Source organism: Planococcus sp. BI3, from assembly GCF_056680115.1.
This window is the reverse complement of record NZ_CM155266.1, coordinates 230,686-461,371: the sequence shown is the minus strand read 5'-3', so window position 1 is coordinate 461,371 and position 230,686 is coordinate 230,686. Positions and strand designations below refer to the sequence as shown.

The following is a 230,686-nucleotide window of genomic DNA, read 5'->3' as shown; positions in this document are numbered from 1 at the left end:
CGGGTCCAGGACCAGCTTCATTGCATCGACAAAACGTTCCGGCATGCCAAAGCGTTCTTCTGAGCTATTGTCGAAAACTTTAACCTGCAGCGGAATCCCTTTGAATTCCTGAACATGCACATAGACTTCCCCGAAATGCTCATCCAATTCGATTTCTTCGCTTGTATGCTCGCGGTCTTCACCGAACACATTGCGGACTTGGGCTAAAATCTCTTCCCAGTCAAATTTCGAGATACGCTCGACTGCCAAGAAGTCGGCAACGTGATAAACGCCTTTTATACCGTCAATCAACAGCAGTTCCTGGACTTCTTTCGGAGCATCTGCCAGATTCTCTTTATTGTAGTTGTGGCTTTTGCCAAACGGCAATTCCTGGTCGATGATCACTTTCATCGTGTTCGGGCTTGGTGTCGGTTCAATGGTAATGATTTTCACAAAAAATCCCTCCTGCAATTAATGGATCATGCTTCCGCGATTTCCTGGAGATGGGTCCAGCGTTCGATCAATGCATCGTACTCAGCTGTCAGTCGATTAACGTCTTCGGTCAGCTTCTGCAGCTTATCGTAATCAGCACCAGCCAGCGCCATCTCTTCTTCACGTGCTTCGATTTTTGCCTCGGCTTCTGCGATTTTATCAAGGATACCATCGTATTCCTGCTGTTCCTTATAAGTCATTTTTTTTTTTGGTTTCACCGGCTCTGCTGCAATGGTTTCGACAAGCTCTTGTTCAGCCAAGGCGACCGGGTTGTTTTTCTCTTTGATGAATTCAGAGTATAGGCCCTGATATTCTTCAATTTGGCCGGTGCCTGTCGTCCATAATTTCCGCGCAATGCGGTCAAGGAAAAAGCGATCGTGTGAAATCGTGATGACGACGCCAGGGAAGTTTTCCAGGAAATCCTCTAAAACCGAAAGGGTCTGGATATCCAAATCGTTTGTCGGCTCATCCAGGAACAGGATATTCGGCTGCTCCATCAATAATTTCAATAGATACAAGCGTTTGCGCTCGCCACCCGACAATTTGCCGATTTGCGTGCCATGCCCATTTGAAGGGAACAAGAAGCGTTCAAGCATCTGCGTTGCAGACAGGCGAACCCCTTTTTCGGCTTCAAAATCACTGGATGTTTCCTGGATGTATTCGATCATCCGCTGGGACTCGTCCATTTCCGGCAAATGCTGCGTGAAATGGGCGATTTTAACCGTGCTGCCGTATTCCATCTGACCGGTGGTCGGTTCCAGTTCGCCAGCCAACATTTTCATCAATGTTGATTTGCCGGCGCCATTCGGGCCGACGATTCCGATGCGGTCTCCGCCCTGCAACAGGAAGTCAAAGCCACTGAAGATCTGCTTGTCGCCAAAAGCGACGCCCATATCTTTGCCTTCGATGATTTTCTTGCCGAGACGCTGGCTTTGCATCGATAGTTCCAGTGAAGTATTGTCGTTTACTTTTTGGACATCTTCTTTGATTTCATCAAAACGCTGAATCCGCGCTTTTTGTTTGGTCGAACGTGCTTTTGCACCTCGGCGGATCCATTTCAATTCTGAACGGAAACGGTTTTCCAGTTTCTGCTGGGACGAAGCGTTCATCTCGTCGCGAATCGCTTTGTTCTCCAGATAATCCCCGTAGTTCCCTTTATGGGTGTACATGGTCTCATCCGCAATTTCAAAAATATGTGTCGAAACTGCATCCAGGAAGTAACGGTCATGCGTAACAAATAACATGGCTGAACCCATACGCAACAAAGTTTCTTGAAGCCATTCCGTTGAAACGGCGTCCAGATGGTTTGTCGGCTCGTCCAGAAGGATCAAGTCCGCTGGTTCAATCAGGGCTTTAGCAAGCGCGACACGTTTGCGCTGGCCGCCTGAAAGCTCACTGACTACCTGGTCGTACATGTCGATCCCCAGTTTGGATAAAGATGTTTTTGCCATGGCGTTGATGTCCCAGGCGTTTTCCTGCTCCATTTTTTCCTGGATATCCATCAATTCATCCTGCAATTGAGTGGAACTTGAATCGACCATCATATTTTTCAAAGCATTCTCATAGGCGCGGTTCAACATCAGTATCGGCGAATCGCCCGAGAATACCGTTTCAAGGACAGTCAGTGACTCATCGAATTCCGGCTCCTGCATCAAATAGGTAATCCGGTATTTTTTCGGATGGTCCATAACAACCTTATCCGCATCCATTGTTCCAGCCAAAATTGACATCAAAGTCGATTTCCCTGTTCCGTTGACGCCGATCAATCCGGCGCGTTCTCCTGGATACAATGAAAATTCGACATTCTTGAATAATGTTTTGGCTCCAACAGTTTTTGTTAATTTCGTAATATTTAAGTGGCTCATTTATTCCCATCCGTTTCTGTTTGTAGTTGCTCTAAGAAGGATAGCATAAATTGATGGCGTTCTTCAGCCATCTGCTCTCCAGTTTCCGTAGTCATTTGATCTTTCAGCAGTAAAAGCTTTTCATAGAAATGCGTGACACTGCTTGTTTGCGCTTCCCGGTATTCCTGCTCAGTCATTTCTGTACGTGCTTTTTCGCTCCAATCGTAGAGCTTTCGCCCTTTGGCTCCGCCATAGGCAAATGCCCGTGCGATGCCGATTGCCCCGATGGCATCCAAGCGGTCGGCGTCCTGGACGATTTTCGCTTCGATGCTTGTTGTCGGCTTGCCGTTGCCGCCTTTAAAGGACACCGACGCTATAATATCCTGGATCTTTTGCCGCTGGACGTCCGGAAGCGCCAGACGATCCAGGATATCCTGCTCCAAATCCTCTTCAGGCTTTTTATATTTCGGGTCCGAAACGTCGTGCAATAGCACCGCGAGTTCGACGATGAATGCATCCGCCTGCTCTTGTTCCAATATGATTTCCGCATTTTTCAACACGCGTTCAATATGCTGCCAATCATGGCTGGCATCGAACAGCTCATAGATTTTCTTTACTTCGTTCCGACATTGCCTGATCTTTTCCTGGTCCATATTTCCGCTCCTATCGCCTGTTTCTTCTATTATAACCTGAAATGCCATCAGAATGCCTGTATTCCCAACGATTATTGACGTTTTGATGGGCATCATGTATAGTATAGCCATCCATGACATGGCGCCTTGAGGTCCATGGCATACTCAATAATAGGGGGAACTCGCATGCACCAGGGAACAGTAAAGTGGTTTAACTCAGAAAAAGGTTACGGATTTATTGAGTATAATGATGGTGATGATGTATTTGTTCATTTTACAGGCATCCAAGGTGATGGATTTAAGACATTAGCTGAAGGCAAAACCGTGTCGTTCGATATTATTGATGGCAACCGCGGACCACAGGCTGCCAATGTTATCCAAATCGATTCGGAATAAACCAATAGAAAAAAGCAGGGACGGAATTTCCGTTCCTGCTTTTTATCATGCACAAGAAAAACAGATTTTATTGATTATCACCAGTTCCAACTTTATTGAGTTCATTTCCCAAAAATTGCAATTGGGTTCCAACTGTACAGCTGCTAATGCAGAATCTGTGGGCGGCGGTTTTCCCTTCATCTTTGCGAAGTTGGGCCCGCACAAAGCAACCTTCACAGTATGCCGTCAGCATTTCGTCTATTTCATTGATGATAGAGACTTTTTTCACTTTGTCACCTCATAGCAAATCGTCATTTCCTTATTCTACTACGCATTTGTTTTTTATTCCAACAATAGTTATACTGACTGAGGACATTTTCACGGTACTAAGCGGTTCGCAAATTCCCGCTTCACCAAAACTAAGGAGGAAGTTTTTTTGTTTAATGAATTTTGGGGACTCGGCTTTGCCTTGTTCAATTTTGTACTGTTATTGATCATGTATAAGTTTTTTGGAAAGACCGGCTTGTTTGCCTGGGTGGCCATTTCCACGATACTGGCGAATATCCAGGTCACAAAGACCATAGAAATTATCGGCTTGACGGCCACATTGGGCAATAGCCTGTATGCGTCAACTTTTCTGGCCACAGATATCTTGAATGAAAAATACGGCAAAAAAGAGGCGAAAAAAGCAGTTTGGCTCGGCTTTTCTTCCCTGCTGGTCATGGTTTTGGTCATGCAGTTCGGAATCAAGTTCATCCCCGCTGACAGTGATTTTGCCCAAGGCTCTTTGGAAACGATTTTCGGACTGATTCCGCAGATCGCCATCGGCAGCATGGTGGCCTATCTTGCAAGCCAACACTTGGATGTCATCATCTTCGGAGCGCTTCGCAAAATGTTCCCGAAAGACAGCCAATTCTGGATCCGCAACAACGGTTCTACTCTGCTGAGCCAGCTGCTGGATACCTTAATTTTTACCTCTATCGCTTTTTGGGGCGTTTTCCCGTTCGATGTGTGGCTTCAAATATTCATTTCGACCTATGTGCTGAAATTCATTGTCTCCATTATGGATACGCCTTTCGGCTATCTGGCGAAATGGATCAAACCCATTGATGAAAAGTAGGTGATCCTATGTTGGAAGTGTTTGTGGATGCAGCGTCTGCAGGAACTCCTCAAGTGAGTGCAGTCGGCGTTTTTATACGGGGGGAAGGCCATTTGATCCACTGGAGTGAATATGTGGGGGAAATGGATAATCATACAGCGGAATTCTTCGCGCTGGTGAAAGGGCTGGAGCTTGCGAAAGAATTGTCGTCAGGCATGGTGTCGGTCAAGTCGGATTCACAGGTCACCGTGAATGCTTTTGAGAAAAGATCCGTTAAAAATCCAAAGTATAAACCTTTTCTGGCAAAGGCGCTGGAAATCGGCGATCAATTCGATTTCTGCTTTATCAAATGGATTCCTGACTTCCAGAACCGGGCGGCGGATGCCTTGGCCAGGACTGAACTTCGCGCCCATAAATAATTTGTCCAAGCTTTGGCAGCCGTCCCACATTTTATGGGCGGCTGTTTTGGTTTCTATGCATACGCTGCAGCGAAAGTCTGATAAGATTAAGTTATTATATTTCATTGGAGGAAGCTTATGAGAACTAAACTTGGTACGGCACTCGACATTTTCATCCTGGTCATCGGACCGTGGATCGTCTATACGCGCATCGTTGAAATCATGCAAAATGGAGCCTCTGTTTATCCGGTGGTTTCAGTGGTTATTGTAACCGTTGCAGTAATTTTCTCCGTCTATAACCTATATTTGCTGGTGACACGCAAACAGCAGGATAATATGAAAAAATAAGTGGAAAAGAGGCTCCAATCGTGAAATCGGTTTTGTTTTACTTTATTCCACTGCTGGTTTTTGTGGTGGTCAACAACGTCGTTGCCAGCATGGCATGGCCGCATTACCTGGTATTGCTGCTGGCGTTTCTTGTTTTCCAGCTGGCGCGCCTGCGCTACCCGAAAGATGCCATACCGCCAATCGCCAAAATCACACAGGTGGCCTTTTACCTTTTGACTGTTGCGACAATTTTCCGTGACGAATTTTTGAACCCATTGATTATTAATGTGCTGATTGGCGTCACATTGGGGATAGTGATAGCTGAGATTATCCAGACGAAAAAAAAGCCATCCTAAAATGGCTGCAGACCATAAACAACCTCGAACAATTCGAGCTGGTTATGGTTTTTTTTATGCATTTTTCTCTTTACTTGGTGAAATACCAGACCAGCACCAAGACAATGGCTACGATGACCCAAGTAACGACACGGATGAGATTCTTTTTTTTGCGGATTTCTTCCTGACCTTTTACGTCTTTCATTAATGGCATGAAATCACCTCCCTTAGTATATGGGTTCCTATTGCCGAACAATTCCATTAAGATGGAAAAAAAGGAGGTTTTTTCGTGAGAAAAATACTAGTCCCCTCTCTTTCCTTATTGCTGCTGGCAGGCTGCAACAACGCCGCACCCAATCCGGATGAAGCGACAGCACCTTTTGAAGCGGTGGCCACAGATCTTGAAGCTCCATGGGCAATCAACAAGACGGGTGATGAATTTTATATTTCGGAACGGCCTGGCAGTGTTGCCCATATAGCTGAAGATGGTACCATGACCCGGCAGGAAGTCAACTTTTCCGATGCTCTTTCCGGTGCTGCAGAGGCAGGTTTCCTAGGGTTCGTTTTGAAGGAAGACTTTGAAGAAAGCCAAGAAGCTTATGGATATTATGTCTATGAACGCGATGGTGATGATTACAACAAAATTGTCACGCTGCTTTTGGAAGGGGGCCAGTGGCGGGAAAATAGCGTGCTGCTGGAAGGAATCCCAACAGGCAATGTGCACCACGGCGGCCGGCTGGAATTGGATCCGGATGGAACCCTCTTTGCGACCATTGGGGATGCTTCCACTCCCGAGCTTGCCCAGGATCTGGGCTCTGTCAACGGCAAAATCCTAAAGCTGAACCCCTCCGATGAATTTGAAATCTATTCGCATGGCCACCGTAATCCGCAAGGCCTCACCTGGGATGAAGAAACGCTGTATGCCTCTGAACATGGCCAATCGGCTAATGATGAAATCAACATCATCGAAGAAGGCAATAATTACGGCTGGCCGACCATCGAAGGCGATGAGTCCGAAGAAGGGATGGAATCACCATTTTTCACTACCGGCTCTGACGTCACATGGGCACCGAGCGGAATTGACATGCACGACGGTTCCCTCTATGTAGCTGCTCTTCGGGGAACGTCCATTAAGGTGTTGGATCCCCAAACCGCTGAAGTATTGGACTCGATTGAAGGCTTTGGCCGCGTCCGTGATGTGTATTCAGATGGTGATTCCCTTTATTTCATCAGCAATAACACAGATGGCCGGGGCACCCCCGCAGAAGGTGACGACAAACTCTATAAACTGAATGAATAGCAAATGGGGCTGTCTCTTAAGTTCCCAACATAAAACCGCTGGAGAAAAAGGATTGATTTTTCTCCAGCGGTTTTTGCTTTGCATGCAGTATTCCCTGAAAATAGCTTGCCGGTGCCAGCTGCTTTCAGGAGATTATGGGAAGCTTTTTTGAATTTTATTTGAAAAGAAGAATTGTTTTATTCCATTAATTGATCTTACTGTCCAAGTTGGATAGAATACGGTCCAAACTCGGTACAATACTGTCCGCGAGCGAAAATGCTGCCGGCACGAGGGGATGGCGCCCCTTCAAACTGCCTTGATGGAACATTTTTGTGCCCGCTAAAAATTTCGATGCGAGCGACGGATAACCGAGTCCAGCAAACTCCTTGAATTCCCGGTTGGTGATGGTCGTTTTGACCAAGGTCCTTTTCTTTTTCAGTTTAGAATATGCTGTTAAATGAATTTCACCATAAGATTTTCGTCGATGTATTTTTCCGGTGTTTTCATCGACCGGATTTCAGTTCCATATTTTTCAAAGCCCAGCCCTTCATATAGAGCGATTGCCGGCAGGTTTTCACTGGCGACCGTCAAATCCAAGCGTTCCAGCCCATGCCAGTTCCCGGCAAAGCGCAGGAGCTCCTGCATCAACCGCCAGGCAATCCCTTTTCCCCGCTCAGCAGGCGCCACATAAACAGCCACTACTGATGCCCGGTGATTGAGCTTAGCTGCCGAATTGCGCACCAGCGTTACATTTCCGCATAAAGCACCGGCCGCAAAAGCACCGAATGTGACAGCATTCTCTAAAGCCAAATTCTCCGCTGTTTTTTCAACCGGCCTTCTGACTGCATCTTCCAGTCTCGTTGCGAAAGAATCCGGGCTGTCCTTCAAAGCTTCGATGCGCAAATCATAATAAGCCTGTGCATCCCTTATGTCCAATTTCCGAATCTCCATAAGCAGACATCCTTTTCATCTAAACTCCTGAGTGACGGTGCCCTTGCCGTCAGCGACTTGAATTTCCGCGTACGCTCCGTTGACAAAGATGATCTGCGGGGGCACATGGCCCAAGTCGATATCAAAGGCAATCGGCAATCCAAGATCTTCTGACAGCTCCTGATACATCTTTTCGACGGTGTAACCCTCGACCGGCTCATTCGCCGCACTTCGCCCAAAAAGAATGCCGGCACAATTTTCAAACCATCCCGCATATTTCATCCCTGTCAGTGACCGTTTCAAATCCACGACGGACATTTCGCAATTCTCCAGGTACCAAACAACCTGTTCACCCGGAATATGCGTATCCCGAAAAGCCTGAACTTCCCCATATGGTGTTCCGACCAAGTGGCGGATCACATCAATGCAGCCACCCAGCAGGCGGCCTGAGAATGTTTCGCCGGTTCCTGAAACAGTCTTCCACCTGGTAGGTTCCGTCAAATGAAAAACCACCGGAGATGGAGCTGAATGATTCCATTCTTTCTGAAAATGCGAAGAAGAACTTTGCGCAACGGTCCCTCCGGCTTTGGTTTTCAGAACCGATAGCCACTGCCCTGTTGTTTCGTCGCTTTTTTCGCCGCGCAGATCCACGATGTTGGTCCCGTGGGCTGTGGCTATTCCCGTTTTCAAGGTAATCGCCAATAACAGCACACTAAGGTCTGAATACCCCAGTACCCATTTTGGCTGCATTTTGGTGAAATCCAAATATTCCAGTGTTTCAATCAGCAGTTCTCCGCCCCAGGGTGGGAAAATGAAATCGATTTCCGGATTATTCATCATGTCCATGAATTCATCCGCACGCTTTTTTGCAGGTGCCGATTTGGCCAACTGCTGCGTCCAGGCAGTTTCTCCCGTTTCAATCCGGAAGCCGTTCTGCTGTTGGCGGGCAATCGCCTGCTCCAGGAGATTATGCTGCTCTTTCCCTACTCCTGAAGATGGCGCTGTAATTCCAATCGTATTCAAGGTTTTTCCAGGATATCGAATCATCCAATAGTCCCCCTTTATGAGTTAAACAAAATAAAATAAGGAAAATATCATCGCCATTAAGATAGCAGTACCCGAACAGAACCATACCGCATGACCCATCAATTCCATAAATCGGCTTGGTTCCTTGTCCAACCTTTTCCCTTTAAATTGCGAAAAGTCAGGCGGTGTTTCTCTTATCGGAGCTGTTCTCTTTAATTCCATCATCTTTGTATCTGTCATCGGGTTCATAATGTTCCTCCTAAAATCAGTTGCAGTAAAATCAGTTTGTTGTTTCTATTATACTAAACTTAACTTGAGAATAAAGTCCCTTTTTCTACATATTGGCATTTTTCAGAATTAAACAGAGGCCCACTTTGCTTGAAGTGGCTCTTGCAGGGTATATTAGGGAAGAGCGAAACGAAAACCGCAGAGGGGCTGATCAGGATGAAAGTATTGGTAGTCGGAGCAAATGGACAAATCGGAAGGCATTTTGTAAAAATGCTGGCAGACAGCGAAGAGCACATACCGAAAGCAATGATCCGCAAAGAAGAGCAAATCAGTTTTTTCAACAGTCTGGGCGTAGAATCGGTATTGACCAGCCTTGAAGGCAGTGTAGAAGAGATTGCGGATGCCATGGAAGGCTGCGACGCAGTTGTATTCGCAGCAGGCAGTGGCGGCGGAACCGGTGCAGATAAAACCTTGCTGATAGATTTGGACGGCGCCGCCAAAACGATCGAAGCAGCAGAACAAACCGGTACTGAACGCTTTCTTATGATTAGTGCCATCAACGCCGACAAGCGCAACATGTGGAAAGAAGATATGGCCCATTATTATGTAGCCAAACACCACGCCGATAATATACTGCGCGCCAGTGGATTGGTCTACACCATCATCCGTCCGGGCCTGTTGACGAACGATCCCGGAACCGGCAAGATTCTGGCGACAGAAAATCTGGATTCCGGAGAAATCCCACGGGAAGATGTAGCCCGTGTGCTGCTGCATTCACTAGCGAATGAGCATGTCTATAACAAGACTTTTGAAATTATTTCCGGCGAAGACCAAATCGAAGACGCGCTCAATAGTTTGTAGATCCATCAAAATGGCAAAAGAATATTGATGTCATTTAAAGAATGAATCCACATTTTATCCTGTTTATACCGGATCCTGCGCTCCAGGCGGACGCTTTCCGCGGGCTTGCGCCGAACTAACTCGGACTAGCGCCCGAGTGGATTTCGGCACTTCGCTGTTCCCGCAGGAGTCGCCGCCTTGCGCTCCGGATCCTTGAGTGAAGGATTTACCAGATTTGTAGGGACTACAGTTCCTGAAGTTGACTAGCAAGCTTCTCTCTTTGATCGAAGCAACACCCTCCCGAGCGGGCTGGCCACGGAGACTCCTGTGAAATCAGTGAAAGCTGAAGACCCCAGGAGGCTGAAGCCTGAGCCCACGGAAAGCGAAGTGGCGGACCGTTTGAGGATTATGCACCGCTATAGATTTTGGTCAAACTTTGTCTACAGTCTGAAAGGCTTCTGATCTAAATGATCAGAAGCCTTTTTCGTGTTGATCAGGATGAAGTTTTCAAGCTTTTTATCCCAATGACCAACTGAAACACAAATGCAATCGAACAGAGAATGATCGCAGCATAGCCGAGTCCGCCGATTGGCGTCATCTGGAAGGTTTGGATGACCAGTAAAGCCATCATCAACGCAATGCCAAAATTCACAATATACGGCCGGTCATAATATTTCTTGGATGCGATTCCTACAAAAATCGCCACAGCAATAATCAATATCAATAAAAAACTCCCCATAGTTCTCCCTCACCCTTTAGCTTTGTCTTCCCCAAGTCTAGCATTTATCCTATCGATCCGATAGAGTGCCGGGCATTTTTTCATAGGCCAGCTTCTTGATAATCGGCTCTTGTCCAGGATAGAGATCGAGCAGTTCCCCCTGCAGCAATAATTCGAAATCAGCAAAATCAAATCCCGGCGAAACCATGCAGCCCACCAAAGAAAATGCTTCCTCGGCCTCGACTGTCGAACCGAAAATACTGCCTCTTTCCACCAGCACCTGCGGCCGTTCCCCGGCGGCTATATCAAGCCCCAATTTTTCGGCCCGGTAATGCCCTTCAGCATCCAGGATATGCACTGTAACCGCATGGCCCGCGTGAAAATACCAAAGCTCATCGGATTTCAGACGGTGAAAATGTGAAATATCCTGTGACCTCAACAGAAAATAGATGCTGGTGTACAAATTCCTTTCAGCCGGGTGCGCAGCCAGGTTGACCTTTTCAGGCGAAACGAACGATTGCTTAAAGTATCCGCCTTCCGGATGTGCAGCCATATCCAGATGGGTGATCCAATCCTCTGCATTCATCGTGTCCATCTCCATTCCGTTTTATTATTTGCATTTCCGAAATTAATGAAACTTTCCAGCTCTTTAGACGTATCCATTGTATGTTATAAACATACCCTTAACCAAGGAGGAATAAAAGATGAATAATCATGAAATCGATTTTAAGCTGCATGGGGACGATATGCAGTTTGTGGAAGTGGAGCTGGATCCTTCCGAAACCGTCATCGCAGAAGCTGGCGCATTGATGATGATGGAAGACGGCATCTCCATGGAAACGATTTTCGGCGATGGTTCGAAAAGTTCGGGAGGCAGCGGCTTGATGGGCAAACTCATGGGGGCCGGAAAACGGATCATCACCGGGGAAAGCTTATTCATGACGGCTTTCACCAATAACGGAACCGGCAAACGCCATGTGTCTTTTGCAGCCCCTTATCCCGGCAAGATCATTCCGATGGACTTGAGCATGCTGAACGGCAAAATCATCTGCCAAAAAGATGCCTTCTTGGCTGCGGCAAAAGGGGTTTCCATCGGCATTGAATTCCAGCGAAAACTGGGGGCCGGTTTTTTCGGCGGTGAAGGTTTCATCATGCAAAAGCTTGAAGGCGACGGGCTGGCATTTGTCCACGCCGGAGGCACCATCTACCGCAAAAATCTCCAAAAAGGTGAAGTGCTGCGCGTTGATACCGGCTGTCTGGTCGCGATGACCGGAGACGTCGATTACAATATCGAGGCTGTACCAGGCATCAAAACCGCCTTGTTCGGCGGCGAAGGTTTGTTCTTTGCGACATTGCGCGGTCCCGGCAGTGTCTGGATTCAGTCGATGCCGTTCAGCCGCTTGGCCAGCCGTGTGTTTGCGGCCGCTCCCCAAAATCCTGCCGGCCGTTCGAAAGGTGAAGGCAGTGCCGCCGGTGGATTGTTCGATTTACTGGGCGGAAGATGATTTCCTGAACTTCTTCTGCAAGGGACCGTACAACTTTCCCACCACCTTTGGATCGAGTTTCCAGTGGTTCAGCCTATTGCCAGTTTCGCCCTGAGAAAGCTGCAGACCAGCCAGGAAAGCGAAAGCATACAAAAAACCGACTGATTTTAATCCAATCAGTCGGTTTTTTCATGCCCAAAATCAGGTTCCCATAAGTTTCCCTGAAGATGAGGCAGTGTTTTAAACCCCAGCATGGGCCGGTTCCAAAGGTTTTCCAGCTTTCATTTCTTTGCGGTTAAAGCCCATCAATCTCATGGCGTTCAAGATGACGATGAGGACGCTGGCTTCATGGATGAACATCCCGGAAGCCAAGTGGATAGATCCCATCAGCACACCTGACAGCAGGACTGCCACGATGCCGACTGCAAAGAATGTATTTTGTTTCATATTGCGGATTGTTGCTTTTGACAAGGAGTAAGCATGCGAGAATTGCATCAGTTTATCAGCCATCAACACGACATCCGCAGTTTCCATTGAAATGTCGGTACCGCCTTCGCCCATCGCAAGACCGATGTCTGCAGTGGCGATCGCCGGGGCATCATTGACGCCGTCCCCTGCCATCGCGACGACATGGCCCTGCTCTTTCAATTGTTTTACGTAAGCCACTTTGTCTTCCGGCAGCAGCTCGGCATGGAATTCATCCAGGCCTAGGGCTGTAGCGACCAGTTCGGCCGTATGCTGGTTATCCCCAGTCAGCATGACGATTTTTTTGATGCCGTTCGCTCTCATTTGAGCGAGTGCAGGTGCCGCGTCTTCACGGATTTGGTCGGCGATCGAGAAGATGCCGGCCACTGCCCCGTCCACAGCTGCAAATATGGCGGTATTCCCTGCTTTTTCACGTTCTACTGCATAGGCCTCTACTTTTTCCGGGATGCTGATCTGTTTCGCTTTCATCAGTTTCCGGTTCCCGACCACCAAAATCCGACCTTCCACACTAGCCGCCAAGCCATTGCCTTTAATGACTTCAACTTGTTCCGGCTCTTGATCGAGGGCAATATTTTGGCTTATCGCTCTTTTGACGATGGTTTGGCCCAGATGATGCTCAGAAACTGTTTCTGCCTGCGCCACCAACCGGAGCAACTCCTGCTCTTCATAGGAATGGAACACTTTGATATCGGTCACTTCCGGTTTGCCTTTTGTCAATGTGCCGGTTTTATCAAAGACCAATGTGTCGACTTTCGAGAAGCGGTCCATCACTTCGCCGCCTTTGACCAAAACACCATTTTTCGCACCGTTGCCGATGCCCGCTACACTGGAGACCGGCGCACCGATGATCAATGCACCTGGACAGGCAATGACCAGGAATGTAATAGCCAGATGGAGATCTCTTGTCAAAGCGTATACCACAATCGATAAGACCACGACAGCAGGTGTATAAATATTCGCGAACTTGTTCAGGAATTTTTCGGTCTTCGATTTCGATTCCTGCGCTTCTTCCACCAACTCGATGATTTTTGCGAATGTCGTATCATCGCCAACCTTTTCAGCGATGATTTCGATGTATCCCGTATCGATGACGGTGCTGCCATACACTTTGTCTCCTTGTTTCTTGGAGGCAGGAACTGATTCCCCTGTGATAGCCGCTTCATTAAGTGAAGCGTGTCCGGTGACGATTTTGCCATCGACCGGTACTTTTCCACCAGTCCGTACCATCACGCGGTCGCCCGGGACGACGTCTTCCACCGGTATAGTTTGGGTGACGCCGCCACGGATGACGGTTGCTTCTTGCGGCGCCAAATCCACCAGCCCTTTCAGGGAAGAACGGGTTTTTTCGAGCGTACGCACTTCCAGGTAATCCCCGAACAGGAACAGGAATGTTACAACTGCCGATTCCACGTATTCACCGATAAACAAGGCGCCGATGACTGCGATGGTGACCAGCATTTCTATGCTGAAGGCTTTCATCATCAATGCCTGAAATGCCTTGATGGCAATTGGGATCCCTGCGATGACCGTGGCAAGAATCAATACGAGCTGCCGCAAGTCATACTGGCCTGTAAAGTTTAAAACCAACGCAAGCACCAGTAAAAATCCAGCTCCAAATGTAATAGTTTTTTTGTTCTTGTGAATAAATGCAAACATCTCTCTTCAACTCCTCTTTCATGAATGTGTAAAGTGTTGACTGAACTTTTTGCGGATAAGGTTTTTCTTTATACTTCTATACTAAATCGAGCGGCGTTTTGATAAATTGACCCCCATCAAGTAACTGCCGAATCATCAGAAGAATTTATTCCTTCCTTATTAGTGCCAAGAATTTCGGAGGCGGCCTACCATTCTTCCAGTGAGGCTTTGCATGGCAATGGATTGCCGATTAGTTGTTTGCCGGGACTTGATGCAGGTCAATGAACAGTTTGTCTGGTGAATCTATACTGGAAGTAGAAAGAGAAAGGAGCAGTTCAAATGACTGTAATTAAATTTCAATTGGAGCCCTTGACTTGTCCTTCATGCATCAAAAAAATTGAAGGAAAAGTCGGGAAAATGGATGGCGTGGAGGAAGTGAAAGTGCTATTCAATTCCAGTAAAGTAAAAGTAAATTATGATGAAGAGCAGGTAGCACCGGAAGAATTGAAGTCCGTTATTGAGAAACTTGGCTATCCAGTCGTTGCCTGATATTTCCGGTCCATTGATTGAGAAAAGGAAACCGGCCAAAAAATGCAAATCTTTTTGCCGGTTTTTAATTTGTCCATCAATTTCGAACTTCTTAAAACAGCAGCGCATTCGATAAAAAATAACGGATTTCACTCCAGACTTGATGTGTGTCAATTTTTTTCCTAGAGCTTTTCGATAAACTAGCGTTAGAAAGCAAGTCAGAATCAGGAGTGGTCGTTATGATACATGTGCTTATCCTTTATGCGAGTTCAACAGGAAATACAGAAGAAATAGCTGAATTATTGGAGCAGTACCTGGATTCCGAGCTCTATGCAGTAAGCCTGGAAAATATCGAAATGGGTAGACTGGATCCCCAGCTTCTGCTTCAGTATGACGGCATTCTATTCGGCACCTATACGTATGATGATGGAGACCTTCCATTTGAAACAGAACTATTTTGCGACACGCTGCGGACCATCGATTTGACCGGTAAAGTGGTTGGAGTTTTCGGTTCAGGCGACACTGCCTACGATGGATTTTGTTCAGCAGTTGACTTGATGAAAGTTGAGTTTGAAAAGCAGAACGCCCGAGTCATCCAACATTCGGTCAAAGTGGACCTGGCGCCTGATGAGGATGAAGAGCTGCTATCCATCAAAAAACTGGCGGAGCAATTCCAACAAACCATCATAAACCCCGGCACCACGAATGAAGCCGGGCAATGTTAAGTTATAACCACATTAAACGAGGAGGAACCACCCATGAAAAAGCAGCAAACAATCGATTGTGATTGCATTGAAGAAATAGACCGTATGATTGACGAAGGACTAAGCGGCGGGACAGTAGATCCGAAGTATACAGAAGCTCATCTGAAACTGAAAGAAAAATACCAGGCCCCGTCTCTAGTTGATCCGTCCGAGGAAGGAGGAGAAATCAAATGAATGCAGTTCAGTTCATTTCTCCTCTTTCTACAGATTTTTCCTTCACTTCCCTGATGCAGGAACATAGTGCATTTTTGATCATCGGCATTTTGATCCTTTTCGTCTCGGTGGTGTTGCGTGCTGGAAAAATCGTTATCGCCCAGGCTGTCCTGCTTTCTCTTTTCTTCATCATCACTGAAAGCTTTGCAAATCCACTTTACTTGGCACTGGTCATCTTACAGGTGCTGTTCGGCATTTGGATGATCTGGAAATTAAAAATCGCCATCGACACAAGCTTTTATCGGCATACTGAAAAAACACATTTACGCCCGACTAACATTACAAAAGGCGGCAATGCAGGAACAGGCCCTATCCTTTATTAAAGGAGCCTGTTGCCTGCCAAGCTCAATCCATTAAAAAACGTCTCCCCCTTGCCTTCTCTGGCATTGGGTAGACGTTTTTTTAATGGCTGTGATTATTTCACATCAAAAGGAGACGCTATCGAGATTTCGAAAAAAGGTTCTTCCTGTGATAAAAAAGTTTTGACGATCCGGTATTCGCCTGGAGCCAATTCAATTCCCAATTCCTCAATGGAAAAATCCATATTCGTTTCCCCTCCCGCCGCCAACACATGGCCAAAGTCATTTAAATGCGGATTATTTATGAATACTGCGTCAGAATGGGTCAGGATATGCCACCCGCTTTTTCGCTTTAATTCAATATAGAAGTATTCCCCGAAACCAAAATCCTGCATGCTGTCATTCTTGATCGTCGTTGCGATAACAGAAGGCGATCCCACGAAGCTATGCTCTTCAAGAAGCAGCGACAAGCCGGCTTTGCTGGAGGCCAATTCCTGGTCCGGCGATGGATTTGCTATGGTCGCTACGGAAGAATCTTTGCCGCAAGCTGCAAGGAAGACTAGAATCAATAGAAATAACATAAATTTCCTCATAAACTCACCTCTCTTCCCCAAGCATAGCCCTTAGGCAGCCTAAATGCCTTGACACATGTCAAGACTGAACACATCTGTTTGATGAACGCAAAATTTTTAAGAACACAGGATTGACAAAAAAATTGGTGCGTGAGATTATATCCTAACGACCGTTAGGAAGGTGAAACGATGAAAGCTGATCTTATTCTTCAAACTGCCGTCAGCCATTTTGCAAAAGAAGGCTACGAAGGGGCTTCCCTCAGCAAAATCGCCGAGGAGGTGGGCATTAAGAAACCATCGATCTATGCGCATTACAAAGGAAAAGACGACTTATTCTTATCTGCGCTACAGTATTCGCTCCGGACACAAAAAGCTCATTTGGCTGTTTATTTTAATGCCATGAAAAATAAGCCGATGGAGTCGATTTTATACGGTTATTTTGAATGGTTCGCCAAAGAAAGCCAGGACAGCGAACGGATGAAATTCATCCTGAGAGTCGCTTATTTCCCGCCACTCAAACTGGAACAAGAAGTCAGTGGATTATTCAATCCTTTTTTTGATAGCATGCATCGCCATTTAACGCGCCTGCTTCGGGAAAGCCAGCGGCAGGAAACAGCCTTGCATTCGGCTGATTTTTCAAATGCGGCTTTGGCCTATTTGACTGTTGCAGAAGGAACGATGACCGAACTCGTCTATAGCGGCGTGGACAGGTATGAAAAGCGCCTCCAGGCAATTTGGCCAATCTTTTGGCGCGGCTTAAGCCAATAAACCGGGGATCTTGACCATCGCAGCAGTTCCTGAAGCGACTGCTCTTATTCCCTCCTTACGAACCTTTTTCTTTCTAACCAAATACTTTCTGTCCAACCGGCACGAACATTCTAAGGAGACCATCGCATGAAAACAAATAAATTAGTTCTTTCCACTTTGTTGCTCAATCTGTTTATCGCATTTTTAGGAATCGGCCTCGTCATTCCAGTCACACCAACCATCATGAACGAATTAGGCATTTCGGGTACGGTGGTCGGCTACATGGTCTCTGCTTTCGCTTTAGCTCAGCTCATTGTCTCACCTATCGCCGGACGATGGGTCGATAACATTGGACGCAAGCCGATGATCATCATCGGACTGCTTATTTTCAGTATTTCCGAATTCCTGTTCGGCATCGGCGAAACGGTGGAAGTCCTGTTTCTTTCACGGATTCTCGGAGGCGTCAGTGCTGCTTTCATCATGCCGGCTGTCACTGCTTATATCGCGGACATCACAACCAGCAGTACGCGGCCGAAAGCTTTGGGCTATATGTCCGCAGCCATCTCCACAGGGTTCATCATCGGACCGGGAATCGGCGGTTTCCTGGCTGACATCAGCACACGGCTTCCCTTTTTCTTCGCGGCCGGCTTCGGCTTGTTTGCGACGATTCTGTCGCTCATCACTTTAAAAGAGCCGGAACGGATCTATGTAGTGGAGGATAAGCATCAGCCAATCCCTAAATCCGGATTCAAAAAGATTTTTTCACCGATGTATTTCATTGCATTCATGGTCATCCTTATTTCATCATTCGGACTGGCTGCCTTTGAATCCCTGTTTGCATTATTTGTGGACCATAAGTTCGGGTTTACCGCGATGGACATCGCCATTGTCATCTCACTCGGCGCCATCGTCGGAGTCATTTTCCAGGTCGGCTTATTCAATCGGCTGACTCAATGGCTCGGCGAAATCCGGTTGATCCGCTACAGCCTGCTGGTGTCCACCATTCTGGTATTCATCATGACGCTCGTCAACAGCTATTGGTCGATCTTGCTGGTGACGATGGTGGTATTTGTCGGCTTTGACCTGATGCGTCCCGCCGTCACCACTTACCTGTCGCGGATTGCCGGAAATGAGCAGGGATTTGCCGGAGGCATGAATTCCATGTTCACGAGCATCGGCAATATTTTTGGTCCGATCATCGGCGGCATGTTGTTTGACATTGACTTGAACTACCCGTTCTATTTCGCCACCATCGTATTGGGGATCGGAATCGCCTTAACGTATGTATGGAAGAGCCCATCTATTGGAGAAGGTACAGAAACCAGTAAACCTGTTGAAGTTTCCTGAAACAAGAAACGGAACACCGAATAAAAAGCAGGCCAACTTGAGAAATTCAAGCTGGCCTGCTTTTTTTAGTTTTCAACTGACATATCTATTTTTATGAATGCCGCTTTTCCAACAAAATAACCATATAACTGATTTCCTTCTGAAAGTTCCAATCCACAAAGAGATCGGTCACTCGGCCATTCAGCAGGGTTTCCAGGTTGAACAATTGAATGATCCGGTGCTCCAGCGGCCGTTTGGCCAAGCGTAAATGTTCGGCCGCCCCGTTCTGAACCAACTGTTTTTCGATATCGATGAGGATGCCGATGCGTTCAACCAAAAGAACTTGATCACTCAACCAATAAAAATTCGTTTTATCCGGTATTCTTTGGGTGCGCATACTATCCAGCAGAATAATTTCCCGCAGGATTTCCTGGTCGACTTCCTGCGGCCAAAGAAACTCTTCCTGCAGACTGTCCTTTTCCATGGTCGCAATCAACATGCCGCTCTTCTTGGGCAGATTCCAGTCAGCGTATAAATCATCCAATTTCCCGTCGCTGTATTCCTCCAGCCCTGTCAATAACTCCTCTTTTACAGAATCCATCAGCAAATCCCTTATTTCCAAAACTTTAATCCATTGCCCTTTTTCTACAAACATTTTCTCAGTCGGCAATAAAAAGCCGGTCAGATGAATCAAGAGGAAGGGATGGCGAAATATGACTTTTACCTGCTCAGGTTTTTCCCCGAAATTCTCCTCCAGAAATTTTTCCATGTACTTGGAGATAAGTTCTTCGACATGCTGCTCACGAGACATGCTAAACACTCCTCTTTTTAAAAACATATGGAAATCATTTAGTTATTGGATCTATACCAACTCTCTTACGTCTATAAAATAACGCCCAAAAGAATGGTCTATTCTTTTGGGCGTTATTGCCAGCACCATTGTCTGGAATACTCGGCCGCTTCAGCTATTTTTTTTAGTGCACTACCTATTGTATCTGCGTTTACTTAATTTTATCGCTATTCCTCTTTTGCGTAAAGAAAGTCGTCCTTTAAACTTCCTTTTACAGCATTTTTGTTCTGGGCGATGGATGGCAGACAGCTTCAACTCAATAGTTATCCGATGAAAAGAGCACTATATCCGAGTTGGAATCAGCCAAGAAATTTTACCGTTGATCAGATTAAAAATGCCTTCCATATGTTACGATCATTGAAATGAAGCAGATCCTACTACACACAGCGGATGGGGTGGACAAATGCGAATAAGAAAAGCTGAATATGGCGATGCTTCCGGTATCGCCAAAGTGCATGTCGATAGTTGGAAAACTACATACGAGGGCATCATGCCTGCTGCATTTCTCAAGGGTTTATCTTACGGAAAACGGACAGATTTGTGGAAGGATAATATTGCTGTGAAAGAAGATTATATTGTGGTTGCAGTAACGGATGAAGGAACAATCATCGGTTTTGGCACTGCTTCAAAAAGAGCCTCGAACCTAGTGGAACGCTCAGGCGATTTGACTTCCATTTACCTGCTCGAAGAATACCAGGGACAGGGCATCGGAAAAATGCTGCTGAACGAATTATTCCTGCATTTCAAGCAACTGGATTACGAGAGGATCTTTGTGGAGGTGCTAGAGGCGAATGAAACCAGGTATTTTTATGAACACTTTGGTGCAGAACTCATAAAAACCGTTGAGATTAATATAGCTGGAAATCTCTTAAAAGAATTGGTGTACGAGTGGAAAAATATTGACGCCGTACTCGATAAAACGGTTTAACAAACGACAAAAACCCCCCCTTCAGCTACAGGATGGGGGTTTTTGTTTATACCCCTGCAATTACAGCATTTGCGCAATCTGAATCAGATTAGATCTAATCTAATAGATTTTACTGTCCAAGTTGAACTAAATACTGTCCACAGGCAAAAAACTCTCCGAGATTACATATTTACGATCTTTGAAACTCCCTTGAGAAGACAGCTCCGTACTCATTTAAAACAGCAACTTCGATATTGCCTAACTCTGTCGGCTCTATAGTGAAATTTACACATTTGCCCAGCAATCGCTCATACTCTTTCTCCACATCGTGAACTCCGAACATTGTCGCCGGAATGCCTTCCGCAAATATCTTCTGCTGGTATTCTTTGGCTGCAGGATGATTATTCGGTTCAAGGACAAGCTCCGTCCCTTGTTGGTTGTCTGGAGACACAAACGTGATCCACCTGAATGCCCCCATCGGGATATCGTTCTTTTTGATAAAGCCGAGTTTTTCCGAATAAAATTTCAAGGTCTGGTCCTGATCTTCGACGAATAGACTGGTTACTATAATGTTCCTCCTGTTTTGCCTCCTTCTCCTGAACAAATGATTCCGCTTCCGCAACTTACTCAAGCCAATCCCCGAACAAATTTTTTAACGGCGCTTGATTAAAAGTCAGTACCCGGCATTTCCCCTTTCTTGTTGATTTCACCAGCTCTGCTCCATCCAACAAGGATAAATGTTTAGCGATTGCCTGCCGTGAAATGCCAAGATTGTGTTCGGCGATTAAACGAATCGTCAGTTCGTATAAAGTCATTTCGTTGCGTTCGGATAATTCGTCCAGCATTAACCGTCGAACCGTTGAGCGCTTTAAATACCGCGTCTTTATTCTCCATACATTTTATTATATGCAACTTTTTGGTCGCTTCTCAAGTGATTGTGCAAAGTCATTACTCCAGTAAAATTTGCACTGTCATGGTTTTGGACGTCTTATAAAAACAGAAAAAGACCAGATTTGCGGGCACACCCGTTTGACAAATCACACGAGCGACAACTCTGAATCATAGCTTTCCGTATAATTTTCCACTACTTAGGAAAATAACCACAAAAAGTCTATTGACACCGGACTAAAAGAACTATAGATTATATTAAGTGAGAATGATAATTATTATCAATTAAGGAGGAGCGCTTGATTCTACTACAAAACTTCTTTTATGTTTCAAAAATAATTTCATGCAGAAAAGCGTAGGCATTATCCATGCACCGTTTTAGTCACCATGCCCGCAAATAAATGTAAAAACACCACAAAAAATCGAACGATGAAAAGGATGAATTTAACATGACGATCATACATAAAAAGAAACTGCCGACTTTTTTGCTTTCTACACTTGCAGCCATGGTTTTAGCAGGTTGTTCAAGCCAGGACACCCCTTCATCAACTGAAGCTGAAACAGCTGGATCTTCAGATACCGCTGCGGAATACCCCGTTGTCATCGAGCATGCGTTCGGCGAAACGGAAATTACAGAGAAGCCTGAACGTGTTGCGACCATCCAATGGGCAAATCATGATGTTGCATTGGCACTCGGCACTGTTCCGGTAGGATTTTCTGCAGCGAACTACGGTGTCGAAGATGGCAGCGGACTTTTGCCGTGGACAGCCGAAAAACTGGAAGAACTCGGTGAAACCGATCCAAACATATTCCAGGATACGGATGGCCTTGATTTTGAAGCCATTTCCGATTCAGATCCAGATGTTATTTTAGCAGGCTATTCCGGCATCACTCAGGAAGATTACGATATTTTAACTGAAATTGCGCCCGTTGTGGCATATGAAGATGCGCCATGGGCTACGACATGGCGTGACCAAATCACCTTGAATTCAACGGGTATGGGCATGAAAGAAGAAGGCGAACAACTGATTGAAGATACGGAAAAGCTGATTGAAGACAGCGCTGATGAGTACCCCGAATTGAAAGGCAAAACAGTGGCCTGGGTCAATTTCTCAGCAAACGATATGTCTAAACTTCACCTCTATACACCAGCTGATCCACGCGGTGCTTTTCTGATCGAGCTGGGCATGGAATATCCGGCAAGCATCACCGACCAGATTACAGATCCGACAAGCTATTCACTATCACTAAGCACGGAAAATGCTGACGTCCTGAATGACGCCGATGTCCTGATTGGCTACGGTGACGAGAGCCTGTATGAAGCTGTCAAAGCGGATCCATTGCTTGGCGAAATCCCGGCAATCAAGAGAGGGTCTGTAGTATTTATTGGAGACAATACGCCTTTAGCTGCTTCTGGAAATCCAAATCCACTTTCCATCGCTTATACGTTGGATGAGTATCTTGAATTGATTGGCGGAGCCGTCAGCAAAATAGATGAATAGCACCGCCCTTTCAGGCATTAAAGAGTCACGTCTCCACGTTCCAAAGCATTTCACTAAAATGCTGTTGATCTCTTTGCTGCTGCTTGCTCTTTGTGCCGTGGCATCTCTTGCATTCGGATCACGAATTGTCGGCGTGTCCCATGTCATGGATGGCCTATTCCATGCAGAGGTAAATTCCTATGAAGCAAATATCGTCCGCAAGCGCATTTCCCGTACGGTGTTTAGCCTCATGTGCGGTGCAGCACTCGGCGTATCGGGCGCCCTTATGCAGGCCGTCACACGCAACCCGATTGCCGATCCCAGCATATTGGGCGTAAATACAGGCGCTTCCCTGTTCGTTGTCTGTGGAATTGCGTTCCTGAATATCAGCACGGCAAATGAATATATTGTACTGGCCTTAATTGGAGCGGCGCTGACCGCCCTCTTTGTATTTGGCATCGGCTCAATGGGGCGAAGCGGCGCTACGCCGCTCAAACTTGTCCTGGCAGGAGCCGCAACAAGTGCAGCTCTTTCTTCATTGGTGATGGCCATCATGATTCCCCGGTCCCATGTCATGGACCAATTCAGATTTTGGCAAGTTGGAAGTGTGGGCTCAGGAAACTGGAGCTCCATTTCCACGTTTTTGCCCTTTTTGATCATCGGTATCATCATTGCCATCTCTACTGCCCCAGCTTTGAACGCTTTGGCTTTAGGAGATGAGGTTGCCAGCGGACTTGGTGTCCGGACAGGGGTATTGAGGCTGGTTGCGGCTCTTGGCGCGGTTCTTTTATGTGGTGCCGCCACCGCCCTTGCCGGTCCGATCGGCTTTATCGGGCTCTTATCGACTCACGTCATGCGGCTTATTTTAGGGCCGGACCTGCGTTTTGTCATTCCGATGTCGGCCGTGGCAGGCGCCATCATTTTGACACTCTCCGATGTCAGCGGACGCATCATCGGCAGTCCCGGCGAACTTGAAGTCGGGGTTGTCACCGCCTTTATAGGTGCTCCGATCCTAATCCTGCTGACGATGAAATCGAAGGTTCGGTCTCTATGAGAAATGAAGCCATCGAATTTATCCAAACAGGCAGGCGCCAGCGATACCGCCGCTGGCTATTGGTTACCTTTTCCATGGCCGCATTGGCAGTCGCTCTTTGTCTGGCCATGTTATGGATGGGCAATACCATCTATCCATTGATGGACGTCATCCGGGTCCTTTCCGGAGAACAGATCCAAGGGGCATACTTCGCCATTTCGACTATCCGCTTGCCCCGAATGCTGGCTGGGCTATTCGCAGGGTTTGCTTTCGGCATCGCTGGCCACACGTTTCAAACAATGCTGCGCAACCCACTGGCAAATCCGAATGTCATCGGCATTACGACCGGTTCGAGCGCCGCTGCTGTTTTTTGCATCGTTATCCTCCACACAAGTGGGACGATCGTCTCCATCGCTTCTATAGTTGCTGGCCTTGCAACTATTATGCTGATTTACTTCCTATCCAGAGGAAGGTCGTTCTCCATCGGAAGGCTGATCCTGATCGGCATTGGCATACAGGCGATGTTGAATGCATTGATTTCTTACATGCTATTGATCGGGGCTGAACAGGATCTTCCCGCAGCATTCAGATGGCTTAGCGGCAGCTTGAACGGTTCACAAATGAGCGAACTGCCGCCTTTGATCTTGTCCGTCGCCATATTTGCGCCGATCATTCTGCTTCTTGGTAGACACCTGAGCCTATTGGAGCTTGGCGAGCAATCGGCTACTTCTCTTGGGATCAGCACCGACAAAACGAGAGTCGTACTGATATTTAGTTCCGTCATCATGATTGCGCTTGCGACCGCTACTACCGGTCCAATAGCCTTTGTTTCATTCCTTGCCGGTCCGATTGCTAAAAGATTGGTCGGAGCCAGCTTCTCAAGTGCACTCCCTGCTGGCCTTGTCGGCGTCAATTTAGTTTTACTGGCCGATTTGATCGGACAATTCGCCTTTGTGGCCAGATATCCTGTAGGAATTATCACGGGTATTCTCGGTGCACCGTATCTGATTTATCTGCTGATCCGCATGAATCAAAAAGGAGAGTTATGATGAAACAAACACACCTTTTCCAAGCTGAAGATATCGTTTCGGGTTATGACAACAAAGCCGTCATCCAAGGTGTCAGCCTTACCATTCCGAGCAATAAAATCAGCGTCATCATCGGGGCGAATGCCTGTGGAAAGTCTACGCTTCTGAAGACTTTGGCTAAGCTCATCAAACCGACATCCGGAACAGTCACACTTGACGGCAAACCCATCAGCAAGATACCACCAAAGCAATTGGCACGGGTTCTCGGGCTATTGCCGCAATCCCCAATTGTGCCGGAAGGTATTTCTGTTGCCGACTTAGTTGGACGCGGCAGGTTTCCGCATCAATCCCTGTTCAGCGGCTGGACAAAAAAAGATTACGAAGCGGTCGCTGAAGCAATGCGGATCATGGATATCACAGAATTGGCAAACAGCAACATCGATGAACTGTCCGGCGGTCAACGGCAGCGCGTCTGGATTGCCATGGCACTGGCGCAGCAAACGGATATTTTGTTTTTGGATGAACCGACAACCTTTTTGGATATCACTTATCAGATTGAAATTCTTGATCTGCTAACGGACCTGAACCGAAAGCGTGGAACGACGATTGTCATGGTTCTTCATGACATCAACCTGTCCGCCCGTTATGCCGACTATATTTTTGGTCTTCGAAAAGGCAAGATGATTGTTGAAGGAGCGCCTTCAGAAGTTATCACCAGCCCGTTGGTCAAGGATATTTTCGGTCTTGATTGCGTCGTGATCAAAGATCCGGTCTCCGGCTCGCCTTTTGCAGTTCCAAAAGGACGCTATCATACAAATCATGAACTTTCTGCGAGTTTGTAAAGAAGGTCTCTTTGAACGAACAATCCCCGCCTGGGACACTAACGTGTGCCAGGCGGGGATTGTTCGTTAGTTTAACACTGCATACTTGACTCAGCGACAGCCGCTCTTTGTGGACATACCGACAAATGCTGGCCCTCTAGATAATATGCAAAGCAGCCGGTTCATTTCCTGTCAATTTTCATAAGCCTTCAAGAAACTATTTTCCAACTCCGTGATCGTTAAGCCCGTAACCTGCTCCAAACTCTTTTCGAAGTTTTTTGTTTCTTCTACTGAATCCATAAGTTGAGAAATGACTTTTTCACCGAATTCACCAGTCAGGTATTCAACCGCAAAATAACTTTGCAGATAAACATCCGTGGCTGCTGAAAATCGGGCTGCCTGCCATTGTTCTACAGTAGCCAATTGTTTAAATGCTACTTTTTCAAAATGGGGAAATGGGACTTCATGCTGATCATTTCCTATGTATTCAGCTAGCCCCTCCCCGAACCAATGGGGATATAATGCCGCATCTCCTCCTTTACGGGAAAACACGTAATGGGTGTATTCGTGAAGAATCATTTGCTGAAAATTATATAAAGCCATTTCATCTCTTTTAAGGATAAGTTCCTTATCGCGATAGCTAATCGCTAATACTTTCTGCAGATCCGTATAATATCCGCCCACTTGCTCAAGACCTGAGAATTCGGTTAAATCCTTTGTTTCTTCAAAGACAATAAAGTCCATGGATTTCGGTTTCGTTTCGCCAAAGATTTCTTTATTTCTTTTTATAGCCCAGTCTATTGTTTCTTTAGTCAATGGCAATAGCTCGGCAAATTCGTCTTCATAATAAATGGAAATGTGATGATGATCCGTAGTTAAATAGGAATCTTTAATCTGCTTTTCAATCTTCCCATCAGCATTAAAGTTTAAAATGGCTTTCACAGATTGAAAATAGGTGAATTCAGCATCTGTTTCTTCTGCTATCGCTTTATGAAAAAGAAGACTTCCCCCCAGAAAGAGTAAAAACACGAACGTTACCAATATCGATGAAATTAATATGAAGATTTTTGTTATTTTTTTCATGATTTCCCCTTTTCTAGTTCGAGGTGAATGTCCAACCCATGCATGCAACCCCTAAATTTCCCATGCCAATTCCACATTAGAGACAGATTTACTGTTTAAACCCGTTCTTCTTTTACTTCGTTGCCACTCTCTTCCCCATACCACAAAGAATACTTCGGGTTCAGTACAGCTGCAGCGTACAAGAAAGCCGTCACTGACATAAGCACTGCAAGTGAGCTGATCGTCAGCTCAAGTGAAACAAAATCAGCCAATAATCCAATCACTAGGATGAAGAAGATCTGAAAAACACTTTGGACCAGTCCAAAGATACTCGTCACTCTGCCCATCACAGCAACGGGAACATTGTTTTGGTAAAAGGTCATGATGCCTGCATTCAAAAAGACATTAAAGAACCCGAGTATGACAAAGCCGACTGTAACCGAGGCGAATGACCAGGAAAACGCATAGATGACATAGCCTGCCGTCATCATCAGCAATCCAACGACAATCATGTATCGGATTGAGATTTTATTCGAAAACAACGAAAGCAAAAGGGCTCCGCTCACTGAACCGATACCTGTAATGCTGATCAGCAGTGTATATTCTACTTCCGTCAGGCCAATCACTTGCTGGGTAAAGACAACTTCCTGAACATCCATCGCAAAAGAAAAGAGCATCACAGCCAGAAAACCCAGATAGATGGCCGTAACGTATTTCCTGTCTGCCATAAAACCGTAAACCACTGTAAAGTCTTTCGCGATTTGAGCAGGCGTCAAAGCAGGAATATCCGCCTGATCAATTTTTTCCGTTTCAGGCAAAAAGATCAAGAGCAGCGCAGCAACCAGAAAGAATCCGGCGTTAAGCCACATCGTCACTGAGATATTGCTCAGTAAGATAAGCGCGCCTCCTATAGCCGGTCCGATGATAAAAGCTCCCGAAGACGTGAACGATCGCAACGAGTTGAATCGCTTACGCTTTTGCGGAGGGACCAGCATGGTGATATAGGTCATTGAAGCTGGGCCGAAAAAGGATTTGGCGACGCTGAGAACGACAAGTATTGCGTACACCGCTACAAGATTCGGCGCCAGGGGAATCAACGCGATAAACAGCGATCTTGCAATCAGGGTCGCCAAAACGATTTTTTTCTTGCTTCGATAATCGATGAAACTGCCGGTCCAAAACTTCGTCACGATATTGGTCAAGGGTCCGATTATCCAAAGGCCTGCCACAGCGGCAGCCGAACCGGTCATCTGGTAGACCATGATGTTAATCGCAACCAGGTAAATGAAATCCCCCACACTGGCGATCCCCAAAGAACCGAGGAGGATCGAAGGTGTTTTCCATTCTTTTAAATTTTGCTTCAAAGCAGTTCCCCCTATAGATACCTTGAAATTTCTTTGATGATCATTGTAAGAATAGACCGTCTAAGTTGTATTTGTTTAGAGCGTCTCCTTATTCCTTCTATTTTCGGGCTGCTTCAGCCAATGGCGCAGGCCTTTCCCTGCCAAAGGCTCATCGTTATACCGGGGAATCACATGAAAATGGGCGTGGCTGACCGACTGATTTGAAGCCGCGCCTACATTCCATCCCAGCGTATAGCCATCCGGTGAAAATTTGTTGTCCAAGTATTCGCGGGCCAGCTTTAGCAAGTCGTATGTATCGCTCCACTCCTCTTTTGTTAAATCAAACGTGAGGGGACGATGCTGCTTTGGAACAATCACACCACTTCCCTCCAGCACGCCCTGTTCTTTCGCATGCTGCAGAAAATAGCAGCTCCTATTCTCCAATACAATCTTTTGGTCAGGATCTTTATCAGGATGACAAAATGGACAATTCGTTTCGTTAGACATGATTTACCAACCTTTCTGATTCTTTTATTTCCACTTGGACTGTGAATTTAAAGTTCGTCAAGTTAACGTTCAGCTTCTGAAAAATCCCTTTCAACAGGAGAGAGAAGCATCTCCAAATCTTCCGGATAATCATGGTGCATCGTTAAAATATCAGCAGCCGAACAGAGCCTGTATTTTTCTAGCTACTTCCGTTGGTTTTATATCAAATGCGTTTAACTTGCTTATATCTGCCCACACAGGTAAATACGTGCCCCTGTTTCTGCTATCGTCATTAAATTCTTCACCATTCCCCGAACCAAACTCACCGTCTATTATTGTGGCGAGAAAAAAATACTGGGTTTCATGAAACTCGATCTTCTCAAAACATTCCTGAATTTCTATATCAAGCTCGGTTTCTTCCAAAACTTCTCTTTTCGCTGTAATTTCCGGGGTTTCGCCATCTTCTATTCCACCACCTGGAAAAACATAATAGGTGTTTCCATTTCTCACTCGTTTAATGAGACCTAATTTACTGTCTTTTATCAATACCACTGCACTGCGATCCCTCATCGTTCACCTGCCTTCATCATTTCCCAATTCGCCTAATTATTGTATACTCTGGTGATAAGAGTACTGCCTTAATAAGAAAAATTTTCAAAAGAGTCTTATTTACAGGGGGAGAAAATCTGTGAAAAATCAATTCGAATTGAGTTGGAAGAACAAAGAAGTGAGAATGTGGATTTACATCATGATTCCCACCGCGGTTGTCGGGTTTTCTATTCTAATTTTTGCAGATTACGTTTATCAACCTATTGCTTCATTGGTTATTTTGAGCGCCTGGACTGTTTTTTATGTTTGGCGTCTGCAATACAGAAAGAAAAAGACAGACTCAAATTAACGAGTCCATCCTAGAACGGCAAGCTTTGAAAAAGCGAAAGGGTGATGATGAATGCCGATAGGGTCCCGGCAGACAACAAGGTCAACATCTTCGGCCACTGGATCTCTTTCGTTGGTTTTGCCGCTTCTTTGGAAACGGCTATCCAGATTGCAATAGAAACTAATGCAATGATTCCGATCACTTCATTGGACATATTAGACCACTCCTTTATATACACAGTTAAATTTTAACATATATAGTTGCTAATCTCCTCTATTCTTTCGGCGTTTTTCTTCAATCGTTTTCATGCCCGTCAATCCTAAAAGCCCGGAAACTGCCACTATGAATACTTCATTCTTTCTTCGGTCTATCCCTTATCAAACTCCAAACCAAACCTGTGAGAAAACAAGCCATCACCACCAAGAGGAAAGTCAGCGGATTAAAGAAAATGTGATTGGAAAAGATAGTGAACAGGGAAAAATCTTCTGGATTGTCGAAAGCGTCTTTCGTTTCGACGATGTAGGTACGTAAATCGTTGGCTTTTTTGAATGTATAGGCAGAGACGGTGGCCACATAAACAGAGCTGATCAAAATCCCCAGCCAACTACTTCTCGCAGTGAACCACTTGCTGGCAATCCGCATCGACAATTCGATTGTGCCATACAAAAAATACAGGATGAATGGCATCAGAAAAAAAGGAATGACCAAAGTCGGATTGCCATTGCCGCCTCCGAAGCCGTCATTTTTTACGGGTTCACTCAACGCATTCATTCCATAAAAAGCAGCAAGAGTAAGGATGGCGGAAAGCCCATACAACAACATCAGCAGTTTGTGCATATTGTTCCTCCCACCTAATACAGCTTTTTGTCTATATGGTTATATTTTCCATTTCTTCAAAAATTCCTTCCTGTTCTGATTGCAGGAGACTTAATTGCATAAAAAAAAGAAGCGCATCCCAACGCTGCTTCTCGCTCATTGTGCCAATCCATTAAATTGCGCTCCGGGTGCTTATTGCTTTTAAAGCACCCTCCGACTTCAGTAACCTGTTTGCGGCAAAAAATAAGAGTACGGCTGGAACCAAAGTGAATAGCGACAAGAGACCAGCCAGCGCGAAGAATACGGCCGCAATTGATGGAAAAGTCGACATCATCACCAAACCGAACAAGCTGAAGAATATGGCGAAGACAATCATATAAAAAGGATACCTCAGAACCTCTTCGGCAAACAGAAGCGCCTCAGACGCAAATTGATCAGCTGAAACTGTAGCTTCTCCTCTGCTCATTTCCAGTTGCACTTTGGGATCGTTTTGGAACATTTCGACCAACTTATCATGGACCCATGGATTTTTTTCTAATGAGTTCATAAATAACGCCGAGCCAACCAAAAGAGCCAGCAACAGAATGATGGATAATGAAACCAATTTTTGTGTAGATTGCATACGGTACCTCCTACTGGCTAGTTAAGTCTTTGATCATACAAGCATAACCGGTTTTAACTTAGAAATAATCGGCCTGAGGGGTGCTTAGAACTAAGACTTTAGATGTAGAGTTTAAGTGTCATCTCTAGCAGGGCTGGTACTTGTATGGTCCACATTAATACTGGCTCCGAATTTTTCGCAAGCGGACTGGTTTTTTTTCGAAAAAATAAAAAAAGGAGAAGCACAAGTGCAGCTTCTCCTTTTACCTACTATTTCATTTCAACCAGCTATCCAGAAACTCACTTTGGTCCTCTTCAAAATAATCTTCAAAAAATACTTTGAACTCTTCTGTGTCCACTTGCTCGAATTGATATTCTGCGTAATAGGCTGATAAAAATTCGAGAGCTGTCTCAGTTCCATTCATACTGTCAAAATAGTCCTTCAGCAGCATCGGAACCTTGCCATAGATGGTGGAGTAATAGGCTTCCTCTTTGAATTTATCGAGCGGCAGATTCACGTAGGTTTCTGGCGGGTAGTACTCTTGAGCCATTTGCGCGCTCCAGAATCCGTATTCATCGTCATCATAATAGTCGCTTAGGAAAAGCGAACTTGTGAATTCCGTCAGCCCCTCATCCAGCCAAGCTTCCTCGTACGGATCATTCGTCACCAGGAAGTAAAACCATTGATGGGCGATTTCATGCACAAGTACGGACTCCTGGGATTCTTCGTCCGCTGCCACTTCGATAATATTCGGGTATTCCATGTAGCCGTCGTTCCCGATGATGTCCAGCTCGCCAAATGGATTATCGCCGATATGTTCTTCAAAATACACATAGGCATCCACTGCCAGTGCGGATGTCTCCTTCAGCATATTCGCTGAAAGCGGCGTAAACACCCGCAGGTTTGTCTCATTCGCTGCTACGGTTTCAAATTCCCATTCGCCGGGATCCATGATGGCCCAGTAAAAGTCTTTTATGTTGTCACCTTGCACAGTGCCGGTCGAAGCGGGCGTGATTTCTCCGTCATCTGCTGAACTGGCGACCAAATAGTCTTCGGGCAAGTCATAGCTTACGGTATAGTCCCCATAATCCGTATCGTAGGACTCGCCTTTTGAGTCATAGTCTTCAATATCCCATCCATTTTGGTAATGGCCGAGCATCGGATACCAATGAGCCAAATAAAAGTTGTTGTCTACTTGAGACAACCGCATACCGTTTTGCGGCAAAATCATTGAATACTCCACTTGAATAGTCACATTGGATGTCGGTTCGAGATCTGTATCCAACTCCACCAATAATTCATTATTGTCCAAGTTATAATCCGATTCTTCCCCGTCAACAGTCACCGCAGTTATTTCCAGCCATAGATCTTCATCTTGATATAAGGGCGTTTCTTCCGAATTCATTGCATTAGGAACCAAGTAAAAACCGATATCATCCCAAGTGTCCGATGAATAGTTCGTAACGTCGATGGAAGCCGCTATCTGAAATTCGTTTGTCTCATTCAGAGAAACCTCCAAGTCATAAATAGCATTTACTGCATCCTCTACTCTTTCGGATTCCTGAGGTCCGCAGTCTTCACAAAAGACAGTGGCCCTCAAAATCAGAAACCCGATTACTCCTATTGCCATGACCAATACTGCTGCCCATATTTTCAGCTTCATGGCACATCTCCCGTTTCTCTAAATGTTTTATAATGTCCTGCAGTTATTTCCGGCAGATCACCGCAAGAGATTATTCTCCCTAAATAGTACCATTTGTTCTTCTGCCTGGCTTGCAATATTTGCTTTTTTCGAATGTAATTTTCTATCCATACGAGAGTCTCAATCGTTTATTCACAGCTCTAGTCTATGAGGAAAAGATTATTCTTATACACAATAAAAAAGGGCAGAAATAGAAGCTGCCCTTTTCTTGTAAACTTCAACTGTAGATTTTCACGTCCCAATCAGATACTTTAAAGATATATGTTATCTCTAATTAAGATAAATAAAGGGTTCATTTCAAAGCGCTTGTTTTTGTGCAATCAAAACATACAAAGATTCAGCTGGAAAGAACTTTTCTGTCATATGCAGTCCTGCACGCTCTAGCTCCTGTTCCATACCAACTAAAGAAATTCTCGGAGCTTTATGTGCTGACTGCCCTTTCGGCTCCAATTCGATGACGACTACATAACCATCGTTTTTAAGTACATCTTTAAGCTGTGTCAAAGTCGCCGCCAACGGATGGATTTCATGCAATACCAAGGATGCGATCACCACATCGATCGATGCATCAGGTACCGGAATTCCTTTGTTGCCCCCCTGGATTGGAACGATGTTGGCGAGCTCTTCCTCAGCTGCTTTTTGGCTGATCATCTCCAGCATATCCGGATCGATATCGAGGGCAAACACTTGGCCATCCACTCTTTTCGCAGCAGGAATCGTAAAATAGCCCGTGCCCGCCCCAAAATCTAAAATATGATCGGTGCTCTTTAATGGAATCCTATTCAACAATTGCTCCGGTGAAAATTCGGCTTTTCTTTTTGCGCTCTCCAAGTAAGAAACTTTTCCGTGCTGATGAGCTGTCCCGTGGGATTTAACGTGTTCATTAGTCATTTTCTGATCTCCTTTTGATTTGCTGGTAAATGCTTTTGGTTTACTATAAGCTCTGTCGCTAAGGTGGACCGAATTCTTCTGGCACACTTTGATTCACACGATAAGCTGAGAAGACTACTCACCTTAGTGCCACACCTCGTCCTGAGCTGCACCGGCGCCGGAGAACTCTCAGAGATATGGAGCAAAACAGCGAAGACTCCTGCGGCTTAGCGATTCGACCGATACACCGCAGGGAGCGCAGCGGACGAGGAGGATTGGGCGGGAGCCCTTGGCAGCTGGCATCGCGACGTCCTGTCGCGCCACCTGCATGACCCGCATCCTGCGGGCCCGAAAGCGAAGCTGTTTTGCGGAGTATCGGCTAAAATATATCCTTAGTTCAACTTATATAGCCTACTTTTACTTATGCAAATCTTTCCTCCAACAACTCTCCATTCACGGCAATCCCAGCCATACTGCCTTCTGCAGCTGCGATGATCAATTGCGACGGACCGTCCATGACCGTATCTCCGCAGGCAAAGACTCCCTCTATATTGGTCCGCCCGAAACGATCGGCTTCCACTCCGCCCCGCTCGTTCAACGCACAGCCGAGTGATGACCCAATAGCAGAGGCCTGTATCCGCTGTGACGCTACAAATCCGCCTGTACGGAAGAGACGCTCGCCGCCAATAAACTCAATTGCCTCCAACTTACCGCTTGTCCCAATCAATGAGCGGATTTTTTTCTCATTGACCTGGATGCTGTTCTTTTCTAAAATCTCTTTTTCATCTGTTGAAAAGATCGGATTGCCGTTTGTACAGACAATTAAATCATCCGTCCAATTGGAAGCTACTTTGGCCATATGAAATGCGCCTGGGATTTCTGCAATAACTGCTAATGGCTGATCTCTAAGCTCCCATCCGTCGCAGAAAGGGCAACTGAACAAACTGCTCCCGTAAAACTCCTCCAACCGGTCGATGTTCGGGAGAATTTCTTTGAAGCCGGTTGCTATAATGATTTTTCGAGCTTTGTAGAAATCTCCGCTTTCTGTTTCGATATGGAACAGCTGCTGTTCTTTCCTTACATTCAAGACCCGCTGTTTTTCAATTTTGATGTCCGGATACTGATCCAGCTCGTCTTGGGCAATCCGTTTCAGCTCCTGCGGGTCTATCCCGTCGCGCGTTATGAACCCATGTGCTTCTGAAGTCACTGCATTACGTGGCTTATTGTCATCAAACAAGATGATCTTTCTTCTTGCTCTTCCGAGAACCAGTGAAGCATTCAACCCCGCTGGCCCGCCGCCAATTACAGCACAATCCAGTATCATGTCATCATCTTCTTCCTGAAATTTTTAATTGTTGCTTTCTTTTGCCTTGCTCACCTTTTCCATCTTTTTCACAATATCGATCAGCAGCCGATTCCGAAGCTCTTCTTTCATATGTTCTTCAGACTGCCTCATGACTTCTTCAATCAGACAGCCTTCGTGCCGATGGATAGAGCAATTAAACAAATTGGTGTCCCCTTCAATAGCTGTAATGACATCCAGAAATGAAATTTCATCTGGAGATTTAGAGATTTTGTATCCGCCTTTGGCACCCGGTGTGGATTCAATCAGTCCAGCTTTAGTTAGCTTGGTCAAGATTTTCGACAGATAAGTCGGTGACAGCTTTTGAAATTCCGCCAGTTCCTGAACCCCTATCGTACTGTCTTGGGGCAAGTGGATTAAATACACCATGGTATGCAGGGCGTAGTTCGTAGCGTTTGAATATTTCATAATGGCCCTCCTTTTCGCTTACAAAGATATTACAGACTCTTGTTATCTCTAATTAAATAAAATATAGCACCCACTTGAAAACAAGTCAATCCATTTCTCTCTATTTAACACGATCTACTCTTAACAGACAAAAAGTTTTTATAATAGCCAACTAAAAAAGCCCCGATTTCTGGGTTCAGAAATTGGGGCTTCGTTCATATCTTACTCGCCACGCGGCGCTTTTGGCGGCTGGCACACGTCACATTTACGCTGATTTTTCGTATTGAATTTCGTGAATGTCTTTTCGAAGTTATTGCCGCATGCACATTTAAACAGCAGCTTTTGAGAAAAACCGTGGTATTCCGTCGATAATAATTTACTGTCCGAATTTTTCTCGACAAATGCTTTGATTTCCTTAAAGTTCCATCGTTTATTCATTTTGTTACACCTCCATATTCTTTCGCTAAGCGGAGGCTTTTGGCATCCGTTCACATTGGACAATAGCAGTAATTGCCCTAAGTTCTTTATTATAACACGGGCTGGGCTCTTTATATAATAATAATCGTCTAACTCATACTCTTTCGCATGGATGCTGCAAAAATAAAAATGATAGTTTCCAAACGGATCTCTGTTCGGCAACAGCTTTTCTTATCCCCACCACATGGCCGTCACAAAAAATGCCCAGAGAGAAGCACTTGGAGCAATGATTGATAGTACCATCAAATAGATTTCCTTGTTGTCCGAAACAAATTCCTTCTTTTTGAACAAGAGAAAAATCAAAATCGCAGTCACTGCATATAGGGATATACCGATAATCGTTATTCCCGTCAGATAATAAATTGGCGCGATGGGCATGAAATATTCATTGAAAAAATAAGCCATTCCTTGCCCAAAAACACATAAAGTTGTTGCCAGCAAAAAACAGCCGACCAACCATCCCTGTAACTTCCTCATTCTGGCACCCCTGATCCATTATATAGCTCCGTTGTAATCTCTTTCCACTTTTAACATATGAGTATACAAGCAGGTATATTCCTATTGTTGACGAAATAGATATACCAACAGCTCTGTTAAATCTCTGATAGGTTATTGAATATGGGCATATGATTTAATAAAAAGAATGTATTTCTCAGCATTTGCTTTTCTACTTTATTTCTTCATGCTGATTACTATTCATCTCGATGAACTGGAGGTCTTGGTGTGATTTTAATTTTAGCCAGCTATATTGCACTGCTAAGTTTTTCTGTCAGCAAATTTGCCGGAAATAAGCGCCACCGGTGGATCCATTCCGGCTACATCACCACATTTTTGCTGCCTGTTTTAGTCTATGCTATTTTCCTTGGAATCATTGCTCCTATTGTAAAAGCTGGAATTGGGGTGAGCTTTTTCGGCTTACTTTTTGCCGTCGCTACATTAGTTACCGGATTCGTCTTTTTGTATATAGGATATGCATCGAAGAATCTTCGTGAGGAATAAAAAATCTTCCGTGATTGCCTTCCTTCGCGCTGCTCTAAAATGTTGGTATTTCGAAAGAGGGCCGGTCCATTGTGGACTGGCCCTCTTCTATTAACATCTGACATATCTTCGTTTGAATCCTACTCGCCCTTTTTCCACATCTTTTTGAATGCTTTCATAGGCGTTCAGGAAGCTAGGTTTTTTATTGTCCCGCTTCACTTCTACTACACCGACTTCTTTGGAAACTTCAATCGCTTTCTCAGTCAGCGGCACATAGGAAATCCCCACCGTATGGAGAAAATTATTCATGGCAGATTTCGCACGTTCAGGTGAATCGTGTATCGTATTTTTCACTTTATCGAGCATGGAGGAAATTTTGCTGTCAGAAAACTCATGGTCCTTCCGGTTCCCCAATAGCCAGCAGTAACAGCTCCAGCCGGCAGACATCTTCAACTCATCACCGCTCGCAATCCAATTATCCGCTACTTCCTGTGCTAGATCCGATTCGGAAAGGGTCACCGCCACCACATAATCCGACAGCATGTAAAAATATGCGCCATCGATCCAGCGGTCGAAATCTGCTGCGGTCATCGCTTTTGGATCTGCGATGACACCCGCAAAATACATCGCATCGTAATTACCGGTTGCATACAGCTGTTCAGCTAATGGCTGATCTTTTTTTATTTGCTTGGCCATCGGTTTCATGGCACCTGTAGCTACGCCGAAAACGGGTTCAACCGCGCCATTGGATACATATATTTTTTTCGTGCGTTCTTTTCCTAAGGCTTCTAGTTCCTGCATCACTGTTTCAAACTCCATCATTCAGCACCCTTTCTCGAGAAAAAATAACATCTTGCTTCATTAAAAACCATTTCAAATCCAATCTTTTCTAACGTAAGTGTACACTACTATTTTCTTTTTGGCTGTCCACAAAAAGAGGCGGTGCAATATGCTTGCACGAGGTCCTTTTCAAATTGATTTTACGGTCCTTGCCCAGAACTATTTTGGATGTCTTAAGTGAAATAAGGATACCCCAGCTATTCACGTTTTTCTCTTGATATAAATCATTTCTCTATAAAAAATCATGGGTCAGAAATCCTCTTCATGGTGACGAGAAGTTCTTTAGCCCTCAACATTTAATAGTGGTCACCAATATGCTAAAATGAGGAATGGTGCTATTTATATATGGAAAGCAGGGAATAAATGATACGTATCTTTTTTCAGCGAATTGTTGAATCACTTTTTGTTTTGAGTATTGGCAGCATGCTTTGTTTTGCATTTATCCGCATCCTTCCGGGTGATCCAGCTGCAGCAATGTACGGAGATCAGTTGCAGAAATTAAATGAAGCGGAACGGCTTCGCATTTCGGAAAATCTGGGACTGAATGAAGCCTTGCCTATTCAATATATCAAATGGATCGGCCAAGTATTCCAGGGGGAATGGGGACATTCCACTGTTTCTGGAATCGATGCTGCAACGGTGGTTGCCCAATCATTGCAGCCGACATTTCTGTTATTGCTTGCTTCTCAGTTCCTTATACTTTTACTGGCTATATTTTTCGGTGTTTCCACTGCTTTAAAACAGGGCTCATTATATGATCATGCAGTGACTGTCATCAGCTTCATCTTCCTGTCCATCCCCCCTTTCTGGTTCGCATTGATGCTCATGATCTTTTTCTCCGTCCATCTCGGCATGTTGCCTACATCCGGAATGGGCGACGGACAACTTCGTTACATTCTGCTCCCTTCGCTCGTCCTCGCTTTATCCCATGCCGGCTATTACATTCGGCTTCTACGCAATCATATGATCATCACACAAGACTCCGGATTCATCTTTGCTTTAAAAGCGCGCGGGTTTTCGGAATGGAAAATAGTCAAAAATCATTTGCTTCCCAACGCTTCCATTCCGTTGCTGTCTTATGCCGGTGTTTCGCTCGCTGTTGCACTGGCCAGTTCAGTTGTGGTGGAAACCATTTTTTCCTGGCCGGGACTTGGCCGGCTTGCACTGAAATCCGCCCTTGCACATGATTACCCCGTCTTGTTGGCCATAATCATGTTAAGTATGGCATTTGTCATCCTTGTTAATTTATTTGTCGACCTTCTATGTGCCTGGATTGATCCACGGCTGCGCAATCAAATGATCAAGGAGGGGGAATAATGGACATAAAAAGAAACCATTTGTTGATTTTCGCCCTCTTTTCATTCGTTTTGTTTATTGCTGCCATTCTCTTCGCTCCTTTTTTGTCAAATCATGACCCTCTTGCCATTCAAATGAACCGTGTACTGCAGCCCCCGAGCTCCTCCCATTGGCTTGGAACGGATGAATTGGGGAGAGATGTATTTTCACGCCTCTTATACGGAGGACGCGTCTCCATGGCTATCGGCGCGGCATCCATGTTCGCTTCCCTTGCAGTGGGGGTATTGTATGGGGCCCTTAGTGGTTTGGCAGGCGGCGGGATTGATCGGCTGATGATGCGCTTTCTGGATGCACTTTTAAGCATCCCTTCCCTGCTATTGATGATTGGGCTGCAACTGGTATTTTCACCAAGTATTCTGACGGTGATTTTGGTTATTGGCATGACCAGTTGGATGCCTGTTGCACGGTTGATTCGTACCGAACTGATGGCCATTAAAAAAGATGTATTTATTCAGGCTTCAGCAGTCGTTGGTGCTTCTACTCTTCAATTGCTGCGCCGGCATATGCTGCCACAGTGTATGCCAACCATCATTGTCCTTGCCATCAGTGGCATCAGCCATGCCATTCTGGCAGAAGCTACACTCAGCTTTTTAGGCATTGGCATCCCTCCTCAACAGCCCTCATGGGGAAATATGCTGATGGGCGCCCAAAGCCATTTGCTTTCAGGAGCCTGGTGGCTGGCCGTATCTCCTGCCTTGTGCATTATGTACACCATTCTGGCCATCAACTTTTTTGGAGAAAAGTTACAGAGCCATCTGGCTGCGCCCCAGTTCAGAAAGGAGAATAAAAATGACTGGATTTCTTCTTGAAGTCGACGATTTGACACTGGTTAAACAGCAACAGCCGATCGTATCCAAGCTCTCGTTTTTTGTTCGAAGAAACACTATCACAGCGATCATCGGGGAAAGCGGATCCGGAAAAAGTTTGACTGTCAGGGCACTCATCAATTTGCTGCCGGATGGAATAGCTGTTTTGTCGGGCTCCGTCGAGTTCTCTGGAAAACCTGTTTTTTCCATGACCAATAAACAGAAAAGGCAGTATCTGGGGAAGCATATCGGCATTGTTTTCCAAGATACCTGGGAGACATTTGACCCCATTCAAACAATTGGCAGCCATTTCCTGGAATTGCTGGCCGCCCATTCTTTCCTTTCCAAGAATGCAGCTAAAGCACACACATTGGATCTTCTTCAGCAAATGAAAATGGACAATGCCGAAGAAGTTTTCCGTGCTTATCCTCATGAGCTTTCAGGCGGTATGAGGCAACGTGTTCAGTTAGCGCTCGCTATAGCATTGAACCCTTCGTTATTGATTGCAGACGAACCGACCACTGCGCTGGATCTGCAGACTCAAGCCGAAATAATTGGGCTGATCCTGTCCTGGAAACAAAAATCGGGAAGTTCCGTTTTATTCATCTCCCACGATCTTGGAGTTGTTTCAGAACTCGCTGATGAAGTGATTGTGATGAGCAACGGAAAAATCGTGGAACATGCTTCGACACAAAAAATTTTAACAGCCCCCCAATCCCCTCAAGCCAGGCAATTGCTGAGCGACTATCACTCGCTTTCCCGTACTGGCATAAAAACAAAACACATTGGTGATAACCTCGTTCTGAAAGTTGAAAATGCATCGAAAAAATATAGAAAGAAAAATTGGTTTAAAGAAGAAATCATACTTGCCGTCGCAGATGTCTCTCTCCATATAAAGCATGGAGAAATTGTAGGACTTATCGGAGAAAGCGGTGGCGGCAAAAGTACTTTATCCCGGCTTATTCTCCAATTGGAAACCTGTACGAGCGGAACTGTCAGCTGGCTTGGGAAACAGAATTTCCGAAGAGGGATTCAATGGGTGCATCAAGATCCTCTTTCCTCCTTTAACCAGCGCTGGACCGTTGAGAAAATCGTCGGAGAAGGACTGGATTACCTGAAAGAAGAAAAACATGGAAAAGAAGAACATGTACAAAACATACTCCAACAAGTCGGCTTGTCTGCTTCAGACGGAAAATTGTACCCCCATCAATTATCCGGCGGCATGAGGCAACGTGCTGCATTGGCACGAGCATTGATCATGCAGCCGGAATTGATCGTGTTGGATGAACCTTTCGCCAACCTGGATATGAGTGCACAAGCAAAACTTATTTCACTGATCCAATCTTTCAATAGAAATGACAAGTTAGCTATTTTATTCATAACTCATGATATCCAAGTAGCCCTTGCCATTTCCCACCGAATTTATGTAATGGAAAAAGGGTCTATTGCAGAGGAAGCAGATGCAAGTGACATCCTGCTGACCACACACCCTTATACGAAAAAGCTTTTATCTTGCATACCAGGATTTGAAGCCCGCAAGAAGATAGAAAACAACTTAGCAAAGGTGGACGTTTATGAATAAAAAAACTTGGAAATATATACTTTTAGCTGGTTTGCTCACACTTTCCGCGTGCAGCCAGGACAACAGTGCTTCATCAGAGTCCATGCAGACCAAACAACTGGTTTATGGCATGTCTTCAGAAATTGAGAAAGTGAATCCTGTACTTGACGGAAGCCAGGAAATTGATTCCCTCCTGTTTCGCGGGTTAACAAAAACCAACGCAGAAAATCAAGCCATTCCTGACTTGGCAGAGAACTGGGAAATTTCAGATGACCAGTTAACTTACATTTTTAAACTTCGGCAAGATGCGACTTGGCAGGATGGAGAACCCGTAACTGCACAAGATGTGAAATTCACATATGACCAAATCAAAAATCCCGAAACAAATACGCCCATTTCCGGTGAGTTCAATGAAATCAAATCAGTGGAAGCATTGGGTGATTATGAAATTAAAATGACTTTATACCGTCCGTTTCCTCCGTTACTGGATAAATTGAAAATCGGCATCATCCCTGAACATTTACTAAATGGAGAAAATCTCAATACAGCGGAATTCAACCAGCATCCCATCGGCAACGGACCTTTTAAACTAAAGAATTGGGATTCCGACCACACCATCACTTTGGAACGGAATGAAACGTATTATGGCCCTACCCCAAAATTGGATGAAGTTGTATTTACAGCTGTCCCTGATGCAAACACACGGGTCCTCCAATTAAAAACGGGGGAAATCGATTTGGCTGCCATCGAGCCTTCCCAACTGAACAGCACGAAGCGAACCGATTCCTATTCGGTACATGAAATCCCGACGGCCGATTATCGTGCCATCCTCTATAATTTTGATATGCCTCTCTTCGAGGATAAACGGGTGCGGCAAGCGATGAGTTATGCGGTAAATCGAGAAGAATTGGTGAAAGGAATTTTGGCGGGGAAAGGCGAAGCCGCCTACGGTCCATTGCAGAAATCATGGGCTGGCACTGCCGATTCCGCGGGTTATGCCTATGATCCCCCAAAAGCCCAGCAGCTTTTGGCAGAAGCCGGATGGGTTAAAGGCAAAGATGGTGTACTTACAAAAGACGGGCTACGGTTTGAATTCGAGCTGGTTGCCCCTATCCAGGACACTGTACGCACATCACTTGCCACTGTTGTCTCTGAACAGCTCAAACCGTTTGGCATAGTTGCCAAACCAAAACCGGTTGATCAGAATGCCATCGATTATGATGCTGAAGAAGCGTTGATCATTGGCTGGGGCAGTGAATTTGATCCCGATGACCATACGTACCGCCTCTTCCACAGCAATGAGATAGGCGACGGACAATACAATTTCGGTTCATACCAGAATGACACGGTCGACGACTTGCTGGAGAAAGCCAGAACAACGGCAAACCAGGATGAAAGAATGGCTCATTACCACCAGTTTCAGAAAGAACTGACAGCTGATCCGCCTTATAATTTCCTTGTTTACCTACAAGCTTTATACGGCGTCAATGACAACGTGTCAGGAATCAGCACACGCACGCTTGGACATCATGGATTCGGTGTTTTGTGGAATATTGAAGAATGGGACAAAAAAATTGAAGATAATTAAAAGAAAGTCCTGCAGTTACGCAGGACTTTCTTTTAATTATCTTCCTCTTTTTGAAAATCCGCTAACTTCTCATGAATTTCCGCTTCGATTGCCTGCACTTGCTCTTCTTCCAATTTTTGTTTTGGCTGTGGATGGAACCATTGAATTTCACTTTCGTGGACAAATCCTTTGTACTGTTCACCTTGTACTTTCAAAGTGAATTGATGGCGTTTATAAGCTTTGTCCTCGAACACCGGCTTTACTTCCAATTCTTTCGAATCGCTTGAAATACCATATTCCACCATCAACTTATGGATAACAGATTCTATCGCATCCACTTTTTCCTCTTCAATCAATTGCTTCGGATGAGGATGAAGCCACTGGATTTGGTTTTCATGAAAATGTCCTTTAAATATATGGTCTTCCACATTAAAAGTAAAAGCATACCTTTCGTAAATCCGGTCTTCGAATACTGGTGTCACTTCAAAGTCTTTCAGAACTGGTTCTTTTTTGTCTTCTTCATACATTTTCCAGACCTCCTTCAGCATTTTCCGTTCCAATGATTTCCCCTCAGTATAAAGTAAGTAACCCACTTTTACGAAAGAATACCATCACTTCCCCCATATCCGATAAAAAATCCATCAGCTTTCTAAACTGATGGATTTTTTCAATGGTTCAATACTTTCTTAATGAGTTAGGGGTTATGCCGAACCACCGTTCGTGTATTAAGCGACGGCATTCAAAAATGATTTTTTCGATCACTTGCGTTGAGTTGGACAGTATTCGAATGCTCAAGCCAGGAATGACCAGTTCCGATAAGCCGAATTTCACATCGGCTCCCTGCGAGATGATTGCTTCATACAGCTCATTGAGCAGGGAGCTATTGGTTTGTTCGCCGACGACGATCATCGACCCGATATGGCTGTAACCTTCCATAAGTCCTAAGCCCGAGATATCCTGTTGCCCCGGGGAAAGTTTGATGTGGTCAAATACAACAAGATCTCCACCAACATAAATTTCATTGATCAATTGAACAGTATGATAAGTGAATTTCTTACCGCTTGGTGACCATCCAGGCGTTAAAATATCGGTGTAAAGAAAAACAGATCCAGGTTCCATTCGGATGGTATTTTTTTGCCGGTAACGTGCATTCTCATATGCAATTAAGGGATCAGGAAGAAATTCCAAATAGCTGCCCTTTTCCAATACGATGTCCGTTTCTTGATAAGCATGCCCTTTCGGCGTCTTGTACACTTTTGTAGCAGATTGGGTAGTCAGCGTTACTTTAGCACCTGCATTGGCTGTCACTTTCATCCGGTAGCGGTCTCCGTCTAAATAACCACCGCCAGGATTCAACAAGTAATAGCAGACTTTTCCTGAATCGTCATGATAGATTGGCCGCATCACTTTGAATGCGCCTTGGAAAAATACATTCTTTGCAACCGTCTTTCCTTTTCTTTCCTCTAAATCCAGCAAGAGTTCGCCTGTCCATTGTGGCATATTATTCCAGCCCTTTTAACAGAACGTGGGTCTTCATCCAATCTATGACTTCATCGAGTCCTTCTTCGGTTTTCAGGTTGGTGAATACGAATGGTTTATCGCCTCGGAATACTTTCGTGTCCGAAGCCATAACATCCAATCGGGCACCTACATAAGGTGCAAGATCAGTTTTATTTATGACGAACAAATCGGATTTGATCATTCCTTGTCCGCCTTTACGTGGTATTTTTTCACCTTGTGCCACGTCAATGATGTATATTGAAAAATCGACGAGTTCAGGACTGAAAGTTGCGGCAAGGTTGTCCCCGCCACTTTCAACAAAAATCAATTCCACTGCCGGATGCCGTTCCACTAATTCGTCGATTGCTGCAAAGTTCATAGACGCGTCTTCACGAATTGCCGTATGCGGGCATCCTCCCGTTTCGACTCCAATGATGCGGTCTTCGGCAAGTACGCCATTTTCCATCAGGAACTTAGCATCTTCTTTTGTGTATATGTCATTGGTGATGACGGCCATATCAATTTCATGTTCCAATGTGCGGGTTATTTTCTCGACGAGCATTGTTTTTCCTGCTCCTACCGGCCCGCCGACACCAATTTTTATCGGTCCCATTCAAAACACTTCCTTTTCCTTATAAAATTCATTGTTATGACATGAAAATACGGATATGGACACGTTCATGCTGCATTTGGGAAAGTTCCAGCCCAGGTGAAGCAATTCCAAAATCCGTTTCTTGCAACTGCATGATTTTCTCCATTGCCGATTGTAGTTCTGGATGAAATTCATGCGTAATCATTACTCCAGCCGTCTGGCCTAAGGGGATTGCCCTGACCGCGTTTTGAACAAGGCTGGACGAAGCGGAATACAGATAATACAGAACTGTATCTTCTTTTGAGACCCCAAGCCCATGTGCAATCATGGTAAAAACGATCGAAGGATGGGCAAATGCCTGTTTATTTTTGATACGTTCCCGATAGAGCGCAAGAACTGGGAAATCATATAGAGATTGCGCGATTTTCAGCAAACGGTCACCGATCATTTGCGTACCTTCCCGAGTTTCCCTTGGTAAGTTCTGGACCATCAACATTCGGTCCCATTTCCATATTTGCTGAATATCTTGCTGTTCAAGGGCATCGTATACCATACGGCAAACCAAACCGTCTGTGTAGATCAATTGATTGTGCACATAGACTTTCAGCCAGTCAAAGAACGTACTTTGGTTTTTAACCGTATCCGCTTGTATATAGCTTTCCAAACCGAATGAATGACTGAATGCTCCCGTCGGCAAGCCGGAGTCGCATAGTTGAAACAGGGACAGCAGATTCCTATTCATGGCTATGGCCGATATGGCGAAATGCTCTTTTCACTTTACGGTCTTCCCTTCTAAATGGGATGCCCATTCCCTGCAGCAGCTCCACCACCAGATAATCGTACTGTACGAGCATGTCATCGCCTTCAAACTGAGCGGGCAGGTGGCGGTTTCCAAGCTGATGGGCAATGGTGCCCATTTCTTCTATGGTACGCGGACTGATGACGATCAAATCATCAGACAGGACATCTACCACAATCATATTTTTGTCGTCCATAAACAGCACATCGCCCGCAACCAGATCGCGCGCTTCTTTTAAGCGGATTCCGAGTTCGTTACCATGATCGGTCTTGACACGCTGAATCCGTTTGACCAAATACGCGCTCTCCAAATAGACTTTTTCAATGTGGCGTTTATCGATCTCGTCTTTATCCATGTCTTCTACATTCACTACTACTTTTTCAATGATCAATTCAGTTCACCTCAGAATAGGAAATATCGCTGTCCCATCGGCACCTTATCTACAGGGTCGCAGGTCAGCAGCTCTCCGTTTATTTTTACTTCGTATGTTTGTGGATCCACAGTGATATCAGGTGTTTCCGAATTCAGTTTCATGTCTTTTTTGGACAGCGTACGGATTCCTCCGACGGGCAGGATGATTTTTTGAAGTCCCAGCTTCTCATGGACCCCCTCATCAAACGCTGCTTGGGAAATAAACGTAGCCGAACTTCTTGATAGCGCTTTGCCGTACTGGGCATACATCGGACGTGAAATATAAGGCTGCGGAGTAGGGATGGACGCATTGGCATCTCCCATCAAACCGACGACCGCCAATCCGTTTTTTAGAACCATTTCCGGTTTCACTCCAAAGAACGCCGGATTCCATAAAACCAGGTCCGCCATTTTGCCCACTTCTATCGAGCCTACATGGTTTGATATGCCATGGGTAATGGCCGGATTTATCGTGTATTTTGCAATATAGCGCTTTGCCCGGTTATTGTCTGCATTTTCGCTGTCGCCTTCCATGATGCCGCGCTGCATTTTCATTTTATCGGCTACTTGCCATGTCCGGATGACAACTTCTCCGACGCGCCCCATTGCTTGGGCATCGGAGCTGACCATGCTGAATACACCCATATCATGCAGGATATCTTCCGCAGCAATCGTTTCACGGCGTATTCGTGAATCGGCAAAAGCGATATCTTCCGGTACTGAAGGGTTCAAGTGATGGCAGACCATCACCATATCCAGATGCTCATCAACTGTATTGACAGTGTAGGGGAGGGTGGGGTTGGTTGAAGACGGCAATATATTGTGATAGCCTGCTGATTTGATCAAATCGGGTGCGTGTCCACCGCCTGCTCCTTCTGTGTGGTACATATGGAGAACGCGATCTTTTACCGCAGCCATGGTCTGTTCCATAAATCCGCTCTCATTCAAGGTGTCGGCATGGAGGGCCACCTGGACATCGTATTCATCAGCTACACTCAGTGCATGGTCCAGAGAAGAGCCAGTTGCGCCCCAATCCTCATGGACTTTCAAGCCGATGACTCCAGCTTTTACTTGCTCCACTAAAGGTGCAGTAGTTGCGGCATGCCCTTTGCCTGTGAATCCGATATTGATCGGCAAGCCTTCAGCTGCTTCGAGCATGCGATGGATATTCCATTCGCCGGGAGTTACGGTTGTGGCTTTCGATCCTGCTCCAGGACCGGTTCCGCCACCGATCAGTGTGGTCGTACCTGCTGAAAGAGCGACTTGAACCTGTTCCGGATTGACAAAATGGACATGTGTATCAATGGCTCCTGCTGTTACGATCAGCCCTTCACCTGCGATTACTTCTGTCGCTGTCCCAACTATAATATCAACATTATCCATAATGAGCGGATTGCCGCTTTTGCCGATTCCAAATATCTTTCCGTCCCTTATGGCAAGATCCGCTTTTACGATTCCGGTATAGTCGAAAATGATGACGTTCGTGATGACCAGGTCAGCCACTCCATCTTCTCGCGAGGCAAGGGGGTGCTGTCCCATTCCGTCGCGGATGACTTTTCCTCCACCAAACACCATTTCTTCTCCATAAGTCGTAAAGTCTTTCTCCACTTGAATGAATAGGTTGGTATCTGCAAGCCGAACCGCATCGCCTGTTGTAGGGCCGAACATTTCTGCATATTGCTTTCTGGACATTCTAAAACTCATGATCCATCCCTGCTTTCCAGTGGTCCATCGACCTTGTTATTGAAACCATATACTCGGCGTTCTCCAACAAACTGAATGAGTTGTACTTCTTTTTCATCTCCAGGTTCGAATCGGACTGCCGCTCCCGCAGGAATATTCAAACGTTTTCCATAAGCTTCTTCCCTATTGAATTGAAGCGCAATATTCACTTCGTAAAAATGAAAATGCGACCCAATCTGAACGGGCCGGTCACCTGTATTGATGACGGAAACCGTAGATACTTCCCTGCCTTCGTTGCAGATGATATCTTCATCCTTTAATACATATTGTCCTGGCTCCATTAGTAGATGCCTCCTTTGATCAATTTAACGGATCGGGCTGTGGACGGTCACGAGTTTTGTGCCATCAGGAAATGTGGCCTCAACTTGAATGTCTTTAATCATTGCAGGAATCCCCTCCATGACGTCTTCTGCCGTTAAAATCGTCGCGCCATATTCCATCAGTTCTGCGACCGTCTTTCCATCCCGTGCTCCTTCCACTATTTCGTAAGTGATGATGGCAACTGCTTCTGGATGATTGAGTTTCAACCCTCTCTCTCTTCTCCTCTTCGCCAAATCTGCTGCTACTACGATCATCAGTTTGTCAATTTCACGGGGCAACAAATGCATAAGCTATGCCTCCTTTCTTTTTTAATCGCAAGTAAAAATAGCCTTCCTAGAAAATTTTTATTTTTATCCCAAAAATCCGAATTTTCGGAATAAATAACACCTCTTCAATTTTCCCTTTGTTACCGGCTTTTAAACTCCCTCTACAGCAACTTAGCATAGGGGTATTTGAACGTAAAGAGCAGGTAGTGAATGCAGTTATTTATAACCATGAAAAGTTGGTAAAAAGACCTATAACAAAATGGAAGACATCGGCTTTTCCATTTGAAAAACTGCGTCGTGGAGCTGGCGCATATCCTAAACATAGACGTGATAAACGAACCATTGCGACAGCCAAACCTATTTTCGGAGATACTTTTTATAACTATCATCACTTAGAGAAAGAGTCTCCCTCTTTCTTTTTTCTTTTCAGTTGTCAAAAAGGCAGGCATCCTTATCTTGAAAAATAACTTATGGTTTACTTATGCAATACTTTTTTGTGTCCTTGCCTGGGGCAGCAATTTTGGTTTCGGAGCTGTTTTGGTTTCGGAGCTGTTTTGGTCGGTGTTTTCGATTCCGGCATCATCGCCTTTTTGCGTTTGATTTTTATTTTGGTTTTTCTCTTCTTCGTGACCTTCAGAGCGGTGAGAATTCAGAAATTGACCTTTCATAACTACATTTTTCAGGCACTTGCCGGATTTATCGGAGTCACTTTTAATCAATAGAGCTTCTATGGAATACTTCCATCCAGAAGGTAGGTGCTTCAAAAGCCTCCCTCAACTGCTTCACTTAGTCAGAGCAAGCGTTATTCTGGTAGGCGTCGCGGTATCTCTTCGTGTAACTTTTTCCAACTAGAATCATCACTGCCCCCTTAAAAGAACGCAAAAAAATAGGCTGCTTTCATTCCGAAAAAATCCGGAAATCAAGCCGCCCAAAATGATGCTTTATACCTATCTATGTTTACTGGTTCACTTTAAGATTTAGGCTGACATTGAGTGATTCATTGCGATGATTCAACAATTCAACTCTTCACTAAATCTTCGGAAGGTTTGCTGATGGCAAATATTTCTTTGAAATTCACTTTTTCGCCTTCCTTCAAGCGCTTCTTGTATTCAGCTGTCGCTGTGAAAAGGACGTCTGTTGAAGAGTTGAGCGATGTTTCAAAAGAATCCTGCAGCACGCCTATAACGAAACCAACACCCACTACTTGCATAGCCACATCAGCAGGAATGCCGAATAGACTGCAGGCTAAAGGAATCAGCAAAAGCGAACCGCCAGCAACACCGGAAGCGCCGCATGCACAAACTGCTGCCAAAACGCTCAGGATAATGGCTGTAGGGATGTCCACTTGGATGCCAAGCGTGTGCACAGCAGCGAGCGTCAAAACAGTGATCGTAACTGCGGCCCCTGCCATATTGATGGTGGCTCCCAGTGGAATTGATACAGAATAAGTGTCTTTGTCCAATCCCAGCTTTTCACATAAAGTCATGTTTACAGGAATATTGGCTGCAGAACTGCGCGTGAAGAAAGCCGTAATGCCGCTTTCTCTTAAGCACTTAAAGACAAGTGGATACGGGTTCTGGCGGATATTTATAAATACGATAAGCGGATTGACCACAAGAGCCACAAAAAGCATACAGCCGATTAGAAGGACAAGCAATTTGCCGTAGCTCAGCAATGATCCAAGCCCGTTCGTCGTAATGGACTCGATGACTAGGCCCATGATGCCAAGTGGTGCAAACTTGATGATCCACCCAACCATTTTGGCTATTGCATCCGAGAAATTCGTGATTACTAATTTTGTGTTATCAGAGGCCGTTCTCAATGCTAGGCCAAGGACAATCGCCCAAGCTAAAATGCCGATATAGTTTGCGTTGTAAAGCGCACTGACTGGATTATCGACAATATTCAATACTAAAGCTTTAATCACTTCAATTGCATTGCCAGGAGCCGACAAATCCTCAGCACCCTGAGTAAGGGCTATGCTCACCGGGAAGATGAAACTGGCGATGACAGCTATCAATCCGGCTAAAAATGTTCCTAATAGGTAGAGGAAAACAACTGTTTTCATATTTGTCGGCTGGCCGCTTCTGTGCTGCGCGACCGATGCCATTACTAGAAACAGCACCAATACAGGCGCAATTGCCTTTAGTGCACCTACAAATAAAGTACCAAAGATGGTCAATGATTTTGCTGCTTCTGGAATCAAAACAGCCAGTGCAACCCCTAAAGCCAGGCCTATCAATATCTGTTTTACAAGACCAATCTGATTCCATGCTTTCAATACTTTCATACGTTCCTTATTCCCCCTGTTGATTTCTAAGTAGCTTAAACACAGCCCATCTCCTGCTGAACGTCTCTAGTTGCCTTTCCCCCTTATAATAACGCTTTCAATCTAATCCTATTCTATACAAACTGAGGGGTGAATAAAACAAATTTTTTAAAAAAATCAATGATTTGTCCATAAATACTTCTATGTATATACGAACCCTCATATCTTTCACATCCAAAGTTTCACAAGCAGCAATTAAAGCATTTCCATAAAGGGAGATAAATCGGCTAGTTGAAAAAGCACCAAATATTCATAAATAACCTTTTCATCAATATTGACGGTCTCACAAATCACTTTAATATTACTTTTTAGCTGTTCCTAAAAGCACTTTAAATACACTCTAATATTTATGGAGAATATATATTCTGAAACCAATCCCATATGTTAACGTATAGAAGACAAAGGCGAATTAACATTTATTTCAAAAAATTCAAACAGGAGCTATCTATGAGACCCTTAACCAAAATTTCCCTGAAATTTCTACTCGGTGTTATTGGAATCGTCCTGATCAGTGCGGCGCCTGCTTTATTCAATGGTGTTGGCTGGCTGGATTTCAAGTCCTATATCATTGCGTTGCAGAAGCTGCTGATTTCACTGGTTACTCCCGACGACTGGACGTTGACCTATTTAAATCCTGCAACATTCGAACCCGCACTCTTTTCATTTTCAGCATTCCTAAGCGGCCCTTATTTGTATACGATGCCGATTTTACTGCTGGCATTAGGTTTGGCAGCCGTCCTGGCTTTTCTCCTGGCTTTATTAACTCTGCTCGCTAAGGGCAGGATTAAAAGGCGTTTGCTTGATCTGGCAAAAATCCTTCAATCGTTCCCGGATTTCGCCTATGTCTTCATCATCCAAATCGTGGTGTTGACTATCTATGAAAAGACAAGCACTTTGATTTTCAGCTTTTACAATCTCGGAGATGAACGGATCTATCTTGCCCCGGTCTTGTGCTTGTCGGTCTTGCCGGCCCTGCTGTTCTTCAAGCTTTTTCTCTTATTGTACGATGAAGAATTGGAGCGCCCTTACGTGGAATTAGCCAGATCCAAAGGATTAAGCCGATTTGAAGTTTTGTGGAAACATTGTACCTCCAATGTCTTAAGGAGCGCGTTTTATCAATCCAAATCCATCGTCTGGCTGACGCTTTCTTCTTTGCTGATCATCGAATACCTGTTTGGAATTGATGGAATCCTCTATTACCTGCGATCGGATTTCAGTCCGAAAGGCATCACTTTCATCCTGCTGACGATGTTCATCCCTTTTTTCTTTTTCTATACAGCCGTCGAACTGTTTCTGGAACGGAATGAAATCGAACGGAATGCAGTGTTTGAGAAGTTCAATTTGCGTTTGTTTGATGCACAGGAACTCCGTACAGCAAGGAGACAGCTCTTTTCAAGAGGGCCAAAAGAAAAAACTACTCCTTTCTTCCGACTGAACAGACGGCCGGCTGTATTGATCTCTTCGCTGATTGTAGCGGGGCTTTTGATGGCCAGTTTGTTGTATGCTGGAATCACCGGGGATCAGGTGGAACAAGTCACGTATGTCTATGATGATGCAGGCGGCATTGAAAGCAGTGCGCCGCATCCGCCTTCCTCCGCTGTTCTTTTCGGGACGGATCCATTCGGCTACTCCATAGCGCAGCAATTGCTGGTGGGCATCAAATACACCATTATCCTGTGCCTGTCCATCGCCACGTTGCGGGTTGCAGCCGGTTGCCTGCTCGGGATTGTTTATACGTTCTTTCTTCCCGCCAAAGCACGCAACTTCGTCAATTCCATCGCGGACGGCATGCATTTCCTGCCATTGACTTTATTGGTTTTCATCTTGCTGATACCGGTCCTTATCACGTCCGGCGAATGGGACAGTACTTTGACCGAGCGTTTGGTTTACCAGGCCGCCATCATGACGGCAATTGTGTTGCCTGTAACGGCCAGCGCAATCGGAAACGAGATAAATGAGTCGATGAAAAAAGAATATGTCTTGAGTTCGGTGTTAATGGGAGGTTCACTGAGTTGGATCCTTGCCAAACACATCCAGCCACAGATTTGGCCGAAGTTGCTGTTGATGTGGGTGCAGCATATTATCCAGGTCCTTCAACTGTTCGTCCACTTGGGGATTTTGTCTATTTTTGTCGGCGGAGCGCTCTATCAATCTGATTCTCCCCGCCTGGTGCCGGAAATTTATGAGCTGTCCGGCATGATTGCGATTTCCAGGGAAGTTTTTGTAACAAACCAGTACTGGATGATCCTTCCGCCCTTGGCGATTTTCATGGTGTTGATTTATTGTTTTTCTACGATTGCAGATCGCCTCATGGACAAGCAACTTGCATCAAGATCGGCAAGAGCAGAGAAGGAAATCCAGAACAACCATAGTACACTGGCTCTGTTTACAAGAATAAAAAACAATAGGGCCAATGATGAAGTAAACTAATAATGCACGGAATGTTTAATGATATTCCCCAAAACTTCTTAAAGGGATGGCAGCCCTTTAAAAAGTTTTTATGCCTTAAAAAAAGTTTATTGACAGGCTTTACTCCTATACGCTAACATATGTGTTAACCATTTTATATAATTTGTTAACACAAAAGGAGGCGTATATTACGTGACAGAGTCAAATTTGAAATTGAGAATGATGATTGTTACAGCATTATTTGCAGCCATTATCGGAGTTTTGGCACAGGTGACAATTCCGTTGCCATTAGTGCCTATTACAGGACAGACATTAGCAATTGGGCTTGCTGCAACAATTTTAGGGGCTAAATACGGAACACTTTCTGTATTGGTTTATTTGGGGCTTGGTGCAGTCGGCATTCCCGTTTTCGCACAAATGTCCGGTGGGCTCGGCAGCTTATTTGGACCGACCGGTGGATACTTAATTGGATTTATCCCCACCGCCTTTATTATCGGGTATTATCTTGAAAAGACCCGCTTTACAATTGTCAACGCTATTATCGCAAATATTGCCGGTATGTTTGTTGCATTGACTTTTGGAACCGTTTGGTTGAAGATATTCGCAGAACTTTCATGGACCGGGGCGTTTATGGGCGGGTTTTTCCCATTCCTTTTAGTCGGTGTCATTAAAGCTGCGCTTGCTGCATGGATTGGAATATCAGTCAGAAAGCGGTTAAAGTCAGCAAATCTTTTGTATAATATAAATCACTCTACTTCATGACTAGTATATAAGTCGAACTGAAGAAACTCACTTTTACTCAACGTATCAGCTGATATATTTTCAGCTATGATGACAGAAATAGAACCCCGAAGTTCTTAGATTTTAGTCTAAGAGCTTCGGGGTTCTATTATTTCACATTTACTTTCAGCTGTATTATTTATTAAGATGCTGAATTGCCATTAACTATTCCAATAATTGTTGGCTGCAGCTACAGTTTGAAAATTAATGGCAACCACTTGCGAAGTTGAAATTAAACTATCTGCGTCATTTGCATAGACCGGACGTAATTTTTTCCGTACCTCTTCATCGGGTTGCGTCATCCCCACCGCTTTACGTGCTAACTTAACGGCCAATTCATATCCTTCTTCAGGGGTATTGGTCTTTAAAGTCGGCAACCAGGATTCTTGGGTCATCTGAACTCCTCCTATGATCAATATGCGCTCTACTGCAGAACTTCTGTCCAGCTTCCTTTAGTTCTAGAGCTAATCCACCATGTAGTCGCTTCCAAAGAAGTTGCGGAACATCTGGACTGTGGTGTCCCGGTTCATAGCGGAAATGGAAGTCGTCAAAGGGATGCCTTTCGGACAGGACTCCACACAGTTTTGGGCCATTCCGCAGTTTTGGATGCCCCCAGGTCCCATCAGTAAATTCAATCGGACGTCTTTATTCATAGCCCCCGTAGGATGCGCATTCATCAACCGCACCTGAGAAATAGGCGCGGCACCGATGAAATTGGTCTTGTCATTGACATTTGGACATACTTCCAAGCAAACGCCGCAGGTCATGCACTTAGACAACTCATATGCCCATTGGCGTTTGCGTTCCGGCATACGCGGACCTTCACCAAGATCGTGCGTTCCATCAATCGGAATCCATGCCTTGAGCTTTTTCAATGTATCGAACATAGAACTGCGGTCAACAATTAAATCTCTGACAACCGGAAATGTTTTCATCGGCTGCAGCCGAATCGGTTGTTCCAGCTGATCGACCAAAGCGGTACAGGATTGGCGGGCCTTGCCATTTATGACCATCGAACAGGCTCCACACACTTCCTCCAGGCAATTCATATCCCATGTCACTGGCGTGGTTTTTTGGCCTTCCATATTGACCGGATTCCGGCGAATTTCCATTAAAGCGGAAATGACATTCATGTTCATCACATAGGGCAATTCGAACTTTTCCCAATATGAATCTTCATCCATGGAATTTCTGCGTTCAATTTCAAATAGGACTGTTTTTGCTGCTTCACCCATGATGGACCAACTCCTTCTTTTTTTGGAAATGGGAGTACTATTATTTTGTCGAACAATTCGTATATGCTTATCACCAGCAAAATAAAATAAGTAATCAATTACAATTGCATCCAATTAAATAATAACATAATTTTCTGAATAGTTTAAATCGTTTTCATAAGTGAGCATCAGCAATCTTCATTTCGGCGAATAGAAATTTACTTGCTGTTTGTGACTCCCTCCTGCAAAACAAAAAACGTCCGTAAAGTGTCAAAACACTTTACGGACGTCCATTCACTTTCCTATGCAATTAAAAACGGAGGAAGGCGGGGTTAATTTTTGCAATCATTCATTTCTGCTACCGCTCTGTTGAACTTGTCAAAATCGAATTCGACGCTGTTCGGCTTATAGAAGAACAGGATGGATTCTTTTTCGCCTTGGGCCAACAAAAAAGTGACAACGGCTTTCGGACTGTTCATATCAATTCCCGCCTGGTTGGCATCGGCCAGTCCTGTCAGGATGTGCTCTGGTGTTTTGTTCAATCTAAGCTCCCCTTTCCTGTTTCCGGTAAATTGCGGATGTCCAAAATGGTCGGCAGTCTATGGAAATCGGGTCGTTGGGTCATCTCAATCAATAGGCGCGCTGTTTCTTCCGGACTGCTCAGCAGCCCGCTTTCCTTATAATCCAGGAATTTCTCAACTAATGGAAAATCAGCGGCTTCACTTTGGCGAATCTTCTGCTGCATGGCGGTATCGATAATTCCCGGTGCCACCGATACCACTTTGACGTCATCGTTTTCTGCATCCAGACACGAGCTGAAATGATCAAGCCCCGCTTTTCCGGCGCAATAAGCGCTCCAGCCTTCATAGACTTTGCGGCCCGCACCTGAAGACGTATTGACGATTTTCTTCACGGCCGAGCTGCTTTTCAGCTGTCTGATAAAAGCACCGCAAAGCAGCATCGGTGCCGTCAAGTTGAGTACGATGCTTTGGCTGACCTGTTCGGCGCCATTTGTATGGGCAGGTCCGATCGGTTCGATTGTCCCCGCATTATTCACCAAAACAATGGTTTCTGTTTCTCCGGGAATCAGATTTAAAGCCTGTGCTATAATTTCTTCCACCGCTTCAAGGCGTGTCAGGTCGAATGGCAGAAAATGCCCACCCGGCCAGTCTTTCGGTTTAGTCCGTGCGATGCCGATGACCAAATGTCCGGCATCAGTGAGCTGGCGGCTCCATTCAAAACCGATTCCTTTGGATGCTCCGGTAATGATGTATGCTTCTTTCGCCATTACTCCATCCCGCCTTTTTGGTACATAATTTCTCCTGCCACCACGGTCATCGCAACTTGAGCTTCCAGAATCTGTTCTTCATTTCCTGAAAACAGGTCCCGGTCGAAAATTGTGAAATCAGCGTCAAACCCTTCACGGATAACACCACGTTCTGATTCCTTGCCGATGGCTGCTGCACTGCCGCTTGTATAAAGCTGTATAGCTTCGAAGCGGGACAACTTTTCTTCCGGCTGATAGCCTTCGTGCGTTTCGTATGGCTTTCTGCGAGTTACCGCCGCGTAAATTCCCAGGCGCGGATCCACTTCTTCGATCGGCGCATCCGATCCTCCAGCACAGATCAAGCCATGGTCGAGCAGCTTTTTCCAGGCGTATGCCCATTCCAGACGACTTTCTCCGAGACGTTCCACAACCCAAGGAAAATCGGATGTCACAAAGCTTGGCTGAAGATCCAGGGCTACTTCAATCTTTTGCATGCGCTCCACTAAGTCTTCGCGAACCACCATTGCATGAATGAGGCGGTCACGCTTTCCTGCAGGCACCGGATGCGCTTCAATGGCATCCAATGCCATTTCCAGCCCCAGATCTCCGATGACATGGATTGCTACCGCTTCTCCGTGCTTGCGGGCAATAGAAACCAGGCGTTTGAATTCTTCATCTGATTGAATCGCGACGCCGACGGTTGATGGATCGTCGTTATAGGGTTTGCTCAGCAATGCTGTGCGGCCGCCGATCGAGCCATCTGAAAAGATCTTCATCGGGCCCGGATCGACGAACGGTTCCGCGTATGTTGCGTTTTTCATCATGTCTTCAAATGCGCTATGCGCTCTAAGCAGATGCGCGCGGAATTTCACTTGACCGCCGATGACATTCTTAAAAGCCTGGAGCGGTCGTGAATAATGGCCGTAATAGCCCATGTCTTCCGTATGTGCACCGGTCAAGCCGAGTGCCAGCAAATCATCCACTGATTTCTGCAGGGCACGCGTCAAATACTCGACACTGACTTCTGGAACTTGGTTAGAGACAAGATCCTGGGCAGCATCCAGCAAGTATCCGGTTGGCTCTCCATCTGCATCGCGGACGATGACGCCTCCTTCAGGATCCGGGCTGTCTTTTGTGATGCCGGCAAGTGCCAAGGCACTTGAATTGGCCAGGATGGCATGGCGGCAAACCCGCTTCAGCAGCATCGGCGATAGACTGATTTCGTCAAGCTCATGGCGGTGGAATATTTTACGGTCCGCAAAATTATTTTCATTCCATCCTTCTCCGATAAACCATTCGGCTTTATCTAATCCTTGAGTGGACACGATCAATTGCTCCCGCATTTCTTCTGAGCTTTCGATTTTCGACAAATCAACGCGCATCAGTTTTTCGCCATGGCCAATCATGTGCATATGGCTATCGACAAATCCCGGGTACATAATCTTCCCCTGCAAATCGACTTTCTTGTCAGCCTCCTGCTCCAATTCTGCATACGTACCAATTTTCTCTATGTGATCATCCGACACCAATACCGCTTCAGCAGCAGCGCCTTCCGCTTCCATTGTATAAATAGTTCCCCCATGCCATAACACTTTCATCAAACCACTCCTTTTCTCTCTTCCCATCATAAGTTTATTCACCGCGGCATTCAATACGTTTGGTTTGAATATTTCAGGGATTCGCACCTAAAGCAAAAGCAGGCCTATATATGGTATACTGTTTTTACTTATAGAAAGCAGAGGTGAACCCTCCCAATCGGAGGGACGAATTGGACAGTATACTCATTCTCAATTTGTTTTTGGTCGCTCTTTTAATCGGGCTGACCGCTTTATTTGTTGGATCGGAATTTTCGATTATCCGTGTCAGGATGTCCCGTATTGATCAACTTGTATCAGAAGGCAATAAAAATGCCATCTTGACAAAGAAAATCACCAGCAACCTGGATTATTATTTATCCGCTTGCCAATTGGGAATTACAGTAACGGCGCTTGGCCTTGGTTGGTTGGGTGAGCCGACTGTCGAACGGATCCTGCATCCGGTTTTTGAAAACTTTGGAATCGAAGAACCGACTGCGTCGATCTTTTCCTTTATCATTGCATTTACCGCCATTACCTTCCTGCACGTGGTGATCGGCGAGTTGGCGCCTAAAACTCTGGCCATTCAATACGCAGAGAAAATGGCCCTTATCTTCGCCCGTCCGCTCTATCTGTTCGGCATCGTTCTGGCACCATTCATTTGGCTGTTGAATGGATCTGCCCGTTTGCTGCTTCGCGCCTTCGGCATTGAACCGGCGGAGCATGAACAGGCCCATTCAGAAGAAGAGCTGAAGATCATCATGAAGCAAAGCTACAAAAGCGGTGAAATCAATCAAACGGAACTATCGTATATGCAGAACATTTTTTCTTTCGATGAACGGCTGGCAAAAGATGTCATGCTGCCGCGGACACAAATGGAAACCATTTCACTTGAGATGAGCCATGACGATTTGATGGAGATTGTGCGTGACCACCAGTACACCCGTTACCCGGTTACCGAACAAGGTGACAAGGATGACATTCTCGGCTTTATCAACGTCAAGGAAATGCTGACCAATTACACCTATAAACAGGATTTGAACGATAGCATCGTCGTCCATGACATTCCTTTTGTCCATGACATGGCTCCCATACAGGATGTATTGCTGAAAATGCAGAAAGAGCATGTCCATATGGCCATTGTCGTCGATGAATATGGCGGAACCGCCGGTGTCATTACGATGGAAGATATTTTGGAAGAAATCGTCGGGGAAATCCGCGACGAGTTTGATGAAGACGAGCGCGACGAGATCAAAGCCGTCGACATCAATAATTATTTATTGAATGGCCGTGTACTCTTGTCAGATCTCGAAGATCGTTTTGCCATCGAGTTTGATGACAGCGAAGACGTCGACACGATCGGCGGCTGGATCCAATTAAAAAATACGGATATCAGTGAAGGCGAGTCGGTCGAATTGCCGACCCATACCATCACTGTCCGCGAAATGGAAAATCATCAGATTATCCGCGTACTATTAACGCGTACTGCAGACCGCATCGAATAATCGAAAAAATCCCCGACAACAGAAATTGTTGTCGGGGATTTTTTTATTTTTCATCCAATAATGATTTTTCGTATTCGAACTTTTTCATGAGCATCTCGCCTGAATAGCCTTCTTCGATCAATTTTGCCAATATCGCTTTGGTTTGATTGTCTGTCGCTTCCGGCTGTTCGTCACGGTCAAATTCAACGACGTTCTCCGCATCTGTAATCCAATCCGAGAAACTGCCCATATAAAGCTTCAACTGATCATAGCCTTTTTCAGCCATAATGGCATACAGGGCGGCCGCTGTTACACCGCTGCCGCAATAGACGACAGCCGGCTCATGCTTCTGGACGGTATGGCTGATGTCTTCACTCAATTGAAATTCCCCTTTGGAGACGAATTGTGCCCAGTCAAGGTTCCGCGCTCCAGGAATCCGCCCGGCAACCGGATCGATCGGCTCTTCCAGCCCTGCGTAACGCGCTGCAGAACGGGCATCAACCAGCACACCCAATTCGTCGCCGCTGATGACATTCTTTACATATGCCTGATCGGCGAAAATATCATTGACAAAATCGGGTCTGCTGTCCGTCCATTCAGGGTTCGGTATTTCAGTGGAAACGGCAATTCCCTGGCTTTTCAGCTGTTGGAAGCCCTTTTTGCTTATATAGACTCTTTCGAATCCAGCGTATTTCAACAACCACCAGGCACGTGCCGCATATGGCGAACCGCCCTGGTCATAAATCACGACAGAATCACTTTTATCCAGACCGCTTGATTGGATCAGATCCGTCAGCTGTTCGTTCGAAGGCATGGGATGCCGTCCTTCTGTCGCTGACATATCCGACATGTCTTCTTCCAGATCCCAAAAGACTGCCCCGGCCACATGCTCTTGCGCGTAAAGTTTACGGCCAGCTGACGGATCCTTCAACTCAAATCGTGCATCTATCCATTTGTGGTTTTCGGTATCGGTTGTTTCAATAAACACTGTCATCGTCTACACCCTTCCGTCCATCAAATTTGAATACAGCTCTTTCCATTGTGCCAATCGTTCTGATTGCTGCAGCAAGGTACGCTCCGAATCAATCTGGTCGACCGCCTGGCGAAGGATATGTTGGCGCAGCCCTTCCGCTTCCTGCTCGATCCAAAATTCCGCCCAGTTGCTGAGCTCTTTTTTCTCTTGTTCCAGATAACGCAGTGCATCAGGCTCCATCAGGGCCTGCAGTGCATCACGAAGCTTCTCTTTTTCATTTTTCTCAAAAAAGCTCTTATTGTTCTTGTAATAGGATTTGACAGAAGAATAATCAGACTCAATGAACGGTTTAGTGATATCCAACGAATCCGCTTCCTGGACTTCATACGGCGTGAATGAAAAGTCCGCATTCAACTCCTTCAGCTTGACAACATCTTCCTTAAAGCGCGATTCCAGTTTCTTTTCGATAAACTGGCCAAGACGGAAATTGGTGACGCGCAATTCCTGCTGAAAATCAAAGCCCAGCATTTCATTCATGTCCCCTAAAGCTGTGGTTAAAGCCTGCTGAGCTGATTTATTCGAGAAGACCGAAGGATTGAATGCTTCCTTGAAAAAGTCATTAAAGCGATAAAAAACCCGCTGGTTGACGTAATACAGCAATTCATCCAATTCCTGCAAGGCTTCCCGCTCCAATAGCTTAGCGATTGAGGCGCCGAACAGGATGCGCAGCTGCTGTTCGAGATGCTTGAGTTCTTCCAGCCGCTCGTCTTTTCGCAACAGGTTCTTTTCTGTATGTTCGATCAGGCTCTGGAAACGGTCTACCGCTTTCTGTTCTTCTTCCGCCAGTGACTGGACAGCCATGCCTTTCAGCTCTTCTTTCAGGAAATGCTGGAACGCTTCCTCAAACTGCGGCATACCCGAATGCTCCCGGTCACGCAGTGCCAATAGGCTGGAAACGCCGAACAGCCGTGGGAACCGGATGCCGAAGCGCTGCAGTTCGTCTTTCACATAGGTGACGACCGCATCTTTTTCCTGCTCGTCATTGGCCAAATCGATGGCATTGACGACAAAGAACATTTTATCCATTTCGAAGGCATCTTTGACCCGTCCGAGCTGGATCAGGAATTCCCGGTCCGCCCGCGCAAACGCATGGTTGTAATACGTGATGAACAGGATCGCATCCGCGTTTCGGATATACTCGAAGGCGACATTGGTATGCCGCGCATTGATGGAATCCGCTCCCGGCGTATCGACAAGCGTCACGCCGTTGCGCGTCAATTCGCAATCATAATAAAAGTCGATTTCGTCGACAAAACAGCTTTTTTCTTCTTTTGCGACATACAAACCGAATTCTTCGCGGTCCGTCCGGATGGTTTCACCCAAACGGTCCTTGAACTCCAGATAGCCTTTGTTGAAAGCCGAGATGAACGATTTGTGGACCTGCTGCTCAGTCGGCGTATCTTCCGGCAATTCCAGTGACTTGGCATAAGCATCTTCCAAAGACGTCACTCTAATTCCAAGTATATGGAAGGAGTTTTTGACATCGTCCGTCATTTGGGCACGGGTCTTCAAACGCACATCCGCAGTTTCGTGTGGATGCTCTTCCGTGACCGGACGGATCCGGTTGATGGTGGCAGTCGTGGGATTTGGGGATACGGGCAAGACGGTTTCACCCATCAGGGCATTGGAAAACGATGATTTCCCAGCACTGAAAGCGCCGAATAAAGCGATGGTAAATTCCTGGCCTTCCAGGCGTCCCGCTTTCCGTTTCAAGTAAGCCGCTGTTTCCGCAAAGCCTTTGATCGGGTTGATCACTTCTGCCGTACGGTTGGCACGCTCGAGCACAGCCGTTTCATCGAACGCTGCCACTTCAAGCGCTTCTGCCTGCTGTTCCTGTTCTTCCTGCTGCAGATCGTTCTTTTCAAGCATCGCCGGATTGAATTCCGTCATTTCCTCAATGGAAACTTCAAATTCCTCCAGCCATTGATCCACTTTTGCTTTGGCTGCCGTTTCTTGCTTCGGCAGCATCGCCGAATAGGATTTTTTCACTTTGTCGATTTTGCTGTCCATTTCCTCCAATGTCTGGATGGCCAGCACTTTCTTGGACAGGTTTTGTGCTTTCATATCGATTTCTGTGTTGACGTCATCCGTCAGGCCTTCGAATTTTTCTTCCTGCATCTTTTTCCAGCCATCCGTTTCACGGATAAACCAGCGCTGTACAGCCGTTGAGATGCTATTGGCATAATTCAGCAACGCATCACCGGTCATTGAGCCGCCTGTGGGCTTTTGTTCTTCGACTAAGGAAAATGGAACATCAAAAACCAGATCATCGATTGCCAAGGATTCGCTGTCGGTTAAAAGACCGGCATCCTTCAAGGAGGATTTCATCAATTTTTTCAGATGGTTGGTGATTTGGGAAGAAACGGTCGACTCCAGCCGCTCGTCCACTTCCTGCTTTCTTCTCTGCCGTTCTTCCTCCGTCTTTTTGCCGCTGAACAGCATGCCGACTTTAAAATTCGGTTGAATCGATTCCAGGTAGCTGGTCAATGCGCTGCGCAGTTCGTATGGCATGATGTTCGAGTTTTCCAAAAGTTCCTTGCGGCTCTTTTCGAATTTGGCCTGCCAGTTTTCAAAATCCTGTACAGACATCCTGCGTGACACCAACGCATTTTCTTTTTTCAGGTCTTCGCGCATTTCCCATTCTTCGGGATCCAGGACTTCCGAAAATGCCAGCAGGCGTTCGGCTTTTTCATCTTCCAAAAACGTGATGTGTTCATCTTTCAATTGGTTCAAGGCTAAATCCGAAGCTTCGCCGATATGGCCTTTCCAGTCCTGCATCGTTGAAGTCACAAGCCCTTTGACCTGTTCAAAATCGTTCCCCGGAAAATCGAAATCCTTCAGGGATGTGAAGAAGATGCCTTTTGGAACGACGCCCCATGCCGCAAACGAATCGTGGACAGACTGCTGGAAATCCGCAAAGCTCATTTCGCTGTTTTGGTGCTTGTCGATTTGGTTGACAATCAGGTACAGCTCAGTGTATTTCTGCAGTTCTTTCGTAAAATTGAAATTCAATTCAGATTGGACATGGTTATAATCCATGACATAAAAGACCATATCCGCCACGTGCAGGGCCGATTCAGTCGACATGCGGTGTGCGTCATCGGTGGAATCGACGCCAGGCGTATCCATTACGGTGATGCCTTTTGGCAGGACAGAAGCCTGATGGCCGATGTCGATCTGCGTAACATCCCCACTTTTGCAAAATTCCTTAACAGCGTTGAAATCGTAGTTTTCTGGAAAGTAGACCGGCTTCTCATTCCGCATATTGACGATGGCAAAGTCCTTATCCGCTTTCTGGACATTGACGATATTGGCGCTCGTCGGAATCGGGCTGGATGGCAATAAGGTTTCACCTGTCAACGCATTGATCATGGAGGATTTACCGGATGAAAAATGCCCGGCAAAGCCGATTATGAAATTATTCTTCAAGATTTTCTTCGCGAATAAATGGGCTTTCGCTTCGCGTTCTGTATCTTCATTGTCTTTGAAGATCTTGTAGAGATGTGCCGTTTCAAGTAATTCTTTCTTATGATCCAGAACTGTCATTTAGAAATCTCCTTCTCCGCTTACTGCTCTCTATCATATCATTTTTACGTCCGAACGAAAAACATCCTTTCCGAAATTCGGAAGGATGTTGTTTTTCTTATGAAAATCCATGGATGGACATGCCGCCGTCGACGAAAAGTGTCTGTCCTGTAATGTAACTGGCCGCATCCGAAGCCAGAAAAACGACGGGAGACGCTACTTCCGGCAATTCGCCGACACGCTTCATCGGTGTCACTGCCAGTATCGATTCCAAGTATTCCGGATCACTTAAAATCTTTTCCGTTAAAGGCGTTTTAAAATACCACGGCCCAATTGCATTGACACGGATATTCTTCGGTCCCCATTCCATTGCCATGACCTTGGTCATCTGGATGATTGCCGCTTTTGAAGCAGCATAAATCACGCCTGTCTTCAAAGCGCGGTCACCCCCAACTGAGCTGATGTTGATGATGGAGCTGCCTCTGTCCATTTTTTTGACAGCTTCCTGAGAAAACATGAAGACGCTCTGTGCATTGGTATCCATAATCTGATGCCATTCCGCATCGGTTGCATCCGACAAAGAAGAGCGGATATTCATCCCCGCGTTATTGACCAGAATATCAATCGCGCCGAACTGCTGCATGGTTTTCTCCACCGCTGCCTGTATCTCACTGCGTTTTGTGATATCTGCAATCACATAAGCTGTCCGTTCATTGCCGATTTCCTGCTGGGTCTGCTGCAGATCCGATTCGGTCCGCGCCACCAGCATGACCTTGGCTCCCGCTTCTGCAAGCGCCATGGCAATCGCTTTGCCGATTCCTTTGCCGGCTCCTGTCACAATCGCCGTCTTGCCGTCCAAACTGAATGATTTCAACATCGTTTATCGCCTCCGCTCCTATTATAATCAAACAATTCGATGTTTGTCCTGAAATTAAGAAAAGCGTCTTGGATTCTCGGTGACTGAGCTTGTAGACAAAGGAATATTTATGTAATTAAAATAATTAGTTTTCATTTTATCGTACTCATACCGGATCCCACGTTCCAGGCGGACGCTTTCCGCGGACGAAGTGCTGAGCCTCCTCGTCGCAAGCTCCTGCGGGGTCTCATCACTCCGTTCTTCCGCAGGAAAGGCATTGGTCGAAGCCTGCGAGACCAAGTCTTTGCGACGAAGCTAGCGCAGCGATGCAGGAGCACATCTCAGCCCTTCGCCGCCTTACACTCCGGATCCTAGAGTGGAGGATTACAGAATTGTTGAGACTATTTTTCCTGGAACTGACTAGTGAGTCACTCTCTTTAATCGTAGTTATACGCTCAAACTCAGGCTGCTCACAGAGACTCCTGTGGAGGTAGCGAAGGTGAGAAGTTAGCGTAGCAATAAGAGAGCATATTTTTCAGTAACAGCGGAAGCTGAGCCCTCTAAATGCGAAGTGCCCGGACCAGTTGAGGGGTTTGATCCGCTAGTCAATTTGGGCAATCTATTTCTATATGCTAAAACCGCCGTGAAAATTCACGGCGGCTCTTTGGTCATTTATCCAATTGATAGATCTTCGTATATTTCTCTTCCAGGTAATCAGCCAAGTGATCCGGGTTCAGACCTTCTCCTGTGACTTCCTTGAGAATATCCAATGGTTTTTTAAAGGCACCATGATGATGGATTTTTTTGCTCAACCATTCACGGATCGGTTTGATGTCTTGTTCCGCCAACAGCTCGTCAAAATTCGGCAAGTCTTTCAGCATGGCATCCTTGAACTGCGCCGCATACATATAGCCCAGTGCATAGGACGGGAAGTAGCCGAAGCTTGCGCCTGCCCAGTGGACATCCTGCAGCACGCCTTCCGCATCGTTTGATGGACGGACGCCCAAATATTCTTCGTATTTATCGTTCCACAGCTGCGGCAGGTCGCTGACTTGAAGATCGCCGTCAAACAACCCTTTTTCAAGTTCGTAGCGAACCATGATGTGCAATGCATATGACAGTTCATCCGCTTCGATGCGGATCAACGACGGTTTGGACTCATTGATTGCCCGCACATAATCGGCCAATTCCACATCGGCAAACTGCTTAGGAGCGTATTTCTTCAACAGATTGTAGTTTTTCTGCCAGAAATGCTCGTTGCGGCCGATAAAGTTCTCGCAGAACAAAGACTGCGATTCATGGATGCCCATAGATGCGCCCGTCTCAATCGGCAGGCCAGCCAATGCTTCGCCCAAATTCTGTTCATACATGGCGTGGCCGCCTTCATGGATTGTTCCAAAGACGGCTGTGCGGAAATCGGCTTCATCGTATTTGGTCGTCACACGGATATCCTGGCGATTGATCGAGATCATGAATGGGTGAACCGTTTCATCCAGGCGCCCTGCTTCGAAATCATAGCCCAACTGTTCCAGCATCTGGCGGCTGAAATCCTGCTGAGCCTCTTTCGGGAAATGTTCATACAGAAATGCCGTTTCCGGCTTGTTCGGTGAAGCGGCAATCTTTTGTACAAGTGGCACAATGCGCTCACGGAGCTTGCCGAACACTTCATCAAGAATTTCAGTGGTCATGCCGGGTTCGTACTGATCGAGCAAGGTATTGTAAGGGCTGCCGTTTTTCTCTCCCCAGTAGCCAATCATTTTTTTCGTACTGCTGACCAATTCTTCCAAATAAGGGAGGAATAACGAGAAGTCCGAAGCTTCTTTAGCGGTTTCCCATACAGATTCCGCTTTGGATTTTAAAATGATGAATTTCTTGTATTCTTCAGGAGGGACTTTTTTGCTTAAATCATACTCTTTGCGTGCTTCTTCTACAGAGCGGCGGATAAAAGGATCCAGCGTGGCCTGATCTGCTTCCAAAGAAGACAGCAGTTCGCCGAATTCATCGGACGTCGATAGATGGAATACTTCTGCCGACAAAGTACCGATGCTTTCAGAGCGCAGTTCTACACCTTTTTTCGGAGCTCCTGTCCGTAAATCCCAATACAATAACGCGATAGCTTCTTCATAACCTTTGATCTTGCTGAAATGATCGGTAAACTGTTTTTCGAGTGACACAGAAATCCCTCCAATGCGTGATGTGACTATTGTATCACAAGAGGATCAGTGGTTTAGAAATTTTCAGCAGCGACCGGCAGAATGGTTTCCCACAGATGCTCGACACGCAATTCGTCTTCATTGAGCAATAAATGGATTTCGCCATAATCCTTGGAAGTCCGGATCAAGCGGCCAATTCCCTGCTGGATGCGAAGCTGCATGAAAGGCAAATCGATTTCTTCCAATGGATTGTTGCTGAATTTGCGCTTGGCATCAAAAACAGGATCTTTCGGTGGAAATGGCAAATCGACGATGATGACTTTCGTCAATGCTTCACCCGGAAGGTCCAGGCCTTCCCACAGATGATAAGAACACAAGATCTGGAATTTGCCTCCCTGGAATTCCTTGACGACTGTCGACAGCTCACGGTCCCCTTCAAATTCGATGGTGTATTGATGATCAAGAGGCAGCGACTTCTTGAAATTATCCATATCCATTTTCGAAGTGAACAGGACCAGCGACTGGTCGCCTGTGCTGAACAAATCATAGACGCGTTCAAACTTCTGGCTTTGTTCCAGCGGATGCTTGAATATCTTCATGACATCCTCATAATCAAATGGCGATGGCACGGAAAACGATTGGTAATTGTCGATTCCGAGGCTGTCCGACAGGTAGGTGAAATCTTTTTGAATCGACAAGGTAGCCGATGAAAAAATGATTGGAATTTTACCATCAAATAGTTTTTCGTCCAAAATATCGGTGACAAGGCGCGGCATGATGACAAGCGTCTCGATTTCATCTTTTATTTCCAGCCACGTTACAGCGTCGCCTTCTTCAACGAATAAACGCATCGAGAAGATGTATTGTTCAAAATACTCTTCTGCCAGGCGCAATTCATATTCAGGAATGGTGAAAAGCTCGCCTTCAAAGACAAACTCCTCCATCATCAAGTCGATGTGGCGAATCAGCATATTACCGACTTTGAGCAACTCGGGGGCTTTGGTGATTGCTTTGCGGTCTTCGACACTTTTAACCGTATGGATACGCAGCAGGCGGAAAAATTCATTATGGAGATCGATTGTCTGCTCGATCATATTCAAGGTTTTTTCACGCATGCCGTCAGAAAGGATGCTTTCGGTAACGTCCTGAAGCGTGCTTTCCTGCACTTCATAGGTCAATGCACGCTGTGCTGCGAATTCCAGCAAATGGCCTTCATCAAGCACAATTTGGGAGAATTCAGGAAGCAGCGGCGTCTGGCCTTCGCGTTTGCGTGTTTCTTTAGTCCAAATATGCTCCATCAGGAAATCATGCGAGCAGATGACCAGGTCCGTCGCCTGGCGGTAATGGTTGCGGTGAATGGTCTGGCCGCATTTATTGCGCAGTTCGCAGGCATTGCAGTTTTGGATCGGGTGATAATTGACCTGCTGCCACTCTTCATCCGTGACTTCCGGATAACTGGAGCGCTCACCATAAGGATAAGTGTTTTGCATGGAGTAGGTTTTATTGACAAATTCCGGCAGGCTGTCTTCGATATCGTATAGGAAATCGGCATCGCTGCGCTTTTTAGCCCCTTCGAGCCGCTGAAGACACAAATACTGATCGCGGGATTTTGCTAAACGGACATCCAGATTCAAGTCGAACAGATCATTCAGGCGGTCAACATCCCCGCCTTTTTTGACCAATTGTTCAATCAGTGTCTCGTCTGCGCACGAAATAAGCGCCGGCTTGCCGGTATAGCGGGCATAGGCAATAGCCGGAAGCAAATAGGCCATGGTTTTGCCTGTCCCTACGCCGGCTTCTGCAAACAGCACCGCTTTTTCTTTCAATGCCTGTTCGATTTGGAAAGACATGAAAATTTGTTCATCGCGAAGATCATAGCCTTTTTCAGGCAATTCATCGTAAAACACATCGCCGATCCAGTCATTGAGTGATTCAAAGAAAGTTTTGTCCTTCGTTAAAGGAAATGGTAGTGGCTGTCTCATAATATCTCCTCACAGAGAAACGGAAGAGCCGCTGCCCTTCCGTTTCGTCTCATTTATTTTTTGAACGTTCTCCCCAGAATTGGAAAAGATCCGTGCGGATAAACCCGTTGAATAATTTGCGTTTTTTCGTTGCCGGCTGTCCGTAAAGGGTTTCAAAACGCCCCATGGATGACAGCATATAAATAGACCATGTCGGATGTTGTGCAAATACGCGGCCCATGTCAGCAATCATTTCTTCGATGACTTCAATTTCGCCCAGACGCTCTCCGTATGGCGGGTTGCCGACGACAACGCCATTCTCTTCCGTTGTGGCGAAATCCTTGACTTGGCGCTGCTCGAATTTGATCAGGTCGCCAAAACCGGCTTCCCGCGCATTTTCTTCCGCAATCTGCAGCATGCGATGGTCGATGTCTGTTCCCAGAATATTAAGTGGCTGGTCATAATTCGCCAACTCTTCCGCTTCTTCACGGACTTCATCCCAAATTTCCTGGCCGATCCATGGCCATTCTTCGCTGTCGAAATCGCGGTTGTAACCAGGTGCCAGATTTTGTCCGATCATCGCCGCTTCGATGGCGATGGTCCCGGAACCACAGAAAGGATCTACGAATGGACGGTCTGGTGTCCATCTTGATAACTTCACAAGAGCCGCAGCCAGTGTTTCCTTCAAAGGCGCTTCCCCCTGATCCAACCGGTAGCCGCGTTTATGCAGCCCTGCTCCACTTGTATCAATAGATAATTGCACTTTGTCTTTCAAGATCGAAACTTCTATTTTAAAGCGCGGCCCCGTTTCATCAAGGAATGAATTCAGCTGATACGCTTTTTTCAAACGTTCAACAATCGCCTTTTTGACGATGGACTGGCAGTTTGGCACACTGTGCAAAGTCGATTTAACCGATTTCCCTTGTACCGGAAACTCAGCATCCACCGGCAGGAATTTTTCCCACTCGATTTCTTTTGTGCGTTCAAACAGTTCGTCGAAGGTATACGCATTGAATTCACCGGCAATGATCTTGACGCGGTCAGCTGTCCGCAGCCACAAATTCGTTTTGGCGATGTCGCGTTCATTTCCTTCAAAAAATACTTTGCCGTTCTCTGTTTCTGTTTCATACCCTAATTCTTTTACTTCGTTGGCTACAATGGACTCAAGGCCCATCGCGGCGGTTGCGAGCAATTTAAATGTTGTCATAACGACTCCCTCTCCAGTTGTTCACTATTTCAGATTTCTGTGTTTGTTTTATTGTTGATCAATTTTTTAAAATACGTATAAAAATCGTTCCGGACGGACGCTTTCTCCATCCGAAGCGGTTATAGAAAAGTTACTGTCTAATTACATCATATCTCACTACAGGCATTCCGTTAAATTAATAGGATTTAACAGGGCCTGCTTAAAAGTTTGTCTCATAATATGAAGAAAAGCTCCCCCAAAAGGGGAGCCTTTGATAAGCATTTTAAGACCATGTGAAATTCTATAAGCCATGTTTTGTTTCCACGTACTCAAGCGGCTTGCACCTCGTACTAGTGGACAGCAACCATCTATCTGCAAGCTTGCGCCTGCCTCTTCATCGGTTCATTTCCTTCAGAAAAGTGCCCCTACCATAATTTGGGTTTCTCGCTCACGGGGTTTACCTCGTTCCACCTGCATAATTTCTTATACAGCTCCGTCACTGTGGCACCTTCAGGGTATTTAGGCCATATCCGAAGACTTAGGCGTTCTACCCGCCGTCAGCTATTGCTAGCTGCCCCAGCTTATTGTTTCACTGAGCGCGATCACTACGGTCATCTCAGAGCCGTGCGAGCATGGACTTTCCTCTCCAGCTAAAAAGCCGGAGCGATTGCCAGAATTTCAAATGGCTTTATCAGTATACGTCATTTGGTGCAATAAAACAATCGTTTTAGTTATTATCCAGTTTGTTGCCGAAAACATGATTCTCTAAATGGGATAAGCGGCGCAAAATATCAAAATTGGTTGTACCCGGAGCCGGTGTCGCCTGTTTTCGTGGTGTGTCTTCCAATTCCATGCGCAAGCGTTTGTTTTCATTTTGAAGCTGTTCAATCCGTTTCGAGAACGCTTCATAATCCTGAATGATTTCATCCAAAAAATGATCCACTTCGTCCTGATTGTAACCACGCATCGCTGTTTTAAAATCTTTTTCCAATATATCCTTAGATGTAAATTTATTTTCCATTCCAATCGTCCTTCCATAAAAAAACTACCTTACGCTAAGTATAGCATAAGGTAGTTTTGACGTGTTTAGTTCTCTTCAAGTTCCGGACGTTTTTTTCGCATTTTCTCTTCCAGACGCGTCTGCCGCTTGCGAATATCTTCGATGAGCGACTGGCGCACTGTCGTATGCTCGCTGGCTTCTTTCGCAAAGCCGGCCATAATGGCTGCCTGGTCCAGGTTGCGCAATTGATGCTCGTATAATTTGGCCGCATGGATCCACGCTTCCACTTCGATGCTGCCCCGCAGATGTGGGGCAGCTTCCTTGAACAATTTGACGGCTTCTTCGTGTTGGCCTGCCCGCTTTTTTTGAATGGCCAATAAATAACGCGCCAGTGCAGAAGATGCCCCTCTTTCGCTAGTGACATGTTCAAGGTAAGCCGCACTTTGGTCAAACTGCTTCAAGTCCGCGTACCATTTGCCGATATTCGTATAGGCCCCGCTCGTTTCCGACTCCATGTCCTCCATCAGCAAATTAGACGACAGTACATACAGCGACACCAGCGACAGGATATCCAGTTCATTATGGTACAGGACCTTAGCCAGCCCATCCGGAAACCCACTCTTCACTGCGTCCAGGTAAATGGCTGGGATCAGGTAGCCCGGCACATCTCCTTGCCTCATAAAGCCGAGCTTCTCTTCTTCGATGGTGCTCAGCTTCATCCGCTCCAGCTCATTTTTCCAAATCCGTTTGGTGCCGTGAAACAAATCGATTTGGCGCGGCACCGGCAATTTCGGAAGAATCTGGCGGTGCATGGTCCAACGGGACATCAGCTGCGGCCAGTCAAAACTTTTGCCGTTATAGGAAAAGATGATCGGATCATCGGTTTTCCACAAACCGGTTTCATACAGAAACGCCGCTTCATGCGAAGGATCCGGCATGATGTATTGCATCATTTCAAAATGATCGCTGCGCTTCACCAATAGGCCGACCAAAAAGATATAGGCACCGGTTCCGCTGAGGCCAGTGGTTTCCGTATCAAAAAATACCAGAGGATCCTGTTCTTTCAGCTTGAAAGGATGGTCAAAATCTGTATTTTCCCACGCCTTCAGCACAGGATCAAGTTCATTCAGGACCACTGAACCATGGCGGGTATCAAATGGATAGATGATTTTCTTTCGGAATACAAATCCGAATTTATTCTCGACGAGCTCCAGCCCGATCCTATTCCATTTGTCTTCATGCAACGGCCGCGCTGCCGCTTTGGGCTGCTGTTTTTTGGCGGGCTGTTTTTTCAGCATGCCTTTCATCTGGAGAAGCTTGTTCTCAAACGACATACTCTTTCACCCCTCTTTACGAAGCTCATTCAATAACCGGATAACATGGCCTTTCATACTGACGGCGGCATCTTGTGCGCCGATGCATGAGGGACACCCATCCAGACAAGGGCATTCTGAGACGTGCTGCTGCGCTTTATCAAGCAAAGGGCGCCACAAATCGTAAATCCGCTCACTGATGCCGATGCCACCCGGATAAGAGTCGTGGATGAAAAAGGATGGCATATCGTTATGCGGCGATTTCACCTGCGGCACGACATGGACATCGCGACGGTCGCATTGGACGAATATCGGGATGAACGACTCAATGGCATAGGCTGCGCCGGTCATGGTATCCGACAATTCCGCTTCCGAAAAATCTTCCGGCTTTGTGAAGCTCAGCCACGTCGACGAAGTATGCAGCTCTTCCGCCGGCAGCGAAATGGGGCCAGAACCGATATTGTCATGTGAATCAAAACGGATTTTCTTGAAAATCGTCGGCATCGCAAGAACAGCGATATCCCCGTAGAAAACTTCTGAGCCGTTCATCTTCTTGTCTTTGTCTTCGCTCATCACTTTCAGTTCCACTGCCAGATTGGCATCGGTGAAATAGTCCACATCGACTTCCCTGACATAAGCTTTCTTTTCTTCCCAGTCCAGAATCTCCACTTGAAACTGTGTGCCCTGATGAAGGTAGATCGCTTCTTCATGCAAAAGCGTCATGGCGCTGAAGCGGTCCATTTCCCCGATGACCCGCGTGTCGGCAGGAACAGACTGGTCGATGATGACGACGTTTTCCTGTGAAGCCGACCGCAGGGAGATATCATGCGCCGGGAAACGGTCGCTCATCCAATGCCAGCGGTCCGAGGTCTGCACGAGCACCCCTTCTTCCTGCAGATACTGGAGCAGTTCCTGGACTTGGAATTCCCCGTACTGGTCGTCGATGCGAAATGGCAATTCAAAAGAAGCGCATTTTAAATGATCCATCAGGATGATGATGTTCTCGGGATGGATGCGCGCTTCTTCCGGAGATTGGTCCAGCAAATATTCCGGATGGTTGATGATGTATTGGTCCAGTGCAGTCGACTGAGCCACATAGATTACCAGGGATTCATCCTGACGGCGTCCCGCACGCCCTGCCTGCTGCCAGGCACTGGCAATATTGCCGGGATAGCCCGTCATGATGCACGCCTGAAGCTGTCCGATGTCGACGCCAAGCTCCAGCGCATTGGTGGACACCACACATTTGATCGATCCATCGCGAAGACCTTTTTCAATGGCACGGCGTTCTGTCGGCAAATAGCCTCCACGGTAGCCTTTGATCGAGTCGTCCTGCAGCTTCATTTTAGTGATCGCCTGCAGGTAAGTCACCAGCATTTCGACGCGGACACGGCTCTTGGCGAAGACAATCGTCTGGATGCCATTTTTGATCAAGTGTGTGGCCAGGTCACGGACTTCCAATATTGCACTTCTGCGCACACCGAAAGTCGGATGGATAATCGGCGGATTGTAGAAGACGATATGCTTTTTGCCTGAAGGTGCACCGTTTTGGTCAATCAGCTGATGTGTACTGTTGGTCAGGTTTTCAGCCAGCTCTTTTGGGTTGGCGATGGTAGCAGAGGTACAGATAAAGACCGGGTCGCTGCCGTAGAATTCACAGATCCGTTTGAGTCTGCGGATGACATGTGCGACATGTGTCCCGAATATTCCTTTGTAGGTATGCAATTCATCGATGACTATATAATGAAGGTTCTCAAAAAGAGAGACCCATTTTGTGTGATGCGGCAAAATAGCGGAATGCAGCATATCCGGATTGGTCATGACAATCTGCCCCGCTTTACGTACCTTAGTCCGGATTGCCGGTGACGTGTCTCCATCATAGGTATAGGACAGAATCGCCTCTTCGGTCTTCTCAATCAAATCATGCAGATCACTTTTCTGGTCTTGCGCCAATGCTTTTGTCGGAAACAAGTACAGAGCGCGCGCACCCGGATCGTTTAGAATCTTGTGCAGCACCGGCAGATGATAGCAATAGGATTTGCCTGATGCTGTCGGTGTAACGGCAGTGAACGATTTACCGGATGTCGCCAAATCGAACGCTTCACGCTGGTGGGTATACAATTGTTCGATGCCTTTTTTGCGGAGAGCCGCCTTCAGGCTGTCATGCATCTCCGGCGGAAAGTCAGCGTACTGGGCAGGTTTTTCCTGCCTCGTATGCCAATGGACAATCCGTTCCATCATATCAGGTTCTGTTTTCCATTCTTCCATCAATTCAACCAGATTTTTTCGCTTAATCATGCTCCGCACTCTTTTCATCGAAAGCCAGGATAAATGTCTGCAGCGTGTATTGGGCAGCCTGAATGGTCTGGATAAAGCGCTTCTTGCTGGTCTCCTTATAGAAGCTTTGAACAAAAAACTGTGTCATGCCTTCTGCCGCTGTATCAATTGTCGGCTTGTGGACATACTTCGGCCGTTCCTGCTGAATATACAGCAAGGATTCTTTTTGCCATTCATTTATTTTTCCGTGCCAGTAATCGGCATATGGTTTAACATCCTCATAAAAATCAGGTACCGCGTCTTTTTCACGCATGTCATAAAAGCGGTCCAAGCATTTTCCGCATTCGTCGTATAATGCAGAAGAGAGTTCTCTAACTGTCATTTTGCAACCCCTCCATTGCCATTAGTTTATCATATTCACTAAAGCGACACGACTTTTATCGAACAGACATTCTTTCTTGTTGGAACGGGCGGAGAAATCCGCTATTATTAGAAGATATAAATAAGAAGAACCAAAAAGTTCAACTTTGCAACACTACGATGGGCTCGGGCATGGCCAATGCGGGAATCCAGTGTATAAACAGGAGTCCCCTCGCTCTTCATAACCTCCGGATAAGTACAGTTGAAAAGCATGGACTCCAGTTAGCCTCATCATCTTTGGCTGTTGTCCGCTCATGAAAAGCAAGAAAATGATGCGCGCAGCGGCTGTGGAAATATACGAAACTAGATTGCGGATCAGCAATAGGCAACGGTCTCAGCCTCAACTTAAATTGTTGAAACCTTTCATCATATCAGTCGTCTAAAAGCTTGTGATATGATAGAGTAAGCGAGGTGTATCATAATGGCAATAAATTATCCGAACGGAAAAAAGTTCATTCCGCCACAAGAACAACCTGCCAAAGAAAAGACAGCGCCGAAAAAGAAGAAGGATTTTTCCTTCAGCAACCGCGGCAAGACATTAGAAGACGAATTGAATGAAACCAATGATTATTACCTTCAGCTGGGATTGGCTGTCATCCACAAGAAGCCGGTGCCTCTTCAGATTGTCAGAGTGGAGTACCCTTCCAGAAGTGCTGCCGTGATACGGGAAGCCTATTTCCAGGCTCCTTCGACGACAGATTACAACGGCGTCTGGAATGGCCGATACATCGACTTTGAAGCAAAGGAAACGGAAAACAAGACATCATTCCCTTTGAAGAATATTCATGATCACCAGATTCACCACATGGCCCAAGTGGTCAAACAGAACGGGACGGCGTTTATGATCATCCGATTCTCTTCCTGGCAGCGCTATTTCATCATGCCATTTGGAGAACTTGAGGTTTTTTGGAACCGGATGGTAACAGGCGGAAGAAAATCCGTTACTTTGCAGGAAATTGAAGAAACTTCATTTGAAATAACACCTGGAGCATTCCCACGCATCGATTATCTGCCTCTTCTGAATAAGCTCTAAGCACCATTATATATATGAAAGTGAGGAACCGATCTTGAGCGATAAACAAATTTCGCGTGAAGAACGCCGAAAAGCAATCGAACGCCAAAAGAAGACCACTAACAAAAAGAAAAAGAAATCTCCTGCAGTAACATGGATGAAACGCATCCTGCTGGCAATTGTCGCCATCGGCATCGCAGTTTTTGTATTTGGAGCCTCCCTGTTTGCATTCTATGCGAGCAGCGCCCCCGACCTTGATGAAGAATTGCTGCGTGATCCGATCAGCCCGACCTTCTACGCAGCCGACGGCGAAACAGAAATTCCCTATATCACCTCCGAGAATCGGGAGTATGTCGATTATGAAGATATTCCAGAATCGATTGAAAATGCTATTTTAGCGACAGAAGATAATCGCTTCTATGAACATTCCGGAATCGATGTCATCCGCTTGGGCGGTGCAGTCATTGCAAACATCACTGGCGGCTTCGGCTCACAGGGAGCCAGCACCATCACCCAGCAGGTCATCAAAAATTCATTTTTAACCAATGACAAGACCTTAAAACGAAAAGCCCAGGAAGCTTACCTGGCATTCAAGCTGGAACGCGAATACGAAAAAGAGGAAATTTTCGAGATGTATTTCAATAAAATTCTGATGTCCGGAAATATCTACGGTTTCGGTACAGCTTCAGAATATTTTTACGGCAAGCCACTTAGCGAGCTGACGCTTGCTGAATCCGCCTTGCTTGCAGGTATGCCGCAAAGTCCGAATGGCTATAACCCATTCACCAATCCGGAGCGTTCTGAAGAACGGCGCAATGTCGTCTTGAGCCTGATGGAACAGCACGAGAAAATCACCACGGAAGAAAAAGAGCAGGCGCAGGCAGCACCTCTTGCCGATTCATTGGTGCCTGAAGGGGAACGCCAGCCTCAAACAGCCAGCAGTGAACATACTGCTTTCATGGAGATGGTCGAAGATGAACTGGAATCATTGGAAGGTGATTATTCACTGGGCGATGGCCTGACGATCTACACTACCCTGGAGCCTTACGTCCAAACTAAAGTAAACGAAGCGATGGCTTCTGATCTATTTTTTGATGATAAAGTTCAATCTGCCATGACTGTGGTTGATACAAAAACAGGCGGCATCAGCGCAGTCGGTGCGGCACGTGAATACACCGGCGATGTACGCCATAATTATGCTACCGATAGCAGCCGCCAGGTAGGGTCGATCATTAAGCCCCTCTTGGATTATGGCCCAGCCATCGAATACCTGGGCTGGTCAACCGGCCAGACAATCGTAGATGAGCCTTACTCGTACGAAGACGGCCAAGAAGTCCGGAACGTCGATGGGCAATTCCTTGGAACCATGACGATCCGCGAAGCACTTTACCGCTCGCGCAATATCCCTGCCATTAAAACCCTGCAAGAAGTCGGCTCTGAAAATGCCGGTGAATTCATGAAAAATGTCGGACTGGACATGGAAGATATCTTTGAATCGACAGCTTTGGGCTCTGCTGAGTTTTCAACTGTCGACATGGCTGGCGCTTTTGCAGCCTTTGGAAATCAAGGAGAATTCATTAAACCGCATACCATCAAGAAAATTGTCTTCCGTGATGGTTCAACCGAACAAGTTGTTGAACCAGAACCGGTGCAAGCCATGAAAGACAGCACTGCATACATGGTCACGGATATCTTGAGAGATGTTATGGACACAAACCTTTCAGGATCAACCGGAAAAGAAGCCGCCATCAACGGGTTGGACGTAGCAGGCAAAACCGGAACCACTAACTTTCGGGCTGATAAGCTTGAAGAATATGGTCTTGACTCCTCCTCCGCACTGGATATTTGGTTTGCCGGCTATACAACAGATTATTCCATCTCGGTTTGGAGCGGTTATGCTGATCGGAAAACACCGATTGACACGGCATCAAACGAACGGCTGCTGTCTCAGCGTTTGTTCAAAGACGTAATGTCAGAGATTTCATCACCTGAAACAGCCCGTTTTGAACAGCCCGAATCGGTGACTGAACAAGTTGTCGAAGTGGGCTCTGAGCCATTGAAACTAGCCAGCGCGTTTACACCTTACAGCATGCGCAGCTCTGAATTATTCGCACGCGGCACTGAACCAAATTCAGTATCCCAGCGTTATATTGTCGAAGATCTGGATGCACCAAGCAGGTTGCGTGCAAATGTTGAAGGCAATTCAGCGCAGCTATCTTGGAACTACGGCGACGATGATGTGTCATTTGAAGTATCGGTGGAAGTCGATGGATCGCGGACTGTACTCAGCACGTCATCAAGCCAGTCCTATACCTTCAATGGCCTGGAAGACGGCAAGAGCTATACATTCCGCGTCGTGGCCGTCAACAGCACCCAACGAAGCGATCCTGCTTCGACTGTGGTAGAAGTTGCTGCTGCTCCTGAAGAACCGGAAGAAGAGCCGGTTGAAGAGGAACCGGCCGAAGAGGAACCGGTTGAAGAAGAGCCGGTCGAAGAAGAACCGGTTGAAGAAGAGCCAGTTGAAGAAGAACCGGCTGAAGAAGAACCAACCGAAGAAGAACCAACCGAAGAAGAACCGGTTGAAGAAGAACCAACCGAAGAAGCGCCTATCGACGTTCCGGAAGATCCAACTGAAGAAGAGGAAGGCGAAACGCCTTCTGTCAACAGCAGCGGGAACAGCAACGCCGACAATGGCAACGGAAACGAAGATGGCAATAACGAAAACGGCAACGGAAACAATGATACACAAGACGAAGAGGCCGACGGTGAAGATACTAACTAAATTCAGAAAAACCCCCGAATGCTCAGGCATTCGGGGGTTTTTTCGTTCTATTCGTTTAAACGGCTGAGTTCGATCCGCTTTCTGGCGAGGGTCTTCTTCAACTCTGAAAACAGTTCGTCCATTTGGCGGTAAGCCGCATAAGTTTTTGGAGATGCCTCGATGAATGACAAGCGTTCCGAGCCATTCAAAGGTTCAAATCCTTCATCCTGCAACGCTTCCCGGCAATAGGCCAGCAAGGATTTATAGACGCTGATCCCGCTTTGCAGGGCATCTTTTGTGCCCTTGTTCCGCTGGCTATGAAGATCGGCTAATTCTGCCGATAGCCGATCCCATTGCTGAAAAAAGGGCTCCACCTGTTCTTTAGTTAACTTCTGTGACGATTTCACGTTTAACAAGTCCTTTTTTCTCACGTTTCTGTCCTTCGCGGCATCGATCAAAAAGCGGACAGATATGGCAGCCGGGGTTTTGTGATTTGCAGTGATAGCGGCCAAAAAAGATGATTTGGTGATGCGTTTTGGACCAGTCATCTGCTGGTGTTTTTTTCATGATGGTTTCTTCCACTTGAAGCGGATTGTCTTTCCACCGGTTCAAGCCCAAGCGTTTGGCGACTCGTTCAACATGAGTATCCACCGCCAATGCCGGTATGCCAAAAGCCACAGAAACGACCACATTGGCCGTTTTGCGTCCGACTCCCGGCAATGTCATCAACAGATCTCGGTCAGCTGGTACTGCACTGCCGTACGAATCGATCAGGATTTGGCTGAGCGCCTGGATGTTTTTAGCCTTATTGCGGAACAAGCCGATCGAGCGGATATCCTGCTGCAGTTCCTCAAGAGAAACCGATACATAATCCTCAGGTGTGTGGTACTTTTGGAATAAATCAGCCGTCACCCGGTTCACCAGCTTGTCGGTGCATTGAGCAGACAGGAGCGTCGCGATCAATAAATCAAAGGGATTGCGGTGCACCAATTCACAATGGGCATCCGGGAACATCCGGTCCATCTCTTCCAAGCAGGCAAGCCATTCTTTTTTCGACATCATCTACTTCACCTTCTAATTGCGGTCTTCCAGCCAATTGTAAAACTGAACTTTTTTCGCAACGTTCTCTGTCGGCTGAATCCGGATATTTTTCTCTCTGAAAGAGCTTGCGTGTTTGGTGACTTGCGTGGAAGTTTTAATATTCTTCTTTTTCCATTCGAATAGGATCCGGTCCACATAACGGAGACTGATTTTCTGTGAAATGACCGCTTCTTTCAACGCCATCCGGATCACGTCCGGCGTATGGCCATCTTGGTCCATCCACATCGAAATGGTCTCGATTTCCATTGGTGACAGAAAACGTCCGAATTCCTGCTCAAACAATTGGAAGATTTCCCCTTCCAGTTCCTTTTGGGTCGTTTCCTTCACTTCATGCTGTTCTTTGTAAACACAGTCCAGCAATCGGTCCCATAGGGGCTGAAGCGAAATGATTTCCGTCAAAACGTCGTTTTCAGTCGTTTGCTCAATTGCTAAATAGCCTTGCTGCATCAATTTCTGCAGCATAGTTGTTACGCTTTTTTGCGAAGTCATCATGCGCGCACCGATTTCGTCAGGCGTTGGAAACTGGTTTCCGGTCTGTTGAAATGCCTGAATGTGCAGGAGCAGCATGGCTTCTTCGTCTGTAATCTTCAGTTCTTTATAAAACTGAAAAAAAAGCTGGGAAATGTTAACATTTCCCTGCTCAATCCACGTTTGCAGCCGATTAGGTTGTTTCATATCCCAACCACCTTTCCATTTATATATTTATATTTTTATGGGTATAGACGGTTTAATAGACGCGGAAATGGAATAGATTCTCTGACGTGTTCAACGCCACTGATCCAAGCAACGGTCCGCTCAAGTCCTAAGCCGAATCCAGAATGTGGAACCGCTCCGTATTTGCTAAGATCCAAATACCAGGCATAGGCTTCTTCATCCAAGCCATGTTCTTGAATCCGTTGTTTCATTAAGTCATAGTCATGAATTCGTTCAGATCCGCCGATAATCTCTCCGTAGCCTTCCGGTGCGATCATATCTGCACACAACACGACATCATCGCGTTCCGGATGCGGCTGCATGTAGAATGGCTTGATGCCGATTGGGTAATTGGTGATGAAGATCGGCATATCATAGCTTTCCGCCAATGCCGTTTCATGCGGCGCGCCAAAATCTTCGCCCCATTTGATGTCTTCAAAGCCATTTTCGTTCAGCCATATGATGGCATCATCATACGAGACGCGCGGGAATGGTGCTTTTATCTTTTCAAGTTTCGATACGTCTCTTTCCAGACGTTCCAATTCCAATTTGCAGTTGTTCAATACGGATTGGACGATATGCGAGACATATTGCTCCTGCACTTCCAGGCTTTCCGCGTGTTCCATAAATGCCATTTCCGGCTCGATCATCCAGAATTCAATCAAGTGGCGGCGTGTTTTGGATTTCTCAGCACGGAAAGTCGGGCCGAACGAGAAGACTTTTCCAAGTGCCATGGCAGCAGCTTCCATATACAGCTGGCCTGACTGCGACAAATAGGCATCTTCGTCGAAATATTTCGTTGCAAACAATTCAGATGTGCCTTCTGGAGATGAACCTGTCAATATTGGCGGATCCACTTTCACAAAGCCATTTTCATTGAAAAATTCATAAGTCGCACGAATAATCTCGTTGCGGATTTTCATGATGGCATGCTGTCTGCGCGAACGCAGCCATAAATGGCGGTTGTCCATCAGGAATTCCGTTCCGTGTTCTTTTGGTGTGATTGGGAAATCCTTCGCTTCGTGGATCACTTCGATGCCCGTTACAGCCAACTCATAGCCGAATGCTGAGCGCTCATCTTCTTTTACTTCTCCTGTTACATACAGGGACGTTTCCTGTGTCAGCCCTTTAGCAGTCGCAAATAGTTCATCGCCCACTTCGGCTTTCACGACAACACCCTGCACAAATCCTGAACCGTCGCGCAGCTGCAGGAAAGCAATTTTTCCGCTTGAACGCTTATTGGCGATCCAAGCTCCTAATTTTACTGTCTGTCCGTTATATTTAGCCATTTCGGCAATGGTAATTTTTTTCATCCAGCGATAGCCTCCAAAGAATAATGTGGTCTTAGTCTTTCCATTTCGATGTAACAAATTGATGGATCCGCTCTACGGCTTCTGTCAAAGTTTCAAGCGAGGTTGCATAAGACAGGCGAATCGTCGAATGCGCACCAAATCCTGAGCCTGGAATGACCGCTACGTTGGCTTCAGTCAATAGAGCCGTTACGAAATCGTCGACTGATGCGTAACCGGTTTTCGCAGCTGCTTCCGAAACATCCGGCAATAAGTAAAATGCACCTTGAGGGCGAATCACCTTGAAACCCGGAATGGCCTGCAGTTTCGGGAAAATGGCAGTCAAACGCCGTTCAAACGCCTGGCGCATTTCTTCCACCGTATCCTGTGGTCCATTATAAGCTTCAATTGCCGCATATTGCGAAGTTGTTGCCGGGTTTGAAGTGGAATGGCTCGCCAAATCCGTCATGGCTTTGATCAATTTAGCGTCGCCAGCTGCATAACCAATGCGCCAACCTGTCATCGAATGGGATTTTGAAACGCCATTGATCAGAATGGTGCGGTTTTTGGCATCTTCCGAAAGCGTCGCGATGGAAGTATGCTCCACATCCCCATAAATTAATTTTTCATAGATTTCATCTGAAACAATCAGAATATCAAATTCACGGCAGACCTCCGCCAAAGCTTCCAATTCCTCTTTGGTATAAATCATGCCTGTCGGATTGCTCGGTGTATTGATGATAACGGCTTTCGTCCGGTCAGTCACAGCTTCTCTCAATTGCTGAGGAGAGATCTTGTATTCCTGGCTGGCTGTCGCTTCTATGTATACCGGAACGCCTTGCGCCAGTTTCACCTGCTCCGGGTAGCTGACCCAGTAAGGAATCGGAATGATCACTTCGTCCCCTTCGTTTAGCAAGACCTGGAATAATGTATAGAGAACGTGTTTCGCGCCAATGCCGACCATGATTTCTTTCGGCTGGTAGCTCAAGTGCTGGTCCCGCTGCAATTTATTGATGATGGCTTCTTTCAAAGCAGGCAGCCCGCCTGCCGGCGTATATTTCGTCTTTCCTTCTATCATCGACTGATAGGCAGCCTCGAGGATGTTCGCCGGTGTATTATAATCCGGCTCCCCAGCACCCAGGCCGATCACATCGACTCCTTGAGCTTTTAATTCATTTGCTTTTGCCGTGATTGCCAAAGTTGTTGAAGGTGTTAGAGTTTGTACACGATTCGCTAAGTTGATCAAATTTTTTCCGCCCTTTCACAAATTCAATATACGTTTCCACCAAGTTCCGTCACTCGCTGATAAATAGACATAATTCAAGCTGTCTTCTTCATTCAGAAAGGCAATTTCCCACACTGGCCCTTCGCCTTCCATACCAAGCTTGGTATGCAGGATGTCCTTGACGTCCATTTCAGCAAGTACAAGTTCACGTGCCTGTTGAGCAGTGACCTTGTCTTCCAACGGAATCGTCTGCATCTCGCCTTCGCCTTCAGGAACAAAAACAGCAGTCAATTCACCTTTGCTGTTTGTCCCAAGCACTGTTACGGAAACCGCAGAATTGGTATAGACATAAGCCCGTTCCACTTCTTCAATCAGCTGCTCGCTTTTTGCCCGGTCGATTGCCTGTTCTTCGGTTTCCGAATAAGGTTTATTGCCAAGAAATAAAACCAAGACGATGATGGCGACTGCCAAAAAAGATAAAAAACCTAGTATGAATGTGATCCATTGTCTCATTTCATCACCTATGTTTTATAAATTGTGAAAACTGCTTTTTCAGAATCTTCCTTGTCAAGTGCCAGTCCGAACATTAAATTCTTGTCTTTCAAGCTACGGTTCAAGGCGTCCACCACTTTATATAAATCCTTTTGATACGTAAGCTCCACTGTAGAGATCACTTCAATTTTTGATTCCATGCATGCGCCATTCCTTTCATTATATCATTGCTTATTATACCAAGCTTCAATATCGGTTACCATCTTTTCTAGAGACACTTTGGATACTTTGACTTTTGGCAAAGCGCTTATAAATTCCTTGCCGTATGATTTCGTCTCGATTCTGCGGTCCAGCACGATAAACAGGCCTTTATCATTTTTCGATCGGATCAACCGGCCAAATCCCTGCCGCAGACGAAGCACCGCCTCGGGCAGCGCATATTGCAGAAACGGATTGATGCCTTCACGCGAAATGATTTCAGATCGCGCCTTGAAGATCGGCTCATCCGGTGACGTGAATGGCAAGCGTACCACCACTACTGCACGCAGGGCGTCTCCCGGCACATCGACGCCTTCCCAGAAACTATTGGTGCCAAACAGCACCGATTTCTGGAAACGCTGGAATGACTTCAATAACTTCATGCGGCTGCCTGACGAAATGCCCTGTGCAAACAGCATATAATCATCCAGCAACCCCGTGTCCTGAATCAAGTCTACGGTTTTCCGGAGCATATCCTGTGACGTGAAGAGAACGAAACAGCGGCCTTCTGTCACAATGACTGTCTGAATTACCGCATCCGCCACCGATTCGATGTATTCATGCTGGGAAACCTGCTGGATGTCCGGCATATCTTCCACAATATAGACATGCGCTCCTTGATAAAAATCTTTGGGCGGCTCGAACTTCAGGATGGGTACGTGCTGTGGAATGCCAATTTGGTTGACGATAAACCGGTCATTGGCAGGAACAGTCATCGTTCCTGACAGCCAGATGATGGCTTTGTCTTCACGTGCTGAAGCAACTACCTTGTCTACTAGGGAAGCCACAGCAAACGGCCGCTTGTATAAGGACAGGCTGGTCGGCAGACTTCTCAGGTCGCCTTCAATCCAGCTGACTTCGTCTGTCAGCGGAAAGACGAAAATTTCACTGAACTCGACTGCCTTGACCATCATTTCCTCTGTCCAATAGCGCCAATCCGCTATCGTCAGCTGGTCCCGGATATTTTTTTCCGTTAACCGCTCAGCTTTTTGCAAAACGAGCTGCGACAAATCGATCCATTCATTCAAATAACGCAGCATTTCCAGAAAACGGCCATCTTCGAGTGACAGTTCACTCAGGAGCGAGGCATTCTTCTTATGCCGGCTCGCTGCAAACTTCGACGCAAACTCAACTGCCATCAGGCTTGAGACTTCGTCGAACAACGAGGTGAACTTCTGGAACAGCGACTCCAGCTTAAGCAATTCAGGCACAGTCAAAAATCCAGTCCGCTCAGCTGTCTCAAAAAGCGCGGCAAATAATTGCCGGTCGTCCAGATTGCCGATCTGGCCGAAAATATATTTCCATTGCGTATAAACGAACGTTTTCTCGTGCTGGGAAACTGCCGCTTGGATAACCTGATGCGCTTCATCCCAGATAAAGGCATCGACGTTGGCAAGGATCGATTTCTTGCTCAAATGCTGGTTCAGCAGAAAAGCATGATTGGTGACAATGATGTGGGCATGCTGCGACTGTTTCAGCGCAAATTCATAGAAATCCGACTTTTTTTCCTGCTTTGAAAGCTTGCGGATATGTGAACGGCGAATCTTATCCAGCACAAACTGGCCGCCGCTTGATGAATTGATTTCATTTAAGTCACCGGTTTCTGTCGCTGTGAGCCAGACCAGCAACTGCATGATAGTGAAGGTCTCATCATAGGATTCATCTTCCCCGTGCAGCAACTCGACAAAGCGTGCCAAATCAATGTAATGCGACAAGCCTTTGATCAATGAAATCCGGACCGGTGAACCGATAAAGGCTTCGACCATCCGACCCTCCTTCAGGACCAGCTGATCCTGCAGGTGTGTGGTATAGGTGCTGATCATGACCTGCTTTCCGCTTTCCAGTGCATAATTGGCCGCCGGCAGCAAATAGGCGATGGTTTTCCCCATCCCTGTCGAGGCTTCGATGACCAATTCCTTCTTATGGGTCAAGGCATCCTCAATCGAAGCCATCATCTCATATTGGCTCGGACGCCGTTCAAAATTCGGAAACACCGTTTCAAGTCCTTGGCGCCAATCACGCGGCAGTGAGTCAGGCCCGTTTGGATCTGCTGCAAATAGATTTCTCGGTTTCAGGGGAATCCCTTGAAACCGGTCAAATTGATCTGCCTGCGCAGTTCTTTTTTTCTGCGTCAATTCAAAGAACAGGCGGGATAGGTCTGATTTCAGCTGGAAAGACCGCTTATGGAGAAATGCCAAGGTATCGTACGGCAAAGCTTCCAGGTCATTTTTGGCGCGCAAAAACAACAGCGCGGTGGCCATGGCATCATCATCTGCACGGTGCGCACTTTCAAGTGGAATCCCCAGCTCTGAAGTGATGTCCTGCAATTTAAAGCTGAACGCTGTCGGGTACATGAGCCGGACCAACTCGACTGTATCCATCGTAATGCCCTGCCACTTCGGCATGCCGCTGCGCTTTAGCTCAGCCTGCAGAAACGGCAGATCGAAATTGGTATTATGCGCCACAAAAATAGCATCCTGCATTTTTTCATAGATTTCTTCTGCGTAAAATTCAAAAGCATGGGCATCGGCCACGTCAGCATCTGAAATATTTGTCAAGTCTTGAATAAATAGGGGAATCGTTCGCCCGGGATTGATGAATTTCGTATATGTATCCGTTATTATTTCGTTTTCTATCGTTACCATTGCCAGTTGAATAATCCGGTCACCTTTTGCAGGGGAATGGCCCGTTGTTTCAATATCGACAACGACATACTTTTGCGTATTCATCTTAACCCCTCTTTCTTAGGTGATTGCCTAAAAAAATTGTAACATATCCTGTGATTTTCCGCCTTCAAGATGAAAATTCAATCTTCTTCTTTCAATCAGCCCAAAAGAAAACAGCCCCGATAATTCTCGGAGGCTGTTCGGTTTACATGACGGTCGCTTCAGGTTCGTAATGGATGATTTCCTTGACTCCATTGTCGGCATCCATAATGGCGACTGTCGGCTTATGGTCACGGGCATTTTCATTCATCACATAGGCATACGACAAGATGATGACAATATCCCCGCGCTGCACGAGCCGCGCTGCCGCTCCGTTGACGCAGATGACGCCGCTGCCGCGTTCCCCGGAAATAATGTAGGTTTCGAAACGGGCACCATTATTATTGTTGACGATATGCACTTTTTCGTTCGGCAGCATCCCAACGGCATCAAGCAGATCCTGATCGATGGTGATGCTTCCCACATAGTTTAAGTCGGCTTCTGTCACCGTTGCACGGTGGATTTTTGAATTGAGCATCATTCTAAGCATGGGTCAGTTCTCCTTTGGGTTGAAAATGATATTATCGATCAAGCGTGCTTTCTCAAACTGAACGGCCAAAGCCAAAATCGCATCGTTCTGGATATCCGCGGTCAGTGTCGGGTAATCAAGCAATTCAATGTAATCGATTTTCCCGGATGTGTGTTCAGTCAAATATGCAGTCATAGCTTGTAATGGATCCTGCCCTTGCAAAAACAAGGTTTTGCCCATTTCCAACGCTTTTTTCAAGTGGGGCGCTTCATTCCGTTCTGCCTCACTCAAATAGACGTTGCGGGAGCTTTTCGCCAGTCCGTCTTCTTCGCGCACGGTTTGGCCTCGCCGTATTGCCATCGGGAAATTAAAATCTTCCACCAGCGATTCGATGATTGCCAATTGCTGCGCGTCCTTCTGCCCGAAATACGCTAGATCCGCCTCAGCCAAATGAAACAGTTTCGTCACCACTTTCAATACACCATCAAAATGGCCGGGTCTTTTCGCACCGCAAAGCACATCTGCCTGGGCACCGGCCGTTATTTTGATTTGGCTTTCACGCGGATACATCTCTTCTACGCCTGGTGCAAAAATAGCATCCGTCCCTGCCCCTTCGGCCAGCTGCTGATCGCGCTCCAGGTTTCTCGGATACCGGTCGAAATCCTCGTTCGGCCCGAATTGAGCCGGGTTGACAAAAATACTCATGAGCACTTTGTCATTTTCTGCTTTGGCCTTCTCCACCAAGGACAAATGCCCTTCGTGCAAAAAACCCATTGTCGGCACTAAGCCGATGGTGCGGCCTGCTCCTTTGGTTTCCCGAACCCACTCTTTAAGTTCTTTCACCGTCTGTAAAATCAACATTTTTTTCTCTCCTCTCGGGAAGAAAACCATATAAAAAGCCCTTCCGCCGAAAAAAAGACAGAAGGACAGTAAATGTGCATTTGGTTTCCTCCGTCCCTGTCGTGTAAGTGATCAAGGCAGAACTGCTTATTATGAAATTTTGGGTGTCTTGCGGTTGTTAGGTGCAGTTCGCAAGCGATACTGCCCATTAAAAATACTATACCAGAAATCCAGGAAAAAACATATTTCATGCTTGGTGAATTATGTGAATCAGGTTTTGAAGAAAGCGCTCCAGGCAGACCCGAAAGCGGAGCTGGTTTGTGAAAGATCAATCACAGTATATTTGTTCCTTCTAGTTGGCCATTTCGATGTCTGCTGAATAGATGCCGTGGAGCTTGCCGTCCGCAGTCCGCAATTGCAGGACACCGTCTTCGGTGATGCCTTCTGCGATGCCTTCGAGTGTCTGATTGGTCATCCGCGCACGCACCGGCTGGCCGATAGTGGTCGAGTAGCTTTCCCACATGACTTTCAGCATGCCAAAGCCTTCTTCGATATACATCTGCGTATAGATTTCCAGATAATACAGCAGGGACTGAACCAGCTTTTGGCGGCTTACCAGGTCTCCATTCTCCATCTTCAGAGAAGTGGCGATATCCTGCACTTCCGGGTCAAAATCCTCTTTTTCCTGATTGATGTTCAACCCGATGCCGATAATCAACGCTTGAATGCCATCCGCGTCCGACTGAAGCTCAGTCAGGATGCCCGTGCATTTTTTGCCATTCAACAGGATGTCATTCGGCCATTTGATTTTTGGCTGAAGCTTAGTGACTTCTTCGATGGCTCTGACGACTGCTACTGCCGTGACCAGCGTAAATTGAGGGGCTTTTTGCGGCACCACATCCGGACGCAGGATAATGCTCATCCATGCGCCTTTTCCCGCAGCCGAATCCCATTTACGGGCCAATCTGCCCCGGCCGGCTGTTTGGGCTTCAGTCAGCACCACCGTGCCGTCTGGAACGCCTTCTTGCGCCAGCTGATGGGCGATGATTTGAGTGGATGGACAGCTGTCAACATATTCGATTTTTTGGCCGATCCGTTTGGTCTTCAATCCTGTTTGAATGGCCAGCGGCTCTAAGGTATCCGGCATGGAGACAAGGCGGTAGCCTTTTTTCTTAACCGATTCAATAATGTACCCTTTTTCCTCAAGATCTTTGATGTGCTTCCAGATTGCTGTTCTGGAAATGCCGAATTCATCTGCCAATTGCTGGCCAGATACGGCCTCACCGTTCGACTCGATCAATCGCTCTGCTAACTTATGCGTGACGGTGATATTCATTCACAAACCAGTCCTTTATGAGTTCTTTGTCGTTCTTTAATTCCCCATAGACAATCAATTTTTCCAGTTTTTCAATCCATTCCTTCAGCCAGGGACCTGAACGGCTTCCGCTCCATTCCATCAAATCCCGTCCACTCGCTGCTATGTCGGATTTTGTTTGGATGGGCAATTGTCCTTTAGCCGCTGCAGGATCGAGCCATTTCCCGGTTACCCGAGCAGCACTTTCCAATTGCTCGATTGAATACTGGTAAAATGTCCATTGATCCCAAAATTCCAAATTGGCCAATTCCAGGGTTTTTTCAATGAGCCGTTTTTCTTCGTTCGAGAAGCGGTAATCCCTTATTTCTGCAAATGGACGATTGTTTTTATGCAATAGGTAAATCCAGCCAAATGCTGCTTTGCCATTGGTTTGGTAATGGCTCCAATCCACTTTGAAAAGCGGACCGGCCGGCAGGAAATCCGTCAGCCCCGTGCCCTCCAGATAGGCCATGCTTGTATTGGTGCGCGAATTGACAAGAATTTTGTCGATTTCCGACTTCAGGCGCTCAACTGCAATCGTTGTGATCAATTCGGCATGGCGCTGGATGGAATTCAAGGTTTCTCTGTCGATAATAAAGTCCAGCTGTCCCGAAAACCGTACAGCTCTCAGCATACGCAGCGCATCTTCCTGAAAACGTTCATCCGGATTACCGACTGCACGGATAAGTTGATTCTGGAGATCACTTTTCCCTCCAAATGGATCGATAATATACAGATCTTCCGTCATCGCCATCGCATTGATGGTGAAATCGCGGCGCTTCAAATCTTCTTCAAGTGATTGGACAAATTCGACCGAATCAGGTCTCCGGTTATCGGAATAGTTGCCTTCGGTCCGGAACGTCGTCACTTCGATGCCTTCACCGTCAACGAGCACCAGCACTGTGCCATGCTCTATTCCTGTATCGACTGTCCGCTTGAAAAGCGCTTTTACCTGCTGCGGGGAAGCCGAGGACGCAACGTCAATATCTTGAGGCGTTTTTCCAAGCAAAAAATCACGTACAGCACCACCGACCATATAGGCCTGGAAACCGGCTTGTTGTAATATGCTGATCACTTTGATCGCCGTCTTCATTCCTCTTCGTCCTTTGGCAGCAATTGTTCATATAAGCCTTCGTATTGTTCGAGAATTTTAGAGGAATGGAAACGATCGGCTACCGTTTTCAACGCACCTTGCCGCAGCTTCTGCAACTTTGTTTCGTCACTCAGTATTTCAACCACGTATTCGGCAGCTTGCTGCGTATCACCCAATTCGACAAGATAGCCGTTTATGCCCGGCTCGATAATTTCCGGCATTCCGCCGATATTGGAGCCGATCACCGGAACGCCGCACGCCATAGCTTCCAGCAGCACCAAGCCGAATGCTTCTTTTTCAGATAGCAGGATCTTGATGTCGCTGATATTGTAGAATTCGGCAGTACTGTCGCGCTTACCAAGAAACAGCACATGATCTTCCAGCCCGAGATCACGGACCTGCTGGATAATCCGGCTCATTTCAGGTCCGTCGCCAACCAGCATCAATTTGCAGTCCAGTTGCTGACGAGCCAATGAAAATGTCTCGATAACGTCCTGAACGCGCTTGACGCTTCTGAAGTTCGAAACATGGATCAGCACTTTTTCATCTGCAGCAAGGCCCAATTCCGCTTTCAGCTTTGTTGAATCTTGCGGATGATACTCTCTTTCATCAACAAAATTATAAACAGTTTCAATTTTTTTATCAGGCTTGATCAGTTCGTAGGTCTGGTCTCTCAAAGAATCTGACACCGCCGTAACGATATCTGATTTTTCGATGCCATAGCGAATTGATTCTTTCAATGAAGCATCAGAACCCAATACCGTGATGTCTGTGCCATGCAAGGTCGTTACAATTCCGATATTGGAGCCTGCCATGTCCCGTCCAAGGATGGCACAGACCGCATGGGGAATTGCATAGTGGACATGCAACAGATCCAACTTCTCGTTTTTGATCACTTCTGCAATTTTCGTCGCCAGCGCAATATCATACGGCGCATACTGGAAGACCGAATACGTGTTGACCTCCACCTGGTGGCTATAAATATTTGCATAGGTTTTATTCAGCCGAAAAGGGGTGCTGGACGTGATAAAATGCACTTCGTGCCCTTTTTCAGCCAACATTTTCCCTAGTTCCGTAGCAATGACACCCGATCCTCCAACTGTCGGATAGCAGGTGATGCCAATTTTCATTTTCCGCACAGTATTCTCTCCTATCCTCTTCGTTCTCCGAGCAGACGCCAGTCGACAAAACCTTCTTGAAGCCCCTTCAAGAGCACTTCAGCCGTTCCCATATTGGTTGCCAGCGGGATGCTGTAGACATCGCATAAACGAATCAATGCGGTAACATCAGGCTCATGCGGCTGTGCAGTCAATGGATCACGGAAGAAAATGACCATATCCATCTTATTCTGGGCAATCATGGCACCGATCTGCTGGTCGCCTCCAAGAGGACCTGATTGAAAACGGATGACCGGCAAACCGGTTCCGTCAATTACCCGTTGGCCAGTCGTTCCAGTGGCGTATAGCGTGTGCTGCGCCAATATTGGCTGATAGGCTGTGATAAATTGAATCAGGTCATCTTTTTTCCGGTCATGGGCAATTAAAGCGATTTTCATGTCCTCTTCCCCCTTAAACGATTATATGTTCCAACCCATAAATAAGTTCTTCTTTTTCCATGACCGTTTTAATGGATAAAACGACGCCTGACATAAACGAGCCGCGATTAAATGAGTCGTGGCGCAACGTCAGCAACTGTCCGTCTCCACCAAGCAGGACCTGCTGATGGGCGACGAGTCCAGGCAAGCGGACACTATGGATGCGCATGCCATCGTATTTCGCGCCTCTGGCACCGGGAAGGGTCTCTTTTTCGCGGGCATGTCCCTGCTCATGGATCGGCCGTTCCTGTGAAATCAAATGAGCCGTCTTCATCGCCGTACCGGAAGGAGCATCCAATTTTTGGTCATGATGCATCTCGATAATCTCGATATCCGGCAAATACTTGGCTGCCTGTTCCGCAAATTTCATCATCAATACCGCACCAACGGCAAAATTCGGTGCGATGATACAGCCAATTTTCGAATCTTTAGACAGTGCGATCAGTTCAGCAAGCTGTTCACTGGAAAAGCCGGTCGTTCCGACAACTGGCCGTATCTTTAATTCAAGTGCCTGTTTTGTATGTTCGTATACAAATTCAGGGGTGGTCAAATCGACCAGCACATCCGGTTTGGTTTCCGTGTGCAGTTGGTTAAGGTCGATAAAGACCGGTACGGTATAACTGGAAGGAAATAAATTCGTTTCTGCCAATGTGTTGCCGACTTCTTTATAATCCAAAACAGACACCAGTTCCATATCGGGATTTTCCATTACTGTATGTACGGCTTCTTTGCCCATCTTGCCTCTTGCTCCTGCGATTGCCACGCGAATTGTCATTTGTCATCATCCTTTCTTGTCCAACGGTTTTTGTCTCTGCTGGCGAATTTCGCCATTACGCGGTCGTGTGCTTGCGCCAAATCGATGTCCATGGAGTTTGCCATGCAAATCAGGACAAACAGGACATCTCCCATTTCTTCTTCGATGCTGTTCACTGCCTCAGAACTCTTCTTTTTCTTTGGTCCATATTCGTGCATAACTTCTCTGGAAAGTTCACCCAGCTCTTCTGTCATCCGGGCCATCATTTCCATCGGCTGAAAATAGCCTTCCTTATATTGCCCAATATACTCTTCAACGTCTTGCTGCAGCTGTTTCATCGTTTTTTCTCCGCTCATTTCATCACACTCCTCAGTCAATCGTAAAGAAAACTGATGATGTTGTCAAAATACATTATTTCAACGATAATACAGAAGTTGATATTCAAGAAAGGGGCTTGACTGAATTGAAAGAATTAAAAATAAAAAATATCTTTTTCATCCTGTTGGGTGCCGCCATCTACAGTTTTGGGTTTGTCCATTTCAATATCCAAAACCAACTGGGCGAAGGCGGCTTTGCCGGGATTACATTGATTTTGTACTTTATCTTCCAGTGGGACCCAGCATTAATGAACCTGCTTTTGAATATCCCTTTGTTTTTTATTGGTTGGAAACTTCTTGGCAGAAAGGTTTTTCTTTATACCGTTATTGGAACAGTTGCGGTTTCTGTATTTCTGAAGATTTTTCTGATCTACGAAATCCAAATCAACTTGCAGGATGATCTTTTCCTTGCAGCATTGTTTGCCGGAGTTTTTGTTGGCGTCGGGCTCGGAATTATTTTCCGCTATGGCGGAACTACAGGCGGTGTCGACATTATTGCACGCCTGGCTCAGAAATATATCGGCTGGAGCATGGGCAAAACAATGTTCCTATTTGATGCCGGCGTCATCATGCTGTCCTGGCTGACATTCCTCGACCATCGTTCGATGATGTATACATTGGTTGCCGTTTTTGTCGGCGCACGCGTCATCGATTTTGTACAGGAAGGCGCCTATGCTGGACGTGGTGCTTTGATCATCTCAAATTCACAGGAAGAAATCGCCAGCCGGATTGCTGCCGAAATGGATCGGGGCATCACCATTCTTCGCGGTTATGGCCACTTCACAAAAGAAGAGCGCGAAGTCCTGTATTGTGTCGTAGCCCGAAACGAAATCGTCCGATTGAAGAACATCATCAACTCCGTCGACCCTCATGCGTTTGTTTCCTTGATTGAAGTGCACGACGTCATGGGCGAAGGATTTACGCTTGATGAAGAAAAGCGGCCGATTGGCTAATGGACATAGAAAAAACGGCCCTTTTTTATGGGCCGTTTTTTTATGAGCGGTTCATGCCTGTATAGATCAAAATCAATCGGGCCAGTTCAAGAACTGCGACTGCGGTAGCTGCCACATAAGTCATCGCAGCTGCGCTCAGCACTTTTTTCGCGTGGCGTTCTTCGTCATTGCGGATGATGTTATGCGATAACAGTTGATCCATCGCCCGGTTGGAGGCATTAAACTCGACTGGCAAGGTCACCAATTGGAACACCACACCGGCAGCCAAAAGGATGATTCCGATCAATAACGCTCCACTCCAAGCAGAGAAAAACCCGATCATGATGAACACCCATGACATATTCGATGAAATATTAACGATTGGCACCATGCGATGGCGCAGGCGCAGGAAGGAATAATCCTCTGCATCCTGGATTGCATGTCCAACTTCGTGAGCCGCAACTGCGGTTCCGGCAACCGAGGCTTCATGGTAATTATGGCTGCTGAGTGCCACAGTCTTCGTCATCGGATTGTAATGGTCGCTCAGCATACCACGGCTTTCTACGACCTTAATGTCCTGAAGATTATTGGCATCCAGAATTGTGCGTGCTACCTGTGCCCCAGTATGGCCAGAGGTAGAGCGAATTTTCGAGTATTTCTTGTATGTTCTCTTTAATTTAAATTGCGCCCAAATCGGGATGATCAGCAAAAGGATAAAATATAAGATATATCCACCCATGTGTAAGCGACACCTCTTTCTTTCTACTTGATACCTCTATTTTACTTGGCTTAGTCAATATTGGTCAACTGAAACGGATTGTGATTTATTCAAATAAGCCACATAAAAGGCAAAGCCGACACAAGCTATCGACAACCAAAAAGTGAAGTAGCCGATTTGGCTGCTGTATGCGTTCAAAGTGCTGTAAATCGGCATTTGGCCAAAAACATAGTCGATAACATCGTTATGCAAAGTCCAAATGGCCGTTAACGCTGCAGCCAGCCAGCCAAAACGGTAGTGTTCGATATACAGGACCGCCTGAAGAGCCATGGCAAAATGAGAACCGATCAGCATCCAGCCAATCCACCCGATTGAACCGGTTTCCCACAAGGTCAGCAAATTCATGACGACTGCCCATAAGCCGTATTTGATCAACGTGACAAATGCCAATGCTTCAAACAACCGGCTCCGCTTGCCAAAAATCCATAGCCCCAGCACAATAGTGAAAAACAGGCTGGCTGTCGGACTGTCAGGAACAAATATTAAAAAGATTGGCTCGGTGATTTTCAGTTGCCAGCCATACCATATGTATCCATAAATTGTTCCGCCCAAGTTAATGAAGAATAGCAGGATTAAAAATGGACGGAACATCAACCATGCAGAAATCTTAATCGCAAAGGATAGCATTAGTTTCTTCCTTTCAGAGTAGAAAAAAAGAGCCGGTTTCCCGGCTCTTTTTCTACTTTTTATTATTCAGCTTCAAGGCCAGAAATAAATTCAGATAGGACTTGCAGATCTTCATCTGTTCCGTCCCATGATGGAGGCATAGTTTGCGCGCCATCTTTTTCAATGCCGTTGACAGCAATGTCAGCGATTTCTTCAGGAGTCAAGCCTGTGCCGACTAGAGTCGGTCCGACTGCACCTTCCAAATTATCGCCGTGGCAACTAATACAAGCGGCACCAGAGTAGACTTCATATCCTGGGTCAGTTGTATCAATTTCGACTTCCTCTGTAATTTGTCCCTGCGCTTCAGCAGCTTCCCAGTCATGGTTTGCTACCGATTCCCAAGTAAGGAAAATGATAGAAGCAATTCCGAGTAGCATAAATCCTGTAGGCAATGGACGTTTCGAAGGACGTCTTTCCGGTCCGCGATCCAAGAATGGCGCTAACATAAGTGCACCGAAAGCAAGGCCCGGAACGATGATGGCACCAACCACGTTGAATGGCCCGGAAGCGAATTCATATTTCAGCAATTGATATAAGAACAAGAAATACCAGTCAGGTAAAGGAATATAAGCTGTATTAGTCGGGTCAGCCTGGCCTTCAAGAGGCGAAGGGTGAGCGACAGTCAAAAGCAGATAACCAATTAAGAAGACGGAACCAATCATCCATTCTTTCAAAAGGAAGTTTGGCCAGAATGCTTCTGTTTTACCAGGGTATTCGGAGTAATCTTTAGGAACATTCGGCTGACGGAATTCCATACCTGGAACACGCGAATCTCCTACAAATTTCATCCCTTTTCCGCGATGCATAGTGTTCCCTCCTTAAAAAATCCTTGTTGCGGAATAAATTATAGCGGTCCTGAAATACCCTGTCTTCTGATCATGATAAAGTGAGCAGCTAGCAACCCAAGCAAAGCCGCAGGCAAGAAGAAGACGTGGATAGCGAAAAATCGTGTCAAGGTCTGTGCACCGAGGATTGTTGTATCCCCAGCTAGTAGAAGCTTGATCGATTGGCCGATCACCGGTACAGATGCCGCAATTTCAATCCCAACTTTTGTTGCAAATAGAGCTTTCATATCCCATGGAAGCAAGTAACCTGTGAAACTTAAACCAAGGATAACGCCAAATAGCAAAACGCCCACGACCCAGTTCAATTCACGAGGTTTCTTATAAGAACCTGTAAAGAATACCCGCAGTGTATGAAGGAAAATCATAACTACTACAAGAGAAGCTCCCCAGTGATGCATCCCACGCACAATTTCTCCAAAAGCGACTTCGTTTTGAAGATAATAAACCGACTGCCAAGCATTTTCAATATCTGGTACATAATACATTGTTAAGAACATACCGGATAAGATCTGAATCACTGTAATGAAAAATGTAAGTCCTCCAAAACAATAAACAAATGCTGAAAAGTGGTGTGCGGGGTTTACGTGCTCAGGTACTTCATGGTCAGCAATATCACGCCAGATAGGCGTAATGTCTAATCGCTCATCAACCCAATCATATAACTTGTTTAGCACTGGTGTCGTACCCCCTAACTATTAAACTATTGTGTTTGCTCTTACTGCACCGATCGCTACAAAGCCATCCTGATCTCGTACTTCGTACTCATCAAGTGGTCCAAGCGGTGGTGTTCCTGCGATGTTCTGTCCGTTTTTCTCATAACGGCCTGCGTGGCATGGACAGAAGAATTGTGTCGGGTTTTCTGGATCTCCCGCCCAGTTCACTGTACATCCTAAATGTTTGCAGACAGGTGAAAGCGCGATTAACTTATCGCCTTCTTTATACACCCAAGCTGAATTCGTCACTTCAGATGTATACCATGCATCAACCTGTTCGAAAGCAAAGTCGACACGTACTGGTTCTTCAGTGATATCAGCTACAGCTTGATCAGTTAAAACGAAGTCTCCGGCTTCATGTTGCTGAAGTAACGGGTCTACCGCAAAACGAACCATTGGCATCAACATACCTGCTGCCATAAAACCGCCTACACCCGTTAAAGTGTAGCCTAAAAATTGACGTCGTGATACACGATTATTACTCATCCTTTTCCCCCCTCTAACATTCAAGGTCAGTCCAATGGACATACTCATTCAAATATAATTACTAGGACAACCTAATGATATATCAATCAAATCTTTAGGTCAATATCGCATTCAGCGTATTCACACAGTTTGTGAACATTTCATGAATGATGTGACCATTCTTTCGTAAATAGCGGCAATACCTGCCTCAACTGGTCTTCCATGACTGATTTTTTGAAAGATTGATCCATATCTTCAATCGGAATCGCCGGCAGCCATAAAACATTTTTCAGGCTGTCGATCGTCCGCCATTCCGAATCAGTGGTCAAATAAAAGACATGCTTGAATTTCGTATGCTGCAGTTCTTCCGATAGTTCATCGGCTATTCGCTGCCGATTCGCTATTTTGGCATAAGAAACGGGCGGAAACAAAAGTATCCGCCCTTTAAATTGCTTTTCCAATAATGCGGTCAAGGTTTGCAGGTATTCAGAAGCTCCTGCACTCGCCTTCATCCCTGCTGCACTTAAATCTAACTGAAGCAGCGGCACAACGGCAGTATCTACATAATCCTGCTGGCTTAAGTACTGATCCATTTCTTTTCCGATAAAATGCATAACACTCTTTCACACTCCGTCTTTTTTCAGGGCCTTGAACGCCTTCAGCATCGCTGACAGTTCAAAAAACCGCTCGCGATCATTGGCGTCCAATGCCTCATCAATTTGCTTATGAATTGTTTCTTCCTGAAAAATCGCCATACTTTCCTCAAGAATTTTCTCAGCGATCAGGCTATCCTGTTCATTGATTGATACATTTTTAGGCATATAAGGATTTTCTTCCAGCACTGACAAATACAGAGCCGGTGGAGGAATGTTCGGGAAATTTAATTGGACATACAAATCGTCATCAGGATTCAATCGCAGATCATGAAACGACTTTTCCGCATCCGCTGTCATCAAATTCCCTTTATAGAAGCGAAACGGTATTTCTTTCGATTCAGTTGAGGACATGACCATTGCACGCGGACAATAATGCGCTTCTTCAACAAAATGGGTTTTTTCAAGCAGTTCTTCATTGCTCAACATATAATTAAGAATCCAAATGCATTCACGTCTTTTCATCTTGTATGACTGCAGAAACCAACGAACAAATTGCTTTTTTTCACCTATCGATACTGAAGCGGTCATGAAATTTCCTCCTTTCAGTCAAACGACTGCTGCCAGTCGAACCATTCCGGATTTTCCGGTTCCAAGACCTGCAGCTCTTTAATAATTTCGAGGGCTGCCTCTCTTTTTCCTTCTTCAATTAGGAATAAGGCATATTTTTTCAGGAAACCGGCATCTTCTTTAAAGGATGGGTACGCCTTTTCGTAATAGACTGTTGCTTGAGCGTAGTTTTCAGAACGTTCATAGGCTTCAGCAATCATCGGATAAAGGCCTGCCCAGTCGTCGCCACTTTCGATCACCATGTCTGCAAGCTCAAGAACTTCTTCATCCATCTCTTCTGCGTGGAAATAAGATACCAGTGTGTAGATGGCTTCCATGTATTCCGGATCCAGTGCAATTGCCTGGCGCAGATGGGCAACACCCTCATCGGGCTTGCCAAGTTTCATCGCCAACTTGCCTGCGAACAGGTACAATTCCTTGTCGAATTCATCTCTGGCTATTCCTTCGCTGATTACCTGATAGGCTGCCGGGTAATCTTCCGTCATATTCAAGCATTGCGCTTTCAGCAAATAAGCAGAGAAATAATCCGGATCGATGCCGATCAGTTCGTCAAGACGGCGGATCGCCATTTCGTATTGCCGTGTCTGGAAAGCAGCAAATGCAGCGCCGAACAGAACGTCTGGCGTACGTTGGCCTTCCAATGCCTTGTCATAATAGGGCAAAGCTTCTTCATACGCAGCGCCAGCACTGTAAACTTCGGCCAGCCGTTCAGAAAGGCTGACTCCTTCAATTACAACCTGCTGTGCTTCCAGCTCCTGATAAATTTTAGCCGATTCCAGGTAGCGTCCGGAATCCAGCAGCAACTCCGCTTTCGCCTGCTGCAGCAGCGGCTCATCCGGCATCAATTCAATCGCTTCGTTCAAGCGGTTCTCAGCGGCTTCAAGCAAGCCTTGAAGCTGGAACAGATCCGCCAGTGTCACAAGTGCCTGAGCGTACAGCTCATCGTCCTTAGGCACTTCCATTAATGCATTCAATGCGTCGTCTTCCCGGTCGGCGTCAATCAGCAGATTGGCCCGGTCGATGATCAACTGCGCTTCTTCAGGGAAAATATACTGCAGATGCTCCAGCACTTTGATTGCTTCTTCCACAAAACCGATTTCCGCAAGCCATTCCGACAAACCGTATTGCTCATCAGGATCGCCCTGCAGCAAATACTTCTCCAGTAAAGTGTTCAGGAGATTTGGATCTCCTTGTTCAACTGCTTTTTGTATCTCTTCAATAGTAGCCATTCCATCACCTATTCCTTCACGTTCTTATTCTCATCCTACACGAAAAGACTGCTTTATCATAATAAAAAAACTCTCCATCAGGAGAGTCCATTTGTCAGTAAATTTAATTGTTCAAAGAAGTTCGGATAAGAAATTGAGATGCATTCCGGATCGTCGATCACAACTTCCCCAGAAGCGGCCAAAGCACCGATTGCCGCCATCATGCCGAGGCGATGGTCGCCATAAGAAGCTAGTTCAGCACCGGTCAAAGAAGTCGGTCCATGGATGATCATGCCATCTTCTGTCGCTTCGATGTCCGCGCCCATTTTCGACAATTCCTTGACGACTGCTGCAATGCGGTCCGTTTCCTTGACCCGCAGCTCTTCAGCGTCTTTAATCACGGTCGTCCCTTCGGCTTGTGTTGCAATCAGGGCAATCAAAGGAATTTCATCAATCAACCGTGGAATCAAGTCACCGCCGATTTCAATTCCTTTTAAGCTGCTGGAATAAACGGTCAGGTCGGCAGAGCGTTCTCCCAGTGTTTCCTTTTCTTCCAGATCAAAAGAAGCACCCATTTGTTCAATCACATCCAAAATGCCTGTCCGTGTCGGATTGATGCCGACATTCTTCAATGTCACTTTGCTGCCTTCTGTAATCAATGCAGCGCCGATCATGAACGCCGCGGATGAAATATCGCCAGGAACCTTTACATGTGCAGCGGTCAATTTTTGTCCGCCTTCCAGCTTGATCAAGTGGTCTTCGCGTGTGATCGTCGCGCCAAAATGTTCCAGCATAATTTCCGTGTGGTCACGTGAAGCAATCGGTTCGTGGATGACTGTCTTGCCATCCGCTTTCAATGCTGCCAAAAGAATGGCGGATTTCACTTGTGCACTGGCGACCGGCAAGGTATAGTCTATCGCCTTCAACGGGGTTCCTTGAACTGCTAAAGGCGTATACTGTCCATCCATTCGTCCACGGATATCGGCCCCCATTTCACGAAGCGGATTAATGATGCGCTTCATCGGGCGTTTGGCGATCGATTCGTCACCAGCCAAAATGGAGTGGAACCCTGTTCCAGCCAATAAACCGAGCATCAAGCGTGTTGTCGTCCCAGAGTTGCCAGTGTCCAGCACTTCGGAAGGTTCTTTCCAGGAATCCTCCCCTTCGCTTTGGATGGTTACCAGGTCATCAGTGATATCGATTTCAACTCCAAGTTTCCTGAAACAGGAAATAGTGCTTAAGCAATCGTCTCCCATGAGGAAGCCCTCAACTGTTGTCGTGCCGGTCGCCATAGATCCGAACATGATGGCACGGTGGGAAATCGACTTGTCCCCAGGCACTTGAATGCTGCCTTTCAGGGAAGGTTTTTTATATGCTAGCGATAATGCCATGGGCTTATCCATCCTTTCAGGAAATGTACGAATCGTAAACTGTCCGTGCTGAAATGCATTTCTGGGCACGGGCGCGGTCTTCGGCAGTCTGGAAACTGATGACAAGAATACCGAAAACATCCTCGCGTGTTTCCAAAATCCGGAGGTTGACGATGCTGATCCCTTCTTCTGCCAGATAGCCCGTCAATTCCGAAATGCTGCCCGGAACATCCGGGATATCAATATAAAGATCAAATACGGAGAACATCGCTCCATGCCCTGCTATCGGCAATTGGTCGCGCACCATTTTAGCATGCGAAAAGAATTGCTGGATCGGTTCGGGATCATTTTTTACAAGCATATCCTTCAGTTGCTCCATCTGTTCCATCCAGTTGCTTAATTGCTGGACGATCATGGCATTATTCTGGGTGGTGATGTCCCGCCACATTTCCGGATTAGACGAAGCGATACGCGTCGTGTCCCGGAAGCCGCCTGCTGCCAATTGCCGGGCAAACGGGAATTTTTCCTCCTGATCCAGTTGATGGACCAGCGAAGCAGCGATCAAATGCGGGAAATGGCTGACGATGGCTGTCATATGGTCGTGCTCTTCCGCTGGCAGCACTTCGATTTTCGCCTTTGTCACCGCCAATAATTCCTTAAGAAACTGAAGACGCTTTTCATCGGTTTTTTCACCAGGAGTTAAAATATAAAAAGCATTTTCAAATAAGACATCTTTCGCAGCCTCTACACCGCTTTTATGAGATCCCGCCATCGGGTGGCCGCCAATGAACAGGCGATCCAGACTTTTTGAAGCTTCCATTATCTGGATTTTCGTACTGCCTGTATCTGTCAAAATAACATCTTCTTTTAAATTCCAGTATTTGCTTTGCTCCATCAATTTGATAGTGGCACCGACCGGCGTGGCGAAAACAATGACATCCGCTTCAGAGGCAGCCTGCTCAAGCGATGGCGGCGAACTATGTATAATGCCCATTTTAAAAGCTTTTCTTGCAGTTAATGCATCGGCATCGTAGCCCGCTACATGGATATCGCTGTTGCGCTGAAGCGCTTTTGCAAGCGACCCGCCAATCAAGCCCAATCCAATGATTAATATATGAGTTGTCACGTCGAACTCACCTGGCTTTTAGCTGTCAAATCAGGACGCAATTTCGTCGCTTCATTCAAATAAACATGATGGATCTCCTGCTGGCCAAGCTCTGTATTGACGTGCATCATTACACGGATACACAAAGGCATGCTGCCGGGAACGTCCATTTCATGCGTGCACATGACCGGTACATAATTCCAATCTTCAATCGTCCGGACAGCTTTTGCAGGAAAAGCCGAAGAGATATCTGTCGTTGTCGAAATGATGACAGAAGCGACATGATCCGGTTCAATTTTATTTTCTTTGGCCATCTCCAAAACCAGCCGTCTTGTTTCTTTCAGGACTTCTTCCGGCTGATCTGCAGAAACCGTGATTGCACCTCTTACTCCACGTATCATCCAATCACTTCTCCTATCCTTGAAACTAATTTTTCATATGCAGAACTGGCAAGCTGTTCTTCCACTTTTTGAACAAATGGTTTGCCCGTCTGTTCAAGCAAGACAAAATTCAGCGCTCCTCTTGAGGATTTTTTGTCTTTTTTCATATAAGGCAATAAGGCTTCAAACTGAATTTCCGCAAGCAAATGAAGCGGATAGCCATTCGCATCGGACCACCGGATAAACTCATCCAATTTTTTATGCTCCGATAATAGCAAGGCATAGGACATGCCCAGCACCACAGCTTCCCCGTGCGTCAGTTTGCCATAGCCCAGATAGCCTTCCAACGCATGGGCCAGGGTATGGCCGAAATTCAAGTATTTACGGACGCCGCCTTCAAATTCATCTTCTTCGACGATTGCCGCTTTTACAGCGATGCCTTTTTCCAGATGGCGATTCAGATCCTCTTGGGCCATTCCCTTGAAATCACGGATGGCCAACAGTTCTGCCAGCCACTCTTCATTGGATATGAAAGCGTGTTTGATCACTTCCGCCATTCCGGAACGCACTTCGCCCGGTGGCAATGTAGCCAACAGCTTGCTGTCATACAAAACTGCTTTTGGCTGGTAAAATGTGCCGATCATGTTCTTGCCCAATTCGTGATTGATGGCTGTTTTTCCGCCTACCGCACTGTCATGGGCTAAAATCGTCGTGGGCAGCTGAATAAACGGGATGCCGCGCATGAAAGTCGAAGCGACAAATCCAGCCACATCTCCTGTCGCTCCGCCGCCAAATGCCAACAGCAAAGAATCTCTCGAGCAGTTTTCGGAAAGCAGAAAGCTGTGGCATGCCATGAAGGTTTCCACTGATTTAGCGCTTTCTCCAGCGGGTACGGTCAAAACACGGATATCCCAGTCTGCCAAAAACCCCATTAAATACTGCAAGTGAAGCTCTGCCACCCGTTCATCCGCAATAATGACAATGCGGTCTGCTGCATCCAGCAAGGGGCGATAAGCATCAGCAAACAAATCGAATACCCCGGCACCAATATGGACTGTATATGGATGGTCAGCTTCGACCCGCAATTGCTTCATGCTTAAAACTCCTTCGTGTAATTCAGGTAATTTTTCAAGTTGTCGACCAGGCGCGGCATTTGATCTGCATCAAATTGATCCAGCAAGGCGTTTGCCACTTCCCAAGCCACTACATGTTCAGCAACAATCGAAGCGGCTGGCACTGCACAGCTGTCAGATCGCTCAATGCTCGCCTGGAATGGTTCTTTTGTTTCGATGTCCACACTGTTTAACGGTTTGTATAGTGTCGGAATCGGTTTCATGACGCCTCTTACAATAATTGGCATTCCAGTTGTCATACCACCCTCGAATCCGCCAAGATTATTGGTTTTGCGGGTATAGCCATTTTCTTCATCCCATAGGATTTCATCGTGCACTTCACTGCCGGGTTTTCTGGCCATTTCGAAGCCTAAGCCGAATTCCACACCTTTAAAAGCATTGATGCTCATGATGGCTGCTGCCAGTTTGGCATCCAGTTTCCGGTCATAATGGACATAGCTTCCGATCCCTGCCGGCATGCCTTCCACAATCACTTCCACTGTTCCTCCGATAGAGTCGCCATTTTTCTTCGTTTGGTCAATCAAATCCGTCATCTGTTTGGTAACGGATGGGTCTGCACAATAAACTGCATCATTTTCAACGATTTCGCGGATTTCATCAGCAGACTTTCCAAGATAGCTTTCCGGATTTACTTTGATGCCGCCGATTTCTGTTACGTGTGAGACGATCTTGATGCCAAGTTCCGCGAGCAATTGCTTGGCTACTGCCCCAACTGCCACACGAACCGTCGTCTCACGTGCTGAAGACCGCTCCAGGACGTTTCTAAGATCGCGGTGGCCATATTTAATGCCGCCGTTCAAATCTGCATGTCCAGGACGCGGACGCGATATTTGGCGTTTCACTTCTTCTGTATCTTCAATCGGTTCGATTCCCATAATGGAGGTCCAGTGTTTCCAATCGTCGTTTGTGACGACTAGAGCGACAGGAGAACCCAATGTTTTGCCGTGCCGAACGCCGGAAACAATTTCAACCGTATCTGTTTCGATTTGCATCCGTCTTCCGCGTCCATGCCCGCCTTGGCGCCTTTTCAACTCTTTATTAATCATTTCTGCCGTCAAAGGCAATTGCGCCGGCAACCCCTCTATGATGGCAGTCAATTGCGGACCGTGTGATTCTCCTGCTGTTAAATAACGCATTTACGCTTTCTCCCTTCAACGTGCTAAAGTATTTATGTATCACTATACCATAAGGTATTTCTTCAATTCTATATGAAAATCAGATAAAGTGAAACTTCAATCAATTGAGAATTATTACCTTCATTATTTGTTCATTTCCATATAAAAAATAGAGCCGCCCGAAAACCGGACGGCTCTATCAGTAAAGATATAAAAAAAGCAGCTAGGCTGCTTTTAATCAGAATGGATTAGTTAACCCAGCTGTTGATTGTTTTTTCATATGAAACCAATTCTTCTTCTTTGAAGAACAAGCCGATTTCGCGTTCTGCGCTTTCAGCAGAATCTGAACCGTGAATCATATTTTTGCCGACAGTGACTGCGAAGTCTCCGCGGATTGTTCCTGAAGCTGCATCTTTAGGGTTCGTAGCGCCCATCATTTGACGTGCAGTCAAAATAACGTTTTCGCCTTCCCAAACCATTGCGAATACAGGACCAGAAGTGATGAACTCAACCAATTCACCGAAGAAAGGGCGTTCTTTGTGCTCGCCGTAATGCTCTTCAGCCAACTCCGTAGAGATCTGCATCAATTTAGCACCTGCTAAATGATATCCTTTTTTCTCAAAACGTGCGACGATTTCTCCGATTACGTTCCGTTGAACGCCATCTGGTTTAACCATTAAAAATGTTTTTTCCAATGTAAACACTCCTCTATTAAAAGCTCGGGCTTTTAGCCCACCTTAAAAAATACTATCATTGTCGACTCATTTGTCAACCGGCAACTTAAAAATTCCGTTTGCCGATAAAGAAGGCAATTTTCCTCATCGTTTTCACCGCTCGTCCTTTAGGCAGGAAAGAAAGTTCCCGCAAGGCTTTTTCCAGATATCGTTCGCTCATGGCTTTGGCTTCTTCGATGGCAGAACTGTTGCGGATCGTCGCGACAATCTTCAATCGTTCTTCATTGGAAAGTTCCTTGTTGAGATTAGCTTTCAGCATGGCATAGATTTCGGGATCTTTTCGCGCACATAAAATAGGCAAAGTGATATTCCCTTGGATAAAATCGCTGCCTGCCGGTTTCCCTAATTCTTCATCAGTTGATGTGAAATCCAGGATGTCGTCGATGATCTGGAATGACATCCCGATAAAATAACCGAAGCGGCGCAAATGCGCTGCAGTTTTCTCATCTGTTCCCGAAACAAGAGCCCCCAATTCACAACTGGAAGAAATCAGCAAAGCCGTCTTCCGTTTGATGCGCCGGAAATAATCCCGTAAATTCTGGTCCAATTTGTATTTATCTTTGATTTGAATAATTTCGCCCCGGCAAACTTCGATCAAGGTTTTGGAGAGGATTTCATGGACCCGTGGAGATTCAATTTCAGCTATCCGTTCCAATGCACGCGCCAAAATGAAATCACCCGTGTACATCGCCACACTGTTGTTCCATTGCGCTTTGACGGTCGGTCGGCCTCTGCGGATCTCCGAATCGTCTATGACGTCGTCGTGGACGAGTGAAGCCATATGGATCAGCTCGAGTGGCACTGCCACCCGTTTCATGACTTCAATATCATAATTGCCGAATTTTCCAGCAAGCAAAACAAAAACAGGTCGGATTCTTTTCCCTCCGGCCTGCAATAAATGAAGAGACGCATCATTTAAAAGGAGAGATTCAGAATCCACTGCCCGTTCCAATTCCTTCTCGATCATTTCCAGTTCCGGTCTAAGGTCGGAATAGAGCAATTTCAACTTCATCTTTTCCACTTAAAATCCTTCTCCCGCTAATTTACTTTTTTTATTCCTAGGTGGAGGGCTGCGGCGCCTCCTGTATAAGGCTTATACTTCACTTTTTCAAATCCGACTTCAGCGAAAAGTTTCGCCAATTGTTTCATGCCCGGGAATGATTTTGCGGATTCCTGCAACCATGAATACTCTTTGTAGCTTTTGGCGAAAAGTTTACCGAAAACAGGCATAACGAAACGGAAATACATTCTGAAAAAAGGCTTAAAAACAATGTTTTCAGGCTGTGAAGTTTCCAGGCAGGCAATCATTCCGCCTGGTTTCAATACACGATGCATCTCAGAAAGGACCTGACGGTAATCCGGAACATTGCGCAACCCAAAACCAATGGTTGCAAAATCAAATGAATTATCCGGGTAAGGCAATGACATGGCGTTTCCCTGGATCAAGTTGATCTGCGGCATATCTTTGGTTTTTTCATGGCCGACATTCAGCATATTCTGGCTAAAGTCCAATCCGACAACCTGTCCGGTTTCGCCGACAGCTTCTCCAAGTGCAATGGTCCAATCAGCAGTTCCACAGCAAACGTCAATAGCCGCAGCTCCTTTGGGAACCTGCATTTTGTACATGGTATCTTCACGCCATTTGTTATGCTGCTGAAAACTGATGACCGAATTCATCTGGTCATAGTTCTCTGATATTTTTTCAAACACTTCGTGGACTCTTTGTTCTTTCGTTTTAGGCATATCAGTCATCCTTCTCGGGTCAGCTGCTCAGCTCTATGCTGGTGCGGGGTTATTTGATGGAGCAAAAATTGTGCCAGTTCATAATCCAGTGAACAATCGGCAATGGATGCCAATATCTGTCCATGCAGGCTATCCAGTTTTTCCAATAGCCAATGTTCTGTGTAAATTTCATGAACAAGCTTTGCATTCAATTCACGCAGGAAATGCGTATAATCTTTAGACTGCAGCCGCTTCAACTCATCCGCATAGCGTATATACAACAACGCCTGTTTTGCGAGCGACTCGTATTCGGTATAGCCGTAAAATGTATAAAATGACATTAAAAGTTCAGTTTCAATAGTGATGATCGCTTTTTCTATTTCTTCAATCGGCCGAATTGCTTCTTCAAAAAACGAAGTTTTCTTTTCACTCACCTGAATGATCGCCGATGCCAATTGCTGGACCATGCCGATATTCTTGGAATTGACCAGCATCTGATAATAGATTCCACTATATAGATCTCCGGCCAAAACAGTCAGCTGCTGTTCTTTGATGATGGGCGAATCTTCTCTTATTTGATCATGGGCATGCAAAGCGGCATAGACGATGGAAACTGTTTTTGCAGAGGACTCAATTTCTGCTGACCAAGTTTTCCCGCCAAAAAAAGGCAATAACAAAAAAAATAAACGGGATTCTTTGACAGAAGGACCTTCTGTAAATTCATCGAGTGTCTGCTGCCGTACAGCATTGACGACCTCGATTTCCATGGAAATAATTTTCGATTGTATTTGATGTCCGTTCATACTGCTTGCTCCATTCATGATTTAGCCATACTACAATAGTATATCACAGGCAAAGCCTTGCCTTCATCCAATATCGTTATTTTTTAGCTTCACTTTCAACGATACCGTGGGCAGAATGAATTTCCGCTTTACCGCGGATTTTCATAGCTGAAGTATGCTCAGTAAACTGAGCAATCATCACTTCGCCTTTATCCAATTTTTCAGTATGGTGAAATTTTGTATCATTGCCACGAGTCAATCCTATGACGTTCACGCCGTCTTCCTGTGCGCGAATAACAATATATTCTGTCTGAGCCATTTTCCCACCTGCTTTTCCGTATTAGTCCATATTGATATATGTGATTACTTCTGAACGCTTGATGTCGTCGGTTTCGAAAATGCCCCTGGACACAGCTGTCATTGTCTTTGAGCCCGGCTTCTTGATGCCTCTCATGGTCATGCACATATGCTCCGCTTCAATCATGACGTAAACGCCATGCGGGTTTAATGTTTCCATCAATGAATCTGCTATCGTCGAAGTGATGCGTTCCTGCAGCTGTGGCCGTTTTGCGACTGTTTCTACCGCACGGGCCAACTTACTTAATCCTGTCACGATTCCGTCGCGAGGAATATAGGCGATATGCGCTTTTCCGAAAAACGGAACGAGGTGATGTTCGCACATCGAGTAGAAAGGAATATCTTTGACGAGCACCAATTCTTCATGACCTTCATGAAAAACTGTTTTGAAATATTCTTTTGGATCTTCCTTCAATCCAGAAAATACTTCTGCATACATCTTAGCTACCCTTTTAGGCGTATCCTTTAATCCTTCTCGGTTTACGTCTTCCCCAACTGCCTCTAGAATCATCGAGACAGCTTGCTCTATTTTATCAAGGTCTACTTTATGTGCTTTCACATCTATCATTCTGTTTCCTCCTGTTGAAGACGAATCGTTATTTTTGTGGCAGCAGGATGGCTACCAACAGATATTTTTCTATGTCAGTTTTTCCTGCAACGCTTTTTCTTTTCTGGTTTGCGGCTTCGGCGGCCTGCTCCTCGGGTCATAAGCCACTCTGGCTATGCGGCAAAGTACGCCGCTTCGCCAGATCGTCTTATGCCTGTCGGAGGCCCACAGGATGTGGGTCAGGTAACCGTTGCGGCAGGAAGCCGCGGTTCTAGGTTACCTTCCTTATCCGCCTCCGCTTTTCTCATTGTCTAGCTTCGGCGATCAAACCCTCGGGATCATAAGCCGTTCCGCCTGTGTGGCAAAGTGCGCCACTTCGGCAGCCCGTCTTATGCCCTTCAGGTTTTCTCGATCGCCTCCGCTTTTCTCATTGTCTAGCTTCGGCGGCCTGCTCCTCGGGTCATAAGCCACTCTGGCTATGCGGCAAAGTACGCCGCTTCGCCAGATCGTCTTATGCCTGTCGGAGCAGAACGGCCGCCTCCGCTTTTCTCTCATGAATCGTAGCATACGCACAGGTGTTTCGCAAAACTGTTGACTCAAAAAAAGAATGACTTTTGCAAGATTGTGTCTCGCAAAAGTCATCCTATGTACAGAGGCTAAAGCTTACTTCACTGCGTCTTTAAGCGCTTTACCTGGCTTAAATGCAGGAACTTTGCTTGCAGCGATCTCAATTTCAGCTCCAGTTTGTGGATTACGTCCTTTGCGGGCCGCGCGTTCGCGTACTTCAAAGTTACCGAATCCGATCAACTGTACTTTTTCACCTTTAGTTAAAGCGTCTTGAATCGTCTCAAATGCAGCGTCAACTGCTTTGGCAGCGTCTTTACGAGAAAGTTCAGCTGCTTCAGCAACAGAGTTCACTAATTCTGTTTTGTTCATGCTATTCACCTCCTCTCAAAGGGGATGCAACCATCAATCCTGTAAAAAGAGTATCACATCGAAAATCGCATAGCAACAACAAACAGCTTGCTTTTTCAATAAATCCACCAAATACTAACAAAATTTTCTAAAAAGAGGTCATTTCTATCAAAATCGCGTCAAATCAATGTTTTCACTCCGCTAAAAATACTGGTTCATTTTCTTCATTGATTGTGTAGGGAAGAGAATAAGCAGGAACTACCGGGTGGTCTTCATACAGGATAAAGCGGATATCCTGACCAGGTTCCAACTCCCCTTCATACTCTTGAAGAGCTGTATAAAGGTCCATCGAATAATCAATATAGACATCACCGCTGCCAGTGATTATCATAGGCAAATTCCGGCCGCTATAGGGACTGACAACAGTTGGTTCCTCAGAGAATCCCATTGCTTCATGGTTAAACTTATAGACATTATCCGCCAAAATTTCGGCGATTGGAGCCTGTCCACCGTTGGCGCTTTTTCGTACATTAACAGACCTGATCGCTTCTGCTGCCTGCAGATCAACCAGTTTTACCGTTGGATTTTCTTCGACATCCATAAGAACGTACTGGAAAATACCACCGGTTTCAAATGCGTTTGTAGGTACTTCTGCCGTATAGTCGGGAACAATCTTCGAGAAATCGACTGGATATTTGATGTATTGGTCAACTTCCATATCCCGCGTCTTGATGGGAAGCAAGCCGCCTGTCGCCCCTCTGTATTGATTTACTGCGTTTTGGACTGTAATTATTTGATCCTCATACGGAATCTGGTTTTCAGCTCTTTCACTTTGCGGATAGCCACAAGCTGTAAGAAATGCAGCAAGCAACAAGAGCAGAATAAGCATTGATGTTTTTTTCATTTTCCTCACCTCATGCGCCGCCGGTAGGGCCGCTGAATACTGTGAATATCATGATAAAGAATCCAAGAATCAGCAAGATATATGCAACTAGCGCGAAAATAAATTTAAGGATGCCGTTTTTCAGTTTGTATCTGCTCAAGTAGATGAGACCCATTGAAATCATCAAAAAAGCAATTCCAGCAAATGATACCCACATTTTATCTAAAGCACTCATAATTGCCCGCCTTTCATAGTGTTTCAGTCAATAGTATAGCATAAAAAAAGAAGAGGCAGCTTGTAGCACCCTCTTCTTTTGTGACAATTAAAGCAAGTTGATCAAATCTTCCATTTCGTTCTTCTTCGTGCGTCCCATCAGCGTTCCAACCGCATCATCGGTCGATACATTGTCAAATAGAACCGAATAAAGTGCAGCTGTAATCGGCATCGGCACATCATACGCTTTCGACATTTGATAAGCCGCTTTTGTCGTCCGGATCCCCTCGACGACCATGCCCATTTCTTCCAGCACTTCATCCAGGGATTTACCTTTTCCAAGCATATTCCCGGCCCGCCAATTACGCGAATGGACGCTAGTGCAGGTCACGATTAAATCACCCACTCCGGTCAATCCGGAGAAAGTTAAAGGAGTTGCCCCCATTTTCACGCCGAGCCGTGCAATTTCTGCGAGTCCGCGCGTCATGATCGCGGCTTTTGCATTATCGCCAAATCCTAAACCGTCAGTGATTCCGACAGCCAAAGCGATGATGTTTTTCAATGCACCGCCAATTTCAACACCGATCACATCGGTATTGGTATAGACGCGGAAATAATGGTTCATGAACAGGTCCTGGACCCGGTTAGCTGATGCGGTGTTCTCGCAAGCTGCTGTAACGGTTGTCGGATGCTCCTGAACCACTTCTTCCGCGTGGCTTGGTCCGGACAATACGACCACATCTTCAATCCATTGTTCCGGTATTTCCTCACGGATCATTTCACTGATCCGCTTTAACGAATCCGGTTCAATCCCTTTGGAAACATGGACAAACAGAATTTTCCGGTCCAGATGCTTTTTGATATCCTGGCAAACTTCCCGGATGGCTTTTGTCGGAACGGCCAGCACATAGATATCCCCATGATCGACAGCCTTAGCCAAATCACTCGTTGCCTTCAGGCTTTCCGGCAATTGTGTATCTTTTAAATAGCGTTTATTTGTATGCTGGTTGATTTCATCGGCCTGTTCCTTGCGATGTGTCCAAAGTAATAAATCATGGCCGTTTTGAGCTAATACATAGCTCAAGGCGGTCCCCCAGCTTCCTGCTCCAAAAACAGAAACTTTTTCCATAAGCCAAAACCACCTTTTACCTTAAGTACGCGCTCTTGTTATAAGACGAAGAGGAGTTCCTTCAAAATCGAAGCTATCACGAATCCGGTTTTGCAAGAAGCGTTCATAGCTGAAATGCATCAGATCCGGTTCATTGACAAAGACGACGAATGTCGGCGGCTTGATTGCTACTTGTGTCGCATAATAAAGACGCAGACGACGGCCTTTATCTGATGGCGCAGGATTCATCGCAACGGCATCTTCAATAACTTCATTCAAGATACTCGATTGGATGCGTCTTGAATGGTTGTCGTTCACTTTATTGACGATTTCCAAAATACTGTGCACACGCTTGCCGCTGATTGCGGAGACAAACATAATCGGAGCATAATCCAAAAATAGGAAATGTTCACGGATTTTGCGTGTCATCACGTTCATTGTTTTTTCATCTTTTTCGACAGCATCCCATTTATTCACAATAATGATGATTGCTTTGCCGGCTTCATGTGCATATCCAGCGATTTTTTTGTCCTGTTCCTGAATGCCTTCTTCTGCATTCAGAACCACTAAAACAACGTCTGAGCGTTCAATGGCACGCAAGGCGCGCAAAACACTGTACTTTTCGGTCGTTTCATAGACTTTCCCTTTTTTACGCATTCCGGCCGTGTCGATTATGACATACGGCTGCTCATTGTATTCATACTGTGTATCTATAGCGTCGCGCGTGGTGCCTGCTACTTCGCTGACAATAACCCGCTCTTCCCCTAGGAAAGAGTTTACAAGAGAGGATTTGCCGACATTCGGACGGCCGATCAATGAGAATTTGATGACATCATCCGGATATTCTTCGTCGTCGTCTTTCGGGAAGTTTTTAGCAACTTCGTCCAAAAGATCCCCTAATCCCAAACCGTGGGATCCTGAAAGCGGGAAAGGTTCACCCAATCCTAATGTGTAAAAATCATAAATCATGTGGCGCATATCGGGATTGTCAATTTTATTGACGGCCAGAATGACCGGTTTTTTCGTACGGTATAAAATTTTTGCTACCTGCTCGTCCTGCGCTGTGACACCATCGCGTCCGTTAACGAGGAAAATGATGACATCCGCTTCGTCCATAGCGATTTCTGCCTGCTGGCGGATCTGTTCAAGGAATGGCTCGTCACGAAGATCGATGCCTCCTGTGTCTATAATGTTAAATTCATGTGTCAGCCAATCTGCCGAACTGTAAATACGGTCACGCGTCACTCCTGGAATATCTTCCACGATGGAAACCCGTTCTCCTACCACGCGATTGAATATCGTGGACTTACCAACGTTCGGCCGGCCAACTATTGCTACTACCGGTTTAGACATAATAAATTCATCCTTCCACTTCTGATATGCCTATTATACACGAAAAAGGCGATGGCATCTGTTAAATGTCCATCCCCTTAAAATGTGCAATATTCAGTTTTTCTCAAGGTTTGCATAAGATGCCGGATTGAAGCCTCTGACGCTGAGATACTGCGCCAATTCTCCCGTGATGACAGCCGGACATTTCTGCAGCTCCGCCAGGTTATCAGCCCCCAGAGCCGTCATCATCATCGCCAAATCCTCATAGAGGGCTTGTATATCCCTGATGAGCTGAGTTTCGCCTTCGTGCATCGCGGTCTTCAGAAAAGAACCGGCGAGACCCACGGCATCTGCCCCCAGCAAAAAGGCTTTGATCATGTCCTGTGCATCCTGTATGCCGCCGGAAGCAAAGACCGTTTTTTTAAAGACACTCCTCACTTCCACAATTGCTGCCGCTGTCGGGATGCCCCAGTCTTCGAAATACGCCAGTTTTCTTCTGCGGCGTTCATTTTCAATCAGCGCAAAATTCGTTCCGCCAAAACCGCTGACATCAATGGCAGAAATCCCGGTGCCTTTCAATTTCTCTGCCGTTTCGCGCGATACGCCAAAGCCGGTCTCTTTAATAATTACAGGAACAGAAAGCCGCTGTGCAATCGCCTCTATGCGGTCCAACGCTCCACGGAAATCGCGGTCCCCTTCAGGCATAGTCAGCTCCTGTACAACATTCAGGTGGATCTGCAATGCGTTCGCTTCGATCATCTCGACCGCTTCCTCCGCTTGCTGTACAGTTGCTTCACTGCCAAGGTTTGCGAACAGGATGCCGTTCGGGTTTTCTTTTCTGACGACCGCATAGGATTGCCGTTCGCTGCGGTCTTTGAGCGCCGCCATCTGTGATCCGACAGCCATCGCAACCCCAGTCTCCCTGGCCACCCGAGCCAAAAGGCCATTCAATTGTTCGGTGTCCCTGCCTCCGCCACCCGTCATGGCATTAATAAAAACAGGTGATTTCAAGTTCAAATCACCTGTTGTTGGTTTTATGGAGATACTGGATACTGCCGAGTCAGGCAAAGCCTGATGGACAAACCGGATATCATCAAACATGTTTTTTTTGCTCTGGCCTGTCGATAAAGCAAATTGTATATGGTCCATTTTCCGCTCAGCTCTCGACATATTATTCGGACTTAAATCCTTTTAATTTGTCACCGATCACATCACTGATGGAGAATCCAGTAGACTCTTCAGGCATATCATAATTGGAGAAATCATGTTCGCCTTCTTTTTCCTGCAATTCCTTGATGCTGAGCGACAGGCGTTTATCAGCTTTATTGACTTCCAGCACTTTAACTTGAACTTCTTCGCCTTCTGTCAATACCTCATTCGGTGTTGCGATGTGCTTGTGTGCAATTTGTGAAATGTGGACAAGCCCTTCGACTCCAGGCAAGACTTCCACAAACGCTCCATAGCTGACAAGGCGTTTGACTATTCCGGTATGGACGGAGCCTTTCGGCGCTTTTTCGTCGATGGAATCCCACGGCCCAGGAAGAGTATCCTTAATGGACAGCGAAATGCGTTCTGAATCACGGTCGACGGACAACACTTTAACAGTAACTTCCTGTCCTTCCGTCACCACGTCAGAAACCTTTTCCACGTGTTCATGCGACAGCTGGGATATGTGGACTAAGCCATCTACTCCCCCGATATCGACAAACGCACCGAAAGAAGCAATACGCTGCACTTTGCCTTTCAGCTCATCTCCGGCATGGATATGCTCCATTACCTGTTCTTTTTGCGACTCTTTTTCTTTCTCGATGACTGCGCGGTGAGAAAGAATCAGGCGATTATTTTCTTTTTCCATTTCAACAATCTTGAAGGTTAGTATTTTTCCTTTGTAATCTTCAAATGATTCTACAAAGTAATCTTCCACCAATGAAGCGGGAACAAATCCGCGCACGCCCAGATCAACTACCAGACCGCCTTTTACAACGTCTTTTACTTCAGCTTCAATAATCTCGCCCGATTCGAATTTTTTCTCCAATTCATCCCATGCCTGTTCGGCATCGACTTTGCGTTTGGATAAAACAAAATTCTCGTCTTCCACTTTCGTAATGATCAGATCTAGTTCATCACCAACATCTACTGAATCTGATGCCTTTTCGATATGCAGGCTTGATAACTCACTAATGGGTATGATGCCGTCAAAAGGCGCACCTTCAATCGTTACGGTTACTGCTTTTTCTTCTATTTTTGCCACTATTCCCTTTACGCGATCTCCTGTTTGGAAGTCACGGTTTTCCATCATGTTCGTTTCCTCTGACATAAGTAGCCCTCCTTCACAAACTATCCACCTTCTATTTTATTCGAATTCTCTAATAAAAACAAAAATTATCACTTATTGCCGGCGTAGTCATCCAAAATCTTCTGGATACTGGCCATTATTACCTCAGTCACTTCATCGGCTGAAGCTTTCCGTTCGCGGAATGCCTCCATCCGGATCGGTTCTCCGTATACGACTCTAACTTTGCGGAATGCTTTATAAGGCCCGATGATCGCACAGGGCATAACATCCGCATTGCCGCGCAGTGCGAAGAATCCTGCGCCGCTCAGGCCTTTTTGCAAAATGCCATCCGTTGAACGGGTTCCTTCAGGAAACAGCCCCACAACTTCACCGCTTTTCAAGAGCTTCAGCGCAGTACGCAGAGCTTCCCGATCACTCATCCCCCGTTTTACGGGAAAAGCGTTTACCTTTGGCAGCAGCGGCCCCAGAATGGGTGCCTTGAACAGCTCTTCTTTTGCCATGAAATGGACGGTCCTTGGTGCCGTCATTCCAACGACAGGGGGATCAAGTGCATGAATATGGTTAGAGCATAAAAGGATACCGCCTTCTTTCGGGAAATTTTCAGCTCCAATTACTTCAAAACGATATAAAGGGCTTAATACGGTCTTCACCAATCCTTTGCCAACTGCATATAAATTCACTTTATACCAACCTCTCTTCAGCCAGTTTCAATATTTCCTGCGCCGCCTGATCAATTGTCAGGGCGGTTGTATCGAGATAAATGGCGTCTTCTGCCTGACGCAGCGGAGCCACTACGCGCTCGCTGTCCATTTTATCCCGCTTGGCAATTTCAGCCTGGAGTTCCTCGAGCGGTGTCAGGATCTCCCTTTTCTTATTTTCTTCAAATCTTCTTCTTGCGCGTTCTTCGACCGATGCCGACATGAACACTTTCAATGCAGCATCCGGCAAGACATGGGTCCCGATATCCCGGCCATCCATCACCACTCCACGCCCTTCAGCCAATTGTTGCTGAAGCTCAACCATACGAAGGCGGACCAGTTCATGCGCTGCCATTTCTGACACGGCTTTTGTGACATGCTGGGAACGGATCGCTTCTGTCACGTCTTTTTTATCAAGAAAAACCAGTTGGCCGCCTTCAGACGGCTGCAGGTCGATTTCTGTCTCCGATAATAATTTGCCGGCCTCTTCATTACTGGCCATATTGATCGCTTCATTTAGAGCTTTTAATGTAATTGCACGGTACATAGCGCCGGTATCGATGTAGACATAGCCCAGTTTTTCCGCCACAATTTTCGCTATTGTGCTTTTGCCTGCAGCAGCTGGCCCATCGATTGCTATTTGTATCGGTTTCGTCAAAATAGTCACCTCATCTTATGTATTCATCATATTTTAACATAAGAAAAGCAGAAGCGCCCAGGTGGCACTGAAGTCTGGGCATATTGTAAAGAAGCAGAAGTTATTTTCCCAACAAAAAAAGAAAAAGCCTTTTTGATTAAGGCTTTTTCTTTGGAAATTCATTTCAGTTTGCCTGATTGCGCAGAAGAATTGTGGTCATGATAGTGCGACAAGGAAAGTTGGTGGGCCTGCTTGACTTTCTGGAGCCCGAACCACCAAAGAAACAGCATAAACGGAATCGCACCATACATGATATTGTCATACACATACAGGCTGGTGTTATAGGCCAGGTGGAGAATCACTGAGCTTGCAAGCGCCCAGCCGATCCATCGCCAGCGTTTGCTGCTTCTGGTGAACTTTGCCTTGCCGAAATAATAGCCCATGACAACTCCGAACAATGCGTGGCTCGATACCGGCAGAAAAGCTCGGATAAAAGCAGTCTGCAGGCCGAACTCCAACAAGTATAAGATGTTTTCGACTGTGGCGAATCCAAGAGAAACGCTGGCACCGTAGAGAATTCCATCATAAGGATCTTCAAAGTCGACATGGCGGTAAACCGCAATCAATAAAATCAGCCACTTGAAAAATTCTTCAATAACGCTGGAGAACAGCACATTCTGGATAAAACTATTGGCGAAAACACCTTCAGCATTGAAGACGTATTGGACAAAAAGAATCGGGAACGTCAACACTACTCCATATAAGAAACTTTGAAACAGCAGTTTCGACGGTTCACTGGCAAATTGATCGCGCAAATACAAATAACTGAAAAGCGCTAGACTCGGGGCTATTGCTACAGTTAGTAAAATGATCATACGCGTACCCCTTTGTTTGGATTACCATTAGTGTAACATGTTTAGCTGCGTGTTTTTCACCTTTGCTGGACAGTTCCACAATTGGCTATCGGTCAAAAACATCCGCCTGCAAGTCCTTTTGGCAGGACAGTAGAACCGCAAGTTTAATGCGCGCTTTTTTGCTGTCGTAATCACTGCCAAGAATAACGCCGCGTGTCAATAAATCATGTGCGCTTCCCGGATAGCTGTAAGCAGGATAGGCATTTCCTTCTTCAGCACCGGTCGTCAGAACCACCGGAATACCCTGTTTCACTGCCTGATCGATCGCGTCCACCATATGAGGGGACACCTGCCCTCTGCCAGCTGCTTCGAGAATAATCCCTTTAGAAGGACCAGAAACCAGCATATCAATCAAATAACCATCCTGTCCCGAATGGCATTTGATGATATCCACTCGAGGCAAAGGCCCATTGACCGCATGAACTTCATGCATCACCGGCTTTTGATAGATCCGCACCTTGTCATTGTCAATAATGCCAAGATAGCCATGGCCGAACGAATCAAAGCCTTGCAGATTGCTGGAATGGACCTTTTTGACGTATTTAGCACTATAGATCCGTTCGTTGAATACCACAACCGCTCCTATCCCTCTTAAACCAGGGTCTACTGCCACATAAATCGAGTTGCGGAGATTGGAATAGACATCGGTTCCCACTTCCTCAGGGGATCGCTGTGAGCCTGTAATGACCACTGTACGGTCATCATCAATTGTCAGATCCAAAAAATAGGCTGTTTCTTCGAGAGTATCTGTACCATGGGTCACGACAATCCCTTCAACTTCAGGATCCTGCAGCTCCTTAAGGACCGCTTCTCTCACTGTCAGCATCTGGTCGAAACCGATGTGCATGCTCGGCAGTTGGAATACGTCGATTACTTTCACTTCAATTTCTTCTGGCAACTGGCATAGTTCGGCCAATTCTTTTCCTGAAATCGCACCGGATTCTAAAAGTCCGTTGGAAATTTCCCTGCTCGCAATGGTCCCGCCTGTCGTAATCAACGATACTTTCTTCTTCATATTTCCAACTTCCTTTCCTGTTCCAATTATTCAGCCTTAATTTTCAAGACCATAAAAAAGAAAGCACAATCAATCTGTGCTTTCTTTTTTTGCAATAGCTTCCGCAATTTGCTGTCCATGAAAGCGTCCATTTTCAATAAAGATTTCATTGGCATTATTTCCTGCCGCAATGACCCCGGCAATATAAAGATTGTCGACCTCGGTTTCCATCGATTCTTCATTGAAGGTCGGCCGGCCGGAAACTGGATCGATGGACATGCCCATCGATTGCAGGAATTGATGGTCGGGGTGATAGCCGATCATCGCAAAAACGAATTGATTGGGAATCGTCTCTTTTTGATCATTGACTGTCAACTCGACGCTGCTGTCCGTGATCTTGTCGATCATCGAATCGAACAGCATCGTGATTTCCCCTCCTCTCACCAGGCCGTCAAACTCCGGCAGAATCCATGGCTTGATGCTTTTGGAGTAGCTCGTGCCATGATAGGACACGGTTACGCGGCTGCCTGCCTTATGCAATTCAAGAGCCGCATCGACAGCAGAGTTCTTTCCGCCGATGATCAAGACATCCTGATCGAAATAAGGATGCCCCTCCTTGAAATAATGCATCACTTTCGGCAAGTCTGCGCCCTCTACTTCAAGTTTGTTGGGCTGGTCGTAGTAACCGGTCGCAGCAATTACATATTTGGCCTGGTATTCGCCTTTTGATGTGGTCACCGTAAACAGGCCGTTCTTTTCCACACGCTCCACCGTTTCAAAAGGGCGTATGTCGACACCGTTCCGTTTGACGACTTCGCGGTAATAGACCAATGCCTGATTGCGCTTGGGTTTACGTCCTTCAATGATGAAAGGCACATCGCCAATCGATAGTTTTTCACTGGTGCTGAAAAAGGTTTGGTGCGTCGGGTAATTAAAAATCGCATTGACGACATTCCCTTTTTCGATTACCACCGGGGAAAGACCCAGTTTCTTCAACTCGATAGCCGCTGACAAGCCGCAGGGGCCGCCTCCAATAATTAATGCATCTACATATTCCATTCCAAAACATCTCCTGTACTTGATCCTTATCTAGCATAATGGATTTAGCCGGCTCGTGACAAATTTTTATTCGGGCACTTTAACTTTAGGGCGAATGTCCAGTAAATGATATTGCGCTTGCGCATCCAGCCGCAGATGCAAAGTGGTCGTTCCAAAACCATTGCTGATCAGTTCAACACGGCCATCCTTTACTTTCATCGAACCCTTTCTGAATAAACCGAAAGGGCCGACACGGATTTGGCCGCCATGCGTATGGCCGGCGAGCAGCAGGTCTGCTGAATATTCGCCTCTTATCTTCTGGAAATCAAATGGGGTATGTGAAACAAACAGCACCGTATCCTGGTCATTGACGTCTTCGAAAGCATGTTTCAACCCATTTGGCTTGAAACCGAAATGGTCAAATCCAACCAACTTCAGCCGCTCATTGCCGAACAAGGTCACCGATTGATCATCCAGCACATTTACCCCATACTGCCTGAAAATTTTCCGGAGCGAAGTTTCGTCGACTTCCCGGTCGTTATTTCCCCAAACAAAATATACTGGAGCATGAGCCGTTAAAGTTTTTATATTTTCTGCAACGCGTCCCAGCGGCACACCCCTTTCCACCAAATCGCCTCCGATAATAATAATATCCACGGGGAAATCAATTGTTTTGGATTGGATGACTCTTCGGTGGACATCCGCAATAAACAGGAGTTTAAAGGGCTCAAACGGCTTGGCAGCAGGCAATTCAATGGTTGCGTGCACGAGTTTTTCCGAAAAGGCATTGCGTGCCATAAAAAGAAGAAACGCCAACGCTGCCAAAACTAGTTGAATTAAATATTTCATGTCGGGCTTCCTTCCAAAAAGAAGAAAAAACATAAGCGAGGCTTATGCTTTTCGTCTTATTCTGCTATTAATCTTCTGCGATGTCCAATACACGGAATCCGGATTTCTCCAGCTCCTTCACAAAACGGGTGATATTGTCCTTCTTTTTGATCTTCAGTACAATGCGGCGAACCATTTTATTGGTTTCATCAAAAGTGACAAGGGAAATTACGGATTCCTTGTATTTTTCAATGATTTCTCCGAGCCGACCGATGCGGCCTTCCGATTCTACCGAAGTAAAAGTAATGCGATAGCCCGGTTGGTTCATCCCAAAAGCACTCTGCAATTGGTTGACGATGTCAAAACGGGTGACGATCCCTAAAAATTGCCGGTCTTCGACAACTGCAATAATTGGAAAATCGTTCAATTCAACCAACGCTTTTTCATATACATCATTAATATTCAGATACACATCTTCATTGACTATTACATCGCTGACTTTAGTTGAACTGTTGAACTCTTCTTTCGTTTTTCCAGAATAGAAAAATGCACGGTATGCATAGTACCAGCTGAAGATCCCTTTGTATTCCGTTCCTTCTACTACCGGTAAAGCATCAATTGAATACTTCTCCAACAGGTCAAAACCTATCTGTACTGAATCATTTAATTTCACTGTATGGCATTTTTCACGTTTGACCATTGCACTTTTAACAAACATCTGCTCGCCCCACTCTCTAATATCTAACGCATATTTCCTGTCCGGCCACTTTTTTTGGAACTGATTGATCAGGGTAAAATCAAGGTCTGCCCAGGACTGATGCTGTTTGAACTCAACCCGTTAGCCTGTTTGATTTTTTCCACCGCAGCGGCTGCACCGGCTGCTCCGTAATTATTGACGGCAATGCGGTAAAGCGTTTCACTTGACTGCACAACATAGGTTTTGCCGTTGGCACTAGGAACTTCCTCTTTTTTATCAGCTTCTGCTTTGGCTTTGGCTTCCGCTTCTTTTTTAGCTTTGGCTTCTGCCTCTTTTTTGGCCTGGGCTTCCGCCACTGCTTTAGCTTCTGCTTCCGCTTGAGCTTTGGCTTCAGCGTTTGCTTGGGCTTCCGCTTCTGCAGCCTTGGCTTTCGCGGCAGCTTCCTCTTCCGCCTTCACTTCAGCAGCCTCTGCTTTTTTTGCAGCCTCTGCTTCAGCTTTTTCAGCTGCTTTTGCTTCAGCTGCTTCTTTTTCTGCCGCAGCCTTGTCTTTTTCTGCTGCTTCTTTTTCTTCTTTTTCTGCCGCAGCAACGGAAGTAGTGGATGGTTGGGAATTCATCTCGAAGCTTACTTCATTTTCTGCGGGTTTAGCTGTCAATGAATCGTCGGGTTCAAATAAGAAAGCTACATAAATCAGCAAAGAAACCGGAATCAATATAAATATAAAAAATAATGCAGGCATCAAGAGGCTTTTGCTTTTTGGGGCCTTAGGCTTTTGTGCCTGCCTCTGAGCAGCTCTGGATAACGCTGAATTTTTGTCCACCGATATTTCCTGTCGATTCTTCTCGATCGACTCATGATAACTGTTATTCCCCATAAATGACTACCCCTATCTGTACTAATATATCTATTATGACGAAAAAAGGCTCATTTGTAAATGTTAGTTAATGAGATTCTTATATAGGTAATATTACACGTAAACGGTCCTGCCATTCAAGGGATAATTGTTTTTCTTTCGGATATGAAAAAGCTTCAAAAACCTTGTAATCTATTCCATCGTTAACACAACAATTGACCGGTTTGTCTGTAAGCTGCTGATCAAAACATTCGATAATATAGCTCCGCAGACAGTCTTCACGCGAGATCAATTCACGGATTTTTGCCGCCTGCTGCCTTTTGCCGCTTCTCAGCTCTTCCATTTGCCTGATGATGCCTTCCAAAGGCAATTTGGTGATCCAATAAGATAGCACGCGAAAGGCAGTCTCCCGGACAATGCCTTGGTCGATCAGATGCGTTGCAGCACCGCCATCGCGGTAAACCGCTTCGATTTCGTACTGGGTGGGCAAGTCATCCATGATGAGGCTTTCGAGCAAGGCCTCGTCCCCTTGCGCATAGAGCAGCGTAGCCAAAGCCGGTTGGCCGTCTCTTCCCGCCCTTCCCACTTCCTGAACATACCCTTCTACCGAGGTCGGCAATTGAAAATGGATGACGTGGCGGATATTCGGGATATGGACACCCATCCCAAAAGCATTTGTGGAACAGATCCATTGCAGCTCCCCGTTTTGAAATTGCTGCTGGACAAAAACACGGTCCTGGTGCTCCATTCCCCCGTGATAAAAAGCTGAGGAAATGCCATGCTCTGTCAAAAGCATAGACAGTTCCTGGGACTTTTTTCTGGTACCTGCATAAATAATTCCGGGACCGTTGAATTTTTGAATAAAGCCCTTCAGAAATTCGAGCTTTTCCCGGTTATCTTCGAATTTTTTTATATCATAGACAATATTTTTTCTGTCCATCGGATGGCTGTAAACATAAGGTTGTTCCAATTCAAGGTATTTTTTTATTTCTTCAGTGACTTTGTCTGTCGCAGTCGCAGTCAAGGCCAAAACCTGCGGAAAATTGAGGACGGGAAGAATTTCTGAAATCCGCAAATAATCCGGCCGGAAATCAAATCCCCATTGGGAGATGCAATGAGCTTCATCGGCCACCAGCAGCGAAATCCGGAGCTGCTGCAACCTTTTTTTAACAAAAGGCTGAACAAGCATTTCCGGCGATATGAAAATAAATTTATAAGAGCCGAGGCTGCTCCAAATCCGCTCTTTATCTTCCGGTTTTAAAAACGAGTTGATGGCGACCACTGATTTCTCGCCCATTTTTTTCAATTGAGCGACTTGATCCTGCATCAGCGACAACAAAGGAGATACAATCAGAATACTGTCCGGCAATACTTTCGCCGGCAACTGGTAACAGATTGATTTTCCCATTCCGGTCGGCAGCAACGCAATAACGTCTTCACCAGCCAATATCCGTTCAATGATTTCCCGCTGTCCCGGACGAAATGAAGTAAAACCGTAGGCAGAATATAATAATTCATCCAGATTCATCCTTGTTCCTCCCTAATCGCCAGAGCCAAGCGGATTTGAAAATAACTGGCTTCCGGCAAATGCTCTTTGATTTCACGCAATCTCTTTGTTTTCCGGCGACGGCTTTCAGCAATGATCGCTTCATATAATCCCGCATCTACAAACTGCGTGTAATTAAAATAAGGATCATTCATCGCCAGCTCCACGAAATGATCTTCGATGGTGCTGGTTTTCAATTGGCGAAGAGAAGCGATCTGCTCTAAAGAAAATCCCCTCTCGAACAGTTTTTCTGTACGCTGGGCGGTTTCTGTCAATGAGGATTGCTGAATGATGCCTTCCATGAGACCCATCAAGAGCGGGGGTTTGGCCTGCTCAATTACCGCCATCCAGCCGTGCAGAGCTTCAACAGCCATCAATTGAACATCCATGACGGTGAGGTTTTTGGAAGCTGCAATTTGCTGCCATGTCAACCCACTCAATCCAAAACCTGTTAGACGCTCCATTAGTATCATTTTATGGGTTTCAGAAATATCGGTATCGGTTAATGAAGCTACAAGCTCTTCGGTAAACCTTTGGGCTACTGCCAGATTGCGAAACTGTATCCGGTTTAAATAGCTTTTTACCCAGCTCTGTATTTCTTCGTTGCTGACAATCGGATCAAAAGTTTTTTCCTGCTGGCTAATATGAGATAAAGTTTGTACAATTAGTGACAATCGGCTAAAAAAAAGATTCTCATTGCCGCGGTATTTCCAGCCATTCAACGGAGAGGCTGCAATGTCCAAATCCAAGGCTTTTTCGGATAAATCGACTACTTGGTCATTAGCCAACAGATAAGCTTGTGAAAACAAGTGCTGAACCGCATGGTCATAGGCTTTCTTATCAAGTTTCGGCAACACGCCAAAATAAGGATACAGGCCGAAATAGCCGATATCCTGTATCGTTTGTCCGGACTTCTTCCCTTTTATCAAATGATAGGGAGAAGAGACGGTACGTTGCCGATTGACGGCCTTCATAATAGCTAAAATGAGTTCGGTAAATAACAAGCTTGCGCCCCCTAGCGGTTTTGGGTTGAAAAACTCCTCAAACACCTTTAGAATAAATACGATAGCATAACTGAACTTGTTCGGAGATAAAGGAGAGGAAAACAATATGGCTAAGTATACCATTGTCGACAAGGATACTTGTATCGCTTGTGGTGCTTGTGGTGCCGCTGCACCTGATATTTATGATTACGATGACGAAGGAATCGCTTTTGTTATTTTAGATAATAACATGGGGACAGAACAAGTTCCAGACGAACTCGAGGAAGATATGGAAGATGCATTTGAAGGATGTCCAACAGATTCCATCAAAGTTGCAGATTCATCTTTTGAAGGCGACCCTTTAAAATACGAAGACTGATCCAAATAGAAAAGGCGTTCGGCAGTTTATCACTGCTGAACGCCTTCTTTTTTGTTTTGATGTAAAGCGCTTGTCACAGCTTAACGGCTGCTTACGCTTTTCTTTGTCCAGACTTCAGCGCCCAGCTCTTTGGGTCATAAGTCAACCCAGCGCCGTGGCAAAGAGCGCCATTACCGGTAAGGCTTCCAGCGCTTGTCGGGGCTTAACGGCTGCTTACGCTTTTCTTTGTCCAGACTCCAGCGCCCAGCTCTTTGGGTCATAAGCCACTCTGGCTGTGCGGCTGAAAACATGCCGCTTCGCCAGAGCGTCTTATGCCCGGCAGAGCTACACGGGCGCTTACGCTTTTCTTTGTCCAGACTCCAGCGCCCAGCTCTTTGGGTCATAAGCCAACCCAGCGCCGTGGCAAAGAGCGCCACTCTGCTGGTCCGCCTTATGCCCGGCAGAGCTACACGGGCGCTTACGCTTTTCTTTTTTATGATAAATAATAGGAACGCTGCTTTTCGATCCACGTGTGCATGCTGCTGAACATCAGCAGGACGATTGCAGTCAAGAGCAGGCCTTTGATTAAGTTGAACGGTAGGATTCCCAGAACGATGGTGCCGAACAGGATACTGCCTGTTTCAGCTGGCATGTTAAGGAAATACGTGTACATCGGCAAGAAAACGAAGTAATTTAAAATGCTCATGCCGATTGCCATAGATAATGTCCCGACTGCTAAGCCGAAAGCCATACCCTTTTTAGTTGCTGCTTTGTGATAGATAAAATAAACCGGCAAAATGAATAACATGCTTGTCACGAAATTTGCCATGTGGCCAACCGGAACCCCTGTTGGACTTCCTGCAAACAGCCAATCCAATACATTTTTAAAGAATGCCACTAAAATCCCTGCTACCGGGCCCATTGTAACGGCTGCGATTAATGCCGGAACATCACTGAAGTCCACTTTCAAAAAAGCAGGTAAAGCGGGTAGCGGAAAGTTGAATAGCATCAAAATAAACGAAATACTACTCAACATCCCAATAACGATCATCGTTTGCAACTTCTTGTTCTTCATATTCCTCTCTCCTTGTCGTGATTCACCAGAAGAAAGGCTTGGACCCCGCTTTTACATATAAAAACCCTTAAGCAACAAGCACTTAAGGGAGAAAAGGCACACTTAATAAGCGTTCCGTCTACATGTAAACGACAAACGTCCGCACCTTCACCTTCTCCCATCCAGACTATACTGTCGGCTTTGGAGTCTCACCAAATCCTGCGTTTTACGGCTCGCGGGCTTATGAACAGAGTTCAATTACCGCCGGTAGGGAATTGCACCCTGCCCCGAAGATGAATCGATATTTTGTTATGCCCTAATCTTAGTATAAAGAAAGAGCATTGTAAACAAATTTGTTTACAACGCTCTTTTCCTTATTGTACCGGCCATACCAGAAGATTAGGTTCCACCGGAATTGGCAACGGCTGGCTGAAGTCGAAACCATTCCAGGTTTCTGTTTGCAGCCCTTCCACTTCTACTCTTTTGCCGAATGCGTCAGCTGTCAACGCAAAGCTTTCAATCATTCGAACTGCCTCCAGAGTGTCCAGTGAGTTCAAATCGAAGGAATTCTGAAATTCAACTTGGACAAGGCCATCCGTCTCCGACACTTTAATATCTGCATTTTGCGGAACTGTGGCTCTGTAAAAATCGTTCGGGCTTTCTGCAAGTGCTCCAATTGCGTCGCTCACTGAAGCAAACGGCATATCATATCCGGGCACAAGGTAAACTTCACCACTTGAAGATTCAAAGGAATAGTAAGCAATGTTTTCCTGCACCGGAACAATTGGCTCCACAGGACCGATTTCGGAAAACTCTGCAGCTGAACCATCTTCATTGGCTACTTCAATTTCAGGGACATCAGAAAATGTCTCAGACAGAGTATTAAAATAAACTCCGATACTGGCAGAAGCCAGATCATATTGATGATCTTGCGGCAGCAGGTGGCGAATACCCGTCGCCGTTGGTTCCAAGGATCCAATATACGGATGGTATTCATCAAAACCAAGCAGCGTTTCATCAATTTTCCCAGCATATTCTTGATAGAGATCAAGCGAGGTCGGAGTGTCACCTCCAAATGCAGCTGCCACCTGTTCATTGGGAATCAAGAAAGACACAGGTACCACAAAAGCATTTTCGGTCAGCCCAATGGTCATCAATGTCTGATCACCAATAGTTTCTTCATAAACCGCTGTCCGCAGCGGAATATCCACTTGAGCTGTGGAGTATTGACCAGGCTCTCCGGTTCCGGATTCTCCACCTTCAGCTTCTTCTTGGGCATTTTCTTCAACTGTAGTCGCTGTTGAATCGCTCGAATTTTCCGGATTTTGAGCGGTATCCATCCCATTTTGGCTAAGGATGGCAGCTACCAGTATGCCGATCGTTATGAACGCCAATGCAGCCACCAGCAAAGGCAGCCATCTTTTCGGACGTTTTTGAACCTTTTCTTTTTGGGCCAGACGATTATAAACTTCTTCTTTTGGCCGGTTATCTTTTATAGCGGGGAAATCCTTTAACAAATCTTCGATGGTTTCATCGGTCCATTTGCTATTCGGCATCTTCATCTCCCCCTTCCTTAGCTATTAATTTTTCACGCAAGGATTTGATTGCGCGATGCTGAGTGGTCTTTACTTTGCCTTCAGTCCAACCCAGAACATCTGCTGTCTCCGCTATCGACAAGTCTTGGAAGAACCGCATAATGATGACCATCTTCTGGTCTCCCGTACAGGTGTCCAATGTTTTATACAAAAGAATTTTATCCTCATTCAATAATGATACTTCTTCAGGAATCCGGTCAGACGAAACCAATTGCTGCGTTTCCCAATCAAAAAACTCCATCGAATGCTTTTGGCGCACTGCCGCTTTTCGGAAATGATCGATCGCCACGTTTTTGGCAATCGAAAAAAGCCATGTTTTCTCGGAACTTTTCCCCTCAAAACGGTCATAAGCACGAAAAACACGAATATATACTTCATGCATCAAATCTTCCGACAGGTGCCTGTTTTTCACCAGGTATATCAAGAACTGAAAGACATCCTGGTGATACTCTTCGTAAAGCCGATGGAAAACGGAGTCATTCAATATACTCCCCCCGTTCTTAGGATTAGTCGTCTTTGTCTTTAGAAAGTTACATATTCTTCAAAGGCAGTAAAAAGACAAATGAAGTTCCTTGTCCTACAATACTCTCTGCATAGATCTTGCCTTCATGCGCTTGAATGATATTACTGGCAATCGCCAGCCCAAGACCCGTTCCGCCTTTGCCAAGCGTTCTGGCCTTATCCGCTTTATAGAAGCGTTCAAAAACAAATTCCAGATCTTTTTCTGAAATGCCTACTCCATTATCATTTATCGATATTTTTGCATACTCTTGTTGTTGTTCGACACGAACGACCACTTGCCCTCCTCCATGTGTATGGCGAATTGCATTATCGATCAAATTGGTCATAACTTGCTCAATTCGATCCTGATCAATTTCGCTGGCGGCCCAATCATCGATGCTGGTTTCAAATGACAGCTGGACATCATTTTCTTTGGCAATCTGCAAAAATTTAAGTGTCATCCGTTCGATGGCACCATTTAATTGCACAATTTCTTTATAAAGCCGCATATGCCCCGATTCCATTCGCGCCAGGTTCAACAGATCAGTGACCAGGCGACCCATCCGCTGTGATTCTTCGTAGATGATTTTGGTCATTTCACGGCGCTCTTCTTCTGTTGCACCGACATCATCGAGAATCGCTTCACTATAGCCTTGGAGCATAGCAATCGGCGTCCGAAGTTCGTGAGAGATATTGGCGATAAAATCTTCTCTCAGCTTCTCCAGGCGGTGTTGTTCCGTCATGTTGTGCACAACAGCGACAGCTCCCCGAATGGATTCACCACTGTATAAAGGACTGAAATTGATGGCATAGTACGCACCTTCAATCTCCAACTCTTCCTCAATCTCCTCTTCAAAGACCAGTACGTGATCAAGCATATGAAGCATTTCCGGCGGCATCGGCTGCGCTTCCGTAGAACCGTTCTTAAAGACCCATTGCTGCAGCAGCTTCTCTGCCGGTGGATTACTTAAGAGAATGGTTTTATCCTGGTTAAAGGTGATGACCGCATCTGCCATCGATGTCAAAATGCTGGATAGCTGTTCTTTTTCCTGATTGATCACTTCGACATGATGCTTTAATTGGCGGCCCATCTGATTGAATGCCGTAGCCAATTGGCCAATCTCGTCACTGGAAGTTGCACTGACTTTGGAATCGAAATTGCCTTTTGCCAATTCAAATGCGCCTTCCCGTATTTTCCGGAGCGGCGACGTGATTCGTGAGGACAAAAAGAAGGCAAAAAATGTGGTCAGTAAAAGAGCGATGAACGCTGACAGGAAAACAATATTGGTTGTCCGCTCTGCGGTCCGGTCCATCACTTCCAATGATTGATAGATAAAGACGACGCCATGCTGTTCTTCGCCTGTCTGAAGCGGACTTGCCAAAACAATGTAAGACTCCAGGCGGTTCTGTTCGGTCAATGAAGGCAGCAGCATCTCCTTCATTACGGTTTCGCTTGTTTCGAAGACCTTTTGAAAAGAAGCTTCATTTAATATCTTTTCACGCGTTTGGTCACCATTGATGCCATCATGAATATAATAACTGCTGTCATAAGGCTCTTCAGCGATAACCGCGTTGGTTTCCGGACCTATAACATCTTCAATAATCCCCAGCGAACTGGCCACTTCCTCGTGGTCATTAAAAATATTCGCAATCATATTCGCTTCACTGTTCAATGCTTCTTCCACTGTTTCACTATGGTAGTTTCCAAGAAACTCCAGAAGCAGAACCGTCACGATAAAAAGGACAAAAGAAACGAGAAGCAGGATCGTAATCCACAGCTTCCCGACGACACTATTCCATATTCTATTCATTTCCGACCTCAAATTTATAACCTACGCCCCATACAGTGACAATCATCTTCGCTGCAGATTCCGACACGCGGTTTAATTTTTCACGTAAACGTTTGACATGCGTATCGACTGTCCGCAAATCACCGAAAAAGTCATAATGCCAAACTTCTTTCAGCAAATGCTCCCGATCAAACACCTTATCCGGTGCTTTCGCCAGAAAGTATAATAATTCGTATTCTTTCGGAGTTAAATTCACTTCTACACCGTCAGCTGTGACACGGTGGGCATCATGGTCAATCGTCAGATGCGGAAAGACTACTAGGTCCTTAGAGACGGTTGAATTGGAGATTGGAGAATAAGCCGACGAACGGCGTAAAATCGCTTTAACACGCAGCACCACTTCTCTTGGGCTGAACGGTTTAACAATATAATCATCCGCTCCAGATTCAAAGCCTTCTACACGGTTGGCTTCTTCCCCTTTGGCGGTAAGCATGATAATTGGAGTCATTTTCGTTTCGCGAAGTTCTGTAGCCATCTCGACGCCATCTTTTTCAGGCATCATCAGATCCAGCAGGATGCAATGATAATCTTTTTCCATCGCCATCTCCAATGCCTGGACGCCATTTTCCGCTTCTTCCACTAAATAACCTTCACGCTCCAGATACATTTTCAGCAATCGCCGAATCCGCTCCTCGTCATCCACTACCAATATCGTAATCTCTTCGGACATACTAACCCCTCCAACTTTCTTCTGTTATGTTTCATTGTACCGATAATATTGTCAAAAATAAAGAAAAGCGCAAGCACTCAATGTAAAAGCCCAGTTAAAAACGAAACTTTCTGTCGCCTTGCGAGCTGATTCGCCGACGGACTGGAGTACGGACAATAATAAAAGCCTTTTCCGTTGCCGGAAAAGGCCCATTTAAATGAAATTTCTCTTTATGCGTAAGAATGCAATCCGGCGATTATTAAGTTAACAGCAACCAGATTGAACATGATAATGATAAAGCCTAGAACTGCTAGCCATGCGGATTTCTCACCTTGCCAGCCTTTGCCCAAACGCAAATGCAGGTAAGCGGCATAGAATAACCAAGTGATCAATGCCCATACTTCTTTCGGGTCCCAGCCCCAGAAACGGGACCAGGCGATTTGTGCCCAAATCATAGCGAAAATCAATGCACCCAATGTGAAGATCGGAAACCCGATAATAATCGCACGATAACCGATTTCATCCATCAATTGCAGATTGACATTTTTGACGAATGGTTTCAGTAATGCTGCGATGCGCTTTCTGAAAATCAAGCGGATCAACCAGTAAATGATTGTCCCCACAAGAATAGACCAGGTAACTGTAGATAGTTTTCCTGCATGGACAAGTGCAGGCGTTTCGATAAGTGGCGTCATCGCGTCATCCGTTAAAGCCACATACTCATTCATGCCAAAAATAGGCGGCATGGCATAAGTGATCGCAGCTTCTTTATCTTCTTTATCTACATAGGTGAATTCTGCTTCATAGTTCGTCAGAGAGAAGAACGAGCTCACTGCAACAAAGCCAACCACTAATACCAATGAATACATGATGGCTTCCAACCAAAAACGCTGCTTGGATTTTTTTGTAAGGTCTACAACTTTCAGCAGGTAAATCAAACCTGCCGCAGCGCTGATGGCGAGAATTCCTTCAGCAATAACTACTGTGCTGACATGAATCGCCAACCAGTTGGTTTGAAGCGCCGGAATAAGTGGGCTGACTTCGCTTGGGAACATGCTCGCAAATGCGATGATCAATAAAGCGACAGGCAATACGATCATGCCAAGAACCGCCGTTTTGTACAGGAAATATAAAATAATGAATCCTCCGACTAAAGTCATGCCGAAAGCAGTCGTGAATTCGAACATATTGCTGAGTGGTGCATGTCCGGTCGCGCCCCATCTTGTAAAGAAATAACCAAGATTGGCGGCAAAACCGATCAGGGTGATGGTGATGGCAACTCTGCCCCACCGTTTTTCTGAGTTGTATGTGCCTTCTTTATTGCCTTTGACTGCTCCACCGAATACAAATGTCGCAATCAGGTAAGCAATAAAGGCCACATAGAGTAGATTTGAACTTAAATCGGCTAAATTCATGACAATGCTTCACCTTCCTTTTCCGCTTTCTCTGCTTTATCGATTTCATCCTGCTGATCTGTGTAAGCGGGCAATGATGCATATTCAACAACTTGATCAAGATCTTTCTTCAAGCCGAACCAGTTTTTATTGGTATGTCCAGCAAGTAAGATCGTGCCATCCGCTTTCTGCTGAATCCAGAACCGGCGATGGTTAAAGTACATCCCTTGCGCTACACCGATCATGAAGATTAAACCGCCAAGGCCGAGAATCGGCAACGTGCTGTCTTTCCGAACTGTAAGGCCTGAAACATCACGTGTTTCTACACTCTGGAAAGCTAGTTTAAAGTCATTTTCACCTAAAGGCTCTACCGTATTTTGAATGGTAATAAAACTTGTTTCCCCTTCAGGTGTTTCAGGAGTCGTCAGTTTCACCAGGAATCCAGGATTATTCGGCAACGGTGTAGCGGTTTGCGGTTCTCCGTCTTCAAATCCTGAAAAATCCGGATAATAGCCGAGCAATTCCACAGTTGAACCATTTTCAAGTTCATAGCTGTCTTTCGGATCGATCAAATCAATGGTCAGTTCACCAAGCGATTCTTCCGTTTCTTTATTGGTCAAAGCGAACTTCATCGCTTTTAATTCATCCAATTTATAATCCATTTGGTAGACGGCATAGCCATCAAATTTCAAGGGCTGATTGACGCGGATCGGAAATTCTTTTACAACCTCCTGGCTGTCCTCATCACCCGGCAATGCATCTTCCGGTTTCTGATACAGCACGACGTCTGTCTGGTAATTTTTCGCTACCGTACCGACACGATCCAGAGCTTCGCCGAACACTTCTTCTTCGCCTTCACCTGAGTAATTTTCCAGCTCGAAGTTCTTGCTTTCCAGATAATAGCCCGGCACTTCAGGAATGGCTCTGGTTTCGCCTTCACGCAGCCAAAGGCTTTCATCTATATAGAACCCTGGAATCATGCGCAGCATGACGCCGAACAAGAAGATGATCAGACCGATGTGATTAACATAAGGACCCCATCTGGAAAAACGTCCTTTTTCAGCCAAAAGCCCATTTTTATCCGTACGGACCTTGTATTTCAATTCTTTCAATTTCGTCTCAGCTTTTTGAAGCGTATCTTCTGCTCCGGCACCTTCCCCATAGATCCGCTGTTTATCCATAAAGCTTGGATGGCGCAGCACCCGTTGATTTTTCAACGATTTATAAAGAGGGACAAAGCGGTCTAAGCTGGCAATCACCAACGAAATCGCCAACATCCCAACCAATGCGATAAACCAAAAAGAGCTGTATAAGTCATGGAAACCAAGGGCATGATAGACACGGCCAATGCTGCCATAAGTGTCTGCATAATAATCCTTGATCGTGGCTTCTGTAGTCGCTGGAACAAAAGCCTGCTGTGGCAGGATCGTACCGATAGCTGCTGCCACCAGCAAGACAACAATAATACTGACGCCCACTTTCACGCTTGAAAAGAAGTTCCAGATTTTGTCGATGATGGATTTGTTATACGTTTGGGAACGTCTGGCTGTTCCTTCATAGCGCATATCCACCAATTTGCTGTTTTGCTCTTTTTCAGTCAAAGACCGCCCGCACGATTCACAGAGCTTCGTACCGGGCGGATTCGTATGACCACATTGACATTGTAAATTTTCCATCCAAAAAATCTCCTTATTCAGGTTTGATTTCTTCCATAAACCCTTCAATATCCTGCTCCGTCATTTCGCCTGTAATGATGCGTTGAATGTTTCCTTCCGGATTCACAAGCACCGTGGTCGGCAATGGCCTGATGCTGTAAGCTGTCATCACGCTTTTTGTTTTGTCGATCACTACTGGAAAAGACAAGCCATATTGATCAGCGAACGATTGAACTTCAAAATCTGATTGAGCGATGTTTATTGCGAGCACTTGAACACCTTCGTTTGAAAAGGCTTCGTACTGCCGGTCCATGGCTGGCATTTCTTTCGCGCACGGTTTACACCATGTTCCCCAGAAATTCAAAAAGACTCCTTGGCCTTCATAATCCGATAATTTATGGTCATTGCCTTCAAGGTCCACCAGTGTAAAATCAGGCGCCTTGTCACCAACTTCAAGCAGGCTGACCTCTTCCGCTGTCGCGCTGTTGTAGATCGTGTAACCGACTGCGGCTACCAAAAGCGCCAAAATAACAGTTCTCATTACCACCCTTTTTTTCTTTTTACTATTCTTTTGTGGAACTGCTCGTTCATCCATACCTGATCCTCCTTCGAGGGATATTATGCAAGCTTAATTATAACAAAGTTTAAACAGTCACAAGGCTGGAGTTTTGAAGTGTTTGTGAACGTTAGACGCGCTTGCCCGTTTCAGCCAGGACGCGTAATAATTTGACTTCATGCGCAGTCAGCTCCCGTGATTCGCCTGCATTCAAGCCATGCAATGTCAGAAAAGCAAATTGTTCACGGCTCAATTTCTGGACCGGATAACCAATTGCTTCGAACATTCTTCGGACTTGGCGGTTTCTTCCTTCATGGATGGTGATCTGGACAATGGCTTTGCCTGTTTTTTTATCTCCAGATAGAAGTTTCACTCTTGCAGGAGCTGTCATTCCATCTTCAAGTTTAATGCCGCGTTCCAATTTTTTTAAATCGTCTCTTTCCGGAATGCCTTTTAAGCGGGCTATATAGGTTTTGTCAATTTCAAATTTCGGGTGCGTCAGCATATTCGCGAATTCCCCGTCATTTGTCATGATCAACAGACCAGATGTATCGTAATCCAGACGCCCTACCGGATAGATCCGTTTTTCAATGTCTGTAAAAAAGTCTGTAACTACTTTCCGGTTTTTATCATCAGAAACAGCCGAAATAACACCGCGTGGCTTATACAATAAATAATAGACTTTCTGCTCTTTTTCCAGCTGAACGCCTTCCACTTCGATCTTGTCCGTGCTTGAAACTTTTACTCCCAATTCTTTGACCGTTTTTCCATTGACTCTTACTTTGCCGTCCAAAATCAATTGTTCCGATTTACGTCGTGATGCCACGCCTGCATGTGCAAGTACTTTCTGTAATCTTTCCATAAATAAGTTCACCTCATTAGTATTTTTTTCGAAAAGCGTACGCGCTCGTCCAACCGGAGGCTGGACACTGCAGCAGGACAGACCCAGAAGTGCAAATGCACATTTTGGAGCGTTCCTGCCAAGCACTGCAAATGTATTACAATAACTCGATATGCCGTTCGTTCCTCTCGGAATTATGTCACATTTCTCCTTAAAGCGGAAGCGCTAAGCTCAAAAGAAAAGAAGACTGTCAATGCGCAGCCTTCCAGAAAAAACCTACACTTCCACCTTTTCTTTAAAGGTTTGTTGAAAGTTGGTCATAAAAAGATCAGCATCTTCATCCAGATCTTCCATCGCCTCTTCAGGTAATGGGGGCAGCTCATCCAGATTTTTCAGCCCGAAATAATTCAGGAATTCTTTGGTTGTGCCGTACAGAATGGCACGGCCCGTCCCTTCAACACGCCCCGCTTCCTGGACCAGCCCTTTTGCGGCCAGGGTGTGCAGCGCTTTCTCGCTTTTTACTCCGCGCAGGTCCTCAACTTCCACCCGTGTAATCGGCTGCTTGTAGGCAATGATTGCCAAAACCTCCAGGGAAGCTTGAGACAAAGCTTGGACGGTGGGGTTTTCCACCAGTTTTTGAATGGTTCCAGCCACTTCCTGCTTGGTCACCAACTGAAAAACACCTGCCAGTTCCTTGAGGCAGATGCCGCTGGCAGATTCAGAATAGCGTGTTTCCAACTCTTCTATGCTTGCCTGCAGTTCTTCATTGCTTGCTTCCGTCAAAAATTGGAGCTGTTTCAGCGTCAGGCCATCGTCTCCAGCGACGAACAGCAGCGCTTCTACTTTACTCGAAAGATTGGTCTTCATATTCCCACTTGTCCTTTCTGAGTTCCACCATCAAATCAGTGAAGTTGGATTCCTGCTCAACTGCAACGACCTGCCGTTTCATCAATTCCAAAATGGACAAAAAGGATACTACCAGCACGGTCTTGTCGTCAGATGGAAACAGCTTGCTGAAAGATGTACGTCCTTTTGACAACTTCAATTGGTCGACGATTTGAGTCATTTGATGCTTGATGGAAATTTCCTGTCTTGCAATACGCGCAGATAATGGCGCTTTTAATTGCTTGCGGCGAAGCATTTTCTGAAATGCCCCAAGCATATCAAAGGCATTCACCCCAAGATCGACCTGATCGTAGGGAATCGCTGCCTGTATTTCCGATAAATCCATAGGGGCTTTCGTGTAAATGAAGGAGCGTTTGCTTTCCAGTTCTTTTAACTGCTCGGAAGCATCTTTAAATTTCCGGTATTCGACAAGCCGCGATATCAATTCTTCACGTGGATCGGTTTCATCAAAATCATACTCAACTTCATCCAGTTCTCCTTCATGCACCGGCAGCAGCGTTTTGCTTTTAATCGCCAGCAACGTGGCGGCCATAACAAGGTACTCACTTGCTTCATTTAATTCCAGTACTTGCATCGCACGTATGTGTTCCATATACTGTGAAGTGATCTGTGAAACAGGAATATCGTAAATATCAATTTCCAAACGGTGGATTAAATGCAATAATAAATCTAGAGGACCTTCAAACGCCTCTACTTTTACTTCGTAAGACATAATTTTACCACCTGACTGTTAAAATACTCATTCTTCCCGATTAATGGGCAATTAACTTTTATTATAGTAGAAAGGGGATCAAAATGCATCCACTTCAACATCCACTGTTTATTCAATTCATTATTAATTTTAATCAAGAAAAAGATTTTTTTGAATGCCATGAAGTTGGAGAAGAATACTGGAAATCAGTTGCTCCAAAAGACAAAATGCATCCCCTTACCGGCTGGATCCAATTGGCAGTCGGCATGTACCATTGGCGAAGAAGCAATTATCCGGGAGCTTTGCGCTCGTTTATCCGTGCAAAAGTCAAGTTGGCTGCAGGCGGAATTTGGGTGGAAGGAATAGACCATGAAAAGCTGATTGGCATTTTGACGGACTCTATTGAAGCTGTTACAGAGCGCAAGCCTTTTTTCGTGCAGGAAATCCCGATCATTTCCGAGGAGCTGAAGCAGGCAGTGGAATCCTATTGCTCTGAACATCCTCTGATCCAACAGGACCCTTACTACTTGATGCATAAGCACAGGCTTCGTGATCGTTCTTCCATCATCAGCTTGCGTGAACAAAAAAAAAGGCGGAACCTTTAAATTAAAGGCCGCCTTTTTTTACTGGGCATTTTTTTAGGAACGCTTCGGTTTCTTCCGTTGCAAGCATTTTTCGATCCTGCATGATATCTTGGATCTTATCCACCATTTCATGGCCAATTCCGTCTCCGCGATGCGAAGGATTCACCGATAAATGATGAATTGTATAGGATTCTTCGCCGACTTCCACACCTAATAACCCGACAAAATCATCCCCTTTTTTCCAAAGGAATAACTGCCAATCCGGATTTTCTTCATAGATATGCATGGTTTGCTGCAGTTTTTTCAATTCTCGCTCTTTCGGCATGAACGACAACAGCCCCATAGCGATTTTCTCGAATGATTTTTTATATCTGAACAACATAATTAAATCCCTCATTTTCGTCTAAAAGCGGCTTTTACCATACTACTATAGTTCTCCGGATAACTCAAGAGAGCATTCTTTAGCCGCTAATGACATTTTCTGCAAAAAAGACCCAATAGACGATTCCCCAAGCGATGGCCATCGCGAGGATAAAAAGAAGCAAGACCAGGTTCCCTTTTTTCATTTCTGGACAGCCTTTTGCGAATAACCTAGATCTTGTTTGATCAGATCATCATTTGTCTCCCGTTTTACAACCAGCTGGTGTACACCGTTTTCCACGAAAACAACAGCGGGGCGTGCGATGCGATTGTAATTGCTTGCCATTGAATAGCCATAGGCGCCTGTACAGAAAACGCTCAAAATGTCTCCCGGTTCGACGGCAGGAAGCTCGGCTTGTTCGATGAGCTTGTCTCCTGATTCACAGCATTTCCCCGCAATCGTATATTGTTCTGTCAGGGCCGCATTTGCTTTATTGGCCACCAAAGAGCTGTATTTTGCTCCGTACAAAGCTGGACGGATATTATCCGACATGCCACCGTCAACCGCCGCATACTTGCGTGTTCCCGGCACTTCCTTGGTCGATCCGATGGTATAAAGCGTTGTTCCGGCATCTCCGATCAATGAACGGCCCGGTTCAATCCAAATTTCCGGAATCGGATAACCTGAAGCTTCAGAAGTCTGTTTGACTGTCTCGATCATCCCACTAACATAGACAGCGGGTTCCAGCGGCTCATCTTCGTCTGTATACCGGATGCCAAAGCCTCCGCCAAGATTTAGTACCGGACATGTATAGCCGAACGCCTCTTTCCATCCAGCCATTTTCTGCAGCAGTTTCTCAGCAGCCAGTTGGAATGCGCCTGTATCAAAGATTTGAGAACCGATATGGCAATGGAGGCCCATCAGTTTCAAGTATTCATGGTTATAGGTTTCCTTAAAGGCATTGTCCGCCTGGCCGTTTTTCAAATCAAAACCGAATTTCGAGTCTTCCTGCCCGGTCGTGATGTAATCATGTGTATGAGCTTCAATGCCAGGAGTCACACGCAACAGAATATTCATTGGTCGTTTTGTTTGCTCAGAAAGTTTCTTCAATAAGTCGATTTCGTGAAAATTATCGACCACGATGCAGCCGATTCCCACTTCAAACGCCATCTGCAACTCTTCCAGACTTTTGTTGTTGCCGTGAAAATGGATCTTTTCGACCGGGAACCCAGCTTTAACCGCCGTATACAATTCACCAGCAGAAACCACGTCCAACGACAGTTTCTCTTCCGCTGCTACCTGGTAGATCGCGATGGTCGAAAATGCTTTGCTGGCATAAGCGACTTGATAGCCGATGCCTGCTTCTTCGAAAGTTTGCTGGAACGCTCTGGCGCGATCCCGGAATAATTGGATATCGTAGACATAAAGCGGTGTGCCATAAGTTTTCGCCAATTCCACCGAATCGGTGCCGCCAATCGTCAAATGGCCCTGTTCATTGATTGATTGTGTGCCGTATAAATGCAATAAAAGCCCCTCCTGATGATGTATGTATGTGAAAAATCTTGCTGAGCAACTACCCAGCAAGATTTTTTGTCAATCGGTTATCAATGCTGAAATCAGTTTGATCTTTTCAACCGGTTCACTTGTATATTCGATACTATTATATATCATTTTAGAACATTCTGCGACTTCTTCTGTGTTGGAATAGATCGTTGCGACCGACTCGCCCACTTTTACGAAGTCTCCCACTTTCTTGTGAAGAACGATGCCTACAGCCAAATCGATTTTGGATTCTTTCGTTGCTCTGCCTGCGCCCAGCACCATTGCGGCCGTGCCAATTTCATCAGCTTCCATAAATGAAACATAGCCTTCTTCTTTGGAAGGGACTTCTGTAACGAATTCAGCTTGTGGCAATAATGTGACATCATCCACAACTGCCGGATTTCCACCCTGATCTGCGATAAACTGCTTGAAGATTTCCAAAGCCTGTCCATTTTCAATCACTTTCTCCAGCATAGTCCGCGCTTCTTCCAGTGTTTCCGCTTTGCCTCCAACAACGACCATCTGGCTGCCGAGCACCATGCACAATTCCGTCAGATCTTCCGGACCTTTGCCTTGCAGGGTTTCGATCGCTTCTTTGACTTCCAGCGCATTGCCAATGGCAAAGCCGAGTGGCTGGCTCATGTCAGAAATGATGGCCATTGTTTTTCTGCCTGTCGCGTTGCCGATGCCGACCATTGCATGTGCCAGTTCTTTGGCATCTTCCGGCGTTTTCATGAACGCGCCTTCGCCTGTCTTCACGTCAAGGACGATTGCATCGGCTCCGGCTGCGATTTTTTTGCTCATGATGGAACTTGCAATCAATGGAATGCTGTTGACTGTTCCTGTTACATCACGCAATGCATACAATTTTTTATCAGCAGGAGTCAAATTGCCGCTCTGCCCGATAACCGCCAATTTATGGTCATTAACCTGTTTGATGAAATCTTCTGTTGAAAGTTCCACATGGAAACCTTCAATGGCTTCCAGCTTATCAATCGTCCCACCGGTATGGCCAAGGCCGCGCCCGCTCATTTTCGCAACTGGAACGCCGCATGCAGCCACTAACGGTCCAAGTACGAGAGTTGTGGTATCGCCGACTCCGCCTGTAGAATGCTTGTCGACTTTAATGCCTTCAATCGCCGACAAGTCGATCTGATCGCCTGATTCAGCCATCGCCAACGTCAGGTCTGCGCGTTCACGCTCTGTCATATTTTGAAAATAAACAGCCATCAGGAAAGCACTCATCTGGTAATCCTCAATATCGCCATTTGTATAGCCGGTGATGACGAACTTGATTTCTTCGGTCGACAGCTCATGGCCGTCTCTTTTCTTTTCAATCAAATCTACCATTCTCATGAATTCTACCGCCTTCTTAGTTTAGTTTTCGAACAGTTAGACCAAAAGCTTATTGGATTAATTGTCGTTGATATTCCGCAAATCAGCTCCTAAAAACCCAGTGCTCCTGCATCGCCAAGCTAGCTTCGTCCGCGGAAAGCGTCCGCCTGGAACACTTTCTTCGTTTCTTCACTCGCTATGAGTTAAAAAGTGAATTCTTTAGTTCAACTTATATATCTATAGCAAATAATTCAATTTATAATATTATCCGTTTAAACGGGACAAAAAGCTCTTGCCGAATTTTGGCATCGCCACTGAGAAGTTCTCGGCGATGGTAGCGCCGATATCAGAAAACGTCTTTCCGGTGTCCAGCTGCTCGCCGCCATTGAAGCGCGGAGAATAAGCTAAAAGCGGGACGTATTCACGCGTATGGTCAGTGCCTGGGAACGTAGGGTCGTTGCCGTGGTCGGCTGTAAGGATCAACAGATCGTCTTCCTGCATTTTTTCCAGCACTTCAGGCAACCGGACATCAAATGCCTCGAGTGCATCTCCGTACCCTTGCGGATCTCTGCGGTGTCCGTAAAGCGCATCAAAGTCCACCAGGTTCAGGAAGCTGATTCCGTGAAATTCTTCTCCCACGACTTGCACCAGTTTGTCCATGCCATCCATATTGTCTGTTGTGCGCAAAGATTTCGTGACGCCTGCGCCGTTGTAGATATCATCGATTTTGCCGATAGCGACAACATCTTTGCCGCCGTCCTTCAGCTCGTTCATGACAGTCCGACCGAATGGAGCCAAGGCATAGTCATGGCGGTTCGAAGTCCGTTTGAATGCTCCAGGCTGTCCAAGGAATGGGCGCGCAATGACGCGGCCAACCAAGTACTCCGGCTCCAGTGTCAATTCGCGGGCGATTTCACAAATGCGGTAAAGCTCGTCCAGCGGAATGATTTCTTCGTGGGCCGCAATCTGCAAAACCGGGTCAGCCGATGTGTAGACGATAATTGCGCCCGTTTCCATATGCTGCTGGCCAAGTTCGTCCAGAATTTCAGTGCCGCTCGCCGGTTTGTTGCCGAGCACTTTGCGGCCTGTCTTTTCTTCCAGCTGTCGGATCAACTCTTCCGGAAATCCGTCTGGATAGACTTTGAAAGGTGTGTCGATGTTCAAGCCCATGATTTCCCAATGGCCTGTCATGGTGTCTTTTCCGACAGAAGCTTCCTGCAATTTGCCGTAAAAGGCTGCGGGCGCATCCGAAGCTGCAAGCCCTTTCACCGGTACGATGTTGGCAAGCCCGAGCTTCTCCATATTCGGCATGTTCAATCCGCCCACCGCTTCTGCGATGTGGCCAAGCGTATCTGATCCTTTATCACCAAAAGCTTCAGCGTCCGGCGCTTCGCCGATTCCCACTGAATCCAATACTACTAAATGAACGCGTTTAAATGGTTTGATTGTCATAAGTCTTCCTCCTTATTTTCATCTTTATTTTACCACATTCACTAACCTCGTCGGAAGTCAGACCTTCTTTAAGCGCGAGGATGAAATTGTGAATAGACATCCTTCAAGCGTTTTTTGCTGACATGTGTATAAATTTGTGTGGTGGAGATGTCCGCATGGCCCAACATTTCCTGCACCGCCCGGATATCTGCTCCATTTTCAAGCAAGTGCGTCGCAAAAGAATGGCGCAGCGTATGCGGCGTCAATTCCTTCTGGATGCCCGCTTTTTGGGCATGCTGCTTGAGCAGCTTCCAGAAACCTTGGCGAGTCAGCCGTTTGCCGCGCTGATTGATGAACATGGCATCTGTTTTTTCGCCGCTCTTCAGCAAATCCAGCCGGCCCTGCTCCAGGTAAGTCTGGCAGGATCTCAGTGCCGATTGCCCTAAAGGAATGATGCGTTCTTTGCCGCCTTTTCCGGTACAGCGAACAAAGCCCATCGTTAAATGGATATCTTCCACATCCAGATTGATGCATTCGCTGACACGCATTCCGCTGGCATACAATAATTCCAGCATCGCCTGATCCCGTAAACCGTTTGCTTTATTGGTGGCAGGCGCCTGTATTAAAGCGTCCACTTCTTCAATGGACAGGACATTTGGAAGCTTTTTGTCCATTTGAGGCATTTCCAAATGAACAGTCGGATCGGTTTCGACAATCCGTTCACGAATCAAGAATTGATGAAATGAGCGGATGGATGAAATATGCCGTGCCACTGTCCGAGGAGTTTTCGTCGATTCCTTCAAATGGCGCAAATGATTCAATATATGTACACGTTCGATTTTACCGAGGGACTCCAGCTGTTCCACTTCTTTTAAATACTGCAGATAGGCTTTCAGATCCCGTTGGTATGACGACAGTGTATTATCCGCAAGCTGTCTTTCAACACGCAGAAAATGCACATAATCGTCTAGTGCATCTTTGCCAAAGTTCATGCGTCTGCCTCCCTTGTGTTTTACGATTAAGATTTCCTTCTCTTTAATGCAGCCTGTTCTATTTTGCCACAAAAAAAGGACGGCCTGTATGGGCCGTCCTTTTGGCATCAGTTATTCTGATGGATTTTGAGAACTGCTGTCGTTGCAGCGCCAGCAGATGCCATGGAAAGTAAGACGGTGGTCTTTAATTTGGAAATTCCAACGTTTCTCTACTATGTTCTCCACATCTTCCAGAAGGTCTTCCTGAATTTCATCCACTGCTCCACATTCCAAACACACAAGGTGATGGTGGAAATGTGCTGCGCCTTCCTGACGCAGATCGTAGCGCGACACGCCATCACCAAAATTTATTTTGTCGACAATTTTCAGTTCTGTCAAAAGCTCTAACGTTCGGTATACAGTTGCCAGACCGATTTCCGGTGCAATGTCTTTCACTAAAAGATAGACGTCTTCCGCACTTAGATGGTCTTCTTCATGATCTAACAAAACTCGAACTGTCGCTTCACGCTGTGGCGTCAATTTGTAACTCGCAGCGTGTAATTGCTTTTTAATCCGATCAATCCTGGTTTCCATGCGACGCCCTCCCTCAAACTGCCTCTATTATATCAAAAGGGAGTTCTCAATTACAACATTACTAACTACCCTTTAATTATAATTGTTATAAAGAGAGAATCGTTTCAATTCTCAATTGCGATCCGTTGCTTTGCCCACAGCACAGCAAATGCTGTTTTCGCATCGTAAATTTTTTCATCCACAACCATCTGTTCTGCTTCTTCAATGGTCACTTCCATCAATTCTACGAATTCGTCATCATCAAGCACCGCACCATTTGTCGCTTTGCTCAAGCCTTCCGCTGCAAACATATGGACCACTTCATCCGCAAATCCGGGAGATGTGGCAAAAGTTTGTATTTTAACCAACCTCTCAGCTGTATAGCCTGTTTCTTCTTCCAACTCACGCATAGCGGTATACTCAGGTGCTTCACCAGGTTCCAGCTTTCCTGCCGGAATTTCCACAAGAGAACGTTCCAACGCTTTTCGGTATTGTTCCACCAGGATGATTTTATTTTCAGGTGTGATCGCGATGATGGCGACCGCTCCTGGATGTTCGATCAATTCACGTTTCGATGTGTGGCCATTGGGAAGCGTCACATCATCAACTTTCAAATTAATGATTTTCCCTTCATACAAACGATTGGAATGGATGGTCTTTTCTTCAAATTTTTTCATTGGAATCCTCTTTTCATTTGTGGTTTCTCTGAGGAAAAGTATACCATATTAGATATGACAGACTAAATGAGGTGGAAAAATGAAGAAAAACTTTTTGGGTACCAGTAAGATCCAAGTCAGCGAAATCGGCTTGGGCTGCATGTCCCTGCCAACAGATGCACGAGAAGCAGGCACCATTGTTGATAGAGCGATCGCACAAGGCATCAATTATTTCGATACTGCGGATTTGTACAATAAGGGAGCGAACGAGGAAGTTGTCGGCAAAGCGTTAAAGCACCACCGAAAAGACATCGTCTTAGCCACCAAAGTAGGCAATCAATGGAGCGCCCAATCAGATGAGGTCCAGTGGAACCCGACGAAAGCCTATATTAAACAGCAGATCCATGCGAGCTTAAAGAGGCTGCAAACCGATTACATCGACCTGTACCAATTGCATGGCGGCATGATCACCGATGATGCCGAAGAGACCATTGAAGCTTTCGAAGAATTAAAAAAAGAAGGCTTGATTCGCGCTTATGGCATTTCCTCCATCCGCCCGAATGTCATCAAACGTTTTCTCGATAAAAGTGACATTTCCTCCATCATGATGCAATACAGCTTATTGGACCGCCGGCCAGAAGAACTGCTCGACGGCATCGGCCAAGCCGGAACATCCGTCGTCACGCGTGGATCTCTTGCGAAAGGGCTATTGACCGGCGAAGGGCTTCAGCGGGCAGAAAAAATGGACGGTTACTTAAGCTACGGTGCACCTGAACTGAGGGATTTGCTGCAGAAATTACTGGCAGTCCACGACAATCTGCACGCCTTGGCATTGCACAGTGTGCTTCAGCATGACACGATCAGTTCCGTGGTCGCAGGGGCCAGTTCAGCAGAGCAGATTAACGCGACCATCAAAGCCTACGAAACGCCCGTTTCACTGGAACAGATTGCAGAGGCTAAGGTTTTGACCCGACAGGACACCTACCAGGACCACCGAGAATAAAATATGTCTTGTTCCGTGGAACAATAAAAAACCAGCCGCATTTCCGTCAATAAGACGGATTGCAGCTGGTTTTCTTTATTTATAATGCGATAAAGCTTCCATATCCACTATGCGGATCGCTCGTTGGTCGTCTTGCCGGATCCAACCTTCATCTTCAAACTTAGCCAATTTCCGGCTGATAGTCTCCGGCGTGGTCCCAAGGTAAGATGCAAGGTCTTTCCGTGACATCGGCAATTGAACTTCCGGGCTTTGACCGGATTCAGCTTGCTGGATTAAATACAAAGCAACTCTTGTTTCGGTATCTTCTGTCGTAAAACTGGTCACTTGATGCTCTGTCTGATCCAGCCTCAACGAGAATTCCTTGATGATCTTCAGGGATATCTGCGGATACTTTAAAAACAGTTTTTTTATGTCTGGACTGTTTATTGTGCACAGTTTTGTAGCTTCCATTGCTTCTGCATAGGAATCATGGACATTGTCAGTAAAAAGAGCCAGTTCGCCCGTAAAATCACCTGGTTGCAGAATCCGGATCACTTGTTCTTTGCCGTTTTCAGTCAGACGATATACTTTTAATTTACCTTTATGGATGATATACAAAGAATCGGATTTTTCGCCTGCCCGGTACAGGACTTCGCCTTTTGATAAATCCCGTCCTTTGGTGGTGTTTGCAATTTCCTTCAGTTCGGTTTGTTCGAGATGATTAAAAATAGGTACAATGGACACACATAGATGTTCATGTGGCGAAGATGGTTGCTCCAACCCATTATTCTCCATACTTTCCCTCCTATATTAATCCACGTATTTGGATCTTTTCTTTAGTATAGATCAACCGCCAATATAAGACATGCCGATTTTCTTCCGATTTTTAGCACCTGCTTCAGTCCGTTCATCAGAATAGCGGTCTGTTCTGCCGCTCCAGACTGCACCGATTGCTTCGAGCAGCTGTGAATCATTCCAATCGTTTCGGAGAAGCTCACGGATATCAAATCCTTCTGTTGCAAAAAGGCATGTATAGAATTTACCATCGGATGATAATCTGGATCGAGTGCACGATGAGCAGAAGGATTCTGAAACCGATGTGATGAAACCGACTTGAGCATCGCTGCCTGCATAGCGATACCGCTTGGCCACTTCCCCAAAATAGTCTTCATCGACAGCTTCCAATGTATAGACCGTTTCGAGCTTCTTGAGTATTTCCAGTTTGGTTACGACTTTTTTGAAGCTCCAATTATTATCATTTCCGACATCCATAAACTCAATGAAACGCAAGGTGATGTCCCGTTCTTTGAAATAGGCGGCCATCGGGATAATTTCCCCGTCATTGACATTTTTTTGAACCACCATATTCACCTTAATTTCAAAACCGAGTGCTTTTGCATAATCAATCTGTTCCAGAATAGTTTCTGAACTGACCCCTCTTCCATTCAAACTCCCGAACAATTCCGGATCCAGTGCGTCCAGGCTGATATTCAGCCTTCTGAGTCCCGCATCATACAAAGCCTGGCCATGCTTTTTGAGCAACAATCCATTAGTGGTCAATCCGATATCTTCTACGCCTTCGACCGAAAAGATCATTTTGATCAATTCCGGCAGACCTCTGCGCAATAAGGGCTCTCCACCTGTTAGGCGGATTTTTTTAACCCCCATTGACACAAATAATTTAGTGAGCCTATGAATTTCTTCAAAAGTCAGTAATTCCTCTTTCGGCATAAAAGCATAATCGTCACCGAATACCTCTTTCGGCATACAGTATGAACAACGGAAGTTGCATCGGTCTGTAACAGAAATCCGCAAATCCCTCATTGGACGTCCCAGCTTGTCCGTCAATGGTTGTATCAACATCATCTCATCCTCCTCCCTTGCGTGCTATCTTCAATTCTATTCGAAATTCCCTGCTTTATTTATCGTCACTCAGTCAAGTAGTCATTACTGGAATCGAACTGTTTTTTTTCTGGTATTCAGTAGTGATATCAGTAAAGGTTCCGACATAACGGACGACTTCACCGGTATCATCCTTTACAGCACTGATATTCAGCCATTGGAGATACTCTTCGCCATTTTTGCGCCGGTTCCAAATCTCGCCTTGCCACATACCAGTCTGTTCAATTTCCTGCCACATTTTTTTATAGAAGTCTTTTGGCTGTCTGTCGGATTTCATGATGCTTGGATTTTGTCCGACGACATCCGCTTCGTCAAATCCAGTCAGTTTAGTAAAGGCAGGATTCACCGTTTTGATTTTCCCGGAAATGTCTGTCACCAGAATGCCCTGGCCTGTAGATTTGAAAACTTCGGCCGACAACTGCAGACGATCCTGGTAATACATCCAGACAACCAGCACTAAACTTGCCAATGCCACTTGGGAGAGGAGCATGAAGCCGATTGAATATTGACCCGTAACCGAAAAGATGATTGATAGCATGATCGGTGGGAAAAACCCACCCAGTCCGCCCATCATAGAGACGATACCGTTCGCAATACCGGCTTGCTTATTAAAGTAGAACGGCACTAATTTAAAGATGACACCGTTGCCGATACCAGCACTTACTGCAATAGCCAGCGTACCGACTGTGTAAATTCCGATTGTTGGAGAAAAAGCCAAGACAATAGCAGCAATCGTATAGATGAAGAACGTACCCATCAACAGCAGCAAAGGCTGCAGTTTATCGGCAAGCCAACCGCCTACTGGCCGGAGAAAAGTCGCGAGTGCGATAAAGCCGGCGGTCCGCATACCCGCATCCACTTTATCCAGCTCGAAATTGTTGACAAGAAAGTTTGGCAGATAAATCGTGAATGCTACAAACGAACCGAAGGTGATGAAATAAAACAAGGAAAAAAACCAAAGTTTTTCATTTTTATAGACGCCCTTAATCTGTTCAAGAATAGGGGTTTTCACTTTCGGTTCCTGGCGGTCACCAATGAAAAAGTTCAAAGCTGCAAAAATCAGCAACAGGATCAAGTAAAGTTTAACCGTATCTGACCAGCCAATTTGATTGGCGATCAATGGAGCTGAAAATGTGGTGACGGCTGTACCGATGTTACCAGCACCATAAATTCCGTTGATAAATCCGTGTCTTTCCTTTGGGTAGTATTTCGGCAGCGAAGTTACCCCTACCGAAAAGACCGCTCCACCAATACCAAGGAATAGTCCACTGATGATCAGATCTGTAAAGCTTGAAGCTTCACTTAAGTAAAAGACCGGAAATAAAAGTAGGATAAAACTGACTAAAAATATAATTCGCGCTCCAAAGATATTAGCGTAATAGCCAAGTGGAATCCGCAGAATAGAACCCAGTACAACAGGTACAGCAGTTACAATAGCCAGTCTTTCCGGAGCTATGGCTATATCTTCACTAATAAATGGAATAAGAGAAGATATAATCACCCACACCATAAAACCAACCACGAGATTCATTGTTTGAAGGGGCAATTGCAGTTTCTTGATCATCAAAATCACCTTTTCCGTTGAATTTTCTTTACGATTTTTTTATATTGATTCCCTGCTCTCATTGTATCCCGAGAACACCGTCTTTTTAATTAGGGAGCGCCCTCCTACTGCAAGGGGAAACCCTTAATTAAGAAAAGCGAAAGCGCCCGTGTAGCCCCGACAAGCGCTGGAGGCTTTACCGGTAATGGCGTTCCTTGCCATTGTCGGTATAGCCGAAGCGACTCGAGGGGCTGGGCGCTGGAGCTGGACAACTAGAAAAGCGAAAGCGCCCGTGTAGATTCAACGGGTATAAGACGATCTGGCAGAGTGGCGTTTTTCCAGCCGCACAGCCAGAGTGGCTTATGTCCCTAGAATCTGGGCGCTGGAGCTGGACAAAGAAAAGCGAAAGCGCCCGCTTAAGGAAGGTAACCTAAGTACGCGACTTCCTGTCGCAACGGTTACCTGACCCACATCCTGCGGGCCTCTGTCGGGCTATAAGACAGACCGGCGAAGCGGCATGTTTTCAGCCGCACAGCTGGGCTGGCTTATGACCCAAAGAGCTGGGCGCTGGAGCCTGGACAACCAGAAAAGCAGAAGCGCCCAATAGCAGAAACTGATCTAAGCGGCTTTTGGCACGAGAGCCTCCCTGAGCTGCGCATTCAGAAACAGGGCGATGGATAAAAGTCGTCTCTCTTTGTTCAGATCTTTTCATATTCCGCGCATTCTTAAACAAAAAAAAGCTGCTTCTCTTAGAAGCAGCTCAAACAATTCAGGTGATAAGGGTATTCAGTTTTTTGTATAATTCATCTTGATCGGCCGCTTTCATGGCTTTTTCGGCCATCGGAAACAATACGGTTTCCTCTTTCATGAAATGGACGGTCAAAACTTCAAATGCCTCTGCCGCATCCAGTGCGACACCCTTCATCTGTTCCAATGTCAGCAGATCGATATTGTCACGTGTGTGATGAAAAAAATGCCCGATATAAGCATCGATTTCCTGATGCTCATCCTGAATACCGACAAGCGGCCCCTGCTCGAACCCAATATAATCACCAAGTGCCGGAAAAAAGAATTCTTCTTCTTTGTCAGTATGGTTTTTGAAGGGTTCAACAAACTCAAAGAGCTTTTGGCGTAAAATTTTCATGTTTTCACGGCCAGCTTCTAAGCTCAATTTTTCATCTTCAAAAGACAAGACCAGCGCATGCCATTCATTCATCAAGAATGTTAAATAAACATGCTCATTTTCCAATAGCCTCATACCGGGTTCTTTAAATCGAAGCTCTGATTTTTCTGTCATAAAAAGATCAACTCCCAGCTATTCGTCAAAAATTCAATAGTTTTTTCTTCAATACGTATTCCACTAACTCAGGTCTGCTCTTCAACTGGAGCTTTTCCATGATTTTCGCTTTATGCGCTTCCACCGTCTTCACAGAGATGAAGAGCTTTTGTGCAATTTCTTTATTGCCGTAGCCTTTTGCAACCAACGGAAGAACTTCAATTTCTCGTTTGGACAATAACTCAAAAGGATCTGATTCTTTTACATTGTGATCTTTGTTGACTAATTCACGAACCAATGAAGTGGCCATTTTCGGATGAATATAGGTTCCGCCATTGTAGATGACCCGAATAGCCTGTAGCAGCTCTTCATCCGGAGCACTTTTCAGCATATAGCCTGAAGCGCCATTCTTCAATACATGGAACAGATATTCCTCGTCGTCGTGCATCGTCAGTATCAGAATCTTGGTTTCAGGAAAATCTTCCTTAATCTTTCCCGTCGCCACTAAACCACTCTCACCCGGCGGCATGCTTAAATCCAGCAGCAGCACGTCCGGCTGATGCTTGGCCACCATTTGATAAGCTTCGATTCCATCGGCAGCCAGGGCTATAACTTCCATATCTTCCTGGAAATTAAGGATCATCGAAAACCCGCTTCTCACAATCGCATGATCATCCGCTATGACTATCTTCATTTTACCACCTCACGGTTGTCGTCCAAAGGCACACGCAAATGGACGGTTGTCCCTTTGCTGACTTCAGAATTGATGGTTACTTTGCCCTGTACCAATTCAGCCCGTTCATTCATACCATATAGCCCAAGCCCGGTTCCTATTGGATTTTGCCCTGGGATAAAGCCAATGCCTCTATCCTTTACGATCAATTGCAGGGTGTTGCCTTCTTCTTTCAAAACAACTTGGACGATTTCTACCTGAGCATATTTAATGGCATTCAAAACAGCTTCCTGACAAATCCGGTACATCACCGTTTCTACTTCACTTTCATAGCGGTTACGTTTAATCGTCGATTTAAAGTCAACGGTTATGCCATAACTTTCCTCTACTCGTTTAAAATAAGAGCGAAAAGCGGCCTCCAGCCCCAAATCATCAAGAGCCGATGGACGCAATTCGACAGATAAATTACGGATGTCATCCATCAGCCTGATCAATGTAGCCGTACTTTCACTGGTTTTCTTCAAGACTTCTTTATCTTCAGTCATATATTTTAAAGCACGCAAATCAACGACAGCACTCAAGAGTTCCTGAGCCACACTGTCATGCAACTCTCTTGAAATCCGCTTGCGTTCATTTTCCTGTGCTTTAATGACATTTTTCGTCATCGTGTTTTGCTGCAGTTTGGTCTGCGTTTCGAATTGAATCGACAGATCCCTTAGGATGAAGACCCGTGTGCCTTTTTCAACATCAATGATGTGGAAAGTCGCTGCATAAGGAACGACACCTTTTCCTGTTGTTTCCAAAAACACTTGAAAAGAAGAGAAATCCTCGTGGTTGGAACTGGTGAAATAACAGTCTTTGCAGGTTACCAGCTCGCTCTCGCTGGTGTACCCCCGGCAAACATTGCAAAGAGCATTTTCCGCCCCTTTTTTTAACTGATCCAGTACCTGGATATCTATAATGTTTTTTGCTGCAGGGTTCATCGAAATGGTCTTTCCTTCACTCGAAAAAAAGAAAATTGCTTCTGTGCTGTTTTCATACATCTTCAGCATCATATCAACTAATTGATCCTTTTTGTCAGAAATCAATTCCACATCAATTCCTTCCCGTCCAGCGTGCCCAGACCGGATTTCGACATGCTGATCAGCAGCTGCAATCTTTCCGGCGTCATCAGATGAGGTTCCCGAAAGCCTCCCAAAAGCACTCCGACCACTCTTCCGCCATGCCATAAAGGAGTAGCGCCTATACTCTTCAATTTTTCTAGCCGTAATATAGGATAATTAAATAAATCATCTTTCGCAGCAAATTCACTTACATCCGAAATCAATAGAGGCTTGCCGCTTTTAAAAACTCCACCGGCAATTCCTTTTCCTGATTGCAGGACTACTTTTTTGATGCGGCCACTTAAATTGCCCGAAATGTATTGCCACTTTAATACATGCAGGTTTTCTGCTGGCTCGACTAATGCAAGCGCGATAATATCACAACCGGTAGCTTCCCGGATCTTTTCAATCTGTAATTGGTATTCTTCTGTGTGCACCATATTCTAGTCTCCTATCAAACTAAAAAGTGAGACCCTCTTTAATTTGTTGGTTTATGTCTTCTATACAGGATATAACTTCTTCCCACATAATTCAACGGTACACTCCAAACATGCACAAGACGGGAGAATGGCCAGAAGGCGAATATTGCGAATCCTGTCAAAACGTGGATTTTGAAAGACAAAGGCACGTCAGCCATGATCGCCGGATTTGCCTTAAACAGGAACAAATCACGGAACCAAACTGAGATAGTCATCCGGTAATCAAAATCAGGTTGAACCACATTGGTGACCAGTGTGGCATACATTCCCATAATTACGATGAAGAGCAAGAGTGAATTAACTGCCAGATCAGAAAAAGAGCTCAATTTCCGGACACTTGATATAGTAAAACGTCTAAACGTCAGAATAATCATGCCAAACAAAGTCATGAAACCGAAAATCCCGCCGATATAGATGGCTCCGATATGGTACAAATGATCACTGACGCCTACTGCATTCATCCATGAAATCGGAACCACCAATCCGCCAATGTGACCAAAAATCACCGGGATGATACCAAAATGGAACAATAAACTTCCGATCATCAATTGTTTTTTCTCAATAAACTCACTGGATTTTGCCGTCCAGTGAAACTTATCGACTCGGTATCGGTAAATATGTCCAAAAATGAAGATCGCCATACATAAATAAGGGAAAACTACCCAGGTTAATCTACTTACCGTTTCCATCGACAGGTGCCTCCTGTTCAATACAGACTTTAAATGTTTCACGTAATCCTTTTACGAGATGGAAGTAAGGACTATCTTTTTTCTCTAAAGATTTCAGCAGATGATAGGTTCCATCTTCCAGCACCGCAATCAGCATCTGGAAACTTTGAGGTCCCCGGGGATCCCCCAGCCACTCAGCTGCATAAAGAAACTCGCAGATCAGTGGCAGAAAATCGGACAATTCCGTATCCGGCATTTCAAGGCCGAACATTTCATACGAGACCTTCAGCTTAGCAAGCATCTGGCCCCGCTCCTTGGCATCCTCAAACTTAAAGTATGTCATGAACAATGTGCTGTCTTTATCAAAATCGAAAATCTCGGTATACATTTCCTGTATTTGATCCAAACTCAACTCATGCATTTGTTCCCAATACCGCTGAACATGCTCATATGCCGGATGTTCCGGATCAAATGATTCCTCAATCATCGAGGGATGAAAATCCAGTTTTTGCGGATAGGTCAAGTGATGGGCAAAAAAACCAAATGACAGCTTATAACGATATAATTTTTCTAAATTAATCACGCCATATACCTCCGTAGAAGTTTTCTTCATAGATTTCTTTGCCTGTTTTGGTTGCTGTTCCAGTCGGGCTCGGCGTTGCCGGACCACAACTGTCACACGATCCACCAGAGTCGGTTCCCCATCCGCCCATACCTTCTGTATCAAAGCCTTCCATTCCTTGCGCACGGTACGGATTGACCCGTCCTTCACGATGCGTGCTTGGAATAACAAAGCGATCTTCGTATTTGGCAATCGCCAAAAGCCGGTACATTTGTTCTGTCTGATGGGCCGTCATGCCAATTCGTTCCAAGCGGCTTTCATCGAATTCTCTGCCGGTTGTCTTCGCACGCATGAACGAACGCATCATTGCCATACGCTGCAGCGATTTCTTGACTGTTTCCGTATCACCAGCAGTCAGCATATTGGCCAAATACTGTATCGGTGTACGCATTTCTTCAATCGCCGGGAAAATCATATCCGGATTTTTAATGGAATCTTTGCCTTCAAAATAGTTCATGATCGGGCTAAGCGGCGGCACGTACCAAACCATCGGCAAAGTACGGTATTCCGGATGGAGTGGGAAAGCAAGTTGATGCTCAATCGCCAGTTTGTAGACCGGTGAATTCTGTGCTGCTTCTATCCAGTCTTCTGAGATGCCATCTTTTCGTGCGATTGCCATCATTTCAGGATCAAATGGGTCAATGAATAAATCACATTGCGCTTTGTACAAATCTTTTTCATCCGGTGTAGAAGCCACTTCCAGAACACGGTCTGCATCATATAGAAGAACTCCTAAATAACGGATGCGGCCCGTACAGGTTTCCGAACAAACCGTCGGCAGTCCCGCTTCAATCCGTGGGAAGCAGAATGTGCATTTCTCTGCTTTGTTGGTCTGCCAGTTAAAGTAAACTTTTTTGTAAGGGCAGCCTGTCATGCAATAGCGCCAGCCTCGGCAAGCTTCCTGATCGACCAGGACGATGCCGTCTTCTTCGCGTTTGTAGATAGCTCCGGAAGGACATGATGCGACACAGCTTGGATTCAAGCAGTGTTCACAAAGTCTTGGCAAATAAACCATAAATGCTTTATCGAAGTTGAATTTAATTTCTTCTTCGATTTTTTGGATATTTGGATCCAGCGGGCCCGTAATGTGGGCTCCTGCTAAATCATCTTCCCAGTTAGGACCCCATTCGAGATCCATCTTTTTGCCAGTAATGACAGAGTGTGCACGGGCAACCGGTGAGTGTTCCAATTCTCCGGCGTTGGTCAAGTGCTCGTAGTTATATGTCCAAGGTTCGTAATAATCCTTCATTTCCGGCATATCCGGGTTATAAAAGATTTTCCCCAATGCGACTTTTGATAATTTATTGCCTGACTTCAATTCCAATTTCCCTTTGCGGAGCTGCCAGCCGCCTTTATAAAGTTCCTGGTCTTCCCAGCGCTTCGGATATCCGATGCCTGGTTTTGTCTCCACGTTGTTGAACCACATATACTCTGCACCTTTACGGTTGGTCCACGTCGTTTTACACGTGACACTGCAGGTATGGCATCCGATACATTTATCCAGATTCATTACCATTGCTACTTGCGCTTTAATCTTCAAGCCAGTCAACCTCCTTAATTTTCCGAACTGCTACGTATTCATCACGCTGATTTCCGATAGGCCCGTAGTAGTTGAAGCCATAGCTGAGCTGAGCGTATCCGCCGACCATTTGAGTCGGTTTCATGTGGATGCGGGTCGGCGCATTGTGGCTGCCGCCGCGGGTATCCGTAATTTCAGAACCCGGCACCTGAATGTGTTTATCCTGGGCATGATACATAAACATCGTGCCTCTTGGTATCCGGTGGCTGACGACCGCACGTGCTGTGACAACGCCGTTTCGGTTATAGACTTCGAGCCATGCATTGTCGTCGATATCGTGCGCTTTTGCATCTTCGTTGCTGATCCAGACAGTCGGACCTCCACGGAATAATGTCAGCATGTGCTGATTATCCTGATAAGTGGAATGGATATTCCATTTGCCGTGAGGCGTCAAATAACGAAGCACAAGCGTGTCAACGCCGCCTTTTATCTTTTTATCATTCTTGCCGAAAACCATCGGCGGCAATGTCGGTTTATAAACCGGCAAAGCTTCGCCGAACTGTTGGAAAATTTCATGGTCGATATAGAAATGCTGTCTGCCTGTCAATGTCCGGAATGGCACTAAACGCTCTATATTCGTTGTGAATGGAGAGTAACGTCGTCCCATTTTATTGGATCCACTGAACACTGGCGTCGGAATAACTTCACGCGGCTGGACAGTGATGCTTTGGAAAGTGATTTTTTCTGCTGCGCGGTCTGCTGAAATATCTCTCAGTTGGACGCCTGTGTCTTTTTCTGCTTCAATATATGCTTTTTGTGAAACACGTCCGTTTGTCGCTGACGAGATATTCAGCATGGCATCCGCCACTTGTCGGGCCGTCTCGATTTTCGGCAGGCCATTCTTGATGGTTTCATCAAAGTGAGTGCCGTTTATGTGCTTCAATTCCTCATACTCATCTGCTACGGAGAAGCTGACGCCGTGCGCGCCGGTTTTACCGACTGCTAAATTAGGTCCCAAGGTAATGTATTTATCGTGGATTTTGGTATAATCCCGCTCGACAATACTGAAATTCGGCATTGTCTTGCCTGGAATCGCTTCAATTTCCCCTTTAGTCCAATCCTTGACGATACCCATCGGCTGCGAAATTTCGCTTATCGTATCATGCGCAAGCGGTGTAATGACTACATCTTTATAGACGCCAGGCAAATGCGTTTTCGCCATCTCTGAGAATCTTTCAGCCAATTTAGCGTAGATGTCCCAATCCGAACGGGATTCCCAAAGCGGGTTGACCGCCGGATTAAATGGATGGACAAAAGGATGCATGTCAGTTGAAGACAGGTCGGTCTTTTCATACCAAGTTGCTGCCGGCAAGACGATATCCGCGTACAGCGGAGTCGAAGTCATACGGAAATCAAGTGCAACCATTAGGTCCAGCTTGCCTTCAACATCTTCCCGCCAAACGATTTCTTCTGGTTTGTCATCGGTGTTCGGTTCTGCCAACAAGCCGTCTTTAGCGCCTAACAGGTGCTTCATGAAATATTCCTGGCCTTTAGCAGAACTTGAGATCAAGTTGGAACGCCAGATGAACAGGGTTCTTGGGAAGTTTTCAGGTGCGCCTGGATCTTCCACCGCAAATTTCGTTTTGCGGGAAATAACTTCTTCCACTGCATGATCGATAATATCTTTATTGGTCTTTCCGCCTTTTTCTGCAGCTTCTTCTGCGAATAATAAGCTGTTTTTATTGAACTGCGGATAAGAAGGAAGCCAGCCCAATCGTGCTGCCAAGACATTATAGTCAGCCGGGTGCTGATAGGCGACATCTTCTGCCAGAGGTGAAGTCAATGCATCTATGCTGCCTTCCTCATATCTCCATTGCTCAGTTGCAAAATAGAAGAACGATGTTGCATTCTGCAGTCTTGCAGGGCCTTGCCAATCTTTAGCGAATGCGACCGTTGACCAGCCTTCAATCGGACGGCATTTTTCCTGACCCACGTAATGGGCCCATCCACCGCCGTTGACGCCTTGTGAAGCTGTCAGGATGACCAGGTTCAAGATGGCACGGTAGATCGTATCGCTGTTGAACCAGTGGTTGATGCCGGCGCCCATGATGATCATTGAACGTCCTTCTGTATCAATCGAGTTTTGTGCAAATTCACGCGCAATCTGAACGACGATCGATGCTTTGACAGATGTTACTTTTTCCTGCCATGCAGGGGTATAGAATGATGTTTCATCGTCGTAGCCTTTTGCGTTATATTCACTTTCGGTCCGAATAATTCCATATTGGCTCATCATCAGATCGTATACAGTTGCAGCATAGCGTTCAGTGCCGTCTGCCAATGTTACTTTTCTTGCAGGAATCACACGTTTAAAGACGCCATTTCCTTGGTTATCGAAATAAGGGAAGACGATTTCCTTCCATTCTTCATCATGGTCAACAACACTCATTGCAGGTTCCACTTTAGAGCCATCTTCATTCTCTAGAATCAGGTTCCATTTTTTATCTTCTTCCCAGCGCTGTCCCATCGTGCCGTTCGGGACCATCAATTTGTCTGCCGCTTCGTCAAAAATGACCGGCTTCCACTCTGCATGTTGGGAAGTGTCGCCTAGATCGCTGGCGCGCAGGAATCGACCGCCTTTTAATGCATCTTCATGCGGATCCAAAAGAATCATGAATGGCATATCCGTAAATTGTTTCGCATAATTGATGAACATCGGTTCTTGTCGTTTTTGGTAGAACTCATCTAAAATGACGTGCGTCATGGCCTGTGCCAATGCAGCATCCGTCCCTGGATGAGGAGCCAGCCAATTATCCGCGAATTTCACGTTTTCTGCGTAATCAGGTGCCACAGATACTACTTTTGTTCCTTTATAACGAACTTCTGTCATAAAATGCGCATCCGGTGTACGAGTCATTGGAACGTTCGAGCCCCACATCATCAAATACCCGGCGTTGTACCAATCCGACGATTCCGGTACATCTGTCTGCTCGCCCCAAATTTGTGGAGAAGCAGGAGGAAGATCGGCGTACCAGTCGTAAAAGCTCAGCATCTGTCCACCAAGAAGCGAGATGAAACGTGCTCCTGAAGCGTAGCTGACCATCGACATCGCTGGGATTGGCGTAAAGCCAGCCACGCGGTCTGGACCGTATTTCTGGATGGTATAGATCAATTGTGCTGCGATCAATTCCAAAGCATCTTCCCAGTTGACACGGATATGTCCGCCTCTTCCGCGCGCTGATTTATAGAACATCGCTTTCTCAGGATCTTCTACTATACTTGCCCAAGCATCTACAGGATTCGCATGGCTTGCGCGTGCTGCTTTCCATAAACGCCAAAGTTTGCCTCGCATATAAGGGTATTTCACACGTAACGGGCTGTATTCGTACCATGAAAATGTGGCGCCCCGTGGACAGCCGCGTGGTTCAAATTCCGGCATATCGGGTCCGCAGGAAGGATAATCGATCTGCTGATTTTCCCAAGTGATGATGCCGTTCTTCACAAATACTTTCCAGCTGCATGATCCTGTACAGTTTACTCCGTGCGTAGTGCGTACTACTTTATCGTGTGACCATCTTTGGCGGTACATATTTTCCCAATCCCGACTTTTTTCTTCCAGGATGGACCAACTGCCCGAATAACTCTCGACTGGTTTAAAGAAGTTTAATCCAAATTTTGTCTTCATCGCTTATACCCACTCCTTCTCATGAATGAAAACTATTGAAGGGAATCAATTACAAATTCATTCGTATAGCCTTATTATGGTAGTCCCTCTTAAAAGTTCCCATTAGGGAATGTCCTATAGAACCCCTGGAATTCCCTTGTTCGTTGATATTTGAAAATTCCGTTGCTCCGGCATTGACGGCATCCGCTCCTTCTTATAGGGATTCGGCTATACCATGCCAGGTAATAAGTCTTCTCTTTTCTTAGCAGATGCCACGAGACCGTATTTTTTATCGGGGCAAATGCTTGCCATACTTAATAGCCAGCCTCGGATTGGCGGCCTCCAAAATATTGCCTGCCGCTCGAATTCCCCCGCTCCACAGCGAATAAGGGAGTTCCCTCTTTCGCTGCAGGAAATGCCCTAGCTGGAAAATCAGCGGTTTTCGACATGTTATACTGAAAAAAAATGAGGGGAATGAATGATTATGTCAGGACCATCTTTACGCCAGTTGCATGCCCATCATGCAATCCATCAAGGCGCGTTATCTGGAGCATTAACCAAAACCGAAGAAGTGGAAGACCTATTGAGAGCCAAAGAATTCGAAGTTGCCCGCCAGGCAGCGGATCATTTGCTGGAGTATTGGGAAACGCGGATCATCAGCCATGCCGATGCGGAAGAAGAAGGATTTTACCAGGAAATGCTTGAGCAGAAACCTGAACTCAAGCAAATAGTAGCCGATTTGACACGCGACCATGAAATTATGCGCCTCGTAGCTGCCGACATCAAAAAATTACTTGTGGAAGAAGGCGTCAGCTATGAAGTCATGAAACAATTTCATGCGCTGCTGGTTGTGAACGCCATCCACAGCCGCGAAGAAGAACGGCAGCTGCTTCAGGAGCCTTCATTATGATAAATACAATTGGAAGAAACGACCTATGCCCTTGTGAAAGCGGCAAAAAATACAAAAAATGTTGTGGAGTGGATGATTCCACTAAACTGATGACTGAAGAACAAAACAAAGTGCTTCAAGGGCTGCTTCAAGAGTTTTTTGAAAATCATCCCCGTCCGTCAGAACAAAAAGAATTGGTGAAATGGAAAGATAAAGTCGAAAATATTCTTGTGCCTCTTTACGGTGAAGATAAATCAAACGGCATCATCGGCGATCTCTTCTTCTTTTCTGAACGTGTTGATGTATGGAATGCTTTTATCGAAAAAAAGATCGCCAAAGAAGAAAGAACGCAAATCAAGCAGATTCTTAGCTCATGGCTTGATCCCCTGTTTATGGCCGGCGAAGTTCTTTCCGTCTCCAATTACCATGCACAGGTCCGTGATTTGCTGTCTGAACAAGTCACGGAAATTGAAGTCAATGAATCTTTCCCTGTTGAAACTGGAAATATCGCAACCGGCTTCTATTTGCCTGATATCCGGATTGGAGACCATTTCATGATGGTCCTGAACAGCCTGACAGTTGCGGTTGAAGTAAACCAGGAAAGTGTCCAAAAGCTCAAGGAAATGTATCAATCCTCAGAAACTGAAAACGCGCAGGAATTTTACCACCAGAACATGCTGGCTGTTTACCAAATCCTGAGCAGCGGCCTTCTAAGCACCGGGCAAGTCTCTTCTGCGGTTCTTGAAACTGTAGAAGAGTTGGAGAATTTCCTCATTGCCTATGATTTGAAAAGCGATGAATTAATCGAAGCCTTCTTTCATTACGCAGAACCCTTAGCCGCAATTCCTGAAGAAGCAGTCGCCGGGGCGATTCAGTTTGCCATCGACCACCACTTGGTGAAGCTGGACTGGACTATCGAGGAAACAGCGCAGCATTTCGGGGTGGATACAGAAGGACTGGCTCTATTCAAAGATGGACTTGGCTCTTTTTACCATACTGCCAAGAATAACGAAGACCCAGAGAAAGAAGCCGTTTATGCATTTGAAGTAGGAACGGACCCAAAAGGCAATGAACTTCAGAACTGGCAGTTGTATATGCATTTGAAAAATGCCACCATTACGAGCGAAAATGAATTAAAACGCCAAATGGAGTATTATCACAGCAAATCCTATGAGCCGAAAACCAAGGCGGAAACTGCTCAACTCTTAGCCTACAGTGCATACACAAACACGGATCGGGCAAGCCAGCTAGAGCAGATTCAACAACTGGACCCCCAAAATACAGATGCCTTCCTATTGGCAGCTGAAGCCGAAATGGACATAACAATAAAAGAACAATTGCTCCAACAGGCGATTGCCAGCGGCAAAGAACGCTTTGAACTGGAAATGGATGTAGCCTGGTTGTACGTGCCAAACCGCCCATACCTGCGCTCTCTGTTTTTGCTTGGGAATTTCTATTGGGAGCAAGCTCGCTTCGAAGAAGCTTTCCCTATCTATTATGAAGTGATGCGTTTGAACCCCGGTGATCATCAAGGGGTACGTTATTTAGCGGTTTCGGCGTTAATTGCATTGGGCCGCCTGGAAGAAGCAGAAAGCTTGATCAGCCATTATGAGGAAGAACTCAGCGACAATGCATTCTATGCATGGTTTAGATGGTCTATTGAACGGCAAAAAGGGATGCTTTCCCAAACCGTTCAAACGCGTTATGTGGAAGCCGTCGATCAAAATCCTTATGTGAAAAAATATGTTGAAAAGCGGCATGCTGCTTTGCCTTATCCAAAATCGGCTGTCATCACTCCCCGTTCCCCTGAAGAAGCAGGGTTAATCTGGACGTTTTTGGCACCAACTCTTGATAAACGGTAAACACACTTTGGAACAGATGAAAAACTAAAAAAAGGCTGCATCTTCTGTAATAGAAGATGCAGCCTTTCAAACTGTAGACAAAGTTTGACCAAAATCTATAGCGGTACATAATCCCCAAGCGGTCCGGCCACTTCGCTTTCCGTGGGCTCAGCTTCAGCCTCCTCGTCACTGCGTTCCTGCGGGGTCTTCAGCTTTCGCTGTCCCACAGGAGTCTTCGTGGCCAGCTCGCTTGGGAGGGTGTTGCTTCGATCAAAAAGAGAAGCTTGCTAGTCAACTTCAGGAACTGTAGTCCCTACAAATCTGGTAAATCCTTCACTCAAGGATCCGGAGCGCAAGGCGGCGAAGGGCAAAGATATGCTCCTGCATCGCTACGCTGCTTCGTCGCAAAGATAATGGCCGAACTCCCTTCGGCGATTATCTTTCCTGCGGGAACAGCGAAGTGCCGAAATCCACTCGGGCGCTAGTCCGAGTTAGTTCGGCGCGAGCCCGCGGAAAGCGTCCGCCTGAAGCGCAGGATCCGGTATAAACATGATAAAATATGGATTCATTCTTTAAATGACATCAATATTCTTTTGTCTACAAGCTAAAAGGCTGCATCTTCTGTAATAGAAGATGCAGCCTTTTACCTATGCCTTAAAATACTCAGCTATTGATTGAATTTGTTTGATTGTCGTCTTTGGCGGAATCAAAATTCCCTTGGCCGACTCTGCGCCGTATTTCTTCTTCAGTTAATTTTTGCCCGATGGGTCCTGTCGGGATTTCAGTGGAACTATTTCCAGTTTCTGCGCGTTCAACACGTGCAAAGCCTGAATTTGTTGCACGCCCGATCCGTTCTCTTTCAGCCCTGCTTGAATAAGTTTCTTCTGGTTTTTTTCCAACAGCCATTAAAATCACTCCTTTTTTGATCGTCCCGTAATTTTTAACAGCAAACTTTTCAATCCGAAAGACAAATGGATCCATAATTATCATACCATAATTTTCAGATTATTCAAAATCAGCAGTGTTTCAAGTGCTATGCAAATTAGCTCAGGATAGAGATTTTCCGTATTCATGTAGATGGCTCTATAATCGAATCGGGCCCTCGACAACGATTTTCCCGATTGTACGGCCTGTCAGCAGGTTGTCATAGGCTCGTTTCAAGGTTGTGGGATTGAGCGGCGATAAGTGTTTAGTCATGGTCGAACGGACTTTGCCTTCCTCTACCCAGTCAGCCAGTTGTGTCAAAATATGATGCTGCGCAATCATGTCTGCTGTCTGAAATACCGAACGTGTATACATAAGTTCGTAGGAAAAACTTATAGATTTTGAAAACAATGCAAGATGGAGCGGCTGAAAAGCCGGAAGGATCGAACAGATTTTACCTTGCGGCAGGATCGTTTCCGCCATATTTTCCATATGGTCATCCACGTTGGTCAAACAAAAAATATAATGTGCTCCTGAAATCCCTAATGCTTCCAACTGCGGTTTAAAATCTTCGTGATGATTGATGACATGATCAGCCCCATGATCGAGTGCCCATTCCCGTGATTCCGGCCGGGAAGCTGTGCCGACAACGGTAAGTCCAGCAAGTTTCGCAATTTGCGTCGCGATTGATCCGACTCCCCCAGCTGCTCCAATGATCAAAACTACCTTGCCTTGATTATCGGATGCTTTTTTTGATACTCCAAGCCGTTCAAAAAGCGCTTCGCTTGCCGTGATGCCGGTCAAAGGCAAAGCTGCTGCCTCTGGAAAGCCGATGGTTTTTGGCTTCTTCCCAACAATCCGCTCATCAACAAGATGGACTTCACTGAGACTTCCCGGAACATTGCTCGTTCCCGCATAGAATACCTCGTCACCCACCTGGAACAAACTGCAGTCTTCTCCCACTTCTACGACTACCCCAGCTGCGTCGCGTCCGACAATCGTCAATGACCGGTCGTCTTCGCTCTTGCCATCACGGGTCCGCAAATCTGTCGGATTCACCGATATGGCCCGAACTTCCACTAATAGATTCTTGCCTGTTGCCTTTGGACGGTCAATTTCAACCACTTGAAATTCAGGCGCTGCCGTTTTCAAGCCCGGTTCGTAAAAGCCTAATGCCATCATCTTTTCTTGTTTCAATCCACTTCGCCTCTTTCACGTTAAATAATGATAAAAATTGAATCAGTATTTATTGTAACTGTCGATACCTGCAGGTACAAAAACCCTGTTCCTTACTTCCACAAAAAAATCATCAGGCTTTTCTACGGACAAATCCTTGCCCAGAGCGACTATGAGCTAATTGTCATATAATCATTTATTAAATATTCTAAAAATATGGAAAATTAAGTTGTTTTTTCTTTTATTTTTGGTATTATAGATAAATAGATCCACCATTTATATTCAAAAATAATATTTATCCCTATCCAAGTGGTCTATTGTACTCATTTTCAGGGAGACCTGAGAATTTTTAAATATTTTAAGCAACACCCATCAGAGGAGGACGAAAAATGATCAAGAAAATTTTCACCACTACCGCCGCATTAGCATTAGTATTCACAAGTGTTTCATTGGCTCCACTGGCAGCAACCAGTCTGGAAGCACCGACAAATGTAAAGCCGGCCAATTCTGCGACTGATGTCGGTTTGAATGCGACCTTGGAAGCCCTCGTTAAAGATTCCACTGGTGCCGGAATCAAAACGGTTGATTTCAAAAAAGGATTTACATACGACTTTAACGGCAACGGTATCTCCGGCTTTGAGAACGACACAGCCGACAACCCGATTTCTGTTCCGATTCAATCAGGATCGACCGCGTTAACAAGCGAGCAGATAGACGCGATGGCAGCTGATGATGACGACACTGCTGTTACAAAAAGCAGCAATGGCTTCCCTTCCCAGCGTTTTGAAGTCGACGTATCCAAAGATTTGGCAGCGGGAAATTCGATTGAACTTTATTGGGAAGGCAAAACATTGGCAAGCGGGCTAGCTAATTTGTCTGCATGGGATTTTAAAGCCGGCAACTGGGTAGCTTTGAGTCAAATGCAAGGAAATGCTAATAACGAGGAAATTGTCCTGACAGCAGAAATTGACAAAGAGCGTTTCGTCAAGGACGGCAAAGTCCAGGCCATGGTTCATGATTCCGGTACTTTGACAGATTCCAAAGACCAGGACTTCTCTATGGTATGGCTTACGGATACACAGTATTATGCAGAGGATTTTCCGGAAGTTTGGACATCTATGACCGACTGGATGATCGCTGAATTCAAAAAAGGAAATTATGAGTACGCGATGCATACCGGAGATCTTGTCAATCAAGTTGATAAGCCGGAGCAATGGGCAGTAGCCAAAGAAAATCTGGACCGACTGGATGAAGCCAATATCCCATATGGCGTGCTTGCCGGAAACCACGATGTCGTCATCGATCCCCTTAACAAAACCTATGACTATAGCATTTTCAAAAGATATGCAGGCGTAGACCGCTTTAAGGAGAAGCCTTGGTTTGGTGAAGCAATGAATGACGAAAATCAAAACCATTATGATTTGTTCTCTTTTGGCGATCATGATTTCATCATGCTTTACCTTGGGTTCGGAAGAGACGGATCAGCTGAAACCGTCGCATGGGCCAATAAAGTCCTGGAGCAGCATGCTGACCGCAATGCGATTGTTGGCATGCATGAAAATATCAATTCATTGGCGCAATACGTTACTGCTGAAGCACGTACAGTCAACAGAGAAATTGTTATGCCGAACGAAAACGTCAAGATGGTCCTCAGCGGACACCATCACGGCGCGAACTACCGTGTGAAGAAAGTCGAAAATGAAGATGGTTCACAGCGTGACGTACTCGAAGTCTTGGCGAATCATCAAGGCAATACAGCTCCTGAACGCGGACAAGGGTATTTGAAGATGCTGACATTCGATCCAACGGATGAGACACTGGACTTTGTTTCGTACTCTCCATTTTTGGATGATAAAGATTTTGAACAATTCGATCCTGCAAAAGAGAGCTTTACAGCAAGCTTTGATTTAGCGGATGTAGAAGCGAAAGTAAACCCTAGACAGATCGAAACAGATTATCTGGCTGTTAATATCTTTACCGATCAATTGATCGGCCAGGACAAGGACCTTAAATCAGGGGACACTGCTTCTGTTGAATGGAAAGGCCTCAGCAAAAACACTGCGTATCACTGGTATGTGAATATGACCAATGCTGCAGGCGAAAGCGACAAATCACCAGTCTATCAATTTACAACGGGATCAACAGAGCCAGAACCAGAGCCAACACCTGACCCTGATCCGGTACCAAACACGCCAACATTCCCGGATGTCACACCCGAAAAGCCTGACTGGGCATACGAAGAGATTGAACGGATGGCAGCAAGAGGCGTGATTCAAGGGCATACAGATGGCACCTTCAAGTGGAGAGACGGGATTCAGCGTCAGCATGTTGCTCTTATGTTCAATCGTGCGCTGAAATTAGAGAATGAACTGCCGTTTAAAGCTTTTATCGATGTTCCGAAATCGCATATGTATTATGATCAAATTACCGCAACTCAACAGGCGGGAATTTTCGAAGGCTACAACAATCAATTCCAACCAATCAGCAAGCTGACTCGCCAAGAAATGGCCAAAGTGTTAGTGACAGCCTTCGATATTCAAGAAAAAGGTTCCCACAACTTCCCAGACGTCAATAAAACCGGCTGGGCTGATCCGTATATCGATACGCTTTATGCCGCTGGAATCACAGTCGGTTCGACTGGCGGAAAGTTCAATCCGGAAGCTGCTGTAACACGAGCTGAATTTGCAGTCTTCATGGACAGAGCATTAAAGTATTCCGAAGCACAATAAACCAAAGAAAAAGGAACCCGCAGCTGTGGGTTCCTTTTTTTGTATAAAACTACACCAAATCTTATAAAAAAATTATAATGGACCTAGCAAAACCATTAGTCGAATCCATTTGGGGAAAGGAGGCGAAGCAATGATCACCCGCCACACAGTCATTTCTCTCGGCATATCCCAACTGGTGTGCTGGGGGATCTCTTATTACCTGATAGCAGCTTTCGGCGCACGGATTGCTGAAGATCTTGGCTGGAACGACGCCATTGTTTACGGGGGCTTTTCAGCTGCATTGGTGGTTATGGCAATCACCTCACCACTGACTGGCCGATTAATTGACCGTTACGGAGGAAGCGTCGTTATGTCCACAGGTTCTATTTTACTGGCCGTAGGATGCGGAGGAATCGCCTTGTCCCATTCTTATGGCACTTATTATGCTGCCTGGATGGTTCTGGGTCTTGCTATGCGCCTGAGTTTATATGACGCAGCATTTGCCGCCTTGGCACGCATAGGAGGCGTTCATGCAAAACGCCCCATTTCTAAGATCACTCTTTTGGGCGGTTTGGCTTCCACCGTTTTTTTTCCGATCAGCTTCTTTTTAGCTGAAACATTCGGTTGGCGGATCGCTCTTTTTATCTATGCTCTGTTTGCCTTGTTGACGCTTCCGCTGCATTTGTCACTTCCTAAAGAGCGATTTGGCGAGGGGAGCAACACGGCTGAAGATCTTGAGCCGCCCCTATCCCCTGCAGCAACAACAACCAAGGAACAATGGATTGCCGGCAGCCTGTATGCGGTAATTTTCACCTTATTAAACTTTTTGAACTCAGGCATGTCCACCCATATGATCACTCTTCTAGCAGGGCTTGGATTGACTGCTGCTCTTTCTGTTTGGGTTTCAACGCTCAGGGGAATCGGACAATCCTTGGCACGGGTCTGTGAAGTCTTGTTCGGCGCTCGCTTGCATCCTGTGTCCTTAACAATTCTCGCTTCTATGATTTTGCCTCTCGGCTTTGTCATCGGGCTCCTCAGTGGCCAGTTTCTTGCAGCCGCTCTTCTGTTTGCCTTTCTTTTCGGCGCAGGCAATGGGCTGATGACGATTACCAGAGGAACATTGCCACTCGTTTTGTTTGACCATAAAACGTATGGAACCCTTGTCGGAAAGCTGCTGGTGCCCGGTTTCTTGTTGTCGGCGATTTCACCTATTGCCTACACGTACCTGATCCAACATTCTGGAGAACAAGCAGCCCTGGCCATTTCTGCCGGATTGGCATTTGTTATTTTTGTTCTGTCACTTGTGCTTAAATCCAGATTCCATCCCACTGCTGCAAAAGAATAAAGCAGCCGAAAAACTGGTTCAAGAAATTCCCTAGAAAAAATAATGCTTTAAACAGCGAAATAGCCAATCCCATTGTGCAATGGGATTGGCTATTTCGTGTTCATGCCTAATTAAAACTTATCGCCTTTATCTCCGTGCCGCTCCAGCAATTCAGCGAACGACAGGTTCTTCTCGCGTTCTTTGCGTTCGAACAAGCGCTGCACTTCTTTTTCTTCTTCCTTTATCTGTTCTTCTTTCAGCAATTCTTTTTTGGTTTCTTTCAATTTCGCCAAAATGTCTTCAGGCAGCACACTATTGGACTCTTCTTTTCTGTTAGCCATAGATTTTCTCTCCTTAAGGACGTTTGATAACAGTTGCAATGCCCTGGCCGCCGCCGATGCAGAGGGTGGCAAGACCGGTCTTAGCATCCCGTTTGATCATTTCATGCAGCAAAGTAACAAAAATACGGGTACCGCTTGCTCCGATCGGGTGGCCGATTGCAATAGCTCCTCCATTGACATTCAAGATGTCATGATTGAATTTCAATTCACGGTCAACTGCAATCGATTGCGCCGCGAATGCTTCGTTCGCTTCGATCAATTCCATATCTTCAAGTGACATCCCGGCTTTCTTCAAGGCATTCTTCACCGCTTGCACGGGACCGATGCCCATGACAGCTGGATCGACGCCGGCGCAGCCGTTTGCCACGACTGTTGCCAGCGGCGTCAGGCCAAGTTCATCTGCTTTCGCTTTTGACATGACAACGACCGCTGCTGCTCCGTCATTGATGCCTGAAGAATTTCCTGCTGTTACACTGCCCTCTTTTTTGAAAGCTGGACGCAGCTTCCCTAACCGTTCTTCAGTTGAATCACTTTTAACATACTCATCTGTTTTAAAGACGATCGGGTCTCCTTTGCGCTGTGGAATTTCCACCGGCACAATTTCGTCATTGAATCTGCCTGACTCGATGGCTGCCGTGGCGAGAGCTTGTGAGCGGGCGGCGAACTTGTCCTGCTCTTCCCGTGTAATGTCATAGCGTTCACATAAATTTTCTGCAGTAACGCCCATATGGTAATCGTTGAATGCACAGGTTAAACCATCCACCAGCATGCTGTCGACTACTTTCTGGTCTCCCATGCGGAATCCGCTGCGGGCATTCTCCATCAGATAAGGCGCCCGGCTCATGTTTTCCATTCCGCCTGCCACGACGATGTCTGCATCTCCAGCATAAATCGCCTGATAAGCCAGCTGAATGGACTTCAACCCGGATCCACATACTTTATTGATCGTCATTGCCGGTACAGTTTCCGGCAACCCTGCGCGGATAGACGCCTGCCGCGCCGGATTTTGGCCCAGGCCCGCCTGAAGTACATTCCCCATGATGACTTCAGAAACCTGATCTCCCTGAATGCCTGCGCGTTCAATCGCCTCTTTAATGACGATCGCCCCTAATTGGGTTGCGGATACATCTTTAAGAGACCCTTGAAATGAACCTACCGCTGTACGGACAGCGCTTACAATAACGATTTCCTGTGACATGAACTTTTCCCCCTTGTTTGATTAGCTGTAAGTTGCTCTTTTATCCCTTCCCTAGATACAATGGAATATAGGGGGGATACTATGTTCAGTTTACCAAAAAATGCAACGATTATCGAGGTCGGGCCACGAGATGGCCTTCAAAACGAGGGGAAACTTGTTAAAACCGAAGATAAACTTCAATTTATAGCTGCTTTGCAAAGAGCCGGAATCCAGGAAATGGAATTGACGTCTTTTGTGTCGCCAAAATGGGTGCCTCAAATGGCTGATGCCAAGGAGATAGTGGCACAAACCAAAAAAGTCGGCCGGCAGTTCGTCCTGACGCCGAATGAACGCGGCATCCAGGCTGCTCTTGAATCGGGTGCACAATCACTTGCGGTCTTTGTCGGTGTTTCCAATACCTTTAATAAGAAAAATATCAATAAAACCACAGAGGAAAGCATGGAGGCGTTAAAGCCCCTGATCCTCAACTTAAAAAAGCAGGGCGTCTTTGTCCGCGCCTGTATTTCAACTGCATTCTACTGTCCTTTTGAAGGTGCCGTTTCTCCGGAAGCAACTTTGGCGCTGTGCCGCCAGTTCGTGGATTGGGGAGTCGACGAATTGAGTGTCGCTGATACAATCGGCATGGCAAATCCGAAGGAAAGCTATGAATTATTCGCTAAACTGGTGGAAGCATTTCCAGACGTATTGATGACTGCCCATTTTCATGACACGCGCAGAATGGCCTTGGCCAATATTTCTGCAGCGCTGCAGGCAGGCGTTACCCGTTTTGATGCTTCTGCAGGCGGCTTGGGAGGCTGTCCGTTTGCACCTGGCGCCACCGGCAATGTCGCAACAGAAGATGTCGTCAACATGCTTCACAGCATGGATATACAAACAGGAATCAACGTGGACCTTCTTTGCCAAGCCATTGAAAAAATCGAACCACATGTCACGAATCCGGTAACCACCGGCATGTACACGCTATACAAAAACCAGGCATAAGGAGACTACACCATGAAGAAAAGATTGATATGGACTTCAGCAATCGTTTCCAGTGTACTGACAGCTTTGGCCACAATTGCAGGATTTATTGCCAGCAACCGGCTGATGTATGTAAAGAAAAAAGATGAACAGCTGATTCTCGAAAGGGAAACCACCGCAAAACGCTATGACGAAGTGTGGTACGCCAATGTGCCGAAAAGCGAGCAGTGGATCGAATCCGAGAATGGCTACCCGATCAAAGCCATTTTCCTTGAACCACATGAGACCAATCGCTATGTCATCATCTGCCATGGCGTCACGGAAACCAAAGTCAATTCCTTTAAATACGCCCGTCTGTTTGAACGGATGGGTTTTAATTCGGTCGTCTACGATCATCGGCGCCACGGCGATTCCGGCGGGAAAACAACCAGTTTTGGGCATTTTGAAAAGATGGACCTGAAAGCGGTGGTCCAGGCTTTAAAACTGCATGTCGGAGCGGATCTGTTTTACGGCATTCACGGAGAATCGATGGGAGCTGCAACTACCCTTCTATACGCCGGCATGGAAGACAAAGCGGATTTCTATATCTCTGATTGTGCCTATTCCGACATTTACGAACAGATTCTCCATGTCATGAAAACGACGACGCCCCTGCGCACCACTTTGGCGCTGCGGCTTGCCAGCATTTTCATGAAAATGCGGGATGGCTATTCCATTTCGACTGTTTCACCGAGAGAAACCGTACAGAACATTCAAAAACCTGTTCTTTTTATCCATAGTGTCAATGATGATTTTGTCTTGCCGAAAATGAGCGAGGAACTTTATGCATTAAAACAAGGGCCCAAGGAATTGAAGTTGTTTGAAGAAGGTGCCCACGCACAGTCTTTCAACAGGAACCCTGATGAATACGAGGAGACCGTGGCGGAATTCCTCATGAAGTACGGCTTGCTGACACCCAAGCAGCAAGAAACACACTGGGCTTCTGCAAAAGCTGTCCCATCTCTTATCAAATAAGAAAAAGCACTCCGCGGAGTGCTTTTTCTTATGGATTTTTCTTTTTGTTAAGCACCAGCTTCATGCCAGCCTGTCCCTCGGCACCAATGAACAATTCGGTAATCGGTCCACTTTTCACAATGCCGGTGACATGAAGTTCAATGGTATCCAAATTGTAATCGGTCATATCCTTCACCAGTTCCTGTATCTTATCCAATGAAACGGGAAAAGCTTTTTTAAAGTTTGCGTTTTCCAGATGGAACTTCCCTTCTTCTTTGTCATCTTCTTCAATGACCGGCAAATAAAACAGCAGCTCTTCATTTTCAGCCATAAAGTCCGCCTCCTCTAATTTTTCCATACAAGCTGCAACAATAAACCAGGATCTTACTGGCAACATACCCGTTTCCTAGAATTCTAATAGTAAAAAAGACAAAATAAAAAAAGCACTCCGGAGAGTACTTTTATTTTTTAGCTGGTTTGCCAGGTTTAGTTGATGCTTTATTCATTTGAGCCATCATTTGATTGATTTTCTTTTGAGACGGTTTTTGCCCCATTTGCATCATCATGATTCGCAGCATTTCTTCATTGATTGGTGGGTTATCTTGCAAATATTTCATCATATATCGGCGTGCGATAAAGAATCCAAGTGCAACACCTGCGAGTAAAGCCACGATAACGATTACGATCCAGATCCATGTATCCATTCTTGTTACCTCCTTCGTGTTGCGTAAATAAGTAGTGCACCACAATGGATTATACTATAAAAAAAGATTTGTGACCATAACTAGAAAAATAATAAAGAGAAACTTCATCCATTAAAAATTTCTTCTTCCCCTCGGCTATAAATATCCAAGAAAAAATGGGAGCAGCAATTGCTCCCATTCCCTAGTTTACTTTTCGTTTAGTAAGTTTTTCACTTTGTTTGCTACATTTTCAGCAGTGAAACCGAACTCTTCCATGATGCGCTCGCCCGGTGCACTGGCACCAAAACGATCAATAGCCAGAATATCGCCTTCATCGCCTGTATATCGATCCCAGCCGAATGAAGTGCCGACTTCTATAGCCAGACGTTTTTTGACAGTCTTCGGAATAACGGATTGCTTGTATTCCTTGTCCTGTTTTTCAAAACGGTCCCAAGATGGCATAGAAACTACAGATACTTCAATTCCTTCTTCAGCCAATTGTTTTTGTGCAGCTACAGCCAAACTTACTTCAGAGCCTGTCGCCAACAATAACGCTTGTGGATTTTCAACAGGTGAGACGACGTAAGCGCCTTTTTCAACACCAGCTTCAGCCAGTTCCGCGCTGTTTTCCAAAATCGGCAAGTCCTGACGTGACAGCACCAATAAAGTCGGTGTTGTTTTAGCTGTTAATGCTAAACGCCACGCTGCTTTTGTTTCGTTGGCATCAGCAGGACGGACAACGCTCAGGTTCGGCATTGCACGAAGAGAAGCCAATTGTTCAACCGGCTCATGAGTCGGACCATCTTCCCCTACCGCTACACTGTCATGTGTGAAGACATACGTCACAGGAAGGCCCATCAACGCAGCCAGACGGATTGCTGGACGGACATAGTCACTGAAGACGAAGAACGTTCCACCGAAGACATGAAGGCCTCCGTGAAGCGCCATACCGTTCAAGGCAGTGCCCATCGCAAATTCACGGACACCGAACCAGATATTGCGGCCTTCAGGATGTTCCGAATCAAAGTCGCCCGCGCCTTTAATGTTTGTTTTGTTGGATCCAGCAAGGTCAGCACTGCCGCCGAAAAATGAAGGAACCGTTTTAGCGATTGCATTGATCATGTCTCCAGAAGAAGAACGGGTTGCTTGTTTCTTGCCGAATTCATACGTCGGGAAATCAGCGTCAAAGTTTTCCGGAAGATCTCCACGGATTGCCGTCTGCAATTGTTCTGCCAACTCCGGATGTGCTGATTCGTATTGCGAATATAATTCGTTCCACTCAGACTCAGCTTTTGCTCCAAGTTCTTCAGTTGCCTGTTCGAAAGTTTTATAAACTTCGTCAGGTACATGGAAATCTTTATCGAAAGTCCACTCATAGTATTCTTTGACCAGTTTCATTTCATCTTCACCAAGTGGCGCGCCGTGTGCATCCGCTTTACCGGATTTGTTCGGAGCTCCGTAGCCGATAACGGTTTTAACTTCGATTAATGTCGGCTTGTCTGAAAAGTCTTTGGCTTGTGCAATTTTCGCAGACAAATCATCCAAAACATTGCCGTCATCTACGCGCAAGTAGTTCCAGCCGTATGATTCAAAACGTTTTTGAACGTTTTCAGAGAAACTTTTGCCGAGTGGCCCGTCCAATGAAATGTCGTTGCTATCATATAAAATGACTAATTTGTTCAGTTTCAAATGGCCCGCAAGAGAAATAGCTTCTCCGGCAACACCTTCCATCAAATCTCCATCACCGCATAAAGCGAATGTGTTGTGATCGACGATGTTCATGCCTTCTTTATTATATGTAGCCGCTAAATGACGTTCAGCCATAGCCATACCGACTGCCATGCCAATTCCTTGGCCAAGTGGTCCGGTTGTTGCTTCGACGCCTGTAGTGTGGCCATATTCCGGATGTCCTGGTGTTTTTGAATCCCATTGGCGGAAGTTTTTAATTTCGTCCATTTCCAAACCATAGCCACTTAAATGAAGCAGGCTGTATAAAAGCATAGAACCATGTCCAGCTGATAATACAAAACGGTCACGGTTAAACCAATCTGGGTTTTTCGGGTTGTGGTTCATATGTTTCGTCCACAATGTATAGGCCATTGGAGCTGCGCCCATTGGCAATCCTGGATGGCCAGAATTTGCTTTTTCGATTGCATCGATGGAAAGTGTACGAATTGTAGTCACTGCAAGTTGATCTGCGTGGGTTGACATAGTAACATCCTCTCTCAAACAAAAAATTTAATCCATTACTAGTTTAGTCAACAATAGAAAAGAATACAATGAAAAAGAGAATAAGTATTTAATTCAAATACTTATTCTCTCGAATATTTTTGACCTTATCCGGAGTTACATCATTTCCATTGGGGTCAATCACTTTTACATTTTCAATTGTGCCGCGCATCGTTTTACGAAAAGTCTGCAAATACTCCTGGCGCAAAGAAGATTGCTCTGTTGCCTCTTCTTTCGATAATCCTGCAGTTTTCGATTTACGTGACAGCTCATTTATACGACCTAATTTGTCTGGTGATAACATAGACATCCACCTTTCTTCTTTTCATATAGTACAAAAAAAGTCAGGTTTCTGCAATGGTTTAGTCTTTCATCAGTTTTTCGTACTCCTTGTATCGGCGATGGACTGTCGCTTTGCTCGCCTGATAGCCGAATCCCTGAAGCGTCACAGCGATTTCACTGAAGGTCAGGCCATTGGTCTTCAAGCTGACAATTTGATCGATGGGAAGGTCCAGACGTTCCCGGCCATCAGGATTGCCTTTCCCTTTTAGGTTTTTCTCTGGTTTGTAGCCGTTTTCCACTGCGCGCATCATGCCACGCTTTATTTTGGCATTATGAATTTTGCGCTGGTATTCTTCTACGATCGCCAAAATTTCAAGCACCATGTCATCCATATCATTTAATGCAATCGGACCACGATCTGATAGGGTATAAACATCTACACCGTATTTCTTCATTACATGCAAAAGGGCGATCCGTGCATGCCCTCGGCCTAACCGTGTTTCGTCCTGGATAAATACAGCATCGACTTTTTCTGTCTTGATGCTGTTCAGCATCTCCAACAGCCCATCACGATCCATTTCATATCCGCTGTGCTGATCGGTAAAAACACCTTCTACTTTATAGGACTGTTCAAACGCAAACTTCATGAGTTCTTCTTCCTGTCTCTCAAGGGAAGACTCCTGCGTATCTTTGGTCGTGCTGACACGGCAATAAATTAATGCATGTTTCTTCATTCGGCATCACCTGCAAATTTAATGGTCTCATCAGGAGCAAATTTTAATTGGTCGCTGGGAATCTTAAGTGATTGCCCGGCAATAATTTTCGAAGTCGAAAGATTGTTCTCTTTCATAATATCTTCAATCCATTCATGATGAGGGGTCGTGCCACTGAACGATTCTGCTAAAGTCCAGAGTGTATCGCCTTCTGCTATTTCAACTTGGCTCATTTGTGCACTGTTTGTATTATGGGACAGGATTGCATAAAAAGTAAATACCACAATTAAAGCAAAAAATACGATTAGATAAGAATTTTGTCGGATGATCGTCAAATAAATCGCCTCCTGAGAATATATGTTCGGAATGTATGTTCTCATAATAAGGGCGAACAGGTGTTTTTGTCAAGAATAAAATTCGAACCTATGTTTGCATTTCATTGCCCGAGTTGGTATACTATTGGTAGAAATTAAGTAGAATTACTCAAATGAGGTGAAACTGTTGAAAAAAGTATCCAAACGCCAAGAAGATATACTGACATTCATAAAAGATGAAGTTCGTTTGAAAGGCTATCCGCCTTCCGTACGTGAAATTGGAGAGGCAGTTGGTCTGGCATCCAGTTCGACTGTGCATGGCCATTTGGCCCGCCTCGAGAGCAAAGGCTTAATCCGCCGGGATCCTACAAAACCAAGAGCCATTGAAGTAATCAGCACTGATGAAGCGCTTATTGATAAAAGACCAGTATTGCACGTTCCATTAATCGGTAAAGTAACCGCGGGTATACCGATCACCGCAATTGAGAATGTGGAAGAATATTTCCCTCTTCCCCAAAGCTACGGCACAGAAGATGATCATATCTTCATGCTGGAGATTATGGGAGAAAGTATGATTGAAGCCGGAATTCTAAACGGGGATTATGTCATTGTGAAACAGCAGCAAACCGCCAATAACGGAGATATCGTTGTTGCCATGACTGCTGAAGACGAAGCGACAGTCAAACGTTTTTTCCGTGAAGAAAACTATTTCCGCCTGCAACCTGAAAATTCATCAATGGACCCTATTATCGTGGACCAGGTTTCGATTCTTGGAAAAGTTGTTGGGGTTTATCGCCAAATCCATTAAACAAAAAACACCGGGACAATTTAGATTAACCGGACTAAATGGAATACTATAAAACACCTTCGAGAAGGTCCACTTTACACAAGTGCCCAAATCGAAGGTGTTTTTTGTTTAATCTCATTATGTAAAAACCACCTGCTGCTCACTGCTTGATGCAGCTGAAAGCCAGGATCACCGGAATTCTTTTTCTTCTGCTGTATTCCTCTTCCTCTTCGAAGTATTGCCGCTCAGGCATTCCTTCTAATAGACCCGTCACTGTAAATCCCGCCTCGGTGAGCGCCGTAAAATAACTTTCAATGGTACGGTGATGCTTGACCACTATTTTGTCGATCCACGGTTCCTGCCGCTCGCCTTCTTCAAAGTAATCATCCACAATCCAACTGCCTCTCTTTTCTCCAGGTTTTTTACTTGCAAAAGAAGAAGTCGTCAGCGGGTGCTGGACACTGAAAACAAATTTCCCATTCTCCTTTAGCGACTTATGGATGTTTTGAAACACTTGATCCACTTCCGGCAAATAATGCAGCGCTAAGCGAGATGCAACGATGTCATACCCACCTTCTGGAAAGCTGAATGATTCTATTGCAGACAGCGTGATTTGAGCCTCTAGACCTGCTAAATTCGCTGTCGCCAACCCGCTCATCCCTTTTGAACCTTCCACTCCGTGATAATGAAGCGCACCAGCCTCCAACAGTTCTTTTCCAAACAACGCATCCCCACATCCCAGATCCAGTACACGCTTGTTTTGAAATGCTCCGAGCAGTTTATAGATCACCGGTTTTTCAATGGTGTTATTGGGGCTTTCAATCCGATTTCTTCTTTGCAGAAAGCTCTCCAAAAAATCTTTTTCATCATATGCACTCGAACCTTTAAAATTCATAAAACCCCTCCATCATCAGATTGACCTCTCCCAATTCCGGGCATAAAAAAAGCGCTGCATAAGCAGCACCTTGCGTGCAGCTTATTGAGAAGAAACCTTCTACAATTCGCTGACTTTTATATATTTAACCAAATTAATTGTGATGCGAATAATATTGCCTGTTTCCATATCGGAAATTTCATAAGTGCCATTAGAAGGAATGTTGCTTAATGCCGACTCTTTATCCATAGCCTGGACGCTGTGGACGATCGTATTGCCCTGATCAAAATTAAATTCTACTCGAAACGATTTCATGCAATGGCCTCCTTCAATCTATTTGCTTTGTCTTCGTGAATCAGTTTATCATATATAAAGCATTATTGCTGTTTGTATAATTCCTTAAAGACAATGACTTTAAGAGCCAGCAGTTCTTCTTCATTTAAATCCTCTTCAAGTTTTTGAATCACTTCGTCAGCAGACATTGTCCCATCTTCAACTCCGGACTTCATTTTAGCCAAGTCAGTTAAACCCACCTTTTTAATCACTGTCCCGGCAGCATCTTCAGTTGTTTGGAATGGCAAAGGCTGGCTCTGCTGTTCCGCAATCTGGGCCTCTTCTATGTATTCAAGCATTTGAGGATCATTCTCTACATACTCCACTATTTTTTCCATCTGGCCATTATTCCGCAGATCTTCTGTCGCTTTAGCAACAAAGCGATCCACCGAAAAATCCGGGCCTACGACATATGCTCCAATTCCAGCAAATGAAAAGAATATTAAAAAGATAATGATTATCATGAGAAAACGCATAGTAGATTTCTCCTTTGCTTTTAGATTATTATAACAGCAGACGTACAAAAGTGTATAAAGTTACCATAAAAAAAGAAAAACTCTGGTTAAATTCTTTGCAGAACTCAACCAGAGGCCTTTTCTTTAACTTAACTCAAGCATATTCATTTAATAATCATCTTTTCTGCTGCTCAGCAATCCACCAGTCTATGTGTTCCAAATTAAAGATCACAGTATCCTGATATGCTTTGCGGTGCGGAATCTTTCTTTTCGACATTAAATCTGTAATCTGCTCTGCAGCCAACGGATAATTTACTGATTCTAAATAATCAACCAGTTTCGAAAGTCCTTGAATTTTCCTCAATTTAATCCCCTCCCACAAAATCCTCCTTTTGTTCTTCCAAAGGAAAATTCAGTATGAGTTATTAAATTTCTTGGCTGCACTTAATTATAACCTCAAAATGAAAGCTGTAAACCGTTTAAGGTGTTAAAATTTTATTTTCCCCTCAAAAAAAAAAGCACCTCCGAAGAGCTGCTCTAGCTATTATCATTTTTTTGTAAAGCTATAACTGCATATCCTTTATCCTCATTGAAGCTCCAATCGAAAAAAACTTCATTGATAGAACGATTCAGTATCTTCTCTAACGCAGATTGCTTAAATAATTTATACTCCAGCGGCCTTTTCGCCAGTTTCAGTGTTTCTGCAAACCCCTGATTAATGAGTTCCTTTTCAAGCAAGGTAAATATGTCGATGCGCCTTATCAAAAGCGTTCGATTACTTAACCAAAAAACTTCAGTTGACCCGGGTACTTTTTGCCCTATTTCACTAACCTTAATAATTTCATTAAGGAGTGCTTTTTCATCCACTTCTTCTGGCCAAGGTTCTTTGGTGATGGTGCCTTCTTTGAGGACTGCCAGAATCATGCCGGATTTTCGTTCCAGATTCCAATCAGCATAAAGTTCTTTAACATCAAGATTCGCTTCTTTCCAAAAATTCCTCTTGAATTCCTCTTGAATTTCAACCATCAGCAGATCCCTAAGTTCAAGCACTTTTAGTTCTTCATTTTTGCTGAGCAGCACTTTTTCCATCGGCGATAGAAAATCCCTTATTTGTATACAAATAAAAGGATGGACTATATTGACGTAAACCGATTTCGGTCCCTTGCCGAAATGAGAACGTAAAATTGTAGAAGAGAATCGGCTGACAACTGATTCAACTGCATTTTCTTTCTCTTTGACCATACTGCTTCCCCTTTGAATGGAAAATAGAATTGTTTCCATTCGGTCAAGCATACAGCAGTTGAGCTATAACTCCTATTAATCACGCTTACTGTACTAATTGCAGGATAAATTAATAGGAGTTTAGACCACCCTGAGTCAGGCGTCGCATACAACTTTATTCCCCCATGCGTTTGTCATGACACGAAATATCTACGATTCCGCATGCCGTCGACAATCACATTTACTCACTTTGGCTTGTCCTGCTTATTAGGAATCCGCTCTTTGGCTTTTTTCATAAGCACGTTCTTCCTTGGTAAAGCCAATGTAGCATATTGCAAAAGCGACCAGCGACGTGATCCAAAGTGAAATTACAGCTGCAGTTAAAATCATGAACATGATTATCCCTCCTCTTCACTAATCAGCAATGCAGTATTAACAGCCCAAAAATCGGCGTAATAGATCTAATAATAAGTTGTAGTGTTGCGTTATTTTTAATTAGTCGAATTAACACGCCAATAAGTTTCTTTCTTTAGTAACTTTCGGCTGTTTTTCTTTTTCAGCAGGATGGGCTTTCATTTTTTTATTAAAACAGAAAAAACCGTCAGAGCTTTTACGCCCCAACGGTTTACATCCATATATTTTAGTACATCTTCAAGTATTGCTCGCGTTCCTAGGGGTGGATCCTTGTGCGGAGTCTACATCTGGGGTTTCCACTCTTTTTTATTGATTTATAAGGATTTCAATATATTTATCTTGTTTATTAGTCTATATTTCTAGTTACAAAATTGGGTGATCATAAGAATGTTGTTTGACCAAATAGCAAATGACCGAATTAAGTTTCTTCTATAATATTAACTGTCAAAATGCGTGTAACCTTCTAACATCCAAACGCCAACAATTAATCCATGCCGCCACCATATAGCAGGCCATTACGTTTGGCTAACTCTTTCAGCTTTCCTGTCATCGGATTATCATCATTCTTTCTGAATGGGAAAGTACTGAATTCACCGATATAGTCATGTATCCAAGGCGCAATAGATCCGTTTGGCAAATAAACATTACCTGCTCTCACTTCCGGAACAACAACCTGAGCTCTTACCATTTTGCCGCCTTTCGGATTCACTGGAATGAGTCCAGGTATTCCTTTTGTCAGCATTTCAATAACGGCAGTAACGTTTGCTTTGTCCTCAATGAACTTTGTCCCGGCACCCGGCTTGTGGCCACTTGTCGGACATTGTGCGGATGGCTTGCATGGTTGCCTTGATGCCCATCTTCTCTTTCACTCGATCCAGCGAGTACTTATCCGCTCCAATGCGCCCCCACACCTGTCCGGAAACAAAGTCGGAGGTCTCGGCATCTTTGAACGTGCAATCCTAGGACTGAATAATTTCATCGAAATGAGCAGGAGCCACTTTATAGAGCTTCCACCAATTCCGCTTGAAGATGGTACAGCCGACAGGAGCTGGACGTTGTTGGTAAAGAGCGTTACGGGTACCGACTTCCGTCTTTTTGTCCTTAGCCCATTTCTCGTCATAGCCAAGTTCCAGACAGAGCGGTTCGCCTATTTTACGGTCCAGCAAATCGTCTTCGTCCTCAGCAATTGCCGGCATGCGAATCCGCTCCCAATCATAGGGAGAACACTCAAGCAAACGACCAATAATGTCATCCTCATGCCATCGCGTCATAATGACGATGACTGATGCGCCTTTATGAAGACGGGTAGATAGCGTGGATTCCCATTCATCCCATACCTTGTCTCGAATCGTCAGTGAGTTAGCGGCCTCTGAGTTCTTGAACGGATCATCAATAATGAGCAAATCCGCTCCCTGTCCTGTAATAGAACCGCCAATACCTGTAGAAATCATACCGCCATCATCAGCTGCGACATCCCAGTTACTTTGAGATGAGTTGATTTGTGATAAGGAAACGCCGAAAAGATCTGGGCCGTATTCTTCAAGCTTACTTCGATTGAGACGTCCGAATTTCTTGGCCAGTGTATCGGAATAAGAAGCAGCAATGACTCGCTTGCTTGGATTCTTCGACAAGTAGTAGCTCGGGAAGCTCTCAGTTACCGTCATACTCTTTCCATGTCGCGGCGGCATCTCAATGAATATATACTTCTGTTTGCCATGAGCAATCGGTTCAAGCCTGTCAGTAATGTATTCGGTATGTCTGAAGTGCGTGTAATTGCCTCGATGCACATGCACCACGTAATCGCGATAGGAGCGGCGAGCCAATTCACTCTGCGCTTCATAAGCCAGCTGCTTCCGTTGCTTATCCGTCAGTTTGAGCAAGTTTCCTCAACTCCTCGGCAGAAAACTTGGACAGATCCACCTTATGTTCGAATCCACCACTATGCTCGATTTCCTGTTTCGTACTGAATTCATCTTTTGCTTTACGTTCCAAGTACCATAATGACAAATCAATATTGCCTCGCTGGATGCTGTCTGTCACATTTAATTTGGCCCGCATTTTCACTTGGTCCTTCAGCAGCTCTTTTCGCTCCGAAAACTCTTCTTTTTCTTTACAATAATCATAGAAGGTTGAGAGTCGAACATCCGCATAAAGACAGGCTTCACGATCTGTTAATCCCCTCATGAATCCTTCTTCTAGTTTTCGGACTACTTCTTTCGTGATTTTCTTCGGTCTTGCCATCTTTCTAACACCCACTCTCGCGCTATTCGCTTTATTAGACATAGAAAAAAGCAACTCCGAAGAGATGCTCTTGTTAGCTATTTTTTCTTTTTTGCCAAAAACCAGCTATCTTTACTTCGTAATCTTCATATAAATTACCAGCGTCATCAACAGAAATGTTAAATTTCTTACTAGCTGCTTCTGCAACTTCAAGATCATGAGCCTCTGCATCATAATCATCACCGCTATTGCTTAATCGATCATGTTCACTTCTCATGAATGTATAAACATCAGCATGTTCCAATGTATTAATAAACGCTTCTGTTTCTGTATCTCTTTCGATTTCACTCATACATACACCACCTCTTCTATTACTAATCTATAAAATAAACAATTTTTAAACGAACTTCACTTCAAGCGACTTAATATCATCGAAATTTTCTTTGAAGTATATAAAGTCATTAGTGATTTCGATATTCCCATCCTTGTGATCTGCTACTGCTTTGAGAAATTCTTCTGGATTACTTTTAATCACTAAAGGAAGATCGCTATTATGAGTTTCTACTACAACCATCATTTTCTTTGCCAAATTTACCACCTCCTCTACACACTAATTCTAGAGAGAAGCAATAAAATCCTTTATATCCAGTATTAACCATCCGAATTAAGCGGGATAGTGGGAGGGACTGATCTCTCGAACGCATTCCCTCTTTTTTCTCCCCTTCATATATAGCAATTTCGTACGTCAGCCATACGTCAGAACATTCCCAGTGACGGGTAAGGCCCTATTGTCATATAAGCAACAAATCCTAGAAGAGCTCCTAACTGCCAACCTTCTTTATTTCCAAAAAGCCTATTCAACAGCATTGCTGGTATTAGAATCCATAAGAAGATTGGAAGCAAACCTACTGCTAACGCCAAGTACACTTCAATCATTTCTGAATAAAATAATTCTCCTAAATTTAAGTTCATTATTTAATACATCTCCTTTTCCAAATTATATATATTATTACGTTTATTTGGCCTAAGAGTTTCATCCTGCTTGATTTTTTATTTTCTGGCGGGCTCTTTCAATGTATTGTTGAACTGATCGCTTTTTAAGTCCTTTTTCTTCGGCAATTTTCCCCACACTTAACAATGTAGCTTCATGCAAAATATAACACTGACGCTCGCGAAACGATAAAGTTGAAAATATATTCGCCAGAATGATTTCCTCTTCAAAAGACATATACAAATGCTTCGGACCTTCCTCCAGCTGCTCAGTGATATCCGGAATGAAGTCCGTGCCTTGGAATGAACGACTCTGGTAGATGCCTCTCTTATCCGAACCACGGTAATTATTTGGATCCCTTCCTGTTTCTAACCACTGCATTATATACTCCATTTCCTCAATCATGCTATTGTATTGAGTCAAATCCAGTTTATCCTGCGGGTTTCTCTTGTTTAGCGTACTTCTCTTTTTCACAAGCTCATCGCGAAATTTCTTGTACTGTAAAATCATTTCATCAGCCCAGATCGTCATCCTTCACCCCTCCTATCGATTCCGGCGAATCGCTCCGCCTTTAGCTCTTCTGAATGTATTGCGATTACTGCCCATTAATTCTGCTATTTCCCAAGGCGTCAGCTGCTCTGTCTGTTTTTTGCTGGTTAATAGCATTCGGTTTCTCTGCAATCTGTTCTAGATCATCTGAGAGCCCTTTTTCTCTTAGCTGTTGAATCGTTCTCATAACCACATCTCCTTTTAGGTAAATAAAAAAGAGGACACCAAAACAGCGTAATGCTGTAATGATGTCCTCCAGTTGACTGGTGGGACTATACTATTTCTTTTGCTCTTAAAATAATCAGCTTTTCAGAGCTGCCATTTAAGACTTCGTAAGTCTTAGTATCGATAAATGTTAAGTTGAATTTTTTATTATATTCTTCATTTTCTATAGAAAAATACTTAAGTTCTAAAGTGATATCAAACATTCCGTCTTCCAAGTAAGTGTTATGATCATGTCCCGTATAATATGACATCCACCCATGGATATCTTTTGGCAAGACCACTTCGGCTTTAGCAGAATAATTAATATTGATAGGAACACAGTTGCCTATCATTCTAAAATAGCGTTCATTAAGAGTCCCATAATGAACATCTTTAATTACACCATTTTTATCACACAATGAGTTTTTAAATATTAAATGGGAGGCCTTAATTCCTGTATTAGCTATAGTAAATGTATTAGAAACTATTTGTTGGGGAGGAACCTTGGCTTTTAATACTTGGCGAACATCACTAGTTAGCTTATCGAAGTTATCCATATATGCTGTTGCTTCAATGTTTTTAGCAATTGTACCGCCGAAGTTTTGAATGGTTATAGTTATTTCGTCTCTTTCGTCCCAAACTAAACCGCCTCTTAATAATAAACGATGATCCAGCACTTCTAACCTAGGTTTTCTCTTTGTATCTTCTTTTTTTTCATTATGGTTAATAGTTAGCTTAACTCCAAAGTAAGTTAATGCTCCAGCTATAACTCCACTTAGCACTCCACCAGTTAATGTAAACCAATCGCTGATATCTGCATTTGAGATGAACGTCGTCCAAAAACTAGTACTATTCAAAATTATAATCGCCACTGTAATCAACATATTTTATCCTGACAATTTATCTTCAAAACTCTCCCCCCCATTAAAGAACTACCTTTACTTACTATAATGATTTCTCCAGTTGACTGGTCGGACTTATTAAATTTCTCTAAAACCCCTTATTTCTAAATTTCCTAAATTTAAATTCTCACTTGCGGATATAAGATTTTCATAGTGAGAAAAAGTATCGCTTGTAATGTTTTCAAAAAAATCGTCTTCGACTAAAGTGGCAAAATATCGTTCTTCAATATTTATCCCTTCATTGGACTTCACATAGTACCTTACCTTTATTCTTTTCAAAACTCTTCCCCCTCATCAAAATTAAAAAGATCTCCCTGAATGTAAAAATGTATTTCAACCTATAATTTATTTAAAAGACACCAAAATAGCACAATGCTGTAATAATGCGCTCCAGTTTGCTAGTGCGGACTAAATATATTTTTTCTCTATGTGCTTTACCATATCTTGAATTAATAAGCTGCACCTATCTACAGTTTTATAGATTTTGGGGTTTGTGGAATTATCGTTGCTATTGTCAAAACTAATATCCATAGAAAGCCCATTGATTTCATCAATTATAGTCGATATTTTCGAGTGCATTTCTAATGGATAATGTGGTTTTATATCACATAAATAAAAAGCTTGAACCTCATTTATTTTGTCAGAAGCGATATCAGATGAAATAATTGTTACTAATCCGTGTTCCTTATTTTTAAGATAATTATTCGCCAGATATAAAGAATGTTTCAATTTCGGAACAAACTCCGTTATTATTTTCCGTGTTATTAATTCATACTTCTCTTTTTTCTCTTTTGAATGCGAAGATTTATTTTCTAAGTATTTTGCAATACTTGGTATGCTAACACCTAAAACCGTACCTAATATTGCAAATATCGGAGCAATCCATATTTCGTTCAAAAATCTTCCCCCTCATCAAAATTCATACGCTTCACTTTGCCCTTATACGTAATAATGCTTGTTTCAGCATGTGAGGGAAGTTCTGCTAATTTAACTTTCCCTTCTGAGATAATCAGAACGCAAGAAAGTGGTAGCTCCATTATACCCAACTTTAGTATGCCTGTATCGGAAATTTTTACCGAATTCACCCTTATATATATTCCCTCCCGTGATATAATTTAAAGGCTTTGCCGGGAGATATCCTGGCTTAATTAATATGCTAAAAGGTGTGATTTTTATTTTAGGGATTATTTCAGGAACGCTTGTAATACTTGCTACAATTTTTGGTACGTTAATCAGTTTAAATGTCTTACATGAAAAGTCTGATATAGGTCAAGCGCTTTTTACAGATGAACAAAGACTAAAAGTTTATTACTATCGGTTATTTATGTTATCTTTCCTTCTTTTTATTGAAAGCTTTTGCATAGTCATATTAATCGCTATTTTTAATGGTAATAACCAAGCAGCTACTGATCCAACCATTTTAGGAATAGCCTTGTCACTTGCAACAGGTATATTCTTTCTCTCTCTTCTCTCGCTTGGTAGAGTTATTAAGTGGTATCAAAACTATCGAATAAAACGACACTATAAATTCAGAGTGACATTGCCAGCTATAGGTAATGTTTATATAATGCGTATGTTAAATAAAGAAGTTTGTATTTGCTCCAAAGATCCTGACGCAAATTTTAAAGAAAACAGCAAAAAAACTTACCTAATTCCAGTTGAATCAATCATGTGTCAGCCTTTAACTAAAATAAGTTTTCCAAAGCCTGAACAGTCATGGAAACAAAAGCTTTTTAGTTGATTTTTTGAAAAACTGCTTCTTTCGAAAAGAGGCAGTTTTTTATAATTTATACTGAATCCATACTTTACTCGCGGTGTCATACTATAAAGCTTCTGGACCATCATGCTCACCACCTGGCTATCATCCTGCCAGATAATTTTCGAAATTCCATCTTTCACACTCTTCACGTAATTATCAACGTCGGGCTTTGTAGTAAGAAGCAGTAATCCTTTTTCGATGAGCTCCTGCTTAGGCTTCGTCTGGTACTTTTTAGGCGTTGGACGATAAATGTCCACACTCAAATGTATTGGCCCGTTAATCAGTTTCTTTGGAGCATGCTGCTATTAGGCATCAAATAGATATAGAATTTTTCTTCTGTTGTAAGATCTAAAACAAAACCGTCCTGCCAATAACTCACTTGCACTTATCTGTATTTGCTCATTGTTTTCACTTCTCATTAATTTATGGGAGAGCTGCACTCACCCTTCTTCCATTTCTTTAATCTAACGGTTGGTCGTGAATGCTCTGTTTCTTTAGTTTTTCTGGTTCTGCAACTGCTGGTTCAGGTTCTTGGTCAAATTGCAGAGCCTGCAACGAGTCGTAATCCAATGCCTCCACAAAGGTGTTGGTATCGTGCGGAGTGATGTCTTTAATATTCGGACTGGCCCCTTTGTCGTAAGCTACTCATTGTTGAACCTCAACGCTAATCGTCAGAAACTTCCACATGTGGCACACAACCTTTTTAAACGACAGCATCATAATCTGCTTATCAAATTTGAAAACTATATATGCACTTTTTAATCAAGTTGGGCAAAAATTGGGCAATAAAAAAGTAGCCAAATTGACTACTTTTACAAACCAGAAAAAAACCGTCAGAGCTTTTACGCCCCAACGGTTTACATTCATATATTTTAGTACATCTTCAAGTATTGCTCGCGTTCCCACGGGTGGACGCTTGTGCGGAACATGTCCCACTCAATTTCTTTTGCTTCGACGAAGTTATTCAAAATATGTTCGCCTAATGCTTTCGTCATGACTTCATCGTTTTGCAATTCCTCAAGAGCTAGATACAACGTGCCTGGCAGGTCTTCAATGCCGACAGCTTCGCGCTCTCTCTTGTTCATCGCATAGATGTTGCGGTCAACTGCATTTGGTGGAGTCAGTTTTCTACGAATCCCGTCAAGACCGGCTCCTAGAAGAACAGCCATTGCTAAGTATGGGTTCGCTGCTGGATCGACTGAACGTACTTCAACACGTGTAGACAAGCCGCGCGATGCTGGAATACGGATCAATGGGCTCCGGTTTTGGCCAGACCAAGCGATGTAACAAGGTGCTTCATAACCCGGTACCAGACGTTTGTACGAGTTGACAAGCGGGTTTGTTACCGCTGTAAAGCCTTTAGCATGCTCAATGATGCCAGCGATGAATTGGTAAGCTGTTTCACTCAATTTCATTTCGCCGTCTTCATCAAGGAATGTGTTGCGGTCTCCGTCGAACAAGGAAAGGTTCATGTGCATTCCTGAACCGTTGACACCGAATAATGGCTTCGGCATGAAGGTTGCGTGAAGGCCGTGTTTACGGGCAATGGTTTTAACAACCAATTTAAAGGTTTGGATCTCGTCACACGCTGTGATTGCATCTGCGTATTTAAAGTCGATTTCGTGTTGTCCTGGCGCTACTTCGTGGTGGGAAGCTTCGATTTCAAAGCCCATTTCCTCAAGTTCAAGCACGATATCGCGTCGGCAGTTTTCGCCAAGGTCCATCGGTGCCAAGTCAAAATAACCGCCGTGGTCATTCAACTCTAGAGACGGTTCGCCTCTTTCATCCAATTTGAACAAGAAGAATTCCGGCTCAGGCCCCAAGTTGAAATGCGTAAATCCAAGCTCTTCCATTTCTTTTAATACACGCTTCAGGTTCGTACGTGGATCTCCAGCAAATGGCGTACCATCCGGGCTGTAGATATCACAGATCAAACGAGCTACTTTCCCTTTACCGGTGATCCAAGGGAATACTACCCATGTATCAAGGTCCGGGAATAAGTACATATCAGATTCTTCGATGCGTACAAATCCATCGATAGAAGATCCATCAAACATCATTTTGTTATCGAGTGCTTTGTCCAATTGGGATGCTGGTATTTCAACGTTTTTGATGACTCCAAGAATATCGGTAAATTGCAGACGGATAAAGTTCACGTTCTCTTCTTTTACTAATCGTTGAATGTCTTCTTTTGAATACTTGCCCATGTTCTCTTCACTCTCCTATGAATGTTGTATGTAAGCCCATTTCAATTAAAGAAACGGGATAAATCACTTTGTCTGAAGCCGCCCTTTTCAAATGGACGGGCTTGATGCTTCAATTCTTCATGAAGCAGCTTGCGCAATTCGGCATCGCTTAAATTTTTCGGCTCTGCCTTTTCGTTTTTAGGTGTTTCTCTCATATCGTATATTTTCTTGATGCCTGCGATATTGATCCCTTGTTCCAGGTAATCCTTAATTTCAAGAAGGGTATCGACGTCGTTCAATGAAAACATACGCTTATTGCCTTCTGTTCGGGCAGGGCTGATTAAATCATGCTCTTCATAGTAACGAATTTGTCTCGCGGTCAATTCCGTCAGCTGCATCACAATGCTGATCGGCAGAAGCGGCATCGTCCGTCTCACCCGGTTCGTCATAAGTTTCACCCATTTCAAATAATTACTACTCTTACAGCATAAACCACGTCAGATTATTTGTCAAATCAATGTTATGTTTTCTGACATAAAAAATTCCCGCATCGATAATACGGGAATTGAGTTAAATTAATTTGAGTTTTTTTAAAGAATCCACCGAATTCAGTACGGCAATTTTCACATGCTCGTACGTCAGCCCACCTTGGACAAACGCGGTATAAGGAGGACGGATCGGACCATCTGCTGTCAGTTCAATGCTGGATCCCTGCACGAATGTCCCCGCTGCCATGATGACATCGTCTTCATAGCCCGGCATATACGCGGGTTCCGGCTTGAATTGCGCATTAACCGGCGAGCTTGCTTGGATGGTTTGGCAAAAAGCAATCATCTGCTCAGCAGTTTGGAATGATACGGATTGGATCAAATCTGTCCGTTTGTCGCTCCAGTGGGGTGTCGTTTCCATCCCTGCCTGCTCCAAGAGCGCTGAAGTGAAAATTGCACCTTTTAATGCTTGAGAGACAATATGGGGTGCCATGAAAAATCCCTGATACATGTCCAGCAAGGCATTAAGCGAGGCACCTGCCTCTCCACCTATACCCGGAGAAGTCATGCGATAACCGCATTTTTCAATTAAATCTTTTCGGCCAGCTATATAGCCGCCGATTTTCGCCAGGCCGCCGCCGGGATTTTTGATCAGGGAACCCGCAATCAAATCCGCTCCGACTTCAATCGGTTCCTGCTGCTCGACAAACTCCCCATAGCAATTATCAACAAAAATGATGGCTTCCGGTTTCAGGCGGCGGATATTCAAGACCATCTCCCCAATTTCTTCTATCGTAAAGGAAGGGCGTGTATCGTAGCCTCTTGAGCGCTGAATCGCAATCACTTTCGTCTTGCTGCTGATCGCTCCTTCTGCAGCTGCCCAGTCAATTTTATTGTCGGGATTCAGATTCACGTGTTGATAGCTGATCCCGAAGTCCTTCAGCGAACCTGTATCCTTTTCACCGCCGGACACGATGGAATCCAGCGTATCATAGGGCTTTCCTGTGAGATAAAGCAATTCATCCCCCGGACGCAGCACGCCAAACAAGGAAATGGTGATAGCGTGGGTTCCGGAGATGATTTGCGGACGGACAAGAGCGGCTTCTGCTTTAAAGACATCAGCGTACACCCGTTCAAGCGTATCCCGCCCTTCATCGTCATAGCCGTAGCCGGTCGAAGGATTGAAATGATGATCGCTGACGCGCTGGCTATGAAAAGCATCCAATACTTTTTTCTGATTGACGTAAGCTGTTTCATCGGCAAGCTGCAACTGCGCCTGGATTGTTTCTTCTATTGTTTTAATTGTTGTAAACATGTGATTCTCCAATCTCTTGAACTTCTCTCCCTATTATGCGGCATGACTTGAAATAGCGTCAAATTCTGCTACAATTCATAGAGTTGCATGTTTAGGAGGAATAAGGCTATGGCTTGGGAAGTACTGAGCGCCATCGGTACGATTGCTTTTGCAGTGTCCGGTGCAATTATCGCGATGGAAGAAGAATACGATATTTTCGGTGTCTACCTTCTGGGCGTTGTCACCGCATTTGGCGGAGGCGCCATCCGGAATTTATTGATTGGAGTACCCGTATCAGCCCTATGGGATCAGGAATTCATGTTCCAGCTTGCCTTTATCTCCATTACCGTCGTTTTCTTATTCCCACATAAGTTGCTTGGCCCCTGGAATCGATGGGGTAATTTTTTTGATGCCATTGGATTATCAGCATTTGCCGTCCAAGGAGCCATCTATGCTGTCGAGCTGGAATTGCCGCTCTTTGCGGTCATTGTCGCAGCGGTATTGACAGGATCAGGCGGAGGAATTGTCCGCGATTTGCTGGCAGGAAGAAAACCACTTGTGTTGAAGTCGGAAATCTATGCAGTATGGGCAGCACTGGCAGGACTATTTATCGGCTTTGATTTGGTCAGTTCTGATTTGATGCTTTACTCCCTGTTTGTCCTGATTACCATCCTGCGAGTCTTGTCCTATACGTTGAAGTGGAGGCTGCCGACACACAAAATCCAGATGTCGTAAGCAAAGCGGATGCCATCATGTCGTGCATGATACCAACATGTCCCACCATCAAATGACTAGCCAAAACAATATACCTTATCAAGAATAAAAAAAGACCACTCGGCAGCAAACAGGTAGTGCGCCCCAAAAGTTAGATTTGAACTCTAACGTTAAGGGGTCACTACCACACCGGGTGGTCTATTTTTATTTGCATTTATGCGATTGTTTCGCCGTTCCAGGCGGTCATTCCGCCTTCAACGTTGATGGTATTGATATTGTTCAATTCTAAAATGCTGCAAGCCATTTCGCTGCGGCGGCCCGCACGGCAAACCATGTGATATTCTTTTCCGGCATCGAGTTCTCCGGCACGTTCTGCCACTTCACCAAGTGGAATATGTTTGGCTCCAGGAATCATTCCTGCAGCTACTTCGTCTGCTTCACGAACATCAATGATGTTCAATTCTTCTCCAGCTTCGACTCGTTCTTGCAATTCATCTGCTGTAATGGTTTTCATGGATACGCCTCCTGAATTAAAATCCTGTTCACTGAAAATGCTATACTGCCAAAAGCTAACTGTCAACCAGAAAAGCGCAAACAGCCGTTTAGATTCGACAGGCATAAGATGCGCTGGCGAAGCGGCGTTTTTTGCCGCACAGCCAGAGTGGCTTATGACCCGAGAATCTGGCTGTTGGAGCTGGACACTGAAAAGCTGAAGCAGCCGTTTAGGCCTGACAGGCATAAGGCGCTCCGGCTGTGCGGCATCCCTTCAGCCGCATTGCCGGAGCGACTTATGACCCGAGGGGCTGGCTGCTGAAGCTGGACACTGAAAAGCGCAAACGCCCGTGTTTGTCCCGACAAGCGCTGGAAACCTTTCCGGTAATGGCGTTCTTCAGCCATTGCTGGGAAGGTTGAAGCGACTCGAGGGACTGGGCGTTTGCGCTGGACACCAGAAAAGCTGATGCAGCCATTTAGGCCTGACAGGCATAAAGCGCTTCGACACAAAAGCGATTCTATTACGCAAGAAAAAACCGGGCTGCAGCTGCAGCCCGGCATCCTTTTACTCTTCGTGTTCAATCGCTACAGCTTTTGCAGGAGAAAATGTTGAGATGGCATGCTTGTAGATCAATTGCTGTTTGCCTTCTGTTTCGACCAGCACCGTAAAATTATCATAGGATTTAATGGTTCCTTTTAATTGGAAGCCGTTAAGTAAAAAGACCGTAACATAAATATTATTTTTACGAAGCTGGTTAAGATAGACATCTTGAATATTGATCGGTTTCATTCGAATCCCCCTATTTCTCTACTTGTCATTGATTTGCCTATTTGCCGTCAAGTTTATCAATTCGACAGTTTCTGTCATTTTCCTGCATGAAAGCGGTTATTTCCTGGAGATTCTTTTCAGGGTCCTCTAGTGCATCAATCCAAAAAATCGGCAGTTTGTTCTTAAAATAGGTAAACTGTCTTTTGGCGTATTTCCGCGAGTTCTGTTTAAGTTTGACGATCGATTCTTCGAGGCTCTCCTCTTCATCAAGGTAGCTGTAAATTTCCTTGTAGCCAATGGCGTGGATCGACTGCGCTTCCCGGATGCCCCTTTGCCGCAATGCCTCGACTTCTTCAATCAAACCGCGTTCTATCATGGTGTCTACACGCTGGTTGATGCGTTCGTACAGAATATCCCTTGGAATATCCAATCCGATGATGACCTCATTGTACATGGGCGACAATGTAAGTTGACGGTCGCTCTTTTCCTGGCCGCTCATCAGGTTTTCAATTGCCCGTACCACTCGGCGTGCATTATTCGGATGTATTGCTGATTGCGGATCCAGTTCCATCAATTTCTGGTGCATCTTTTCAGGGCCGAATCGCTCCAGCTCCTGGTTCAGGCTGTCACGCAGCTCTTGATCGACAGCTTCTTCGGAGAAACGATAATCGAACAGCACCGCTTGGACGTACATCCCTGTGCCGCCGACAATAATCGGCAACTTGCCGCGAGAGCGTATTTCGGCAATTTTTTCCCGCACCAGCTTTTGGTATTCAGCTACCGAAAAACTTTCGTCCGGATCTTTGATATCCAAAAGGTGGTGAGGAATCCCCGCCATCTCTTCCGGTAAAATTTTTGCTGTCCCAATCGTCATATCCCGGTAAATCTGCATAGAGTCCCCGTTGATGATTTCGCCGTCCAACCGTTTGGCTAGCTCGAGGCTCAATGCCGTCTTCCCGGATGCGGTCGGTCCAACAATAGCTACAACATCAATCATTTCCGCACATCCAATCACCAATGGTTTCAAAGTGAGCGTGGCGGTCGGTTTCATTCAGCAATTCATGCCTGCCCTGTTCTGCGAGATAAACTTTCACATTGGCCATTCCCGCTTCAACAAATTGCTTGGCTGAGCTGAAGACGCCTTTGCCGTTATTACCGACGGAATCTTTTGCTCCACTGATCAACAGGACCGGCAAGTCTTTCCGGATTTTGGCGATTTCTGATGGTTTATTGATGATTGCAAGCCCTGTGAACAAATCAATGTAAAACTGGTTGGTCGATTCAAAACCGCACCAAGGGTCGGCTTCGTATTTCGCGACTGCCGCCTTGTCCCGGGTCAACCATGCGTAGGATGAATCTTCTTCTTTAAAGGGTTTGTTGAAACTGCCGAAAGTCAGCTTCCCAAGCGCTTTGCTCGGCTGCTGCTTGCCCTGCGTTTTCGCTGAAGCCATCGCCAGCGCTAACCCGATTTTCCCGGAAGTTCCGGGATCGCCGCCTGTTCCGGACAGGACCACCCGGCTGATGTCTTCGCTGTGCAGCTGCATATAACGGCGAGCCACAAACGAACCCATGCTGTGGCCAAACAGGATCAGCGGCAATTCGCCGGTCGCCTGCTGCACTTCCGTGATGACTGTGTGGGCATCTTCAACCACGCGTTCAAAGCCATCCCGATCCGCAAAATAGCCTTTTACACCATTGCGTTCTGCTGTTTTCCCATGTCCCCGCTGATCATGCGCCGACACTACGAATCCGCGGGATGCCAAATACTCCGCAAATTCCGTATAGCGCCCGATGTGCTCCGCCATTCCATGAATGATATGGACATGTCCAATCGGGCTTGGCGGCTCGTAGCATTCATAATAAAGTTCGTGCCCATCCGACACACGGATATAATCTTTGCTTGCCTGCATCTTCCACACCCCTTCTCACTGCGTCGTTTCACCTATTCTATACCAATACCCAAAACTCATTCAGGCAAGACATCAAAAGTTCAATTCATGACACGCTTGAACATTTTTTCAACATCATAGGTCCTGAAATGAATGATGACAGGACGTCCATGCGGACAAGTGAAAGGCTGTTCTGCTCGTTTCAAATCTGCAAGCAGCCTTTCCATATCGTGCTTCTGCAGGAAATGATTGGCTTTGATTGATCGCTTGCAGCTCATCATGATCGCGGCGTCTTCACGCAGTTTTTTAACATCCACTTTGCGTTCAGTCAGCACCTGTTCAATCAAATCTTCAATAACTTCCTGTTCGAAACCTTTTGGAAACCAAGTCGGGTATTCCCGGACAATAAATGACGTATCGCCAAATTCTTCGAGGAAGACGCCGCTGTCAGACAAGATGTCCAGGTTATCTTTTAACCTTAAAGCTTCGTCGCGGCTGTAATGGAAAGTCAGCGGGAGCAGCAGCGACTGTCTTTCGTCGCTGTCGATATCCCCCACCTTTTCACGGAAATATTCATATTTGATGCGCTCCTGTGCAGCATGCTGATCAATCAGGTAAAACCCATCATTGCTCTGTGCCACAATATACGTGCCGTGAATTTGGCCCACTACTTCCAGTTCCGGGAATTGCGGGCTGTCTTCTGTCTCCTGTTCTTCTGCCGGAGGCAATCCCTCTTCGAACGGAACGGGATCCAGCTGAACAGGTTCGACTTCTTTTCCCGCCGGCAGCTCATGCCATTCCTCTACTCCATTTTGTGGCAATGGCTGTTTGGATTCCTGGACCGTAAACGAGCTTTTCCAAAAATCCAATTGCTTGGTTGGCGCTTGTTTCACGGGTTTCGGCTTATCGATGATAGGGGCACGGACTACCGTACTGATGGTCCGGCGAATCGTTTCATGGATCAATTCCATCAATTCTTTTTCTTTGCTCAAACGGATTTGTTGCTTGGACGGATGGACGTTGACGTCCGTCAAATAAGGATCCCCTTCGATATTCATGACGACAATCGGTTGCCGCTCAAGCGGCAAAAAGGTGTGGTAAGCCTTATGGACCGTATTGGCGATGGCATAATGCTTGACCCACCTTCCATTGACGAACAAGGAAATGTAGTTTTTATTGGCCCGGGTAATTTCAGGAAGCGAAGCATAGCCAGAAACCTTATAATCATGCGATTGCCCTTCAAACGGAATCATTTTCTTGGCAATCGCTACCCCGTAAATGTCCGCCAGTACACGCTTGATTTCTCCACTGCCGGCTGTCTGCAGAATGGTTCTGCCATCATGCAGCAGCTTGAATGCGATGCTGGGATAGCTCAGTGCAAAACGGTTGAGCAAATCGATCGTATGGCCAAGTTCCGTCTGCAGCGTTTTCATGTATTTCAGGCGTGCAGGTGTATTGAAAAATAATTGATCGATTTTAATATCCGTCCCTTTTCTAAGCGAACCGGCTCGATGCTCGGTCAGGCGGCCGCCTTCCATCTGCACGAAGGTGCCGCTCACACCGTCCGATGTATGCAAGGTCACTTTGGAGACCGAGGCAATACTGGCCAGTGCTTCTCCGCGGAATCCAAGCGTCCGGATTCGGAACAGGTCGTGTTCGTTGGCGATTTTACTGGTGGCATGCCGGGAAAATGACAGCAACGCGTCATCTGTATCCATGCCGGCACCATTATCGATAATCTGGATGGAAGTCAGTCCGGCTTCAATCAGCAGCACTTCGATGGCCGTACTTCCGGCATCGATGGCGTTTTCCACCAGTTCCTTGACGACTGACGTCGGGCGTTCCACCACTTCACCAGCGGATATTTTATTGGATAGAGGTTCGTCCATCAATCGAATGATGCCCATAGTCTCACTCCTTATTGGTTAACTTTTGCTGCAGGTCGTTAAGCATCTGCAAGGCTTGAAGCGGCGTCATTGCGGATACTTCAAGATCCGTGATGGCCTGCAGAATTTCTTCTTTCTCAGTATCAATATCGTCGAAAAATGACAATTGTTCAATCGTTTTAGGCTGTTGCTTTTTATCTTCTTCAAAAGTCTTCAGCAATTCACGGGCACGTGCCAGGATCGGCTCCGGCAAATTCGCCAGCTCTGCGACATGAATACCATAACTCTTGTCTGCCGGGCCTTTTTTCACTTTATGCAAAAAGACTACTTTGCCTGATTGCTCCATTGCCGCTACGTGGACATTATGCAGATTTTCGAGTGAGCCTTCCAACGCCGTCAGCTCGTGATAATGGGTTGAAAACAGCGTATTAGCGCCAATTTCTCTATGGATGTATTCGATCATCGACTGGGCGAGTGCCATGCCGTCATAGGTCGATGTACCGCGCCCGATTTCATCAAACAGCAGCAAGCTGTTTTTCGTCGCATGGGTAATGGCATATTGAGACTCGAGCATCTCGACCATAAAGGTACTCTGCCCTGAAACAAGATCATCCGCCGCACCGATGCGCGTGAAAATTTGATCGACAATCGGCAGATTCGCCGATTCTGCAGGGACATAGCTGCCGATCTGCGCCAGCACAATCGTCAACGCCACTTGCCGCATATAGGTACTTTTACCGGACATGTTCGGCCCAGTGATCAACAGCATGTTCTGGCCTTCCGCCAGAACGCAATCGTTCGGCACGTAATGCTGCTTATTGAGCATTTTTTCCACGACCGGATGGCGCCCTTCTATAATGGAGATTTCATTGGCGTCGTTGAACTCAGGTTTCACGAAACGGTATTTTTCCGCCACGTTAGCGAAACTCAAAAAGACATCCAGCCCGCTGAGTGAAGAAGCGAGGAGCTGAATACGCGAAATATACTGTTTGACTTCATCTCTGATGGCCACGAACAGATCATATTCAAGGGACAAGCTTTCTTCTTCGGCCGTTAAAATCAATGCCTCTTTTTCTTTCAATTCCGGCGTGGTATAGCGCTCGGCATTGGCCAAGGTCTGCTTGCGGTCATAGCGCTCCAGGTCCGCCAGATGCATATTGGCTTTGGACATTTCAATATAATAGCCAAAAATACGGTTATAGCCAATTTTCAAGGATTTGACGCCGGTCAATTTGCGTTCTTTCTGCTCCAGTTCTGCAATCCAGTCTTTGCCGTTGCGTGAAGCATCCCGGTATTCATCCAATTGCTGGTTGAAGCCGTCACGGATGACGCCGCCTTCTTTTGAAGACAGGGGCGGATTTTCGCTGATCGCCTGCAATAAATCGCAGACCTCTATGCACCGGTCCAGCTTTCCGCTGAATTCCAGCAATGCCGGATTGCCGGAATTGGCAAGTTCTTCGATCAGCGCCGGCACTTTCTCAAGCGAACTGCGGAGTTGCGCTAAATCGCGCCCACTGGCACTGCCAAAGGCGATTCTGCCGGATAAGCGTTCCAGGTCATAAACTTCTTTCAACAGCCCCTGCAGCTCCACACGCACGAAATACTGGTCAATCAAAGCTGCTGCCATTTCCTGGCGTTCTTCGATCATCCGTCTGTTTGCCAAAGGCTGATGCAGCCATTGCTTCAGTTTCCGGCTGCCCATTGCCGTCACGGTTTCATCCAAAAGCCACAGCAATGTCCCTTTTGTTTCGCCGCCGCGGATCGACTGCAGCAATTCCAGGTTGCGCTTCGAATGAAAATCGATGCTCAATAATTGGTTGTTTTCTTTATAGGCAAAGGCCTGGATATGGTCCAGGGATCGCTTTTGAGTACGGGAAATATACGTCAGCAAACGGTGGCAGCTCATCTTCAGGTCTTCCGGACAAGCAGCTACTTGCGCTGGAGCCAACAGAGACGCATCTTCCATCGTTTCGATGGATAAGACCAAGTCCTGTTCTTCTTCGGTCAGCAATAAAAACAATTGCTCTGAAACCACCAGTTCGCGAATATTCAAAGACTGCAATTCCTGCAATAGAGCTTTTTCCGTTCCCATTATGTATGTGGCTGTAGCTTCCCCTGTACTGATGTCGATGTACGACAAACCAAATCCGCCTGCCAATTCATCGGCAGCTGCTAAAAATACATTGGATTTGGAATCGACGCTTTTCCCTTCCGTATGCGTGCCTGGCGTAACGAGTCGCACCACTTCACGCTTGACGACCCCTTTGGCCGTTTTCGGATCTTCTACTTGTTCACAGATGGCCACTTTATGGCCTTTTAAAATCAGTTGATCGATATAGTTTTTCGCTGCATGATGAGGGACGCCGCACATGGGAATCCGGTCATTTCCAGTTCCGCCGCGGCTCGTCAACGTAATTTCTAAAATTTGCGATGCATTGATGGCATCGTCATAAAACAACTCATAAAAATCGCCCATACGGAAAAATAAAAACGCGTCCAGGTATTCGGACTTTACTTGAAAATATTGTTGCATCATCGGTGTCGGTGCCATTATTAAAACCTCTTTCAAATCGATTCGTCGTTTCTCCATTATACCAAAAATCAAAGCGGAAAAGAAAAAACTGAAAGAGCTTTGGCTCTTTCAGTTTTTTGCTGATGGGAAAGTTTTGGGGTGGTGCTTATATTGAGCAATTATGGTTGTTTTTGCTTTTCTTTGTCCAAACTCCGGTGCCCAGCTTCTCGGGGTCATAAGCCCACCCAGCTGCGCGGCAAAGTGCGCCACACTGTTGGTCTGTCTTATGCCCGGCAGAGCTACACGATCACTTCCGCTTTTCTTTTTGTCCAGCTCCAACGGCCAGCTCCTCGGGTCATAAGCCACTCTGGCTATGCGGCTGAAAAAACGCCGCTTCGCCAGATCGTCTTATGCCTGTCGGAGGCCCACAGGATGTGGGTCAGGTAACCGGTGCGACAGGAAGTCGCGTACTTAGGTTACCTTCCTCAGACGGCCGTTTCCGCTTTTCTTTGTCCAGCTCCAACGCCCAGCTCCTCGGGTCATAAGCCACTCTGGCTATGCGGCTGAAAAAACGCCGCTTCGCCAGATCGTCTTATGCCTGTCGGAGCTAAGCGGCCGTTTCCGCTTTTCTTTTAATCGCAGCTTCCTGGTGTGTCGTTGCGGACTTTTGATCCGGTTTCGCCACGCAGCAAGTCGCCGCCTGTTTCCGTGATGATGTTGTTCGTTACTTGGTTAGCGATGGCAGTTGAAACCATCTGCAATAACGAATTGACGTCGCTTTGGGATTGCTTGAATTCCTGGACGATCGGCACGGCGTCGATTTCTTCTTCAATTTTGGCGATTTTGCCTTCAATTAAAGTTAATGCCCGTTCTTTGCCGTATGCCTGGAAGTTGACTGCTTGTTTCTGCAGGCTCTTCAAGCTGGCAATTTTTTCACGGATCTGCTGGTTTTCATTGATTTGTGCTTCCGCACGCTTAAAGAAATCCACTTCTTCTGTTGCTGCGATCATATCTGCTACTTCGCGCGCTTTTGCGACGATTTCCTGTTTTGTATACGTCATTTTTAGACACCCATTCCTGGTCTGATACGACTTCTATAAGTTCACCGTTCAACGACCATTTTTTAGTTTCGGTAATTCTGACTGCTCGATGCAATACACACACAACTATTTACATGCCATGCTTTTCAAGCTTGCCACTCTACCTGATTGTACAGGTAAATAGATCGGGTCGACAAGATTTCCGCCTTGTTCAAGGACTCTAATCAATGAATCGCCGATATTTGTGTCAAGTTGATGAAAAACAAGACAGTGCCTAGACATTTTGAAAAGATTGGCCTTAACTTTCCAGAATTTTTTCTGCGAAAAACAAAGTTGGGCCAGTCGAGTGAAATCAATGTTTTCTGTTCATGAAAAAACTTTCAATCGATACCTATTATACTGACAATCAAGTATGTTCTACAAGGTGTCTATTCCAATTGTCGGAGTTTTGTCAAGAAGCTGGAGATTTAGCCTTGGAACGGATAATCCTCATTGATGTAAACCCGTTCAAAAGCTTTCGCTTTGCCTGTTTGATCGTCGACTTCGGTGAAGAATCCGCTGACCACTGAACGGCCGCGCTTCGGCACTTCGAATCGCGTCGGCATATTCGTTTTGAAACGGTAGAGCACCGCCTCTTTATTCATCCCTAAAATTTCATCATACGGTCCGGTCATCCCGACATCCGAGATATACGCTGTGCCATTCGGCAAAATGCGTGCATCGGCAGTCTGAACATGTGTATGGGTACCGACAACGACTGACGCGCGGCCGTCCAAATGCCAGCCCATCGCAATTTTTTCACTGGTCGCTTCCGCATGGAAGTCAACAAACACCAACGGGGAAATCGCTTTAGCTTCAGCTATAAGCTCGTCCGCTTTCTGGAATGGGTCATCATGCGGCGGCAGGAAAACACGGCCATGCAGATTGATGACGGACAGGGTCTGGCCATTTTTGGTCACAGTGGCCATGCCGCGCCCTGGTGCTTCGTCCGAAAAATTGGCTGGACGGATCAAATAATCCACTTCATCGATAAAATCAAATATTTCTTTCTGATCCCATGTGTGGTTGCCCATCGTTACCATATCCACTCCCATGAATAAAAGATCCTGGTAAATGGCCTTGGTGATGCCGCGTCCTGCTGCTGCGTTCTCCCCATTGGCAATGATGACATCCGGCGAATACTTTCTTTTCAGTCTCGGCAAATATGATTCCAATGCATCTCTTCCGATTGATCCTACGATATCTCCAATAAATAAAATTTTCACAAGCTCACCTTTTCCCATAAGAAAAAGGCTTCGATGAATAGACATTCATCGAAGCCCCACCCTTATTATTTTGCGTATTCAACTGCTCTGGTTTCTCTGATAACCGTAACTTTGATATGACCTGGATAATCCAGCTCCTCTTCAATCCGTTTCCGGATATCGCGGGCCAAACGATGCGCCGTCATGTCATCGATTTGTTCAGGGCGAACCATGATGCGAATTTCACGTCCTGCTTGAATAGCGAATGATTTCTCAACGCCTTCATACGATTCGGAAATTTCTTCAAGTTTCTCTAAGCGGCGGATGTAATTTTCCAGTGTTTCACTTCTTGCACCTGGGCGAGCGGCAGACAATGCGTCCGCTGCTGCAACAATGACCGAGATGATCGATGTCGCTTCTGTGTCACCGTGGTGGGAAGCAATGCTGTTAATGACAACCGGATGCTCTTTATACTTGGTTCCAAGTTCAACGCCGATTTCCACGTGGCTTCCTTCAACTTCATGATCAATCGCTTTACCGATGTCATGCAGCAGGCCGGCACGCCGGGCGAGTGTAACGTCTTCTCCAAGTTCTGCTGCCATCAAGCCAGACAGGAATGCAACTTCCACAGAATGCTTCAGTACATTTTGTCCATAGCTTGTGCGGTAGCGAAGGCGTCCAAGAATTTTGATCAAGTCAGGATGCAGGTTATGTACACCTACGTCAAATGTGGTTTGTTCACCAATTTCACGAATTTGTTCATCCACTTCACGTCTTGACTTCTCGACCATTTCTTCGATGCGCGCAGGGTGGATGCGGCCATCTGATACCAGTTTTTCAAGAGCCAATCGTGCTGTTTCACGGCGGATTGGATCGAATCCTGACAGAATAACCGCTTCCGGCGTATCATCGATGATTAAATCGATGCCTGTTAAGGTTTCAAGCGTTCGGATATTACGTCCTTCACGCCCGATGATACGGCCTTTCATTTCGTCGTTTGGCAGGTTGACTACCGATACGGTAGTTTCCGCCACATGGTCTGCAGCAAAGCGCTGCATCGCCAATGACAAAATGTTTTTCGCTTTTTTGTCCGATTCTTCTTTGGCACGGGCTTCCGATTCTTTCATCATTACAGCAATGTCAGTTGAAAGTTCTTTTTCAACATCCTGTAAGATAATTGATTTCGCTTCTTCGCGTGTCAAAGATGAAATGCGCTCCATTTCGGACTGCTGCTTTTGGACTAACTCTTCAGCTTTGCTCTCCATCTGTTCAATATGCTGTTGTTTTTCTGCGAGCGCTTCGTCTTTACGTTCCAGACTCGCTTCTCTTTTGTTTACTGCATCATCCTTGCGATCTAAATTTTCTTCTCTCTGCAACAACCGATTCTCTTGTCTTTGTAATTCAGAACGGCGTTCCCGAATTTCAGATTCTGTTTCAGTACGCAATTTATGATTTTCGTCTTTCGCTTCCAATAAGGCTTCTTTTCTCAGCGCTTCAGCTTCTCGTTTTGCATCTTCGACTATTTGCTCCGCAGAATTTTTAGCGCCTGCGATATTGGAATCGTTAGCCTTTTTTAATGCAAAATAACCAACAACTACACCGACGATGATACCAAGCAAAGCGAAGATGAACTCATTAATACCCATTCGGACACCTCCTCTTGCTATTGATTTTTTTCATTTGAAAGATGGATAATGAAAACTTTCTTTCACTGCAACTAGTTTAAAATTAGTAAATTATACAATTTTAATTGTATAGATGGACTTATGTCGTGTCAACCCAGGAAAAGCGGAAGCGATCGTCTAGGCCCGACAGGCATAAGGCACTTTGGCTGTGTGGCATCTCTTCAGCCGCATTGCCAGAGGGACTTATGACCCGAGGAGTTGGCCGCTGAAGCCTAAACAACAGGAAAAGCGGAAGCAATCGTTTAAGGAAGGTAACCTAAGTACGCGACTTCCTGTCGCAACGGTTACCTGACCTACATCCTGTAGGCCTCTGACAGGAGTATGACGATCTGGCTGCGCGGCGTTTATTCAGCCGCATTGCGGATTGCTACAGAATTCCCCGGCACCAGAACTTTCGCTATAGCAGAAAAACCGCAAAGCTGCTGCTTAGCGGTTTTTCCTTGCTTATTTAGAGGATCTTACTTGTCATCTTCATCAATCAAAAGATTAAAATCTTCAGGCTCTTCCTTGCTGCCTGCAATTGTATAGGATGCAGCTGCCATCCCGTAAGACTCACGGATTTTCCCTGAAATTTCATTGCGGATTTCCGGATTTTTCAACAGGAATTGCTTAACATTTTCACGGCCTTGACCGATGCGTTCTTCGTTGTACGAGTACCACGATCCGCTCTTTTGGATAATTTCCAATTCAGAACCGATATCGACGATTTCACCTTCACGGGAAATCCCTTTTCCGTACATGATATCGACTTCAGCTGTGCGGAATGGCGGTGCGACTTTGTTTTTAACTACTTTGATTTTCGTTCTGTTGCCGATGATATCTGTACCGGATTTCAATGCTTCTGCACGACGGACTTCCAAACGGACAGATGAATAGAATTTCAACGCACGGCCACCAGGTGTTGTTTCAGGATTACCGAACATAACGCCGATTTTCTCACGGATCTGGTTGATAAAGATAACAATTGTGTTCGATTTGTTGATGACACCAGACAATTTACGTAGGGCTTGAGACATCAAACGTGCCTGTAATCCCATGTGTGAATCGCCCATTTCGCCTTCAATTTCCGCTTTTGGCACCAATGCTGCCACTGAGTCGACAACTACGATATCGACCGCACCGCTTCGGACAAGAGCTTCTGTGATTTCCAAAGCCTGCTCGCCTGTATCCGGTTGGGACAGCAGCAATTCGTCGATATTGACGCCAAGGTTTTGTGCGTAGACTGGATCCAATGCATGCTCTGCATCAATGAATGCAGCTGTTCCGCCAATTGCCTGAACTTCAGCAATTGCATGAAGGGAAACCGTCGTTTTACCCGAACTTTCAGGCCCGTAGATCTCAATTACGCGTCCGCGCGGATATCCGCCTATTCCAAGTGCAGTATCCAATGCCAAAGAACCACTGGAAACGGATGATATATTACGGTCAGTTTTCTCCCCCAATTTCATGACAGAACCTTTACCGAATTGCTTTTCTATTTGTTTTAATGCCATGTCTAATGCTGCTTTACGATCGCTCAAAAGAAATCCTCCTCTAAATGAAAACCTAATTTTCTACCTGTTTCTAGTATACTAGCTTATTGAGAAATACACAAGAAAAAAGCGAACGTTTATTCGCTTTTGTTTTTTGAAAAACAATTTTTAAACGTCCTATATATGGCATTCCCCATTTTTGGCCATAAAAAAACACGCAAAATTAAATTTTGCGTGCATCTTCTTCAGTTAGGGTGCGGATTACATAATGCAGCGCCAATTTGACGGCACGCAAACGGTTGGTGTTCCGCATTCCTGACAATTGCAAACGGTAGGATTTTGAGCCTTGTTCTGTAGCAATTCCGATCCATACAGTTCCTGCAGGCTGATCGCCATGGGCATCCGGGCCCGCCGCACCTGTCAATGAAACGCTGATATCGGTTTTAAACTTATCTCTCACAGCTTCTGCCATCGCCAGTGCTGTCTGTTCACTGACTACTCCATATTCCGCCAGCAGCTCAGAAGACAAGCCAAGCTGATGAACCTTCATCTCCTCGTTATAAGTGATGACGCCACCCGCCAGAACAGCACTTGCTCCAGCAACAGAAGCCAGTTCAGACTGAAAGAGGCCGGCAGTTAGACTTTCCGCTGCTGAAATCGTTTTGCCTTGTTCTTTTAACAGCTCAATCGTTTTGGAAGCCAACGAATCATTGTCATAGCCATAAAGGTAATCGCCCACCAAATCCAGAATTTCATCTTTGGCACCATTGATCAAATGCCATGCTTCTTCTGTCGTATTGGTTTTGGCGGTGATGCGCAGAGTTACTTCGCCATCAGCCGCTAAAGGTGCGATGGTTGGATTGGTCTGCTTGTCGAGGATATGGTGCAGCCGGTCTTCAAGCTCTGCCTCGCCGATGCCGTAAAACCGCAGTACATGCGAAAGGATGACATCCGCTTTATTCAATAAATGCGCCAGTTTTGGCTTTGCTTCGAATTGGAACATCGGCTCCATCTCTTTTGGCGGACCGGGCAGCAGGATGTAGACACGTTCATCTTTTTTGTACATCATCCCCGGTGCCATGCCATTATGATTGACGAGGACATCGCTGTCTTTCAGCACCAATGCCTGTTTTTTATTGTTTTCGGTCATCGGACGACCCGCACGCTCAAAAAAAGCGACGATGGAATCCAGTGCTTCCTGGTTCATTTCAAGTGTCGTATCCAGATGCCGGGCAATCGACTCCTTCGTCAAATCGTCTTTCGTCGGTCCGAGCCCTCCAGTGAACAAGATCAAATCAGCGCGGCTTTCTGCGATTTTTATCGCATCCTCCAGCCGGCCGGGATTGTCCCCCACTACTGTATGGTAATAAACATTGATGCCGAGCTCGGCCAAATGATTGGATAGAAAACGGGCATTCGTGTTGGTGATTTGTCCTAATAGCAATTCCGAACCTACCGCAATAATTTCTGCGTTCATCTGTTCAATCCCCTTTGTACAAGCCTATTTTGAAGTCATTAATGCACGGCGATTGGCATAGAAATAATCCCATCCAGACCAAACCGTGAAGATTAAGGCAATATAAAGCATGATGTCACCAAACGGCAAGCCGATTAATGTAAAGATGGTGTCATGCAACAACAATGCGGATATCGCCAAAATTTGTGCGGTCGTTTTGATTTTGCCCAAATTTCCAGCTGCCACAACTTCTCCCTCACCCGCAAGCACCAGGCGCAAGCCGGTAACTGCAAATTCACGGCTGATGATGATGATGACGATCCACGATGCAGCAAAGCCAAGCTCCACTAAAATAATTAATGCAGCCGAAACCAAAAGCTTATCTGCCAACGGATCCAAAAACTTGCCGAAGGTCGTAACCAAATTGTATTTGCGGGCATAATAGCCATCTACCCAATCCGTTAAGGAAGCAAAGATAAAAATAAGTCCTCCGACGAAATGAGTGACAGGCATTTCAGCTCCGAAAAGCGTCATTGTTCCCCAGTCAAAGCCGGCTAGCATGATCACCATAAATACTGGAATCAATAAAATCCTCGAAATGGTGATCTGATTTGGTATGTTCATTATTGTTTCTCCTTTCAAACTTTAAAGAAAAATAGCCATCCAAAGATGGCTATTCGGCGTCGATAAATTGAATAACGATATTTTGGGGTTGAAGCTGCTGTGTATACTCGATCGGTTCACCATTCAGCGTCAGCGTAACATTCGAGTAATCGCCGATGCGCAAGCGAACGGTTTCCACTTCCGATAAATCAATCTTTTCAGTTTCCTCGGCTTGCATAACACGTGCTTCAGAAGTCAGCTCGTTTTGGTTCTGGTCAGTAGCTGCAATCCAGGATGGACCGCTTGCTGCTATTTCCAACTGACGCTCTGCGGGGCCCTGCCACGTAAAAGTCGTTGTTTCCCCCTGTGTGCCTTCAACCGACAGAACAGCCTCTGGTTCTGTTGGTTCTTCTGCAGGCTCTTCAGCCGGTTCCTCAGCAGTTTCCTCGGCCGTTGGTTCCGGCGCAGAGGAAGCAGGCTCGTCATACGGAACTCCATCTTCTTCCTCCACCGGTGTATTTGCCGTATCGGTATTGGTTGAAGCGCTGTAAAAATACCAAGCGACAGCAAGAATCAGAACAATAAACAACGCTACCAGAACTTTGGGCATAATTTCGGCATATGCTTCACTCGGAGCCGTTCTGGTAACCGACCGGCTTCTGGAAGTAAGCGCACTTGGCATTTGTTTTTGAGCAGCAGGTTCGTTAGCCGGCATTTCTGTTTTGTATTGTTCAAGCAATTCTTCCCCGTTCAGCCCAACTGCAGCAGCGTACTGCTTGATAAAAGCGCGCACATAAAACGTGCCGGGCATCATGTTGTGATTGCCGTCTTCTATACCAGCCAAATACCGCTTCTGTATTTTAGTCAAGTCCTGTAAATCTTCCAAACTATATCCTTTGGCGATTCTGGCCTGTTTCAGCCGAGTACCCAACTCACTCAAAACGATCACCTGCCTACTTAGAAGTTGAATCCGTCCCCAAACATATTCCCCTGGGATTTTTCGTCCATAAATGTGTTTTTCTCCAACACTTCATAGGTGATTTTTTCATCGGGATGATGGCGCAGTTCAATAATATAATCAAAATCGTCGATACTGTATTCTGACTGCTCTACAAATTTATCGGGATGCTCCACGACTTTGATCGTCGGCATGCGCATCATTTCCCGCACCAGCTGCATATGGCGTTCATCGGCCGATCGGCGTGTGACAATGCCATCCAGGATAAAAATATTATTGGCATTGTGTTCATCACCCATCAGCTGATTGCGTACTGTCTGCTTGATCATTGTCGAGGATAGGAAAATCCATTTTTTATTGGCGCTGACGCTTGCCGCTACGATGGATTCGGTTTTTCCGACCCGGGGCATGCCTCTCAACCCGACCAGCTTGTGGCCTTCCTGCTTGAAGATTTCGGCCATAAAATCAACCAACAGCCCCAATTCATCCCGCACAAAACGGAAAGTTTTGCGGTCATCCGCATCCCGTTGGATATACCGGCCATGCCGGACTGCCAGAATATCGCGCAGCTTTGGTTCACGGAACTTCGTCACAGCAATCGTTTCTATCGTTGACAGGATCTGTTCAAAACGCTCTAATTGGACATCGTGTTCTGCACGCAGCAACATTCCGCGGCGGCCCTGATCCACACCATTGATGGTCACGATATTCACCCGCAGCATTCCCAGCAGAGAAGCGATATCGCCAAGCAGGCCGGGACGGTTGACTTGAATTTCGTATTCGAAATACCATTCTTTCATACTCAATCCGACCTTTCTCCATATGGGTTCCCCTAAAGGAATCTCTAATTAATATGATAGCTGATTTGCCGCTGTTGGAAAAGGGGCATATAGATAGAGGAAAAAGCTTCTAAACACCATCATATCAACCATCCGCCATTGACGCGAAGCGTTTGGCCGGTGATGTAGTCCGCTCTGCCGCCTACCAGAAAATCAACTGCATCGGCGATATCTTGGGGAGTTCCAAGTCCTAACGGAATTTCCTCCTCGATTTCCTCCAGCTCTTCTGCAGAAAGGGAAGCATTCATTTTTGTCATTATGAATCCTGGTGCAACAGCGTTTACACGTGTTCCTGAAGGTGCCATCTCCTTGGCATAGGCTTTGACAAACGCCAACTGGGCACCTTTCACGGCCGAATACATGGTTTCCATCGAGGCACCTGTCTCACCCCAGATAGAAGAAATAAAGACTACATAAGATTTTTCATGGCGGTGAAAAAATGGAGAAATCGAGCGGATCGCTGAAATCGGATTTTTTACGTGTACGCGCCATAGCGCTTCCATATCCTGTTCTGATGTATCAATCAGCAGCTTCATCAGTGAATGGCCACTGGCAACAATGATGCAGCTTGCGTCATAAACATACTCAGCAAGCTGCCGTGCTCCTCCTTCACCAGCGAAATCGGACTGAACAGCAATAAATTCCTGTTCAGGATAACGCTTCGCCAACTGCTGCGCTAGCGCCTCTGTCGGATTGGTATTCCAGTGGAGGTACAGGGACCAGCCACTTTCTGCTAATTGCAATGCGATGCTTTCTCCAATCTCTCCCGACGCCCCCAATAGGACGGCAAACCTTTTCACTGTGCATCCTTTTTCGACGGCATGATGGTAAATACAGATTGCTGGGGTTCATGGCTGACTAATGCAAAAGCGTTTTGCAGATCGGCAACTTCCAGACTTTCCAAGACCGGCACAACATCAAACAAATTCATTTCATTAAAAGCATAATGAGTAAATTGATTGGCGATATATTCCGGTGAATTCAATGCTCTCAGGAAAAATCCGATTTTCTTGCGGCGAACCCGGTCAAGGTCTTCTTGTCCAAAAGGCCATTTTTCAATTGCATTTTGCAGTGTGTGTTTGATTTCCTTTATCAAGATTTCCGGTTTGTGGGTATCAGAACCGATCAAGGCATAACCAAATCCATTTTCCAGAGAATAGTCAAACGAATAGGACTCGTCGATCCAATCGTTTTCATAAGCGTGATGATAAAAATCAGATGTCCGTCCGAACAGCAATTCGTAGGCCAATTGAGCAGCCAATTCATGCTTCAGCATATCAGGTCCGATCAAATCCAGTTTCTCGGGTTTGACACCGTAGAAGACTTTCGGCTTCTGGACGCTCATTTCCAGCACCCGTTCCTTGATTGCCACTTCTTTAGGCTCATCCGGATAAATGCGTTTGATTTCTGTCGGTTCCTCAAATGTTTTCTGTGCCTGGTCTTCCTTCACCAATTTCATCATTTGGTCCGGGTCGACATTGCCGACGATGAATAACACCATGTTGGACGGATGATAGAAAGTGTTGTAGCACGTGTACAGATGTTCTGCTGTGATGTCCTGAATCGACTCTACAGTTCCGGCAATATCAATCTTCACCGGGTGGTTTTCATAGAGATTTTCGATGATGCCGAAATACAGGCGCCAATCCGGCTGATCATCATACATGGTGATTTCCTGCGCAATGATGCCTTTTTCTTTTTCTACGGTCTTTTCCGTAAAATAAGGGCTTTGGACAAAATCCAATAAGGTTTTAACGTTTTTATCGATTTCACCGGTAGCCGAGAACAAATAAGCCGTCCGCGTAAATGAAGTAAAGGCGTTTGCGGCGGCACCTTGTTTGCTGAACTCCTGGAAAACATCCCCTTCTTCTTTCTCGAACATTTTATGCTCCAGGAAATGGGCGATGCCGTCGGGTACTTTGATCGGTTCCGTTTCGCCTTGAGGCACAAAATGGTTATCGATCGAACCGTATTTAGTGGTGAAAGTGGCGAATGTTTTAGAAAATCCTTCCTTCGGCAAAATGTAGACGTTCAAGCCATTATCGAGCTTTTCATGAAAAAGCGTTTCTTCCAATTGTTCAAATTCAACTTTATGCATCTTTTTCATCCTCCTTGCCAGCTAGGAAGTAAGTCATTTCCAAAGAAAGTTGCTGAGCTACAGCAGCGATGTCTTCTTTTGTGACATTCTTCCATCTGTTGATCATGAATTCCGGTTCAAATGCATCCGTCAATTCCATGTATTGATCGTAAATATCAATTTGTCCGCGAGCCGAATCAAGAGCTTCTTTTAATTGATTCGTCAACAGGGCTTTTGTCTGATCAAGCTCAATATCAGAAATATTGCCTTTTTTGACTTCTTCCAATTGTTCCAGAATCAAGGTCACTGCTTTTTCTTCCAGTTTCGAATCAATACCAGCCAGAACGAACATCAACCCAAATTGTGAAGCAAAAGAGCTCGATACGTAATAGGCCATACTTTCCTTTTCGCGGATGTTCACAAACAGCTTCGAATGTGCGTAACCGCCAAAAACCCCATTCATCAATTGCATGACCGGGAATTTTTCGTCACGGAATGTAATCGGCGTAAAGAATGCCATATGCAATTTGCCTTGTTTCATGTCTTCGTATTCAAGAACATGTGATTGCGTCGGCTTAATCAATTCCAGTGGAGGTGCAGCAATCGCTCTTTCCCGATCTTTAAAGTGGAAAAAGTCACGGATATGCGAAGCGATCATTTCCGGCTTTACATCGCCTACTGCATAGATTTCAATTTCATTTTGTGACAGCATTTCTTTGTACTCAGCAAACAATTGCTCATTCGTGACATTTTCCACATCTTCAATTGTGCCATTTGACGTAATCGAAGCAGGATGGTTTGGCAGGGCCAATTCCATCATGCGTTGTTGCGCATAACGTGTTTTTTCATCAAAAACCGATTCGATGCGCTGCACAACGGCATTTTTTTCACGCACGAAGATAGTCTCTTTAAATAAACCATGTTCTAAATTTGGTTTGAACAGGACGATATACATCAAGTTCAGCACTTTTTCAAGAACGCCTTTTTCAGAAAGATACTGATCATTCACCGTTTCAACATTCAAGGTCACAACGTGTTCATTGCCCCGTTTTGAAGAATCTATGTAAAGAGACGTTCCATACAGGTCATCAAGAACCATGCGGAGCGCGGTATGTGAAGGATAAACCTCATTGCTGTGCTGCAGCACGTTTGCCAAAATCGAACGGGCAGACGCTTTTTCCTTGGTCAACTTGTCTTTGAATTTAATTGAAAAATTTATCGTTTTAAACTGTGTCGTCTCATTAACATGTACATTAACACCTTTGGCGATGTTGATTGTTTCAAACATTTGGAATCCCCTCTCGTCGTTCATGTTCTAACTATACCGAACCCTTTCCGTTAATTGCAAATAAAGAAAAGCGCAGGTGCCCGTTTTAGTCCTGACAAGCGCTGGAGGACTTTCCGGTAATGGCGTTTTTTGCCATTGGCGGAAAGTCCGAAGCGACCTCGAGGGACTGGGCATCGGAGCTGGACAAAAGAAAAGCGAAAGCGGCTAACTGAAGCTAACCTAAGGGCGCGACGTCCTGTCGCAACGGTTAGCTGACCCGCTTCCTGCGTCCCCCCGAAAGGCATAAAACACACTGGCGAAGTGGCGTTCTTTGCCACATAGCCAGGGAGGCTTATGACCCGAGGAGCTGGCCGCTGGAGCTGGACATAAAGAAAAGCGCAGGTGCCCGTTTTAGTCCTGACAAGCGCTGGAGGACTTCCCGGTAATGGCGTTTTTTGCCATTGGCGGAAAGTCCGAAGCGACCTCGAGGGACTGGGCACCGGAGCTGGACAAAAGAAAAGCGGAAGCGCCCGTGTAGCTCTGCCGGGCATAAGACAGACCAGCAGAGTGGCGCCCTTTGCCACGCAGCACGAAAAGTAGAAGTGCCTGTTCAGCTCTGACAGGTGTAAGATGAGCTGGCGAAGTGGCATGTTTTCAGCCGCACAGCCAGATCAGCTTACATCCCGAAGAGCTAGGCACTGAACTAGACAGCCAGGGAGGCTTATGACCCAAAGAGCTGGGCGCTGCAGCTGGACAAAAGAAAAGAGGAAGCCCCCACTCCCTTTATGCAAACGAAAAGAGCCGTCGCAATGACGGCTCTTCCAAAATAGCTTATCGTTGTCCTTTGATATATGGTTTTCCGTTCGCCAATGGAGCATTGGCGCGTCCGATAAATCCGGCAAGTGCCAGAATCGTCAGGACGTACGGCAAAATCAGCAGGAAGACGTTCGGGATATCCTGAATGTACGGAATGGATGATCCGACAATACTCAAGGATTGTGCAAAGCCGAAGAATAAGGCTGCTCCCATGGCTCCAAGCGGATGCCATTTACCAAAAATCATTGCTGCGAGCGCCATAAAGCCCTGTCCATTGATCGTGGCATGGCCAAAATCATTGGTGATGGTTTGTGCATAAATCGCACCGCCGATTCCCGCTAAGGCACCAGAAATCATAACTGCAACATAGCGCATTTTCGTTACATTGACTCCCATCGTATCAGCAGCCATCGGATGTTCTCCTACAGCGCGAAGCCGAAGGCCAAAAGGCGTCTTATAGATAACGAACCAAGCAACAAAAGCTACTGCAATCGCAAAGAACGATGTATTGTACACAGAGGTAAAGAACAAGGGCCCAATAATTGGTATGTCTGACAGGAACGGTACATTATAGCGCGCGAAACGCTCTGTAATGAAATCTGTTTGCCCTTTATCGAAAATGCTTTTCACCAGGTACAAAGACAGCGCAATTGCCAATAAGTTGATGGCGACGCCCGAAACCACTTGATCTGCACGGAACGAGATGGACGCGACTGCGTGCAAAAGTGATAACAGCAACGCAGCGACCATCGCCGCTAACAGTGAAACCCAAGGTGTAGCGGCGCCGAAGGTATCGGCAAACAATAAATTGAACAGGATCCCGACAAACGCCCCGATGACCATCAGCCCTTCCAGACCAATGTTGACGACCCCCGATTTTTCCGAGAACACGCCACCGATCGCCACTAAGATAAGCGGCGCCGCATAGAAAATCGCTGAAGGAATGATGAAGTATAGAACCTCCAAGAAACTCATATTACTTCGCCTCCTTCTTCTTAGCTGATGCACGGAGCAGCAGCAAGCGAATGATGTAGCCTGAAGCTACAAAGAAGATAATAACTGCGATAACGATTTCAACGATTTCAATCGGAATGCCTGCAGCATTCGGCATGTTCAAAGCTCCATATTTTAAGGAACCGAACAATGTGGCGCCGAAAATCACACCAAGCGGCGTGTTCATGCCAAGCAAGGCAACCGCGATTCCATCAAATCCGATACCGGTGAATCCGCCTTTGGAAGAAACATACTCAAACGTTCCAAGCGCTTCCATTGCTCCAGCCATTCCGGCAAATGCACCAGAGATGACCATCGCTAAAATAATATTTTTATTGACGTTCATTCCTGCATATTGCGAGGCATTCTGATTAAAGCCGACAGCTTTCAGTTCAAAGCCAAGCGTCGTTTTCTCCAGGATGAACCACATCACACCGACCATGATCAATGCAAGAATAATTCCGTAATGCAGCCGTGAAAATTCTGTCAGGTTCTCAAGAAACTCAGAACGCAGGGAAGCACTTGCAAAAATGTTCCCCGTCCGGTCGCCTCCTTCTGAAACAGTCCGGATCAATGCGTTCGTTACATGCAACGCAATATAGTTCATCATGATGGTTACAATTACTTCATGGACGCGGAACTTCGCTTTCAGGAGACCTGGTACAAAGCCCCATAATGCGCCGGCTACCGCTGCCGCTATAATGGCTAGAGGCAAGTGGATGATTTTCGGCAATTCTACAGCTACCCCTACATAAGCTGCAGCAAACCAGCCAACTATCAATTGCCCTTCCACACCAATATTGAAAAGACCCGAGCGGAACGCAAAAGCGACCGCAAGACCAGCTAATAGATAAGGTGTGATTTGGCGGATTGTTTCACCAATCGTGTACATGTCTCCAAAAATCCCGTTCCAAAGAGCTGCGTAGCCCTCCAGTGGATTATAGCCACTGACCAGCATAATTACCGCGCCGACCAAGAGACCTAAAATAACGGAAACGATGGGGACCAGGAGATTCGTCGCTCTATTCGACATGCTGATCCTCACCTTTCTTCGTCAAATCCTGCGTTTTTTTGTTATCGGTGTGGCCCGCCATCAGCAAGCCCAATTGTTGTTCGCTGGTGGTTTCCGGTGTCACAATATCCACAATTTCACCGTCATGGATAACCGCAATACGGTCTGAAACGTTCATAACCTCATCTAGCTCAAACGAAATCAGCAGAACGGCCTTGCCGTTGTCACGCTGTTCAATCAACCGGCTATGAATAAATTCAATGGCGCCGACATCCAAGCCTCTGGTCGGTAATGCCGCAATCAGCAGATCCGGATCACGGTCAACTTCCCTTCCGATAATCGCCTTTTGCTGATTGCCCCCAGATAGGGAACGGGCCAATTCTCCCGGCCCTTGCGTCCGAACATCAAAATCCTTGATGATCTGCAATGCTTTTTCATTGATTTTGTTGTAATCGATAATCCCTGATTTGGAAATCGGTTTTGTATAATAGGTTTGAAGCGCAATGTTGTGGCCAAGCGGGAAATCCAATATCAGGCCATGCTTATGGCGATCTTGCGGAATGTGCCCGACGCCTGATTCCGTCACTTTTCGCGGTTTCATATTGGTGACATCTTTGCCATTGATAAAGATGGTCCCGCTCTTCACTTTGCGAAGGCCCGTGATTGCTTCGATCAACTCGGACTGCCCGTTGCCATCAATTCCCGCAATTCCGACAATTTCGCCTTTGCGGACGTTCAGATTCAAGCTCTTCACTTTTTCTATTCCACGGTAATCCTGGACAACCAAGTCTTTGATATCCAGAATTTCTTCACCAGGAAACGCTTGCCCTTTTACCGTCTTAAATTCCACGTGACGGCCAACCATCAATGATGCAAGATCGTTCGGGTTGGTTTCAGCAGTAACAACCGTTCCGATTCCTTGGCCTTTGCGGATAACCGTTACCCGGTCAGAAACATCCATGATTTCCTTTAATTTATGTGTAATCAAAATAATGGATTTGCCTTCAGCAATCAGCCGCTTCATAATTTGAATCAATTCCGTAATTTCCTGTGGCGTCAATGAAGCTGTCGGCTCATCAAAAATCAGAATCTCGGCTCCACGGTACAAAGTTTTCAAAATTTCCACCCGTTGCTGCATGCCTACCGAAATATCTTCAATAATTGCATAGGGATCTACATTCAAGCCGTATTGTTCAGACAAGGCCTGTACTTTTTTAGCCGCATCCTTTTTATTGGTGATGCCGAATTTGGTCGGCTCGCTGCCCAAAATGATGTTTTCGGTGACTGAAAAGTTTTCGACCAGCATAAAATGCTGGTGAACCATTCCGATCCCAAGATCATTGGCCACATTCGGATTGGTAATATCCACTTTTTTCCCACGAACTCGGATTTCTCCGCCTTCAGGCTGGTATAAGCCGAATAGGACGTTCATCAAAGTTGATTTTCCTGCTCCATTTTCCCCTAGCAATGCGTGAATTTCTCCCTTTTGCAGTTGCAGCGTAATATTGTCATTGGCGACAAACGTACCGAACTCTTTGCGGATATTCAGCATTTCGATTACATACTCCACTGTTGTCACTCCCCCGAAAACTACTAACTTTTATAGATTAATTAACACAGGAAAGGCTTCCGTTGCCAAAAGCCTTTCATCTATTAATTTCCAGCTTATAGGCAAAAAAAATCATAAAGACCGGTTGAACCGGTCTTTATGATGACCGTGTTACTGAAAAACTGTTACTCTACTGTTTCAGGAACAACAATGTCTCCATCGATAACTTGTTGCTTAAAGTCTTCGATTTGCGTCATTACATCTTCTGGAATCGCTCCACGTGAATCAGCAAGGCCTACACCATCATCAGACAAACCGTAAGTGATTGTTTCGCCGCCTGGGAATTCGCCAGCCATTGCCTGTTCAGAAATGTTGATGACAGCCGTGTCAACGCGTTTCAATACTGAAGTCAACGTAACATTGGCATCGCCTGTTTGGCCTTCATCGTATTGGTCAGCATCTACGCCGATAACCCAAATATTCGCTTCTGGATCTGCTTCTTTACGTTCTTTTGCTTCAGTGAATACACCGTTACCAGTGCCTCCTGCAGCGTGGAAAATGATATCTGCTCCAGCAGAGTACATACGGTTCGCAGTTGTTTTACCTAATTCCGCTTTATCAAAAGCCCCTGTGTATTGAACATCGACTTCAATTGAATCGTCTACAGCTGCAACCCCTTCAAGGAATCCTGCTTCAAAACGCTCGATTACCGGAATTTCCATTCCGCCAACAAATCCGATTTTGTTCGTTTCTGTCATTAGAGCTGCTGCTACACCCGCAAGGAATGCGCCTTCCTGCTCTTTGAACAGGACACTTGCAACGTTTGGAGCATCTACTACAGCATCAATGATCGCAATTTGAGCTTCAGGCTGCTGTTCAGCGATTTCAGCTACAGCACCTTCCATCAAGAACCCGATACCGAATACCACATCAAAATCACGGCGGATCAAGTTGTTCAGGTTGGTGTTGTAATCTGCATCCGATGCAGATTGAAGGTAATCAAAGCCGCCATCGCCTTTTTCAAGGCCATTTTCTTCACCAAATTGCTGGACGCCTTCCCAAGCAGATTGGTTGAAGGATTTATCATCCACACCGCCGACATCTGTAACCATGGCAACTGAGAAATCAGCAGCTTCTTCTGTGCTTTCTCCTCCGCCAGTTTCGCCAGTTGAAGTATCTTCTTCACTTCCGCAGGCAGCAAGCATCGTACCAGCAGCAAGCATCAATGATAGACCTAGACCAAATTTACGTTTTGTCAATGTAATAACCCCCAAGGTTTTTTTGATAGTAGCAGGAATTTGATGTTTTACACGCGTTTGCGAACCACATGAAAGCTGAATTTATCAGCTCTGAAGTAATTCTTTGAATAAAGCACCAAGCGATCGTCTTCATCGTAATGGAGCTGTTTTAATACCAGCAATGCTGTTTCCGGTTCACATTCCAGTATTGGCGAAACTTCTTCATGATATCCCGTCGGATCGATAAATGTCACCGCATAGGATATATGAATGTCCCCCGATTCCTCAATCGCCGTAAAAATGGAACTTTCTGTGCGCCCTAAAAAATCTGCAGGCAAGTAATCCGAAGGTACCTTGTCGATACAGTAAACGACAGGCTCTCCATTTGCCGTGCGGACGCGTTCAATAGTAATAATAGTATCATCGCCAGTGCAATGAAAGCGTTTTATATCTTCTTCAGACGAAAGGCTCTCCGACGTGCTCAAATAGATAGCGCCGGGTTCCATTCCTGCCTGTCGGATCATGTCGGAAACACTCGTCAATTGTTCAATCCCCGAAGAAAATAAAGGTTTTGAATTGACGAACGTCCCGACTCCGTGGCGTCTGACGATAATATTATCTTCTTCCAACAACCGAAGCGCTTCTCGTAAAGTCGCCCGGCTGACTCCCAGTGTTTTCGATAATTCGAATTCGGACGGCAACTTCTCTTTTTCTTTGTAGACGCCCGCAGCAATATCCTGTTTCATTCGATCGATCACTTGAAGGTACAAAGCACGATGATCCGATTTGATCGTCATACGATTCACCACCCATGACAGAGATCAGACATCTGATGTAAAACATTCCTACTAATCAAAATTACTATACCACTTATTTGAAATGAAATAAATAGCCATTTGTCGAATTTAGCGAATTTTCATTTCCTTATAACCAGAAACACTGATCATTTTGTCACAAAAAAACCCCAAATGCTCAGTATTCTTCCTGCTTTGGAACTAATACTGTGCGTGGTTTGCTGCCTTCATAAGGCCCAACTACTCCACGCTGCTCCATTTGGTCTATGATGCGGGCAGCCCGTGAATAGCCGACACGGAAGCGGCGTTGCAGCATGGAAACGGATGCTGTCTGCATTTCCGTGACCATCTTCACAGCATCATCATAGATTTCATCTGTTTCTTCATCTATTTTGGTATCATCAATTTCGCTTGGAATCATGTCTTCCTGGTATTGTGCTTTTTGCTGTTCGATGACAAAGTCGACAATTTTCTCGACTTCTGAATCAGACAGAAATGCCCCTTGGACACGCACCGGTTTTGATTGGCCAGCTCCAAGGAACAACATATCTCCGCGTCCCAGCAGTTTTTCAGCACCGCCCATATCCAGGATTGTCCGTGAATCGATGGATGATGAAACGGCAAAGGAAATGCGGGATGGGATATTTGCCTTAATGACCCCTGTAATGACGTTGACACTTGGCCGTTGCGTGGCAATGATCAGGTGGATCCCTGCCGCACGGGCCATCTGAGCCAAACGGGTGATGGCATCTTCCACTTCATTTGAAGCAACCATCATCAAATCAGCCAGCTCGTCGACGATGACTACAATGAACGGCAATTTCGGGTGCTTGTCTTCGTTTTCTTCATTGAAGACACGCACATATTCGTTATAGCCTTCAATATTGCGGGTACCGGTATGGGAAAACAGCTCATATCTTCTTTCCATTTCTGAAACGATTTTCTTCAGCGCCTGTGCCGCTTTACGCGGATCTGTCACAACGGGCGCCAACAGATGTGGGATGCCATTGTAGACATTCAATTCGACCATTTTCGGGTCGATCATCATCATTTTCACTTCATGCGGTTTGGCGCGCATGATGATGCTCGTGATGATGCCATTGATGCACACCGATTTCCCGCTGCCTGTCGAACCGGCAACCAGCAAATGCGGCATTTTGTTCAGTTCGGTCATTACCGCCTGGCCGGTAACATCTCTGCCCAGCGCAAACAACAGCTTGGCATCCGGCCGGTTGTTTTCTTCTGATTCCAGTACTTCCCGCAGACTGACGATTGATACTTCCGAGTTGGGCACTTCGATGCCGATTGCGGACTTCCCTGGAATCGGCGCTTCAATACGGATATCACGGGCTGCCAATGCCAATGCCAGGTCGTCATGCAGACTGACAATTTTGCTCACTTTGACGCCAGTATCCGGCAAGACTTCGTATTTGGTGACAGCGGGACCTAAATGGACCTGTGTCACTTTCGCCCGAACACCAAAGCTTTGGAAGGTTTTTTCAAGCTTCTTGGCATTTTTTTGGATGCCTGAATACTCGCCGCTTTGGTCGTGATGCGGCGGCAGCGTCAGCAAGCTGAGCGGCGGCAATTGGTATTCTTCATTTTCCAGCTCTTCTGCAGTCGACATCAACTGGATTTCACCTGTTTCAGGTTCAGCTGCAGATTCCGGAGGAGCTTCTGCCTTCTTCGGTTTAACGTTTTCAGTAAACGCCGAAATGATCGGCTCTTCCTGTTTTGGCCGGTAGAGAAGATCTTCTTCCTCATCTTCCTCTTCATACGCTAAGGATTCATTGATCTCCAGTACTTGCTCAGGTTCTGATTTTTTGCGGGGAGCACGCAATTTTTTCGGCTCGTCCCGCTGAAAGCGGCTCACTAATCCATCAATCATCGGGCGTACACTTGGTATTTTTTCAGCAATAAAAGGTGCTGCCGCTTTTCCTGTTAAAATGATGGCGCCGATCGACAAGATGATGATCGCGACAATCCACGTGCCAGCTGTATCGAATAATACATGCAACAATTTATAAAGAGAGGCACCGACGATTCCGCCTCCTGTAGCTGAATAGGAGTTCCAAATTGTGCCGGTCATTTTTGTAGCGATGTTCGTATTAGAAATAACATTGGATGAAGTAATTGGCAAAATGGAGCCTGCTGCCCAGATCAAATGGCAGATCAGTGAAATGCCGATTAATACAAATGCCCATCCGACCGCTATTTTCGTCCTTGGTTTTGGCCATGAACGCTTAACCATTACGTAAACAGCTACATAGACAAGTGCCAGTGGAATCAGGAAAGCCATATAGCCAGTCATATATTTAGCCATGTTATATAATACCCTGCCAATAGGTCCTATCTGGAACATCATTAATACGGATATCCCCAAAAATACCAAGCCAATTATTTCATACGCGATTAACGGCATCGGTTGCCGTTTCCTGTTTTTCGGCTTTGTTTTTGTTTTTGCTTTCACTCTTGCTTTTGGTTTTGCTTTCGTAGTTGTACGAGCCCTGGTCATAGCTATCCCTCGTTTCCTCCATAATCGAAAAAGGATTTCCTCCGAATAACTCGGTATGGAAATCCTTTTTCTTTTTTCTTAGTATTCCATAATAATCGGGATAATCATCGGACGGCGTTTTGTTTGCTGGAATAAATAGGAATTCAATGTATCGCGAATTTCCTGTTTGATGTTGTTCCATTCGAACGCATCTCTGGTGACGTATTTTTCAACGACCTTGCGCACAAGTCTTGTGGATTCCTCCATCAGCTCTTCTGATTCACGGACATAGACAAACCCGCGTGAAATCATTTCAGGACCGGAAGCAATCTTCTTCTCTTTGCGGTTGAGCGTAACAACGACGATGAAAATTCCATCCTGTGACAGCAATTTACGGTCACGCAAGACAATATTTCCAACATCCCCGATGCCGATTCCATCAATAAGGACGTTGCCGGCTGGAACACGTCCGCTCATCCGGACCTTGCCGCCTTTGTATTCGACGATATCGCCTTTGTCAGCAATAAAGATTTCAGACTTGTGCAAACCGACTTGTTGAGCCAACTTGGAGTGGGCGATCAGCATTTTGTATTCACCCTGGATGGGAATGAAATACTTCGGCTTCATCATGTTCAGCATCATTTTCAAGTCTTCTTGGCTGCCGTGGCCCGATACGTGGACTTTTTTGCTTGAAGTCAAAACGTTCGCTCCGGCTTTTGCCAATTTGTTCATTGTTTGAAACATAGGAACTTCCATACCGGGTGATGGTGTGAATGTAATCAATACAGTATCTGTTTCTTTAATTTTAACATCTTTATGCTGCTTGCGGACCATTTTGTCCAATGCTTCAAGCGGCTCTCCCTGGTTGCCGGTAACAATGATGACAACTTCATCATCGCGGTAGTTTTCCAGTTCTTTCAAGGAAATGACAGTATCCTCATGGACCGTCAGATAGCCAAGGCGCAAACCAACTTCGTAACTGCTCTCCAGGCTTCTTCCGGCTACAGCAACTTTTTTGCCCGTAGCTGTTGCAATATCAAATACTTGTTGGATACGGATAAAGTTTGATGAATACAGCGATACCATTACACGGCCTTCTGCAGCAATAAATGCCGACAAGATGTGGTCAGCAACGACAATTTCCGAAGTGGTATAACCAGGGCGTTCAGCTTCAGTGGAATCAGACAACAGCATCAGTACGCCGTCTTCCCCTAATTTCGCCATTTTTGCGATATCGGGTCTATAGCTGCCTTTTGCTGATTGATCAAACTTAAATTCTCCTGTATGCACGATGGCGCCTTCTGATGTGTGGAAGACAATGCCAAGTGCATCTGGAATACTATGAGTCGTATGGAAGAACGTCACATGCGTTTTATCAAAGTTCATGCGGCTCTTATTGGTCACTTCAAAGAATTTGACATGCTTTAAAGAACCTTGTTCTTTAATATGTTCTTTGGCTAACGCAATCGTCAATTTCGATCCGTAAACCGGTGCTTGAATCTTTTTCATTAAATAAGCGATGGAACCGATCGCATCCTCGTGGCCATGCGTCAAAAAGATTCCTTTGACACGGTCTTTGTTTTCTTCCAGGAAAGTCATATCTGGAATGACGATATCAACACCCAGCATCTCACCTTCTGGGAACATCAATCCACTGTCTACAACAAACAGATCTTCGTCAATTTCTACTACGTACATTGCTTTGCCGATCTCGCCGACGCCGCCTAAAGGGATAACTCTTATTACTTCATTTTTAATTTTACTCAATTTATTTCCTCCTAAAATTCACCCGTACACATCCATAGACTTCATTATACGGGAATCACCGGAAACAGTCCAAAGAAAAAAATAAACCGGCATGATGCCCGGTTTATTTTAAGGGTTAGCATTCCATTAAATGATATTTTCCTCGATTAAGGCTTCCGCAATCTGAACCGAATTCAAAGCGGCGCCCTTGACGAGATTGTCCGAAACAACCCATAGGTGGAAGCCATTCGGATTGTCCAGGTCCTGACGGATACGTCCAACGAACACTTCATCCAGGCCGGCTGTCATCAACGGCATTGGGTAAACTTGGTTTGACGGATCATCCATCAGCTCCACGCCTGGTGCGTCCATCATTGCCTGTTTCACCTGCTCGACAGTTGCTGTTTCTCCAAGCTCCACATAGACCGATTCTGAATGCCCTGTAACTACTGGGAGACGCACACATGTAGCTGCGACTGCCAAAGAATCATCGTGCATGATTTTCTTGGTTTCATTGATCATCTTCATTTCCTCGAACGTATAGCCATTGTCGGTGAATTGATCGATTTGAGGAATGACATTGAACGCAATCGGGTAATGATGTTTAGCTGATTTGACCGGCAGCATTTCCGCTTCTGCCGTTTTGGCATTATCAAAATCAGCGGCCTGCGCTTTCAATTCATTGATGGCATCAATACCTGCACCTGAAACGGCCTGATAAGTGGACACTACAATTTTCGTAATTCCGAATTGCTCTTTTAACGGCTGCAATGCGCAGACCATCTGGATGGTGGAACAGTTTGGATTAGCGATGATCCCTTTGTGGAGGCTCAGATCGCTTTTGTTTACTTCAGGCACGACGAGTGGCACTTCTTTGTCCATACGGAACGCGCTGGTGTTATCGATGACAATTGCCCCGCGCTTAACAGCTTCCGGCGCGAACTTTTCTGAAACACTGCCGCCTGCGCTGAACAAGGCGATATCGATGCCTTCAAATGATTCCGGCTTTGCTTCCTGGACGGTGAATGTCTTGCCGTTAAATTCAATTTCTTTGCCGGCAGATCGGCTCGAGGATAAAAAGACGATGTCTTTTACCGGAAAATTCCGTTTCTCTAACTGCTCTTTCATTTGTTGCCCGACTGCTCCAGTTGATCCCATAATCGCTACGTTATATGTTTTCAAAATATTCGCTCCTTCTATAATGATTTGAATTATTGTAACATAATTTAGTCTGCTAAAGAGGCGAAATAACAAAAAAGCTCCCCTAAACTAGGGAAGCTTCTTTCGGGCGGATAATGGAAACTGCTGGTGACTCCACCAGAATCGCCAATAATGCGACTACTTTTTCAAGTGATACCTGATCGATTTGCGTAAGCACTTCGTCATAAGTCTGGTGTTTGCCCAGCAGCAACTCGTGTCTGCCGTTGCGGCTCATCCGTGCGCTGGTGCTTTCAAGCCCAAGCATCAAACTGCCTTTCAGCTGCTCTTTCGAATCTGTGATTTCCTGTTGCGTAATGCCGCCATTTTTTAATTCCTTCAGCAAGTTCATGATCACCTGCTGCATTTCAGCCATTTGCTCATCCGAAGTTCCCCCATAAATCGCCAAAGTTCCGTGATCGGAATAAGCCGAATGGTATGAGAAAATCGAATAGGCCAGTCCGCGTTGTTCCCGAATTTCCTGGAACAGCCTTGAAGACATAGAGCCACCGATAATATTGTTCAAAACGGTGACGTTGTAAATATCCGGATCATTTAAAGACAGACCCGGAAACCCAAGGCATAAATGGCCCTGTTCCGTCTCCTTGTTCTTTAATGAATAGCCTGCTGCAAAAGTAGGCAGCTCATATTTTTTAGGGTTCTCTTTCTTCTCAAAATTACCAAATAAAGCTTCAACCTCTTCCAATAAGGCTGGTGTAATGTTGCCAGCCACTGAAACGACGGTATTGGATGGCGTATAATGCTGATCCATGTAATCGCGGATTTTTTCCGGTGTAAAGCTTGCAAGGGTTTCAGCGGTTCCGAGTATTGGAGCGCCAATTGAATTCTGCGGATACATGACTCGCCACAGCTGCTCATGAACGTCATCATCCGGCATGTCTTCAGTCATGCTGATTTCTTCAAGGATGACCTGGCGTTCCTTATCGAATTCCACTGGATCCATCTGCGAATTGAAGAGCATATCAGCGAGAACAGCTACAGCGTGCTCTGCATGATGATCCAATACCTTTGCATAGTAGCAGGTGTATTCTTTTGATGTATAAGCGTTAATATCGCCGCCGATACGGTCAAATTCCCGGGCAATTTCTTTGGCAGTCCGCAAATCCGTTCCTTTGAACAGCATGTGTTCGATGAAATGGGTAATGCCATTTTCTTCCGGCAATTCATCCCGGGAACCATTATTGACAAAGACCCCTACCGCTACGGAATGAAAATGGGGGATATGTTCAGAAACGATGCGCAATCCGTTTTTGCAAGTATGTGTAGTCACCATGTGCATGTCCCTCCTCATAGTAAAAAATTGCCGACAAAGTCGGCAATTTGAATAGTTGATTATTCTTGGTTTTGTTTTTCAGCTGCTTCTTTTTGTTCTTGCAAAACAATCTTACGTGATAAGTTTACACGTCCTTGGCGGTCAATTTCAATTACTTTGACTTGGACGATCTGGTCCATCTTCAGAACATCTTCCACTTCTTTCGTCCGTTCTTCCTGGATTTCAGAAATATGAAGAAGTCCGTCTTTGCCAGTGAACAATTCAACGAATGCGCCGAACTTCTCGATGCGTTTCACTTTGCCTTCGTAATATTCGCCGACTTTCGCTTCACGCACGATGTTCTCGATCATCGCTTTTGCTTTTGCGTTCATTTCTTCGTCAACCGATGAAATGAAGATGGTGCCGTCTTGCTCTGTATCAATCTTAACGCCTGTTTCATCAATGATTTTGTTGATCACTTTGCCGCCAGGTCCGATAACGTCACGGATCTTGTCAGGGTTGATCTTCACCATAATGATTTTAGGTGCGAACTTGGAAAGAGTTGTTCTTGGTTCAGCAATTGTCGCCAGCATCGATTCAAGGATGTGGATACGGCCGATTTGAGCCTGTGCCAATGCTTCTTCCAAGATTTCACGGGAAAGCCCGTCGATCTTGATGTCCATTTGAAGAGCTGTGATGCCTTTAGCAGTACCAGCCACTTTAAAGTCCATATCGCCAAGATAATCTTCCATCCCTTGGATATCGGATAATACAGTATAGTTATCGCCTTTTTTGACCAGTCCCATTGCAATGCCTGCAACTGGAGCTGACAACGGTACACCCGCATCCATCATCGCAAGCGTTGAAGCACAGATGCTTGCCTGTGAAGTCGAACCGTTGGATTCCAATACTTCCGCAACAAGGCGGATTGTGTAAGGGAAATCTTTTTCGTTCGGGATGACCGCTTCAAGTGCGCGTTCACCAAGTGCCCCGTGGCCGATTTCGCGGCGTCCAGGTCCACGAAGGAATCCGGTTTCACCTACTGAGAACAACGGGAAATTGTAATGGTGCATAAAGCGTTTTGTATCTTCAATGCCGAGGCCATCGATGATTTGAACATCACCTAAAGCGCCCAGCGTACAGATGCTCATTGCCTGTGTCTGTCCACGCGTGAACAAACCAGAACCGTGTGTACGGTTCAAAATGCCGACTTCAGAAGACAATGGACGGATTTCAGAAGGTCCACGGCCATCCGGACGGATTTTTTCATCAGTGATCAAACGGCGAACTTCATCTTTGACCATTTTATCAAGAATTTGGCCAGCCTGTTTTTTCACTGCGTCATCCGATTCTTCGTATGGTGCCATTGCGCGTGCTTTGACTTCATCGATTGCTTCATTGCGCGCTTGTTTTTCGTTGATCTGAACAGCTGTGTTCAGATCTGCTTCTACAGCTTCTTTAAGGGATACTGTCAATTCTGCATCCAATTCATAAAGCTTGATATCGGTTTTTTCTTTGCCGACTTCTGCAGCAATCTGTTCCTGGAAAGCGATCAATTTCTTGATTTCTTCGTGGCCAAACATAATGGCTTCCAAAATGATTTCTTCAGAAACTTCTTTCGCTCCTGCTTCCACCATGTTGACGGCATCTTTTGTTCCGGCAACCGTCAAGTTGATCGAGCTCTTCTCAAGCTGGTCATTTGTCGGGTTGATGATGTATTGCCCGTCGATCAAGCCGACGATTACACCGGCAATCGGTCCGCCGAAAGGAATATCAGAGATCATCAAAGCCAGGGAAGAACCGAACATGGCAGCCATTTCTGACGGACAATCCTGATCTACTGACATGACCATCGAAATGACCTGTACTTCATTACGGAAACCATCCGGGAATAACGGACGGATCGGACGGTCGATCAAACGGCTTGTTAAGGTCGCTTTTTCAGAAGGGCGTCCTTCACGTTTGATGAAACCGCCTGGGATTTTACCTACTGCGTAAAGACGCTCTTCGTAGTTTACAGTCAATGGGAAGAAATCCAATGGTTTCGGAGTTTTTGAAGCGGTTGCAGTAGAAAGAACTGCTGTATCGCCATAACGGATCAATGCTGCTCCGTTTGCTTGTTTTGCCAATTGGCCGACCTCAACTTGTAATTCGCGGCCTGCCCAATCAAGTGTGTAGACTTTTTTTGTTTGCCCCATAATATCGAGCTCCTCTCTCTTACCTTGTTTCTATAGACTATATGTATCCAATAGTAGTGTATCAAAAAAGCATCCGGTATGCGATGCGATAGATTAAAGTTTTATCCATAAAGAAAAAGCGGGACGAATCCCGCTTTTACTGTTTACTATTAACGGCGTAGGCCAAGTCTTGCGATTAACTCGCGGTAGCGAGCTACTTCGTTTTCACGTAAGTATTTCAGCAAGTTACGACGGCGTCCAACCATTTTGAATAGACCACGACGTGAGTGATGATCTTTTTTGTGAGTACGTAAGTGCTCATTCAAGTTGTTGATGTCTTCTGTAAGAATGGCGATTTGAATTTCTGCAGACCCAGTATCAGTGTCATGCACTTTGTATTCATTGATCAATTCATTTTTACGTTCTTGTGTGATTGCCATACTGTTTCCACCTCCTAATTTCTGATATCCCCAATTACCGAGCAAACGTTGGTGATTCGATTTGCCAAGCAACGGTTAGTACATTCAGTACTCATAAATAATAGCATAAGGCTTTTCCGAAATCAACTGCATCGATCAATTAATGCCTGCAAAAAACTGTTCCGCCGTCTCTTTGTCCCGCTGAATTTGTGCCTTCAGCTCGTCGATGCCAGAAAATTTCTGTTCATCCCGAATCCGTTCATGCCATTCGACTTCCACCATTTCTCCGTAGATTGATTTATCAAAATCGAGGATATGGACTTCGATGACTTGTTTTTTAATATCCGGATTGTTGAAGGTGGGCTTGTAACCGATGTTGCAGACACCGTTATGGTACTGGCCCTGCACTTGAATCTTCACCGCATAGACGCCGCGGCTCGGTACGACCGCACCGAGCTCCGGTTCCACATTGGCTGTCGGAAAACCGATCGTGCGCCCTCGTTTATCGCCATTTACCACAGTGCCTAATACCCGGAACGGCCGACCCAGCAGATGGCAGACCTCTTCGACTACGCCCTGCTTCAATAATTCACGGATGCGCGTCGAACTGATTTTTTCATTGCCGTCTTCCAGCTTATCAACAACGCTGACGCCGTAATGGCCTTCTCCTATTTGCTTCATTAATGCCATATCGCCTTTTCCTTTACTGCCGAATGAAAAATCAAATCCTGCTGTGACATGCGCCACGTTAAGGCCTACAATAAAGAATTTGATGAATTCTTCAGGTGTCAGTTTGGCGAATTCTGAAGTAAAACGGACGATAAAGCAATAATCAACGCCCATCCCCTCCAGGATTTCCATCTTCTGCTGCATCGGCGTAATGTAGAATACCTCTTCCTTCCTGCCCCCCAAAACCAATGAAGGGTGCGGGTCGAAGGTCATCACTGCTGATTTAACGCCCTTTTTTTCTGCCTGTTCGATTGCTGCATCTATGACACGCTGATGCCCTTTATGTACCCCGTCGAAAAAACCGAGCGCCAATGATAAGGGACCAGTTTCGACATCGGGTTTTACGTGAATCGGATAACTTAAATGGATTATTTTCATATTACACCTCGTCCGCTGTCGGAAAACCGAACATTTTTTCAGGTTTCATCTTGTCCGCTTTTTCAGGATGGTTTTTATAGAGCGCTACAGGAACTCCCTGAACCGTCAACACCACAAATCCCATTTGGTCGAGTATGGCATGACGCGCCAAAACCTGGCCATTTTTCACAGCAAAAATCTGTTTAGACTCAATTTCCATAAACGGAAATGCACTTAAACCATAGCTGAGCGGTTTCAAAATATCACCGATATCTCCATTTTGGGCAAGTTCAGCCACTTCGGCAAGTGTTACGCAATCTTTTTTGCTGAATTTCCCGGACTCTGTCCGTGTCAGCCTCGACATATGCGCAGGATATCCCAATGCCTGACCGATTTGCACTGCAAGTGTTCGGATATAAGTTCCTTTGCCGCAGCGGATGCGGATGTTGAATTTGATCTCCTGTCCTGCCCATTGCTGATCGTCGTCCATCAACTCGATTGAGTCGATCCTGACGATGCGTTCTGGCCGCTCAACAGCAATTCCCTGGCGTGCATATTCATAAAGTTTTTTGCCGTTCACTTTAACTGCAGAATACATCGGCGGAATCTGTTTGATGTTGCCTGTCAACCCCAGCAGGACCTCAGCCACTTGGTCGCGTGTAATAAGCTTCTCTGAGGCATCCGTATCCACAGTCTCCCCCGTGGCGTCTTCCGTTTCAGTCGAATGGCCGATTGTCACTTCAGCTTCATAGGTTTTTCCCTGGTCTGTGATGTACTCCGCTACTTTCGTCGTGTTGCCGATGCAGATCGGCAACACGCCATCCACTTCGGGATCCAGCGTTCCCGTATGTCCAACTTTTTTTGTCTGAAGAATTTTTCTCAGTTTAAAGACACAATCGTGAGATGTCATTCCTTTTTCTTTCCATAAGGGTAGAATTCCGTTTAATGCCATATGCCTTAGCTCCTTTGCTTGATGCAAAAAAAAGCCCGCTATCTAGAATAGACAGCAGGCTCTTTTTAATCTTCTTTTGGTACTTGAATATCACGCAATAAACTGTCGATCCGATTGCCGTACGCAACCGATGAATCAATTTCAAACGACAATTCAGGAGTTTTACGGAGACGGATCCGCTGTCCAATTTCAGAACGGATAAATCCTTTTGACTTCGTCAACCCAAGCAATGTCTGTTCTTTTGCATGGTCTTCGCCTAACACGCTGATATATACAGTTGCCTGCTGGAGATCTCCTGTAACTTCAACATCTGTTACAGTGACAAATCCGATACGTGGATCTTTCAGTTTTCGGCTGATGATATCGCTAAGCTCTTTTTTCATCTGCTCAGCTACACGATTCGCGCGCATTGTCATTGCTAATCCACCTCGATCTTACAAATATTCTTTTTCAATCTCCAAGCATTCCCAAGCAGGATTGCTTTCCAAATAGTAGAGAACTTGCGCCATTTCCTTGTCCGCCATTTCTTTCGATGAAGAAACGATAACAAAGGCGATACGGGTCCGTTGCCAAACATTTTGGTGATCAATCTCTGCTGCGGAAACGTTGAATTTCTGTCTGCTGCGGGTCAGCATGCTTTTCACAACTGCCCGCTTATCTTTTAGCGAATGTGCCGTTGGAATGTAGAACTCGCATTCCATGTACAGGATCATTTGCGTTCGATTTCTTCCATAACGTACGCTTCGATGATATCCAATTCTTTCACATCATTGAAGTTTTTGATGGTAATACCGCATTCGTAGCCTTTAGCCACTTCTTTTGCATCGTCTTTAAAGCGTTTCAATGTATCAATCTCACCTTCAAAAACAACAATGCCTTCACGGATGACGCGGACACCACTGTTACGGGTGATTTTGCCTTCTGTTACATAGCTTCCGGCAATGGTTCCGACTTTAGATACTTTGAACGTGCTGCGGACTTCAGCTTGTCCAATGATTTTTTCTTCGAATTCAGGGTCAAGCAACCCTTTCATTGCGAATTCAATTTCTTCGATCACTTTATAGATGATGCGGTGCAAACGGATGTCTACGCCTTCTGCATCAGCAGCGCGTTTCGCGTTTGCATCCGGACGAACGTTGAAACCGATGACGATGGCATTTGATGCAGCTGCCAATGAAACATCAGATTCCGTGATGGCACCAGCGCCTGTATGGATGATTTTCACGTTGACGCCTTCTACATCGATTTTCAGAAGGGATGCAGCCATTGCTTCAACGGCACCTTGAACATCAGCTTTGACGATCAAGTTCAATTCTTTCATTTCGCCTTGTTTCAATTGATCAAACAAGTTATCAAGCGTTACCCGTGTTTTTTCAGAACGCTGAACTTGAAGCGCTGACGTCGCACGAGTTTCTCCAACCTGGCGAGCTGTTTTCTCATCTTCAAAGACGACAAAGCGGTCTCCTGCTTGCGGTACATCATTCAAACCAGTAATTTCCACTGGCGTTGATGGACCTGCTTCTTTTACGCGGCGGCCGATATCAGAAACCATGGCGCGAACGCGGCCAAATGTGTTTCCGACAACAATCGGGTCTCCAACTTTCAAGGTACCATCCTGAACAAGAAGTGTAGCTACTGAGCCACGGCCTTTATCAAGCTCTGCTTCAATAACTGTACCAATTGCACGGCGCGCA

245 protein-coding genes, 1 other RNA gene, 2 pseudogenes and 1 riboswitch (2 of these 249 running past the window's edge) are annotated in these 230,686 nt (G+C 45.6%); of the genes and pseudogenes, 44 read left to right on the top strand and 204 right to left on the bottom strand.

Going from position 1 to position 230,686, the window contains the following annotated elements; all coding sequences use genetic code 11:
- The 3 genes in view from AC1MEO_RS02375 to AC1MEO_RS02365 are tightly spaced (at most 26 nt apart) and all read right to left on the bottom strand, a layout consistent with a single transcriptional unit that may run on beyond the window.
- Positions 1–432, bottom strand: partial view of a conserved virulence factor C family protein gene (locus AC1MEO_RS02375; protein WP_480334046.1) — the beginning only. The gene continues 699 nt to the left of window position 1, outside the view; 432 of the gene's 1,131 nt are visible here — the first part of the coding sequence; its start codon is at positions 430–432; the stop codon falls past the left edge of the window.
- Positions 433–458: 26 nt separating this feature from the next.
- Positions 459–2,336, bottom strand: coding sequence for an ABC-F family ATP-binding cassette domain-containing protein (locus AC1MEO_RS02370; protein ID WP_480334044.1), 1,878 nt, complete (start codon positions 2,334–2,336; stop codon positions 459–461).
- Positions 2,333–2,968 carry an HD domain-containing protein gene (locus AC1MEO_RS02365; RefSeq protein ID WP_480336008.1) on the bottom strand — a complete coding sequence of 212 codons (636 nt, stop codon included), beginning with the start codon at positions 2,966–2,968 and terminating at the stop codon, positions 2,333–2,335. Before AC1MEO_RS02365 ends, AC1MEO_RS02370 begins: the two co-directional genes overlap by 4 nt.
- 165 nt (positions 2,969–3,133) lie before the next feature.
- Here AC1MEO_RS02365 and AC1MEO_RS02360 point away from each other — a divergent pair, with 165 nt between their 5' ends.
- Positions 3,134–3,343, top strand: coding sequence for a cold-shock protein (locus AC1MEO_RS02360; protein ID WP_142826362.1), 210 nt, complete (start codon positions 3,134–3,136; stop codon positions 3,341–3,343).
- 67 nt (positions 3,344–3,410) lie between these two features.
- Here AC1MEO_RS02360 and AC1MEO_RS02355 read toward each other — a convergent pair whose 3' ends face one another.
- On the bottom strand, positions 3,411–3,611 hold the full coding sequence (locus tag AC1MEO_RS02355; RefSeq protein WP_480334043.1) for a zinc-finger domain-containing protein: 201 nt from the start codon (positions 3,609–3,611) through the stop codon (positions 3,411–3,413).
- Between the two features lie 147 nt (positions 3,612–3,758).
- Here AC1MEO_RS02355 and AC1MEO_RS02350 point away from each other — a divergent pair, with 147 nt between their 5' ends.
- The 4 genes from AC1MEO_RS02350 to AC1MEO_RS02335 all read left to right on the top strand — a co-directional run bounded on the left by AC1MEO_RS02350 (position 3,759) and on the right by AC1MEO_RS02335 (position 5,502).
- Entirely contained in the window at positions 3,759–4,442 is a 684-nt protein-coding gene (locus tag AC1MEO_RS02350; RefSeq protein ID WP_480334042.1) for a queuosine precursor transporter, read from the top strand.
- Between the two features lie 8 nt (positions 4,443–4,450).
- The gene (locus AC1MEO_RS02345) at positions 4,451–4,840 is read left to right on the top strand and encodes a ribonuclease HI family protein (RefSeq protein ID WP_480334040.1); all 390 of its coding nucleotides are present in this window, start codon (positions 4,451–4,453) and stop codon (positions 4,838–4,840) included.
- A 117-nt stretch (positions 4,841–4,957) separates the two neighbouring features.
- The gene (locus tag AC1MEO_RS02340) at positions 4,958–5,167 is read left to right on the top strand and encodes a hypothetical protein (protein ID WP_480334039.1); all 210 of its coding nucleotides are present in this window, start codon (positions 4,958–4,960) and stop codon (positions 5,165–5,167) included.
- 20 nt (positions 5,168–5,187) lie between these two features.
- Positions 5,188–5,502: a hypothetical protein gene (locus AC1MEO_RS02335; protein ID WP_480334037.1), complete on the top strand. Its 315-nt coding sequence runs from the start codon at positions 5,188–5,190 to the stop codon at positions 5,500–5,502.
- 70 nt (positions 5,503–5,572) lie between these two features.
- Here the strand turns inward: AC1MEO_RS02335 and AC1MEO_RS02330 are convergent, their stop codons facing one another.
- Positions 5,573–5,695 (bottom strand): hypothetical protein, encoded by a 123-nt coding sequence (locus tag AC1MEO_RS02330; protein WP_480334036.1) that lies wholly within the window; start codon positions 5,693–5,695, stop codon positions 5,573–5,575.
- A gap of 75 nt (positions 5,696–5,770) precedes the next feature.
- Here AC1MEO_RS02330 and AC1MEO_RS02325 point away from each other — a divergent pair, with 75 nt between their 5' ends.
- On the top strand, positions 5,771–6,781 hold the full coding sequence (locus AC1MEO_RS02325; RefSeq protein ID WP_480334034.1) for a PQQ-dependent sugar dehydrogenase: 1,011 nt from the start codon (positions 5,771–5,773) through the stop codon (positions 6,779–6,781).
- Between the two features lie 184 nt (positions 6,782–6,965).
- On the opposite strand, the gene AC1MEO_RS02320 is transcribed toward AC1MEO_RS02325, so the two are convergent.
- Genes AC1MEO_RS02320 through AC1MEO_RS02305 form a run of 4 tightly spaced genes read right to left on the bottom strand, consistent with a single transcriptional unit; the run spans position 6,966 to position 8,965 of the window.
- The gene (locus AC1MEO_RS02320; protein WP_480334033.1) at positions 6,966–7,181 is read right to left on the bottom strand and encodes a hypothetical protein; all 216 of its coding nucleotides are present in this window, start codon (positions 7,179–7,181) and stop codon (positions 6,966–6,968) included.
- A 32-nt stretch (positions 7,182–7,213) separates the two neighbouring features.
- On the bottom strand, positions 7,214–7,711 hold the full coding sequence (locus tag AC1MEO_RS02315; protein ID WP_480334032.1) for a GNAT family N-acetyltransferase: 498 nt from the start codon (positions 7,709–7,711) through the stop codon (positions 7,214–7,216).
- Positions 7,712–7,726: 15 nt separating this feature from the next.
- Positions 7,727–8,737, bottom strand: coding sequence for a S66 family peptidase (locus AC1MEO_RS02310; RefSeq protein WP_480334030.1), 1,011 nt, complete (start codon positions 8,735–8,737; stop codon positions 7,727–7,729).
- 21 nt (positions 8,738–8,758) lie between these two features.
- Complete coding sequence (locus AC1MEO_RS02305) at positions 8,759–8,965, bottom strand: hypothetical protein (protein WP_480334029.1); 207 nt, start codon at positions 8,963–8,965, stop codon at positions 8,759–8,761.
- Between the two features lie 195 nt (positions 8,966–9,160).
- Between AC1MEO_RS02305 and AC1MEO_RS02300 the strand changes: the two genes are divergently transcribed.
- Entirely contained in the window at positions 9,161–9,805 is a 645-nt protein-coding gene (locus AC1MEO_RS02300) for an SDR family oxidoreductase (protein ID WP_480334028.1), read from the top strand.
- 472 nt (positions 9,806–10,277) lie between these two features.
- On the opposite strand, the gene AC1MEO_RS02295 is transcribed toward AC1MEO_RS02300, so the two are convergent.
- Entirely contained in the window at positions 10,278–10,523 is a 246-nt protein-coding gene (locus AC1MEO_RS02295; protein ID WP_480334027.1) for a hypothetical protein, read from the bottom strand.
- Positions 10,524–10,572: 49 nt separating this feature from the next.
- Positions 10,573–11,088 (bottom strand): cupin domain-containing protein, encoded by a 516-nt coding sequence (locus AC1MEO_RS02290; protein WP_480334025.1) that lies wholly within the window; start codon positions 11,086–11,088, stop codon positions 10,573–10,575.
- A gap of 118 nt (positions 11,089–11,206) precedes the next feature.
- On the opposite strand from AC1MEO_RS02290, the gene AC1MEO_RS02285 reads away from it, so the two are divergent.
- Entirely contained in the window at positions 11,207–12,007 is an 801-nt protein-coding gene (locus AC1MEO_RS02285) for a TIGR00266 family protein (RefSeq protein WP_480334023.1), read from the top strand.
- Between the two features lie 219 nt (positions 12,008–12,226).
- Here AC1MEO_RS02285 and AC1MEO_RS02280 read toward each other — a convergent pair whose 3' ends face one another.
- A complete protein-coding gene (locus tag AC1MEO_RS02280) occupies positions 12,227–14,128 on the bottom strand; it encodes a heavy metal translocating P-type ATPase (protein WP_480334022.1) in 1,902 nt (633 codons plus the stop codon).
- Positions 14,129–14,446: 318 nt separating this feature from the next.
- Here AC1MEO_RS02280 and AC1MEO_RS02275 point away from each other — a divergent pair, with 318 nt between their 5' ends.
- The 4 genes from AC1MEO_RS02275 (at position 14,447) to AC1MEO_RS02260 (ending at position 15,935) form a co-directional block, all read left to right on the top strand.
- Positions 14,447–14,656, top strand: a complete 210-nt coding sequence (locus AC1MEO_RS02275; RefSeq protein WP_480334020.1) for a heavy-metal-associated domain-containing protein — start codon at positions 14,447–14,449, stop codon at positions 14,654–14,656.
- A gap of 218 nt (positions 14,657–14,874) precedes the next feature.
- A complete protein-coding gene (locus tag AC1MEO_RS02270) occupies positions 14,875–15,360 on the top strand; it encodes a flavodoxin domain-containing protein (protein ID WP_480334019.1) in 486 nt (161 codons plus the stop codon).
- Positions 15,361–15,393: 33 nt separating this feature from the next.
- The gene (locus AC1MEO_RS02265) at positions 15,394–15,573 is read left to right on the top strand and encodes a hypothetical protein (protein ID WP_480334018.1); all 180 of its coding nucleotides are present in this window, start codon (positions 15,394–15,396) and stop codon (positions 15,571–15,573) included.
- Entirely contained in the window at positions 15,570–15,935 is a 366-nt protein-coding gene (locus AC1MEO_RS02260) for a hypothetical protein (RefSeq protein WP_480334017.1), read from the top strand. Before AC1MEO_RS02265 ends, AC1MEO_RS02260 begins: the two co-directional genes overlap by 4 nt.
- Before the next feature lie 92 nt (positions 15,936–16,027).
- Here the strand turns inward: AC1MEO_RS02260 and AC1MEO_RS02255 are convergent, their stop codons facing one another.
- Positions 16,028–16,504 carry an immunoglobulin-like domain-containing protein gene (locus AC1MEO_RS02255; protein ID WP_480334015.1) on the bottom strand — a complete coding sequence of 159 codons (477 nt, stop codon included), beginning with the start codon at positions 16,502–16,504 and terminating at the stop codon, positions 16,028–16,030.
- Between the two features lie 168 nt (positions 16,505–16,672).
- Between AC1MEO_RS02255 and AC1MEO_RS02250 the strand changes: the two genes are divergently transcribed.
- Together AC1MEO_RS02250 and AC1MEO_RS02245 are read left to right on the top strand one after the other, a co-directional pair.
- Positions 16,673–17,251, top strand: a complete 579-nt coding sequence (locus AC1MEO_RS02250; protein ID WP_480334014.1) for a TetR/AcrR family transcriptional regulator — start codon at positions 16,673–16,675, stop codon at positions 17,249–17,251.
- A gap of 126 nt (positions 17,252–17,377) precedes the next feature.
- A complete protein-coding gene (locus AC1MEO_RS02245; protein ID WP_480334013.1) occupies positions 17,378–18,577 on the top strand; it encodes an MFS transporter in 1,200 nt (399 codons plus the stop codon).
- Between the two features lie 91 nt (positions 18,578–18,668).
- On the opposite strand, the gene AC1MEO_RS02240 is transcribed toward AC1MEO_RS02245, so the two are convergent.
- Entirely contained in the window at positions 18,669–19,367 is a 699-nt protein-coding gene (locus AC1MEO_RS02240) for a Na-translocating system protein MpsC family protein (RefSeq protein WP_480334011.1), read from the bottom strand.
- A gap of 442 nt (positions 19,368–19,809) precedes the next feature.
- Between AC1MEO_RS02240 and AC1MEO_RS02235 the strand changes: the two genes are divergently transcribed.
- The gene (locus AC1MEO_RS02235; protein ID WP_480334009.1) at positions 19,810–20,334 is read left to right on the top strand and encodes an N-acetyltransferase family protein; all 525 of its coding nucleotides are present in this window, start codon (positions 19,810–19,812) and stop codon (positions 20,332–20,334) included.
- Between the two features lie 169 nt (positions 20,335–20,503).
- Here AC1MEO_RS02235 and AC1MEO_RS02230 read toward each other — a convergent pair whose 3' ends face one another.
- Both AC1MEO_RS02230 and AC1MEO_RS02225 read right to left on the bottom strand, forming a co-directional pair.
- Positions 20,504–20,884, bottom strand: coding sequence for a VOC family protein (locus tag AC1MEO_RS02230; RefSeq protein ID WP_480336006.1), 381 nt, complete (start codon positions 20,882–20,884; stop codon positions 20,504–20,506).
- A gap of 52 nt (positions 20,885–20,936) precedes the next feature.
- Positions 20,937–21,207 (bottom strand): annotated as a pseudogene (locus AC1MEO_RS02225) (ArsR/SmtB family transcription factor).
- 443 nt (positions 21,208–21,650) lie between these two features.
- Between AC1MEO_RS02225 and AC1MEO_RS02220 the strand changes: the two are divergent.
- Genes AC1MEO_RS02220 through AC1MEO_RS02205 form a run of 4 tightly spaced genes read left to right on the top strand, consistent with a single transcriptional unit; the run spans position 21,651 to position 25,585 of the window.
- Complete coding sequence (locus tag AC1MEO_RS02220) at positions 21,651–22,703, top strand: iron-siderophore ABC transporter substrate-binding protein (RefSeq protein WP_480334007.1); 1,053 nt, start codon at positions 21,651–21,653, stop codon at positions 22,701–22,703.
- A complete protein-coding gene (locus AC1MEO_RS02215) occupies positions 22,696–23,736 on the top strand; it encodes a FecCD family ABC transporter permease (RefSeq protein ID WP_480334006.1) in 1,041 nt (346 codons plus the stop codon). The genes AC1MEO_RS02220 and AC1MEO_RS02215 overlap by 8 nt, the downstream gene beginning before the upstream one ends.
- Entirely contained in the window at positions 23,733–24,764 is a 1,032-nt protein-coding gene (locus AC1MEO_RS02210; RefSeq protein ID WP_480334005.1) for a FecCD family ABC transporter permease, read from the top strand. The genes AC1MEO_RS02215 and AC1MEO_RS02210 overlap by 4 nt, the downstream gene beginning before the upstream one ends.
- Entirely contained in the window at positions 24,764–25,585 is an 822-nt protein-coding gene (locus tag AC1MEO_RS02205; RefSeq protein WP_480334004.1) for an ABC transporter ATP-binding protein, read from the top strand. The genes AC1MEO_RS02210 and AC1MEO_RS02205 overlap by 1 nt, the downstream gene beginning before the upstream one ends.
- Before the next feature lie 171 nt (positions 25,586–25,756).
- On the opposite strand, the gene AC1MEO_RS02200 is transcribed toward AC1MEO_RS02205, so the two are convergent.
- The 4 genes from AC1MEO_RS02200 to AC1MEO_RS02185 form a co-directional block, all read right to left on the bottom strand.
- Positions 25,757–26,647 carry a peptidase MA family metallohydrolase gene (locus AC1MEO_RS02200; protein ID WP_480334003.1) on the bottom strand — a complete coding sequence of 297 codons (891 nt, stop codon included), beginning with the start codon at positions 26,645–26,647 and terminating at the stop codon, positions 25,757–25,759.
- A 95-nt stretch (positions 26,648–26,742) separates the two neighbouring features.
- Entirely contained in the window at positions 26,743–27,990 is a 1,248-nt protein-coding gene (locus AC1MEO_RS02195) for an MFS transporter (protein WP_480334001.1), read from the bottom strand.
- Positions 27,991–28,065: 75 nt separating this feature from the next.
- Positions 28,066–28,476, bottom strand: a complete 411-nt coding sequence (locus AC1MEO_RS02190) for an HIT family protein (protein WP_480334000.1) — start codon at positions 28,474–28,476, stop codon at positions 28,066–28,068.
- Positions 28,477–28,626: 150 nt separating this feature from the next.
- Positions 28,627–29,025 (bottom strand): NUDIX hydrolase, encoded by a 399-nt coding sequence (locus tag AC1MEO_RS02185; RefSeq protein WP_480333999.1) that lies wholly within the window; start codon positions 29,023–29,025, stop codon positions 28,627–28,629.
- A 118-nt stretch (positions 29,026–29,143) separates the two neighbouring features.
- Here AC1MEO_RS02185 and AC1MEO_RS02180 point away from each other — a divergent pair, with 118 nt between their 5' ends.
- On the top strand, positions 29,144–29,353 hold the full coding sequence (locus AC1MEO_RS02180; RefSeq protein WP_480333997.1) for a hypothetical protein: 210 nt from the start codon (positions 29,144–29,146) through the stop codon (positions 29,351–29,353).
- A gap of 10 nt (positions 29,354–29,363) precedes the next feature.
- Here AC1MEO_RS02180 and AC1MEO_RS02175 read toward each other — a convergent pair whose 3' ends face one another.
- The 9 genes from AC1MEO_RS02175 to AC1MEO_RS02135 all read right to left on the bottom strand — a co-directional run bounded on the left by AC1MEO_RS02175 (position 29,364) and on the right by AC1MEO_RS02135 (position 36,025).
- Positions 29,364–29,546: a hypothetical protein gene (locus tag AC1MEO_RS02175; RefSeq protein ID WP_480333996.1), complete on the bottom strand. Its 183-nt coding sequence runs from the start codon at positions 29,544–29,546 to the stop codon at positions 29,364–29,366.
- Positions 29,547–29,683: 137 nt separating this feature from the next.
- Positions 29,684–30,169, bottom strand: coding sequence for a hypothetical protein (locus AC1MEO_RS02170; RefSeq protein WP_480333995.1), 486 nt, complete (start codon positions 30,167–30,169; stop codon positions 29,684–29,686).
- 151 nt (positions 30,170–30,320) lie between these two features.
- The gene (locus tag AC1MEO_RS02165) at positions 30,321–30,770 is read right to left on the bottom strand and encodes a hypothetical protein (protein ID WP_480333994.1); all 450 of its coding nucleotides are present in this window, start codon (positions 30,768–30,770) and stop codon (positions 30,321–30,323) included.
- A gap of 253 nt (positions 30,771–31,023) precedes the next feature.
- On the bottom strand, positions 31,024–32,412 hold the full coding sequence (locus tag AC1MEO_RS02160; RefSeq protein ID WP_480333993.1) for a M1 family metallopeptidase: 1,389 nt from the start codon (positions 32,410–32,412) through the stop codon (positions 31,024–31,026).
- A 336-nt stretch (positions 32,413–32,748) separates the two neighbouring features.
- Complete coding sequence (locus tag AC1MEO_RS02155) at positions 32,749–33,342, bottom strand: class I SAM-dependent methyltransferase (RefSeq protein ID WP_480333992.1); 594 nt, start codon at positions 33,340–33,342, stop codon at positions 32,749–32,751.
- 400 nt (positions 33,343–33,742) lie between these two features.
- Positions 33,743–34,645: an NAD(P)/FAD-dependent oxidoreductase gene (locus tag AC1MEO_RS02150; protein ID WP_480333990.1), complete on the bottom strand. Its 903-nt coding sequence runs from the start codon at positions 34,643–34,645 to the stop codon at positions 33,743–33,745.
- A 24-nt stretch (positions 34,646–34,669) separates the two neighbouring features.
- The gene (locus tag AC1MEO_RS02145) at positions 34,670–35,092 is read right to left on the bottom strand and encodes an RrF2 family transcriptional regulator (protein ID WP_480333989.1); all 423 of its coding nucleotides are present in this window, start codon (positions 35,090–35,092) and stop codon (positions 34,670–34,672) included.
- Between the two features lie 201 nt (positions 35,093–35,293).
- Positions 35,294–35,509 (bottom strand): hypothetical protein, encoded by a 216-nt coding sequence (locus AC1MEO_RS02140; RefSeq protein WP_480333988.1) that lies wholly within the window; start codon positions 35,507–35,509, stop codon positions 35,294–35,296.
- Between the two features lie 210 nt (positions 35,510–35,719).
- Positions 35,720–36,025, bottom strand: coding sequence for a hypothetical protein (locus tag AC1MEO_RS02135; RefSeq protein ID WP_480333987.1), 306 nt, complete (start codon positions 36,023–36,025; stop codon positions 35,720–35,722).
- Between the two features lie 246 nt (positions 36,026–36,271).
- Here AC1MEO_RS02135 and AC1MEO_RS02130 point away from each other — a divergent pair, with 246 nt between their 5' ends.
- Positions 36,272–36,547 carry a hypothetical protein gene (locus AC1MEO_RS02130; protein ID WP_480333986.1) on the top strand — a complete coding sequence of 92 codons (276 nt, stop codon included), beginning with the start codon at positions 36,272–36,274 and terminating at the stop codon, positions 36,545–36,547.
- Between the two features lie 90 nt (positions 36,548–36,637).
- Here the strand turns inward: AC1MEO_RS02130 and AC1MEO_RS02125 are convergent, their stop codons facing one another.
- Complete coding sequence (locus AC1MEO_RS02125) at positions 36,638–37,345, bottom strand: DNA alkylation repair protein (protein ID WP_480333985.1); 708 nt, start codon at positions 37,343–37,345, stop codon at positions 36,638–36,640.
- Positions 37,346–37,729: 384 nt separating this feature from the next.
- Between AC1MEO_RS02125 and AC1MEO_RS02120 the strand changes: the two genes are divergently transcribed.
- From AC1MEO_RS02120 to AC1MEO_RS02105, 4 genes are read left to right on the top strand one after another with little or no spacing between them, the layout of a single operon-like run.
- Positions 37,730–38,683, top strand: coding sequence for an ABC transporter permease (locus tag AC1MEO_RS02120; protein WP_480333984.1), 954 nt, complete (start codon positions 37,730–37,732; stop codon positions 38,681–38,683).
- Positions 38,683–39,531, top strand: a complete 849-nt coding sequence (locus tag AC1MEO_RS02115; protein ID WP_480333983.1) for an ABC transporter permease — start codon at positions 38,683–38,685, stop codon at positions 39,529–39,531. The genes AC1MEO_RS02120 and AC1MEO_RS02115 overlap by 1 nt, the downstream gene beginning before the upstream one ends.
- Positions 39,512–41,110 (top strand): ATP-binding cassette domain-containing protein, encoded by a 1,599-nt coding sequence (locus AC1MEO_RS02110; protein ID WP_480333981.1) that lies wholly within the window; start codon positions 39,512–39,514, stop codon positions 41,108–41,110. Before AC1MEO_RS02115 ends, AC1MEO_RS02110 begins: the two co-directional genes overlap by 20 nt.
- Complete coding sequence (locus AC1MEO_RS02105; protein ID WP_480333980.1) at positions 41,103–42,677, top strand: ABC transporter substrate-binding protein; 1,575 nt, start codon at positions 41,103–41,105, stop codon at positions 42,675–42,677. Before AC1MEO_RS02110 ends, AC1MEO_RS02105 begins: the two co-directional genes overlap by 8 nt.
- A gap of 32 nt (positions 42,678–42,709) precedes the next feature.
- Here AC1MEO_RS02105 and AC1MEO_RS02100 read toward each other — a convergent pair whose 3' ends face one another.
- The 8 genes from AC1MEO_RS02100 to AC1MEO_RS02065 form a co-directional block, all read right to left on the bottom strand.
- Positions 42,710–43,183, bottom strand: coding sequence for a hypothetical protein (locus AC1MEO_RS02100; protein WP_480333979.1), 474 nt, complete (start codon positions 43,181–43,183; stop codon positions 42,710–42,712).
- A 148-nt stretch (positions 43,184–43,331) separates the two neighbouring features.
- Positions 43,332–44,156, bottom strand: a complete 825-nt coding sequence (locus AC1MEO_RS02095) for an urease accessory protein UreD (RefSeq protein WP_480333978.1) — start codon at positions 44,154–44,156, stop codon at positions 43,332–43,334.
- A gap of 1 nt (position 44,157) precedes the next feature.
- Complete coding sequence (gene ureG, locus AC1MEO_RS02090; protein WP_480333977.1) at positions 44,158–44,769, bottom strand: urease accessory protein UreG; 612 nt, start codon at positions 44,767–44,769, stop codon at positions 44,158–44,160.
- Between the two features lie 34 nt (positions 44,770–44,803).
- The gene (locus tag AC1MEO_RS02085; protein WP_480333976.1) at positions 44,804–45,490 is read right to left on the bottom strand and encodes an urease accessory protein UreF; all 687 of its coding nucleotides are present in this window, start codon (positions 45,488–45,490) and stop codon (positions 44,804–44,806) included.
- The gene (gene ureE, locus AC1MEO_RS02080) at positions 45,483–45,938 is read right to left on the bottom strand and encodes an urease accessory protein UreE (protein WP_480333974.1); all 456 of its coding nucleotides are present in this window, start codon (positions 45,936–45,938) and stop codon (positions 45,483–45,485) included. Before ureE ends, AC1MEO_RS02085 begins: the two co-directional genes overlap by 8 nt.
- 11 nt (positions 45,939–45,949) lie before the next feature.
- Complete coding sequence (ureC, locus tag AC1MEO_RS02075; RefSeq protein WP_480333972.1) at positions 45,950–47,662, bottom strand: urease subunit alpha; 1,713 nt, start codon at positions 47,660–47,662, stop codon at positions 45,950–45,952.
- Positions 47,659–47,982 carry an urease subunit beta gene (locus AC1MEO_RS02070; protein ID WP_480333971.1) on the bottom strand — a complete coding sequence of 108 codons (324 nt, stop codon included), beginning with the start codon at positions 47,980–47,982 and terminating at the stop codon, positions 47,659–47,661. Before AC1MEO_RS02070 ends, ureC begins: the two co-directional genes overlap by 4 nt.
- A 24-nt stretch (positions 47,983–48,006) precedes the next feature.
- A complete protein-coding gene (locus AC1MEO_RS02065) occupies positions 48,007–48,309 on the bottom strand; it encodes an urease subunit gamma (protein WP_480333969.1) in 303 nt (100 codons plus the stop codon).
- Between the two features lie 185 nt (positions 48,310–48,494).
- Between AC1MEO_RS02065 and AC1MEO_RS02060 the strand changes: the two genes are divergently transcribed.
- Positions 48,495–48,755 (top strand): hypothetical protein, encoded by a 261-nt coding sequence (locus AC1MEO_RS02060; protein WP_480333967.1) that lies wholly within the window; start codon positions 48,495–48,497, stop codon positions 48,753–48,755.
- A 12-nt stretch (positions 48,756–48,767) separates the two neighbouring features.
- On the opposite strand, the gene AC1MEO_RS02055 is transcribed toward AC1MEO_RS02060, so the two are convergent.
- Together AC1MEO_RS02055 and sstT are read right to left on the bottom strand one after the other, a co-directional pair.
- Positions 48,768–49,052 (bottom strand): hypothetical protein, encoded by a 285-nt coding sequence (locus AC1MEO_RS02055; RefSeq protein ID WP_480333965.1) that lies wholly within the window; start codon positions 49,050–49,052, stop codon positions 48,768–48,770.
- 254 nt (positions 49,053–49,306) lie between these two features.
- On the bottom strand, positions 49,307–50,578 hold the full coding sequence (gene sstT, locus AC1MEO_RS02050; RefSeq protein WP_480333963.1) for a serine/threonine transporter SstT: 1,272 nt from the start codon (positions 50,576–50,578) through the stop codon (positions 49,307–49,309).
- Between the two features lie 486 nt (positions 50,579–51,064).
- Here sstT and AC1MEO_RS02045 point away from each other — a divergent pair, with 486 nt between their 5' ends.
- Together AC1MEO_RS02045 and AC1MEO_RS02040 are read left to right on the top strand one after the other, a co-directional pair.
- Positions 51,065–53,047, top strand: a complete 1,983-nt coding sequence (locus AC1MEO_RS02045; RefSeq protein WP_480333962.1) for an ABC transporter permease subunit — start codon at positions 51,065–51,067, stop codon at positions 53,045–53,047.
- 171 nt (positions 53,048–53,218) lie between these two features.
- Positions 53,219–53,788, top strand: coding sequence for a biotin transporter BioY (locus AC1MEO_RS02040; protein ID WP_480333961.1), 570 nt, complete (start codon positions 53,219–53,221; stop codon positions 53,786–53,788).
- 179 nt (positions 53,789–53,967) lie between these two features.
- Here the strand turns inward: AC1MEO_RS02040 and AC1MEO_RS02035 are convergent, their stop codons facing one another.
- From AC1MEO_RS02035 to AC1MEO_RS02015, 5 genes are all read right to left on the bottom strand, one after another.
- Positions 53,968–54,201 (bottom strand): hexameric tyrosine-coordinated heme protein, encoded by a 234-nt coding sequence (locus tag AC1MEO_RS02035; protein ID WP_480333960.1) that lies wholly within the window; start codon positions 54,199–54,201, stop codon positions 53,968–53,970.
- Positions 54,202–54,270: 69 nt separating this feature from the next.
- The gene (gene sdhB, locus AC1MEO_RS02030) at positions 54,271–55,041 is read right to left on the bottom strand and encodes a succinate dehydrogenase iron-sulfur subunit (protein ID WP_480333959.1); all 771 of its coding nucleotides are present in this window, start codon (positions 55,039–55,041) and stop codon (positions 54,271–54,273) included.
- A 311-nt stretch (positions 55,042–55,352) separates the two neighbouring features.
- Positions 55,353–55,562: a hypothetical protein gene (locus AC1MEO_RS02025; RefSeq protein WP_480333958.1), complete on the bottom strand. Its 210-nt coding sequence runs from the start codon at positions 55,560–55,562 to the stop codon at positions 55,353–55,355.
- Positions 55,559–56,308 carry an SDR family NAD(P)-dependent oxidoreductase gene (locus tag AC1MEO_RS02020; protein ID WP_480333957.1) on the bottom strand — a complete coding sequence of 250 codons (750 nt, stop codon included), beginning with the start codon at positions 56,306–56,308 and terminating at the stop codon, positions 55,559–55,561. The genes AC1MEO_RS02025 and AC1MEO_RS02020 overlap by 4 nt, the downstream gene beginning before the upstream one ends.
- Entirely contained in the window at positions 56,308–57,885 is a 1,578-nt protein-coding gene (locus AC1MEO_RS02015) for an amidohydrolase (protein ID WP_480333956.1), read from the bottom strand. Before AC1MEO_RS02015 ends, AC1MEO_RS02020 begins: the two co-directional genes overlap by 1 nt.
- A 170-nt stretch (positions 57,886–58,055) precedes the next feature.
- Here AC1MEO_RS02015 and AC1MEO_RS02010 point away from each other — a divergent pair, with 170 nt between their 5' ends.
- Positions 58,056–59,366, top strand: coding sequence for a hemolysin family protein (locus AC1MEO_RS02010; protein WP_480333955.1), 1,311 nt, complete (start codon positions 58,056–58,058; stop codon positions 59,364–59,366).
- A 43-nt stretch (positions 59,367–59,409) separates the two neighbouring features.
- On the opposite strand, the gene AC1MEO_RS02005 is transcribed toward AC1MEO_RS02010, so the two are convergent.
- The 11 genes from AC1MEO_RS02005 to AC1MEO_RS01955 form a co-directional block, all read right to left on the bottom strand.
- Positions 59,410–60,339: a sulfurtransferase gene (locus AC1MEO_RS02005; protein ID WP_480333954.1), complete on the bottom strand. Its 930-nt coding sequence runs from the start codon at positions 60,337–60,339 to the stop codon at positions 59,410–59,412.
- A gap of 3 nt (positions 60,340–60,342) precedes the next feature.
- Positions 60,343–63,924, bottom strand: coding sequence for a dynamin family protein (locus AC1MEO_RS02000; protein ID WP_480333953.1), 3,582 nt, complete (start codon positions 63,922–63,924; stop codon positions 60,343–60,345).
- 97 nt (positions 63,925–64,021) lie between these two features.
- Positions 64,022–64,780 (bottom strand): SDR family NAD(P)-dependent oxidoreductase, encoded by a 759-nt coding sequence (locus tag AC1MEO_RS01995; RefSeq protein WP_480333952.1) that lies wholly within the window; start codon positions 64,778–64,780, stop codon positions 64,022–64,024.
- Between the two features lie 647 nt (positions 64,781–65,427).
- Positions 65,428–66,933 carry a carboxypeptidase M32 gene (locus AC1MEO_RS01990; protein ID WP_480333951.1) on the bottom strand — a complete coding sequence of 502 codons (1,506 nt, stop codon included), beginning with the start codon at positions 66,931–66,933 and terminating at the stop codon, positions 65,428–65,430.
- 53 nt (positions 66,934–66,986) lie between these two features.
- Entirely contained in the window at positions 66,987–68,894 is a 1,908-nt protein-coding gene (locus tag AC1MEO_RS01985; RefSeq protein ID WP_480333950.1) for an ATP-dependent DNA helicase, read from the bottom strand.
- 49 nt (positions 68,895–68,943) lie between these two features.
- Positions 68,944–70,080, bottom strand: a complete 1,137-nt coding sequence (locus tag AC1MEO_RS01980) for a THUMP domain-containing class I SAM-dependent RNA methyltransferase (RefSeq protein ID WP_215099167.1) — start codon at positions 70,078–70,080, stop codon at positions 68,944–68,946.
- A 278-nt stretch (positions 70,081–70,358) separates the two neighbouring features.
- Positions 70,359–70,738: RNase P RNA component class B (gene rnpB, locus AC1MEO_RS01975), an RNA gene on the bottom strand.
- Positions 70,739–70,786: 48 nt separating this feature from the next.
- Positions 70,787–71,080, bottom strand: a complete 294-nt coding sequence (gpsB, locus tag AC1MEO_RS01970) for a cell division regulator GpsB (protein ID WP_223632736.1) — start codon at positions 71,078–71,080, stop codon at positions 70,787–70,789.
- A 65-nt stretch (positions 71,081–71,145) separates the two neighbouring features.
- Positions 71,146–72,393, bottom strand: coding sequence for a ribonuclease H-like domain-containing protein (locus AC1MEO_RS01965; RefSeq protein WP_480333949.1), 1,248 nt, complete (start codon positions 72,391–72,393; stop codon positions 71,146–71,148).
- Between the two features lie 6 nt (positions 72,394–72,399).
- The gene (locus tag AC1MEO_RS01960) at positions 72,400–74,670 is read right to left on the bottom strand and encodes a DEAD/DEAH box helicase (RefSeq protein ID WP_480333948.1); all 2,271 of its coding nucleotides are present in this window, start codon (positions 74,668–74,670) and stop codon (positions 72,400–72,402) included.
- Positions 74,663–75,031 carry a YppE family protein gene (locus AC1MEO_RS01955; protein ID WP_480333947.1) on the bottom strand — a complete coding sequence of 123 codons (369 nt, stop codon included), beginning with the start codon at positions 75,029–75,031 and terminating at the stop codon, positions 74,663–74,665. The genes AC1MEO_RS01960 and AC1MEO_RS01955 overlap by 8 nt, the downstream gene beginning before the upstream one ends.
- 459 nt (positions 75,032–75,490) lie before the next feature.
- Here AC1MEO_RS01955 and recU point away from each other — a divergent pair, with 459 nt between their 5' ends.
- Together recU and AC1MEO_RS01945 are read left to right on the top strand one after the other, a co-directional pair.
- Positions 75,491–76,102: a Holliday junction resolvase RecU gene (gene recU, locus AC1MEO_RS01950; protein WP_480333946.1), complete on the top strand. Its 612-nt coding sequence runs from the start codon at positions 75,491–75,493 to the stop codon at positions 76,100–76,102.
- Between the two features lie 34 nt (positions 76,103–76,136).
- A complete protein-coding gene (locus tag AC1MEO_RS01945; RefSeq protein ID WP_480333945.1) occupies positions 76,137–78,863 on the top strand; it encodes a PBP1A family penicillin-binding protein in 2,727 nt (908 codons plus the stop codon).
- Between the two features lie 47 nt (positions 78,864–78,910).
- On the opposite strand, the gene AC1MEO_RS01940 is transcribed toward AC1MEO_RS01945, so the two are convergent.
- The 16 genes from AC1MEO_RS01940 to AC1MEO_RS01865 form a co-directional block, all read right to left on the bottom strand.
- Entirely contained in the window at positions 78,911–79,249 is a 339-nt protein-coding gene (locus tag AC1MEO_RS01940; RefSeq protein WP_480333944.1) for a YpoC family protein, read from the bottom strand.
- Positions 79,224–79,904, bottom strand: a complete 681-nt coding sequence (nth, locus tag AC1MEO_RS01935; RefSeq protein WP_480333943.1) for an endonuclease III — start codon at positions 79,902–79,904, stop codon at positions 79,224–79,226. Before nth ends, AC1MEO_RS01940 begins: the two co-directional genes overlap by 26 nt.
- 12 nt (positions 79,905–79,916) lie before the next feature.
- Entirely contained in the window at positions 79,917–80,618 is a 702-nt protein-coding gene (locus AC1MEO_RS01930; protein WP_480333942.1) for a DnaD domain-containing protein, read from the bottom strand.
- A 35-nt stretch (positions 80,619–80,653) separates the two neighbouring features.
- Positions 80,654–81,949, bottom strand: coding sequence for an asparagine--tRNA ligase (gene asnS, locus AC1MEO_RS01925; RefSeq protein WP_480333941.1), 1,296 nt, complete (start codon positions 81,947–81,949; stop codon positions 80,654–80,656).
- Positions 81,950–81,980: 31 nt separating this feature from the next.
- Complete coding sequence (locus AC1MEO_RS01920) at positions 81,981–83,171, bottom strand: pyridoxal phosphate-dependent aminotransferase (RefSeq protein ID WP_480333940.1); 1,191 nt, start codon at positions 83,169–83,171, stop codon at positions 81,981–81,983.
- Between the two features lie 15 nt (positions 83,172–83,186).
- Positions 83,187–83,663, bottom strand: coding sequence for a cell wall elongation regulator TseB-like domain-containing protein (locus tag AC1MEO_RS01915; RefSeq protein ID WP_480333939.1), 477 nt, complete (start codon positions 83,661–83,663; stop codon positions 83,187–83,189).
- Positions 83,664–83,671: 8 nt separating this feature from the next.
- On the bottom strand, positions 83,672–83,842 hold the full coding sequence (locus tag AC1MEO_RS01910) for a YpmA family protein (protein WP_480333938.1): 171 nt from the start codon (positions 83,840–83,842) through the stop codon (positions 83,672–83,674).
- Positions 83,843–83,866: 24 nt separating this feature from the next.
- Positions 83,867–86,629, bottom strand: a complete 2,763-nt coding sequence (gene dinG / locus AC1MEO_RS01905; protein ID WP_480333937.1) for an ATP-dependent DNA helicase DinG — start codon at positions 86,627–86,629, stop codon at positions 83,867–83,869.
- A gap of 142 nt (positions 86,630–86,771) precedes the next feature.
- Complete coding sequence (panD, locus tag AC1MEO_RS01900; RefSeq protein WP_480333936.1) at positions 86,772–87,155, bottom strand: aspartate 1-decarboxylase; 384 nt, start codon at positions 87,153–87,155, stop codon at positions 86,772–86,774.
- A gap of 3 nt (positions 87,156–87,158) precedes the next feature.
- Positions 87,159–87,995 carry a pantoate--beta-alanine ligase gene (gene panC, locus AC1MEO_RS01895; protein ID WP_480333935.1) on the bottom strand — a complete coding sequence of 279 codons (837 nt, stop codon included), beginning with the start codon at positions 87,993–87,995 and terminating at the stop codon, positions 87,159–87,161.
- 331 nt (positions 87,996–88,326) lie between these two features.
- Positions 88,327–89,310 carry a biotin--[acetyl-CoA-carboxylase] ligase gene (locus AC1MEO_RS01890; protein ID WP_480333934.1) on the bottom strand — a complete coding sequence of 328 codons (984 nt, stop codon included), beginning with the start codon at positions 89,308–89,310 and terminating at the stop codon, positions 88,327–88,329.
- Positions 89,288–90,421: a CCA tRNA nucleotidyltransferase gene (locus tag AC1MEO_RS01885; RefSeq protein ID WP_480333933.1), complete on the bottom strand. Its 1,134-nt coding sequence runs from the start codon at positions 90,419–90,421 to the stop codon at positions 89,288–89,290. The genes AC1MEO_RS01890 and AC1MEO_RS01885 overlap by 23 nt, the downstream gene beginning before the upstream one ends.
- Positions 90,418–91,560: an N-acetyl-alpha-D-glucosaminyl L-malate synthase BshA gene (gene bshA / locus AC1MEO_RS01880; RefSeq protein ID WP_480333932.1), complete on the bottom strand. Its 1,143-nt coding sequence runs from the start codon at positions 91,558–91,560 to the stop codon at positions 90,418–90,420. Before bshA ends, AC1MEO_RS01885 begins: the two co-directional genes overlap by 4 nt.
- Positions 91,561–91,571: 11 nt before the next feature.
- Complete coding sequence (gene mgsA, locus AC1MEO_RS01875; RefSeq protein ID WP_480333931.1) at positions 91,572–91,976, bottom strand: methylglyoxal synthase; 405 nt, start codon at positions 91,974–91,976, stop codon at positions 91,572–91,574.
- 13 nt (positions 91,977–91,989) lie between these two features.
- Complete coding sequence (gene dapB, locus AC1MEO_RS01870; protein WP_480333930.1) at positions 91,990–92,790, bottom strand: 4-hydroxy-tetrahydrodipicolinate reductase; 801 nt, start codon at positions 92,788–92,790, stop codon at positions 91,990–91,992.
- Positions 92,787–93,125: a nucleotide pyrophosphohydrolase gene (locus AC1MEO_RS01865; RefSeq protein ID WP_480333929.1), complete on the bottom strand. Its 339-nt coding sequence runs from the start codon at positions 93,123–93,125 to the stop codon at positions 92,787–92,789. The genes dapB and AC1MEO_RS01865 overlap by 4 nt, the downstream gene beginning before the upstream one ends.
- A gap of 107 nt (positions 93,126–93,232) precedes the next feature.
- Here AC1MEO_RS01865 and AC1MEO_RS01860 point away from each other — a divergent pair, with 107 nt between their 5' ends.
- On the top strand, positions 93,233–94,099 hold the full coding sequence (locus AC1MEO_RS01860) for a YitT family protein (RefSeq protein WP_480333928.1): 867 nt from the start codon (positions 93,233–93,235) through the stop codon (positions 94,097–94,099).
- A 40-nt stretch (positions 94,100–94,139) separates the two neighbouring features.
- On the opposite strand, the gene AC1MEO_RS01855 is transcribed toward AC1MEO_RS01860, so the two are convergent.
- The 36 genes from AC1MEO_RS01855 to AC1MEO_RS01680 form a co-directional block, all read right to left on the bottom strand.
- Complete coding sequence (locus AC1MEO_RS01855; protein WP_480333927.1) at positions 94,140–94,817, bottom strand: zinc metallopeptidase; 678 nt, start codon at positions 94,815–94,817, stop codon at positions 94,140–94,142.
- A gap of 54 nt (positions 94,818–94,871) precedes the next feature.
- Positions 94,872–95,483: a lipoprotein heptaprenylglyceryl N-acetyltransferase LhaT gene (lhaT, locus tag AC1MEO_RS01850; protein WP_480333926.1), complete on the bottom strand. Its 612-nt coding sequence runs from the start codon at positions 95,481–95,483 to the stop codon at positions 94,872–94,874.
- Between the two features lie 62 nt (positions 95,484–95,545).
- On the bottom strand, positions 95,546–96,328 hold the full coding sequence (locus AC1MEO_RS01845; protein WP_480333925.1) for a c-type cytochrome: 783 nt from the start codon (positions 96,326–96,328) through the stop codon (positions 95,546–95,548).
- A 38-nt stretch (positions 96,329–96,366) separates the two neighbouring features.
- Entirely contained in the window at positions 96,367–97,041 is a 675-nt protein-coding gene (gene qcrB, locus AC1MEO_RS01840; RefSeq protein ID WP_480333924.1) for a menaquinol-cytochrome c reductase cytochrome b subunit, read from the bottom strand.
- Between the two features lie 21 nt (positions 97,042–97,062).
- Entirely contained in the window at positions 97,063–97,566 is a 504-nt protein-coding gene (locus tag AC1MEO_RS01835; protein ID WP_480333923.1) for a QcrA and Rieske domain-containing protein, read from the bottom strand.
- Between the two features lie 140 nt (positions 97,567–97,706).
- Complete coding sequence (locus tag AC1MEO_RS01830; protein ID WP_480333922.1) at positions 97,707–98,159, bottom strand: DUF2487 family protein; 453 nt, start codon at positions 98,157–98,159, stop codon at positions 97,707–97,709.
- A 9-nt stretch (positions 98,160–98,168) separates the two neighbouring features.
- Positions 98,169–98,729, bottom strand: coding sequence for a ReoY family proteolytic degradation factor (locus AC1MEO_RS01825; protein WP_480333921.1), 561 nt, complete (start codon positions 98,727–98,729; stop codon positions 98,169–98,171).
- Between the two features lie 14 nt (positions 98,730–98,743).
- Positions 98,744–99,997 carry a tetratricopeptide repeat protein gene (locus AC1MEO_RS01820; protein WP_480333920.1) on the bottom strand — a complete coding sequence of 418 codons (1,254 nt, stop codon included), beginning with the start codon at positions 99,995–99,997 and terminating at the stop codon, positions 98,744–98,746.
- Positions 99,998–100,074: 77 nt separating this feature from the next.
- The gene (gene aroA / locus AC1MEO_RS01815; protein WP_480333919.1) at positions 100,075–101,367 is read right to left on the bottom strand and encodes a 3-phosphoshikimate 1-carboxyvinyltransferase; all 1,293 of its coding nucleotides are present in this window, start codon (positions 101,365–101,367) and stop codon (positions 100,075–100,077) included.
- A 16-nt stretch (positions 101,368–101,383) separates the two neighbouring features.
- Positions 101,384–102,472 (bottom strand): prephenate dehydrogenase, encoded by a 1,089-nt coding sequence (locus AC1MEO_RS01810; protein WP_480333918.1) that lies wholly within the window; start codon positions 102,470–102,472, stop codon positions 101,384–101,386.
- Complete coding sequence (gene aroH / locus AC1MEO_RS01805) at positions 102,469–102,852, bottom strand: chorismate mutase (RefSeq protein ID WP_480333917.1); 384 nt, start codon at positions 102,850–102,852, stop codon at positions 102,469–102,471. The genes AC1MEO_RS01810 and aroH overlap by 4 nt, the downstream gene beginning before the upstream one ends.
- A complete protein-coding gene (gene aroB, locus AC1MEO_RS01800) occupies positions 102,849–103,925 on the bottom strand; it encodes a 3-dehydroquinate synthase (protein ID WP_480333916.1) in 1,077 nt (358 codons plus the stop codon). The genes aroH and aroB overlap by 4 nt, the downstream gene beginning before the upstream one ends.
- Before the next feature lie 2 nt (positions 103,926–103,927).
- On the bottom strand, positions 103,928–105,100 hold the full coding sequence (gene aroC, locus AC1MEO_RS01795; RefSeq protein WP_480333915.1) for a chorismate synthase: 1,173 nt from the start codon (positions 105,098–105,100) through the stop codon (positions 103,928–103,930).
- 227 nt (positions 105,101–105,327) lie between these two features.
- The gene (ndk, locus tag AC1MEO_RS01790; protein ID WP_480333914.1) at positions 105,328–105,774 is read right to left on the bottom strand and encodes a nucleoside-diphosphate kinase; all 447 of its coding nucleotides are present in this window, start codon (positions 105,772–105,774) and stop codon (positions 105,328–105,330) included.
- An 85-nt stretch (positions 105,775–105,859) separates the two neighbouring features.
- The gene (gene hepT / locus AC1MEO_RS01785; RefSeq protein WP_480333913.1) at positions 105,860–106,834 is read right to left on the bottom strand and encodes a heptaprenyl diphosphate synthase component II; all 975 of its coding nucleotides are present in this window, start codon (positions 106,832–106,834) and stop codon (positions 105,860–105,862) included.
- Between the two features lie 17 nt (positions 106,835–106,851).
- A complete protein-coding gene (locus AC1MEO_RS01780; protein WP_480333912.1) occupies positions 106,852–107,556 on the bottom strand; it encodes a demethylmenaquinone methyltransferase in 705 nt (234 codons plus the stop codon).
- Positions 107,557–107,561: 5 nt separating this feature from the next.
- Positions 107,562–108,338, bottom strand: a complete 777-nt coding sequence (locus tag AC1MEO_RS01775; RefSeq protein ID WP_480333911.1) for a heptaprenyl diphosphate synthase component 1 — start codon at positions 108,336–108,338, stop codon at positions 107,562–107,564.
- A 76-nt stretch (positions 108,339–108,414) separates the two neighbouring features.
- Positions 108,415–108,636 (bottom strand): trp RNA-binding attenuation protein MtrB, encoded by a 222-nt coding sequence (mtrB, locus tag AC1MEO_RS01770; RefSeq protein WP_058385037.1) that lies wholly within the window; start codon positions 108,634–108,636, stop codon positions 108,415–108,417.
- Positions 108,637–108,657: 21 nt separating this feature from the next.
- Positions 108,658–109,242, bottom strand: a complete 585-nt coding sequence (gene folE / locus AC1MEO_RS01765) for a GTP cyclohydrolase I FolE (protein WP_480333910.1) — start codon at positions 109,240–109,242, stop codon at positions 108,658–108,660.
- 642 nt (positions 109,243–109,884) lie between these two features.
- Positions 109,885–110,157, bottom strand: coding sequence for an HU family DNA-binding protein (locus tag AC1MEO_RS01760; protein WP_006829858.1), 273 nt, complete (start codon positions 110,155–110,157; stop codon positions 109,885–109,887).
- Positions 110,158–110,329: 172 nt separating this feature from the next.
- Positions 110,330–111,040 (bottom strand): hypothetical protein, encoded by a 711-nt coding sequence (locus AC1MEO_RS01755; RefSeq protein WP_480333909.1) that lies wholly within the window; start codon positions 111,038–111,040, stop codon positions 110,330–110,332.
- Between the two features lie 10 nt (positions 111,041–111,050).
- Positions 111,051–111,254, bottom strand: coding sequence for a DUF2768 domain-containing protein (locus AC1MEO_RS01750; RefSeq protein WP_480333908.1), 204 nt, complete (start codon positions 111,252–111,254; stop codon positions 111,051–111,053).
- 87 nt (positions 111,255–111,341) lie between these two features.
- Positions 111,342–112,361 carry an NAD(P)H-dependent glycerol-3-phosphate dehydrogenase gene (locus tag AC1MEO_RS01745; RefSeq protein WP_480333907.1) on the bottom strand — a complete coding sequence of 340 codons (1,020 nt, stop codon included), beginning with the start codon at positions 112,359–112,361 and terminating at the stop codon, positions 111,342–111,344.
- 21 nt (positions 112,362–112,382) lie between these two features.
- Positions 112,383–113,693, bottom strand: coding sequence for a ribosome biogenesis GTPase Der (gene der, locus AC1MEO_RS01740; protein WP_480333906.1), 1,311 nt, complete (start codon positions 113,691–113,693; stop codon positions 112,383–112,385).
- A 93-nt stretch (positions 113,694–113,786) separates the two neighbouring features.
- Positions 113,787–114,821, bottom strand: a complete 1,035-nt coding sequence (gene fni / locus AC1MEO_RS01735; protein ID WP_480333905.1) for a type 2 isopentenyl-diphosphate Delta-isomerase — start codon at positions 114,819–114,821, stop codon at positions 113,787–113,789.
- A 22-nt stretch (positions 114,822–114,843) separates the two neighbouring features.
- Positions 114,844–115,989, bottom strand: a complete 1,146-nt coding sequence (rpsA, locus tag AC1MEO_RS01730; protein ID WP_480333904.1) for a 30S ribosomal protein S1 — start codon at positions 115,987–115,989, stop codon at positions 114,844–114,846.
- Positions 115,990–116,057: 68 nt separating this feature from the next.
- A complete protein-coding gene (locus tag AC1MEO_RS01725; RefSeq protein ID WP_480333903.1) occupies positions 116,058–116,648 on the bottom strand; it encodes a lysophospholipid acyltransferase family protein in 591 nt (196 codons plus the stop codon).
- A gap of 1 nt (position 116,649) precedes the next feature.
- Positions 116,650–117,324 carry a (d)CMP kinase gene (gene cmk, locus AC1MEO_RS01720; protein WP_480333902.1) on the bottom strand — a complete coding sequence of 225 codons (675 nt, stop codon included), beginning with the start codon at positions 117,322–117,324 and terminating at the stop codon, positions 116,650–116,652.
- A gap of 158 nt (positions 117,325–117,482) precedes the next feature.
- Positions 117,483–118,178, bottom strand: a complete 696-nt coding sequence (gene prsW, locus AC1MEO_RS01715) for a glutamic-type intramembrane protease PrsW (RefSeq protein WP_480333901.1) — start codon at positions 118,176–118,178, stop codon at positions 117,483–117,485.
- Between the two features lie 85 nt (positions 118,179–118,263).
- The gene (locus AC1MEO_RS01710) at positions 118,264–119,232 is read right to left on the bottom strand and encodes an asparaginase (RefSeq protein ID WP_480333900.1); all 969 of its coding nucleotides are present in this window, start codon (positions 119,230–119,232) and stop codon (positions 118,264–118,266) included.
- A gap of 69 nt (positions 119,233–119,301) precedes the next feature.
- Positions 119,302–120,270, bottom strand: a complete 969-nt coding sequence (locus AC1MEO_RS01705; protein WP_480333899.1) for a YpdA family putative bacillithiol disulfide reductase — start codon at positions 120,268–120,270, stop codon at positions 119,302–119,304.
- 66 nt (positions 120,271–120,336) lie between these two features.
- Complete coding sequence (locus AC1MEO_RS01700) at positions 120,337–121,098, bottom strand: metallophosphoesterase (protein WP_480333898.1); 762 nt, start codon at positions 121,096–121,098, stop codon at positions 120,337–120,339.
- A gap of 67 nt (positions 121,099–121,165) precedes the next feature.
- The gene (locus AC1MEO_RS01695) at positions 121,166–121,795 is read right to left on the bottom strand and encodes a CBS domain-containing protein (protein WP_480333897.1); all 630 of its coding nucleotides are present in this window, start codon (positions 121,793–121,795) and stop codon (positions 121,166–121,168) included.
- Positions 121,796–121,863: 68 nt separating this feature from the next.
- Positions 121,864–122,514, bottom strand: a complete 651-nt coding sequence (locus AC1MEO_RS01690; protein WP_480333896.1) for a LysM peptidoglycan-binding domain-containing protein — start codon at positions 122,512–122,514, stop codon at positions 121,864–121,866.
- A gap of 214 nt (positions 122,515–122,728) precedes the next feature.
- Complete coding sequence (locus AC1MEO_RS01685; protein WP_480333895.1) at positions 122,729–124,156, bottom strand: RecQ family ATP-dependent DNA helicase; 1,428 nt, start codon at positions 124,154–124,156, stop codon at positions 122,729–122,731.
- Positions 124,153–125,178, bottom strand: a complete 1,026-nt coding sequence (locus AC1MEO_RS01680) for a YpbB family protein (protein ID WP_480333894.1) — start codon at positions 125,176–125,178, stop codon at positions 124,153–124,155. Before AC1MEO_RS01680 ends, AC1MEO_RS01685 begins: the two co-directional genes overlap by 4 nt.
- A gap of 106 nt (positions 125,179–125,284) precedes the next feature.
- On the opposite strand from AC1MEO_RS01680, the gene AC1MEO_RS01675 reads away from it, so the two are divergent.
- Entirely contained in the window at positions 125,285–125,536 is a 252-nt protein-coding gene (locus tag AC1MEO_RS01675; protein WP_142826477.1) for a ferredoxin, read from the top strand.
- A gap of 472 nt (positions 125,537–126,008) precedes the next feature.
- Here the strand turns inward: AC1MEO_RS01675 and AC1MEO_RS01670 are convergent, their stop codons facing one another.
- The 11 genes from AC1MEO_RS01670 to AC1MEO_RS01620 form a co-directional block, all read right to left on the bottom strand.
- Positions 126,009–126,590 carry an ECF transporter S component gene (locus AC1MEO_RS01670; protein ID WP_480333893.1) on the bottom strand — a complete coding sequence of 194 codons (582 nt, stop codon included), beginning with the start codon at positions 126,588–126,590 and terminating at the stop codon, positions 126,009–126,011.
- 145 nt (positions 126,591–126,735) lie between these two features.
- Positions 126,736–126,868, bottom strand: a riboswitch (FMN riboswitch).
- A gap of 75 nt (positions 126,869–126,943) precedes the next feature.
- A complete protein-coding gene (locus AC1MEO_RS01665; protein ID WP_480333892.1) occupies positions 126,944–128,125 on the bottom strand; it encodes a hypothetical protein in 1,182 nt (393 codons plus the stop codon).
- Positions 128,115–128,648, bottom strand: a complete 534-nt coding sequence (sigX, locus tag AC1MEO_RS01660) for an RNA polymerase sigma factor SigX (RefSeq protein WP_480333891.1) — start codon at positions 128,646–128,648, stop codon at positions 128,115–128,117. Before sigX ends, AC1MEO_RS01665 begins: the two co-directional genes overlap by 11 nt.
- A 46-nt stretch (positions 128,649–128,694) precedes the next feature.
- A complete protein-coding gene (locus AC1MEO_RS01655; protein WP_480333890.1) occupies positions 128,695–130,476 on the bottom strand; it encodes an ATP-binding protein in 1,782 nt (593 codons plus the stop codon).
- Positions 130,469–131,185, bottom strand: a complete 717-nt coding sequence (locus AC1MEO_RS01650) for a response regulator transcription factor (protein WP_480333889.1) — start codon at positions 131,183–131,185, stop codon at positions 130,469–130,471. The genes AC1MEO_RS01655 and AC1MEO_RS01650 overlap by 8 nt, the downstream gene beginning before the upstream one ends.
- A 209-nt stretch (positions 131,186–131,394) precedes the next feature.
- Positions 131,395–132,579 carry a c-type cytochrome biogenesis protein CcsB gene (gene ccsB / locus AC1MEO_RS01645; protein WP_480333888.1) on the bottom strand — a complete coding sequence of 395 codons (1,185 nt, stop codon included), beginning with the start codon at positions 132,577–132,579 and terminating at the stop codon, positions 131,395–131,397.
- Complete coding sequence (locus AC1MEO_RS01640; protein ID WP_480333887.1) at positions 132,576–134,234, bottom strand: cytochrome c biogenesis ResB family protein; 1,659 nt, start codon at positions 134,232–134,234, stop codon at positions 132,576–132,578. Before AC1MEO_RS01640 ends, ccsB begins: the two co-directional genes overlap by 4 nt.
- Positions 134,235–134,247: 13 nt before the next feature.
- Positions 134,248–134,808, bottom strand: a complete 561-nt coding sequence (gene resA / locus AC1MEO_RS01635) for a thiol-disulfide oxidoreductase ResA (RefSeq protein WP_480333886.1) — start codon at positions 134,806–134,808, stop codon at positions 134,248–134,250.
- A 91-nt stretch (positions 134,809–134,899) separates the two neighbouring features.
- Positions 134,900–135,631, bottom strand: coding sequence for a pseudouridine synthase (locus tag AC1MEO_RS01630; RefSeq protein WP_480333885.1), 732 nt, complete (start codon positions 135,629–135,631; stop codon positions 134,900–134,902).
- A 255-nt stretch (positions 135,632–135,886) separates the two neighbouring features.
- Positions 135,887–136,477 (bottom strand): SMC-Scp complex subunit ScpB, encoded by a 591-nt coding sequence (gene scpB, locus AC1MEO_RS01625; RefSeq protein ID WP_480333884.1) that lies wholly within the window; start codon positions 136,475–136,477, stop codon positions 135,887–135,889.
- Positions 136,455–137,228 (bottom strand): segregation/condensation protein A, encoded by a 774-nt coding sequence (locus AC1MEO_RS01620; protein WP_480333883.1) that lies wholly within the window; start codon positions 137,226–137,228, stop codon positions 136,455–136,457. Before AC1MEO_RS01620 ends, scpB begins: the two co-directional genes overlap by 23 nt.
- Positions 137,229–137,311: 83 nt before the next feature.
- Between AC1MEO_RS01620 and AC1MEO_RS01615 the strand changes: the two genes are divergently transcribed.
- A complete protein-coding gene (locus AC1MEO_RS01615) occupies positions 137,312–137,812 on the top strand; it encodes a DUF309 domain-containing protein (RefSeq protein WP_480333882.1) in 501 nt (166 codons plus the stop codon).
- A gap of 1 nt (position 137,813) precedes the next feature.
- On the opposite strand, the gene AC1MEO_RS01610 is transcribed toward AC1MEO_RS01615, so the two are convergent.
- The 7 genes from AC1MEO_RS01610 to AC1MEO_RS01580 form a co-directional block, all read right to left on the bottom strand.
- Positions 137,814–138,173, bottom strand: a complete 360-nt coding sequence (locus tag AC1MEO_RS01610; protein WP_146556747.1) for a GNAT family N-acetyltransferase — start codon at positions 138,171–138,173, stop codon at positions 137,814–137,816.
- 180 nt (positions 138,174–138,353) lie between these two features.
- On the bottom strand, positions 138,354–139,676 hold the full coding sequence (lysA, locus tag AC1MEO_RS01605) for a diaminopimelate decarboxylase (protein WP_480333881.1): 1,323 nt from the start codon (positions 139,674–139,676) through the stop codon (positions 138,354–138,356).
- 69 nt (positions 139,677–139,745) lie between these two features.
- Entirely contained in the window at positions 139,746–141,050 is a 1,305-nt protein-coding gene (locus AC1MEO_RS01600; protein ID WP_480333880.1) for a pyrimidine-nucleoside phosphorylase, read from the bottom strand.
- 243 nt (positions 141,051–141,293) lie between these two features.
- The gene (gene deoB, locus AC1MEO_RS01595) at positions 141,294–142,481 is read right to left on the bottom strand and encodes a phosphopentomutase (RefSeq protein WP_480333879.1); all 1,188 of its coding nucleotides are present in this window, start codon (positions 142,479–142,481) and stop codon (positions 141,294–141,296) included.
- A 68-nt stretch (positions 142,482–142,549) separates the two neighbouring features.
- The gene (gene xerD / locus AC1MEO_RS01590; protein ID WP_480333878.1) at positions 142,550–143,452 is read right to left on the bottom strand and encodes a site-specific tyrosine recombinase XerD; all 903 of its coding nucleotides are present in this window, start codon (positions 143,450–143,452) and stop codon (positions 142,550–142,552) included.
- A gap of 111 nt (positions 143,453–143,563) precedes the next feature.
- Positions 143,564–144,025, bottom strand: a complete 462-nt coding sequence (gene fur, locus AC1MEO_RS01585; RefSeq protein WP_006829823.1) for a ferric iron uptake transcriptional regulator — start codon at positions 144,023–144,025, stop codon at positions 143,564–143,566.
- Between the two features lie 104 nt (positions 144,026–144,129).
- Complete coding sequence (locus AC1MEO_RS01580; protein WP_480333877.1) at positions 144,130–144,681, bottom strand: NUDIX domain-containing protein; 552 nt, start codon at positions 144,679–144,681, stop codon at positions 144,130–144,132.
- A gap of 79 nt (positions 144,682–144,760) precedes the next feature.
- Between AC1MEO_RS01580 and AC1MEO_RS01575 the strand changes: the two genes are divergently transcribed.
- Positions 144,761–145,663 carry an aldo/keto reductase gene (locus AC1MEO_RS01575; protein WP_480333876.1) on the top strand — a complete coding sequence of 301 codons (903 nt, stop codon included), beginning with the start codon at positions 144,761–144,763 and terminating at the stop codon, positions 145,661–145,663.
- Between the two features lie 75 nt (positions 145,664–145,738).
- On the opposite strand, the gene AC1MEO_RS01570 is transcribed toward AC1MEO_RS01575, so the two are convergent.
- From AC1MEO_RS01570 to AC1MEO_RS01520, 11 genes are all read right to left on the bottom strand, one after another.
- Complete coding sequence (locus tag AC1MEO_RS01570) at positions 145,739–146,437, bottom strand: Crp/Fnr family transcriptional regulator (RefSeq protein ID WP_480333875.1); 699 nt, start codon at positions 146,435–146,437, stop codon at positions 145,739–145,741.
- A 51-nt stretch (positions 146,438–146,488) separates the two neighbouring features.
- Positions 146,489–147,505, bottom strand: a complete 1,017-nt coding sequence (gene moaA, locus AC1MEO_RS01565; RefSeq protein ID WP_480333874.1) for a GTP 3',8-cyclase MoaA — start codon at positions 147,503–147,505, stop codon at positions 146,489–146,491.
- 73 nt (positions 147,506–147,578) lie between these two features.
- A complete protein-coding gene (locus tag AC1MEO_RS01560; RefSeq protein WP_480333873.1) occupies positions 147,579–149,108 on the bottom strand; it encodes a nitrate/nitrite transporter in 1,530 nt (509 codons plus the stop codon).
- A 748-nt stretch (positions 149,109–149,856) separates the two neighbouring features.
- Positions 149,857–150,384 (bottom strand): hemerythrin domain-containing protein, encoded by a 528-nt coding sequence (locus tag AC1MEO_RS01555; protein WP_480333872.1) that lies wholly within the window; start codon positions 150,382–150,384, stop codon positions 149,857–149,859.
- 25 nt (positions 150,385–150,409) lie between these two features.
- Positions 150,410–151,057 carry a response regulator transcription factor gene (locus tag AC1MEO_RS01550; protein WP_480333871.1) on the bottom strand — a complete coding sequence of 216 codons (648 nt, stop codon included), beginning with the start codon at positions 151,055–151,057 and terminating at the stop codon, positions 150,410–150,412.
- A complete protein-coding gene (locus tag AC1MEO_RS01545; RefSeq protein ID WP_480336004.1) occupies positions 151,054–152,088 on the bottom strand; it encodes a sensor histidine kinase in 1,035 nt (344 codons plus the stop codon). Before AC1MEO_RS01545 ends, AC1MEO_RS01550 begins: the two co-directional genes overlap by 4 nt.
- A gap of 32 nt (positions 152,089–152,120) precedes the next feature.
- Complete coding sequence (locus AC1MEO_RS01540; RefSeq protein ID WP_480333870.1) at positions 152,121–152,579, bottom strand: GAF domain-containing protein; 459 nt, start codon at positions 152,577–152,579, stop codon at positions 152,121–152,123.
- A 38-nt stretch (positions 152,580–152,617) separates the two neighbouring features.
- Positions 152,618–153,307: a respiratory nitrate reductase subunit gamma gene (gene narI / locus AC1MEO_RS01535; protein ID WP_480333869.1), complete on the bottom strand. Its 690-nt coding sequence runs from the start codon at positions 153,305–153,307 to the stop codon at positions 152,618–152,620.
- On the bottom strand, positions 153,291–153,869 hold the full coding sequence (gene narJ, locus AC1MEO_RS01530; protein ID WP_480333868.1) for a nitrate reductase molybdenum cofactor assembly chaperone: 579 nt from the start codon (positions 153,867–153,869) through the stop codon (positions 153,291–153,293). Before narJ ends, narI begins: the two co-directional genes overlap by 17 nt.
- Positions 153,862–155,448 carry a nitrate reductase subunit beta gene (gene narH, locus AC1MEO_RS01525; RefSeq protein WP_480333867.1) on the bottom strand — a complete coding sequence of 529 codons (1,587 nt, stop codon included), beginning with the start codon at positions 155,446–155,448 and terminating at the stop codon, positions 153,862–153,864. Before narH ends, narJ begins: the two co-directional genes overlap by 8 nt.
- Positions 155,438–159,112: a nitrate reductase subunit alpha gene (locus tag AC1MEO_RS01520; RefSeq protein ID WP_480333866.1), complete on the bottom strand. Its 3,675-nt coding sequence runs from the start codon at positions 159,110–159,112 to the stop codon at positions 155,438–155,440. Before AC1MEO_RS01520 ends, narH begins: the two co-directional genes overlap by 11 nt.
- 463 nt (positions 159,113–159,575) lie before the next feature.
- Between AC1MEO_RS01520 and AC1MEO_RS01515 the strand changes: the two genes are divergently transcribed.
- Positions 159,576–160,001, top strand: coding sequence for a hypothetical protein (locus AC1MEO_RS01515; protein WP_480336002.1), 426 nt, complete (start codon positions 159,576–159,578; stop codon positions 159,999–160,001).
- On the top strand, positions 159,998–161,842 hold the full coding sequence (locus AC1MEO_RS01510) for a YecA family protein (protein ID WP_480333865.1): 1,845 nt from the start codon (positions 159,998–160,000) through the stop codon (positions 161,840–161,842). Before AC1MEO_RS01515 ends, AC1MEO_RS01510 begins: the two co-directional genes overlap by 4 nt.
- Before the next feature lie 642 nt (positions 161,843–162,484).
- Here AC1MEO_RS01510 and AC1MEO_RS01505 read toward each other — a convergent pair.
- Entirely contained in the window at positions 162,485–162,727 is a 243-nt protein-coding gene (locus AC1MEO_RS01505) for a hypothetical protein (RefSeq protein WP_480333864.1), read from the bottom strand.
- 177 nt (positions 162,728–162,904) lie between these two features.
- Positions 162,905–163,942 carry a zinc-binding alcohol dehydrogenase family protein gene (locus AC1MEO_RS01500; RefSeq protein ID WP_480333863.1) on the bottom strand — a complete coding sequence of 346 codons (1,038 nt, stop codon included), beginning with the start codon at positions 163,940–163,942 and terminating at the stop codon, positions 162,905–162,907.
- A 368-nt stretch (positions 163,943–164,310) separates the two neighbouring features.
- Between AC1MEO_RS01500 and AC1MEO_RS01495 the strand changes: the two genes are divergently transcribed.
- Positions 164,311–166,650: an S-layer homology domain-containing protein gene (locus AC1MEO_RS01495; protein ID WP_480333862.1), complete on the top strand. Its 2,340-nt coding sequence runs from the start codon at positions 164,311–164,313 to the stop codon at positions 166,648–166,650.
- Positions 166,651–166,780: 130 nt separating this feature from the next.
- The gene (locus AC1MEO_RS01490) at positions 166,781–167,974 is read left to right on the top strand and encodes an MFS transporter (RefSeq protein ID WP_480333861.1); all 1,194 of its coding nucleotides are present in this window, start codon (positions 166,781–166,783) and stop codon (positions 167,972–167,974) included.
- 110 nt (positions 167,975–168,084) lie between these two features.
- Here the strand turns inward: AC1MEO_RS01490 and AC1MEO_RS01485 are convergent, their stop codons facing one another.
- Positions 168,085–168,294: a DUF3886 domain-containing protein gene (locus tag AC1MEO_RS01485; protein WP_480333860.1), complete on the bottom strand. Its 210-nt coding sequence runs from the start codon at positions 168,292–168,294 to the stop codon at positions 168,085–168,087.
- Between the two features lie 13 nt (positions 168,295–168,307).
- Positions 168,308–169,492 (bottom strand): acetyl-CoA C-acetyltransferase, encoded by a 1,185-nt coding sequence (locus tag AC1MEO_RS01480; RefSeq protein WP_480333859.1) that lies wholly within the window; start codon positions 169,490–169,492, stop codon positions 168,308–168,310.
- An 81-nt stretch (positions 169,493–169,573) separates the two neighbouring features.
- Between AC1MEO_RS01480 and AC1MEO_RS01475 the strand changes: the two genes are divergently transcribed.
- A complete protein-coding gene (locus tag AC1MEO_RS01475) occupies positions 169,574–170,473 on the top strand; it encodes a hydroxymethylglutaryl-CoA lyase (protein WP_480333858.1) in 900 nt (299 codons plus the stop codon).
- Between the two features lie 12 nt (positions 170,474–170,485).
- Positions 170,486–171,466 carry an alpha/beta hydrolase gene (locus AC1MEO_RS01470; protein WP_480333857.1) on the top strand — a complete coding sequence of 327 codons (981 nt, stop codon included), beginning with the start codon at positions 170,486–170,488 and terminating at the stop codon, positions 171,464–171,466.
- Between the two features lie 28 nt (positions 171,467–171,494).
- On the opposite strand, the gene AC1MEO_RS01465 is transcribed toward AC1MEO_RS01470, so the two are convergent.
- The 6 genes from AC1MEO_RS01465 to yneA all read right to left on the bottom strand — a co-directional run bounded on the left by AC1MEO_RS01465 (position 171,495) and on the right by yneA (position 175,687).
- Positions 171,495–171,776, bottom strand: a complete 282-nt coding sequence (locus AC1MEO_RS01465) for a hypothetical protein (protein WP_480333856.1) — start codon at positions 171,774–171,776, stop codon at positions 171,495–171,497.
- Between the two features lie 130 nt (positions 171,777–171,906).
- Complete coding sequence (locus AC1MEO_RS01460; RefSeq protein ID WP_006829797.1) at positions 171,907–172,149, bottom strand: YneF family protein; 243 nt, start codon at positions 172,147–172,149, stop codon at positions 171,907–171,909.
- 186 nt (positions 172,150–172,335) lie between these two features.
- A complete protein-coding gene (gene tkt, locus AC1MEO_RS01455) occupies positions 172,336–174,339 on the bottom strand; it encodes a transketolase (RefSeq protein ID WP_480333855.1) in 2,004 nt (667 codons plus the stop codon).
- A gap of 88 nt (positions 174,340–174,427) precedes the next feature.
- Positions 174,428–174,661, bottom strand: coding sequence for a DUF896 domain-containing protein (locus tag AC1MEO_RS01450; protein ID WP_480333854.1), 234 nt, complete (start codon positions 174,659–174,661; stop codon positions 174,428–174,430).
- A gap of 58 nt (positions 174,662–174,719) precedes the next feature.
- Entirely contained in the window at positions 174,720–175,373 is a 654-nt protein-coding gene (locus AC1MEO_RS01445; protein WP_480333853.1) for a YneB family resolvase-like protein, read from the bottom strand.
- Positions 175,370–175,687 (bottom strand): cell division suppressor protein YneA, encoded by a 318-nt coding sequence (yneA, locus tag AC1MEO_RS01440; protein WP_480333852.1) that lies wholly within the window; start codon positions 175,685–175,687, stop codon positions 175,370–175,372. Before yneA ends, AC1MEO_RS01445 begins: the two co-directional genes overlap by 4 nt.
- 166 nt (positions 175,688–175,853) lie before the next feature.
- Here yneA and lexA point away from each other — a divergent pair, with 166 nt between their 5' ends.
- Positions 175,854–176,474 (top strand): transcriptional repressor LexA, encoded by a 621-nt coding sequence (gene lexA / locus AC1MEO_RS01435; protein ID WP_480333851.1) that lies wholly within the window; start codon positions 175,854–175,856, stop codon positions 176,472–176,474.
- Between the two features lie 139 nt (positions 176,475–176,613).
- Here lexA and AC1MEO_RS01430 read toward each other — a convergent pair whose 3' ends face one another.
- The 18 genes from AC1MEO_RS01430 to AC1MEO_RS01345 form a co-directional block, all read right to left on the bottom strand.
- On the bottom strand, positions 176,614–177,348 hold the full coding sequence (locus AC1MEO_RS01430; protein ID WP_480333850.1) for a class I SAM-dependent DNA methyltransferase: 735 nt from the start codon (positions 177,346–177,348) through the stop codon (positions 176,614–176,616).
- Between the two features lie 99 nt (positions 177,349–177,447).
- On the bottom strand, positions 177,448–177,642 hold the full coding sequence (locus tag AC1MEO_RS01425; RefSeq protein ID WP_480333849.1) for a hypothetical protein: 195 nt from the start codon (positions 177,640–177,642) through the stop codon (positions 177,448–177,450).
- A gap of 62 nt (positions 177,643–177,704) precedes the next feature.
- Positions 177,705–178,136: a hypothetical protein gene (locus AC1MEO_RS01420; protein WP_480333848.1), complete on the bottom strand. Its 432-nt coding sequence runs from the start codon at positions 178,134–178,136 to the stop codon at positions 177,705–177,707.
- A 154-nt stretch (positions 178,137–178,290) separates the two neighbouring features.
- Positions 178,291–178,479: a hypothetical protein gene (locus tag AC1MEO_RS01415; RefSeq protein WP_480333847.1), complete on the bottom strand. Its 189-nt coding sequence runs from the start codon at positions 178,477–178,479 to the stop codon at positions 178,291–178,293.
- A gap of 173 nt (positions 178,480–178,652) precedes the next feature.
- The gene (locus AC1MEO_RS01410; protein ID WP_480333846.1) at positions 178,653–179,357 is read right to left on the bottom strand and encodes a Na-translocating system protein MpsC family protein; all 705 of its coding nucleotides are present in this window, start codon (positions 179,355–179,357) and stop codon (positions 178,653–178,655) included.
- Positions 179,358–179,603: 246 nt separating this feature from the next.
- Positions 179,604–179,732 (bottom strand): hypothetical protein, encoded by a 129-nt coding sequence (locus AC1MEO_RS01405; RefSeq protein ID WP_480333845.1) that lies wholly within the window; start codon positions 179,730–179,732, stop codon positions 179,604–179,606.
- Positions 179,733–180,234: 502 nt separating this feature from the next.
- A complete protein-coding gene (locus AC1MEO_RS01400) occupies positions 180,235–180,492 on the bottom strand; it encodes a hypothetical protein (protein WP_480333844.1) in 258 nt (85 codons plus the stop codon).
- A gap of 217 nt (positions 180,493–180,709) precedes the next feature.
- Complete coding sequence (locus AC1MEO_RS01395) at positions 180,710–181,630, bottom strand: terminase large subunit domain-containing protein (protein ID WP_480333843.1); 921 nt, start codon at positions 181,628–181,630, stop codon at positions 180,710–180,712.
- A complete protein-coding gene (locus AC1MEO_RS01390; RefSeq protein ID WP_480333842.1) occupies positions 181,611–181,991 on the bottom strand; it encodes a hypothetical protein in 381 nt (126 codons plus the stop codon). Before AC1MEO_RS01390 ends, AC1MEO_RS01395 begins: the two co-directional genes overlap by 20 nt.
- A gap of 73 nt (positions 181,992–182,064) precedes the next feature.
- On the bottom strand, positions 182,065–182,322 hold the full coding sequence (locus AC1MEO_RS01385) for a hypothetical protein (protein ID WP_480333841.1): 258 nt from the start codon (positions 182,320–182,322) through the stop codon (positions 182,065–182,067).
- A gap of 45 nt (positions 182,323–182,367) precedes the next feature.
- On the bottom strand, positions 182,368–182,559 hold the full coding sequence (locus AC1MEO_RS01380) for a hypothetical protein (protein ID WP_480333840.1): 192 nt from the start codon (positions 182,557–182,559) through the stop codon (positions 182,368–182,370).
- A gap of 167 nt (positions 182,560–182,726) precedes the next feature.
- Positions 182,727–182,942 carry a hypothetical protein gene (locus AC1MEO_RS01375; RefSeq protein ID WP_480333839.1) on the bottom strand — a complete coding sequence of 72 codons (216 nt, stop codon included), beginning with the start codon at positions 182,940–182,942 and terminating at the stop codon, positions 182,727–182,729.
- Positions 182,943–183,003: 61 nt separating this feature from the next.
- A complete protein-coding gene (locus AC1MEO_RS01370; protein WP_480333838.1) occupies positions 183,004–183,492 on the bottom strand; it encodes a sigma factor-like helix-turn-helix DNA-binding protein in 489 nt (162 codons plus the stop codon).
- Positions 183,493–183,556: 64 nt separating this feature from the next.
- Positions 183,557–183,697 carry a hypothetical protein gene (locus AC1MEO_RS01365; protein WP_480333837.1) on the bottom strand — a complete coding sequence of 47 codons (141 nt, stop codon included), beginning with the start codon at positions 183,695–183,697 and terminating at the stop codon, positions 183,557–183,559.
- Between the two features lie 85 nt (positions 183,698–183,782).
- Positions 183,783–184,595, bottom strand: coding sequence for a hypothetical protein (locus tag AC1MEO_RS01360; protein ID WP_480333836.1), 813 nt, complete (start codon positions 184,593–184,595; stop codon positions 183,783–183,785).
- Positions 184,596–184,694: 99 nt separating this feature from the next.
- Entirely contained in the window at positions 184,695–184,895 is a 201-nt protein-coding gene (locus AC1MEO_RS01355; protein WP_480333835.1) for a hypothetical protein, read from the bottom strand.
- 129 nt (positions 184,896–185,024) lie between these two features.
- The gene (locus AC1MEO_RS01350; RefSeq protein WP_480333834.1) at positions 185,025–185,513 is read right to left on the bottom strand and encodes a hypothetical protein; all 489 of its coding nucleotides are present in this window, start codon (positions 185,511–185,513) and stop codon (positions 185,025–185,027) included.
- Complete coding sequence (locus tag AC1MEO_RS01345) at positions 185,510–185,653, bottom strand: XtrA/YqaO family protein (RefSeq protein WP_480336001.1); 144 nt, start codon at positions 185,651–185,653, stop codon at positions 185,510–185,512. Before AC1MEO_RS01345 ends, AC1MEO_RS01350 begins: the two co-directional genes overlap by 4 nt.
- Positions 185,654–185,769: 116 nt before the next feature.
- Between AC1MEO_RS01345 and AC1MEO_RS01340 the strand changes: the two genes are divergently transcribed.
- Positions 185,770–186,357 carry a hypothetical protein gene (locus AC1MEO_RS01340; RefSeq protein ID WP_480333833.1) on the top strand — a complete coding sequence of 196 codons (588 nt, stop codon included), beginning with the start codon at positions 185,770–185,772 and terminating at the stop codon, positions 186,355–186,357.
- On the opposite strand, the gene AC1MEO_RS01335 is transcribed toward AC1MEO_RS01340, so the two are convergent.
- From AC1MEO_RS01335 to AC1MEO_RS01315, 5 genes and pseudogenes are all read right to left on the bottom strand, one after another.
- The gene (locus tag AC1MEO_RS01335; protein WP_480335999.1) at positions 186,291–186,632 is read right to left on the bottom strand and encodes a RusA family crossover junction endodeoxyribonuclease; all 342 of its coding nucleotides are present in this window, start codon (positions 186,630–186,632) and stop codon (positions 186,291–186,293) included. The two genes, AC1MEO_RS01340 and AC1MEO_RS01335, sit on opposite strands and share 67 nt — an antisense overlap.
- A gap of 32 nt (positions 186,633–186,664) precedes the next feature.
- Positions 186,665–186,760 (bottom strand): annotated as a pseudogene (locus tag AC1MEO_RS01330) (DnaD domain-containing protein); the annotation flags it as partial.
- 487 nt (positions 186,761–187,247) lie between these two features.
- Positions 187,248–188,582: a type I glutamate--ammonia ligase gene (gene glnA, locus AC1MEO_RS01325; protein ID WP_480333832.1), complete on the bottom strand. Its 1,335-nt coding sequence runs from the start codon at positions 188,580–188,582 to the stop codon at positions 187,248–187,250.
- 41 nt (positions 188,583–188,623) lie between these two features.
- Positions 188,624–189,010 (bottom strand): MerR family transcriptional regulator, encoded by a 387-nt coding sequence (locus AC1MEO_RS01320; protein WP_480333831.1) that lies wholly within the window; start codon positions 189,008–189,010, stop codon positions 188,624–188,626.
- A gap of 121 nt (positions 189,011–189,131) precedes the next feature.
- Positions 189,132–190,364 (bottom strand): methionine gamma-lyase family protein, encoded by a 1,233-nt coding sequence (locus AC1MEO_RS01315; RefSeq protein WP_480333830.1) that lies wholly within the window; start codon positions 190,362–190,364, stop codon positions 189,132–189,134.
- A gap of 108 nt (positions 190,365–190,472) precedes the next feature.
- Between AC1MEO_RS01315 and AC1MEO_RS01310 the strand changes: the two genes are divergently transcribed.
- Positions 190,473–191,078 (top strand): trimeric intracellular cation channel family protein, encoded by a 606-nt coding sequence (locus tag AC1MEO_RS01310; RefSeq protein ID WP_480333829.1) that lies wholly within the window; start codon positions 190,473–190,475, stop codon positions 191,076–191,078.
- A 193-nt stretch (positions 191,079–191,271) separates the two neighbouring features.
- Here the strand turns inward: AC1MEO_RS01310 and AC1MEO_RS01305 are convergent, their stop codons facing one another.
- The 34 genes from AC1MEO_RS01305 to infB all read right to left on the bottom strand — a co-directional run.
- A complete protein-coding gene (locus AC1MEO_RS01305; protein WP_480333828.1) occupies positions 191,272–191,571 on the bottom strand; it encodes a rhodanese-like domain-containing protein in 300 nt (99 codons plus the stop codon).
- 543 nt (positions 191,572–192,114) lie between these two features.
- Positions 192,115–192,339, bottom strand: coding sequence for an RNA chaperone Hfq (hfq, locus tag AC1MEO_RS01300; protein ID WP_146556690.1), 225 nt, complete (start codon positions 192,337–192,339; stop codon positions 192,115–192,117).
- 37 nt (positions 192,340–192,376) lie between these two features.
- Positions 192,377–193,315: a tRNA (adenosine(37)-N6)-dimethylallyltransferase MiaA gene (miaA, locus tag AC1MEO_RS01295; RefSeq protein ID WP_480333827.1), complete on the bottom strand. Its 939-nt coding sequence runs from the start codon at positions 193,313–193,315 to the stop codon at positions 192,377–192,379.
- Positions 193,308–194,228, bottom strand: a complete 921-nt coding sequence (locus AC1MEO_RS01290; protein ID WP_480333826.1) for an alpha/beta hydrolase — start codon at positions 194,226–194,228, stop codon at positions 193,308–193,310. The genes miaA and AC1MEO_RS01290 overlap by 8 nt, the downstream gene beginning before the upstream one ends.
- Before the next feature lie 80 nt (positions 194,229–194,308).
- Positions 194,309–196,114 carry a DNA mismatch repair endonuclease MutL gene (gene mutL / locus AC1MEO_RS01285; protein WP_480333825.1) on the bottom strand — a complete coding sequence of 602 codons (1,806 nt, stop codon included), beginning with the start codon at positions 196,112–196,114 and terminating at the stop codon, positions 194,309–194,311.
- Positions 196,115–196,118: 4 nt separating this feature from the next.
- A complete protein-coding gene (mutS, locus tag AC1MEO_RS01280) occupies positions 196,119–198,644 on the bottom strand; it encodes a DNA mismatch repair protein MutS (RefSeq protein WP_480333824.1) in 2,526 nt (841 codons plus the stop codon).
- A gap of 90 nt (positions 198,645–198,734) precedes the next feature.
- Positions 198,735–198,944, bottom strand: coding sequence for a hypothetical protein (locus tag AC1MEO_RS01275; protein WP_480333823.1), 210 nt, complete (start codon positions 198,942–198,944; stop codon positions 198,735–198,737).
- Between the two features lie 293 nt (positions 198,945–199,237).
- Positions 199,238–199,666 (bottom strand): YlbF/YmcA family competence regulator, encoded by a 429-nt coding sequence (locus AC1MEO_RS01270; protein ID WP_146556681.1) that lies wholly within the window; start codon positions 199,664–199,666, stop codon positions 199,238–199,240.
- 446 nt (positions 199,667–200,112) lie between these two features.
- The gene (locus AC1MEO_RS01265) at positions 200,113–200,910 is read right to left on the bottom strand and encodes a TIGR00282 family metallophosphoesterase (RefSeq protein ID WP_480333822.1); all 798 of its coding nucleotides are present in this window, start codon (positions 200,908–200,910) and stop codon (positions 200,113–200,115) included.
- 65 nt (positions 200,911–200,975) lie between these two features.
- Positions 200,976–202,535 (bottom strand): ribonuclease Y, encoded by a 1,560-nt coding sequence (gene rny / locus AC1MEO_RS01260; RefSeq protein WP_480333821.1) that lies wholly within the window; start codon positions 202,533–202,535, stop codon positions 200,976–200,978.
- A gap of 497 nt (positions 202,536–203,032) precedes the next feature.
- Positions 203,033–204,094, bottom strand: a complete 1,062-nt coding sequence (recA, locus tag AC1MEO_RS01255) for a recombinase RecA (RefSeq protein WP_480333820.1) — start codon at positions 204,092–204,094, stop codon at positions 203,033–203,035.
- Between the two features lie 175 nt (positions 204,095–204,269).
- Positions 204,270–205,523, bottom strand: coding sequence for a competence/damage-inducible protein A (locus AC1MEO_RS01250; RefSeq protein ID WP_480333819.1), 1,254 nt, complete (start codon positions 205,521–205,523; stop codon positions 204,270–204,272).
- Positions 205,524–205,547: 24 nt separating this feature from the next.
- The gene (pgsA, locus tag AC1MEO_RS01245; RefSeq protein WP_480333818.1) at positions 205,548–206,126 is read right to left on the bottom strand and encodes a CDP-diacylglycerol--glycerol-3-phosphate 3-phosphatidyltransferase; all 579 of its coding nucleotides are present in this window, start codon (positions 206,124–206,126) and stop codon (positions 205,548–205,550) included.
- 49 nt (positions 206,127–206,175) lie between these two features.
- Positions 206,176–207,054 carry a RodZ domain-containing protein gene (locus AC1MEO_RS01240; protein WP_480333817.1) on the bottom strand — a complete coding sequence of 293 codons (879 nt, stop codon included), beginning with the start codon at positions 207,052–207,054 and terminating at the stop codon, positions 206,176–206,178.
- Between the two features lie 8 nt (positions 207,055–207,062).
- Entirely contained in the window at positions 207,063–207,863 is an 801-nt protein-coding gene (locus tag AC1MEO_RS01235) for a YmfK family protein (protein WP_480335998.1), read from the bottom strand.
- 119 nt (positions 207,864–207,982) lie between these two features.
- A complete protein-coding gene (gene ymfI / locus AC1MEO_RS01230; protein WP_480333816.1) occupies positions 207,983–208,702 on the bottom strand; it encodes an elongation factor P 5-aminopentanone reductase in 720 nt (239 codons plus the stop codon).
- Positions 208,699–210,000 (bottom strand): EF-P 5-aminopentanol modification-associated protein YfmH, encoded by a 1,302-nt coding sequence (gene yfmH, locus AC1MEO_RS01225; RefSeq protein ID WP_480333815.1) that lies wholly within the window; start codon positions 209,998–210,000, stop codon positions 208,699–208,701. Before yfmH ends, ymfI begins: the two co-directional genes overlap by 4 nt.
- Entirely contained in the window at positions 209,993–211,267 is a 1,275-nt protein-coding gene (gene yfmF, locus AC1MEO_RS01220) for an EF-P 5-aminopentanol modification-associated protein YfmF (protein WP_480333814.1), read from the bottom strand. Before yfmF ends, yfmH begins: the two co-directional genes overlap by 8 nt.
- Before the next feature lie 810 nt (positions 211,268–212,077).
- Positions 212,078–213,037: an ABC transporter permease gene (locus AC1MEO_RS01215; protein ID WP_480333813.1), complete on the bottom strand. Its 960-nt coding sequence runs from the start codon at positions 213,035–213,037 to the stop codon at positions 212,078–212,080.
- 1 nt (position 213,038) lies between these two features.
- The gene (locus tag AC1MEO_RS01210) at positions 213,039–214,088 is read right to left on the bottom strand and encodes an ABC transporter permease (RefSeq protein WP_480333812.1); all 1,050 of its coding nucleotides are present in this window, start codon (positions 214,086–214,088) and stop codon (positions 213,039–213,041) included.
- Positions 214,078–215,637, bottom strand: a complete 1,560-nt coding sequence (locus AC1MEO_RS01205) for an ABC transporter ATP-binding protein (protein WP_480333811.1) — start codon at positions 215,635–215,637, stop codon at positions 214,078–214,080. The genes AC1MEO_RS01210 and AC1MEO_RS01205 overlap by 11 nt, the downstream gene beginning before the upstream one ends.
- A 164-nt stretch (positions 215,638–215,801) precedes the next feature.
- Positions 215,802–216,875 (bottom strand): BMP family lipoprotein, encoded by a 1,074-nt coding sequence (locus tag AC1MEO_RS01200; protein ID WP_480333810.1) that lies wholly within the window; start codon positions 216,873–216,875, stop codon positions 215,802–215,804.
- 47 nt (positions 216,876–216,922) lie between these two features.
- The gene (locus AC1MEO_RS01195) at positions 216,923–217,651 is read right to left on the bottom strand and encodes a GntR family transcriptional regulator (protein ID WP_480333809.1); all 729 of its coding nucleotides are present in this window, start codon (positions 217,649–217,651) and stop codon (positions 216,923–216,925) included.
- 175 nt (positions 217,652–217,826) lie between these two features.
- Positions 217,827–220,163: an FtsK/SpoIIIE family DNA translocase gene (locus AC1MEO_RS01190; RefSeq protein WP_480333808.1), complete on the bottom strand. Its 2,337-nt coding sequence runs from the start codon at positions 220,161–220,163 to the stop codon at positions 217,827–217,829.
- A 78-nt stretch (positions 220,164–220,241) separates the two neighbouring features.
- A complete protein-coding gene (locus AC1MEO_RS01185) occupies positions 220,242–221,909 on the bottom strand; it encodes a ribonuclease J (RefSeq protein WP_480333807.1) in 1,668 nt (555 codons plus the stop codon).
- Between the two features lie 126 nt (positions 221,910–222,035).
- Positions 222,036–223,073 (bottom strand): aspartate-semialdehyde dehydrogenase, encoded by a 1,038-nt coding sequence (locus AC1MEO_RS01180; protein ID WP_480335996.1) that lies wholly within the window; start codon positions 223,071–223,073, stop codon positions 222,036–222,038.
- Positions 223,074–223,152: 79 nt separating this feature from the next.
- A complete protein-coding gene (locus AC1MEO_RS01175) occupies positions 223,153–224,379 on the bottom strand; it encodes a M16 family metallopeptidase (RefSeq protein ID WP_480333806.1) in 1,227 nt (408 codons plus the stop codon).
- 59 nt (positions 224,380–224,438) lie between these two features.
- Complete coding sequence (gene pnp, locus AC1MEO_RS01170) at positions 224,439–226,556, bottom strand: polyribonucleotide nucleotidyltransferase (protein ID WP_480333805.1); 2,118 nt, start codon at positions 226,554–226,556, stop codon at positions 224,439–224,441.
- 149 nt (positions 226,557–226,705) lie between these two features.
- On the bottom strand, positions 226,706–226,975 hold the full coding sequence (rpsO, locus tag AC1MEO_RS01165; protein ID WP_142826542.1) for a 30S ribosomal protein S15: 270 nt from the start codon (positions 226,973–226,975) through the stop codon (positions 226,706–226,708).
- Positions 226,976–227,110: 135 nt separating this feature from the next.
- Entirely contained in the window at positions 227,111–228,061 is a 951-nt protein-coding gene (gene ribF, locus AC1MEO_RS01160) for a riboflavin biosynthesis protein RibF (RefSeq protein ID WP_480333804.1), read from the bottom strand.
- Between the two features lies 1 nt (position 228,062).
- Positions 228,063–228,992: a tRNA pseudouridine(55) synthase TruB gene (gene truB, locus AC1MEO_RS01155; RefSeq protein WP_480333803.1), complete on the bottom strand. Its 930-nt coding sequence runs from the start codon at positions 228,990–228,992 to the stop codon at positions 228,063–228,065.
- Positions 228,993–229,057: 65 nt separating this feature from the next.
- Entirely contained in the window at positions 229,058–229,408 is a 351-nt protein-coding gene (rbfA, locus tag AC1MEO_RS01150; protein WP_480333802.1) for a 30S ribosome-binding factor RbfA, read from the bottom strand.
- 18 nt (positions 229,409–229,426) lie between these two features.
- Positions 229,427–229,705 carry a DUF503 domain-containing protein gene (locus AC1MEO_RS01145; RefSeq protein WP_480333801.1) on the bottom strand — a complete coding sequence of 93 codons (279 nt, stop codon included), beginning with the start codon at positions 229,703–229,705 and terminating at the stop codon, positions 229,427–229,429.
- Positions 229,702–230,686 carry the final stretch of a translation initiation factor IF-2 gene (gene infB / locus AC1MEO_RS01140; RefSeq protein ID WP_480333800.1) on the bottom strand. Its footprint extends 1,376 nt past the window's final position, so the window shows 985 of its 2,361 coding nt (coding positions 1,377–2,361); its start codon lies beyond the right edge, outside the window; it ends in the stop codon at positions 229,702–229,704. Before infB ends, AC1MEO_RS01145 begins: the two co-directional genes overlap by 4 nt.

Bases quoted from the DNA above. Each gene is read 5' to 3' on its own strand.
- AC1MEO_RS01835 (WP_480333923.1), bottom strand. From the start codon at position 97,566: ATGAGTAATAATCGTGTATCACGACGTCAATTTTTAGGCTACACTTTA.
- AC1MEO_RS01685 (WP_480333895.1), bottom strand. From the start codon at position 124,156: ATGAATCTGGATGAATTATTATATTCTGCCTACGGTTTTACTTCATTT.
- AC1MEO_RS02370 (WP_480334044.1), bottom strand. From the start codon at position 2,336: ATGAGCCACTTAAATATTACGAAATTAACAAAAACTGTTGGAGCCAAA.
- AC1MEO_RS02020 (WP_480333957.1), bottom strand. From the start codon at position 56,308: ATGGCGAAAGAAGCATACATCATTACCGGAGCATCCAAAGGAATCGGT.
- sstT (WP_480333963.1), bottom strand. From the start codon at position 50,578: ATGAAAGTATTGAAAGCATGGAATCAGATTGGTCTTGTAAAACAGATA.
- tkt (WP_480333855.1), bottom strand. From the start codon at position 174,339: ATGTCAACCCACGCAGATCAACTTGCAGTGACTACAATTCGTACACTT.
- AC1MEO_RS01780 (WP_480333912.1), bottom strand. From the start codon at position 107,556: ATGCCTAAAACGAAAGAACAAAGAGTCCACGAAGTGTTTGAAAAAATA.
- AC1MEO_RS01510 (WP_480333865.1), top strand. From the start codon at position 159,998: ATGATAAATACAATTGGAAGAAACGACCTATGCCCTTGTGAAAGCGGC.
- xerD (WP_480333878.1), bottom strand. From the start codon at position 143,452: ATGAACTTTGGCAAAGATGCACTAGACGATTATGTGCATTTTCTGCGT.
- nth (WP_480333943.1), bottom strand. From the start codon at position 79,904: ATGATGTCGAAAAAAGAATGGCTTGCCTGCTTGGAAGAGATGGACCGG.
- miaA (WP_480333827.1), bottom strand. From the start codon at position 193,315: ATGATTGATGTTGTAGCTATTGTTGGACCGACCGCATCCGGGAAGACG.
- pnp (WP_480333805.1), bottom strand. From the start codon at position 226,556: ATGGGGCAAACAAAAAAAGTCTACACACTTGATTGGGCAGGCCGCGAA.
- aroB (WP_480333916.1), bottom strand. From the start codon at position 103,925: ATGAAGCAATTGCGGGTCGAAGCTGACCATCCATATACAGTCCATATT.
- AC1MEO_RS01310 (WP_480333829.1), top strand. From the start codon at position 190,473: ATGGCTTGGGAAGTACTGAGCGCCATCGGTACGATTGCTTTTGCAGTG.
- AC1MEO_RS02250 (WP_480334014.1), top strand. From the start codon at position 16,673: ATGAAAGCTGATCTTATTCTTCAAACTGCCGTCAGCCATTTTGCAAAA.
- aroH (WP_480333917.1), bottom strand. From the start codon at position 102,852: ATGATACGTGGAGTAAGAGGTGCAATCACGGTTTCTGCAGATCAGCCG.
- AC1MEO_RS01520 (WP_480333866.1), bottom strand. From the start codon at position 159,112: ATGAAGACAAAATTTGGATTAAACTTCTTTAAACCAGTCGAGAGTTAT.
- AC1MEO_RS01910 (WP_480333938.1), bottom strand. From the start codon at position 83,842: ATGGAATCAAAAATTGAAGTGATCTCTACAGTGGAGCTTACGTATCAA.
- AC1MEO_RS02185 (WP_480333999.1), bottom strand. From the start codon at position 29,025: ATGAGGGATCGCAGTGCAGTGGTATTGATAAAAGACAGTAAATTAGGT.
- AC1MEO_RS02165 (WP_480333994.1), bottom strand. From the start codon at position 30,770: ATGCAATCTACACAAAAATTGGTTTCATTATCCATCATTCTGTTGCTG.
- AC1MEO_RS01400 (WP_480333844.1), bottom strand. From the start codon at position 180,492: ATGCTGACAAAAGGAATACCTGGACTCATTCCAGTGAATCCGAAAGGC.
- AC1MEO_RS01650 (WP_480333889.1), bottom strand. From the start codon at position 131,185: ATGTCCGAAGAGATTACGATATTGGTAGTGGATGACGAGGAGCGGATT.
- AC1MEO_RS02345 (WP_480334040.1), top strand. From the start codon at position 4,451: ATGTTGGAAGTGTTTGTGGATGCAGCGTCTGCAGGAACTCCTCAAGTG.
- AC1MEO_RS01960 (WP_480333948.1), bottom strand. From the start codon at position 74,670: ATGATTAAGCGAAAAAATCTGGTTGAATTGATGGAAGAATGGAAAACA.
- AC1MEO_RS01775 (WP_480333911.1), bottom strand. From the start codon at position 108,338: ATGAACGGACATCAAATACAATCGAAAATTATTTCCATGGAAATCGAG.
- asnS (WP_480333941.1), bottom strand. From the start codon at position 81,949: ATGAAAAAAATTACCATTGCCGAAATGGCTAAATATAACGGACAGACA.
- AC1MEO_RS01855 (WP_480333927.1), bottom strand. From the start codon at position 94,817: ATGGGTGGATATATCTTATATTTTATCCTTTTGCTGATCATCCCGATT.
- AC1MEO_RS02070 (WP_480333971.1), bottom strand. From the start codon at position 47,982: ATGGAGCCAGGACAATATGTATTAAAGGATGAAGATATCATCTGCAAC.
- aroC (WP_480333915.1), bottom strand. From the start codon at position 105,100: ATGCGTTATTTAACAGCAGGAGAATCACACGGTCCGCAATTGACTGCC.
- AC1MEO_RS02255 (WP_480334015.1), bottom strand. From the start codon at position 16,504: ATGAGGAAATTTATGTTATTTCTATTGATTCTAGTCTTCCTTGCAGCT.
- AC1MEO_RS02155 (WP_480333992.1), bottom strand. From the start codon at position 33,342: ATGACTAATGAACACGTTAAATCCCACGGGACAGCTCATCAGCACGGA.
- AC1MEO_RS02000 (WP_480333953.1), bottom strand. From the start codon at position 63,924: ATGACAGTTCTGGATCATAAGAAAGAATTACTTGAAACGGCACATCTC.
- AC1MEO_RS01745 (WP_480333907.1), bottom strand. From the start codon at position 112,361: ATGGAAAAAGTTTCTGTTTTTGGAGCAGGAAGCTGGGGGACCGCCTTG.
- AC1MEO_RS02295 (WP_480334027.1), bottom strand. From the start codon at position 10,523: ATGGGGAGTTTTTTATTGATATTGATTATTGCTGTGGCGATTTTTGTA.
- AC1MEO_RS02260 (WP_480334017.1), top strand. From the start codon at position 15,570: ATGAATGCAGTTCAGTTCATTTCTCCTCTTTCTACAGATTTTTCCTTC.
- AC1MEO_RS01600 (WP_480333880.1), bottom strand. From the start codon at position 141,050: ATGAGAATGGTAGATTTGATTGAAAAGAAAAGAGACGGCCATGAGCTG.
- AC1MEO_RS01465 (WP_480333856.1), bottom strand. From the start codon at position 171,776: ATGGCTGAAAATGAAGAGCTGCTGTTTTATTTGCCGGTCATTGAAGAA.
- AC1MEO_RS02140 (WP_480333988.1), bottom strand. From the start codon at position 35,509: ATGAATAAACGATGGAACTTTAAGGAAATCAAAGCATTTGTCGAGAAA.
- AC1MEO_RS01215 (WP_480333813.1), bottom strand. From the start codon at position 213,037: ATGAGTTTCTTGGAGGTTCTATACTTCATCATTCCTTCAGCGATTTTC.
- AC1MEO_RS01365 (WP_480333837.1), bottom strand. From the start codon at position 183,697: ATGAGAACGATTCAACAGCTAAGAGAAAAAGGGCTCTCAGATGATCTA.
- AC1MEO_RS01430 (WP_480333850.1), bottom strand. From the start codon at position 177,348: ATGAATTTTAAAGGTTCGAGTGCATATGATGAAAAAGATTTTTTGGAG.
- AC1MEO_RS01190 (WP_480333808.1), bottom strand. From the start codon at position 220,163: ATGACCAGGGCTCGTACAACTACGAAAGCAAAACCAAAAGCAAGAGTG.
- AC1MEO_RS01290 (WP_480333826.1), bottom strand. From the start codon at position 194,228: ATGCAGGCAAGCAAAGATTATATCCGTGTGTCGGATGGGCACGAACTT.
- panD (WP_480333936.1), bottom strand. From the start codon at position 87,155: ATGCTTAGAATGATGCTCAATTCAAAAATCCACCGTGCAACGGTGACA.
- AC1MEO_RS01250 (WP_480333819.1), bottom strand. From the start codon at position 205,523: ATGAACGCAGAAATTATTGCGGTAGGTTCGGAATTGCTATTAGGACAA.
- AC1MEO_RS02125 (WP_480333985.1), bottom strand. From the start codon at position 37,345: ATGGAGTTTGAAACAGTGATGCAGGAACTAGAAGCCTTAGGAAAAGAA.
- AC1MEO_RS02100 (WP_480333979.1), bottom strand. From the start codon at position 43,183: ATGTATGAAGAAGACAAAAAAGAACCAGTTCTGAAAGACTTTGAAGTG.
- AC1MEO_RS01640 (WP_480333887.1), bottom strand. From the start codon at position 134,234: ATGGAAAATTTACAATGTCAATGTGGTCATACGAATCCGCCCGGTACG.
- AC1MEO_RS01485 (WP_480333860.1), bottom strand. From the start codon at position 168,294: ATGGCTAACAGAAAAGAAGAGTCCAATAGTGTGCTGCCTGAAGACATT.
- AC1MEO_RS01235 (WP_480335998.1), bottom strand. From the start codon at position 207,863: ATGAAAGAATGGTATTTCGAATACGAAATTCAAGTCAACCGTCCCGGC.
- AC1MEO_RS02215 (WP_480334006.1), top strand. From the start codon at position 22,696: ATGAATAGCACCGCCCTTTCAGGCATTAAAGAGTCACGTCTCCACGTT.
- mtrB (WP_058385037.1), bottom strand. From the start codon at position 108,636: ATGGCTCAGACAGAATATATTGTTATTCGCGCACAGGAAGACGGCGTG.
- hfq (WP_146556690.1), bottom strand. From the start codon at position 192,339: ATGAAACCGATCAATATTCAAGATGTCTATCTTAACCAGCTTCGTAAA.
- dinG (WP_480333937.1), bottom strand. From the start codon at position 86,629: ATGAATACGCAAAAGTATGTCGTTGTCGATATTGAAACAACGGGCCAT.
- AC1MEO_RS02005 (WP_480333954.1), bottom strand. From the start codon at position 60,339: ATGACAGTGTTTATTGAAACAACCGATACCGAAAACCACAAATGGATA.
- deoB (WP_480333879.1), bottom strand. From the start codon at position 142,481: ATGACAATCAAACCATTTAAACGCGTTCATTTAGTAGTATTGGATTCA.
- ureC (WP_480333972.1), bottom strand. From the start codon at position 47,662: ATGAGTTTTAGAATGTCCAGAAAGCAATATGCAGAAATGTTCGGCCCT.
- AC1MEO_RS02285 (WP_480334023.1), top strand. From the start codon at position 11,207: ATGAATAATCATGAAATCGATTTTAAGCTGCATGGGGACGATATGCAG.
- AC1MEO_RS02105 (WP_480333980.1), top strand. From the start codon at position 41,103: ATGAATAAAAAAACTTGGAAATATATACTTTTAGCTGGTTTGCTCACA.
- AC1MEO_RS01985 (WP_480333950.1), bottom strand. From the start codon at position 68,894: ATGAGACAGCCACTACCATTTCCTTTAACGAAGGACAAAACTTTCTTT.
- AC1MEO_RS02200 (WP_480334003.1), bottom strand. From the start codon at position 26,647: ATGAAAAAAATAACAAAAATCTTCATATTAATTTCATCGATATTGGTA.
- AC1MEO_RS01560 (WP_480333873.1), bottom strand. From the start codon at position 149,108: ATGATCAAGAAACTGCAATTGCCCCTTCAAACAATGAATCTCGTGGTT.
- AC1MEO_RS01545 (WP_480336004.1), bottom strand. From the start codon at position 152,088: ATGCTGAAGATGTATGAAAACAGCACAGAAGCAATTTTCTTTTTTTCG.
- AC1MEO_RS01610 (WP_146556747.1), bottom strand. From the start codon at position 138,173: ATGTTGTTCAGATATAAAAAATCATTCGAGAAAATCGCTATGGGGCTG.
- AC1MEO_RS02120 (WP_480333984.1), top strand. From the start codon at position 37,730: ATGATACGTATCTTTTTTCAGCGAATTGTTGAATCACTTTTTGTTTTG.
- AC1MEO_RS01490 (WP_480333861.1), top strand. From the start codon at position 166,781: ATGATCACCCGCCACACAGTCATTTCTCTCGGCATATCCCAACTGGTG.
- AC1MEO_RS01390 (WP_480333842.1), bottom strand. From the start codon at position 181,991: ATGGCAAGACCGAAGAAAATCACGAAAGAAGTAGTCCGAAAACTAGAA.
- AC1MEO_RS02360 (WP_142826362.1), top strand. From the start codon at position 3,134: ATGCACCAGGGAACAGTAAAGTGGTTTAACTCAGAAAAAGGTTACGGA.
- rpsO (WP_142826542.1), bottom strand. From the start codon at position 226,975: ATGGCAATCACACAAGAACGTAAAAATGAATTGATCAATGAATACAAA.
- moaA (WP_480333874.1), bottom strand. From the start codon at position 147,505: ATGTTGATACAACCATTGACGGACAAGCTGGGACGTCCAATGAGGGAT.
- AC1MEO_RS01665 (WP_480333892.1), bottom strand. From the start codon at position 128,125: ATGCCGAATAGCAAATGGACCGATGAAACCATCGAAGATTTGTTAAAG.
- AC1MEO_RS01550 (WP_480333871.1), bottom strand. From the start codon at position 151,057: ATGAAGATAGTCATAGCGGATGATCATGCGATTGTGAGAAGCGGGTTT.
- AC1MEO_RS02265 (WP_480334018.1), top strand. From the start codon at position 15,394: ATGAAAAAGCAGCAAACAATCGATTGTGATTGCATTGAAGAAATAGAC.
- sdhB (WP_480333959.1), bottom strand. From the start codon at position 55,041: ATGGGTGAAGCAGCAAAAACAGTCCTATTTGAAATTGAACGCAGAAAT.
- AC1MEO_RS01270 (WP_146556681.1), bottom strand. From the start codon at position 199,666: ATGACGTATACAAAACAGGAAATCGTCGCAAAAGCGCGCGAAGTAGCA.
- AC1MEO_RS01750 (WP_480333908.1), bottom strand. From the start codon at position 111,254: ATGAGTGCTTTAGATAAAATGTGGGTATCATTTGCTGGAATTGCTTTT.
- mutS (WP_480333824.1), bottom strand. From the start codon at position 198,644: ATGGCACCGACACCGATGATGCAACAATATTTTCAAGTAAAGTCCGAA.
- aroA (WP_480333919.1), bottom strand. From the start codon at position 101,367: ATGGCATTATCGCTAGCATATAAAAAACCTTCCCTGAAAGGCAGCATT.
- AC1MEO_RS01145 (WP_480333801.1), bottom strand. From the start codon at position 229,705: ATGATCCTGTACATGGAATGCGAGTTCTACATTCCAACGGCACATTCG.
- rpsA (WP_480333904.1), bottom strand. From the start codon at position 115,989: ATGTCAGAGGAAACGAACATGATGGAAAACCGTGACTTCCAAACAGGA.
- AC1MEO_RS02220 (WP_480334007.1), top strand. From the start codon at position 21,651: ATGACGATCATACATAAAAAGAAACTGCCGACTTTTTTGCTTTCTACA.
- AC1MEO_RS02305 (WP_480334029.1), bottom strand. From the start codon at position 8,965: ATGAACCCGATGACAGATACAAAGATGATGGAATTAAAGAGAACAGCT.
- rbfA (WP_480333802.1), bottom strand. From the start codon at position 229,408: ATGACAATGCGCGCGAATCGTGTAGCTGAGCAGATGAAAAAAGAGCTT.
- AC1MEO_RS01615 (WP_480333882.1), top strand. From the start codon at position 137,312: ATGCATCCACTTCAACATCCACTGTTTATTCAATTCATTATTAATTTT.
- dapB (WP_480333930.1), bottom strand. From the start codon at position 92,790: ATGACAATTCGCGTGGCAATCGCAGGAGCAAGAGGCAAGATGGGCAAA.
- AC1MEO_RS01980 (WP_215099167.1), bottom strand. From the start codon at position 70,080: ATGACAACATTTAAATTGCTCGCAACCGCCGCGATGGGCCTTGAGTCC.
- AC1MEO_RS01515 (WP_480336002.1), top strand. From the start codon at position 159,576: ATGTCAGGACCATCTTTACGCCAGTTGCATGCCCATCATGCAATCCAT.
- AC1MEO_RS01480 (WP_480333859.1), bottom strand. From the start codon at position 169,492: ATGTCACAGGAAATCGTTATTGTAAGCGCTGTCCGTACAGCGGTAGGT.
- AC1MEO_RS02190 (WP_480334000.1), bottom strand. From the start codon at position 28,476: ATGTCTAACGAAACGAATTGTCCATTTTGTCATCCTGATAAAGATCCT.
- AC1MEO_RS01175 (WP_480333806.1), bottom strand. From the start codon at position 224,379: ATGGTGACTACACATACTTGCAAAAACGGATTGCGCATCGTTTCTGAA.
- AC1MEO_RS01420 (WP_480333848.1), bottom strand. From the start codon at position 178,136: ATGCGTTTTCTCATGATAATCATTATCTTTTTAATATTCTTTTCATTT.
- AC1MEO_RS01315 (WP_480333830.1), bottom strand. From the start codon at position 190,364: ATGTTTACAACAATTAAAACAATAGAAGAAACAATCCAGGCGCAGTTG.
- narI (WP_480333869.1), bottom strand. From the start codon at position 153,307: ATGGAAACGGTAAGTAGATTAACCTGGGTAGTTTTCCCTTATTTATGT.
- AC1MEO_RS01890 (WP_480333934.1), bottom strand. From the start codon at position 89,310: ATGAATATCACCGTCACGCATAAGTTAGCAGAGCGATTGATCGAGTCG.
- AC1MEO_RS01425 (WP_480333849.1), bottom strand. From the start codon at position 177,642: ATGAAATCGTTTCGAGTAGAATTTAATTTTGATCAGGGCAATACGATC.
- AC1MEO_RS01540 (WP_480333870.1), bottom strand. From the start codon at position 152,579: ATGGTGCACACAGAAGAATACCAATTACAGATTGAAAAGATCCGGGAA.
- AC1MEO_RS02015 (WP_480333956.1), bottom strand. From the start codon at position 57,885: ATGAAAGTGTTATGGCATGGGGGAACTATTTATACAATGGAAGCGGAA.
- AC1MEO_RS02150 (WP_480333990.1), bottom strand. From the start codon at position 34,645: ATGATACTGGATTGTGCTGTAATTGGCGGCGGGCCAGCGGGGTTGAAT.
- AC1MEO_RS02085 (WP_480333976.1), bottom strand. From the start codon at position 45,490: ATGAATAGGAATCTGCTGTCCCTGTTTCAACTATGCGACTCCGGCTTG.
- AC1MEO_RS01630 (WP_480333885.1), bottom strand. From the start codon at position 135,631: ATGGAAAGATTACAGAAAGTACTTGCACATGCAGGCGTGGCATCACGA.
- AC1MEO_RS01580 (WP_480333877.1), bottom strand. From the start codon at position 144,681: ATGAAAAAATTTGAAGAAAAGACCATCCATTCCAATCGTTTGTATGAA.
- AC1MEO_RS01675 (WP_142826477.1), top strand. From the start codon at position 125,285: ATGGCTAAGTATACCATTGTCGACAAGGATACTTGTATCGCTTGTGGT.
- AC1MEO_RS02280 (WP_480334022.1), bottom strand. From the start codon at position 14,128: ATGTTTGCATTTATTCACAAGAACAAAAAAACTATTACATTTGGAGCT.
- ribF (WP_480333804.1), bottom strand. From the start codon at position 228,061: ATGAAAATAATCCATTTAAGTTATCCGATTCACGTAAAACCCGATGTC.
- AC1MEO_RS01345 (WP_480336001.1), bottom strand. From the start codon at position 185,653: ATGGAGCTACCACTTTCTTGCGTTCTGATTATCTCAGAAGGGAAAGTT.
- AC1MEO_RS01195 (WP_480333809.1), bottom strand. From the start codon at position 217,651: ATGACGATCAAATCGGATCATCGTGCTTTGTACCTTCAAGTGATCGAT.
- AC1MEO_RS01705 (WP_480333899.1), bottom strand. From the start codon at position 120,270: ATGGAATATGTAGATGCATTAATTATTGGAGGCGGCCCCTGCGGCTTG.
- AC1MEO_RS02290 (WP_480334025.1), bottom strand. From the start codon at position 11,088: ATGAATGCAGAGGATTGGATCACCCATCTGGATATGGCTGCACATCCG.
- AC1MEO_RS01760 (WP_006829858.1), bottom strand. From the start codon at position 110,157: ATGAACAAAACAGAATTAGTGAACTCTGTTGCTGAAGCAGCTGAACTT.
- AC1MEO_RS01505 (WP_480333864.1), bottom strand. From the start codon at position 162,727: ATGGCTGTTGGAAAAAAACCAGAAGAAACTTATTCAAGCAGGGCTGAA.
- AC1MEO_RS01405 (WP_480333845.1), bottom strand. From the start codon at position 179,732: ATGTTCATGATTTTAACTGCAGCTGTAATTTCACTTTGGATCACGTCG.
- AC1MEO_RS01670 (WP_480333893.1), bottom strand. From the start codon at position 126,590: ATGAAGAACAAGAAGTTGCAAACGATGATCGTTATTGGGATGTTGAGT.
- AC1MEO_RS01320 (WP_480333831.1), bottom strand. From the start codon at position 189,010: ATGACGAACCGGGTGAGACGGACGATGCCGCTTCTGCCGATCAGCATT.
- AC1MEO_RS01370 (WP_480333838.1), bottom strand. From the start codon at position 183,492: ATGACGATCTGGGCTGATGAAATGATTTTACAGTACAAGAAATTTCGC.
- der (WP_480333906.1), bottom strand. From the start codon at position 113,693: ATGTCTAAACCGGTAGTAGCAATAGTTGGCCGGCCGAACGTTGGTAAG.
- prsW (WP_480333901.1), bottom strand. From the start codon at position 118,178: ATGATCATTTTACTAACTGTAGCAATAGCCCCGAGTCTAGCGCTTTTC.
- AC1MEO_RS01210 (WP_480333812.1), bottom strand. From the start codon at position 214,088: ATGTCGAATAGAGCGACGAATCTCCTGGTCCCCATCGTTTCCGTTATT.
- scpB (WP_480333884.1), bottom strand. From the start codon at position 136,477: ATGAAGACCAATCTTTCGAGTAAAGTAGAAGCGCTGCTGTTCGTCGCT.
- AC1MEO_RS01655 (WP_480333890.1), bottom strand. From the start codon at position 130,476: ATGAATAGAATATGGAATAGTGTCGTCGGGAAGCTGTGGATTACGATC.
- AC1MEO_RS01930 (WP_480333942.1), bottom strand. From the start codon at position 80,618: ATGAAACAACCTAATCGGCTGCAAACGTGGATTGAGCAGGGAAATGTT.
- AC1MEO_RS01700 (WP_480333898.1), bottom strand. From the start codon at position 121,098: ATGAAATATTTAATTCAACTAGTTTTGGCAGCGTTGGCGTTTCTTCTT.
- yfmH (WP_480333815.1), bottom strand. From the start codon at position 210,000: ATGCATAAAGTTGAATTTGAACAATTGGAAGAAACGCTTTTTCATGAA.
- AC1MEO_RS02275 (WP_480334020.1), top strand. From the start codon at position 14,447: ATGACTGTAATTAAATTTCAATTGGAGCCCTTGACTTGTCCTTCATGC.
- AC1MEO_RS01475 (WP_480333858.1), top strand. From the start codon at position 169,574: ATGTTCAGTTTACCAAAAAATGCAACGATTATCGAGGTCGGGCCACGA.
- AC1MEO_RS02065 (WP_480333969.1), bottom strand. From the start codon at position 48,309: ATGCATTTGTTGCCCCGTGAAATTGACAAACTGATGATCGTAGTAGCA.
- AC1MEO_RS02115 (WP_480333983.1), top strand. From the start codon at position 38,683: ATGGACATAAAAAGAAACCATTTGTTGATTTTCGCCCTCTTTTCATTC.
- AC1MEO_RS01955 (WP_480333947.1), bottom strand. From the start codon at position 75,031: ATGACAGTTAGAGAACTCTCTTCTGCATTATACGACGAATGCGGAAAA.
- AC1MEO_RS02240 (WP_480334011.1), bottom strand. From the start codon at position 19,367: ATGTCTCGTGAGCAGCATGTCGAAGAACTTATCTCCAAGTACATGGAA.
- AC1MEO_RS02205 (WP_480334004.1), top strand. From the start codon at position 24,764: ATGAAACAAACACACCTTTTCCAAGCTGAAGATATCGTTTCGGGTTAT.
- AC1MEO_RS02235 (WP_480334009.1), top strand. From the start codon at position 19,810: ATGCGAATAAGAAAAGCTGAATATGGCGATGCTTCCGGTATCGCCAAA.
- ureG (WP_480333977.1), bottom strand. From the start codon at position 44,769: ATGGGACCGATAAAAATTGGTGTCGGCGGGCCGGTAGGAGCAGGAAAA.
- mgsA (WP_480333931.1), bottom strand. From the start codon at position 91,976: ATGAAAATCGCTTTAATTGCCCATGACCGGAAAAAAGATGACCTGATT.
- mutL (WP_480333825.1), bottom strand. From the start codon at position 196,114: ATGGGCATCATTCGATTGATGGACGAACCTCTATCCAATAAAATATCC.
- AC1MEO_RS02175 (WP_480333996.1), bottom strand. From the start codon at position 29,546: ATGTCCAATGAAGTGATCGGAATCATTGCATTAGTTTCTATTGCAATC.
- AC1MEO_RS02270 (WP_480334019.1), top strand. From the start codon at position 14,875: ATGATACATGTGCTTATCCTTTATGCGAGTTCAACAGGAAATACAGAA.
- AC1MEO_RS02170 (WP_480333995.1), bottom strand. From the start codon at position 30,169: ATGCACAAACTGCTGATGTTGTTGTATGGGCTTTCCGCCATCCTTACT.
- AC1MEO_RS01830 (WP_480333922.1), bottom strand. From the start codon at position 98,159: ATGCATTTTATCGGAAAAGAAATGGATCAGTACTTAAGCCAGCAGGAT.
- AC1MEO_RS02315 (WP_480334032.1), bottom strand. From the start codon at position 7,711: ATGGAGATTCGGAAATTGGACATAAGGGATGCACAGGCTTATTATGAT.
- AC1MEO_RS01695 (WP_480333897.1), bottom strand. From the start codon at position 121,795: ATGTTTGTTAAAAGTGCAATGGTCAAACGTGAAAAATGCCATACAGTG.
- AC1MEO_RS02340 (WP_480334039.1), top strand. From the start codon at position 4,958: ATGAGAACTAAACTTGGTACGGCACTCGACATTTTCATCCTGGTCATC.
- ccsB (WP_480333888.1), bottom strand. From the start codon at position 132,579: ATGAATTTAGCCGATTTAAGTTCAAATCTACTCTATGTGGCCTTTATT.
- AC1MEO_RS01385 (WP_480333841.1), bottom strand. From the start codon at position 182,322: ATGAGTGAAATCGAAAGAGATACAGAAACAGAAGCGTTTATTAATACA.
- AC1MEO_RS01495 (WP_480333862.1), top strand. From the start codon at position 164,311: ATGATCAAGAAAATTTTCACCACTACCGCCGCATTAGCATTAGTATTC.
- AC1MEO_RS01375 (WP_480333839.1), bottom strand. From the start codon at position 182,942: ATGAACTTAAATTTAGGAGAATTATTTTATTCAGAAATGATTGAAGTG.
- AC1MEO_RS02095 (WP_480333978.1), bottom strand. From the start codon at position 44,156: ATGCCACAATGGACAGGCGAACTCTTGCTGGATTTAGAGGAAAGAAAA.
- AC1MEO_RS02300 (WP_480334028.1), top strand. From the start codon at position 9,161: ATGAAAGTATTGGTAGTCGGAGCAAATGGACAAATCGGAAGGCATTTT.
- AC1MEO_RS01995 (WP_480333952.1), bottom strand. From the start codon at position 64,780: ATGTTGAAATCATTCAGTTTGGACGGCAAGACGGCGATTGTGACAGGA.
- AC1MEO_RS01620 (WP_480333883.1), bottom strand. From the start codon at position 137,228: ATGTCTTACGAAGTAAAAGTAGAGGCGTTTGAAGGTCCTCTAGATTTA.
- pgsA (WP_480333818.1), bottom strand. From the start codon at position 206,126: ATGAACATACCAAATCAGATCACCATTTCGAGGATTTTATTGATTCCA.
- panC (WP_480333935.1), bottom strand. From the start codon at position 87,995: ATGTTGATTTTACAGACGGTGAAAGAACTTAAAGAGTGGGTTCGGGAA.
- rny (WP_480333821.1), bottom strand. From the start codon at position 202,535: ATGGGTATTAATGAGTTCATCTTCGCTTTGCTTGGTATCATCGTCGGT.
- AC1MEO_RS01470 (WP_480333857.1), top strand. From the start codon at position 170,486: ATGAAGAAAAGATTGATATGGACTTCAGCAATCGTTTCCAGTGTACTG.
- fni (WP_480333905.1), bottom strand. From the start codon at position 114,821: ATGGACCATATACAATTTGCTTTATCGACAGGCCAGAGCAAAAAAAAC.
- AC1MEO_RS02245 (WP_480334013.1), top strand. From the start codon at position 17,378: ATGAAAACAAATAAATTAGTTCTTTCCACTTTGTTGCTCAATCTGTTT.
- recU (WP_480333946.1), top strand. From the start codon at position 75,491: ATGGCAATAAATTATCCGAACGGAAAAAAGTTCATTCCGCCACAAGAA.
- AC1MEO_RS01965 (WP_480333949.1), bottom strand. From the start codon at position 72,393: ATGTCGTTTGAGAACAAGCTTCTCCAGATGAAAGGCATGCTGAAAAAA.
- AC1MEO_RS01450 (WP_480333854.1), bottom strand. From the start codon at position 174,661: ATGTTATCACCAGACAAATTAGGTCGTATAAATGAGCTGTCACGTAAA.
- AC1MEO_RS01410 (WP_480333846.1), bottom strand. From the start codon at position 179,357: ATGGTCAAAGAGAAAGAAAATGCAGTTGAATCAGTTGTCAGCCGATTC.
- AC1MEO_RS01340 (WP_480333833.1), top strand. From the start codon at position 185,770: ATGCTAAAAGGTGTGATTTTTATTTTAGGGATTATTTCAGGAACGCTT.
- AC1MEO_RS01825 (WP_480333921.1), bottom strand. From the start codon at position 98,729: ATGACCGCTTCAGTATCGATAGGTGAAAAAAAGCAATTTGTTCGTTGG.
- AC1MEO_RS01820 (WP_480333920.1), bottom strand. From the start codon at position 99,997: ATGGCTACTATTGAAGAGATACAAAAAGCAGTTGAACAAGGAGATCCA.
- AC1MEO_RS01885 (WP_480333933.1), bottom strand. From the start codon at position 90,421: ATGAAGACGGCGATCAAAGTGATCAGCATATTACAACAAGCCGGTTTC.
- resA (WP_480333886.1), bottom strand. From the start codon at position 134,808: ATGGATGAACGAGCAGTTCCACAAAAGAATAGTAAAAAGAAAAAAAGG.
- AC1MEO_RS01445 (WP_480333853.1), bottom strand. From the start codon at position 175,373: ATGAAGAAACATGCATTAATTTATTGCCGTGTCAGCACGACCAAAGAT.
- AC1MEO_RS01305 (WP_480333828.1), bottom strand. From the start codon at position 191,571: ATGAAAACCATTACAGCAGATGAATTGCAAGAACGAGTCGAAGCTGGA.
- AC1MEO_RS02145 (WP_480333989.1), bottom strand. From the start codon at position 35,092: ATGAAATATTCAAACGCTACGAACTACGCCCTGCATACCATGGTGTAT.
- glnA (WP_480333832.1), bottom strand. From the start codon at position 188,582: ATGGGCAAGTATTCAAAAGAAGACATTCAACGATTAGTAAAAGAAGAG.
- AC1MEO_RS01570 (WP_480333875.1), bottom strand. From the start codon at position 146,437: ATGGAGAATAATGGGTTGGAGCAACCATCTTCGCCACATGAACATCTA.
- AC1MEO_RS01710 (WP_480333900.1), bottom strand. From the start codon at position 119,232: ATGAAGAAGAAAGTATCGTTGATTACGACAGGCGGGACCATTGCGAGC.
- AC1MEO_RS02035 (WP_480333960.1), bottom strand. From the start codon at position 54,201: ATGACCCAAGAATCCTGGTTGCCGACTTTAAAGACCAATACCCCTGAA.
- gpsB (WP_223632736.1), bottom strand. From the start codon at position 71,080: ATGGAAAATAAATTTACATCTAAGGATATATTGGAAAAAGATTTTAAA.
- AC1MEO_RS02160 (WP_480333993.1), bottom strand. From the start codon at position 32,412: ATGAAGCTGAAAATATGGGCAGCAGTATTGGTCATGGCAATAGGAGTA.
- AC1MEO_RS01915 (WP_480333939.1), bottom strand. From the start codon at position 83,663: ATGAGACAATGGATCACATTCATACTAGGTTTTTTATCTTTTTTGGCA.
- AC1MEO_RS01460 (WP_006829797.1), bottom strand. From the start codon at position 172,149: ATGGATACATGGATCTGGATCGTAATCGTTATCGTGGCTTTACTCGCA.
- folE (WP_480333910.1), bottom strand. From the start codon at position 109,242: ATGATAGATGTGAAAGCACATAAAGTAGACCTTGATAAAATAGAGCAA.
- AC1MEO_RS02045 (WP_480333962.1), top strand. From the start codon at position 51,065: ATGAGACCCTTAACCAAAATTTCCCTGAAATTTCTACTCGGTGTTATT.
- truB (WP_480333803.1), bottom strand. From the start codon at position 228,992: ATGGCATTAAACGGAATTCTACCCTTATGGAAAGAAAAAGGAATGACA.
- AC1MEO_RS02210 (WP_480334005.1), top strand. From the start codon at position 23,733: ATGAGAAATGAAGCCATCGAATTTATCCAAACAGGCAGGCGCCAGCGA.
- yfmF (WP_480333814.1), bottom strand. From the start codon at position 211,267: ATGTTTGAAACAATCAACATCGCCAAAGGTGTTAATGTACATGTTAAT.
- AC1MEO_RS02110 (WP_480333981.1), top strand. From the start codon at position 39,512: ATGACTGGATTTCTTCTTGAAGTCGACGATTTGACACTGGTTAAACAG.
- AC1MEO_RS02330 (WP_480334036.1), bottom strand. From the start codon at position 5,695: ATGCCATTAATGAAAGACGTAAAAGGTCAGGAAGAAATCCGCAAAAAA.
- AC1MEO_RS02135 (WP_480333987.1), bottom strand. From the start codon at position 36,025: ATGAGGAAGTTACAGGGATGGTTGGTCGGCTGTTTTTTGCTGGCAACA.
- AC1MEO_RS01555 (WP_480333872.1), bottom strand. From the start codon at position 150,384: ATGACAGAAAAATCAGAGCTTCGATTTAAAGAACCCGGTATGAGGCTA.
- AC1MEO_RS01575 (WP_480333876.1), top strand. From the start codon at position 144,761: ATGAAGAAAAACTTTTTGGGTACCAGTAAGATCCAAGTCAGCGAAATC.
- AC1MEO_RS01755 (WP_480333909.1), bottom strand. From the start codon at position 111,040: ATGAAAAAAACATCAATGCTTATTCTGCTCTTGTTGCTTGCTGCATTT.
- AC1MEO_RS02310 (WP_480334030.1), bottom strand. From the start codon at position 8,737: ATGATTCGATATCCTGGAAAAACCTTGAATACGATTGGAATTACAGCG.
- AC1MEO_RS02365 (WP_480336008.1), bottom strand. From the start codon at position 2,968: ATGGACCAGGAAAAGATCAGGCAATGTCGGAACGAAGTAAAGAAAATC.
- AC1MEO_RS01865 (WP_480333929.1), bottom strand. From the start codon at position 93,125: ATGAGCGGAGAAAAAACGATGAAACAGCTGCAGCAAGACGTTGAAGAG.
- AC1MEO_RS01845 (WP_480333925.1), bottom strand. From the start codon at position 96,328: ATGCATCGCGGAAAAGGGATGAAATTTGTAGGAGATTCGCGTGTTCCA.
- AC1MEO_RS01690 (WP_480333896.1), bottom strand. From the start codon at position 122,514: ATGCCTGCATTATTTTTTATATTTATATTGATTCCGGTTTCTTTGCTG.
- lhaT (WP_480333926.1), bottom strand. From the start codon at position 95,483: ATGCTATCCTTTGCGATTAAGATTTCTGCATGGTTGATGTTCCGTCCA.
- fur (WP_006829823.1), bottom strand. From the start codon at position 144,025: ATGGAAACCAGGATTGATCGGATTAAAAAGCAATTACACGCTGCGAGT.